Raw genomic sequence first — 226,064 nt, forward strand, 5'->3', positions numbered from 1 at the left:
TTAACGAGCCGACGGCCGCCGCTCTTGCCTATGGCCTCGACAAGAAGAAGGCCGGGACGATCGCGGTATACGACCTCGGCGGCGGAACCTTCGATATTTCGCTGCTCGAGATCGGCGACGGCGTGTTCGAGGTGAAGGCCACCAATGGCGATACATTCCTCGGTGGCGAAGATTTCGACAAGCGGATCCTCGACTGGCTCGCGAGCGAGTTCAAGAAGGACCAGGGCATCGACCTGCGCAATGACCGGCTGGCGCTGCAGCGGCTTCGGGAAGCGGCGGAGAAAGCCAAGGTCGAGCTTTCCTCGGCGCTGGAAACCACCATCAGCCTGCCCTTCATCACGGCCGATCAGAATGGACCGAAGCATCTTGAGATCAAGCTAAGGCGCGCCAAGCTGGAAGAACTGGTCGACGACCTGGTCCACCGCACGGAAAAGCCCTGCCGGGACGCAATGAAGGATGCGAAGATCAAGCCGGAGAAAATCGACGAGGTTGTTCTCGTTGGCGGCATGACGCGCATGCCGAAGGTCCAGCAAACTGTCACCGACCTCTTCGGCCGAGAGCCGCACAAGGGCGTCAATCCCGATGAGGTGGTGGCGATTGGCGCGGCGATCCAAGCGGGCGTGCTCCAAGGCGACGTCAAGGATGTGCTGCTGCTCGACGTGACACCACTGTCGCTCGGCATTGAGACTCTTGGTGGGGTGTTCACCCGTCTCATCGAGCGCAATACGACCATTCCGGCCAAAAGGAGCCAGGTCTTCTCGACCGCGGAAGACAACCAGGCCGGAGTCACGATCCGCGTCTTTCAAGGCGAGCGCGAGATGGCGGCCGACAACAAGCTGCTCGGCCAGTTCGATCTCGTCGGTATTCCTCCCGCGCCTCGTGGCGTTCCCCAGATCGAAGTGACGTTCGACATCGACGCGAACGGCATCGTCAATGTCTCGGCCAAGGACAAGGCAACAGGGAAAGAGCAACAGATTCGCATCCAGGCCTCGGGGGGCCTGTCGCAGGCCGATATCGATCGAATGATCAAGGAGGCTGAGGCAAATGCTGAAGCCGACAAGAAGCGGCGCGCACTAGTCGAGGCGAGGAACAGGGCAGACTCCGAGATTGCGGCAAGCCAGAAAGCGCTCGACGCGTCAAAGGACAACGCGCCGGCCGCAGAGAAGGAGGCGGTCGAGAAGGCGATCGAGGATTTGAAGTCGGTGGTTGGTACCGACTCGGCCGCAGATATCGAAGCCAAGGCGCAAATGCTGCGGATCGCCCTGTTGAACTTCAAGGCAAAGCTGAATGACAACTCTGCCGGTGGTGCGAGCGGACAGGACCCGACCGGCGATGATGTCGTCGATGCGGACTTCGAAGAGTTGGACGACAAGGACGACAAACGCGATGTCTGATCGTCGCGAATCGAAACGCCTGTAGCCGAAGAGACGGTCGTCGAGGGTTTGCAGCCAGGCTATCTGCTCCATGACCGATTGGTACGTTCAGCTATTGTCGCTGTCGCGGCTGTTGATCGTCGATCTTCCGATCACCTCAAGACGTGGTTGCTTGGCTTGCTCGATGTGCGGGCGCCAACCTGACGGTCGTCGCCGGTCGCTTCACTGACTTCGAACCTCAGCGTCCTCAGCCGCTGATTGACAGTGCCATTCGCATTGCTCGAACGACTGTCGCTTTAGATGAATCTGCTGCTCCTCGCCCGAAACTGACACCCGTCAGCGCGCTCCACCTGGCCGGCAGTAGCCTCGTCTAGCTGCAAGTTGCGGAGGACCGGGCGCCGGCCCTCGCAGTGCGGCCATGCCCTAACAGCGAAAGGAAGCACGACAATGAGATCCGACAGCGACATCAAGCGCGATGTGGAAACCGAGCTGAAGTGGGACCCTGACATCGACGCCACCGACATCGGCGTGGCCGTCAAGTCGGGCGTCGTGACGCTTACCGGCTTCATGCGCAGCTATGCGCAAAAATATGAGGCTGAGCGGGCGGTAAAGCGCGTGTCGGGCGTGCTCGGCGTGGCGAACGATATCGAGGTGCGGCTGCCCTCTGAAAACCAACGCCCCGACCCCGAACTGGCGCGCGAGGCCGTGGCCGCAATCAAGACCGAGCTTCCGTATGCGTACGAGAACATCAAGGTGGTGGTGAAGAGCGGCTGGGCGACCCTGGAAGGCAACGTGGAGTGGGATTACCAGCGCTCACGTGCGGAACGGGCGGTGCGCGGTCTCAAAGGCCTGAAGGGAATTTCCAACCTGATCACGTTGAAGCCTCGCGTTGCTCCATCCGAGATCAAGGCAAAGATCGAAGACGCGTTCAAGCGCAGCGCCGAGATCGATGCCAACCGCATCACGGTGACCACCAATGGCGGAGAGGTAACGCTCACCGGTTCGGTGCGCTCCTGGGCAGAGCGTCAGGAGGCCGAACGGGCCGCCTGGCGAGCACCAGGGGTCACCAAGGTCGACAATCGCATCACGATCGCTGTGTAGGCGCTCGTCACCAAAAAAGCGGAGGGGCGGACCGACGTCCGCCCTTTCACGCGGGCTTTGAGAAAAACCGGCTCTGACTTTAGGCGGTTCTGTATCGGTGAAGAGCATGCCATATGGACGTGGATCGCGGCTGCTGCTCGCCGGGCATGCGAGCCTCCGCATTGAAGTGCGACACCTATGCTATGTGATAGCTGCCGCACAAGCGGGCAGTTTTCGCGGTGCTGCAACCACACTCAATGTCGAGCAATCGGCAATCAGCCGAAGAATTCGCGACCTGGAAGACCGACTCGGCGTCTCGCTGTTTGTACGCGGTCACAGCGGCGTTTGCCTTACAAACGCCGGACAGTCCTTCGTGGGCCGGGCCCGCGGCGCACTGAACCACATAAGACATGCTGCATCGGACGCAGCCTCAGGTGGTCGTGGGGAAGTCGGCGGTATTCGCGTGGGAATATTTACGTCGTTGGCCAGTGGCTTTCTGGCCGACTTGCTGCGCACCTACTGCCAACGAAATTCGGCTGTCCGGCTCGACCTGGTGGAAGGGGCGCCTGCCGCACATTTGTCAGCGGTTCGACGGCTTCAGATCGATATCGCCTTTCTGACAGGCACGCCGACCGCAGACGACTGCGATCGGGAGCACCTTTGGACAGAACGGATATTCGTCGTTTTGCCCGTGGCGCATGAACTCGCGGGACGGCGAAAGCTCACATGGAATGACCTCCGCGCGTATCGCTTTATTGTAAGCGAGTGTGATCCCGGACCTGAGATCGAAGATTACCTTGTCAAGCACTTGGCCGACCTTGGCCACCACCCGAGTGTAGAGCGCCACGCGGTCGGACGGGACAATCTCATGCATCTGGTGGCGATGAGTCAGGGGCTAACCCTGACAAGCGAGGCCACGACAGCGGACCGCTTTCCTGGCATCGCGTATAGGCCGCTCAGCGGGCATTTGCTACCATTCTGCGCAATCTGGTCGCGCCAGAATGACAATCCGGCCCTGAGGCGGCTGCTCAGTCTTGCCAAAGCAATGTCGCGCCAGCAGCCCGACGCCAGCGGCAGGACCGGTAAAGCGGATGGTGAGAGGCGGCAGGTCAAGGCTGGGGCGGCCGCGATCCCGGGCTGCGGCGAGCCTTCCCAAATGCCCGATCAGTCGCCATGAATCGCTCAATCATTGGCGCGATGAGCTTGGCGGGATCGGGGACGGGCTTACCGGTCTCCCGTGCCAGGACATCGGCATAAGCTACCAACTGCCGATGGACGGCGGCAGGTAGTTCCACCGTCACTTTAACCGGCTTGTCGTCTTCCAGGGCCCCAAGCTTGAGTTTTGCCACGAACTATCCTCCGTAGGGTTCGAGGACCAGATCACGCGTGACGATCACGCGCACGGGAAAGCCGGGCCGGATCGTCAGGGTTGGCGGCACGTTGAGCTGACGCCGAATGATCTGCTGCCCGGCATCGTTGATCGTATCCTGGCCGCCGTTGCGTATCGCTCGCAGCAGGCGATCTTCGTCGTCAATCGCAAGCTCAGCACCGACGCTCAACAGCGTGGAGAGGCCCGCCGCCTTGGCGAGTTCCCACCAGTGGTAATCGACACCACCCTCAAGGCCAGCATAGCCCTGCGTGTCGGCTCCCGGCTGGCGCTCCAAAACGATGGAGCGTCCGTTCGGGAAGATCAGACGATTCCATGCCAGCAATACCCGCCGCTGGCCGAACTGCACGGCGTTGTCATATTGCCCGATGATGCGCGTGCCCTGCGGCACGAGAAGCATCCGCCCGGTGGGGCTGTCATAGATGTGTTCGGTCACTTGAGCTGTGATCTGTCCCGGCAGGTCCGAGCGGATCCCCGTGATCAGCGCGGCCGGAATCACAGCTCCCGCCTGCAACACGTATGGCGATGCAGGCGCTAGCACGCGGTCAGGCGCGACGGTGCGACGATCGACGGCGGCATTGAGGAAAGCGATCTGGCGATCCTGCGCAGTTGGAGCGTTGAGTTGCCCGGGAAGGCCGAGGCCGGTCAGGTTCGTGGTGGTTGCGGCGCTACCCGTCCCGGCGGGAGCTGTAAGCGTGCGTGCCTCAGTCTGAAAGAACACGCGACTGGTGCGTGCTGCTTCCTCCTCCGCGAGTCGGCGCTGCTCTGCCGGGTCGACCGTCGGTCGAATCGGTGGAGGTACGACCGGTTGGCCGCGGTTCTGCGCATCCAGGATCGGTCGACCGAGATCGCCAGGCAGCGGGGGGCCGAGTCGCGGGCCGGTATAGTCGCGTGGCAGATCGGTGAGACCATCAGCGGTGGGGCGGTTCCTCGTCGAGTAAAGTTCTTCGTTCGCAGAGCCGCCGTGTCGAGTCTGGAGGGCGTAGATCAACGCGCCGCCAAGGCCCGCGCACGCGATCAGGCCGATCGCCATCAATGCCTTGCGCGACAAGCGCGTCACGCGAGGTGGCTCACCACGCAGGCGCATCGGAGCCGTGGTGTCGCTCGCTGGTTCCTCGGTCTCCATATTGTGGCCCCGGTTGTCAGGGTCGCTCATGAGGAGGGCCTCCCATCGCTGCGGCCGATTCTGACCGTTTGCTGGCGGTTGCCGCTGCCGAGCCGAAGTTCCGCGGCGGCGAAGAGCCGATCGACGATCAGGATGTTCTGGTGAATGCGACTGTTGACGATCTGGAGTTCACCTTCCGAGCCGATGACGAATATTGGCGGCATCTCGCCTTGGACGATACCGCGTGGAAACTCGACATAGACGCGACGGCCATCATCGTAGACAGTGGTAGGCCGCCACGGCGGACTGTCTCCCGTCAGCGCGTAGCGGTAGTTGCGTGCGGCGGCCACCGGGATGATGGGCGCTGCCGGCACGCCTGGGCGCTGTGAGGCTGGGGGCTGCGGATAGGCCCATGCCACGGCCGGCATGTAGGGACGTTCGCCGGAGCGCAGCTCGATCATGTAGATGCGGCGGTCAGTGGTAATGACAAGGTTCGTGGAGATGTCCGCACGCGTCGGCTTTACGAGCACGTGAACCCGCCGGGTGGTCCCTGATCCGCTCTCGGTGTCGCCGATGATCCATCTCGCGGTATCGCCCGCAGCGATTGGTCCGGCCCCGGTCAGGCTTTCGCCCGGCTCGAGCGCGATGTTGGTGATCTGTCCCGGCGCGGCATAGACTTGATAGAGCGCCCCCTCGCTCCAGGGATAAATCTGGATCGCGTTGAAATAGCCGTCGCGACGAGGCTCGACACGGGCGGCGGCGTTGGCGTTCTCGACCCGGCCGGTCGGTGAATTCGATGCGGCGCCTCCGCGGCTCGGAGTCCAGGCCGGCGGTATGTGCAACGGCCGCGGTCGCTCATCCGTCAACACGGCAGGTACGGCAGGGAGCGGCGGTACATCGGAGTCGTAGCTGATCTGCGGCGGCCTGTTTGTCGCGCATCCGCCCAACGCCATTGCAGCGAGCACGAGGCACACGGAAGCGGATTTGCGGAAAGCCGGTCTGGCCGGAACGCCCATCGAACTCATTGTCCCATCTCCCGCGACCAGTTGATCGCATTGACGTAGATGCCGAGCGGATTCGCGCGGAGCCTCTCGGCGTCGCGCGGAGGTTGAACAACGACAGTGAGGATGGCGGCCCAGCGCTCGGTCGCCGCGAGCTGGCCGTTCTCGTAGCGGCGTTCGATCCAGGCCACCCGGAAGCTGTTCGGCGATGCCCGGATCACGCTGGACACCTCGACTGCGACCTGCTGTCTGCCGACGCGGGTGAACGGATCGTTCGCCCTTGCGTAATCGTTCAACGCTGCCGCGCCGCGATCGGTGGTGAATTCATAGGCCCGCAGCCAGTTCTGGCGCACGACGATGGGGTCGGCAGGCAGGCCACGGACCTGCTCGATGAAACGCGCAAGGTGGTAGGCGATCTGCGGATCGGTGGGGCGGTAGTCCGCGACGGCGGGCGCAACGGCTTGGGCCTGGCCGAGATCGTCGACCTGAACCACCCAAGGCACCACGGTGCCACGGGCAGACTCCCAGACGAGCGCTGCGGCAAATCCAGCGGACAGGAACAGGCAGCCGAACGCCATGAGGCGCCAGTTCTTTGCCTGCACGCGAGCCGAGCCAATCCGCTCGTCCCAGACCTGAGCGGCGCGCTGGTATGGTGTCTCGGGTACGGGAGTCTTTCCGTAGTGTGTCGATGGCCGTTTGAACATCATTGGTCTCGCTGGGAGAGGTTGACGGAGGCGCCACCGCCATGGCTGTCGCCGCTGCGGATCGCGTGAGCGGCGGCCATCACGCCGTGCGACATGTGCTGAGAGCGTTTCATGCGGCGGGCCCAAGCCGGCGGACCTTCAGACGTGGGCGCAGACGGTGCCTGGGCAGCGCTGCCGCCGACGCTCCCCATGGTCGATGCGCCGCCCGTCGCTTCGAAAGCGGACTGAGCGCCTTGCGCGTAGCTGGCTCGCATGCTTTCGGCAGCGCGGGTCGCAGCACGACGGAGCGGCGAGGCCGCCGCGCTGTCGGCGGCGCGGGCGACGCCACCAAGGCTCGAAGCCACGCCGGCAGCGCCGGATTGCCCGGCAGCACCAAGGCTGTAGGCAGTTGCCGCGCCTCCCGCCACGGCTGCTCCGCCGCGGGCGGCGGCGGCCGTGCCAGATAGGGCCGCAGCGCCGCCACGTACCGCAAGCCCGCCGGCCGCGCCTGCGGCAACGGCGGCGCCACCAGCCGCGAGGCCCGTGCCGACGGCGGCTCCGGCGCTAAGTTGCGGGCCGCCCGAGACAATGCCGCTTGCGATCCCAGGACCGAATATCCCGAGGCCGAGCAGCGACAGCGCCGCCAGCACGATCGCCATGGCCTGATCGATCGTCGGGCTGGCGCCACCGAAGCCGGCGGTGAATTCGCCGAACAGCGTCGAACCGATGCCGATAATCACGGCGAGCACCAGCACCTTGATGCCGGAGCTGATGACGTTGCCGAGCACGCGCTCGGCCATGAAGGCGGACTGGCCGAACAGCCCGAATGGGATGAGCACAAAGCCGGCAAGCGTAGTGAGCTTGAACTCGATGAGCGTCACGAACAACTGCACGGCGAGGATGAAGAAGGCGAGCAGTACGAGCGCCCAGGCGAGGAAGAGGCACGCAATCTGAATGAAGTTCTCGAAGAACGACCAGTAGCCCATGAGGCCGGAGATCGAGTCGAGCAGCGGCCGTCCGGCGTCGAGGCCGGTTTGCGCAACACGGCCGGGGCGTAGCAGATCGGCGGTCGAGAAGCCGGTGCCGGAAGCCTTGAGGCCTAGGCCGGCAAAGGACTCGAAGACGATGCGGGCGAGATTGTTCCAATTGCCGATGATGTAGGCGAAGACACCGACGAACAATGTTTTCTTGACGAGCCTAGCGATGATGTCGTCGTCCGCACCCCAGCTCCAGAACAGCGCTGCGAGCGTCACGTCGATCACGATCAGCGTTGTCGCGATGAATGCGACCTCGCCGCCCAACAGGCCGAACCCGCTGTCGATGTAGCGGGTGAAGACCTCCAGGAAATGATCGATGACCCCCATGCCCCCCATGGCGCTACTCGGCGTCCTCGGTCTGCGGCGTCGCCCCATGGCGACGCGCTTCGCTCGCGGATGAGCCTTCGGCGGGCGCTCCACCGGGTGCTCGCGACTGCTCTCGAACCGCTGTCGTGTTGCCGGTCCCAGGCGTCAGGAAGCGCCGGCGGCTTTCCGCCCAGGCGCGCAAGCATGCGGGATCGCGCGGACCGGCCTCTCCGAGACTCTGACAACGGAACAGCTCGGCGTTCAGTGGGTCCACGGCGTTTGTCTGTGCCGGACGAGCGGGCTCCATCTCCGGCCGCTCCTCCTTCCGGGTCAGCTCGACGACCGTCGCGGTGATTGCGACGGCAACGAAGGGGACGGCGCCGAGCCGGGCGAGCATCTTTCCGTCCATAGCGTGGCCTCAGTTTCCTGCGGGGAACATGCTGGCGTTGCCGGGCTGGTAGCCGGAGCCGGGCGTGAGAAACCTCCGGCGCTGCTCGCGGCCCTGGTCCGCGGCGGCCGCGCGCTCGGCTTCTGCGAGCGCACGGGCGCGGCCGTCAGCGGCCACAACGGCGGTGAGGTCCGCGAGCTGTTGCGCTTGAAGGGCGAGGATCTGGTTGCCAGCCTGGGCGGCTTGCAGGGCGCCGGTCGCACCCTGGCTCTGGCCGACGAGCGCTGACATCTCGGTGCGGTTGGTGTCGAGGTTGCCGACCACCGTCGCCTGCACGCGCATCGCGTCCTGCAAGCCGCCCACGGTGTTCTGCCATCGGGTGCGCGCGTCGGCGATGAGCTGCTGGTCGGACGCGGACAGCGAGGCACCGCCATACGTCGTCTGAAACGCCTGGTCGATCTGCTGGACGTCGAAGGCGATGTTCTGCGCTTGGCCGAGGAGCTGCTGGGTCCGCTGGATCGATTGTTGCAGCCGCTGGAGCGAGGAGTACGGCAGGCTGGCGAGATTCCTTGCTTGGTTGATCAACATCTGGGCTTCGTTCTGAAGCGACGTGATCTGATTGTTGATCTGCTCAAGCGCGCGTGCCGCCTGAAGCACGTTCTGCACGTAGTTCGTCGGGTCGTAGACGATCCACTGCGCCGACGCGGGCGTGATCACCGGCGGTACAAGCGACATTGGAAGCGAGAAGATGGTGGCGGCGAGGAGTGCCGCGCGCGAGCGGGATTTGCGGGTGCTCATCGTTGAGCCTCCTTTGAGGGTTCGGGGAGGAGCGTCGGGAAGTTAGGAAGGAGATCGATGGCCCAGCTCACGCCACGAGCTTCGAGCCACGCAGGGAGAAACCCCTCCCGGCCGTGCTCAGCCAGGATGCTGGCAATCAGCGCCTGATCATCCCTTGCGGACGCAGCGCAGAGGGCGAGGCCGACGTCGGAGAGACCCAGCTCGAAAAGGCGATTGCCGCTTCGGGATTGGCAGTAGTAGTCTCGTTTCGGCGTGGCTCGCGCGAGAATCTCGATCTGGCGATCATTGAGCCCAAACCGGCGATAAATGCTGGTGATCTGCGGTTCGATCGCCCGGTCGTTGGGCAACAGCAGCCGCGTGTGGCAACTGTCGACGATTTCGGCAGCGATCGTGCTCTTCTCGATCTGTGCAAGCGACTGGGTTGCGAAGACGACCGACGCGTTCTTCTTGCGGAGCGTGACCAGCCACTCGGTGAGCTGCTTGGCAAATCCGGGATCGTTTAGCGCCAGCCACCCCTCGTCGATGATGAGCAGGGTTGGCGAGCCGTCGAGCCTGTCGGAGATGCGATGAAACAGGTAAGACAGGACGGCCGGCGCGCCTCCGCTCCCGACAAGGCCTTCGATCTCGAAGGCTAGAACAGCGGCCGAACCCAAATGCTCAAATTCCGCGTCCAGCAGCCGGCCATAGGGGCCTCCGACGCAATAGGGTCGAATTGCTTGCTTGAGGTCGTTCGATTGGAGCAGCACCGTCAGGCCGGTAATGGTCCGCTCCTCGACAGGGGCGGAGGCAAGCGAGGTCAGCCCCGTCCAGATGTGCTCCTTGACTTCCGGGGTAATCGTGACGCCTTCGCGCATCAGAATGGCGACGATCCAGTCGGCTGCCCAGGCCCGCTCATAGGTGTCATGGATGCGTGCGAGCGGCTGGAGAGAGACGGACGTTTCGGAACCTTCCGTGAGGCCGCCACCGAGGTCGTGCCAGTCTCCGCCCATTGCGAGTGCGGCGGCGCGGATCGAACCGCCGAAGTCAAATGCGAAGATCTGGCTGCGGTCGTAGCGGCGGAATTGCAGGGCCATCAACGCCAGCAACACCGATTTGCCGGAGCCGGTTGGCCCCACGATCAGCGTGTGGCCTACATCGCCGACGTGGAGCGAAAAGCGGAATGGCGTGCTTCCCTCGGTCTTGCCGAAGAACAGCGGCGGCGCTTTGAAGTGCTCATCTTGAGCGGGGCCGGCCCAGACGGCCGAGAGTGGAATCATGTGCGCCAAGTTGAGCGTGGAGATTGGCGGCTGCCGGACGTTGGCGTACAGATGGCCGGGCAGGCTCCCGAGCCAGGCGTCGACCGCGTTGACGGCCTCGATCATTGCAGTGAAGTCGCGGCTCTGGATCACCTTCTCGACGAGGCGCAGCTTCTCGTCGGCTAAGCGTGGATCGCCGTCCCACACGGTAATCGTAGCCGTCACGTAGGCCATGCCGGCGAGATCCGCGCCGAGTTCCTGAAGGGCCATGTCGGCGTCGGCGGCCTTGTTGGTGGCGTCGGTATCTACAAGGACCGACGCCTCATTCGTCATGACTTCCTTGACGATGGCCGCAATGCTTTTCCGCTTTGCGAACCATTGCCGCCTGATGCGGGTGAGCAGCTTGGTCGCGTCGGTCTTGTCGAGCAGGATCGCGCGTGTTGCCCAACGATAGGGGAATGCGAGCCGGTTCAGCTCGTCGAGGATGCCGGGCGTCGTCGCGGTCGGGAAGCCTACGATGGTGAGTGTGCGCAGGTGCTGATCGCCGAGACGAGGCTCAAGGCCCCCGGTGAGAGGCTGGTCGGCCAGCAGCGCATCGAGATACATCGGTGTCTCGGGAACACGGACACGATGGCGCTTGGTGGAAACGCAGGAATGCAGGTAGGTCAGCGTCTCGCTGTCATCCAGCCAACGGCATTCCTTCATGAAGCCGTGGAGCAGCGCGAGCACACGGTCGGTGCGGTCGACGAAGGCTCGCAGAATCTCGTGAGGGTCGACACCTGACCGTTCCCTTCCCTCGTAGAGCCAAGTCTCCGCGCGCGCGGCATCCTCGGCCGGCGGCAGCCAGGCGAACGTGAGGACGTAGCGGGACTCGAAATGTGCGCCTTCTTCCTCGAAATCAGCCTTGCGCTCGGCATCGAGCAACGCCGACGCGGAATCGGGAAAGATGCTGTCCGGATAGCGGTTGGAGGGGTAGCGCTGCGCCTCTACAAAAATCGCCCAGCCCGAACCGAGACGGCGGAAAGCGTTGTTAAGCCTTGCCGCCACGCCAACCAGTTCCGCTGCAACAGCGGAGTCCAGATCTGGACCGCGAAAGCTTGCGCTGCGTTGAAATGAGCCGTCCTTGTTCAGAACAACTCCTTGGCCAACAAGCGCGACCCAAGGCAGGAAATCTGCGAGGCGAGTAGCGGTGCGGCGATATTCGGCGAGGTTCATCATGGCAGGCTCAGACCGCGAGGAAGGAGGGGATGCGCAGATGCCGGCGGATCACTTCCACGAACATTGGATCGCGTTTGGCTGCCCATACGGCCGCGAAGTGGCCGGCAGCCCAGAGTCCGAGACCGACGAGCCAGAGCCGAAGGCCAAGGCCGAGAGCGGCCGCCAACGTGCCATTGAGGATCGCGATCGACCTCGGCGCGCCGCCGAGGAGGATATGGTCGGTCAGCGCCCGGTGAACGGGCACCGAGAAGCCTGGGACTTCTGCGTTGTCGGCAATGCCTGGCATCAGACGAGCACTCCGCCGCCGAAGCTGAAGAAGCTGAGAAAGAACGAGCTGGCTGCGAAAGCGATCGAGAGGCCGAAGACAATCTGAACGAGTCTCCGAAAGCCACCACTCGTGTCGCCGAACGCGAGGGTCAAGCCGGTAACGATGATGATGATCACCGCGATGATCTTCGCGACGGGTCCTTCGATCGACTGAAGGATTTGTTCAAGCGGCTGCTCCCACGGCATTGAGGAGCCAGAGGCATGTGCGGCCGGGGCGAGCGCGAGGCTGACGACAGCGGCCGCGGTTGCGGAGGCAAGATGACGACGAAGGTTCTGGAGCTTGTGGATCACGCACGATCTCCTGTGGCGGGCAAGGTTGCGGGGGTGACGTGGTAGTCGCCGTCGGCGGTCAGGCCGTGGACGTGCGCGAGCTCGGCGAGGCGGCGCAACGATCCGCGGCCGCTGAGGACAGCGACAAGGTCGATCGTCTCGGCGATTAGGGCACGAGGCACCGTGATCACCGCCTCTTGGATGAGCTGTTCGAGACGCCGCAGAGCCCCGATCGCTGTGCCGGCGTGAATGGTCCCGACGCCACCGGGATGCCCGGTGCCCCAAGCTTTCAGGAGGTCCAGGGCCTCGGCGCCGCGAACCTCGCCGATGGGGATGCGATCGGGCCGCAGGCGCAGAGAAGAGCGCACCAGGTCGGACAGCGTCGCGACGCCGTCCTTCGTGCGCATCGCCACGAGATTGGGCGCGCTGCACTGAAGCTCGCGCGTGTCCTCGATGAGAACGACGCGATCGGTCGATTTTGACACTTCTGCGAGGAGCGCGTTGGTGAGCGTAGTCTTGCCGGTGCTTGTTCCCCCGGCGACGAGAATGTTCCGGCGATCGGTGACCGCGTTGCGAAGAGTCTGCGCCTGCTCGGCCGACATGATGCTGGCCGCGACGTAGTCCTGCAGCGTGAAGATCGCGATGGCGGGCTTCCGAATTGCAAAGGCGGGCGCGGCCACGATAGGCGGCAGCAGGCCCTCGAAGCGCTCCCCCGTTCCGGGCAACTCTGCCGAGACCCGCGGACTTCCGGCGTGGACCTCTGCGCCGACATGGTGGGCGACGAGGCGGACGATGCGCTCTCCGTCGGCGGCCGACAGGCGCTCGCCTGTATCGGCGAGGCCTTCCGAGAGCCGGTCGATCCAGAGCCGCCCATCCGGGTTGAGCATCACCTCGACGATCGACGGGTCCTCCAGGAATCCGGCGACCGCTGGCCCTAGGGCCGTCCGCAGCATGCGCGTGCTGCGAAGTATCGCCTCTGTTTGCTGGAAGGAATTCGCCATGTCGTCCCCGTTCTGCGCGGGACCACTTGAGAGCAGCCCTGGATCGGGGATGAGTAGAAGGGGCAGAAATTCGGGCGACGCAACAACCGGAATGTGGTCGTCGTACTGTGGCGTGCAAATACAGGGAAACGGCGAAACGGCAGAAGTCTAGTGACTCGGCCCGCGCGCTCTATTCGGCTGGGGAGTCGCCCGGGACGTCTTCGGAGACCTCTTGACGCAGGCGAGGTCCCTTGGCGAGGCGGCGACCGAGCGCAGCGACGAACGCATCGTAGCGTTCGCCTGCTTGTGCGCGGGCGGCCGCCTGGGCCGGCTCAGGCAGCGGCGGGTTCGTCATCAACCAGTTCCGGACGAACACTGCGAGCGTCTCCACCGCAATCCCCAGATCCCGTTCGAGGCGCGTCATACGCCTGTCGAGCTGATCGAGGCGCTTCGCAATAGCAGCTTCCTGTCGCTCGGCAGCGTCAGGTGATAGGAAAGAGGCGATCGCTGCTTCGGCGATTAGCGACCGCGACTGGCCACGGCGCGCCGCATACTCGGCGAGGGATTTGGTGACGGCCGGTTCAAGATAGACCGAGAGCCGCTGCTTTTTGCCTGGATTTGCCATCGGCTGCCTAAAGTTCCATGCCATCGTTCGGATCGAGGGACACTTGTCGCGCGATGCCTTGCATGAGGCGGTTCACACGGCTCAGGCGTGCAGTGTCGTCCGCATCGTCGTCGACCTGGTCGATTTCGAACTCGTTTTCCATGGGAAGTTTCCTCTCCACCGGGCTCGTGCGGTTCTGCTCGGGCTGCCGCCGCTTCTCGGAGCCGGTTGGGTCTTCGCCTTCGCTGCTGCCGTTCGCCGATCCCACCAATTCAAGGGCGGGGCGCGGTGGGACGGGCATGGACGTCCACTCATTCGACTGCGGGTCGGATGCCTTTGCGGTCTCCGGAGGCGGAAGGATGCGATCTTGAAAGCGGCGATCCTCAAAGTACCGCGCCTTCCGGGCGCGAATGGGTGGCGTGCCGGCAACCATGACGATTTCGTCCGTCGGCGAGAGCTGCATGATCTCACCCGGCGTAAGCAGCGGTCGCGCAGTTTCTGATCGCGACACCATCAGGTGGCCGAGCCAGGGACTCAGGCGATGGCCGGCATAGTTGCGCATTGCGCGCATCTCGGTCGCTGTGCCGAGTGCGTCGCTGACCCTTTTGGCGGTCCTTTCGTCGTTCGTAGCAAAGCTCACCCTCACATGACAGTTGTCGAGGATCGAGTTGTTTGGCCCGTAGGCCTTCTCGATTTGGTTCAGCGATTGCGCGATCAAGAACGACTTCAAGCCGTAACCCGCCATGAAGGCCAACGCGCTCTCGAAAAAATCCAAGCGGCCAAGCGCGGGAAACTCATCGAGCATGAGAAGCAGCCGGTGGCGGCGCCCTTTCGCACGCAGGTCTTCCGTCAGGCGCCGTCCGATTTGGTTCAGGACCAGCCGGATGAGAGGCTTGGTGCGCGCGATGTCTGACGGTGGCACAACGAGGTAGAGCGTCGTTGGTCGCGCGTCGCCCACAATGTCGGTGATCCGCCAGTCACACCGGCGCGTAACAGCGGCGACCACGGGATCGCGGTACAAGCCCAAGAACGACATGGCCGTGCTCAGAACGCCGCTTCGTTCGTTGTCAGACTTGTTGAGCAGCTCCCTGGCGGCGCTTGCGATGACTGGATGTGATCCGGCCTCCCCGAGATGCGGGGTCTTCATCATCGCGGCAAGCGTTGACTCGATCGGGCGCCGCGGATCGGAGAGAAAGGATGCGACGCCGGCGAGCGTCTTGTCTTCCTCCGCATAGAGCACATGGAGGATGGCGCCGACCAGCAGCGCATGGGAGGTCTTCTCCCAATGATTCCTTTTCTCCAACGAGCCTTCGGGATCGACCAGGATGTCCGCGATGTTCTGGACGTCTCGGACCTCCCATTCTCCGCGCCGCACTTCGAGTAGCGGGTTGTAGGCGGAGGACTTCGCGTTGGTGGGATCGAACAGCAGAACGCGACCGTGTTGCGTGCGGAATCCGGAGGTGAGCTGCCAGTTCTCACCCTTGATGTCATGGACGATCGCGCTGCCGGGCCAGGTTAGCAGCGAGGGAATGACCAAGCCGACGCCCTTGCCAGAGCGGGTCGGCGCAAAGCAGAGGACGTGCTCGGGTCCGTCGTGCCGGAGATAGTCACGGCCGAGCCTTCCAAGCACGACCCCGTCGGGCCCGAGGAGGCCGGCTGCCTTGACCTCGTCAAGCCGCGCCCAACGGGCCGACCCATAGGTGTCCACGTTCTTGGCCTCACGCGCCCGCCACACTGACATCGCGATGGCGACGGCGATCGCGATGAAGCCACCGGATGCGGCGATGATCGCACCGCGCACGAAAATTGCTGGCGCGTAGGCGTCGTAGAAGTACCACCACATGAAGAATGATGGCGGGTAGTAGACCGGCCAGCCGAACAGATCGAACCACGGCTCGCCGAGCTGTGCCTGGAAACCCAACTGCCATGCCGTCCACTGCGTCGCTGCCCACGTGGTCGCCAGAATGATCAGCGAGACAACCAGAATTTGACCCCAGAGGATTTTCGTAGCTGACATCGTCGGCACTCCTTCTTTTCTGGCGCCTTCACAGGCCGAGCCCGCGCTTCCGGCCGAAGCTCCAATCGACCCCGCCGTCGCCGCGGGCGATACCGGAGATGTGGCGGCCGAGATTCCGTTCGAGTGAGGGCGACCACGGGACGAGCTGGAAGCCGAGCCCGTCATCGAGCATTGCGAAGCGACCGGATGCGAGGTCGAAGCGGCGGCGGTATGTGCCGGCGACATATTCGCCGGCAAACGGTTTGACGGCGGCTTGTCCTGTCTCGGCGCTCAGGCGTTCGCTCAGTGCTTCGAGTTCGCGCCCGCGCAGTGTTCCGATGAGGTTGCGGCTGAAACTCACGCCGCGCGCCTGGCGCTCGGCCAGGCCCTGACTGATGAGATGCTCGGCGCGGCGATCGAGCGCGTCGCGCACCTCGGCTCCGAAGCCACCGCCGCCAAGGGCCACCGGTTCGCGCGCAGTCGCTTGGCGGTCCAGCCAGGTGGCGCCGCTGGCAGTAATCTGCTGCTCGAGCGGGATGTCCGATCGAACTGCGAGCGCAACGCGTCGCCGGCCCTGCGCGTCATCAAACTTGCGCAGCTCGACGATCGAACCTGGGCCCGAGTCCCCAGCAGCATCGAGGTCGGCGAGCTTGATGTGATGGGTCCGGCCGTCGACTCCATCTATCACGGCATAGGCCGTGCCGTTCAGCTCGTCATCGAGACCACGCGCTATGAGACGACCAACGATCTGGTCGTCGAGGCTCTCTCCGGCGAGCACGTAACTCGAGGTGCCACGCTCGATATTGCGCTCGGCCAGTTCACGATGGATGCGCTTGATGATGTCGCCTCGCTCGCCAAGCTCGCGCAGAGTGGTTTCGGCATTCTCGACCATCACCCACTGGCCCGGGCCGATCTGATCGGCGAGGCCCAGAGCCTCCAGCTTGCGCAGCCGTCCGACTTTCAGGACGTGAAACTCGTCGGGCTGGCGATCAGGGCTCGGAGCGAGATCGATGACGCCTGTCCGATACGCGTCACGCGAGAGTTGCCGGTCGAGGTTGGTCCAGCGCTCCGACTCGACCTGACGTTCGAGGTTGCGCCGGATCTCTTGATCCGTGCGTGGGCCCAACTCCTGCGTCACGAGATCCTGTGCGCGAGCACGCATGCCCTCCTTGATGTAGTCGCGCGAGATCACGAGATCCTGGCCGTCGTCGGAGCGGCCGCGCAGGATGATGTGGACGTGGGGATTGTCGGTGTTCCAATGATCAATGCCCACCCAGTCCAGCTTGGTGCCGAGGTCCTTTTCCATCTGGCTCATCAGGTAGCGGGCGAAGATATTGAGGTCCGACATCTCGGTCGCATCCTCGGGCGAGACGATGAAGCGGAAGTGGTGGCGATCGTCCTCGCAACGCTCGGCAAACTCCTTGGCATCCAGGTCGTCGCCGCCGGGTCCGAAGAGGCGGGCCTTCTCCCCATCCCGGGTCACGCCTTCGCGGCGGAGATAGCTGAGGTGTGTTGCAAGCGGCGCCGAGCGAGCCGAATGGCGAACGACGCGGGTCTTGATGACCGTGATGCGCGAGCGGCTGGTGAGCAGACGGTTCGCCTGCACGGTCGCGTGGCGGCCACGTCCGAAGCGCGATCCCGCGCCGGAGCTGATGTTGCCCGAGCGTGAGACGTGACCGCCGGCCCGCTGCGCGGCCGCAAGCGCCTGCGCGATGAACGGCCGAGCGCGCTGGGCGCGCGTCGAGCGGATGCGGCCGGGGCGGATGCGGAACTCGTCCTCGACGCTCATAGCCACCGCTCCGCACATCGCGCTAACACTCTGACTGAACTGAGAGAGTGCCGAGGCCGCAGGCTGCGTCGACAAGGCGCACCTCGCGAATTCGGCTCGCAAGCTATTGAAAAACCACGACCGTCCTCGCGCGCACATCGCGCCTTTTTATCTCGCCCTCCTAATCGGTCGTATTTCCACTGCTCTTGCGGACATCGTCGTTCATCCTTCCCGATGCGAGAATATACTATGCTGTTCGCCACGGCACGCCTCCGCTCGCGGGCTTCGAGTTCCGATGCGCCTTGCACTCCTCCGCGCTCTGCGACGGGGTGTTCCGGCTGCACGTCGGCAGCGCTCGAACCGTCGCGGCGCACTTTTCCATCGGATTGACGGAGCATCGTCACAGGCAATCGAGCGCGGTCCGGCCGTCTTCCGATCGGCACAGCCGCAGGCAAGATAACGTGCGTTCCGTCGGTCCTGGTCTGCATCGGTCCTCATCCGCCGAGGGCGGATCTCCATGTTCAGAATGGCGTCCGTCAGCTGCGGGCGCGCTGCATGTCTCGTGTCAGCAAGTTGCTCATCGGTGGGCTCCCAGGAGCTTGCGATCCTTGGTGTGCGCCCGCTGCGCGGCGTCGGCAGTGCTCGCTGCCGGATCGCCGAGATAGAAGGTGCCGTCGCTCCACATGGCGTGCATGATGACGGCCAGTTTGCGGGCCACGGCGACGCACGCCTTGCGATGGCAGGAGCGCTTGGCGATCTCCTGGCCCCAGGCCTTCACCTTGTCCTTGCCCTTGAAGCGGGTCAGCAGTCCCGATGCCGCCTCGTAGAGCGCGCGGCGCACATCAGAGTCCCCAGCCTTTGAGATACGCCCCTGCACGTCGATCGATGTGCCCGACTGCCATCGCCTGGACGTCAGCCCGAAATAGGCGGCAACGTCGCGCGAGCGGCGGAAGCGGGACGGGTCGTCGATCGCCGTCATGAAGCTGAGCGCCGTCACCGGCCCGACGCCTGGGATCGCCATGAAGCGCCGGCACAGCTCGCTTTGCGCCACCAGCTTCACGACGAGATCGTGCAGCCGGCAATACTCCTTCCACAGCGCGGCGCGCGCCGACAGCATGGCGTCCATGAGCTCGCAGGACAGCGGATCGTCGGCCACCGCCTCCCGCACCGCCTGGTCGAACTTGCCGCGCGAGGTGCCACCGAGCTTGATCCCGAAGCTCTTCAGCGAGTGGCGGATGGCGTTCTCGAGATCGAGGAACTTGCGCTTCAGGTTGCGTCGATGCGTCAGCAGCAGGCGCATCCGGTAGCAGCTTTCCGTCTTCACGTGCGCCTGGCGGAACCAGCCTGTGCGCATGATGTGGGCGATCCCGAGGGCGTCCGCTGCGTCGGTCTTGTTGCGCTGGGCCGACATCGCGGCCCGCACATGCTGCGTCTCCAGGCAGATCGCCGGCAGGCCGAGCTTCTTGAGCTCGGGATGGAGCCAGGGCGACAGCGAGCCGGCCTCGTGGCCGACACGCTTCAATCGCCCAACGAAGGGCTTCAGCACCGCCAGCAACGCCTCCGGCTCGGTCGCCACCTTCACCGTCAGATGTACTTCACCGCGATCATCGACGACGCACACCGCCGTCTCCTCGATGGCCACGTCCAGCCCGCAAAAGAAGTCCATCACCCGCCTCCTGCGTTGCGTAACGCGGGAGATTTTACCGGGCGGCGAAGCTGTTGGTGGCGCGCTCTTCGGCGGGGAACCGTCCTGCCGATTACGGGCGGCAATCGTGCGGTCGTGCTTCCAAGCTCCTGCCTCAACGCACTCCATTCCACGCCTGAATACGCCATGACGCGAATGAGGGCGGCAGTCGTCATTGCGGCCTCTCGTTGCCGCCGCGTGCTACGAATAGAGCGGGTGAACGCGCTGAGAATGCGCTGGTGTCTTGCATTCGTGGCGCGTTCGGTCCGCTCTCGCGCTGACGCTCGGGATGCACTGCGGCTGCTTTTCCGACGTCATCAGAGCGTGCGACGAAGAGCGGGGCGCTCATCCAAGCAAGCGGATCAGCGCGCGTCGACGGCATTGCATACGGCGGCGGGTCAACCCCGAGAAGGGGTGCGATCGTGGCGACATAGGCCCGCGTCTCGGCCGGCAGATCACGCGTGCCCACAAGGTACTCGTCGTAACGCCGGGGCCCTGCATTGTAGGCGGCCAGCATGGCGCTGACATTGCCGTATCGGTCGTACATCTCGCGCAGGTACGCGGCGCCGGCGAGAATGTTGTCCCGCACATCGAAGGGGTCGCGACCAAGATCGTAGCGGGCGCGCAGCTCAAGCCAGGTTTCCGGCATGACTTGCATAAGGCCGATCGCGCCAGCAGAGGATACGGCGCGGATATCAAGTGCGCTTTCGGCGCGCATGACCGTGCGAATCCAGGACGCCGGAATGCGGAAGCGGCGCGAAGCCACGTCGATGTGGAGGACGATGGGGCTCGCCTGATCGGCGCTGGCGGACGGCACCACCTGAGCGCTGGCCGAACCGCTGATCGTGACTACCGAGAGCAGGCCGGTAAGGAGAAGAGCGGTGAGACGCCGGGCGGGCAAACGCCGCCCGGGCCTCATGATCCGCGTTGGTGAGGTGCAGCAGATGGGCATTCCGTCAGTCCCGCTCGGCGCGCTTCTGCGGACGTGTCCAATGCAAACCCCAGACGGACTTGCCCTCGCCCGATTGAAAGAGATTGGCGCGGATCGGCTGTCCGAGTGCGGGGTCGTCGATCTGGACCGAGACGTAGTCGCCAGCCTTCTCACCGGTGCGCTTCCAGCCTGCGCCGATCTCCGGGCCATCGCCGTCACCGAGATGCGCGCGATAGTCCGGCGCGTTCTCGGCGTCCGAATGTTCGGCCGGAACCAACACCATCTCGATGTCGAGTGAGAGCGTGCGGATGCGTCCGGAATAGCCATTCTTGGTGCGGGTGAACTCTCCGATCTGAGGCATTTCGGTCTCCTTGGTGGTGCGATGAGAGGGACGACAGTGCGCACCTTCACCGCGTCGGTGCGCGCCATTCGAACTGTCCGGTGCCTTCCTCATCGGTCCACAGCGGCAGCGCGCGGCCGACGATTGCGCTGGCGGGGAGCGGGCCGAAGTAGCGCCCGTCGAGGCTGTCCTCGACCCACCAGTTCATGAGGAAGACCTCGCCGTCGGCGATGCGGCGGCAGCCCTGCCAGATCGGCAGTTGCCGGCCGAGCCGGTCGCGCACCAGCGCATCGCCCATGTCGATGCCGTCGACTGTGACGTGCATGCCATGGCGGCAGACTTCTTGCCCCGGAAGCCCGGCAACACGTTTCAGGAGCGGCACGCCGCGCGGCAGGTAGTGGCGCTCAGCCAGGAAGGAGGAGAGCGGTTCAGGCGCGTTGACGACGACCAGGTCGGTGACCTCAAGCCGATCCGCCGACGCGATCGTATAGAAGCCAATCGGCATGCTGGCGGAAGCGTTCCAGATGAGTCGGGGCGTCACGGGGACGAAGGAGCCGACGCCGATCGACATCGTGGCGAAGTACGTGGTCATGACGTAGCCAAAGCGCGTCATGACTCGATCTCGCGGCGCAGTAGGATCGCGCGATGCTGCTCGACCGTGTAGGCGCGCGGCTCCTGCCCCGCAGTCAGCCTGTTGTGGACGTGCCGCCAATGATGCGGCGAGACCTCGCTTGGATCGATTCCAGCTGCCTCAATAGCGTCGATGACCTGGAGGACGCGCTCGACCTTCGGCCAGCTCTCCATCTTGAGGAGGATGTCGCCGCCCGGCCGCACGAAAGGCAGCGTGGAATAGCGTTCGCCCGGCGTGATCGTGCGCACGATGTCGATGCGCGAGATGACCGTGCCGTGGTCGTTCGAGGCCCAGCGAACGAAGGCGAAGACGCTGTTGGACGTGAAGCTCAGGACACGGCGGCGTCGGTCGAGGATCTGCTCATCCTTCTCCTTGCCGAAGCGAATCCAGTATTCGACCTTCTTCTCGATCCACGTCAGCTCGACGCGCGTGAGGCCGTCGACGGGAAGCGGCGACGGCACGAGACGCAGATGCGACGCGCCGGTCATGGCAGGTCTCCTTCGGCTGGAGGGAATTCGCGGACGAGCAGGTCGCGCAGCATGTCCGCGACGGTCAGGCCGCGCTGGAAGGCGACGATCTTGATGCGGCCGCGCAGCTCCGGCGTGATGTCGATCGTCAGCCGCGCGGTGAATGCGGCCGCGTCGCTGTTGCCGCTGGAGCGCGGTTCCGGCGCCTTGATCCAGCGTTCGGGGTCGGCCGGTCGCGCGATGAAGGCGCGTTTGGAAGAGCGCTCAGTCATCGCGCCATCCTCCCGACTTCGCTCGCAAGGGCAGTGATCTCGCGCGCCGCACTCGTTGCGTGGGCTTCCCAGACGAGGCGGCCGGATTGCGCGGCGTCGGCAAAGGCGACGCGCTGGCCGACATTGGAGGCGAGCAGCGGCGGATCGTGATCGGCGAGCGTGAGCGCCGTCTCGCGCGCGATGATCGTGCGTGCGCCGCGCCGATTGAGTACGAAGCGGGCGACGAGCTGTGGCCGGTAGACGCGCGCCTCGCTCAGCAGCGCGAGCATCTCGGCCGAGCCCCAGCCGTCGAACGGCGATGGCTGGACCGGGATCAGAATAATGTCGGCCGCGAGCAGCGCCGAGCGCATCAGCCCGGCGACGCGCGGCGGGCCATCGATGATGATGTGATGGACGTTGCGCGCGAGCTCGGGCGCTTCGCGATGAAGCGTGTCGCGCGCCAGGCCGATCACGCCGAACAGGCGCGGAAGGCTTTCGCGTGCGCGCTGCTGCGACCAGTCGAGGGCAGAGCCTTGTGGATCGGCGTCGATGACGGTGACGCGCTGGCCGCGGCGCGCCCACTCGCCGGCGAGGTGAAGATCGAGCGTCGTCTTCCCGACACCGCCCTTCTGGTTGAGCAGCGCGACAATCATGGGGCGCCCCGCTCTCGGCGGCGCTCATGCACAGGTGTGGATTTCGGAGCGGCCGTTAGAAAGATTCCGAAGGAATCTTGGTTAGAAGAGTTACGCCGCGCGCAATGCCTTGAATCGGCGTCAGGATTCGACGATGCCGGTCCCCGATAGCACGAGGATCGGGTCCCCGATGGCACGATAGGTTCGGTCCCCGATAGCACGCGACGATTCACAGCTTATCACCAGCGCGAGAGGGATCGCGCTGCCCCAGCGGAGCGAGGGCAGCGGGATCGATGGGAGCGAAGGCAAGGCGTTCAGGGCCATCCGGCGGCTGCTCGATGTTCAGCCGATAGCCGGGCAGTGTCTGGCGGCGAACGATATTGCGCAGGTCGTAGGCGAAATGCTTTAGCGGTGAGAGGCTGCCGGACTTCGCATGAAGATAGGCGACGTCGAAGCTCCAGCCGTGCTGCTGGCGGCCGCCATGCTTGCGCACAAGCCGATACAGCCAGCGCTCCAGCCCGCCGGTCAGGCGGAAGTAGGCCCGGTCGATCGTCAGCACGAGGGCGTCGTCGAGCACGGCCGCGTAGAACCAGTCCGGCACGATCAGCTCGAGGCCGAGCGGGCGGCCGTGTGGATCGGCCTTTTCTTTCCACTCGTTGATCCAGGAGAAGCGGTGCATCCGCCGCTCGTTCGGCTGGCGGATCGAAGTCGCGACCGTGGTCGATTGCAGGCGGTCGAGCGCGGCTTTGAGACGATCGTAGTCGCGTGCGCTCACCCCGCGGCCGATAAAGGAGAGAATCTCGTATGGCGTCGCCGCCATCAGGCGCGACGGTTTCAGGCCGAGGTCGCGCGCCTCGACGATCTGCGACGCTGCCCAGATCAGAACGTCGGCGTCCCAGATGGTCGCCAGGCCATGTTCTGCCACGGCCTCGACACGGATCACGATCGTGCCAGCTTTGAAGTCGATCGGCGTCAGTCTTTTTGATTTTGCGAGGGAGAAGAAGGGATATGCCATGAGGTCCTGCGCGTCGCGTGGAGCGAGGTCGCCGGGCAAGGCCCGGAAGAGATCGAGCTGCTCGCGCTCGCTGCTGCACCGCGCCGTTGACATTGGGGCTCAGCGATGGTGGGAGCGGGCTGGAACGGGAGAGGTGTGGCGCTTGGCCGGCAGTACGGATCCGCGAGGATCTGACGTGGACGTCACAGCGCCGCGATCGGCCCAGGCCTGCAAGTCTTCGAGCGCGTAGACGACGCGTCCGCCGAGTTTTCGATATGACGGGCCTGTGCCGTAGGTCCGATGCTTTTCAAGCGTGCGGCTCGACAGGCCGAGGTAGTTGGCGGCTTCCGGCGTCCGCAAGAAGCGTGGCGGCAATCCAGCGAGATTGTTCATGTCGCACCTCCGGGCGTTTGTTGAGGCTGCTGGTAATCAGCGGCGTCCGAAGGCCACGGTGGCGGAGAGGAACTGAGATGGGGGATGGCGAATTTGGGGTGGCCAAAAAAGGCACCCCCTGGCTTGGCGCTATAGCCTACGGCGACGCTTGAGCAGTGAGCGGTAGCCGCCGGCGGTCAGGGCCAGACCGTCTTTGACGAGGTCGATGGTCGCGTCGCGCAGGGCGGAGGTTTTCCAAGGCGTCTCGGCGATGCGGGATTGGCCGAAGATGGCTTCGGCAATCTGGCGGTAGCTCGCTCCTTCGCTGCGCCCGTCGACCGCCTGGAGCATGCGTCTTAGCCGGCGGCGCTGTTGCGCCGTAATGCGCGCGTCGGGGAGCAAGCGGTGGCTGTGCGCCATGCGCCAAAGCCTTGCGACCGCCTCGATCCGGTCAAGGCCGTCCGAGCCGAGAGGGAGGAGAGCAAAGACACGCTGACCAGCCGCAACCCCTGGCACAAGAAGGACACGGATCGAGAAAAGGCCGCGGCCGAGGGCGAGACTTACGCCACCATCGGAATCCGTATGGCTGGTTGCGGCATCTATCGTTGGCACAACGATGCTGTCTACGGTGGATGTCGCCGGCCATGAGCCCAGGATAACCGTGCCTGGGTCGGCTTCCGGTGACCAGAATACCGTGAGGTCTTTCGCTGACAGGCGCGGGTCAACCGGGAAAGCGCAACCCCCAGCGCTCGCGTACCTCGCGTGTCAAGTCTTTCAATTGGGTCGGACGGCGTTCGCCTCGCGAATAATCTTGCTGGTAGTTCGTGTTTCGCCGCAGCCATTCCCAGGCCAAGTCTGATGCGATCAGGCCGTCAACGTAGTCATACGATACTGACGAATGCCAATGCGATGTATCAGGTCTCATTTAGTCCCTCCCTCGGTCGCAGTTGCGGCTTGCGTCGAAGGAGCAACGATTATGGCTGAGGCGACACGAGTGAAGTCTGATTCTTGGCAGCAGATGATGCCGCGCCGGCATCACGGCTTTCATTCAGCGGTCTATCCGCGGAGCAGTAGTCTGTATCCGTGGTCGGCCATCCAGCGAGCGCGAGCCAAATGGGCACGGTGTACTCGGCTAGCACGCAACGGCTCCTTGTCCGGATCAATCCCGAAGAGCACGTGAACAGCCTCTCGCCAGTCGGCACCGCTTGAGTCGGCGTCGAGCAGGCGCATGTAGAGCTTCATGTGTGTTCGGTCATACCGTGTGAGCTCGTCGCTCTGCGGTGGTTCATCGACAAATGGGTTCTGTGTCAAGTGGCTCTCGCTACTCGATCATGGGCCGCGCAATCGGATTTGGCGCGAGTCGTGCCGCAATGCTACGGACTATGCTTCGAGCCTTTGACTTCAGTGTGAACAAGCATCACTCCTTCGCCTTGATCGGACGAGAGGAAGACTATGCCGCTGGTCTCGAGGGCGCGACGAACCTGGTCGCGCGTCGATTCGTAGACCGCGAGGTTGTTCTCTGATTCAAGGCGCTTGAGCGCCGTAAGAGAGACTCGGGCCTTGTCAGCGAGCGTCTCCTGTGTCCAACCCAGCAACGCGCGCGCGGCCCGCGATTGTCGGGCGGTGATCATGCATGATCACCTCCCATCGCCGGGCACACGCACGCCAGAACTACGACTATTTTAGTCGCTCTCGGCGACTGGCACCAGTAAAAAATCGCCGTGTTTTCCGTCAGCAACGGGGTGGCGGTGGGACTGATTCGGTCGCTCTAGCGAGCGAAAGCCCCGCCTGGCTGTCCCGGGCGGGGCCTGGAGCTCGCGCCTCACTCGCCGTTGCGGCGGTTCGGGCGGGACCAGATCAGGCTGTAGCCTTCGCCGTCCTCGTCGTCGAAGAGGTTGGCATAGATGGGAGCCGTGAACGACGGGTCGTCCAGCTTGAGACCCAGATAGTCGCGCCCCTCGTTGGAGCGCTTGGCCCATGCGGCGCCGATCTCGACGCGGCCCGCGAAGACGCGGTGGCTGGGGGCGTTCTCGCCCGAGCGGTTGGTCTCGGGGACGATGCGGACGTTCTTGGCCTGGACGCTGAGGGTGACGATCTGGCCGACGAACTCGTCGCCGGACTTCTTGAAGGTGCCAATGGTCGCCATGGTAGTTCTCCTTGATCTCTGTTTCGAGCCCGCACCATGCGGCCTCGATGGCGATCGGTTGGCCGGAGGCGATCGACGCCGCACCTGCCTGCGGGCCGGAGCACAGCGGAGGATGGCAGCCGAGAGACTTTCTTGTTTCGCGAGGAATGGGCGCAGCCCAGGGGAAGAAAGTCGATCAGCGCCATTGCGGCATAGGCGATCGAGGCGAAGCCGGCCTTCGGCCAGATCAGCCCATCAAAGAGGCCGCTGGGAGCGCTCGATCAGACAGAGGAGAAATCAAGGAGAACCTGGCGACACCGTCGTGCAACTGCGAAGGTCCGACGACGAGGGGGCCGTGCTTCACCATGTCGAGGCAAACGAGCGCCCCGCGTTAACGCTCCCGACGGAACAAGAAGTGGCGAGCGATCCGGCCACTGCCTTCGCAGGCGTCTCCGTTCGCTGCGCGGCCTTGGCCCGCATTTCAACGTGACGCGCCACCAGGAGCTCGCTCCTATCCCGGGAGTTCCGCAGCGAACTGCCAACTGACGTGGTGGAGTCGAAGGTTACAGCCTGATCTGGTGATGCCGCGCGGGCTCGAATGGCGTCAGGCGCGAACCACGCCCTGACCGGGCGGGGCCAGCGCCGCAAGGCGAGCGAAGGCAGTAATGGCGACGACGATCGCGCTGACAACCGAAAAGGGGATCTGCCACGTTGCGGAAGGCATGGTGTGCTTCACGATGCCATGGGCTGCGTGATAGCCGGCGATGGCCGCTGGCGCCACGAAGACCGCTGCGATCATGAGGCGGAGCCAGAGCGGCTTGACGAAAATGAGCAGAAAGTGGCCGATGAGGAGCGTTGCGAGACCGGCAATGATCCCAACGGCGATTCCTCCGAGCCAGCCAGCGCCGGTGCCGTAGGCCCAAACGCCTGCCGTCACGCCGGCGAACAGCGGTAGCGCGTAGACGGCGAGGTAGAACAACAGACAGCAGATCACGCCGATGGCGGCGATGCTGGCGAGGATGCTGATGACAATCATAATGGTGGCCTCCGTGAGAAGCATCTGACGGTCGCGCCTTCCACCACCACCACGGCGCGAACGGATATTATAGCGAAGAAGAGAAGGCCGCGGCGAACCGAATTCGCCGCGGCGCTCTGATTGAGGCAGGTGTTGACGGCGATCACTTCGGCTGGTCGCCATAGCGCCAGACGGGAACTCCGATCTTGCGGGCCTTGTCGGTAAGGTTGTCCTGGATGCCCGTTCCCGGGAAGACGATGACGCCGATAGGCAGCACGGCCAGCATTGCGTCGTTGCGCTTGAATGGTGCGGCCTTCGCATGTTTCGTCCAGTCGGGCTTGAAGGCGATCTGGGGCACGTTGCGGTGATCGGCCCAGCGGGCGGCGATACGCTCGGCGCCCTTCGGTGATCCGCCGTGCATCAGCACCATGTCGGGGTGCTTGGCACGCACCTGGTCGAGCTTGTCCCAGATCAGTCGATGATCGTTAAAGTCGAGCCCGCCGCTGAGCGCGACCTTCGGGCCGGGCGGCAGCATGACCTCGGTCTCGGACCGCTTCTTCGCGGCAAGGAAGTCCCGGCTGTCGATCATCGCTGCGGTCATGGCGCGATGGTTGACGAGTGAGCCGTTGCGCGGCCGCCAGGCCGAGCCGGTGTGGCGCTCGAAATGCTCGCAGGCCTGATCGCGCATCAGCTCGAAGGCGTCGCGTCGCTCGATGAGCGTCTGCCCCTCGGCGATGAGTCGCTCCAGCTCGACGGACTTGACCTCGGTGCCGTCCTGTTCGCGCTGGCTGCGGCGCTGCGCCTGTTCGTTATCATCGAGCTCGCGGGCGATGCGGTCGGCGGCGCGATGGAAGACGTTGGTTGTCGACCAGAGCAGGTCCTCGAGATCGGGCCCGAGGCGGGTATCGCTGAGCGTGGCGACGAGAGCGTCGAAGATGTCGGCGATGGCCACGGCGACGAGGTTGCCTTCGGGAAGCGGCCGGGGATCGGGTTCGTCCTGGAAGGGGCGGAAACCGTAGAGCTGAAGCTCGGCGAGAACGTGATCGGTCGGAGACGAACTGTGGTGGGCTTCGAAGTCGTCGTCGGTGATCATGGGATGCTCCGTCGCTGGATTGGCCGCGACCCTCGCGGCCTTCATGGCGACGGAAGACGGCGGGCGGGCCGGCCCTGCACCCGGAGCGAAGCGCAGGGCCGAAGCGCCAGCGGAGGACCGCAAGGGGCCGACTATTTTGCTTCGCGATGTAAAGGCGGCTCTGCCGCCGACGGAAAATAGTCGGCCACCAAGGTTGCCGGGCCGGGCCGTTTGCCGTCCTGATCGCCCTCTTGAAGGCCGAGTGCGCGGCTCTCTCCGGCACGCCTGAGCATCGGCCGCCGGCGAGGCGCTGGCCCTCACCTTCGTTCCGGCCATGCGTTCACGGTCGCGTGCTCTATGCGGCGTCGGCCATGAAGCGGGCGGCATCCCGGTGCGCAAGCTGGGCCCGAAGGTCTGCACCCAGCACGTCGGGGCCGAGCAGGCGGAGATCCTCGTTGAAGTCGCCCAGCCTCGGCGACAGCACGATCGCCTCGATACCGTCGTCGGACGCACGCTCGATCAGCGCGGCCATCGCACGGTCGCCGGCCGGATCGTCGTCGCGCGCAATGTAGAGGCGGCGCAGCGTGTCCGCGAACAGGATGGCCGGGAGATGGGCGGCCGACAAAGCGGCGACCATCGGCATGTCGGGTAGCGCCATCCTGAGCGAAAGCATCGTCTCGATGCCTTCCCCCGCGGCCATGACCTCGTCGGCGATGCCGAAGCGGACAGCGTTCCCGAGAAGATCGCCCATCGCGCGGCGCGGCGTGTCGATCGGCGCCTTGCCGAGCCGAACAGGATCAAACCCGTCGGGATCGAGCCAGGTCCGATGTGCGCCAGTGAGGCGGCCGTCGAGATCGGTGACGGCGGCGATCATGGCGGGCCAGATCTCGGTCGCGGAATGCTCGTCGGGACGGTAGTAGCAGCGCGGGTGGAAGCGGAGCGATCCGGTTCCGTGCAAAGCCGTAATGCCGCGTCTGCGGAGATATGCCTCGACAAGCGTGCCATGGATCGGCCGCGACATGGCGAACAGCCGCCGCGCCGCTTCGGGGGAGCCAGTGGGCGCCGGTTGGATCGTCCGCCGACGCTCGCTCGCCTCCGGCTCGGGCTGCGGCAGGCTGAGGAAGGCGCTTGCCTCCTTGGCGACGTGGGCGAAGTCGACCAGGCCGCAGGACTCGCGGATGACGTCGAGAAGATCGCCGTGCTCGCCAGTGGCGGCGTCGGTCCATTTGCCCGACGCACCCTTGCCGCTCTCGGGGCCGGCCAGGCGCACGAACATCGAGCGCCCCGGCGTGTTGCGCACGTCGCCCACCATCCAGTAGCGACCTTCGCGACGGCCGTTGGAGAGATAGTGGCGGCACACCGCCTCGGCATTGCGCGCGAGACGGTGTGCCAGTTCCGAAGCATCGAGCCGGGACATCACGCGGCCTCCCGCTCGCCGACGCGCGCGACCGGATAGCGATCCAGCACTTTGGCGACGATCGCGGGGCCGCTGGCGTCGGTGGGCACGAACATGCGCAGCTTCCACGAAATGATCTCGTGGAAGAGCCCGTAGGCCGAGAGCCGTTCGCGCATGCTGTCGTGGAAGCCCGACAACTCGATGCGATGACCACCCATCACCCGGACACGACGAAGCTGAAGCCCCTCCGCGAGATCGATGACGGTCTTGCCCTCGATGAGGGCGGCGAAGGCGTCGTCCGGCGTCAGCGAAGGTAGGCCGGTCGCCGTGGCGGTCGCCGCCCACGCCGGCGAGACCCTGCGGCCGATAATGCTCCCGCCGTCATCGGTTTGCAGCCGATAAACGCGCGTCGACTCGTTCGGCAACCGCTTCCAGATCGGAAGGAGCAAACCCGCGACCATGTGGATGGTCGAGTCTGCGAACGGCGGCACCTCGTTGAGTTCCGCGGCCCATGCTGCGGCGAAGGCTGCCTCGTTGGCATCCTGCCAATGGCTTTCCGCCAGCATGCGGACGGGGATGTTCGGCGCTTCCATCGGCCGGATCAGACGGACGCGGTATTCCACCTCGCCATCGTCGAGCATGACGGACGGCGCGTGGACCTGCACGGCAGCGCGGGCGGATCGTTCGTTGACGAGAAGCCGCGATCCGCGCTCGCGTAGCCGGCTCAACGCTTCGTCCAGCGTGATCGGGCGATTGCGCTGGCGCTGCGTGATGGTCAGGAGCCGCGTCTCCGCTCCGGTGCCCGGATGCGTGTAGATCGTCTGCCGGTCGGTGACCACGAAGCTCTCGGCGCGCAGCGTCTCCAATCCCATGTCGTAGGTGCCGGCGGAGACCGCGCCCTCGATGCGTGCGTTCAAGAGTTGCTCGAAGGCGGTGAACAGGATGCCTTGCAGCTCGATGGTCAACGCCAGCATGCGGTTGAGGAAGGTGGTGATCGGCGGCAGGTCATCCTTGATGCCGTTGGCATCCATGAGCTTCAGGCCGGTCGCCGCCTCGAAGCGTTGAAGCGAGCAGCCGTCGATCTTGCCGCGAACGAGCAGCATGTAGAGCTGGCGCAGGGCGTCCCGTGCATAGTGGGACTCCAGGTTGTCCTCGGGCCGGAACAGGCCCTGGCCGCCAGTCTGGCGTTGACCACGCGTGATCGCGCCGAGCGTATCGAGCCGGCGTGCGATCGTGCTGAGGAAGCGCTTCTCGGCCTTGACGTTGGTCGCGACCGGCCTGAACAGCGGGGGCTGTTGCTGGTTGGTCCGATGCGTGCGGCCGAGCCCCTGGATGGCCGTATCCGCCTTCCAGCCAAGCTCAAGGAGATAGTGTACGCGAAGGCGGGTGTTCCTTGCCGTAAGCTCGGCATGATAGCTGCGGCCGGTGCCGCCAGCGTCACTGAACACCAGGATGCGCTTGTGGTCGTCCATGAACGCCTGCGCCTCGGCGAGGTTGGCGGAGGCCGCGCGGTTCTCGACGATAAGGCGGTTGTTCCCGGCACCGCCGCCGGGCTTGCGGACGATGCGGCGTGAGCGGCCGGTGACCTCCCCGACCATATCGGTGCCGAAGTGCTGCACGATCTGGTCGAGCGCGCCGGGCACTGGCGGCAGGCTCGCGAGCTTGGCGATCAGCCCATCCCGCCGCTGCACGGCCTCCCGGCTCTCGACCGGCTGCCCGTTGCGATAGACCGGGCGTGACGACAGCTTGCCTTCGCTGTCGGTGAACGGCTCGTAGAGCTGCACCGGAAAGGAGTGGGCAAGATAGTCGAGGACGTACTCGCGCGGCGTGATGTCGACGCGAACGTCGTTCCATTCCTCGGTCGGCAATTCTGCGAGGCGCCGTTCCATCAGGGCTTCACCCGTCGAGACGATCTGGATGACTGCGGCGTGGCCGTCCTCGAGATCGCGCGCGATCGAGCGAAGCAGGGTCGGCGTCTTCATGCTGGTGAGTAGGTGCCCGAAGAAGCGCTGCTTCGCGGACTCGAACGCACTGCGTGCGGCCGACTTAGCCTGGCGGTTCAGCGTGCCCGATCCGCCCTCGCTTCCGCCGGTGATGTTGGCGGCCTGCATGGCGGCATTGAGATTGTTGTGAATGATCGCGAAGGCATCCGCGTAGGCGTCGTAGATGCGGGTCTGCTCGGGCGTCAGCTCATGCTCGACGAGCTCGTATTCGACACCGGCAAAGCTCAGCGAACGCGATGTGTAGAGGCCGAGCGCACGGAGATCGCGGGCGAGCACCTCCATGGCGGCGACACCGCCAGCTTCGATCGCCTCCACGAACTCGGCTCGGGTCGAGAACGGGAAGTCTTCGCCGCCCCACAGGCCGAGCCGTTGCGCATAGGCGAGGTTGTGCACGGTCGTCGCCCCGGTGGCGGAAACGTAGACGATGCGCGCATCCGGCAATGCATGCTGGAGCCGCAGCCCAGCACGGCCCTGCTGCGAGGCTTCTTGATCGCCGCGTTCACCCTTGGCGCCGACCGCGTTCTGCATGGCATGGGCTTCGTCGAAAATGATCACTCCATCGAAGTCGGAGCCCAACCATTCAACAATCTGCCTCACGCGCGAAAGGCGTTCGCCGCGGTCGTCGGACCGTAGCGTGGCATAGGTGGTGAATAGGACGCCTTCCCGCAGCGTGATCGGCTTGCCCTGCGGGAATCGCGAGAGCGGCGTGATGAGCAGGCGCTCCATGCCGAGCGCCGACCAGTCGCGCTGCGCGTCCTCGATGAGCTTGTCGGACTTGGAGATCCACACAGCCTTGCGGCGGCCCTGCATCCAGTTGTCGAGGATGATGCCGGCAGACTCGCGGCCTTTGCCGACGCCCGTTCCGTCGCCGATCATGCAGCCGCGCCGGAAGCGGATTGCGCCCTTGGTGTCCTCCGCTGCGGCGGTCGCGACGTCAAGCGTTGCGTCGACCATCCAGGCGCCGGCGAGATAGTCCGAGTGCGCCTCGCCTGCGTAGATCAGCGTTTCGAGCTGCGCGCCGGAAAGCACGTTGAGGATGTTGGCAGGAAGTCGAGGACGGTAGGTCGGCTTGGGCGGCGCGACGGAGGCCATCGCCGCCGATTGGACGAGCTGCGTCGGGTGATCCTGAGCGCCGGCAATCCGGATACTCTGGAGCGCATAGTCCTCGTAGATGGAATCGGAGAGGCGCGCGCCCTGCGGCGGCGTCCAGTCGATCGTCTCGTAGCGGAGTTCTACGCCTTCAGGCTCGGCGACGCTCGACGGTCGCGTTGCAGTTTGTGCGGCGCGTGCGAGATAGCCTCGAACGGTGCGCGGCGTCGTGGCGGCCGGCAGGGCGGCGGAGGCATCGACCGGCAGCCGTGGCGGAACGTGCTCGGCGATCCAGGCCAGCAGCGTCCCGACGTCCGGCGCGACACCGGGTGCGACCGGGAACGCGGTCGGATCGTCGGCCGGTCGCTTGTCGATGACGGTCAGCCGTGTCGGGAAGGTCGTGCCGTGCTTGGCATAGACCCGGCCATCGATGGCGGCGGAGAAGACGACGCGCCCGCGCTCCTGTAGCCGGACATAGGCGTCGCGCCAGGCCGGAGCGTCCGGCGCGAAGTTGGCGCCGGTGATCGCGACCAGGCGACCGCCGTCGGCGAGCCGCGCCAGCGCCGAGCCGATATGGCGGAGCGCGGCGTCGGCCATGCGGCCCTGCACGTTGGCCACCGCCGAGAACGGTGGGTTCATGGTGACGACGCTCGGCACGATTGCGGCGTCGAGGTGATCGTGAATCTGCGCCGCGTCGTGGCAGGTCGTGGCGACGTTTGGGAAGAGTGAGGAGAGAACACTGGCGCGGGTCTCGGCCAGTTCGTTGAGCACGAGCGATCCGCCTGCGATTTCCGCAAGAATGGCGAGCAGGCCAGTGCCCGCCGACGGCTCCAGCACGCGGTCAGCCGGTGTAATCGCGGCGGCTGTCAGCACCGCGAGGCCGAGCGGGACTGGCGTTGAGAACTGCTGGTACGCCTCGCTCTCCAATGAGCGGCGCGTGTGTGTCGGCAGGAGCCCGACGATCTTCGCGAGCATCGGGAGCGCCTGAGCCGGAGAGCCGGCCTTGCGCAAAAGCGCCTTTCCGTATTTGCGGAGAAACAGGACGGTCGCGGCCTCGCCGGCGTCGTAGGCTGTCTTCCAGTCCCAGGCGCCCGACGCATCGGTAGCGCCAAAGGCTTGCTCCATCGCGGTGCGGAGGATCGCTGCGTCGACCTGACGGCCCTGTTCGAGATGAGGAAGGAGAATCCGCGCGGCCGTGCCGATGCAGCGGGCGACATCAGGAGGTGACGCAAGCGGAGGGATCGCGACCGCAGGCGCGGCCGCGAGAGCGGATGATGGGGGCATGGCGATGAACCTCTCGGAGAGCGGAGATGGGCGAGCCGGTCGGCGCTCTCTCTGGACCGCTCCGGCTCAAACCCGTCCCGGCCAAGCTCTCCCTCTCGTCACGCCGCCACCTTCACCGCGCGCCACCATGCGATGCGCTCATCGCACGTCGCGTTGGCGAGGCGCAGCAAGAGGTCGCCGTCCGGGCCGATCCGGAACGGATTGCCCCATTTGCCGCCGCTGCCGATGTAGACGGCGTTCACCGGCACGCCTGCGTGATGCTTGTTGAGAACCCTGCACATGCGATCGCCTCCTGATGTCCGTTGCAGCGGACTGGCGACGGGACGCGGTTGAGGCGCGGCAGGTCACGCATCGGGAGCGATGCGGAAACGGCTTGCCCGTTGATCGGCGAGCCGCCGCGTCCAGACAGGCCCCGCGACGCGAGAGATCAGTGGGGCGGCTCGTCCGGCAGGGTTCTCAACAAGCGGCACGTATGCGTCGAACGGATTGCCGTCGGCGAGATGGCCGAACGGTGTGAACACGAAATCCGTGCCGTCGCGCCTCACGGCGCAGATGACGAAGCGCAGTTCGCCGGTGACGGAGTCGGCGCACTCCATAAGCGCGAGGTTGCCGTCAGCCGCGGCCCGCAAGAGCGTCGCGAAATTCGCACGGGCGTGATCGGGGATGCTCATGGCGCACCTCGCTTGCTGCGCTTGGCCGAAAGCGTGGTGTCGAGCCAGGGATTGGTCGCGACCCACGCCACGGTCTTGCGACGGCCGAGGTCGAGCACGTGCGCGCCACCCCCGAACGCGTTCACGCGCGGGCGCGAGCATGTGTTCGCCCATTGGAAACCCCAGCGTCCGGAGAGGCCGAATTCCTCCGCGCAGCAAAGCACGAAGTCGATGACGGCCTGCGGATCGCCGGTGACGTCATCGCGAATCCAGAGCCGGGTCCCGCCATGCTCGGGCTGAATGGAAAGGAGGAACGCATCGGACGGCGGGTCCTCCGCAGTGTTCGCCTCCATCATACGATTGTAGAGATCGAGGGCTCGTGCGGCGTTGTCCGCTGTGCCGACATCGAGAAGACAGGAGAAGTGCGTGAAGAAATCGACCATGTCAGGCTCCTGAAACGACAAAGCCCGGCGCGTGCCGGGCTGGTTGAAAGACGGATTGGTGCCTGCGCGTCAGAGCCGGAATTCGGCGACGAGCCGCTGCGCGTTGGCGTGATGTTCAAGCATCTCGCGGTAGAAGCGCTTGCGCGCCTCCCGCCTGGAGGGATCGCGGCGGGCCGATCGCGCGAGCTTGCGCCGCGCGGCTCGGATGACCGTGCGGTTGCTGGCCCAGACCGTGACGTCGAGGCGGAGATAGGTGCCGTACATCTCAACCTCCCTTCGCATCCTTCGCCGCTCGCAGAGCCGCGAGTTCCGCGCGGAACTCGGCTGCGCCGACTTCCTCGGTGAGATCGGTGTTGACGGCGACGGACAGGCAAGCAGCATGAACGTCGTCATCCGACACTGCGTCCGGCGTGAGACTCTCGAAGTCAGGATCGGTCTCGATGATCGACGCGATCTGGTCGAGAACGCGATCCTCCCGGAGCTGCGCGAGGATGTGACCGGGCCGCGGCGCCGCGACGGGCTCGTCGGGATCGCGAGCGCTGGCAAGGATCGCTTCCGCTTTTGCGACGGCGGCGTTTGCACGCGCGAGCCAATAGGCGTCCGTCCGTCGCTCGGCGATCTGGTCCGCAATGACGATCTTGAGGAGACCGAACATCACCTCGAAGTGCGCGGCCTTGCGCTGGATGGTCTCATCGAAATGCGATGAGACCGGCACGGGGGCGCCCGAATAGGCGGCGTTGGCGCCGAGCCAGACGCCGGTGACATAGGTTTCGCCGGCGGCCTCGTAGTCGAGCTTGTCATTGGACCAGTCATCGTCCTCGATGGCCTGGCGACAGGCTTCAGCCGGTGTCGCGGCGTCATAAGTCCGCTGCCTGTAGACGGGCACCCGGTAGGTGGTCTCGATCGTATAGGTAGGCATGAGAAGTTCCTGAAAATGCGAAAGCCCGGCGCGATGGCCGGGCTGTTGAGGGTTGAGTAAGCAGAGAGCTGGCTAGTAGCCGAACTCCCACGACGGCCAGGGCTGGCCGTCATCTGTGACCTTCACCGCGTCATCGAGGTAGTCCGCGTGCCCTTCGACGAAGGTCGGGTTCTCGACGGGCGTTTCGTCGATCACCGTCACGGCGCAGACGAGGCCGTCTTCGACCTCGACATGAACGGGCACGAAATACTGAAAGACGACGCGGCGCGGCGTGGCCGAGCTGAGCTTAGTCATCGGAATGTTCCTTGGTGAGAGATGGCGGGAGCGATCGGAGCCGCCCCCGCCATGATTGCGTCACTCGGCGGCGATCATCACCGTGTCGTCGGCGTCGACTTCGCCGTCGCCCGCCTGCTCCTCCTCCTCGCCGGAGAGGAATGCCGGCAGTCCTTCATCGCCTCCGGCCTCGCTCGGATCATCGGCCGCCGTCGCATCCCGATCGGCGGAACGCAGCGGCTCCGGCAGCCAGCCGGTGTCCGCGAGCAGGCGTTCGGCTTCCTTCGCCATTTCCGGCTTCTTGAGGTGGTCGATGAGCTGCGCCTTCTCCTCACCGAGCGCTTCGCGCACGGCTTCGACAATCCGGCTCTTCGTGACCCGGCCGAGATAGTTCGCCACGCTCGGACGCCATCCAGCCTCCACCATGTCGAGGCCCGTGGCGCGGGCAAGCCGATCGGCCTCGCGCAGGCGCCGGTCGAGCCCGTGCTGCGAGACGCCGTTGCCGCTATACGGATTCGGACGCTCGTAGAGAGCGTTGATCCCATAACTGACGCAGTGCGCGAGCAGCGCGAGGCGGCTCGCGTCATCGAGTCCGGCGATCCAGTCCCAAAGCCGGTCGTCGTCCCCGAGCGGCATGTCCGCCTTCCAGGCGTCCGCGCGTGCCTGGATGGCCTTGGCAGAGGCACTGTCCTTCAGGTCGGTGGACTGAACGGGGAAGGGGACCTCCCGAACGGCTGCCTCGACCGCGGAGCCGTGCGCGTTGCGCTTGACGCCGTCGAGCACCAGCTTGTGCAGGAGCGCCGTGAGGGCGACATGCGGGTGATTGGCGACTGATTCACGCAGCGCCAGCGTGCGATGCGCGGTGAGCTCGATGACCAGGCGCTCGGGCAGCGGTTTGACGCCATCATCGTCCTCATCGTCGTCGCCCTCCGGTTCTTGTCTACCGATGGTGATGACCGCGCGCTGAACGGACGGTGTTGCGGAAGCATCAACGCCGCCGCCCTCTCCATCAGCCTCGGCGTCGCCGCCGTCAACGGCAACGGGCGCCTCGTCCTCGGGCCGCACATAGCCACGGTCGACCACGATGTCGCCGTCGCGGTCCACGCTGACGAAGACCCCGGCGCGAGCGATCTCGGCGGGATCGTAGACGACCGGGCGCTTCTCGAAGGCGTCGAGAGCCTCCTCGATCTCGCCCAGCCGCTGATCGATCTCGTCCGGCAGCTCGTCGGCGCCGTCATACTCCGCCTCGAGCCGATCGTATTCTGCGCGCAGCGTCTCGCGTTCGGCCCGTTCCTCGTCGGTGAGATCGACGAAAGAGCCGGTGATCTGGCGCAAGTCATGATCGTAGCCATACGGCAGGTCGAGGTCGATCTTCACCCACCTCCAGCCTTCGCCGGCGATCTCCTCGGCCACGGTCTTGAGCCGTTCGCCGACCAGGCGGTGAAGCAGCGCTGGGTCCTGAAGCCAGCCGCCGTTATCGTCCTCGAACAGGTCGCGCAGCACTGCGCCGCCGGCCGCGATGTATGCGTCGACGCCGACAAAGCGCGCGCGCTTGTCCGAGGCCGGGATCGTGGTCTCGGTCAGCAACTGGCGGATATGCCAGGGCTGCCGATTGTACGAATGCTGCACGGCTTCCCACACCTGCTCCTGACGCGCATGATCGGGGTTGACGGTGAAGGCCATCAGCATGTCGAGCGTCATGCTCTCCTGGGCATAAGCGTCGCGCAGGACGGGCGAGACCGCGTTGAGACGCAGCCGCTGCTTCACGACCTGCACCGTCGTGAGATAGGCCGCGGCGATTTCTTCCTCGGTCATGCCCTTGTCGAGCATGTCCTGGAATGCGCGGAATTGGTCGAGTGGATGAAGGCCCGCGCGCAGAAGGTTCTCGGCGAGGGAGTCGTCTTCGGCGAGGATCTTCGTGTCGGACTTCCGGACGACGCAGGGGACGAGTCCGTCCTTCGGGAAGCGCTTGGCTTTCACCAGGCGCTCGATGGCGCGATAGCGGCGCCCGCCGGCCGGCACCTCGAACATGCCGGTCTCGGTGCCGTCCCCGTCGAGAATGGCGCGAACGTTGAGGCCCTGGACGAGGTCCTCGCGTCGGCCGATGTCGTGGACCAACTCGTCGAGCTCGACTTCCGGCCGGGTTCGCCGGACGTTGGACTCCGAGAGCACGAGCTTGTTGAAGGGGATGTCGCGCGAGCGCGAGAAGACGATCTTCTTGGCAGCCTTTGCCATGTCGGGATACTCCGCGACGGGCGCCGAGAGCCTCTCTCTCGGCTTCCAACCCGTCACGAAGCGAAGCGCCGCCCTCTACCTCTGAGGACGGCGCCGCCTCCCGGCGAGGCGGAGAAACGTGGAACCGGAGATGCGCAAACACTCATCTCCGGCTCTGCGGATTTCAGGATGAGGCGCGTCACACGCCGTCACGGCGAGCCTGCCGTGCGCGGTAGAGAATGCGTTCGGCGGCGCGGATGCTCCCAGCCTCACGGGCGGCTTCCGCCCAGACCGAGATCGGGAAATCGCCGGTGAAGAGGATGTCGCGTTCGATCCCCATCCCGAACGGCAGATCGATCGAGGTCAGTTCCTCGAGGGAGAAACTGCCTAGCTCTGGATCGCCGAGATCGGCGAGTCTGAAGAGCGTATCGCCGTCCGCGTCCAGCTCGGTCACGAGCCAAACGCCTTCACCCAGGGGGTTGAAGAACTTGACGACGGGCACATGGTCAGCGCCGCGTTCAAGCCCATTGGCGAGCAGTCGCTCGCGCAGGTCGTCGGTCAGGAGGATCATGCCGCCCTCCTGTCGTTCGCGGGTTCGCTGGCCGTCTCGGTTTCGGGGAGGAAGGCAAGCAGCCAGTCAGCCGCCTTGCCGGCCTGGGACGCGGCGCGAACGATGGCACGATTGTCCTCGCGCAAGACTTCCAGCCACGAACCGATGTAGTCGGCGTGTCGCACGGTCGGGACAATGCCGAGCGAAGCGCAGCAGAACGCCGCGTTCATCTCGGCGACCAGTTCCTCGAACGCGTATTTCTTCGAGCCGAAGGAGCCGGAGAGGTCGCGGCCGAGACGCGATGCATGACCTGTTGCATGGCCAAGCTCATGCAGGGCCGTGCGGTGCCAGTCGATGGTTTGGAAGTACGCCTGCGGAGGCGGGACCTGCACGTAGTCATGCGTCGGCACGTAGAAAGCGCGGTTGCCGCCGATGCGAAAGGCGATGCCGGTCTCCTTGATCAGCGCTTCGACGCGCGGCTCGATCAGGCCGGGCTCCGGCGCAGGCGCCGCGACCGCAAGGTCGTCGGGCAGATCCTCGCACTGCGCGACGTTGAACACGGTGAAGCGCTTGAGGAACGGAATCGCCTGCGCCTCCTCACCGGTCTCCTGCGCACGCTTCTTCTCGTCGTCGGGAACGAAGCGATCGGCGTAGACGACCGTGGTGCCACGCTCGTCCTTGCGGACATGGCCGCCGAGCGACAGTGCTTGGCGAAAGGTCAGCCAGCTCTGGAGGGGAAAGCCGTGCTCGATGACCGCGCCCCACAGGATCAGCACATTGATCCCCGAATACTGCCGGCCGGTCGCGGCGTTCGCTGGCATGGCAAGCGGCGCCTTTGCGGCCGCCGTTCCCCAGGGCTGGACCCAGGGCACACGCCCAACCTCCAACTCGGCGATGATCTTGTTGGTGATGTCGTCGTAGAGACTCGCGCGGTCCGCACGGGCGCGAGCATGATGATGATGTCTGGACATCGCGGTTCTCCGCGACGGGCGCCGGAGGCCTCTCCTCCAGCCCTCAACCCGTCACGGAAAACCCGATCCGCACTCTCACTCTAAGGGGGCGTTGCGGGGTCTCCCCGCAGAAGGGGTCGGCCGAGACATTGGCTCGGCCGCAGGGGAAGGCCTTCCCCTATTTGAGAAAGTACGAATTGTCGTAGTTGAGCTACGATAACGGCAACAAGTCAAAGCGACTGCAGCCGGTTGCCGCTGCCACAATGGAACGCCACTACGCGCTTCCTATAATGTGTCGATCTGCGCCAAGGGGGATCACCCATCCGCCGGCGCGATCGGCACGCGCGAATTCATCGTGCCTGGTGGTTGCGGCTAGCCGGTCGCGCACGGTCTTGGCCTCGCCCTCGATCGCCGCATCGATGAGATCCCGCTCTATGCCGACGAAGACCGGGCGCAGGTTGAGCCGGGCAAGCACATCCTGATCGGCGGGATTCGCGGTTGCGTCGGTCAGCGGTCCCGCCCGGGTGACGATTCCGCCAACAAGCCCGTCAATGGCGCTGGCGCCGTCCACTTCCCGTACTGGCGCAGCATTCAGGAGCGCTCTGGCGCTCGCGACATCACGCTGAAGCCCGTGCTCAGAGCGTTCGCGGGTCAGCCGCCGAAGCGCACCGGCGAGCTCGGCATGGCCGAGCGGAGCGACCAGGTTTGCGATGTGGTGACGAAGCAGCCCGATGAAGACGGCGTCCTTGTCCTCCGCATCGATCGGCTCGCCTTCGTCGACCGGATCACGGACTGACAGGTACGCTTGCGCTGGTCCATTTGTCGCAGCGCCCCAGCGCGTCGCGATCGCGACGCGCTTGATCGTCACCTTCCGTCTCCTAGCCGTCACGTCGATGCGTTGGGCCTGCGTCCATCCCCTGGTGAGCGCTTTGTCGGGACCGCTTGGGTCATGACAGCCTTTGGCCTCCGCCACGGTCAGGGAAGTGAGATCGGCAGCGCAGGCCACCCAGTCCGGCAGATCGCCACGGGAGCGGCGGACGATGTCGATACGGCGCCGACCGTCAAGAAGCAGCGATCGGCTCGTGAGGTGCGCGAAGATGGAAAGATCAAGATAGCGCTCGAGATACGCGCGGGCCACGAAGCGTCCGAACAGGCCTGACAGTGCGACCTTTACTTCGCGCGCCTGTCCGAGAGGCTCCTTGAAGATGAACGGTGTGCCCGGACCCGTCGCGGTGAGCAGGGCGTCCAGAATGGACCAGGCACCATAGGCGGCGCCGGGGGTCTGAAGCACCTCGCGGATGCCGGCATCCTCGATCTCGGAAACCTCCAGATCGACGGTCGGGCCAGCAACGGGGCTCGCAGATGTGGGGTCGAAGCTATGGATGAAGGTCCGCGTCACAGCGCCAGCGCCTGCTTGAGATCGTCGTGCTCGAAGGCGCTGGCCATGCGGGTGATCTCGGAGGGCCGGGCGCCGGCCTCTTTCGCGGTCTCCCGCCAGGTCGCCGTCACGGCCGCAACTTCCTTGATGATGGCGCGTGCCGCCGCGAGGCCGAGGCCGAAGTACTCCGAGGCCGCCTCGAGGAGATCGATCGAGCAGGTGCCTTCGTCTAGATCGATGTTCGTCGTCAGCACCCGGGCCTTGAGGTCGGTAGGGACGGGGTTGAGGTCATAGACGGGGGAGAGTGACCAGCCCGCCTTGCCAAGCCATAGGAAGCCATGGTTGCGCAGGTGATCATCCACATTCGAGATCAGCACGTTGAAGGCGACGCGACGGTACAGCGCCTGCGCGTCGGTCTTCGCTTGCGCCCCGTGCCGCGTCAACGCATCGACGATTTCGGGATAGCTACCGCGCTCGCCATCCTTCGATCCCGTCATCGCCATGGCAGAGAGGAACGGGATGCGAATGGCAGCGTCCCTATCGAAGCGCCGAGACAGGAGCACCGCCTTTCCGCCAACGCGCAGCAATTCGTGGGAGGGCGTGGCGATGCCGGCACGCGCCGCCAGGCGCAAGGCGATCTCCTCCCAGGTCTCCAAGCTGTAGTCGTCGGTTTCCTTGGGGAACTTCGCGATGGAGAGGTGGCCGTGCTGATCGATGACCGACGCCTTGGGGCGTGAACCTCCAAGTGACGATCCGGGTGCGAAGATGAGCTGGAGATCCTCGTCCGTCTCCTCGTCGCGAAGGACGCGCTCCGTCACGGCGAGGAGACGCCCGAGCTCGATCAGGGCGGGCACGCCCGCACGAAGCGGCGCTTGGAACACGTCATCGCCCGCCCAGCGGAAGCGGAGCGCGCCAAGACGGGTCTCATCAGCGACGCCAAGGAGGTAGTCGCTTTCGGCGAGGGTTCGGACCGCGCGGTCTTCGCGCTCGGCGAGGCGCCGCTCAGCGCGCTGCATGAGGCGGCGTCCCCAGGTGTCGGGGGCCGAGTCACCGATGGACCCGAAGATGGCTTGTCCGGCCGGCGGTGCGAAGCCGCCGCGTGTCAAAGCGAGGGCAGGCTCGATCGAGAAGCGGTCCGGATCGGCGAGCCATTCCGGCGCATACTCGAACACGACGGTCTCGTTGCCCCGCACCTTGTTGCTGCGGGCTAGGCCGACCGGACGTGTGCGTCCTTCGAGGTCGATATGGACTTCGATGTCAGCCATGATCGGTCGGCCCCGGCGCGCGCTTGAGACGGACGCGCTTCGGCAGCTCCGCGCTGGCCAAGGCCTGGCCGATGCTGTCGCGGCTGATGTCGGCGATCTCGCCCAAGCCATCGAGCAGGCCAAGCGCCTGGAGGACGGCGGCGTAGATACCGATGCTGACATTGGCGTCGCCGGCTTCTACCCTTTGCAAGGTCGAGCGGGACGTGAACGCGCGCTCGGCGACGACCGCCATCGGCAGCCGGCGCCGACGACGGGCATCGTGGATATCTGCGCCCAGCTTGCGCAGAACGCGCTGCACAGCAGCGGGGGGATGGTGTGGCGTCGGCATTTGCTATCTTCGTGCTACCAAGACGGAATTTATGTAGCACGAAGGTTACAATTATTCTAACGGAAAATGGGTTCCCTACCGAGCCCCACCGAAGCCGCCATGCCTTCCGGCCAGGCTTGATCAGATCGGAAAAGCCCGCGATGCGGCTGCCAAGGCGGTAAATTCCAGCTTGCGGATATATAGCACTCGGTGCTATATAGCACACTGAAGTGGTGGGAGCGGGGCAATCCTCAAACAGATGGCTCGGCCATCGCATGCGCAATCAGCGCCGGCGCGTCGTCGCCCCTTGTTGATTGTCTGGACGGCAAGCAAGTCGGCGAACGGATTTAGGTGACGGCGATGCGAAAGACTAAGCTTCCTCTCCTGGCGGCCGTGCACGAGACGGTCAATGGCTCGCACGATGTCGGCATGGTGGATCAGGTCACGCTGCGCGATTTCGACCGCCGCTGCCTGCCCCCCGTCGAGCCTCTTGAGCCGGAGCAGATCAAGAAGATTCGCGAGGCCTCGCACGTAAGTCAGGCCGTCTTCGCGCGACTGTTGAACACCAGTGTCTCGACAGTACAAAAATGGGAGATCGGCCAGAAGAAGCCGACCGGAACGGCGCTCAAGCTTCTGCACCTTGTGCAGAAGCGCGGCCTTGAGGCCGTGGCATGACAGAACCTATCCCATCCATCCCTGGTGTGATCCAGCGTCTGGCTCAGGACGCCTGCGGCGCAACGAAAACATAGATAAAAAAGGCTCTTCCGCGCATGCATGCACCGGCCGCACGAACACAGCCAATAGAGCCTACGGCTCGCCCTGCGAGCCCTTTCACGGGCCGCCCTCCTGCTAATGTCGCCTACGCTACGCCTCGTGGGAGGATGCTGCACGGCAAGTCCGACGAAATCCTGGCCGACGGGTCGCTCGCCCGTTTTGAAGGCAAGGTCAATCTCATCTTCACTTCGCCGCCGTTTCCGCTCAACCGCAAGAAGCGGTACGGCAACGAGACTGGTGAAGCTTACATTAAGTGGCTTTGTGCCTTCGGTCCTCTGTTTAAGAAGATGCTCGCTCCCGACGGTTCCATCGTCGTGGAGATGGGCAACTCGTGGGAGCCGGGCATGCCCGTCATGTCCACCCTTGCGTTGCGTGCTTTGCTCGAATTCCAAGAGAAGAATGAGCTTCATCTCTGCCAAGAGTTTATCTGGCATAACCCCGCAAGGCTGCCGTCACCGGCTCAGTGGGTAAATGTCGAGCGCAGCCGGGTGAAGGACAGCTTCACCAAACTCTGGTGGATGGCGCCAACGGAAAAGCCGAAGGCCAGCAATCAGCGCGTGCTTCAGGAGTACAGCAAGGCAATGAAGACCTTGCTCAAGCGAGGCACCTACAACGCTGGCAAACGTCCATCGGAGCACGATATCAGCGAAACCGCGTTTCTGCGAGACAACGGCGGTGCCATTCCATCGAATGTTCTTACCTACGCGAACACACAAAACGGCGACGCTTATCAGACCTACTGCCGCGAGAACGAACTGCCGTTACATCCGGCGCGGATGCCTGCGGATTTGGCGAAGTTCTTCATTAAGTTTCTGACCGTTGCCGGTGATGTCGTTCTTGACCCGTTCGGCGGCAGCAATACGACGGGAGCGGCTGCCGAAGATCTAGAACGCTTCTGGATCAGCATTGAAGCATCCGAAGATTACATCAAGGGCTCGCGAGGCCGGTTCGGCGACCGGATAACCTCCGATTCTTTCTAGGGGGAGCAAGACGATGACGCAGATATTTGAGGCGGAACTGACCGTCGGGCCTAGGGCGATCGACGCCTATAGCCGCCTCAGCTACACGATGTGGTTTGCGCTGGCAGAGTTCGTCGACAACTCGACGCAGTCGCGACTGAATTATGGAAACCTGATCGATGAAGTCCTCCAGGAGGAGGGCCGTCCGCTGACCGTCTCGATCGTCCACGACCGACCGAACAAGACCCTCACGATCGAAGATAACTCAATCGGCATGAGCAAGGATGACCTCGTCGCAGCGCTGCGGATTGCGCATCCGACGCCGGACAGCAAGGGACGATCCAAATACGGCATGGGCATGAAAACCGCAGCGTGCTGGATTGGCGCTCAATGGACTGTCACCACATGTGAACTGGGCAGCGGTGAAGAGTGGACGGCCACTGTCGATGTCGACGCGATTGCTAATCACGGGGCGAAGGTTCCGCTCACAATGCGAACCGTCAGCCGCGACGACCACTACACGCGCGTGACAATCGGTAGTCTCCGGCGCGTTATCCAGAAGCGCTCCGAAGAGACTATCAAGGACTATCTCGGCTCGATGTACATGTTTGATCTGCGTCCTGATGTGAAGGGCCAGGTCGCACTCAAGCTCACCTACAACGGTGAGGAGGTCACGCCGCCACAAGAGAGCGACTGGGACTCCGATCCCTCTGGAACGCTTATGAAGCGCGATCTGCCGACGCTTACCGTTGACGGAAAGACCATCAAGGGTTGGATCGGAGTGTTGCGCAAGGGCGGGCGCAAGTACGGCGGTTTTTCGATGTTCCAGAACGGCCGGCAGATACAAGGTTTCCCGAACGCCTGGAAACCAAGCGTGATCTTTGGGGGTGTGGATGATGAGGGAGCAAACAACCTCATTGCCCAGAGGCTCACTGGCGTGCTGTTGCTCGACGGCTTTGGTGTGTCGCATACGAAGGACAGGGTGCTCTTCGAGGGTGATGAAGAAGAAGCGCTGGAGAAGTTCCTTGTTACGGAAACTAAAGCCTATGCCGATTACGCCAAGAGCAGACGCGGATCTGGGCGCGGGCCGAAGTGGTCGAAGGAGCAGGTCCGCGATCTGGTAAAGGACATGCAAACTGAATTCGTCAGCGCCGAGATCAAAGATGCGCTGAATAACGCGGCCTTACCACCCGTGGAAACGATTACGGCGAACAATCTGCAGCAAAGGGAGTCACTGACCGCCGAGGACGAAATCGGCCGTCTGGATATCCTGCCGGATTTGCAGGTTGTCATCTCATTGAAGGAAACCAGCCTCTACGAGCCACACGTTACGTTTGTCCCGGGCGCGGAGGCGAACGTGATCCACGTGATCATCAATGGGCTACATCCATATTATCAGACGCTGGAGGCGAAGGACGCGATCAGCGAGTGCGTGCAACAATACATCTTCGACGCGGTGGCCGAGTTCAAGGCCGGCAAGCTTATCGCACGGGTCAACCCGGATAGCGTACGGAACTTAAAGAACAACTTGCTGCGAGCGCGTGCCGAGCAGCTCGACAACGCTGACACGGAGGTGCGAGCGAAGGCAGAAGCCGAGTTGTTCGGGCGTAAGCCAGAGCGTGCTGCGGGCTAGGGGAGATTGTCTTGCCGAAGCTGACTCCGCGCGGCTGGCAGGTTGCAGCGCTCGCCGAATGGGAGCGAGCGAACCATCGCGGCATAGTCAGCGTCGTTACCGGCGGCGGAAAGACAATTTTCGCTCTCTCTTGCGTTGATCGCATCCGTCCGATAGCGACGTTGATCGTAGTGCCAACCGCGGCACTCCTCGAGCAGTGGTGGGAAGAGGCGGCCAACTACTTTGACCTCGGTCTTGATGAGATCAATATTGTAACTGGTAGTCTGCGATTCCGCCTGGGTACGATCAATATTGCTGTGCTGAATACAGCGGCGAAACTCGCAGCGAAGATCGAGCAGCACAAGTGCTTCCTGATCGTGGACGAGTGTCACAAGGCGGCATCGGAGCATTTCCGAGCCGCGTTGCAGATCCAGACGACAGCATCTCTTGGGCTGTCGGCTACGCCGGAACGTCCATATGACGAGGGGTTAAAGGACGTACTGATTCCCGCGCTCGGCCCTGTCATCTTCAGCTACGACTATGGTGACGCGCTGCGCGACGGCGTGATCGTTCCTTTCGAACTTCGGAACATCGTGTTTGATCTGGAGGAAGACCGACAGGCTGAGTACGACAAGCTAAGTAAGGCGATTGCACGTTCGATCAGCCAACACGGCACGGAGGCTGAGGAGACCATTGCACTGTTTTTGAAGCGAGCAAGAGTGCTGAATCTAAGCCTCAATCGCATTCGTCTGGCGCTCAAACTCGTGGCTGCCAACCGCGGCAAACGCACGCTGATATTTCACGAGGATATCGAGGCTTGCAATCTCATTCACGCGGTTCTTTCGGAGAACGGCGTGCGAGCTGGCGTCTATCACTCCAAGATGACGTTGCGGGACCGGGCGGTGATGCTCAGGCAGTACCGCAAAGGAGAGATTGATGTACTCGTGACGTGCCGTGCTCTAGATGAGGGATTCAATGTCCCGGAGACCGAACTCGGCATCATCGCCGCCAGCACAGCCACGCGGCGGCAACGCATCCAGCGGCTTGGCCGCGTTGTCAGGCCGGCCCAGGGCAAGACCGGTGCTTTGATTTACACGCTCGTAGCCACTGGGCCGGAAATTCAGCGTCTCAAGGAGGAAGAAGCGCAGCTGGAGAATATCGCGACGGTAGGGTGGAGCCGCGCATGAAGAGGTTGCTGACGGGCGAATGCAACGAAGACAACATCTTCCAATTGGTGGATCCTACCGTTTTCGTTGAAGTCGACTTCGAGGCCGAGGTCGTCAAAGCTCTGACATGCCTTTTTCCGGACTACTGGTGCGGTGTTTTCGCTGGAGCGTTCATCCTTGAAGGCGAACGCCGCTCTGCCGATTTGGCACTGATCCATAGGAGCTTGTCCCACTGGTTTGTGGTCGAGGTTGAACTCGCCGGACATTCACTAGATGGCCATGTTCTGCCCCAGGTACGATGCTTTCGTTACGGCGAGCCGGACCAAACTTGCGCATCGAGCTTGCTTGCCGCCTTTAGCTTTCTCAACCGCGAGCAAGCTAACGCCTTGCTGGCATATATCCCTCGCTATGTTGCGGTTGTCGGTAACATGCCTGATCCCGAATGGACGACAGCGCTGCGGGCGCTGGATGTCCAATATCTAACCGTTTCGGTTTATCGGGACCGTAACGGTCGTTCTGCGCATGAAGTAGAGGGGCGGCTTGTAGCGCGCACTGAGAGCTTGGGATTTGCACGCTTTTCGGCGATCGACAATTGCCTGCGCATCAACAAAGGCTGCGGCCTTCCGCCCGGCGCCGTACAAATCATTGACCAGTTCGGCAATCCCGCGCTGTGGACGATACGAGAGGCCTCAGGCGTCCTTTGGATATCGAAGGACAGAGGTCCGGCGCTGCTTGAACATGAGGGCTATGTGCAGATTATCCGCACCTTCGATGGTCGCATTTCTCTGCGGCCGTCCGCGATTCAACGCAGCCCTGCTGCAACTGTCTGACTGTCCGCAGAAGAGAGAATGAGGCCGGCTTCGGCTTGAGGGACGACAATTTGGCCTACAGCAATGCTGCGGGCCGGACTCGAAACCGGCTAGTGGATGGGCTTAGTGCACCGAGCCATTACGCCGCTGCCTTCTCGTCACCATCTCGTACCTTTGCTGGCCATGTGTCCTTCCACATCGCCGCAGCCAATTTTCATTTACTCGTGTCTCCAGTTTCCATCAAGCGCTGTGTCGATCTCGCGCGAGAACCTGAACCTGCAATCTCCGGCGTGCAGTGCTAAAACTAGAAAATACGCGATCGTGCATAAGGCCGGTAAGGCCCCTAGGGTCCGTACCCAATAAGCTCTGGCGGTTTGGGGTGGTTGGTGATTCAAGGCTCTGGGAAGGGAGCCTTGATCATGAGCACACGGGTTCAGTGGCTGACCGATGAGGAATGGGCTCGGATCGAGCCGCTGCTGCCGCGTGGCCGCAAGGGTGCCCGTCGTGTGGATGACCGGCGGGTGATCTCCGGGATCGTGCACATGTTGAAGAGCGGAGCGCGCTGGCGGGACTGCCCGGCGGAGTTCGGGCCATATACGACGGTCTACAATCGTTTCAACCGCTGGAGCCGGCAAGGGCTCTGGCTGAAGATGTTCGAGGCTCTGACGGGCCATAGCGGGGTCTTCGACGGAGCGGCCATCGACGCGACCCATATCAAGGCGCACCGCTCTGCGGCGGGCGCAAAAGGGGGGCCTTCGCCCAAGCCATAGGCCGCTCCCGCGGCGGCCGCACAACCAAGCTGCACGGATTGGTTGATGAGAAGGGTCGACCCCGCGTCCTGCTGCTCAGCCCCGGCAACATCAACGACATCAGCATGGCCGAGGCGCTGATCCGGGCGGCCGGCCCGTTCCGCCGGTTGCTGGCCGACAAGGGCTACGACGCTAACCACCTGCGCAAGCTGCTGGCCCAAGGTGGGGCCGAGGCAGTCATCCCTTCCACCACCTCCCGAAAGACACCCATCCCCTACGACGTCGTCGCCTACAGGGAGCGCAACCGCGTCGAGCGCATGTGGTGCCGTCTCAAGGACTTCCGGCGCGTCGCCACCCGCTACGACAAACTCGCCAGAAACTACCTCTCCGGCGTCTTCATCGCAGCAACTTGCGCATACTGGATCAATTGAGTCCGGACCCTAGCGCACCGGTACGTGACCGAAGGCGTAGGGCGACACGGGTATGCGGACACAGGCAATGTCACCAAGATTGAGCGCTGAGCCCGAAGCCGTCTCCACTCCCTCGGCTCCATGGAGCCGACGCAGCAATTCCGAAACGGCAAGGGCGGCAGCGATCAAGCCGACGAACGGCACGCCGACCGTGCGGGATGCAAGCTGGGCCAAGCCGCAGGTATCGAGTCCGGATTTCCGCAAAGCGCTGTAGGCCGGCATCGCCGAGACATCGATGGCACTTCCCGCATCTTCGCGCCGCCAGATCTGATCCGGCCGCCGCGAGGCGGGAAAGGTGTGCAGCGAGAAATTCCGAAACCCGCCGGGACCGGCGCCCAAGCCCGCTTCGACCACCAGCTCGAACTTCGCGCTGCCGAGATCGGCGCGCGTCGGCGCGTTATCGACGCCGCAGAAGGCGACCGCCGGGTCGTGCGGACCGCGCAACGTCCAGGGTCCGAAGCGCCGCTCTTCGAGCGCGGTGGTGAAGCCCGCCGCTTCCAGCCAATGCGCAGTGACACGCGTCTTCTTGATGCCGACCAACGGCAAAGAGGACAGCAAGGACGTGCTGTCATTGGAGTCGGCAATCACGTCGTAGTCCTGGAGCGTAAGCTCGACCTTGCTGCGATCGGCATACGGCAAACAGGCCAGGAGCCACGCGAATGCCTGCCCGAGATTGCCAAGACCGATAAGCCAAACAGACGAGGGCAGATAGGACAGCGGCGGCTCGCTTTCGTCCGGGGCAAGCCAGTTGGCGCCTGGATTCCAGAGCGAGAGACCCGCAGCCCGCCATCCCGCCATCGGATGATCTTTCGCATGCCAAGCGAACAGCTCGGCAGCAGCGGCGGCCGCGGCGACGGCGGCGGCCAGCGGGTTCGCCTCGTCGTCGGCCAGGCGGCGCACGTCATGCTGCGGCACGACGCCCCCGCGCCATCTCTCCCACGTGAGCGACCATGCCGTGTTGTTGGCCGCCTGCGGCACAGTCCCGATTTGCACGATCGGCCATAGCGGATTTCCCGATTGGGCGAGCGTTCCGCCGAGTTCGGCCACCGCGTCCGCGAGCGTGTGCGCGCGCGCGAGCGGCACGAGCAGCGGCGCATCGGTCACGCCGAGCACTTCGACGCCGCCGAGCAAGGTCCGGCGCGTAAGGTTGACCAGTGTGAGAAGGGCGGCCTGGTGCGCGATCGAGGTGGCGGCCTCCGGTCCGACGCGGATCGACGCGCCGAAGCCGCGCAGAATGTCCATGGCGTCGCCGTGCGTCGCCGCGCGCCCGTTGTCCATGAAGTACTTGGCGGTGCGGTGCAGCCGCGTGTGATCGATAAGCGCGTTCATAGGATCAACTCCAGAATCCGGTGTAAACGTATTTGCGGCAATGCCGCTGGCCGCGGTCTGTCCAGCGGTGCTCACCTTGATACTCGTAGATGCCGATATCCCCGTAGCGGATCGGCGGAGCGGCGAAGTCCGGCACGATGATGGCGATGTGTCCCGGTCGCGCGACCATCGGATTGGTGCGGTCGGATCCGCTCTGAAAGGCGGCGCCTGGGTGCGTGTGGATGTCGGCGACGACGCTAAGCTTACGGGCGCGGCACATCGCCCAAAGCTTGGCGAAAGCATCGGCCTTCAGAATGCACACGCCGCTCGCATAGGCCGCCGGGTCGAGATCGTCGTAGTAGACGACATCGACGGCGGCGCGCCGGCCGTCATGCTCGTGCCCGAGCAGGAACGCACCCGATTCGTGCCGGCGCTGCGTGCGCCGGTGCAGCTCGGCCATGGTACGCGCCCACAACACCGTCGGGCAGTTCAAGCGGTGCTCAGGCGCCGCGAGCGCCCGAATAATCGTCTTGATTGAGAAGGTCATAAAGCTGCTCCAGGTAGCAGATGATGCCCCGCTGCGGCTGCCAGAGCCGGTTCGGGTGTTTGTGAATCCAGTCGCCGTGCCCTTCGATCGACATACGGTCGCAGGGCAGATAGAGGCATTGGCCGCCCTTCCACTCCGGCCTGAAGACGGACGGCACGATCGCGCGGCCCGCCGGCCACTGAGCTGCGGGGAGTGGCCGCCGCGCGCCGATATTCCAGGGCTGTGCCGTTACCGGCGTGTGCCGGTAGCCGCTGCATTCGAACCGGAATCCGTATTCATCGGGGGCGCTGGCGCGCTTGGCCGCCGACACGGCTATGGTCGCGTGCGGCCAAGCGGTTTCGATGTGACGCCATTTGCCCTCGATCTCGCCGCGCCGGAATTCCGGGGCGGCGAGATCGGCTGCGAGGAGCAACTGATCGGGAGGCACGGCCACGGTCATGGCGCTTTAGCCCTCGACGCGCTTTTCGGGAACGAGGTCGAAGCAGATGTCGCAGCTATGGCCGCTGACAAGCTCGGCCAGGGCGGTGTCGGTCGGCGGCTGCGCCGTGCTGTTGCAGAGCTGCAGCACGTGCTCGCCGGCATCCGTCGGGTTGAGCTTGAACTCCCGCACGGCCCACTGCTTGACGGTGCGGACGCGGTTGCCCGGCGCGAAGGCGCGCTCGATGGTGCGGTCCATGTAGTGGACCGTGACCTTGATCCTCTTGCAGCGGGTCACGTGAACGCGCGAGCCATGCTTGAGGCCCTCCACCGGAGCCTTGGCGTCGTGCAGCACGGGCGCCTCGGCCTCGTCGATGAAGACCTCGAACCCCTCGAAGTCGATGCCGTGCGTTTTGAAGACCTCGTGCAGGTCCCGCACCGTCGCCGGGATCGTGATCCCGGCCTCGGTGATGCCGGGCTTGCCCTCGGCCTGGATGAAGATGATCGTCTTGCTCATTGCTTGTTCCTTTGATCGGCGGCCCGTGATTGAGCCCTTAAGGAAGAAGCGACGGCAGGCAGACTTTTCAGGAAGTCGGGTTTTAAGAGACGCCCTGGATGAAATCGCAGATGAAATAGCACTGGCAATTCGGGCAGCGCCGGGCGTCCTCGGGCGCGGGCGCAAAGGCGCCGCGCTCGATGTCGGCGATGGCGTCCGTGTATTCCTCCAAGAGCTTGTCGTCCTTGTTCGGCGGAATCGGCACCGCCTCGCGCGTGGCCAGATAATAGGCCTCGACCACGACGGACCGTCCAGGATAGCGCGCGGCCGCGCCGCGGCGCAGCAACGCGTAGATGCGGTTGGCAGGGTCGGACTTCGTCTTGCGGCCGGTGCGGATGCGCTGAACATGCACCGTGCCGTCGGCGGCGATCACAACGCGGTCGGGCGTGAGCGCAATCTGCTTGCCGCCCACATCGACGACCCATTCGCCCTGATCGTAGCTGCCGGTCTCCGCCGCGATTACATCGACCATGGATGTGATCATGGTTTCGGCGGATGCCCGGTAATAGGCCTCGAAGCCGTGTCCGGTCGGCCCGCGCGCCGCCCACTCCTGCGCGAGCTGCGCAAGCGCGGCGGGATGATCCGCCGGCGTGCCGGCGGCGCGTTGCGTCTCAAGCCATCCGATCGTGCGGAACACGCAGCGGTGAAAGCGCACATAGGGCGAGTCGTCGCGGATGGCGCGCAACTCGTCCAAGGCCTCGAACTGATAGCGTTGCGGGCACTGGATATAAAGACTGAGCTCCCGCTCTTGATAAAGCGTGCGCACGCCGGGCGGCGCGAAGGGCCGGGCGGGGCGGACCGGCAGCGGCGTATCGTTGCGCCGCGCCGCCGGCGCGAGTGCGTTGATGGGAGACAAGAATTTGGACGCGCTTGCGGTCTGGCTCGCGCTGTAGCGCTCCGACCGGCTCAAGAACAGGAAATCCCGCGCGCGCGATAGTGCCACGAAAAACAGGCACTCTTCTTCCGCCTCATGATCGACGGGCCGGATCGCCAGATGCGGCAAGCTGGGCGGCGGCGGACAGCGCACGCCTTGTCGGTTCGCCGGCATGTATCGGGTCGCCAGCGCCGGGAGATGGACCGCCTTGAACTCCAACCCCTTGCTGCCGTGGACGGTGAGAACGCGCACACCGTTAAGGTCGGAGGCCTCCGATGCCACGGCTCGGTACATCCGGTCGTCATTGAGGGCTTCGATCCGGCGCACCCGCGCCAGCATGTGCTTGCGGGTGGAATCGCCGTCGGCAGCCATTTCACCGCAGACTTTAAGAAGCTGGTAGATCGCGACGAGTTGTTGTTGGGCTTTGGCGTCATTGGCGGTGAGCAGCGGGGTCAAATAGGCGCTTCGCTCAAACAGCCAGGCTGTGAGAAGCGTCCAAGGCGACGTGCCCGGCCCGAAGCCTTCAAGTTGGTGTGCGAGGCGCCCCAGACCCGCGCTGCCCTGTGGCGTCAACCCTGGGATTTCCGAAAGGCGGCGCAGCGCGTCGAAAATGCGCAGATGGTTCGTCTCCGCCCATTTGATGACGTCAAGCGCATCGGCTTTGGGGGCGCCATACTCCGGGAGCTGCGCCACTCGGACCAGACCGATGCCGCCGGGTTCAGCGTCGATCGAGATGAGCGCCAGCAAATCGCGAATCTCGTCGCGCTCGAAGAGATCGCCAAGATAAAGAAGGGGAACGCCGAGCTGTTCGAGCGCGCCGGTGATGCGGGCGAGGGCCAAATGGCTGCGGGCCAGAATGACCTGCTCGCTATAGGGAATACCGTTCGCGCGGGCTTGCTCGATGTGATCGCGGATGGCCGCCGCTTCGGCCGCCACCGATGGGGCCACGATCTGGCGGATCGCGCCGACGCTGCCACGCTGCGCCGTCCAGCTCCCGCCGGGCGAGCCCTGCATATTTGCGGCAAAGGTCGCGAACGCCTGCACCACCGGAGAACCGGAGCGGTAATTGACGCCCAGAGAGCGCCGCGCGCCGGAAAACTCGGCGATAAAACGCTGCACGTTGCTCGGCGCCGCGCCGCGGAAGCGGTAGATGGATTGCCGCTCGTCGGCGACGACCCAGACATCCGCTTGCGGCGCCGCAAGCGCCCGCAGCAAGCGCGCGCTTGCGAGGTTCACGTCCTGATATTCATCAACCAGGATGTGCTCGAACCGCGCCTGGTATTCAGCGCGCAGATCGGCGTTCTGCTCGAGCGCTTGCGCCGCGAGCAGAACCAGATCGCCGAAATCGACCGCGTCCACTTTGGCCAGCGCATCCTCATAGATTTCGTAGATGTCGGCGACTTCGAGCGCCTTGCCCGCGGCTTCGCGCTCGTCTTCGCTCACAGCGACGCTGCGGGCTGCCTCTGCGGCGGCGCGGTAGGCGGCGGGCGTGATGAGATCGTCCTTGCACCGCGAAATGGCGCGCAAGACAGGCACGAGCTCATAGGCAGGTTCATAGAGATTCTGAAAGTAGCGCAGCGGCAGGCGGATGAGGTTCGCTTCGAGCAAGGCCAGCGATCCCGCTTCGTCCAAGATGCGCACGTTCATCGTGCGGCCGATGCGCTGATGATACTTGGTGATGAGTTCGAGCCCGAAGGCGTGAAAGGTGCCGACCCACATTTCAATAGCGGCGTCCGCGTTGCTCGCGGACAGCCGCTCGCGCATTTCCTCGGCCGCCTTGTTCGAGAAGGTGAGGGCGAGGATCGAGGCGGGCGACGCCCCGTTATCCAGCAAGTGCTGAATGCGATGCACGAGCGTGCGCGTCTTTCCGGTGCCCGGCCCTGCATCGACCAGAAGCGGCCCGCTGTTCCAGGTTGCGGCTTCGATCTGGCCCGGATCCAGTGTGTAGCTCGGGGCGGGGGTGGCCGGCGGCGGCGCTTGCAGAGGCGGCAAGAGCAGGGCGCGGACAGCCTGGTTCAGGACGAGGCCCGGCGGCACGCCGAGGTCTTTCGCAATGTCCGCGGGCCTGCGGCCGTGTGTCAGCAATTCTTCGCGCAGCCAATCCGCCGGACATAGAAACTCACCGGCAAAAATGTCGGCCTGAACCTCTTTGCGCTCGCGTGGGGAGTAGCCTTCCACGCGGCCCGCGCCTGAATCGATCGGATCGCCGCCGAGCCCTGGGGCGAGGGCGGTCACTTCGTTGCGCGGATCGCGGTGGAGCTTGTAATGGCCGAGCTCATGCGCGGTTACGATGGCTTCGTTTTCGGGGCTTTGGCCGCTCGCGACATTGATCATCTTGGAAGGGCGGTCGAGAAAGCCATAGACACCCTTGCTGACGACCGAGCCCGGCGCGTAATGCGCGAGCTGAAGGTCATCCTCTTCGAGCGCTGCCGCCAGCAGCGTGGGCGCCTTGCGGACATCTTTGGATTTCAAGAGAGCTTGGCGGTGACATTCGCGCGCCTTGAGCCGGATATCCCGCCAAGCGTCCATGTTTTAGTCCTCCCCGAGCCAATAGCGCTTGTCGTCGTCCGACATGGGGCTCGCGCGAATAACCTCCGCGTAGGATCGCGTGTTGATGGTGGGCGCCTCATCCGCCTTGGCATGTCCTAATCGCCGGGGGCCTGCCAACAGATCGGATACCGCGCGTTCAAGCCAAGCGGTGCTGATGCCGAGCACGTCGGTGAGGGCATCCGACAAGCGCCGGCCCAACGGCAATCGCATGCGGCCAGCATTCAGTTCGGCCAGAACCATGCGATCGATGTTGATGCAGCGCGCAAGCCGCGGAATATCGAAGCCGGCGGCAGACACGGCTTGCGGCCACGTCTTCTCTGAGACATTTTGCGCAGCCGCTGACTCCTGCCGCGCGCTATGAAGCAGGTTCAAGGCTTGGCTCCGCCCGCGCGCGAGCAGGCTCTCATCGGGTTGGGCGTTATGCTCTTGCGAATCCGCCGCCCACTGCGCACGCACGGCCGCATGCTCGCGGATATCGTCGGTATACTGCGGATACCGGCGCGTCCATTCGTTCACTTGCTCGGCGGTCGGGTTGTCGCAGGTCTGATGGAATGCGAACAACACCTCGTCCCGTTCCGGGATTCTGTTTTGTTCAATCATTGGCGGCTCCTATCTCAATCTTGAGGAGAGCTTTGGTCTCGGCGATCCACTCTCCCGCGGTTTTAGCGCTGATCCCGAGCTGCTCTGCGATCGACGTCGTGCCGATGCCAGGGCCTAGCGGGCATCCGTCCATATGCAGGCGGAACGCCTCGCGCTTTCTCGGATCAGGAATCCTGTTCAGCAGCCGTTGAACCTCGGCGGCTTGTTCGCTGCCTTCCTCAGGCGGCTCGATGGTCTCGACCATGTCTTCGCCATGGTCTGTGACGCCGGGCTGCGTCTTGTAGGGCTGGTTGCGGTGCGCGTATTTCCGCTCGGCCCGGATCGCGTCCGCGACGCGGAATTCCACGCAGGTCCGAAAGGTCTTGCAGAGCGCTTGCCCATCCTTTGAGCCCGGCTTGAGGATGGCGACGATCAACTGGTGGTGCGCACGCAAGACAATGTCTTCGCCGTCGTTACGGTGATTCTTGCCCACCAGCCACCGGATGATGCGCAGCAACTCGTCCGAGACGTGGGTGATCAGCGACGAAAGAACCCGTTGATCGCCGTTTGGACCAATGTGCTGCATCGCAGCCACGATAGCTTCGGGCCGGAAGAGCCGGAGACGATTGCCGGCGGCAGCACTCTTCCAGCCCTCAAGGTCGGATGGCGAAGGCGGTTCCTCTGATGTTTCGGCACCTGTCTTCATGTCTACCTCGCGATCCGAAAGGGCGGCCCTACCTATGAAGCGACCGCACACCCAAAATTCCGGAAGCGGGTGGCGAAGATTTCTTCAAATGTGGATTTGTATGTACGTAAGTCATTGAAATAACACGAAAAAATACAAAGTGACAATGTATCTTACGGGAAATAACCGCGACCTTGGGCTCACGCGGCCTCGGATTGCGGCTGCGGCGCCGGACTCGCCACCAGAAGCGTAACGCCGCTGACCGGAACGCCCAAGGCCTTTCGTGCAACCTCCAGCAGATGCTCGTGGTGAGTGAAGAACAGCACCTGGGTCTTCTTGGCGAGTTCCGCCAACACGCGGAAACCGGCCGCCGCGCGCTTGTCGTCGAAGTTGATGAACAGATCGTCGGCGATGAACGGCATCGGTTCGGCATGATCGAGATAGTCCTCGACCGCGGCTACGCGCAGCGCCAGGTAAAGCTGATCCGCCGTGCCGGTGCTCATGCCGGCGACCGCCACACGCCGCCCGTCCTGGCGGATGCCGGCAAGCTGCGCGTTGTCGTGATCGTCGAATTCGAGTTGCAGGGTCTGGAATGACCCGCATGTGAGAATGGCGAACAGCTCGCCGGCGCGCTTGAGCATCGGCGCTTGCTTTTCCCGCCGGTAGCGGTCGATCGCCCATTGCAGCAACACGATCGCCGAGCGCAAGCGCACATACTGCTCGGTGATCTCGGCCATCTCGGCCAGCGCCGCCTGACGGTCTGCCGCGTCCCTCGCCGCCTTATCGTCTCCGCCGACGGCATTGAAGGCTTGTCGTGCGGCATTGCGGGTTTCGCGTGCCTCGATCAGCCTATCGCGCAATTCCTGCAATTCCCCGCTGATCGTCTGCTCCTTCGCCGCGATGGCATCGAGATCGATCCCTGAGCACTCGGCCGTAAGATCCGCAACTGGAAACCCGTCTCCATCCTGCGTCAGCGATGCCGTAAGGCGGTCCAATTCGGTCGTCAGCGTACGCATTTCGTCGGAGCGCTGAATTGCGGTGCGCAGATCGTCGATGGATGCAACCGCAGCCATTTTCTGCAGCCGGGCGATGATTTCGCGCGCTTCACCGCTCGACTCACGGCAGGTTTCGATCTTCTCCTGCAAGCCGGCGATGTCGATGTCCTTCGCGGCTTTAAGATCGCGCACGCGCACAGCCTCAGCGGCCAGGCGGTCGAGCTCCAAGACCGCATCTTCGGGGTCCGTACCGGAGAGATGAGGCGCGATGGCTTGCGCCAAAGCCGCGACATCGGCCTCAAAGGTCTTGATGTCCCGCTCGATCTTTTCGATCCGCTCATGCCGCAGATCGTTGATGCGGCTTGCCGCCTCGCGCATGTCGTCGATGGCGCCGATTTGCGCTTCTGCGGTCTCGGGCGTCGCCGTGGACGGAAACTGGAGCGCCTTCAACGCTGCTTCCCATGCGGCCGTCCAGTCTTTCCATTCGCCTTCAGCCTGTTCCAGGTCCTTGCGCTTGCGTCCAACCGCGCTTGCGGCCTTGCGGCGGGCCTCTTGCAGATCGCGCGCCGACTTCGCCGTGGTTTCGTGCCGCCGTTCCTGCGCGGCGGCTGCCTCGATGACGAGATGAAGTGGCTCGGCAGCCAAAGAAGCGGTCGCCACGGCCAGCGCCTCAAGTTCGGCGAACACAGCGCCCTTGGCCTCGCTTTCGCGCTGACACCATGAGGCGGTCTGTCCCTCGCCCACCGCGAGCCGTGGGATCAGCTCAAGGATGTCCGATCGCACGCGCAGCCATTCGATCATGGCATCGGGATCGCGTGGGGCAACTCCCGACTCCGACCACAAGGCGGCCCACGCGGCTTCCAACGCCGCTTGCTCTTCCGCCAGCGCCTTCTCTTCCAAAGCCAATGACTCGATCAGATTGTCCTGTTCGCCAATCTGCCTGCCGATGACCGAAAGTTGCGCGGCAGCGTCAACGTGATCGAAGCGCCGGTCCGCAGCGTCGTCCGCCACACGGATGGCGGCCTCGAATTCCTCGGCGATCGCGTCCGGCGGAGCAAAAGCCGCGATTTCATCGTCCGGAACGGCAGCGCCTTCGAGATGGCGCCGCCGGATGATCGACCAGCCTGCATCGCGCCGTGTGCGCAAGCGTTCAAGCTCATCGGCCCCAACGACACGTTCCTCTGTGGTGATACGGTCATAAGCCTTCCGGTGGCGCGCGCGGTCTTGCTCCGCGGTCCGAATACGTTCACGGCAGGTCCGTTGCCGTTGTTCGAGGCTCCGGCAGGCCTCGCGGTGAGCCTCGACCGAAGCAAGCGGCGGGACGAGCATGGACTCAAGGGCGGTGTGATCGCCCACCGCAGGACGCAAGGTCTTGAGGGCGCGGCCGATCGCAGTGCGGACCTCCTCTTCTTCACGCTTGGAATTCGCGATGTGGCCCGCGACGTCGCCGAGTTCGCGCGCGGCCTTGATGACCATCGCCAGCTTGGAGACATCCGTCACTGCTCCAACGGCTTCCAGATCGGCTTCGATCTCGGCGAGCTTCTCCTCGGCTTCGTCCAGGGCATCTTTGGCATTCTCAAGCGCGCCCGCTTGAGCCCCGCGGCGATTAAGCAAACCGCGAAGAACGGCGACTTTCGCCTTGGCCGGAATGCGGGCAATCACCTGATCGACATCGCCGCTCCATTCCAGCTCTGCCGCGAGGCGCTTGAGCGTCGCCTCGGCCGCTGCCAGTTCGGCGCGCCGCTTGGGCAAATCGGCTTTGCCGGAACGGATTTGGATGCGGCGATCGCGAAGCTGCGCGATGTCTTCCGCGCGCGCGAGCAAGGACTCGTCGAAGGTCAAGCCCGCGCGCTCCGCTTCAAGCGCCGCGATCTGCTCGCCGAGCGTCGCGATGCGCGCCGTGGCGGCGGCTTCGTCCTTGGCGGCCTTCTCAAGAGTCTTGGAGGCCTCGGCATCGAAGGGAACGACGGTCCCGAGCGCTTGGATGGCGTTTTCGGTTTCCGCGCGCTTGCGCACGTCACGGCAAACGCGGCGGATACGGCTAAGCTTGCGCAGCTCCACCGACTTGATCTCGATTTCACGCTCGATGGCGCTGTGCGCCTCATGGGCGGTCTCGAACGCGCTTTTGAACGATTGCCACTTGGTCGTCGTTACGACGTTATCCCGCATCGAAGCTTCGGCGGCCTTCAACCGGTCCTCCGCTAGGAAATATTTGCGGTGTCCGGCGCGGCGTGAAGCCCAAAGCGCATCGGCCTCGGCCTCCATCGCTTTAAGGGTTTCCCGCAAGCCTAGGATCCCGGCGCCCGCCGAGAAAAGCATCTGGCCGACATCGTCCTGGGCTTGCAGAATTTCCTTGCCGCCTTGGCGCAAGCGCTCGTGATCGAGGCTGAACATCCGCGTGTAAAAGCGGCGGTCGGCGCCTGCGAGAAACGGCGCAAGCGCGCCTTCACCGGACGGAATGGGCGTCTCATCTTCGCCGAGCAGCGTATCCTTGTTGCCTTTCCGGCGGCGCAGCTTGAGCGCGTCGCTGCCCTTTTCCAGGACTGCGCCCACCCGCATGGCGTTGTACTCGTGCAGAAAGTTACGCGGCGAGTTGGCCGGGATGCCGAAGAGCAGGTCTTCGACACCGTTCATCGCCGTGGACTTCCCAGCTTCATTCTCGCCCAGGAGCATCTGAAAATCCGGCACGCCGTGCGGCAGGCTGATGCTGGCGTTCGTGAAGTGGCCGTAGCGCAGAAGATCAAGCTGTCGGATGCGCATATGACTACACCTTCTCTGCGAGGCGGGCGTTCAAATACGCACCGGCATGGGTGATCAAGCCCGCGATCTTGCCGTCGATCGCCGCCTTCAGGACGGCATCATCCGTTTCGGTGCGGACGTCGTGCGGCAATTTGCGGACCAGATCGCCGAGCTCCGAGGCGAGCCGTGCTTGCAGCTCGGCATCGCTGCCCGCGCTTTCGATCATGCGCTGCAAATCGCCCAACGCGTCCTTGCGCGAGGCTGCGATTTCCGGGGTCTTCGTGGCGACGACGAGCCGCTCGATCCAGGCGGCTTCTTCGCCGAGGCCCAGCGCAGCGGCGCGCGCCTCTGCCAGGAGATGGTCCGCCGATGCCAGCAATTCGCCGTGCAGCTTGGTCTGCCCCGTCAGCTCGATCCGGCAGGCAAGTAGGCGTCCCTGCGCGTCGCGCGCGACCGCTTCCTCAATCGCCCCGCGGACGAGATCGACGGCATCGGCAGAGGCCGCGCATTGATCCACCGGGACCGGCAAATGGATCCAGCGCACGCAATCGGCATGCAGCGGCGAAACCGCTTCGACCTGGCTGTCCTCGACCGTAATCAGCGAGGCGCCCTTGGGGCCGCTCTCGCGGATGTGACGGCCTTGCAGATTGCCGCAAAAGACAACATGCGGCCGCTCGTGCAGGACGGCGGCCTGATGCACATGCGCGAGCGCCCAATAATCGTAACCCTTGTTGATGAGCTCTTCGAGCGCGCAGGGCGCATAGTTTGCGTGTCCGCCCATTCCGCCCAATCCGGTGTGGAGCACGCCGATGTTGAAGCAGCCCGCGACCGGCGCGGGATAGGCGGTGACAAGATTGTCGGTAACGTCGCGCTGCCGAAAGCTCTGGCCGTGCAGCGCTATGCTCAGGTTCGGCAGGCGGAATGTCTCGGGCTGGCGCGCTGAGAACACCTTGACATTGGAAGGCAAGGTGAGCCGACGGGTGATCTGGCTTTCAGCATCGTGATTGCCATAGAGCAGAAAGGCGGGGATGCCGACCTCGGCCAGCCGGCCCATCTGCTTTACGAAGAAAAGGCCGGTCTGATAGTCGCGCCAATCGCCGTCATAGAGATCGCCAGCTATGACGAAAAAATCCACTTCCTCTTCGATCGCCTGGCTGACGAGAGTGTCGAAAGCGGTTCGGGTTGCTGTGCGGATGCGTTCGGCTGCCGCGCCTTGCTGGCCGGAGAGTCCCTTCAGCGGACTGTCCAGATGGATGTCGCCGGTGTGAATGAAGCGAAACGATTGCAAGACAATGCCCTCCCGAATCCGATCGGCGTACACAAGACCGGTCCCGTGGCGCTTTCGCTCCGGGCCCCTTAGACGGTCAGCGAAACCTCCCCGGGTTTTCCGGAAGTGCCGGACCAAAAATCGTTCGGCAGCAAAGGAAGTATCGAACATAAAGGGAACATAATAGTCAAGAAGCCACTATTATCCCCAATATCTAGTAGCGAGACGTGGATGGGCGGGCGCGGCGCGTCCGGCACGAACCAGGTCCACATGTCGAGCCCGATCGCTCCGGCGATCTGGCCTGCGTGGGTCAGACGCACGGCGTCAGGCCGGTCGCCTTTGCGCTGTACGGCGTCGATCGATGCCGCGACGATAAACGCCAAGACCCCGAGCAACACCGCTTGCGAGCGTTCCAAGCACCAAGATCACAAGGCTTCCGGTGCATGAAGTATTGCCTCGATCCGTGACCGCCTGATCCATCGCAGACAGGCTCGCGCACAGATCGGCAGACACTATAGCCCGGCGCAGTCTGCGCGGTGCGGTCTTCGATCAACTTCGCGAGTTGCCGGACTTCCGGGCCATGCTGGCGGAACTCGATGAGCCCGGTCGGCTGCGCCGCCCCATAGCCTTGCTCACGACAGAAGTCGTGGCCGAACCGGACACGACGCCTTTTGACGTTCCTCTCCCTAGGCAGAGGATCATTAGCAAAGCGCGAAGCGCGCCTTTCTGTGTAGGCGATCGAGGAGCAGTTCGCGGCGGAGCATTTTTTCGGCGAGGACGATGATCATGCCTTCACGCCTTCGAGATGGTACTAGGCGAACCGCTCGCCTTAGTCCGAAACAAATCAATTGGTGCTGCGGACCGGACTCGAAACAGGCTAGTGGATGGGCTTAGCGCATCGAGCCATTACGCCGGTGCCTTCTCGTCACCATCTCGGGCCTTTGCCGGTCGTGTGTCCTTCCACACCGCCGCAGCGAGAGATCCATCAGGCTCAATGAGCGGTGAGCATAGCGAGCACGAACGCGCTGTGCTATGAACGCTGACGGTCTTTCCTTTTTGTCGGCGCACGATGCGCTACAAAGTCGATGGCGTGAAAAATCGACCGATCGTTGTCGATAGATGCCGAAACGTCGCCGAATTCGAATCGCGCGAATTTTCCTTTGAAATCATAAGCGAAAAATTTTGACGGCTCGACGGTCGGGCTTTGACCGTCAGCAGAAAGATTTTGCGCTTATAAATCAGCGCGTTACGATGCGTTGAGAGAATCGAGTGGGAGTGAAATGATGTGGTTCGCGACGTTTCGCGAACTATCGCCACATCGTCATTGACGTTGCCCCTCCTGGCTAATCCAGTTTGAAGTTCGTTCTGGCCCAATGAGAGGACCAGAACATGAGGCGCAGCCGCTTCACCGAGGAGCAGATCATCGGCATCCTGAAGGAGCACGAGGCCGGGGTGCCGGTCTCGGACCTGTGTCGCAAGCACGGGGTCAGTGACGCCAGCATCTACAAGTGGAAAGCCCGTTTCGGCGGGATGGACGTATCGGAGGCCAAGCGGCTGCGCGCGCTCGAAGACGAGAACGCCAAGCTGAAGCGCATGCTCGCCGACGCCATGCTGGACAACGTCGCGCTGAAGGATCTCCTGGGAAAGAAGTGGTGACGTCCGCTGCCGAGCGCAGGGCTGTCGCCCACCTCATGGAAGCCCATGGGATGAGCGAACGGCGGGCGTGTAAAGCCACCGGCTTCTGCCGCATGACCATGAGATACGAAGCCACGCGCGGGAATGACGCCTCACGTGAGCGCATGAAGGCCATCGCCCGGGAGCGACGGCGGTTTGGCTACCGCCGTCTCCACGTCCTGCTCAGGCGGGAGGGCTTCCGGGTCAACCACAAGCGGCTGTTCCGGCTCTATCGTGAGGAACGGCTGATGGTCCGCCAGCGCGGCGGTCGCAAGCGGGCCATCGGAACGCGGGCGCCGATGATGATCCCGCTGCGACCGAACGAGCGCTGGTCACTCGACTTCGTCGCCGACCAGATGACCGACGGCCGGCGCTTCCGGATGCTGGCCATCGTGGACGACTGCACTCGCGAGTGCCTGGCGCTGGTGGCGGACACGTCGCTGTCCGGGGTCAGGGTCGCTCGCGAACTCGACAGGCTTCTGGCAGAGCGCGGCCGGCCCAAGATGATCGTCAGCGATAATGGCAGCGAGTTCACCTCCAATGCCATTCTGGGCTGGGCCGACGCGGCTCGGGTGGAGTGGCACTACATCGCGCCCGGCAAGCCGATGCAGAATGGCTTCATCGAAAGCTTCAACGGCCGCCTGCGGGACGAGCTGTTGAATGAGACGCTGTTCTCCAGCCTGTCCCAGGCCAGGGCCGCCCTCGCCCGGTGGCAGCTCGATTACAACACCGACCGGCCGCACTCAAAGCTCGGATGGCAGACGCCAAGCGCCTTCGCCTCAACGTTCCACCCGTGGCGGGATCAGACGCTCCGCAACATGAACGGCTCCGCGTCTGCTCCCGCCGCTCCACACGCCCGAGAAGGCAAACCCAACCGCCAGAACGAACTCACCGCTGGATAGAAGTTGGGGGCAACGTCACAGTCCACGCAATTGGAGGAGACTGGTGAGCGTTTTTTAGCCCATAAGATGTGAAATCTCACCCGCGATATCTGAGGCGGTCTGCCTGAGAAGCTTCAACGTCTGCACGGTTCTCCTCGCACCACTCTCTCCAAGGAAGAACATGTGGTTGCCCGGCAGCGTCGCGCTCAGTCGCTGGGCGGCGTGCCCGACATACTCGACCAACGACGCCCATTTCTCAGGGGGCAGCGCAGCGAGCTTGTCCGTTTGCGAGAAAACGAGACCTTCGCAAAGCTGCTGGGTGATGTAGACGCCCCATGTGGAGTGGTCCGTGAGCGCGTGCCGGGCATCGATCGCAGAGGCGTGCGTCATCAAAGCGAGCGGCGGAAAGGCGCGATAGTTCGCGGTGCCAACCTCACGCGCGTCTCCGGCCGGGTCGGGAACGAAAGATCCGTCTCTGTAGCGCATGGCCGATGCTGCCAGCCCAACCGGAAAATCGCCGGTCATCTCGCGTGTGAATTCGTCGGTATCAAGCACCACATGGCCGGCAGCCGCGTTCTGATCCACAAGACAGTGGAGCAGCCAGTCAAGATAGGCCCCCTTGACGCCGGCGAGGCCGCTTGCGGCCGGCTTCAGGTGGTTGAGGCCAGGCAGGGTATTGGGAAGTGCCGATGCAGCCGCCATCGCGACGAAGAGTTCGATGCCCTTTCCCTTTCGACGCAGCGCGGCATGAAGAGGCTCAGCAATGCGCCCCGCCATGCTCCAGCCGAGCACGATGGCGTTCGCCGGCAGGTCATCGCGATCCATGTAGCGCGTGATGATCTCCGCGCTCTGTTCCGCCCAATCGGTGATCGAAAATTGCGGGAATGCGCCGTTGAACACGCCCCTGTTGTCCATCGGATAGGACAGGACAAGCGAGGGAAATCCGTCCTCGTGCAGCCAGTGGCACAGGAAATCGGCGGCCCTTCCTTCGGGCGGTCCATAGGCGATGCGCCCGAGCACCCCTCCCCCTGTGACAAACACCACGAGGGGAAGGCCCTCGCGCCCCGCCTCGAACCGCACCAGAGCCGGATAGCCGGCCGCCTCGGTCAACTCCTCGCCCGGATAGAGCATTGGGGATCTCGTCTGTGCTTCCGCCTGAGTGCGCCATGCCGCGCCCAAGGCTATACCGAGCATCGCGACTTGACGACGATTGAGGTCCAATACCGCCATTGTCGAACGCTCCATGTCCCGCCGGTCGCCGGGGCCCATCAGACCACGTTGCGGCGCGTCGCATAGCCCGCGGGCAGGTCCTCGGGCGCGCAGGCGATGACGCTTTCGTCGTCGCGGCCGCACTCCTCCACGAAGGTGATGTCGGCGAACTCGTCGACGAGCATGGTCGGATAGGTCGGCCCCGCGTCGCGATACTGGCGCATCAGGTCGATCTTTTCGTTCTGGAAGCCGATGATCTTCTTCGGTTCCTCCTCGATCCAGCGCGGGAAGAAGGTGGCGCCGTGGGCACGGTTCTCATTGAGATTGTAAGCGACGCTCACGCAGGTGCCCGTCGGCTCATGCCAGGAGACCTTGTACACGCCGTCGGCGAGGCGGACGATGTGGACCTCCTGGCCCTTGACCCAGCGCCCGCCCACCATGCCGCCATGGACGCGGTAGTCGATGGTGCGCTCGTTCTTGAAGTACATCTCGTACTGCCAGCCATTGGCATAGGTGTAGATGATGTGCTTTCCGACGAAGGGGGCGATCTCGGCCGGACGGGTGGATTCAAATGGGTCGGTCATGATTTCCTCTCTCCCGGCGGCCAAGGGATGTTCCCCTGTCCGGGTCCGTGGGCGGGGTGGTTGGCGACGCTCAGCTGAAGCCGTATTCGCTCCAGCGCCGACGCACGCGGTCGACGATTTCCGCCGGATAGCCGTGGCGGAACGATGCCCGCATCGGCAGGGCTTCGCCCCATTCGTCCGGGGCAAGGCAGTTGTAAACGATCTTGCCGGTATGGCCGGAAACCTTCTCGCTCTTGCGCAGGTAGGCGAGAAGCGGCGCGGCCTCGATGTCGTCGAACACGGCATGGCCCAGCAACGGGTGGCAACGGGTCGCGAAGGCCCAGACCAGTTCCTTCAGGTCGGTCGGATCGACGTCGTCATTGAGCACGATCACCTTGGGGATCACCGCCCCCGCCTTGCTCGCGAAGACTATCTGCCCGATGCGTCGGCAGAGTGCCTCGCTCTCGCCGACGCCGCTCCGGCGGCGCCAGTCGCGCGGAACGGTGACCACCAGCCAGTGCAGAGCCGACTGCAGCGGAATCCAGGCCGTAGTGGCCGGGATGCCGGACTGGCGCAGCTCATGCAGGAGTTGCGCCGAGCTCGGCAGGCCCCAGGCGGTATGGTTCTCCTCCGCCGGTTCGCCGGCAACGACAACCGGCAGAATGGCGTTGTCACGATGGCTGATGGCGGAAACCCGGTAGGTGGGCCGGCGCGCCGGCGTATCGAGAGGGATGTAGCCGGCGAACTCGCCCATGGGGCCTTCCACGACCAACTCGTCGAGATGAAGGTGCCCTTCGATCAGGACCTCTGCGCTAGCGGGAGCTTCAAGATCGACGGTCCGGCACGGCACAGTCCTGATGGCGCGTCCCAGCAACGCGCCGAGGCGCCCGCCCTCGTCGACGTGGGCCGGCAGAGGCATGCCGCAGATGAAGGGAATCGCAGGCTCCACCCCGAGCGCCAAGGCGAACGGCATCGGCTTGCCTAAATCTGCCCAAGCCTTCGCCACCATCCCGAGGTGCTGCTCCGGCGCCACGATACCGGAGAGGCGTTGGCCGTCGATCACCATCATCCGAGCGATGGACCAGTTGGTCCAGGTTTCGTCCGGCATGCGCGCGACGATGCATCCGAAGGTGTTTAGGTATCGTCCGCCGTCCCCATAGTGCAGGAGTGGCACGGGAAGCGCGGTGAGGTCCACCGCGGCGCCGGTGACGGTGTTTTCGAAGACCGGCGCATCGTCCACGACCACCGGGTCGATGGCTGGCTTGTCGAGGCTCGCGGTGATGGCCTCCACTATGGCGAGGCCGCCCGTTGTCGGCGGTAGCTCCAGCGCGAGGGCGGTGCGCACCAGCTCCAGCCCGGGCTGGGCGCTGGTTCCGCCCGGCGCGCCGAGGACGCGGAAACCGCCGGGGTGATCGGAGAAGGCGTTGAACAGGGGCGCCGGCGCCCCGGTCTCGATGCAGCGCCGGATGATGGCGCCAAGCTCCAAATCCAGCGAGACCGGCGCGCCGATCTCCTGGATTTCTCCAAGGCCGTGCAGGGCCTCGATGAAAAGGCGCAGGTCGGTGAGCGGCATCATGCATCTCCCCTGGGGCGGGCCGCGGCGGCCTTCGACCCGCCGTTCCATCGGTCTAACAAGCCGGCGTCGAGGTCGTAGAGGTCGAGCACACGGCCGACCGTATGGTTCACGATCTCGTCGAGCGAGGTCGGTCGGTCGTAGAAGGCGGGGACAGGCGGAAACACGATCGCGCCGTTCTCGGTGGCCTGCGCCATGGACCGGATGTGGCCCGCATGCAGGGGCGTCTCCCGGAACATGAGGACCACCCGGCGGCGCTCCTTCAGGCATACGTCGGCCGCGCGGGTGAGCAGACCGTCGGTGTTACCGGTGGCGATCGCGGACAGGCTCCTCACCGAACAGGGGGCGACGATCATGCCCATGGTGCGAAACGAGCCGGAGGCGATCGCGGCGCCGATGTCGGCGTCTCCATAGCTGAAATCAGCCATGGCGCGGACGTCGCGCACTTTCAGATCGGTTTCATATACGAGGGTGCGTTCGCCCGGCTTCGACATGACGAGATGGGTCTCGATGTCGAGGCTCCGAAGCACCTCCAGGATGCGCAGCCCGTAGATGATCCCGGTGGCGCCGCTGATCCCGACGATCATGCGCCGGCGTCGTGCAGGAATGACGGGCTGTTGCATGGCGTGCGTCCGGTCCCGGTTCGATTGAACGGAACCTAGCCAGCCGGGCCAGAGGCCTCATCGTCAGAACTGTCTATGCGGGACGCGGGCCGACGAATGGGTCGGCCGAACCACCTTCAGCGCTGCTGCGGCACGAGTGCGCCGAGGGTCGCCATGGTGCGCTCGAAGTCGCGCAAATTCTCTGCCTCCGACTTGCCCAGGATCGAGCGGATCTGGCTGCGGACGGTCATGAGCGAGACACCGCGTCCGCGCGCCACGTCCTCGGCACTGGCACCGCCGGTGAGTGCGAGAGCGACCTCAGCTTCGGCCCGGCTAAAACCAAACATCTCGCACAGCATGTCCGCCTGCGGCACTACCTTGCGATTGAGCGACCGCAGGAGGATGAGAGCCAAAGGGTCCCTGCCATCGCCTTCGTCCCGCCCTCTCACGTCATTTGCAAGGCCCAGCGGCGCCGGCGCAACCGTCAGCGCGGCGATGGCGCCGTTGCGCGAGGTGACACGCATAGCCCCCCCTGGCCCCCCTGACGTAGCGGAGGTAACGAGTTTGCGCAGCAACCCGGCCTCTTCGCGGGACATCGCGGAGAGGTACACGCCACTGCCGGCAAAAGGGCCGGAGCGCATGGAGAACAGGGCGGAATCGGGACCGGCCAGATACCTGCGAGCGAGATCGTTGACGAAGCGTATCTTCAGGCCCGCATCGACCACCCCCACGCCTACGGGAAGCGCGTCCAGGGCAGCGCGCGTCAAGGCGGCGGCCTCGTCCTCGCGCCCGAGCCGTGCGCGCAACTCGATGGCGCGCTGGACGTGCGGCATCAGGGTTTTGAGCAGGCGGACATGGGTTTCGTCGAATGCCCCCGTGTCGTCGCCGCGGGACACCAATATCGGAGTTGCCTCCGTGAGGCCGGCCATGCCGCCGATCACATGACGACGCTCGTGGTGTCGCGCGAAGTCGAAGTAATATTCGCTACGGAGGAGTTCGGTTTCAGCGACCAGCTCGGCACCGAGCTTTGCGTTGCCGAGGTGGTGGGCCCGCGCTGTCGCAAAGTCGTAGCGGGCCTTGGCAGCGTAGGGGTCTCTGGCGTGGAAATAGGCCGAATAGGCGCTCTCGCTGCCATCGGGCGGCATCAGCAAGTTGCGCGGCCCCCCGGGACCTCCAAGGACCAGCACAGCGCGCCGCGCATCCATGATGCGGCAGATACGGTCGCCGACGTCCAGCCAACTGCCGTCCCCGGCGCCGGCCTGGTAGATGGCGCCGACGCAATCGGCGAGTTCGCGTTCCGTGTCTCTCACGCTGGGGCAGCCCCGAAAGTAGCCGGAAGATGGCAGAAATTCTAAGCCCGTTCAACGCATCCTGACCTGCAGGGATGCAGCGAAGGAAGCTTTACCCAGGGTCCGTCGCTCTTCTTTCAGTCCCAACAAAAGCTTGGGAACCTCACCAGTTCTGTTGATGTGCGTCCCAATGCCGTATCGATAGGCTGACGTCTCAAAAGCAAACGCCGGCGGTTCTCGACGGCCGTTGCGCGGAATATCCCGCCGAGCACAATGTGGGGCACCTCTATTTCGCGAAGCCCGCAATGGTCGACCATTTCAAGGCGCTCGATCCTTGCAACACCTTCAATCCCGGGATCGGCCGCACCACCAAATGCGCGCACTGGATGCCGCGCGGACAGAACGTTGCACCAGGCGCCTTCCGGTGCGACGGCTGACCATGTGAAATGCCAAGTACGGCGCACGCCACTCGGCTGGCTCCGGCAAGATCATTGGAGCGAACATGACGACCCGGACCGGTGGCGAGCTCATCCAGGATTTCCTTGAGACTTATGAAATTCCGTTTGTTTTCGGCAATCCCGGGACCACGGAGACCACCTTCCTCGCGGCGGTGGCGGCCTCGAAGGCCACCTATGTCCTGTCGCTGCATGAATCGAGCGCGGTCGGCATTGCCGCGGGCTATGCCCTGATCACCGGAAAGCCGTCCATCGTCAGCCTCCATACCTATCCGGGCCTCGCCAACGGCATGTTCAATATGCGGAACGCGCTGATGTCCGGGGTGCCCCTGCTGGTCATCAACGGGCAGCAGGATTCCCGCTTCCTCATCCACAATCCGGTGCTGGGCGCGCCCAATGTCCAGCTGGCCCAGACCGCCACCAAATACGCCTATGAGGTGACCCGCACGGACGATCTCGCCGTCGCCCTGCAGCGCTGCTACTTGCACGCGCGGCTCCAGCCGACGGGTCCCGTTTTCCTCTCCATCCCCATGAACTTCATGCTGGAAGAGACTGAACATACGACGTTCAAGAAGACACGCATCATCGAGGATGTGGTGCCCCGCGCCATCGGCGAGGTGGCCGCCGCCCTTGCGGCGGTGCCCCGGGGCAAGCTCGCCATCGTCGCCGACTATGCGGTGGGCGCGGCGCACGGCATCGACACCGTCAGCCGCATAGCCGGTGCGCTCGGAGCCGACATCTATGCCGCCCCCTTCCACGTGCAGGGGACGGTCGATCCGCTGCATCCGAACTTCCGTGGCCAGCTTCCTCCCACCACGAAGAAGATCAATGAGACGCTCGGCCGCTACCACACCATACTGCTGATCGGCGAGAAGGTCGACACTTTCACCTATGATGGCCTCCAGGCGCTGCCGGCGGAATTGCAGGTCGTCCAGATCGCGCCGGCGGCCAGCCAGCTCGGCTTCGATTTTCCCTGCGACATGGCCGTGCTCGGCGACGTCCATGCGACCCTGGACGCGCTCGCGTCCGTGCTGGGTGCCCCGACCGCGGCAGCCGACGGGCGGGCGATCAGCGACGGCGCTCTGGATGCGAAATATCCCGCCTCGGGACCGCACGCGAGCGATGCGCTGATCCTGGCGGTCCTGCGCCATCTCGACCGATCGACGCATGTCGTTACGGAAGGTTCGTCCGAGGACGCCATCGTGCAGGACATGGCTGTGAGCCTCGGCTTCCGAAACGTGCATTTCTCGCCTCGCGGCGGCGGGCTGGGCTGGGCCCTGCCGCTGGGCGTGGGCATCGGCCTGGCAAGCGGCAAGCACGCCGCCTGCTTCGTCGGCGACGGAGGCAGCCTGTTCTCCATCCACGCACTCTGGACGGCCGCGAAATATTCCATCCCGTCCATCTTCATCTGCTTCGTGAACAACGAATATCGGCTGCTGAAGGACCTGTGGTGCAATGTGATGGGCACGACCATCGCGAGCACGCACTTCGTCGGTCTGGACTTCAGCGATCCCGATGTGGACATGCAGAAGGTCGCCGAAGGCTTTGGTGCCCGCGTCGAGACGATCGACGCCGTCGGGGACGTCGGGGACGTGCTCGCCCGCGCGCTCGCGCATCAAGGTCCGAGCTTCCTGATCATCAATCGCGAGCCGTGAACCGGCGGCGGCACTGCCCCGCCGCATCTCCATCAATGCAGAATAAGGGAGACATCCGTGTCCGGGGATTTCGAGAAGGAACTGACGCGGCGCGTGTGGACCGACGACGCGTTCGCCGCGCAGGTGGAAAGCGATCCCGCCGAGGCGCTGAAGACCATGGGTGTGGAGGTGCCGGCCGGCGTCAAGGTGAAGGTGGTGGTGCAGCGGCGCGACCGGGTCTACTTCACCATTCCGCCCGCCCGCGCGCCCCATGCGCCGCCCGCCGCGACGCCGCTCAACCAGATGGACCTGTGGTCCAGCCAGGGCCTGTTCATCTGGCTCGTGCCCGTGGCCGCCAAATTCAAGCTGCTGGCCCTCCGCAACGCGGCCCGCACCGAGGGAGATCAGCCATGAGCAACGCCGATTTCGTCGAGAAGAATTACGAGCGCATCGCCACCGATCCCGATTACCGCGCAAAGCTCCTCGCCGATCCGGTCGGGGTGGTCTGCGCGGAGTTCGGCTACACGCCGGGCCCGGATTTCAGCATCGAGATCGTCGAGCAGATGGAAGACACCATCGTCATCATGGTGCCCCCGAAGCCCGAGGCCGGAGCGGACCTGGAGCAGGCGCTCACCCAGGTGACCGAGCGGGTCTTCGACCTGCTATTTTCGTCCGGCATCGGCGGCTTTTTCATTCCGGATGATAAGCAGAAATGGGTGGTGCGCGAGATGCGCCTGGCCGCGCAGAAGAAGACCGGCCTCGATATCTCACAATTGTAGGGCGCCCTCGCGCCAAGATCTGGCGAGGCGAGCTTGAGACCGGGGGGCAATGCACATGACGGCCAAGAACGGGAAGCCGGGCTTCTGGGACAATCTCATCGCGCCAAAGGGCGGCCTGTTCGGCGCGCAGCTCGCGGGCTGGACGCCGGGGCCCGCCGCGAAGTCGGGGCTCGGTTGCCGCGTCCTCACGGACCAGATGGTCGAGGTGGCGCCATCCATCGCGCTCGCCGCCGATGTCTATGTGCCCAAGGCACCCGGCCGCTATCCGGCGGTCGTCTGCTTTGCCGCCTATTCCAAGGAATTGCAGGCCGCCGGCGTCCCGGCCGGCAACAACGAGACCGGCAGCCCGCCGGTCTTCACCGATCGCGGCTATGCCCATGTGATCGTCACCCGCCGTGGCATGGGCCGCTCGGGCGGGGAGGATGCCGTCTACCTGAACGACACCGACGTGGAGGACCACGCCAAGGTCATCGCATGGGCCGCGGCCCAGGCCTGGTGCGACGGCCAGGTGGTGCTGTTCGGCACTTCCTATTACGGGCTGACCCAGCCGCAGGTGGCGCGACTTCGCCCACCCGCCCTGAGGGGCTTCTTCACCAACGAGATGTGCACGGACTTCTTTCGCCACATCGCCATGTTCGGCGGCGCGCCGCAGCCCGATTTCTTCGCCCTCTGGATGGGGGCGAACTTCACGCCCCTGCAGTTCAGGCTACATCTACCGCCGCTGCTGCGCGCGCTGGTGAGCCACATCACCAACTCGCCCCTGAAGCACGTGTGGTGGCCGCAGCTGAAGAAGCGCATGACGCGGATCATGAGAACCTTCCAGCGGCAGGTGCCGACGGCGCAGACGCGGCAGCTGTTCGCCGGCCTCATGCTCGACGGCAAGACCCGGGGGACGAGCGTGCTGCCGGCTGGCCCGTCCGGCGCGCTGGGGGACATAGAGGTGCCGTTCGTGGTGGTGCAGAATGCCGGATATCTCAACCTGCATCAGTTCGGCGCCTACGATCTGTTCGAGAATGCCGGCACGCCGAAGGATCACCGCTGGCTGATCGTCGGCCCTGCGACCTATGACCTGCCGGTCTACGCCTGGCAGTTGGAGGCGCTCGCCTTCTTCGACCATCTCGTCTACGGCGCGGACAACGGCTATGCCGCGCAGCCGCGGGTGCGATACTGGACGGAAGGGGCCAAGGATTATCGCAGCGCGCCGGACTGGCCGCTTCCCGGCAGCACGGCGCTGCGCCTCTACCTCGCCTCCAATGGCGCCGATGCCGCAACCCATCGCCTCGACCCCGCGCCGGGCGAAGGCGGGACGAACCGCTGGGCGGCGGTTCCGCTCGGTGCCATCGTGACGGCGGGCTTCGACGAGGTCGAAAACCAGCGCCTCACCTTCGAGTTGTCGGTGGAGCAAGAGACGGAGCTGACCGGGCCGGTGACGATGAGCCTCTCCTTCAGCTCCAACGAGATCGATTCCTACGTGGTGGCCCGCACCGGCCTCGTCTCGGCGGATGGCGGCTACCAGATCCTTTCCATGGGCGCGATCCGCCCCGCCTGCCGCAGGATCGACGCCGCGCGCTCCACCATGACCGAAATCGCCATCGACATCGACACGCCCGAGCCCCTGACACCCGGCGTGCCGGTTACGCTGCGCTTCAGCCTCACGCCCCAGCCCGTGGTGCTGAAGCCGGGCGAGCGGCTGCGCCTCGACATCGCCAGCCGCACCGATCTCCTGCGCAGCGACGTCAGCCACGGCCACGCCCAGTTCGACATGCAGGTGCCGCCCTATTACGCACGCAATACCCTTCATTACGGACCTGACACCTTCATCGAGCTCAAGCGCGCCAGCCAGCGGTAGGAGAGATTTTCATGTCTGAGGCGACGGCATCGATGGCCACCGCGCTGAGCGGGTACGAACTGCTGGCCGACCCCCAGCTCAACAAGGGCACGGCCTTCTCCGAGGACGAGCGCGACGCCTTCCATCTGCACGGATTGCTGCCGCCCCATGTCTCGACCCTGGACGAGCAGATCTCCCGCGCCCTCCAGTCGCTGCGCCAGTTCGAGACCGATCTGGAGCGCTATGCCTTCCTGCGCGAACTGCAGGACATCAACGAAACCCTGTTCTACGCGACGCTGGTCGGAAACCTGGAAGAGCTGCTGCCCATCGTCTACACGCCCACGGTCGGTGCCGGTTGCCAGCAGTTCAGCCGCCTCTACCACAAGCCGCGCGGCCTCTTCCTCAGCATTCCGCACCAGTCAAGGCTCGACCAGATCTTCGCGCAGCCGCGCTTCGACGCGGTGGAGGCGATCGTGGTGACCGATGGCGAGCGCATCCTGGGGCTAGGAGACCAGGGGGCGGGCGGCATGGGCATCCCCATCGGCAAGCTCGCGCTCTATTCAGGCTGCGGCGGCCTGCATCCGGCCACCACTCTGCCCATCCTGCTCGATGTCGGGACCGACAATGCCGACTGCCTCGCCGATCCACTCTATGTGGGCTGGCGCCACGAGCGCGTGCGGGGGCAGGAGTATGACGACTTCATTGAGGCCTTCGTCTCCGCCGTGATCCGGCGCTGGCCCAAGGTTCTCCTGCAATGGGAGGATTTCGCCAAGAGCAATGCGACGCGCATGCTGGAGCGCTATCGCGACCGGCTCTGCACCTTCAACGACGATGTTCAGGGTACAGCCGCGGTGGCGACCGGCACCTTGCTGGCGGCCATCAACGTCACCGGCGTGCCGCTGACCGAGCAGCGGGTTGCCGTGTTCGGCGCCGGCTCGGCCGGCTGCGGCATCGCCGGCCTGATCCGCTCCGCCATGTGCGATGCCGGCCTGTCGGAAAGCGAGGCGACACAACGCTTCTTCATGGTCGATCGCGACGGGCTGCTGATGGAAGGCATGACCGGCCTTGCGCCGTTCCAGGCCCCCTTCGTGCAGGCCAGACAGGCGATTGAAGGCTGGACGCTCGAACATCCCGACAAGATTGCGCTGCTGGACGTGGTGCGCAATGCGCGACCCACCGTGCTGATCGGCGTCTCCGGCCTGGCGGGCGCTTTCGGCGAGCCGGTCGTCCGCGCCATGGCCGAGTGCAACGCGCGGCCGGTCATCTTTCCGCTGTCGAACCCGACCTCACGGGCGGAGGCGACGCCGGCGGATATCGAGGCATGGAGCGATGGGCGGGCCCTGGTGGGCGTCGGCAGCCCGTTTCCCCCGCTCCTGCGCGACGGCGTCCCCTTCAAGGTGGACCAGACCAACAATTCCTACATCTTTCCCGGTATTGGCCTCGGCGTTCTGGCGGTGGGGGCAAGCCGCGTCACGGACGGCATGTTCATGGCGGCAGCGAAGGCGCTGGCCGACGCGTCGCCGGCGCGCGACAATCCGAGGCACAATCTCCTGCCCCCGGTGAGCGCCCTGCGCGAGGTCGCGGAAAAGGTCGCCCTCGCGGTTGCCATGCAGGCGCTCCGGGACGGCCATGCGCCCGACCTCACAATCGATCAGATCCGGCAGCGCCTGCGTGCCAAGATCTGGACGCCACGTTACATACCGCTCACCGCAACGGGGGCATAAACGCCCCAACCGCGCCGCGCGGGCAACGCGCTCCTCCGGACCGGCCTTCTATTGTCCGCAGACCGACTCCAGCACCCTGACGAAGCCGTCCGCGATCGCCCGCATCGTTGTCGGAGTGGCGAACTCCTCCACATACACGATGTTGGCGATCAGCGTGCCGTCGTAGACCGACACCGAGACATTGGGAAATCTCTTCATCCAGCCCAATGCATACTCAAATCCGGTCACGGCCAGCCGCTCGACCGGCCAGTGAAACAGCACCGTCTGGATGTCGGACACGTTGATGGCGACCGGCGCCTGCTGTGGGCTGCCGAAGGCCCGCGGATAGTTGATGTAGTCGTGAAAAATGCTGCCGTTGGCCAGCCCCTGGTGGATATCGTCAAAGATGAATCGGGCGATCTCCACCATGGGCCGGTCGAGGTCGAGGACGGGCGTGATGTGCCCGGTGATGGCCGTGAACACCAGTTCGGGGGAAACATGGGGCTCGAGCCGCCGGCGCATGTCCACCGATGATCGCATGAGGATCTGGCGCGGGTGGCCATCCGCGACGTCACGTATGGCGAGCGCGAATGCGGCCAGCAGGAGCGCGTGCACGGAAGAGCCGGTGGCGTGGCTCGCCTCCTTCATCCTATGTACAGCATCCACCCCGATCACGATCCGCTCGAGCCGGTGGGTCACGGGGCCGCCGTCATGGGGGGCGGGCATGGGAATCTCGGCAAACTCGCCGGAATAGGACGACGGCGGCGCATCGGTGCCGAGCGCCGCCAGGCTGCGGCTCACGGCTTCATCGACCGGGGTCGGGAACGGCTGCACGCCGAGGGCCGGGGCCTCGCCGCGCACGGCGCAATCGCACATGTGAGCGAGACAGGAATGCAGTTCGATCAGCGATGTCGCGTCAGTGATGGCGTGGGACGTGAGCATGAAGACGTCGATTGCGTCATCGGCAGCGATGACGTGGATGGCATAGAGCGTCTTCGACGTGTCGAGGTCGGCATTCAGCAACTGCGCGTACAATGCCTCGGCGGAGCAGCTATCGGCGGGCAACCAGCTCTCGACAGCGGATCGGTCGTCCGTCCGTTCGACGAAATACCCATCCTCGACCACCGCGCGCAAGATGCCAAATCGCGCTTCGAGATGCGCGACGGCCGCCTCGAACTGCGCCCTGCCGATCGTCCCGGAGATGCTGCTGCGGCTCACGACGATCATGCGCGTGGCGATGTAGATCAATTCCGTGGGCGAGGCTGCGCGATAGACGCTCCGACCCGCCGTGCCCTGTCCGGCCGGCGTCGCTTCACTGAGATCATTGTGCATGTGCGGTCCTGTACGCAGATCAGATTGGAACATGCTGGACGAAGAAGGGGGGCCGCTCGGGCGATCGGCGCTCGCCGGCCATCCGTCGCCCTGCGCTACCCGGCGAGCCGCGCGATCTCCCCGATGACGCGCACGCGCACGCGGCGCGCATTGCCGGGTAGATAGGCGATCGGGATGTCTTCCATGTCGAGCGTCTGCACGCTATTCGCGTCGGCGCCGGCCTCGATGGCCCGTCGCGTCGCCTCCCGGCGCGCGTCCTCGAGCGCCGCGTCGCGCTCGACACCGGAGAAAATGCGGTCCACCTCGCCGCTCACCTGGGCGATGGCGGCGCCCACGGCATTGGCCACCGCATGGTGCTCGATGCGCACCACCTGCGAGACGCCCTCCATGCGATCGGGCACCAGAAAGCTCCCGCCGCCCACCGCGATGAGGGGAACCGGCGCCGCATCCGTCTTCATGCGGTCCACCACCTCGGCAACCATGCGTTCCATGTGCAGGAGGCTGTCGGCCACCAGAGGGCCGGGGAGCCTGCCCACGAGGCCCGACTTTCCCAGCGCGATCCGTCCGGCTGCGACCGCGATGTCCGTGGCGGTCAGCGTGTCGCCGCCGAAGCACAGCGCCTTTTCCGGCAGCCGGAAGCCGACGCTGCCCGGACCGATCCGGCGCCCGTCATCGGCAATCTCCGTGCCGCCGCCGAGACCGATGGAGATCAGGTCCGGCATGCGAAACAGCGTGCGCACCCCGCCGATCTCGACCATCGCATTGGCCTGGCGCGGAAACCCGCCCCTGAGGCAGCCCACATCGGTGGTCGTGCCGCCCACATCCACCACCAGCGCATCGGTCAGGCCCGAAAGGAAGGCCGCGCCGCGCATGCTGTTGGTGGGACCGGAGGCGAAGCAATAGACGGGATGGCGCTCCGCCACCGCCGCCTGCACGATGGTGCCGTCATTCTGGGTGAGATAGAGCGGCGCCGAGATGCCGCTGTCGCGCAGCGCCCGCACGAAGGCCGTCGTGGTGCGCTGCGCGAGACCCTGCAGCCCGGCATTCAACAGCGCCGCATTCTCGCGTTCGAGCAGGCCGATCCGGCCGATCTCGTGGGAAAGCGTGATGCGCGCCGCCGGCATCACCTCCCGCACGATCTCGGCGGCCTCGCGCTCGCATGCGTCGGTGAGGGGGGAGAAGACGCTGGTGATGGCGACCGAACGGATGCCACTGTCGGCGATGCGCTGCGCCTCGCGCCGCACGGCCGCGCGGTCCAGCGGCACCAGGGTCCGCCCGTCATATTCGTGACCGCCGGCCACCATGTGGATGCTTCCCCGCATGGCTGCGGCGAGGTCCTTCGGCCAGCCGATGAAGGGCGGCAGGCCGGCATTGGCGGGCAGGCCGATGCGCAGAGCCGCGACCCGGTCGAGATGGCGGCGCTCCACGACGGCATTGGTGAAATGCGTGGTGCCGATCATCACCGCTTCGATCCGCTCGAGGGCCGGATGGCCGGCGGCTGCGGCGACCAGATCGACCAGCGCCCGGCGCACGCCGTCCGCGACATCGACGGTGGTCGGCCGCTTCAGCGCGGCGAGCACCTTGCCGCCCTCGAGCAGGACGGCATCCGTATTGGTGCCGCCGACGTCGATTCCGATTCGGCTCATGCCGGCTCCTCCCCGAAGACGCTGTGGAAGTCCACGTCATGGCCGAAGGCGCGCGGGCCGACATGCCGTAGCCCCTCCGCGCTGCGATGGATCGGCTGCGATGGCAGGGCGATGACCGTGACCCTTTGGCCGTAACGCAGGCTCTCCGTGCCGATGGCCTCGCCCGAGATGGTGTCGAGCACGCAGATCAGGTCGGGCGTGGTGACGATCACCGCGCCATCGCGCCGGCCGATGGTGAATTCGTTCTGGAACGCGATGTCGAAGGACGCGCCGGCATCGTCACCCAGGCCGGCCAGGCTGAGGGAGCCGCGCAGGAAGCCCTCGGTGGTGCGCCGCTGCACATCCATCACCTTGCCCGTAAACAGCCGCTTGCCGCCGCCGGCAGCCACGGTCGCCTCGACGGGGTCCTCATGGGCCATCTTCGCGCGCCGCACCTCGCGCCCCAGGGCGATGGCCTGCGACAGGCTGCGCAGGACCGCGTGACGCTTCACCTCCGCCCCGGTCCGCGGCGCCTGGCAGGTGGTGGCGACCGATCCATACTCCGTGCAGACCTTGCGCCGCACCCGCTCCATCTCGTGCCAGCCGGAGGCAGTGGGGATAATGACGTCGTTGTCGCGGATGTCCGAGACCACATGCGGTGCCATACCAAGTCCAGCAATGGAGAAGGTCTGCATCTGGGCCTCGGGATAGGCCCGGCCCATGGCGTCAGCATCCACCACGGGCAGGCCGGATGCCGCGGCGACGAGAAGTGGCTGGAAGGCGTTGCAGCCGCCGATCTCCACCGTCATCACCGCCCGGAACGGTCGGCCCAGAAAATCCTCCATGATCCGCACCGGCTTCAAGGCGAAGGCGGCATCGGTCATTCGTTCCTGGAACACCAGCGGCGCGCCCATGGTCGAGACCACGGCGACAACGTCGTCGTCAGCGAGTTCGTCGGGATCGAGAAGGGCGATCCGGCCGCCGTCTTCATAGAATTGCCGGGCGACGAGGTGGGAGGCATAGGGCGATCCGCCGCCTCCCGTCCCGAGAATCCAGGCGCCGATCGCCAGCAGATCGAGTTCTTCCGAATCCAGGAATCGAGGCATCGCGGTTCCTTCTCTGCGGCGGACTGTCATTCCGGCCGCCAAGAACTTTCAGGATTATGTCCTAAATGATAGGCTCTCGGCGCTCCGTACCAAGGTGGTCGAGATAGGGGATAAGGGCTTCCCAGTCCGCGTCCTGCACTGCGGCGGCGAGGTAGCCGTCCGGCCGGACCAGCGAGAGGAGAGCCTCCTCGCCAGACGGACACGCCAGCGCCACCACGAGCCGTGGGAAGTGCGAGGCGAGTTTGGCCGCGCCGCTTCCGCCGCACGCGGTGAATACTGGCGTGTTGCCCGAGCCGAACGGCGCCACGCCAGCCACCGGCCGCACCCGCGCACCCGCCTTCACTTCACCGAGGGAGGGCCCGTTGAGCGGGCTATTGGGATAGCCGATGGAGACTTCCGCCATCAGTCCGGTGATGGCCCTCTGTACCGGTGGCAGTCCCATCAGGATATGGGCGATGAAGTCGCGTACATGCTGCAGCGTGTGATCGGGCAGCGTGCCGATCCGGGTCATGCGCCCCGAGGCCGCGATCACCTGCGCTCCCACCGGCCGGCGCTCCAGATCGTAGCTCTCCAGCAGCGCCGGAGCGGAAGCGACGCCATGGCTCACCAACGCCAGCTTCCATGCAAGATTGATGGCGTCTTGCATGCCGGTATTCATGCCCTGTCCGCCAGCCGGGCTGTGGATGTGGGCGGCGTCGCCAGCGAGGAAGACCCGCCCCGACCGATAGTTTTCTACCTGCCGCTCGTTAATGCGGAACGCGCTGACCCATTCCGTGCCGGTTAGCGTGATCCCCCCGGGGCCGCGGGCCTCCACCATCTTCTGGAAGGCCTTCTGTTCCAGCGCCACGGGTTCCGCTCCGGTCGAGACGCCGAGGCTCGTGATGATCCGCGCGCGGTCGGGCGCCATGGGAAAAAACAGCAGTGGCCCGTCCTCATGCCAGAAGATCGCCATCTGCGAGGACGGGAAGGGATATCCGCTGAGATGAAAATCGCCCTGCGTCCAGTCGAGGCCGAGCGTATCGCCGTGGAATTCCAGGCCAAGCCGATGACGCACTACGCTGTGCGCGCCGTCGCAGGCGACCAGAAAGGCGAAGCGCTTGATGCTCTCCGTGCCGTCCGGCTCCCGCAGGCGGGCGGAAAGGCCATCCTCGTCCTGCTCGAAGCCGAGAAGCTCGACGCCGAGGTCGGGCGTGACGCCGTGGGCTGTGAGGTGACGCCGCAACACGGCTTCAGTCTCGTACTGCGGCACCATCAGCGCGAACGGATACGGCGAGGGAATCTGATCGAGCGACAGCGAGGCCACCGAACGGCCACCCGACAGGATGTTGGCAACGGTGACCTTGTTGCCTATGGCGATGATGTCGGCCGCCGCCCCGGAGCGGTCGAGCAGTTCCAGCGTTCGCGGCCACACCGCGACTGCCCGGGACGTGTGGGTCGGCTCGGGGACCTTGTCGATGATGCGCACTGGGACGCCGTAGCGGGCGAGTTCCAGGGCCATTGTCAGACCCACCGGCCCCGCGCCGGCGATGAGCACCTGCTCCTTCATCCTGTCCTCCCCCTGATATTGTGCTTCGGCCCACCCCGCGGGACGGGCCTCTTGATCTTGCATCATGGCGTCGCCGCAGATGCAGCCGCACTATTCCGTGGGCTGGTCGTTCCTGTTGACGGGCGGACCCAGGAATTCCACGTGCCACTTCAGCCCGAAGGCATTGAGCGCTGCCTGGTCGGGGATGCCGTCATGCATCACCCCGGCCAGCTCGGTGAAGAAGGCAGCCGCATCAAGGGCCGGGGCCATGAGGATGTACTGGCGCGCGGGCTTGTCGGTGACATTGCAGAAGCCGTGCTCGACCCCGCCTGGAATGCTCACCACGTCACCAGCCTCGGCATAGAAGCGCTGGCCGTCCGCCTCATAGAGATACCGGCCCTCGATGACGCGGAAGATCTCCGCTTCGCGGTGGCGATGCCGGGGGGGACCCGCGCCGGGGGCATTGATGGTCTCGATGAAGCAGAACTCGCCCGAACTCGCCGCCGGTGGCATGCGCACGAACAGGTCGAGCCCGATGGCGGGGATCTTGATGGGCGCTTCGGTGCCCCTTGAATGCAGGAAGGATATGGACACGGGGGCCTCCTTGAAACTGAGGTTGACGAGATAAAAATGATCCAGCCTAGTTCTCTTCTTCGAACAGCCAGATCTCGGCGGTGGGCTGGGGCAGGCCGGCGCCTTCGCGCAGGCCTAGGAAGGCGGGGATGCGCCGCTGCTGCTCCGCCGTGAGAGACCCGACGAGAGGCTTCAGCGCGACCGTCACCATCTTCAGGTCGCGCGCCCGCAGAGCCTCGGCGTCGGCAATTCGGTCTAGGATATCCACGAAATCGGCCGGCTGTGGCGCCTTCGCGCGCTCGGCGCGGCGCTCGGCTGACTGCTTCGCCACCGCGCGGATGGCGGCTTCCACCGGCGGCCAGAGCTTTTCCTGCTCAGGGGTCATGTTGATCACCGTCTTCAGCGCGAGAATGCGCGCATTGAGCACGGCCTGCGCATCCGCTGCGCTGTAAAGTTCCACGGCAGGAGGCGCCAGCGGCGTGCCGACGGACGGGGATGTTTGGGCTCGCGCGGTGGGCGCTGCAATGACGAGTGTGCCCATGAGGGCGGCCATGAGGGTGCGGTTCATGGTCAGATCCTTCGTGTCACCGGATTTCAGGGGAGAGACGCCGCTTGCCGTCACTGCCATCCGCCTCCGGGCAGCCGGCCGTGATAGGGGGTGTCGCGGCAATGACCCCAGGGGCCATGCCAATAGCCGGGCGGGCAGCCATTACCGAAATAGCCGTAGGTGGGTGGCAGGTCGTAGACCCACCCGCCGCCCGGCACGCGGCCGGTATAGGGGGTATCGCGACAATGGCCCCAAGGCCCGCGCCACCAGCCCGGGCCGCAGCCCTGGGCGACGGGGGTTAAGACGGCGGACTCTGGCACGGGAGGGCGCGCCAGGGGCATCGCCGAAGCCGGCAGCACCGCCAGCATACCGAGCCACAGGCCGGAAATCAGTCCGAAGGTGTTTCGCATGGGATCACTCGCAGTGAGACGTCCTGGGCCTCGAAGATCGCAGCCCGCACCAAAGGGCCCCCTTGCGGACCCGGTGCCAGGGAATTATCTCCCCCACGCTCACGGCGCATCGACAGAACTGGTGATGCCCTGTCGCCTCTCGGCGCTCCGGCCTCAAATGGCCGTGACCAGCGGCGCCACCGGGGGCCGAGGCCGAATCGATCAAGCTAGATGCGGATCCGCACAATCGAGATGCGGAGATCTGCGTCAGCAGCGATCAGGTGTTGAGCTGCCCCCATGGGGTGGCGCGGTCGCGTTTATGGCCGAAGGACCATATCGAATTTGCGAATACACCGCTCGTAAACTGATGATATCGGACTTTGTATTGACTTGAAACGCAGGCGGAAAGCTCAATATTTACCACGCGAACTCAAACCCATTGACCATCGAGTGGGAGTGATTTTGGCGCCGCCGAGCGATGCCGATTTTTGAGATCTATCGAGAGTAGATCATTGAGAATTACGATATACCTGACGGCATATCGCCTCGTTGTACATCGGCAATTGCATAACTGTCACGGCTTAGATTTTTCGTGGCGGTATTTTGTCGTTATTTCTTGAACATAAAAGGAATTCCCATCCGGGAAGCCCGCCCGCACCAAAGCGGCCTTGTGTGACTGGCGGTGTTCTTGATCACGGAACAGTTGATCTCAGGGCCGTTGCTGGCCCGCATCGCGGACACCAATCCTGCCGTTCAGATCGACGTCGTCTCGGACGAGAGATTTCGCCATCCTCGCGGAGGGATAGGATGCAAGGGTGCGGCTTGGCGAGGTGATCAATCAAGACATGATCGCCATCGTGGTGTCGGGCGAGCAGCACAAGGCGGCGGTTGTCGCACCCGCCTACCTGGGGCGCTTCGGCGAACCTCCGCATCCATCCGAGTTGGCAGCTGATCGACCCGGCGCTCTCTGGCCGATCGGGATGTGTTTCGATCATCGCGTGACGACAATGCCGCGTCAGGACGATCATTCCCACGTCAGGATAGCCGGCGCGGCGCGTCGACCGCCTCTTGCTAAAGTGGAATGGCGTACCGCGCGACTATTCGCGATTGACCCGCGTGACGGACGCGGAAACCGTGAAAGATGGGAGTGCCGCGCAAGCTAAGAGAGCGGGAACTGTCGCGAATACGGTCTGATCCGGTTGCTCGTTCGGAACGGAAACGCGGACTGCAATCCGTTATATACGTTCTCTTTGGAAAAGAGTGGTGGGCGCACTAGGGCTCGAACCTAGGACCCGCTGATTAAGAGTCAGCTGCTCTACCAACTGAGCTATGCGCCCGTCCGGGGTGGCCCCCAGAGGAGGCGTTCGTGTAGCAAATGCGTTTCGGGCTGGCAAGGGCCTCGGACGGCGCGGCGGCGAAGATTTCCACAGGTCTTCCCGCCGCCGCGTCGTCGCTTGAGGTTCTACTCCTTGAACGCTTCCTCGCGGCCCTTCTGCACCGAGGGCAGCAGCACCACCACCAGAGCGGCGACCGCAAGCAGCAGCAGCACGGCGGAGATGGGGCGGGTGACGAACACGGTGGGATCGCCGCGCGAGATCAGCATGGCCCGGCGCAGGTATTCCTCCAGCATGGGCCCGATGACGAAGCCGAGCAGCAGCGGCGCGGGCTCGCAATCGAGCTTCACCAGCGCGTAGCCGAGCACGCCGAACAGCGCCATGGTGTACACGTCGAACACGTTGTTGTTCACGCTGTACACGCCGATGCAGCAGAACGCGATGATGGCCGGGAACATCACGTGGTACGGCACGGTCAGCAGGCGCACCCACATGCCGATGAGCGGCAGGTTGAGCAGCACCAGCATGAAGTTGCCAACCCACATGGAGGCGATGACGCCCCAGAAGAGGTCGGGCTTCTCCGTCACCACGTTCGGGCCGGGCGTGATGCCCTGGATGATGAGGGCGCCGATCATCAGCGCCATCACCGGGTTGGAGGGGATGCCCAGCGTGAGCATGGGGATGAAGGAGGTCTGCGCGCCGGCATTGTTGGCGCTCTCCGGCCCCGCCACACCCTCGATGGCGCCCCGCCCGAACTCGTGCGGGTGCTTCGAGAGCTTCTTCTCGATGGAATAGGAGGCGAAGGAGGAGAGCATGGCGCCGCCGCCCGGCAGGATGCCGAGGAAGGAGCCCAGCGCCGTGCCGCGCAGCACGGGCGCGATGATGCGCTTGAACTCTTCCTTGGTCAGCAGCAGGCTCTTCACCTTGGCCGCCACCAGTGAGCGCTGGTGCTCGTCCTCAAGGTTGCGGATGATCTCGCTGATGCCGAACATGCCCATGGCCAGCGCCACGAAGTCGAAGCCGTCGGAGAGCTCCTGGAGCTCAAAGGTGAAGCGCGGCGTGCCGGTGTAGATGTCCTGGCCCGAGAGGCCGAGGATCAGCCCCAGCACGATCATGGCGATGGCCTTGACCACCGAGCCCGAAGCCAGCGTGACCGAGGCGATGAGGCCGAGCACCATCAGCGAGAAGTATTCCGGCGGCCCGAACTGCAGCGCGAGATTGGCGAGCGGCGGCGCGAACACCGCGAGCAGGAAGGTGGCCACCGAGCCGGCGAAGAAGGAGCCCAGCGCCGCCGTGGCGAGCGCCGCGCCAGCGCGGCCCTTGCGGGCCATCTGGTGACCATCGATGGCGGTGACCACCGACGAGGATTCCCCCGGCAGATTGATGAGGATGGCGGTGGTGGAGCCGCCGTATTGCGCGCCGTAATAAATGCCGGCGAGCATGATGAGGGCGGACACCGGCGGCAGGCCGAAGGTGAGCGGCAGCAGCATGGCGATGGTCGCCACCGGGCCGAGGCCCGGCAGGACGCCGATCAGCGTGCCGAGGAGCGCTCCGACGAAGCAGTAGAGGATGTTCTGAAACGATAGAGCGACCGAGAAGCCGAGGGCGAGATTGTCGAGAAGGTCCATGGTCGCTCCTCAATATCCGCCGAGCCAGGGGCCGAGGATCGGTATTGGCAAGCCGAGCCCCTTGATGAAGACCGCCCAGGCGAAGATCACCATGACCACCGTGTTGGCGATCGCCGTCTTGAAAGTGAACAGGCGCGAGGCCGTCGCCGCGACGAACACGGTGATGCCGAGGGCGGGCAGGAAGCCGAGGGGGCGTACCGCGAACCCGAAGAACACCACCGCGCCGGTGATGATGATGACCGCGCGCCAGGCGATGCCGCTCGGCATCTCGCCGGGAAAGCGCAGGCCGTTGATGAGGATGATGAGCCCGAGGAGGCCAAGGAGGCCTGAGAGCAGGAGCGGGAAATAGCCCGGCCCCATGCGCACCGCGGTGCCCATGGGCAGTTCCTGCGTCTGCCAGGCGAACAGGAGCCCTAGCGCGATGAAGAGGAGTCCCGACAGGACGTCCTTCGGATTGCGGATGATGTTCATGTCCCCCTCATGCCGGCGCCTTTGGGTGCGCTCTGACCGATGGCCTGTGTGCGATCCCGAGCGGCCGACAGTCGGCCCCGTCGGTCATCTACTTCTGTTCCGGATTTCCCTTGGTCGGCGGAATCCGTTGGTGCTGGCATGCGGTCGCCATCTGGCAGGCAATGTTGCCGGAGCGCGGGCAGGCTCTTGGTTGCGCCGGCTGTCGCGCGCACTGGTGGAAAGGCACCACGGCCGTTCGGGGCGGCCGTGATGCTGGATGCGACGCGGGGCGGCGGTCAGTCCGCGTAGACGCCGGCGCTCTGGATCACCGGCTTCCACTTGGCGATCTCGGCGACGACGAAATCCTTGTGGAAGGCGGGGCTGCGACGGTCCTTCGGCTCCGGCTCGGTGCCGAGGTCGGCAAAGCGGGCGACCACCTTGGGATCGTTCAGGGCGACGTCGAGAGCGGCGTTCAGCTTATCGACGATGGCCTTGGGCGTGCCCTTGGGCGCGTAGATGCCATGCCACACCGCAACTTCGAAGTCCTTGATGCCGCTTTCCTGCATGGTGGGCAGGTCCGGCAGGGACTTCACCCGATCCTTGGTCGTGACGGCATAGGCCTTCACCTTGCCGCCCTTGATCTGGCCCGTGGTGTTGGTGGTCTGGTCACACATGAGGTCGATCTGGCCGCCGACGATATCGTTCATCGCCGGGCCCGTGCCTTGATAGGGGACGGTGGTCATCTGCGTGCCGATGCTCGACATGAAGAGCATGCCGCACAGGTGCGAGGCCGAGCCGACGCCGGCATTGCCGTAGGTCACCTTGTCCTTGTTCGCCTTCACATAGCTCACGGCGTCGGCCATGGTCTTGGGCTCGAAGCCGGGCTTGGCGATCATGGTCATGGGCACGGCGGTCACGAGACCCACGGCCTCGAAATCGGTGGCCGGATTGTACGGGAGCTTGCGATAGAGCGTCGCCGCAGTGGCCTGGCCGATGTGGTGGAGCAGGACCGTGTAGCCGTCGGGCGCGGCCTTCGCGACCTGGCCCGCGCCACGAGTGCCACCGGCGCCGCCCACGTTTTCCACGATGACCTGCTGGCCCAGCGTCTTCGACATGGATTCAGCGACGAGCCGCGCCACCGTGTCCGTCGGCCCGCCGGCCGCGAACGGAACCACCATGGTGATCGGCCGCGTGGGATAATCCTGCGCCTTCGCCGGAGCCGATACGGAAATCGCAGCGGCAAGCGCAAGGGCGGCCGAAAGCATTCGCATGGGCATGTCCTCCTCCGGGGGTCGTTCTGTGTCCCCTTGTAGGTTCTTTAGAAAATCGACCCGACCGCTACGTCAAGTCCGAACTTCCGGCAGGCGACGGCAACGGGACACCGCAATCGCAGTCCATCCGCCACCTTCCGGCCGCACCACAGCCACGTTATCCGAACTAAAGACCTAGGACTTAAGGCGTTTTTTGATCGGCTACGATGAGGAACCAGCGCGGCCCGGACCGGTTCTCATGAGTGACCTTGAAAAGGAGACGCCATGAGAATCTCGCGCGCGCCCCTCACCCGGACCTTGCTCTCCACCGTGGCGCTCGCGCTCGCGGTTCCCGCCGTCGCTTCGCTCGCCGTTGCGACGCCGGCAGCCGCGCAGCAGGCGCAGAAGCAAGCCCCGGCCCAGCCCGAGCAGACCGGCCGGGAGCGGGTGGACATCAACATCTTCTACGAGCCGCTGGCCGAGCATGGCAGCTGGGTGCGCCATCCCGATTACGATTACGTGTTCGTCCCGTCGGGCCTCGACGCCTCCTGGCGGCCCTATCAGGAGGGACGCTGGCTCTGGACCGACGATTACGGCTGGTACTGGGATTCGGCAGAGCCCTTTGCCTGGGCCACCTACCATTACGGGCGCTGGGGCTACGAGCAGGCCTATGGCTGGTTCTGGGTGCCCGGCGACACCTGGGCGCCGGCCTGGGTGACGTGGCGCAGCGGTGGCGGCAAGACGGGGTGGGCACCGATCGCCCCCGATTCCCGGGGCTATGCCTATGGCGCGCCGCGGGTGATGGACCCGCCGGTGGCAGAAAGCTGGGTCTTCGTCGAAAACCGCTACCTCGCCGCGCCGGAGCTGGCACTGCATGTGGCGCCCATTGCGCAGATCGCCGTGTGGCTGTCTCGCGACAATCCGCGCGTCTACCAGCCGCGCTATCGCGACGGGGTGGTGACCACCCGCTTCGTCGACCGTAATGACTATGCCAGCGTGATCGAAGGCGGCATCCCCTCCCGCCGGGTTGTCTTCGTGGACAACTACCGGGACGAGTTCGTCGATCGCGGCGGCTATGTGGGCATCTACGGCCCGCGTGTCGCCCGCGCGAACCGCGTTCCCCCGCCGCCGCGCTTCGAACGCGAGCTGCCGCAGGACCGGCGCATCCTGGTGCGGAGCTATGTGGGTGACCGGGTGCCGGGGCTGGCCGCGCCTTCGGCCGCGCTGCTCTCGGTCATAGACGAAAGCCAGCGGCGCCAGCTGCGCGAGCAGCGCTGGTCGGGCAACAACCGCGCCTATGAGCGGGAGATCGACCAGTTGGGCGAGCGCCAGCGCGATCGCATCCAGAAGACCGTGGAGGAGGCGAACCGCAATGCGGGCGCTATGCAGGAGAAGCGTCTGGAGGCCATCAAGGCCCGCAATGAGAAGCTGCAGCAGCGTGTGGAGCAGCGCCAGGAGCGGGCTCAGCAGGTGATCGACAAGATCCGGCAGGAGCGGCCCAACGCCATGCCGGCCCGCGCGACCGACGACAACCGTCCCGGCGGCCCCAACGCCCGTCCCGGGGCGCCCGATACGCCGCAGCGCAACCCGGATGCGCCGACCACGCCGCCCGACCGCACGCCGCCCAATGCGGCGCGTCCCGATGCGCCACGCAGCGGCCAGCCCGAGCGGAGCGAGCGGCAGGCCGAGCCCGACCGCGCCCGCCAGCCCGACACGCCCCCGGCGGCGTCGCCTGCCGAGCGCCGCGACCGGCAGGCCCAGCCCGATCAGGGCCGCCAGCCGGAGACGCCGCCCAACCGGCCGGCGAACCCCTCGCAGGCAAAGCCGGACGGGAACGCACGGCAGGAGCAGGGCGGCGCGCCGAACCGTCCCTCTGTGCCCACCAATCCCGATCGGGGCCGCGAGGACCGTCCCTCCCCCGGGCAGATGGACCAGCCCAAGAACGCGCCCTCCCCGCGCGCGGAGCGGGAGCGTCCCACCCCGGAGCAGCGGGCCGCGCCGGAGCGGCCCCAGCGGCCGGGGGGCGAGCGGGCGCAGACCGACCCCTCGGTGCGCGACCGCTTGCAGCGCTCGCAGGATCCGACGCCGGCCCAGCCGCGGAGCGAGCCGACCACGCCGCCCGCCCGGGAGCGCGCTCAGCCTTCGCCCGCGCCGGGCGCGGGAGCGGCTGGCGCCGCCCGTCCCGCCCCCGCCGCTCCGGCCCGCCCGGGTGGCGCAGGCGGGGCAGCCGGTGCTCCCGGAGGGGCTCCGGACCGCAATTGATCGCGGGTCTCATCCGAAACGAAAAAAGGCCGCCCCTTCGGGCGGCCTTGCTTTTGGTGCAATCGGCGCGGGCCTCAGCCCACCGCGCTCAGCCCACGGCGCTCTGGGCGTTCACGCTCTGGCGCTTCATCTGCAGCTTGTTGAGGGCCGTGATGTAAGCCTGCGCGGACGCGACCAGCGTATCCGGATTGGCGGCGCGGGCGGTGACGACCTTGCCATTCTCCTCCAGCCGCACCGACACCTCGGCCTGCGCGTCCGTGCCCTCGGTGACGGCGTGGACCTGATAGAGATCGAGCTTCGCCTGATGCGGCACCAGAGCCTTGATGGCGTTGAAGGTGGCATCCACGGGGCCATTGCCCTCGGCCTCCTCGGTCTTCACCTCGCCATCCACCGACAAGCGCATGGTGGCCCGCTGCGGGCCATGGGTGCCGGCGATGACCGACAGGGACAGGAGCTTGATTCGGTCGTGGGAGACCGCGATCTCCTGATCCACCAGCGCCTCGATGTCCTCGTCATAGACCACCTTCTTGCGGTCGGCGAGGTCCTTGAAGCGGGAGAAGGCGTCGTTGAGGGCGTTCTCGCCCAGCTCGTAGCCCAGCGTCTTCAGCTTGTCGCGGAAGGCGGCGCGGCCGGAGTGCTTGCCCATCACCAGCGAGGTCTTGGTGACGCCCACGCTCTCGGGGGTCATGATCTCGTAGGTTTCGTTGTGCTTCAGCATCCCGTCCTGGTGGATGCCGCTCTCGTGGGCGAAGGCGTTCCGGCCGACGATGGCCTTGTTGTACTGCACCGGGAACGAGGTGACCGCCGAGACCAGCTTGGACGCGCGGGTGAGCGCGCGGGTGTTGACGCTCGACTGGTAGGGCAGCACGTCACGGCGAACCGAGAGCGCCATCACCACCTCTTCCAGCGCCGCATTGCCCGCGCGCTCGCCGATGCCGTTGATGGTGCACTCGATCTGCCGCGCGCCGCCCTCCAGGCCCGCCAGCGAATTGGCAACGGCGAGACCGAGGTCGTTGTGGCAGTGGACGGAGAAGATCGCCTTGTCCGCGTTCGGCACCTTCTCCCGCATGGTGCGGAACATGGTGCGGTATTCGTCCGGCGTGGCGTAGCCCACCGTGTCCGGCAGGTTGATGGTGGTGGCGCCGCACTTGATGGCCATCTCCACGCAGCGGGCGAGATAGTCCAGCGGGGTGCGGGTGGCGTCCATGGCCGACCACTCCACGTCCTCGACGAGGTTGCGGGCCTGGGTGACGGTGGCGGCGATGATCTCCAGCACCTCCTCCTGCGACTTGCGCATCTGGTGCTCCAGATGGATCGGCGAGGTGGAGACGAAGGTGTGGATGCGGCCGCGACGGGCGTGGCGCACCGCCTCGCCACACCGGGCGATGTCGCCGGGGATGGCGCGGGCGAGGCCGGCGATGGTGGCATTCTTGGCCCGGCGGGCGATCTCCGCGACGCTCTCGAAATCGCCGATGGAGGCGATGGGGAAGCCGGCCTCGATCACGTCCACGCCCATTTCGTCGAGCAGCGCCGCGACCTCCAGCTTCTCCTCGAAGGTCATGGAGGCGCCGGGGCACTGCTCGCCGTCGCGCAGGGTGGTGTCGAAGATGACGACGCGGTCGTTGGCGCCGGCGGGCTTGGCATTGGCAGTCATAAGCGGTGTCCTTCTCGCGTCCGGCGCGGCCCGTCTGGCGGGGATGTTGTCCGGATCATAAGCCGAAACGGGCGCCGGGTCTTCAACCCCGGCGGCGGCTGATCCCCTGAGTGCCCAGGCGCAAGCCCGGCCGGCCCTCAGGGGCGGCTAAGGAGAAGAAGCGCGCGCAGAATCAGAGCGTTGCCCGGAACCTTGATGGTCCGGGGCTGAGAGGCGGCGGTCTTGGTCGTGCGGGACGACACGGGGGCGCTCTGCTCTTCGCTCACGAGTACGGGAAGCCGCTCTTAGCCGAACCGGCCGACGGAAGCAAGGTCCGGCCAAGGGCGCGGCGGGGACGCCGCCGCGCGGCGCCCCCGTTTTCTCAGAACGTGTAGGTCACGCGCGTGTTGAACGAGCGGCCCATGCCTGCCACCGGGAAGCCCCAGGCGGCAGAGGTGCCCATCATCGACGCCACCTGATAGTTCACCAGATTCGCTCCGCCCAGAGGCAGGTTGTAATTGGTGTCCAGGATATTCTCGACACCGAAGTCGAAGCGGAACTGCTGCCATTCGTAGCTGGTGCGGAAGTTGAGCAGCGCGTAGGCCGAGGTTTCCAGCTCGTTGCGCACCTGGCTCACCAGCACTTTGGCCGCCACCATCTGCAATTCGAGGCTGTTGGTCCAGTTTCCGAGCTTGTGGTCCACCGCGATGACGCCGTTCAGCGGCATCATGTGGTAGAGGTTCACGCCGTCGGTGCGCTGGCCCTGCACGAAGTTGAGGTTGCCGCGGAACACGCCCTGCCCCCATGCGAGGTCGTTCCACAATTCCATCTTGCCGTCGATGTTCACGCCATAGAGCCACGCATCGTGGTTGGCGAACTGCAGGAAGACGAAATCGTTGGTGACGTAAGGGTTGTTGGGCTTCGACGCGAGGCAGCCGGCCAGCAGGCAGCGGTCGGCGTCGATATAGTTCACCACGTAGCTGTAATAGGGTGAGACGCGCAGCTCCCAGGCGTTGCGCACCGGGTCGCGCCAGGTGGCGGTGAAGCTCGCAGTATGGGCGGCTTCGGGCTCGAGGTTCAGGTTGCCCACATAGCCGTTGCCGTCGCCGAACCAGCCGATCATGTCCATGGCCATGGCGTTGGTGGACCAGGCATAGCGCTCGTAGAAATTCGGCGAGCGGGTCTTCCGGGCGAGGCCGAACTCGTAGGTGCTGGCGGCGTTCGCCTCGTAGCGCAGGATGGCCGAGGCATCGACATTGAAGTCGGTGCGGGCGTGGCTCTGGGCGTTGAAGAGCGCGGCGTCGGCGCCGTACATCATGGCGTTGTAGCCCTCGACGTCGCCGGTGTTCATCCACACCACGTCGTTGCGCACGCCGATGACGGCGGTCCAGCGGTCGTCGATGCGCCGCTCCCACTCGCCATAGATGCCGACGCGCAGCTTCTGGCCGTTGTTGATGCTCTGGAAGGTGTCCGGCCCCATCATCATCGAGCCGGCAACCGGTGGCCACCAGTCGTCGAGGTTGTTGTAGTACAGCTCGTTGCCGATGCGCAGGATGTCGCGGGACGACATCGCCATCGTGCCCTTCAGCGCATAGCCGGCATCGGTCGCCCGCGTGTCCATGGGCATGTCGCCGATCTTGTCGGGCGCGATGAAGCCCATGGTGTGGCGAATCTGGTTCGCGAAGACGTTGCCTTCCAGCTGACCCCAGTCGAACTCGCCGAGATAGCGCCCGAAGGCGTTCAGGCTCTTGTTCTCGACAAGGTCCATATATTGGTTGGGATAGCCCTCGTAGGGGATGAACTGGCCGCCGATGCCCACGGTGAACAATTGCTCGCCGACCTTCTTGGAGATGGTCAGCGCGTGGTTCTGGGTCTCGTACATCGTGGACTTGATGGTGGTGCCGTCGCCGGCCACGTAGTCGCTCGCGGTAGCCCAGCCGCCGGTATAGGTCACGCTGGTGTCGGCATTGGCCACGGTCACCGTGGCATCCACCCCGTAGCTGTTGTTGTTGCTGCGGTAGAAGCCCGAGACGCTGCCCGAGACGGTGAGCTGCTCGCCCTCGGTGAACTTCGGCGGCGCCACCGTCACGTTCACCCGCGCGCCCGTATAGTCGCCGCCGACGCTCACCGGGGCGGTGGCGGTATAGACCTTCACGTTCGCGATCATCGCCGGATTGACGAAGGAGAACGGCGGATTCATCTGGTTGGGGCAGGCGATGCCGAACAGCATGCCGTTGACCGCGACCTGAACCCGGTCCGCCGCCATGCCGTTCACCGCCGGCAGGCTGGAGACCCCACCCGCCCCCCATACCGCGCCACCGGGGACGCGGTTGAGGAGGGAGCCCGAATCGCTGGTCCACAAGGTCGCGGCCTGCGCCTCGCTGCCGGAGATGAGGGCGATGTCTGCGGGCGAGAAATTGCCCGTATCGGCACCGGGACCGGCGGCCGCTGCCGTCGGCGTCGCGGCGCGCACGGTCACGGGCGGCAGATCCATGGCCGACGGCGGGCTGGTCTGCGCCACGGCAGGCGCGACGAGCACGGGCATCAGGACCAGCGCCAGCGCGAACGGCGTGAAAAGGGCGGTGCTGCGCGCAAAGGTGCCGCGCAGCCGGGAGAGGCTGCTGGCGGGGTGGAATGGGGATGACATATGCGTGTCCTCGCGCTCGCGGCCGGCATCAGAGGGCGCGGCCGAGCGGACTGTTCTTGGTTCGGCAGGCATTGGCCGCGCCACTGCGCGTCAGTCCGGCCCGCCGATGAGGCTGGGCGGATGACGTATTCCCTAACGCAAGGGGAACGGACGGGCCGTGGGACAGGGCGCCAGGTCCGCGCAGCGTGGGCGGCGAGGTCTGGCGGCTTCAGGCCGAGGCGGGCGGCGCGCGCGCCCGGAAGGCGCTCAGGACATAAGCGTGAAGCGCGACGGAGGGCGCGCTGAAATCAAGCCGCAGCGCGCCGGTGAGCGGCGCGGCGACCGGCACCGGAGGCGGTGGCGGCAGAGCGGGAAGATCGGCCCGCGCGAGGCAGGCCTGGCAATGGCTGTGCGCGGCCGGATCGCCGTCGTGCCCGCCGTCGGGCGTCGTCCTGTCGGAGGCGGCCGCGCCGAGGCACAGCGCTGGGTCCATCCCGATGGGCATGGAGCCGAGCGCGAAGCCCGCGAGGACGACCTGGAGAACGAGGACATAAGCGACGGCCCAGCCAGCCGCGCGCAACGCAATCCGCCCCGCGGCCCGTTCGGCCGCGCGTCGCGCGAATGCGTTGATGCCCCTGCGTCCAGCCATGTGCCGCTCCGGCGACAGGAGTACCACTCATCACGGGAGTGTGTAACGGCGGAATGGGCCGCCGACGCGGCGGACGGCAGCCCTGACGCATGGTCTGCCAGGAGTGTTGCAGACTTGTCGCAGATTGACCCGCGGCAGGGGCGGCGGGTGAATCTGCTCAGACGCGGCTGCTCATGGTCAGCAATTCATAACGCGCAACGGTGTCGCCATCCTGGTTGAACACCTCCGCATCCCACCGCACCTCGCCGTATTCGGGCTTGCGGGCGGGCTGCTTGTTCTTGACCGTCAGCCGCACGCGGATGGCGTCCCCCGGCGAAACGGGCTTCAGGAAGCGGAGCGAGTCGAGCCCATAATTGGCGAGCAGCGGCCCCGGCGCCGGATCGACGAACAGGCCGGCCGCGAACGACAGGATCAGGTATCCGTGGGCCACCCGGCCGGGGAAGAAGGGGTTCGCCTTCGCCGCGTCCTCGTCCATGTGGGCATAGAAGGTATCGCCGGTAAAATGGGCGAAATGCTCGATGTCCTCCAGCGTGATGGTGCGCGATGCCGTCTCCACCGTATCGCCCACGCTGAGGGCATCGAACTTGTGCTTGAAGGGATGCTCCGCGCTCAGCGGCGCCGGCGCGCCGGAAAGCCAGGTGCGTGTGAGGGCCGAGAGGCGGGCGGGCGAGCCCTCGATGGCGGTGCGCTGCATGTAGTGGAACACGCCGCGCAGGCCGCCCATCTCCTCGCCGCCGCCGGCCCGGCCGGGGCCGCCATGGACGAGGCCGGGCAGCGGAGAGCCGTGGCCGGTGGATTCCTTGGCGCAGTCGCGGTCGATCAGCACGAGGCGTCCATGGTGGGCGGCGATGCCGAACACCAGTTCCTCCGCCACTGCCGGATCGTAGGTATAGACCGAGGCGACCAGGCTGCCCTCGCCCTTCGCCACCAGCACGAGCGCGTCGGCGAGCGTGTCATAGCCCATCACAGTCGCGACGGGACCAAACGCCTCCACCGCGTGCGGCGCCGTGGCCGTGAGCGGCTCGGGGCAGCGCAGGAGCACCGGGGCCATGAAGGCGCCGGTGTCGGCATCCCCGCCCACGGGCTCAACCTTTTCGGGATCGCCGAACACGATCTCCGCCTCAGCCGCGATCTCCCTCACCGCCTCCCGCGTGGCGGTTCGCTGGGCACGGCTGGCGAGCGGCCCCATGCGCACGTCGTCGCGGCGCGGATCGCCCACGGGAATGGCGGCAAGGCGCACGGCGAGCGCGGCGATCACGGCGCTCTCCTGCGCCTTCGGCACGATGATGCGGCGGATGGCGGTGCATTTCTGGCCCGCCTTCACCGTCATCTCCCGCACCACCTCCGCGATGAAGAGGTCGAACTCGGGCGTGCCCTCCACCGCATCCGGGCCGAGCACGGCGGCGTTCAGCGAATCCCGCTCGGCGATGAAGCGCACCGCATTGCGCGAGACGGCCGGATGGTCACGCAACGCCTGCGAGGTCGCGGCAGAGCCGGTGAAGGAGAGCACGTCCTGCCCGGTGAGATGATCCAGCAGATCGCCCGTCGACCCGGCGACGAACTGCAGCGCGCCCGCCGGCAGGATGTTCGCCTCGATGATGAGCTTCACCACAGCCTCGGCCACATAGGCCGTGGCCGTGGCCGGCTTGGTGATGACGGGCATGCCCGCAAGGATCGCCGGTGCCAGCTTCTCCAGCATGCCCCAGCAGGGAAAGTTGAAGGCGTTCACGTGCACCGCGACGCCGTGGAGCGGGGTCAGCACATGGAGGCCGATGAAGGTGCCGTTCTTCGACAGGGCCTCCGGCGCGCCTTCCACCACGAAGCGCTCGCCCGGCAGCTCGCGCCGCCCGCGGGAGGCGTAGGCGTAGAGGGTGCCGATGCCGCCGTCGATGTCGAAGAAATTGTCCCTCTTGGTGGCGCCGGTGTCGGCGGCCAGCGCATAGAGCGCGTCCTTGTGGGCGGTGAGATGGGCGCCGAGGGCCTTCAGCATGTCGGCGCGCTGATGGAAGGTGAGGCGCCGCAGCGCCGGCCCGCCCACCTCGCGCGCATGGCGCACCATGGCCGCGAAATCGAGCCCACGGGTGGAGGCCCGCGCCACGACGCGCCCGTCGATGGCGCTCGGGATGTCCACCAGTCCCGCCTCGGGCGTGAACCAGCGGTCGAGGGCGTAGCTGTCGAGGATATTGGTCATTGGGTCCCTCCCTTGGGAGCGCCGGCCTTCTGCCAGTCTGCGAATGTCGTCCCCTCGGCGGCGAGCTGGACGAGGAGCGGTGCGGGTTCGGAGCCGGCGCCGCCGGTGGCGTGGGCGGCTTGGACTTCGGCGAGGATGGCGGCGAGGCCGAGGGCGTCGGCGGCGTGCATGGGGCCGCCCTTCAGGCGGGGGAAGCCGTAGCCGTTGACGAAGGCGAGGTCGATGTCGGACGGCCGCAGCGCGATGCCCTCTGCGAGGGCCTTGGCGCCTTCGTTCGCCATCACCGCCAGAAGCCGGAGCTGGATCTGCTCTTGGGTGAAAGCGCGCGGCACGATGCCCTTGGCGGCGCGGGCTTGCGCGATGATCTGCGTGACGGCCGGGTCGGGCGTGCGGTTGCCGGCGGCATCGTAGGCATACCAGCCGCCTTGGGTCTTTCGGCCGAGCCGCCCCGCTTCCACCAATTGATCGGCGATATCCACGTAGCGCTCGTTCGCGTCCCGCGTCGCCGCCCGGCGCTTGCGCATGGCATAGGCGATGTCGAGGCCCGACATGTCGGACACCGCGAAGATGCCCATGGCGAAGCCGAACGCTTCCAGCGCCGCATCCACCTCTTCCGGTGCCGCCCCATCCTCCACCAGATATTCCGCGTGGCGCCGGTAGACCGCATAGATGCGGTTGCCGATGAAGCCGTCGCAATTGCCCGCAACAACCGGCTGCTTGCCCATCTTCTTTGCCAGCGCGAGGGCGGTCGCCAGCACATCCGGCGCGGTATGGGCGGCTTTCACCACCTCCAGCAATTTCATGATGTTGGCGGGGGCGAAGAAGTGCAGGCCCACCACGTCCTGCGGGCGAGACGTCGCGGCGGCGATGGCGTCGAGGTCGAGATAGGAGGTGTTGGTGGCGAGCACCGCGCCCGGCTTTGCCACTTGGTCGAGGCGGAGGAAGATGTCGGTCTTCACGGCCATGTCCTCGAAGGCGGCCTCGACGATGAGGTCGGCGCTCGCCAGCGCCGCATAGTCGGAAGCCGGGGTGAGGCGGGCGAGGCGCTCGGCCTTCTGCGCCTCGGTGATGCGGCTGCTCTTCACCTGCCGGGCATAGAGGGCCTCGATGCGCGCGACGCCGGTCTGGGCGGCCTCGTCATCCCGCTCCACGAGGATCACCGGGTAACCTGCATCCAGCAGCGCCACGGCAATGCCCGCGCCCATGGTGCCGGCGCCGATGACGGCGGTCGAGGAGACCGGGCGGGCCTTCGCCCCCTCCAGCCCCGGCACCTTCACCGCCTCGCGCTCGGCGAGGAAGAGATGGCGCAGGGCTCTCGCTTCCGGGCTCTCGCGCAAGGCGAGGAACGCCGCGCGCTCGGTGGCGAGACCGGAGGCGAAATCGCCGTCCCGGGCACCCCTGATGACACGGATGGCCTCGGCGATGGCCGGCACGCCCTTGGCGCCCTTGAGCGCCTTGGCGGTCGCGGCCTCCTCCTCGCCAATATCGCCCGCCGGCACCGGCATCTCCGAGAGCCGGCGCTTCGCCACCGACGGCGCGCGGGCGATGGCTTCGGCGAGGAGATCGCCTTCCACCACGTCATCGACGAGGCCCAGTTCCAGCGCCTCACCGGCCTTCAGCACCCGGCCCTCGCAGACGAGTGCGATGGCTTGCGCTACCCCCACCAGCCGCACCAGCCGCTGGGTCCCGCCCGCGCCGGGGATGATGCCGAGCCTTGTCTCGGTGAGCCCGACCAGCGCCTTCGCCGATCCGAGCCTGAGATCGCAGGCCAGTGCGATCTCGCAGCCGCCGCCCAGCGCCGCGCCATCCAGCGCCGCGACCACGGGCTTGGTTGAGGCATCGATCGCGCCCACCACCTCGGGCAAAAACGGCTCATCCGGCGGCAGCGCCATCTCACGCAGGTCCGCCCCGGCGATGAAGCGTCCCGGACCGCCGCTCAGGACGATGGCGGAGACGGCGGGGTCGGCATTCAGCGCGCGCACCGCATCCAGCAGCCCCTGACGCACGCCGCGAGACAGCGCATTCACCGGCGCATGGTCGATGTGAATGACAGCAACAGCACCGTGGCGGGTGATGCTGATGGGAGAAGCCTGCGCGACCACCGCTCAGACCCGCTCGATGAGGGCGGCGATGCCCTGGCCCACGCCGATGCACATGGTGGCAACCGCGCGCTTGCCGCCACGCACTTCCAGCGCGCTCACCGCCGTCATGGCGAGCCGCGCGCCGGACATGCCGAGGGGATGACCCAGCGCAATGGCGCCGCCATGGGGGTTCACGTGTTCCGCATCATCCTTGAGGCCGAGCTGGCGCAGCACCGCCAGCGCCTGGGAGGCGAAGGCTTCATTGAGCTCGATGAGGTCGATGTCGGAGAGCGAGAGCCCGTTCTTCGCCAGCAGCTTCTGCGTCGCCGGCGCCGGGCCGATGCCCATGATGCGCGGCGGTACGCCCGCCTGCACCACGGAAATAACGCGGGCGCGCGGCGTGAGGCCGTATTTCTTCGCCGCCGCTTCCGAGGCGAGGATAAGGGCGCCGGAGCCGTCATTGACGCCAGAGGCATTGCCCGCCGTCACCGAGCCGCCCTCCTTGCGGAAGGGGGTCTTGAGCGCCGCCAGCTGCTCCAAGGTCGTATCGCCGCGCGGGTGCTCGTCCCGTTCGACCAGCACCGAGGACTTCTTGCCCTTCACCTCGATGGGCGCGATCTCGCGGGCGAAGAAGCCCGCCTCCTGCGCCGCCTTCGCCCGCTGCTGGGAGCGCCAGGCGAACAGATCCTGATCGGCGCGGGAAATGGCGAAGTCGGCGGCCACGTTCTCGCCGGTCTCCGGCATGGAATCGACGCCGTACTGGGCCTTCATCAGCGGGTTGATGAAGCGCCAGCCGATGGTGGTGTCATAGATCTCCGCCTGCCGCGAGAAGGCTTCCGTGGCCTTGCCCTGCACGAAGGGCGCGCGGGTCATGCTCTCCACGCCGCCGGCGATGATGAGGTCGGCATCCCCGGTCATGATGGCGCGGGCGCCGATGCCGACCGCATCGAGGCCGGAGCCGCACAAGCGATTCACCGTGGTGCCCGGCGCGCTCACCGGAAGGCCGGCGAGGAGCGCGGCCATGCGAGCGACATCGCGATTGTCCTCGCCCGCCTGATTGGCGCAGCCGAGGATCACGTCGTCCACCGCCTCCCAGTCCACGCCGGGATTGCGCGCCTTGAGCACGCGGATGGGGTGGGCGGCGAGGTCGTCCGCCCGCACGTCCTTGAGAGCGCCGGCATAGCGGCCGATGGGGGTGCGCGCGAAATCGCAGATGAAGGCGTCAGCCATGATGATCTCCGAAAAAGGGCTCAGGCGGCGGCCGGACGGCGCACGCACACGACGCGGAAGCGGCCGGCGACGAAGGCCGCATCGGTGAGGCAGGCATTGCCGGCGGGATTGGCGCCGGAGACGTGGTAGTCGCTGAAGGCGGCGCTCTGGTTCACATAGATGCCGCCCGTGAGGTTCACGGAGAGCGGCACGCCAGCGCGGGCATAGGCCGGCACCGCGCGGGCGATCTCGGCCTCGTCGGTGGAATAGAGGGCTGCGGTGATGGCGCCCTTTTCGCGCGCCGCACGGGTGGCGCGGGCCACCCCATCCGCCGCATCGGCCACCGCGACGACGAAGGCGATGGGGCCGAACCGCTCTTCGAGGTAGGCCGCCTCGGCGGCGGCCTCCACCGCCAGCAGCAGCGGCGTCGCCGTACGCGCGCCCTCCACCTGCAAGGCCGCGCTGTCGCGCACGATACGGCCAAGGGCGCGGGCCTCCTCGATGCGGGCGAGGGTCGCCGGATTCTGGATGGCGCCCAGCACCGCCGCGGCGCGGGCGGGCTCCGACAGCAGCCCATCGATGGCGGAGGCGATACCATCCGCCACCTCGTCGAAGCTCTTGTGCCCCGCCTCGGTCTCGATGCCGCCCGCCGGCACGAAGATGACCTGCGGCGCGGTGCACATCTGCCCGCTGTAGAGCGCGAGCGAGAAGGCGATATTCTGGCACATGGGGCCGAAGGCGGGGGTGGAGGCGATGACGATGGTGTTGACGCCCGCCTCCTCGGTGAACACCAGCTTGTCCTTCACATTCTCCCGCAGCCAGCCGCCGAACTGCGACGAGCCGGTGAAGTCCACGATGCCCACGGCCGGATGGGTCGCCAGCACCTTCGCGATGGGGGCCTCCACCGTGTCGGGGGCGAGCTGGATCACGTCCGGATCGAAGCCTTCTTCGCTCAGCACCTCGCGGGCGATACGCACGGTGAGGGCCAGCGGCAGGATCGCGGCGGGATGCGGCTTCACGATCACAGCATTGCCGGTGACGAGATCGGCGAAGAGCGCGGGATAGCTGTTCCAGGTGGGGAAGGTGGCGCAGCCGATGACGAGGCCGATGCCGCGCGGCACCACGTGGAAGTCCTTGTCGAGGCGGATGGCGGAGCGGCCCATGGGCTTTTCCCACACCACCGCGCCCGGCACGCGGGACATCTCCTCATAGGCGTAGGCGACCGCCTCCAGCCCGCGATCCTGCGCGTGCGGGCCGCCGGCCTGGAAGGCCATGGGGCCGGCCTGCCCGGTGGTGTGCTCCACCGTTTCCGCGATGAGGAAGCTGGCCTTGTTGAGGCGGACCAGAATTTCAAGCGCGAGGCCCGTGCGCTGCGCGATGGAGGCAGCCGCCCATGCGGCGCCGGCTTTCTCCGCGCGGCCGATCAGATCATCCACGGTGCGGGCGCGGTAGGTGATGCCGAGGGCGGGACCGAAGGGCGAGACCTCGGCGCCGATCAGGGGCGCGTCGTCGTCGCCGGCAAGCTCGAAGGGCTGCCCCTTCAGCGCCGCAAACGCCGCCCTGCCCTCCGCCGCGCCGCCCTCGGGATAGGCCTTGGGATTTTCAGGGAAGGCCGCCCAGAAGCCCCGCCCGCGCGCTGCGGCAACGGCGGATTCGAGCAGCGCGGCGTGGGCCGCGAACAGGTCAGCCATGGTCCTCTCTCCCTGTGCCGGGACGCTGTGCGATGATGTTGACAAGCCCATCCCTTGCGCTAATGATTAACCGATCGTCCGGTTAATTCAAGAGGCTCCGAAAGAGCCCGCAAGTGGGAGGACTTAAGTGGAGGCGCACCTGAACGAAGCCGTGCTGACCGTCACGGACCATGGCGGCTGGACGGAGCTGACGCTCAACCGTCCCGACCGCCTCAATTCCTTCAACGAGGAGATGCACGGCGCGCTTGCGGCCGCACTCGACGCCGCCGCCGATGAGAGCTGCCGCGCCGTGCTGCTCACCGGCGCCGGCCGCGGCTTCTGCGCCGGGCAGGATCTCTCCGCCCGCGCCAATGCCGAAGGCCCGCTCGATCTCGGCGCCACCATCGAAGCCTTCTACAATCCGCTCATCCGCCGCATCCGAGGCCTCAACAAGCCCGTCGTTTGCGCGGTGAATGGCGTGGCCGCCGGGGCCGGGGCCAACATCGCCCTTGCCTGCGATATCGTTTTGGCCGCGCGTTCCGCCAAGTTCATCCAGGCGTTCTCGAAGATCGGCCTCGTGCCCGATTCCGGCGGCACCTATTTCCTGCCCCGCCTCATCGGCGATGCGCGGGCGCGGGCGCTGATGCTGCTGGCCGAACCGCTCTCCGCCGAGACGGCGGCCGAATGGGGCCTCATCTGGAAGGTGATCGACGACGCCGCGCTCATGGACGAGGCCCGCGCGCTCACCGCCCGCCTCGCCACCCAGCCGACGCAGGGCCTCGCCCTCACCAAGGCGGCGCTTAACGCTTCCGGCGGTAACAGCCTCAACGACCAGCTCGACCTCGAGCGCGACCTGCAGCGCGAGGCCGGACGCACGCCGGATTATCGCGAGGGTGTGAAGGCCTTCATGGAAAAGCGCGCGCCGAACTTCACGGGGCGCCGCTCGTGAGCGCGCCGTCCGAAATCCTTGCCGCGCTCTCCCCGGAGGAGATCGCCCGCCGCTCCGCCGACGCCATGTGGGCGACCGACCATGCGAGCCAGGGGCTCGGCATGGAGATCGTTAGCGTCGGTCCCGGCACCGCCACCCTCGCCATGACGCTCACCGAGCGCATGTGCAACGGCTTTGGCATGGGCCATGGCGGCTTCATCTTCGCTTTGGCCGACAGCGCCTTCGCCTTCGCCTGCAACACCTATGACGAGCGCACCGTCGCCCAGCACTGCTCGGTGACGTATCTGCGCCCCGGTACCCGCGGCAAGCGCCTCGTGGCGCGGGCGCGCGAGGTGAGCCGCGGCGGACGCTCGGGCATTTACGATGTCGAGGTTTCGCAGGACGATGTGGTGATCGCCCAGTTCCGCGGCCATTCCCGCACCATCGGCGGGCGCATCACGCAGACGGACGCCGGGGGCGCGGACGCTCCCGCAAGCAACAAATCCTGATCTCGCAGAAGATCCATCTGGAGGAGACGACCACCATGGCTCTGCCGGCACTGTCCCCGGGCCGTTCCATCGAGGGCGGCCTCGATGCCGCCGAGCGCGCCTCGCGCGACGAGATCATGTCCCTGCAGCGCGAGCGCCTCGCCTGGTCGCTGCGCCATGCCTATGAGAACGTGCCGTTCTACCGGCAGGCCTTCGACAAGGCCGGCGTTCATCCGTCCGACCTGCGCGACCTCTCTGATCTCGCCAAATTCCCCTTCACGGTGAAGACGGACCTGCGCGACCATTACCCCTTCGGCCTGTTCGCCGTGCCGAAGGAGAAGCTGGTGCGCGTGCACGGCTCGTCCGGCACCACCGGCAAGCCCATCGTGGTGGGCTACACCAAGGCCGATATCGACATGTGGGCCGACGTGATGGCCCGCTCCATCCGCGCCGCCGGCGTGCGTCCGGGCATGATGGTGCATGTGGCCTACGGCTATGGCCTGTTCACCGGCGGCCTCGGCGCCCATTACGGCGTCGAGCGTCTGGGCTGCACCGTGGTGCCCATGTCCGGCGGCATGACCGAGCGTCAGGTCCAGTTGATCCACGACTTCAAGCCCGACGCCATCATGGTGACGCCGAGCTACATGCTCGCCCTGATGGACGGCTTCGCCAAGGCCGGGCTCGACCCGCGCGAGACATCCCTCAAATACGGTATTTTCGGCGCCGAGCCCTGGACCAACGCCATGCGCCAGGAGATCGAGCGGGATTTCAACCTCGACGCGACCGATATCTACGGCCTCTCGGAAGTCATCGGCCCCGGCGTCGCGCAGGAGTGCGTGGAGACCAAGGACGGCCTGCACATCTGGGAAGATCATTTCTACCCGGAGGTGATCGATCCCCTCACCGGAGAAGTGCTGCCCGATGGCTCGAAGGGTGAACTCGTTTTCACCTCGCTGACCAAGGAAGCCTTCCCCATCATCCGCTACCGTACCCGCGACCTCACCCGCCTGCTTCCGGGCACGGCGCGGCCGGGCATGCGGCGCATGGAGAAGGTGACGGGCCGCTCGGACGACATGATCATCCTGCGCGGCGTCAACGTCTTCCCGACGCAGATCGAGGAGATCCTGCTGGCGGTGGAGGCCTGCTCCGGCCACTACCAGATCGAGCTGACCCGCGACGGACGCATGGACGAGATGACCGTCCACGCCGAGATCCGCGAGGAGGTCTATGGCGAGGTGGACGTGGACGCCACCGGCAAGCGCATCCTCAAGCGCATCAAGGACACCATCGGCATCACCACGCGCATCTCAATGCACGAGCCGGGCGGCATCGAGCGTACCGCCACCGGCAAGGCCAAGCGCATCGTGGACCGCCGCCTCAAGGAGTGACGGGGAGGGCGTTCCGCCCTCCCCTGCCCCAACAAAAAGGCCCGGCGCGATGCCGGGCCTTTTTCTTGTCTGCGACCGATCTCAGTCGAGGCCGAGGGGCGCGAGGCGGTCGGAAACGATGCGCTCCCACTCCGCCAGCAGCACCTCGTTGGGCGTGTGGCGCAGGCCGAGGCGGCGGAGCGTGTCGTAGCGGGCGGAGCCGGCCACGCCGAACGTGGCGGCGACGCGCGGCCGCCAATAGGCGAGGCTCGCCCGCGCCCCCACCCGCCCGACCTCGGTCGCGGCGATGTGCTCCAGCCCTTCGAGCCCCAGCTCCGCATGGCGGGCCTCGCGCGGGGCGATCTCGCGGAACACCTCGGCCAGTGGCGCGTAGGACACCCGCGACAATTCGGAAAGCTGCACGCCGGAGGCCAGGCCCATGAGCACGTTCATGGCCACGGCATCCGTCCATCCCGTGATGGGATAGTGAAAGACGGAGAGGCGCATGTCGGCGCCATGCCGCGCGGTGCCGAGATCGGCATCGCGGTCGATCCGCGCCGCCCAATCGTGCTGCGCCTCATAGCGGCCGGTATCGGTGCCGAAGGCGGCCATCAGGCCGAGGACGCGCTCGGCATGGTCCGCCTTCTCCAGCGTGATGCGGCTCGCCGCGATGCGCGCCTTGATGCCGGGCGCGAAATTGATGGAGGCGGCGAAGCCCGCCGAGCCCGCGAGCTGGCTGTCCACGAAGGAGGACATGAGCCGCAACAGCTCGCCGCGATAGCGCGGCGGCACGTTGTCGGGCGAGGAGAGAACGCCGCCCTGGGCCAGATAATCGTCGATGGCGATCACGTCGGACATGTCTTTTCCCCCTCACTCGTCGTAGGTGACGACGAGTTTTTCGGTGAGCGGGAAGCACTGGCAGGTGAGCACGTAGCCGGCACGCACCTCGTAATCCTCCAGCGCATGGTTGACCGCCATTTCCACCTCGCCCTCCACCACCTTGGCGCGGCAGGTGGAGCACACGCCCGCCTTGCAGGCGTAGGGCGCATCGAGATTGGCGGCGAGCGCGGCGTCGAGCAGGCTCTGGCCCTCACGCGGCATGTGGAAGGTGCGGGTGGCGCCGTCCAGAGTTACGGTCGCGGTGGTGCCGGCGCCGTTGGCGGCGACGTTCGCGGACACCGCCTTCGCCTTCGCCCGGCCCGGCTGGCCGGAGGCGAACAGCTCGAACTTGATCTGCGCGTCACTCAGCCCGTGTTCGCGCAGCGCGGCGGCGATGGCCAGCATCATGGGCTCGGGGCCGCAGATGAAGGCGGTGTCCACCGACTTCGCGTCGATCCAGTGCCTGAAAAGACCTTCCATCTTCTCGTCGTCGACGCGGCCGGTGAACAGGTCGATCTCCTGCGCCTCGCTCTCCAGCACGTGCAGCACCGAGAGGCGGCCGAGATAGAGGTTCTTCAGGTCCTCCAGCTCCTCGCGGAACATGATGGAGCTGATCTGCCGGTTGGCATAGACGAGGGTGAAGCGGCTCTTCGGCTCGCGCGCCAGCACTGTCTTGATGATGGACAGAAGCGGCGTGATGCCCGAGCCACCGGCGAAGCCGAGATAGTGGCGGTCCAGCTCCGGGGCGAGCGGCACGAAGAATTTGCCCATGGGCGGCATGGCTTCGAGCATGTCGCCGGGGGCGAGGTTCTCGTTGGCCCAGGTGGAGAAGGCGCCACCCTCCACCTTCTTGATGCCAACCTTCAGGCAGCCCTCATCCTTGCCGGCGCAGATGGAATAGCTGCGGCGCAATTCCTCTCCGTCGAATTCGCGGCGGAAGGTGAGATACTGGCCCTGCGTGAAGTCGAACGCCGCGGCGTCCTCGGGGCGGGGCCTGAGGGTGACGACGACGGCATCGCGCGTCTCGCGCCGCACGTCGACGACCTCCAGGGAATGAAACCGTGCCATGCGGCGCTCCTCGGGATTTCTTTAATTTTCAGATGCACTTGAAGTAGTCGAACGGCTCCAGGCACGCGCGGCAGCGGTAGCTGGCCTTGCAGGCGGTGGAGCCGAACTGGCTCACCTTCTCCGTCTGCGTCGAGCCACAGCGCGGACAGGCGACCGTCAGATTGGAGCCGGAGGTGAGCCGGCGCGCGAGCGCCAGCGAGCGGCCATCCGCGGCTGTGTCGTCCACCGGCGGCGCGATGCCGTAGGCGCGCAGCTTCTCGCGGCCCTCGGCGCTCATCCAATCGGTGGTCCAGGGCGGCGAGAGCCGGCGCTCCAGCCGCACCTTGGCGACGCCGCGCGCGTTCAGCTCGCGCTCGATGTCGAGATTGATGATGCCCGTCGCCGGGCAGCCGGAATAGGTGGGCGTGACGGTAACGACGAGGGTGTCACCGTCCCATTTCACGTCGCGGACGATGCCGAGATCGACCAGCGAGAGCACCGGGATTTCCGGGTCCGGCACCTGCGACAGCCAGTGCCAGACCTCGTCAAGGGACGGCAAGGTGGCGGTCGCCATGATCGCCCCCTACCAGGTCGCGCCGGGATAGGCGCGCTGCAGGAACTGCATGTCGGCGAGGATGAAACCGAGATGCTCGGTGTGCACGCCGCGCCGGCCGCCCTTGTGGACATAAGACGAGGCCGGCGCCTTCAGCGTCGCCTCGCGCAGCACCTCGGAGACGATGGCGTCCCATTCGGGTTTGAGGCTTGCCGGATCGGGCGCGATGCCGGCTTCCGCCATGGCCCGGTCCGTATCGTCGGAGATGAACAGCTCGCCCGAGTAGGACCAGAGATCGTCGAGGGCGCGCTGCATCCGCTTGTGGCTCTCGTCCGTGCCGTCGCCGAGGCGGATCACGAGGTCGCTGGAGCGCTCCAGGTGATAGGCCGCCTCCTTCACCGCCTTGGCGGCGATCTCCGCGACGCGCGGGTCCGCCGATTTGGTCAGCGCCGTCAGCATCACGTGGTGCCACGCATCAAACAGGAACTGCCGCATCAGCGTCTGGCCGAAGTCGCCGTTCGGGCGCTCCACCAGCAGGCAATTGCGGAAGGCTGCCGCGTCGCGCAGGAAGGCGAGCGCATCGGCATTGCGGCCCTTGCCTTCCACCTCGCCGGCGAGGCCGAGCCAGAGCTGGGTCTGGCCGATGAGGTCCAGCGCGGTGTTGGCGAGGGCGATGTCCTCTTCCAGCACCGGCGCGTGGCCGCACCATTCGGACACGCGATGGCCGAGGATGAGGGTGTTGTCCCCCATCCGGGTCAGGAATTCGAACAAAGCGGCGCGATCAACCGCGATCTCGGCGCTGGCCATCACATGTGCCCCACTTCTTCGGGAATCTCAAAGAAGGTCGGGTGGCGGTAGACCTTGGAGTTGGACGGCTCGAACAGCGGCCCCTTGTCGGAGGGGCTGGAGGCGGTGATGTCCACCGATTTCACCACCCAGATGGAGACGCCCTCGTTGCGGCGGGTATAGACGTCCCGCGCATTCTTGATGGCCAGCTCCGCGTCGGGCGCGTGCAGGCTGCCCACATGGCGATGATTGAGGCCGTGCTGGCCACGGATGAACACTTCCCACAAGGGCCATTCGCTGGACATGGTTGTTCCTCCCGTTCCGGGCCGGACGGTCTGGCCGTCCGGAAGATGTGCTGTTGTTATGGTTCGCCCTGACCGGCGATTACTCGGGAGCGGCTATTCCGCGGCGATGCGGGCGGCGGCGCGGCGCGCCTCGGCCTTCTCGGCATGGGCGAGCAGGCCGTCGCGGAACCAAGCCCCGTCTTCCCAGGCCTTCACGCGAGCGCCAAGGCGCTCCTTGTTGCAAGGGCCGTTGCCGGCGATCACTTCGAAGAATTCCGACCAGTCCGGCTCGGAGAAGTCGTAGCCCTTCTTCTCCTCGTTCCACTTCAGGTTCGGATCGGGGATCTTGAGGCCGAGATATTCCGCCTGCGGCACCGTCTGGTCGACGAACTTCTGGCGCAGCTCGTCATTGGTGTTGATCTTGATCTTCCACGCCATGGACTGGGCGGAATGCACCGAATCCTTGTCGGAGGGACCGAACATCATGAGGGCGGGATACCAGAAGCGGTCGAGCGCATCCTGCGCCATGGCCTTCTGCTCGGCGGTGCCCTGCGCCATCTTCATCATGATGTCGTAGCCCTGCCGCTGGTGGAAGCTCTCCTCCTTGCAGATGCGGATCATCGCGCGGGCGTAGGGGCCGTAGGAGGTCTTCTGCAGTTGCACCTGGTTCATGATGGCCGCGCCATCCACCAGCCAGCCCACCGCGCCGATGTCGGCCCAGTTGAGGGTGGGGTAGTTGAAGATGGACGAATACTTCATGCTGCCGTCGTGCAGCTTGGCAAGCAGCTGGTCGCGGCTGACGCCCAAGGTCTCGGCGGCGCAATAGAGGTAGAGACCGTGGCCGGCCTCGTCCTGCACCTTGGCGAGCAGGATGGCCTTGCGCTCCAGCGTGGGGGCGCGGGTGATCCAGTTGCCCTCGGGCAGCTGGCCGACGATCTCGGAATGGGCGTGCTGGCCGACCTGGCGGATCAGCGTCTTGCGGTAGCCCTCCGGCATCCACTCCTTCGGCTCGATCTTCTCGCCCCGGTCGATGCGCTCCTGGAAGGCGCGCTCCTGCGGCGAAAGCTCGGCGGCGGACTTCATGCCCTCGGACTTCACGAGCTGTGCGTACATGCTGTGTCCTCCCGGTAAGACCTGTTCGATCGGCGTCTCGTGCGCGGCTTCGCGGTGGGCAAAGAGGGCGCTCCGGCCGCTGCCGCCGGCTCTTCCGGGCAGCGTGCTGCCCACAGTCCGGCACCTTGCGAACGTTTATATATTACAAAAAATCGTATTGCAAGTTATTCTCGTAACATTTCCGAACAGGCGAGATCGCCGCGCGGCAGAGTATGGGCCTTATGCCTTGAAACGGTTGGAGATTTTTGGATCCGCAGGCAGCGGCGCGCCGTCCTCGCCCACGGCGTTCTCATTGAGCCAGCGCTCGGAGCCATCCACCAGCCGGCCATAGATGTCGGCGCATACCGCACGGGCGGCAAGACCGGGCCAGTCCTGCGGCAGGATGGCGGGCGGCAGGATGGGATCGCGCAGTACAATGCGCCGGTAATCGTGGATGAGCAGCACGCGCGCGACCATCGCCTCCAGGTCGGTCAATCCGGCGCCGGCCTGAAGTTCCGCCGCCAGCGGCTCGAAGGTCGCGATGAAATGGCGATAGGCCTCGGCTGTCTGCTCAAGCGGCCACGCACGGGCGGCGAGCGCGCGCTGTTCTTCCGCGCTTCCGGAGACATCGAGCCGCAATGCGGAGGCCGCCTCCTCCGGAACACCGGTGCCGGCCGGCGCCACGAAGACGCCGGGCAGCGGCATGCCGAATCCGGCCGCCTCCAGCGCCGCGCGCGCCCCCTCGCGGGCGCCGGTCTCGATGAGCAGCATGTCGAAATGCCCATGCCACTCGGGCGGGCGGTGGCGGTAGATGTGCTCGGTGGCGCGGGCGAAGGTGTCGCTGCCCTTTTCGGCGAGGCGGTAGAAGCTGTTGCGGCCCACCCGGGTGCGCATCAGCCAGCCGTCCGCCGCGAGCCGCGACATGGCGGTGCGCACCACCCCGTCGGCCACATCGAGCCCGCGGAAGAAGGCGAGCAGCGTGCCGAGCCACACCGAGCCGCCGCGCGGCACGATGGCGTCGCCATAGATGGTGACGATGATGGACCAGGTGCGCGAGGGTTCGGCGCGGACATGATCGAGGATGAGGTCGAGGGCGCGGCGCGACATGGCCGTTCCTTAAAGGGTTTTCCGCCGCGATCCTATTCCGCCGGTCGCCGCGCCGTGGCGGCACGGGGCGCCTCGGCGGCGGCGGGTGCGGCGCGCCGGCGTGCCGGGGCGCGGGGCTGCGCTGGCTTGGCGTCCGAGACCCGGATATCCGCCGCCTTCGCCTCCGGCGCGGAAAGGCCGCGCAGCGCCTCTTCCGCCCCCGCCTTGATGAGGCCGGTGACAAGGCGGGCATAGTCCGCGCGCGTCAGGCCCTTGCCCTCGCGAAACCACAGATACTGCCAGTTCAGCATGCCGAAGGCGGACATGGTGACGGGCTTCAGCATCGGCCCGCGCCCCACGGAGGGCACCTCCTCTGCGATGGCGTCGGCGAGCAGCGTGACCAGCCGGCGCTCCAGCGCGCGCAGACCCTCCTGCCGCTCGGCGTTGAGCAGCTTGAGATTGGCGATCTGCACCTGATGCTCGGCGTCGGCGTCCTTGTAGGCATCGAGCAGCGAGGCGGACATGGCGTAGATGCGCCCGCCCTCCGGCGCCTCGGCGATGGCTTTCTCGGCGCCTGCGATCAATTGCTCCAGATGGGTGGAGAGGATGTCGAAGAGCACCGCCTCCTTGTCCGGATAGTAATGGTAGAGCAGCGCCTTCGAGGCCCCGCACGCGTCGGCGATCATGGTGATCGAGGTGCCGGAATAGCCGTATTGCGCAAACAGCTCCGCCGATTTGTGGAGGATGGCCTCCCGTTTGGCCTCGTAATCCTGTGCGCGCGTGCGAGCCATCTTGCCTGTCCATCTCGATCGCCGCCGCAAGAAGCCGGCTGCGATCGTCCGCCATCACTGGGAAAGGGGTTCAGATATCAAATATTGTCCGCCCGGTCGATCAATCATCCCGCGCAGGACCGCCGGCGGCAAGGGCCTCGGAACGAGCGCAAGGAAACCGCGCGCGAACAATTGACCATCCGGCCGGTTAATTATATGGTTCAGGTCTCGCCGGTCGAATGGCCAGCGAACGGAGGCGGGACAACCCGCTCCTCGGCCCGAAATGGACCTTTAGGAGGAACGCTTCATGGATACGCCCGCACGCCTGCGGCCGATGCTGCGCGCGGCTGCCCTCATGCTCGCGACCTTTGTCGCCGGCCCCGCCCTCACCAGCGCCGCCTTTGCCGCCGATCCCATCAAGATCGGCTCCGTGGTCTCCGCCACCGGGCCGGCCGCCTTCCTTGGCGATCCGGAAGCCAAGACGCTCAAGCTCTATGTGGACGAGCTGAACAAGAAGGGTGGCCTCCTCGGCCGGCCCGTCGAGCTGGTGCTCTATGACGACGGCGGCGACGCCAACAAGGCCCGCACCTTCGCCACCCGCCTCGTGGAGGACGACAAGGTCGTCGCCATGGTCGGGGGCACCTCCACCGGCGCCACAATGGCCATGATCCCGGTGTTCGAGGAAGCTGGCATTCCCTTTGTCTCGCTCGCCGGCGGCATCGAGATCATCGAGCCGGTGCGCGCCTTCGTCTTCAAGACGCCGCACACCGACAAGACCGCCTGCCAGAAGATCTTCGAGGACATGAAGGCGCGCGGCATCACCAAGATCGGGATGATCTCGGGCACGGACGGCTTCGGCAAGTCCATGCGCAACCAGTGCCTGAAGGTGATCGGCCAGTACGGCATCGCCGTCGTCGCCGACGAGAATTACGGCGCCACCGATTCCGACATGACGCCCCAGCTCAACAAGATCAAGAACACCGCGGGCGTCGAGGCCGTGCTCAATCCCGGCTTCGGCCAGGGCCCGGCCATCGTGACGCGCAACTACGCCCAGCTCGGCATCAAGCTGCCGCTCTACCAGAGCCACGGCGTCGCTTCGAAGAGCTTCATCGAGCTGGCCGGCCCCGCCGCCGAGGGCGTGCGCCTGCCCGCCCCGGCCATCCTCATCGGCGACAAGCTGGCGGCCAACGATCCGCAGAAGCCGGTGGTGGCCGAGTACAAGACCTCCTACGAGAAGGCCACCGGCCAGCCGGTCTCCACCTTCGGCGGCTACGGCTACGACGGCATCCAGCTGGTCGCCCGCGCCATCGAGAGCGCGAAGTCTTCTGACCCGAAGAAGATCCGCGACGCGCTGGAGGCCACCAAGGGCTATGTGGGCGTGACCGGCATCTACACCTTCGCCCCCGCCGACCATCTCGGCCTCGGCACGGATTCGTTCCGCATGCTGGTGATCCGCAACGGCGACTGGGCGATCGAAGCCCCGGCCCGCTGATCTTTTCCCACACCCGATCCCCACCGCGGCGGCGCCACCCCGGCGCCGCCACACAGACGGCGTGAGGACATGTCCGAATTTCTCCAGCTCGCGTTCTCGGGCCTGACGGTTGGCGCCATTTATGCGCTCATCGCCCTCGGCTTCACGCTGATCTACAACGCCTCCGACGTGATCAACTTCGCCCAGGGCGATTTCGTCATGATCGGCGGCATGGGCACCGTCTTCCTCATGGCGGCGGGGCTCGCACTGCCGGTGGCGGCGCTGATCGCGGTCGTCGCCGCCGTGCTGGTCGGCCTGCTGCTGCACCGGCTCGCCATCGAGCCCGCGCGCGGCGCCTCGCCGGTGACGCTCATCATGATCACCATCGGCGCGTCCATCTTCATCAAGGGCGTGTCGCAGATCATCTTCGACAAGCAGTTCCACTCCCTGCCCGCCTTCTCGGGCGACACGCCAATTCCCGTCGGCGGCGCCACCATCCTGCCGCAGAGCCTGTGGGTCATGGGCACCGCGCTCACCCTCGTGGTCGCGCTCTATCTGTTCCTGGAGCACACTTTGGTGGGCAAGGCGGTGCTCGCCACCGCCGCCAACCGGCTGGCGGCGAAGCTCGTGGGCATCAATGTGGCCCTCGTGCTCGCCCTTGCCTTCGGCCTCTCGGCGGCCATGGGCGCGCTCGCCGGCGTGGTGGCGACGCCCATCACTTTGACCCGCTACGACATCGGCACCCTCTTCACCCTGAAGGGCTTCGCCGCGGCGATGCTGGGCGGCATGGGCAATCCGGTGGGCGCGGTGGTGGGCGGGCTGCTCATCGGCCTCATCGAGACCTTCGCGGCCGGCTACCTCTCCTCCACCTACAAGGACGCGGTGGCGTTCCTGATGATCCTCGTCGTGCTCCTGTTCATGCCGCGCGGCCTGTTCGGCAGCCGCACCGTGGAGCGCGTGTGATGAAGGCCATCCTGCGCTCGCGCCTCACCCCGCTCATTGCCCTCGCGCTCATCATGGCGCTGGTGCCGATGATCGCCCCCACCTCCTTCCACCTGCGCGTCGCCGCGCTGGTGTGGATATTCTCCCTCGCCGCCCTCGGCCTCACGATCCTAATGGGCTATGCGGGACAGGTGAGCCTTGGCCATGCTGGCTTCCTCGGCATCGGCGCCTATGCGGTGGCCATCGGGCCGGCGCGGTTTGGGCTCGATCCGCTGCTCTGCCTTCTGCTCGGCGCGGTGCTCTCGGGCGTCATCGCCTGGCTGGTGGGCCGACCCATCCTGAAGCTGAAGGGCTATTACCTCGCCATCGCCACCCTGGGCTTCGGCGTCATCGTCGCCCTGATCCTCCACAGCGAGACCGAGCTGACCGGCGGGCCGGACGGCATGTCCGTGGCGCGCATCACCCTGTTCGGCTGGCGGGTGACTGGGGCGCTCAACTGGTACTGGGTCTCGGCCGGAGCGCTGCTCATCGGCGCGCTCATCGCCCTCAACATCGCCGCGAGCCCCACGGGGCGGGCGCTGCGCGCGCTGCACGACAGCGAGGTGGCGGCGGCCGGCGCGGGCATCGATGTTTCCGCCAAGAAGCTCGCTGCCTTCGTGGTGGCGGCGGTCTATGCGGCGGTGGCGGGCGGGCTGCTTGCCGCGATGAACGGCCTCATCACGCCGGAGGCGGCGAGCTTCTCCCATTCGGTGGAGTTCGTCGCCATGGTCATCATCGGCGGGCTCGGCTCGGTGTTCGGCACCGTGCTCGGCGCTGCCTTCCTGGTGGTGCTGCCGCAGACGCTCACCGCCTTCCAGGAATACGAGCAGGCGGTGCTGGGCCTCCTCATCATGGTGTTCATGATCTTCCTGCCCCAGGGCATCGTGCCATCGCTGCGCGCGCTGATCGAGGAGCGCCTGCCGTGAGCACACAGACGCCCCTTCTCGACGTGAGCGGCATCGGCATCTCCTTCGGTGGCCTCAAGGCCGTGGATGAGGTGAGCTTCAAGGTGGGTGCCGGCGAGGTCTTCTCCATCATCGGGCCGAACGGGGCGGGCAAGACCACCCTGTTCAACCTCGTCACCGGCATCTACCGCCCCTCGCGCGGCAGCGTGCGGCTCGACGGCGCGGACATCACCGCCGTTCCGCCCCACCAGCGGGTGGGACGCGGCATGGCGCGGACCTTCCAGAACCTGCAGATCTTCTTCCGCATGACGGCGGTGGAGAATGTGATGGTGGGCTGCGCCCTCTCCGAGCGCACCTCCTTCCTCGCCGACATGCTCGGCCTGCCCTCCGTCTTCCGACAGAACCGGATCACGCGGGAGAAGGCGCTGGCGCTTCTGGGGCGCGTGGGGCTCGCCGACCTCGCCGATTCCCCCGCCGGCGCCCTCCCCTATGGCGCGCTGAAGCGCCTGGAAATCGCCCGCGCCCTCGCCGCCGATCCCCGGATCCTACTGCTGGACGAGCCGGCGGCCGGCTGCAATGCGGTGGAGACGGAAGCCATCGACCACCTCATCGCCGAGATCGCGAAAAGCGGCGTCGCGGTGGTGCTGATCGAGCATGACATGAAGCTGGTGATGAAGATCTCCGATCGGGTGCTGGTGCTGGCCCACGGCCGCCCGCTGGCGGAGGGGCCACCGCGCGCGGTACGCGAGAATCCGCAGGTCATCGCGGCCTACCTTGGGGACATCGGATCGCGGGAGGCGGATCGTGCTCACGGTTGAGGCTCTCTCCTCCTCCTACGGGCGCATCATGGCCCTGCGCGAGGTGTCGCTGGAGGTGAAGGCCGGCGAGATCGTCGCCCTCGTCGGCTCCAACGGCGCCGGCAAGACGACGCTGCTGCGCGCCATCTCCGGCGTCCAGCCGGTGCGCGGCGGGCGCATCGTCTTCGAGGGCGAGGCCATCGAGCGCATGGAGCCGCACCTGCGGGTGGTGCGCGGCATCTCCCAATCGCCCGAGGGGCGGCAGGTGTTCGGCCCGCTCAGCATCGAGGACAATCTGAAGCTCGGCGCCTACCGCCGGCAGGATGCCAGGCGACAGGCGCGGCTCGATCACGTCTACGGCCTGTTTCCGGTGCTGGCGGAGCGGCGGAAGACGCCGGCCATGAGCCTGTCCGGCGGACAGCAGCAGATGCTCGCCATCGGCCGCGCGCTGATGGCGGGGCCGAAGCTGCTGCTGCTGGATGAGCCCTCCCTCGGCCTCGCGCCGCTCCTGGTGGACCAGATCCTTGCCGCCGTCACGTCCCTGCGCGACGAGGGGATCACCACGCTTCTGGTGGAGCAGAACGCCTCGGCCGCCCTCGCCATCGCAGACCGGGGGTACGTCCTGGAGACCGGCCACATCGCCATGGAAGGCACCGGCGCCGCGCTGCTCGATGACCCCAAGGTGCGCGCGGCCTATCTGGGCATCTAGGCTCGGTATTTCCGTAGCGACGCTGGATCAACGCAGTCGATACGAACTGGCTCTATGCGGTTGTGCAACTTAAAATAATCATGGTGGGGCTTGCTCCAAGCCCTGACCGGAGCCGGCTGATCGGGCGGTATCCTCCGGGATGCCGCCCGAAATCGTTCCGGAGCCGAGCAGCGCCGCCATCCCGGTCGGTGCCCCACGCGCGACGATGCGGCCGCCATCCATCACGATGATCTCGTCCATCGCGTCGAGGCCGGCCCGACGGTGGGTGATGAACAGGAGCGACTGATCGCGCCCCACGCCGAGAAGGCCGTCCAGCACCCGCCGCTCGGTTTCGCCGTCGAGTCCCTCGGTGGGTTCATCGAGAATCAGGATCGGCGCGTCCTTCAGAAGGGCACGCGCCAGACCGAGGCGCCGGGCCTCGCCGCCGGACACCTTCGCCCCGTTGGCGCCGAGGAAGGTATCGAGCCCCTCCGGCTGCGCCGCGACGAAGGCGAGGATGCCCGCCCGCTCCAGCGCCGCCTCCAGCTTGCCTTGGGATGCATCGGGGTCGGCGATCAGCAAATTCTCCCGGATGGTCGCCGTGAACAGGTGATCGTGCTGCGCCAGCACCGCCATGCGGCGGCGCAGGGCATCGGAATTGAACGCGGCGAGGTTCGAACCGGCGAAGGTCACCTCGCCCGGTCCCGGGGCGCGGAACCTGAGTGCCAGCGCGACGAGGCTCGATTTGCCCGATCCGCTCGCCCCAACCACGCCGATCCGCCGGCCGGGGGTCAGCGCCAGATTGATGTCCGTCAGCGCCGCGGCGGTCGCGCCGGGATAGGTGAGCCCCGCATGGGCGAACGCGAGCGCCCCGGCCTCGGGCACCGGCTGCGGCGTGGCTGGCTCCTCCACCGGCGGCGGACGGTCGATAAGGCCGAAGATGCGGCGGGCAGAGGCAAGCGTCGAAGGCAAGGTCTGGAAGGCGAGCGGCAGCGGCGCCACCGCCTCGAACAGGGAGAGGGCGAGCAGCGCCAGCATGGGCAGGTCGGCCCCCGGCAGCGTGCCCGCCAGCACCCGCGGCGCGGCGATCATCAGCACCAGCACGAGGGACAGTTGCGCGAACAGGCCGACGCCCGCGCCTGCAAAACCGAGGATGCCGGCGAGCCGGTGTTCACGGGCGATGAGCGTGTCGCTGGTCTCATCCAGCGCGGTACGATGGCGGCGGTCGGGATCATAGATGGAGAGTTCGGCGCGCCCCTCGATATGATCCACCAGCAGAGCGTTGAGCTGCGCCGTGCCGGCCGTCACCTCCCGCGCGGCGTTCGCCCCGAGCCGGTGAACGAGAAGCGGCAGGCCGAGCCCCGCGAGGAGTGCGGCAGTGCCGATGCCCACCGCCATGCCCGCATCATGGAGCGCAAGGAACGCGAGGCCCGCGCCGAGCACCAGCACGCCGGCGATCACCGGCGAAAGGATGCGCAGGAAGGCGAATTCCAGCCGGTCGATATCGCCCTTGAGCCGGGCGAGCAGGTCGCCGGACCTCTGGTCCTCCAGCGCCGCCGGGGCGAGCGGAATGAGCCGCGCGAAGAACCACGGCCGCAGCGCCGCCACGAATTTCAGCGTCGCCTCATGACCGACGATCCGCTCGCCATAGCGCCCGACGGTGCGCACCACGGCATAGGCCCGGATGGCCGCCGAGGGGGTGAAATAATTCACGCTCGCCCCCGTCGCGCCGGCCAGCGCCATGGCCGCGATGAACCAGCCGGAGGTGGCCATCAACGCAATATGGGCGAGGGTGGCGAGGGCGGAGACGAGGATGGCCAGCGCCATCCAGCCGGCATGGGGCGCCATCAGGCGCAGGAGGCGCAGTGCGTCCTTCATCGAGCCGCCTCCGCTTCGCCGATGGTGGAGGCCAAATCCGGCACGAGATCGCCATCGCGCACGCCATGGCGCAGGAGGTCCGCCGGCGTGCCCTCGGCGACGATCCGCCCGCGCGCAAGCACGATGATGCGGTCGGCATCCGCCACGCTCGCCAAGCGATGGGCGGCGACGAGTCCGGTGCGACCGGCGAGGAGACGCGACAGGGCGGCCTGCACGGCGGCCTCGCTCTCCCGGTCGAGATGGGCGGTGGGCTCGTCCAGCACCACCAGCGGAGCGGCCCGATAGAAGGCGCGGGCGACGGCGAGGCGGTGGGCCTGTCCGCCTGACAGGCCTGCTCCGCTTTCACCCACGTATGCCGCGAGGCCACCGGGCAAGTCGGCGACCACATCGGCGAGGCCGGCATCGGCCACCGCCCGGGCCAGCCGCGCGGGATCCGGCGCGGCCTCGCCGGGGGCGATGTTGGCGGCGAGCGATCCGGCGAACAGGCGTGGGCGCTGGGGCACGTAGGCCATGCGGCGCCGCACGGCAGCAATGTCCAGTTCCGCCAGCGGCACGCCGTTCACCAGCACACGGCCGGCGGTGGGGCGCACGAAGCCGAGCACGAGGTTGAGGATGGAAGACTTTCCGGCGCCCGAAGGCCCGACCAGCGCCACCGTCTCGCGCGGGTCAACCGAGAAGCTCACATCCTCCAGCGCGACGCGCCCGTCCGGGAAGGTGAGGGAGACGTTCTCGAAGCGGATGGAGATGGCCTCGGGTCCGGGCGTTGGCGCCGAGCCACCGCTCTCGGCGAGGGCGGGCATCTCTTCCAGCGCGACGAGGCGCTCGGCGGCGCCGATGGCCTCCATGCGGGCGTGATAGGCGGTGCCCATGGCGCGCAGCGGCGCATAGAATTCCGGCGCCAGCAGCAGCACGAACAGGCCGGGAAAGAAGGCCATCTCGCCCCACAGCAGGCGGAAGCCGATGAAGATGGCGATGAGGGCGATGGAGACGGTGGCAAAGAATTCCAGCACCGCCGATGACAGGAAAGCGACGCGCAGCACCGCCATCGTGTCGCGCCGGTAGTCGTCGGCCACGGCGGCCACCTCCGCCACCATGCGGTCGGCCGCGTTGAACGCCTTCAGCGTCGCAAGCCCCTGCACCGCATCGAGCAGGTGCCCGGACATGCGGGCGAGCCGGCGCCACTGCTTCTGGTTCAGCGCCTCGGTGCCCTTGCCGATGAGGATCATGAAGATCGGGATGAAGGGCGCCGTCGCCAGCAGGATGAGGCCGGACACCCAGTCGAACGGGAACACCGCGACCAGCACCGCCACCGGCAGCATCACCGCCAGCACCGAGGCCGGGATGTAGCGGGAATAATAGGGTTCGACGGCGCGCACGCCCTCCGCCAGCGCCGCCACCAGTTCGCCGGTGCGCGCCTCGGCGAGGCCCACGGGGCCGATGGCCTCCACGCGATCGAGGAGCCGGGCGCGCAGGGCGCGCATCACCTTCGCCGCGGCGGCGAAGCCGAAATGCTCGCTCGCCCAAACCGCGCCGAAGCGCAGCAGGATCGCGCAAACGAGGGCGGCAAGCTCGAAGACGTGCGCGGAGAGCGCCTCCCGGCGGAACAGCACGGCATCGATGATGCGGGCGACGAGAAAGGCCTGCGCGATGATGAGGAGCCCGGTCGCCGCCGATGCCGCGAGGGATCGGCCGAGGTCCGCCCGCGCCGTGCCGCGAAAGCCCGACAGGAAGGCGGAGAGGCGCTTGCGGTCCGTGGCGATAGCGACCCCTCCCTCGTTCATGGTCCGGGCGCAACCGCCCGGAGGCAGCCGGGAGATACCACACGCGCCCGCCGTCCACACTGCGATGAAGGCGCCCAGGCGGAGCGCCAGTCCGCAGAGCCTAGGCGGGGGGCTGCTCCGCGTCTTCCCCGTTCGCCCGCGCGGCGAGGCCTTGATGGAGCAGGTCCACCACCTCGTGCGGCAGGTTGAGGGCGAGAGCTGCGGCGTGGCCTTCCTCGGACATCTTCCCCCAGGTCTTGGCGAGGATGCCGGCCACCTTCTCCGGCTCCGGGCGATGCTTCAACAGGAAGGCATCCAGTTCGTGGGTGAGGAAGACGAGCACCGCCACGTCCTCCAGGGCCTGCATGTCCGGATCCTGCTTCAGCCGGTCCTTGCGGACGATCTTGCCCACGCGCTCGGCGAAGTCCGCCTCGAATCCAAGGCCGCGCAGGATCTCGGCGATGCGGCGCTCATGGACGTTCTTCAGCTCCATGCGCCAGCGGAAATAGCCGGCCTTGCCCGCCGGATAGGTCTCGCGCGGGATGGTGAAGCGCTCGATGTGCTGGCCCCGCGCGGCGATCCTCAGCGCGTCGGAGGCATCCGGCCGGAAGCGGGCCAGCGCCTGCGTCATGCGCTGGCCGTAGAGCACCGCAGCCGGCACGCTCCGGCCGTCCACATCCACCCGAACGGGATCGGCGGCGTTGGCGGCATCGATGGCGGCGTAGGCCCTCTCCAGCAAGGCGGCGGGAATCGCATCGCGCGTCATCGGGGCTCCTGTCGGGCTTCAGGCGGCCATCATGCCGGTCGGTGCGCGCGTGTCTAGCGCAGGCGCAGCCGTGCCCAGCGCCACAGCGCCCGCGCGCGGCGCTTCAGTTCGTCGAGCCTCAGCCATTCCACCACCGAGCGATGCACGGAGGCGGCGGTCTCGATCACATAAGCCATCCAGCGCACCGTCATCAGCTGCGCCTTGCCGGCAGAAAAGATGCGCTCGATGAGCACGAAGCTCACCAGATGCGCCAGCAGGAACAGGACTGTGCCGGTGCGCACATGGCCGTTGGCGATGTGAATGAGCGCGAGGAACTTCACCGGCTCCACCACGCCGTACGGCACCACAATGAGCACCAGCACCGCATAGGCCGGCAGGCGGCCGACCCACGCCTCGAACCGCTGCACCAGCTTGAGCGCGGCGAGCCAATTCAGCAGCGGGCGATAGAGCGGGCGGACCAGCTCGTCGAGCAGGATGACAACCCCGACCACCAGCCGGAACGCGAGGCGCAGGACCCCGAGGAGCGGATTGCGCGTGCGGACGGGACGGGGCGACGGGGATTCGACCATGGCACAATGATGCCGGGTAAACCGCCACCGCGATATATGCCGCTGCGGAATGGCGCTGGCAGATCCGGAGCGGTTCAGGCCAGCTCGGCGGCCGGAATCCACTCGGGTTCGTAGGGCTCGATCGTTCCGAGTTCCACGGCCCTCTCCAAGGCATCGAGGCAGTCCGGCAAATTGGCGATATCGAAGCGCACGAGATCCGTCAGTGAGAAGCGCCACCAACGCAGACGCTCGAGGCGGACGATCGTTTCCGGATCGAACCGATAGCGCACGATCTGCGCCGGATTGCCTGCGACGATGGCATAGGCCGGGACGTCGCGCGTGATGCACGAGAGCGCACCGATCACCGCGCCGTTCCCGATGGTGACCCCGGAGCGGACGAAGGCATCCTGCCCGATCCAGACGTCATGGCCGATCTTCACCGGCTTCACGCTGCTGGCAAACCAGTGCCGCTCAGGAGCATCTGTGCCGGATACAAAACGATCCCAACCATAAAGCGTCGGATTTTCAAAACTCGAACTGGTCGAAAGCCGGGATATATCGTGCTCATTGGCGCCCAGCGTGACGCCCGGCGCGATCGAGCAATATCGGCCCACTTCCACCCAGCACGCATGTCCCGCTGCGTGCAGCATGGAAAAGGCACCGAAGCGGGACGGGAACTCGCTCCGAATGTGCTTGGTCACCAGACAGGGTGGCTCAAACGCCAACGCCGCATGTGCGCTCGATGCATCGATGTTGGCTTGCACGCCCGCGTTCACCGCGCCCCCCTCATCCGACCGCTCCACCCTTCGGGCCGGGACAGAAAAGGCACCGGGTCGTTCATCAGGACTCCTTCCCAGAGCACATTTTCCGAGCTCGTGAGCAAGGCTTAACGGCAAAAGTACGAGAACTGGACCGAGGACGCAACCAAGTCTGCGGACCATGGGTCGGCATCAGGATCTGGCCGGTCCAGTTGGAGGGAAAGCGATGTGGAAGCATAAGTTCCAGGTCTCCCCGAGTTTGAATCACCTCACGACTTCGAAAGCCGGCGGCCCGCCACGGCCTTTACCGTCCGCCGACCTCGCGCCTATCGGGCGGAGGGCCGAATGTCCGTGCCGACGCGGCGGGGGCGACCGGCGCGGGTTGCGGCCGGTGGGGCCGTCGATCGGCGGGGGATGAGGGTCGGCGCGGCGATGCGCAGGCGGTCGGCGCTGGTCGCGGGGCCGCGCGTCAAAAGGTCCAGCGCGTCGGCGGCGATCTGGTCGAACGGCACGCGCACGGAGGTGAGCGGGGTCGGCAGGCGGCTGACGATCGGGATGTCGTTATAGCCCACGATGGAGACATCGCCGGGCACGGACAGGCCGAGCCGGGCGAGCGTCGAGAGGGCGCCGATGGCGGTGTTGTCGTTCACCGCGAAGAGCGCCGTGGGCGGCTCGGCCGTGCTCATGAGCCGCTCGGCCGCGTCCGCTCCCGAATCGATGCCAAAGGTGGATTCGACCACGAGCACCGGGTCATCCGCGATGCCGGCCTCCGCGAGCGCCTGCCGGTAGCCTTCCACGCGCCCCTGGCTGCTGGATGCGTAGGACGGGCCGGCGATGAGGCCGATGCGGCGATGGCCGAGGTCGATCAGATGCCGCGTGGCGAGGTATCCGCCAAGCCGGTCGTCGCCCACCGACGCCAGGCTTCGCCCGTCGCTGCGCAAAGCGAGCACATAGGGCACGCCGCGATCTGAAAGTTCCTGGGCGAAGTCGTCCCCTTCCCGCGCGGTGGAGAGGACAAGTCCGTCGACGCCCCGCTGGAGCAGCGTCTGCGCGGCCTTGCGGTCGGCGCGCGGCTCGTCGTCGGTGGTGGCGACGATGGCGAACTGTCCGGTGCGGGCGCAGGCGCGGGCGAGCGCCTCGTAGAGCATGGCCATCACGGTGTCGGTCAGCCGGGGCACGATGACGCCGATGGTGTCGGTCTGGCCGCGGCGCAGGCTTGCTGCGGAGACGTCGCGCACATAGCCGAGGCTCTCCGCCACCTGCCGCACCCGCCGGGCGGTCGCATTCTCCGAGCGCGGCAGGCGCTCGTCGAGGATGCGCGAGACGGTGGACTTGGACACACCCGCCGCCGCCGCGACGTCAAGGATGGTGACGCGCCCCTGCCGCTCGTGCGGTTCGTCATCGTTCAACGGCTTGTGTCCTTCGATCCAGGGCCAGGTGACAGATTAGCGGTTGACAGGAGAAGGCGACAACCGCAATTATGGGAACGTTCCCGCTAACGATCCAACAAAAGCTGCGGGTCGGAGGAAGCGGGACCGGATTTTCGGTCTGAACGACCCCAAGGAAGGAACTGGAACCATGGCTATCGACTGGAAGGGCCTGAACCCCGCCCCCGTCACCCTCTTCAAGGACAACGGCGACGTCGACTTCGACGGCAACGCCCGCCTCGCCAAATGGCTGGCCGCCATTCCCGGCGTGAAGAGCCTCGTCATCCTCGGCCATGCCGGCGAGGGCACCTTCCTGACCTTCGAGGAGCAGATCGAGCTCATCCGCGTCTACAAGGACGCCACCCCCCTCCCGGTCATCGCCGGCATCACCGGTGAAGGCACCAAGGTCGCCGAGATCGAGGCCAAGAAGAAGTTCGACGCCGGCGCGAGCGGCGCGCTCGTGTATCCGAACCACGGCTGGCTGCGTTTCGGCTACCAGAAGGGCGCCCCGCAGGACCGCTACAAGGCCATCGCCCAGTCTGGCCTCGAGTGCATCCTGTTCCAGTATCCGGCCGTGACGAAGGCCAATTACGACCTCGACACCCAGCTCGAGATCGCCGCCATTCCGGGCGTGACCGCCACCAAGAACGGCGTGCGCGACATGAAGCGCTGGTACAACGAGATTCCCGCCCTGAAGAAGGCGTTCCCGAACCTCGCCATCATGTCCTGCCACGACGAGTGGCTGCTGCCCACCATGTTCGATGTGGACGGCCTGCTGGTCGGCTACGGCAACATGGCGCCCGAGCTGCTCATCGAATTCCTCAAGGCCGGCAAGGCGCAGGACTACACCCTCGCCCGCAAGTACCACGAGCAGCTGCTGCCCGTGACCCGCGCCGTCTATCACCGCGGCTCGCACATGGAGGGCACCGTCGCCCTCAAGCATGCGCTGCGCGCCCGTGGCCTCATCGACAACGTGAACATCCGCGAGCCGCTGAAGCCCCTCGGCGACGCCGCCGATGCCGAGATCCGCGCCGCCGTGAAGGCCTCGGGCCTCACCGTGGTCGCCGACGCCCTCGCCGCCTGATCGGCCACCGGGCACCAAACCGCACCGGACCGCTTCGGCGGTCCGGTGACGGGCCATGGCGAGCGCCGGCGCATCCGGCGTGCATAATTGAAAACAAGCCACAAACCGGGAGCAACCCGGGGCATCTGGAGGAAAACATGCTCAAGCGCCGGGACTTCCTGTTCTCGTCCGCTGCCCTCTTCGGCGCAGCCCTCGCCCCGACCGTCCTAAGGGCGGCGAGCGACTTTCCCAGCCGGCCCATCAAGCTCGTCGTCCCGTTCGCCCCCGGCGGCGGCGTCGACGTGTTCGCCCGCCTGATCGGACAGAAGCTCAAGGACCTCAAGGGCTACACCGTCGTCATCGACAACCGCAGCGGGGCCAACGGCACCACCGGCGGCAGCGCCGTGCGCAAGGCCGATCCGGACGGCTACACCATCCTCTTCTCGGCCGGCACCCATGTGATGGCCGGCAGCGTGATGAAGACGCCGCCCTATGACGCCGTCGCGGACTTCGCGCCCATCGCGCGGGCCGGCGAAGCGCCCATGATCATGGTGATGTCGCCCAAGCGGCCGCAGACCACCATCGCCGAGATCGTCGCCAGCGCCCGCAAGACCCCGCAGGACTGGAACCTCGCCGTCGCGGCCATGGGTTCGCCCGGCCACCTCGCGACCATCGAGTTCAACAAGCTGGCGGGCCTCAATCTCGATATCATCCCCTATCGCGGCACCGCTCCGGGCCTCAACGACGTGGCGGGCGGCAACGTCCAACTGATGATCGACCCGGTGCTGGCGCTGCTGCCCTACGCGCAGGCGGGAAATGTGAAGGCCATCGCCCTCACCTCCAGCAAGCGGAGCAGCCTCGCGCCGCAGGTTCCGACCGCGGCCGAAAGCGGCCTGCCCGGCCTCGACCAGTTCTCCTGGTACGGCGTTTGGGGCCCGAAGGACATGCCGCCGGACCTCGTGAAGACCCTCAATACCGCGGTGAACGAGGCCGTGCGTGCGCTGGCCGAGAGCGGGCAGCTCGCGAAGATCGGCATCGAGCCCATCTCCGAGACGCCGCAGCAGTTCGACGCCTTCCAGCGCGCCTACCTCAAGAAGGGCGCCGAACTGCTCGCCTCGGTGAATTTCGAGCCGAGCTGACGCAGCCCGGGCCGCGCGCCAAGCGGCCCCGGCTCCCCGTTTCTGAAAACAAGCCCCTCGACGACAAGGCCGCACGGCGCCCGTTTCCTCGCCCACCCGGCAGAACCTCTGCGCCTGTGCGCAGCAAGACCAAGAACAAATGCCCCCCTTGGAGGACCGAAATGCTCATGCAGACCCCACCCCGGATGGTGGCCGACGGCCCGGCGGACATCAGCGCCCGCATCGAGCGGCTGCCGGTGACGCGCCGGGTGTTCTGGACCCGAAACATCATCGGGGCCGCCACCTTCTTCGACGGCTACACCGTCATCGCCATCGCCTATGCGATGCCGGTGCTTGTGCGCGAATGGGGTCTCAATCCCGAGCAGACGGGCATGATCCTCTCCATGGGCTACCTCGGGCAGCTCATCGGGGCGGTGTTCTTCGGCTGGCTGGCCGAGCGCATCGGCCGCCTCAGCGTGCTGCTCTTCACCATCCTCTTGTTCGTCAGCATGGACATCGCCTGCCTGTTCGCCTGGGGCGCGGCCTCCATGATGGCCTTCCGCTTCATCCAGGGCATCGGCACCGGGGGCGAAGTGCCGGTGGCGAGCGCCTATATCAACGAATACATCGGCTCGAAGGGGCGCGGCCGCTTCTTCCTGCTGTACGAGGTGATGTTCCTGTTCGGCCTCGTGGGCGCCGGCCTCATCGCCCGGGCGCTGGTGCCGGTCTATGGCTGGCAGGCCATGTTCCTGGTGGGTCTCGTTCCCGCCGCCATCCTCATCCCGCTGCGCTTCTTCATGAAGGAATCGCCGCGCTGGCTCGCGTCCAAGGGGCGCTATGCGGAGGCCGACCGGATCGTGTCGGACCTGGAACGCAGCGCCATCGCCCAGGGCCATGTGCTGGCGGAGCCGAAGCCGGTGGCCGTGAAGGCGGTGGAGAAGTCCGGCATCCGCGAGCTGTTCAGCGGCATCTATCGCCGGCGCACGCTGACCATCTGGTCCATGTGGTTCTGCTCCTACCTCGTGGCCAACGGCATGATCGCCTGGCTGCCCACCCTCTACCGGCAGACCTTCAACCTGCCGCTGGAAACCGCGCTGCTCTACGGCCTGCTCACCTCGGTAGCCGGCGTGGTGGCCTCCATCGCCTGCGCGCTCCTCATCGACAAGGTCGGCCGCAAGCGCTGGTACACCTTCGCCTTCCTCACGGCGCCGCTCCCGCTGCTGGCGCTGGCGTGGATGGGCGCGACCTCCCCCACCGAGGTTCTGGTGCTCGCCGGCCTCGCCTATGCGATCGTGCAGACCATCACCTTCTCGCTCTACCTCTATTCGGCGGAGCTCTACCCGACCCGCCTCCGGGCGATCGGCACCGGGCTCGGCAGCGCCTGGCTGCGCCTCGGCTCCTCGGCCGGTCCCATCTTGGTCGGCACCATCATGGGCGCGGCGGGCATCCAGTATGTGTTCGCGGCCTTCGCCGGCATCCTCGTGGTCGGCGCCCTCGTCACCATGTTCTTCGCCATCGAGACCAAGGGCCGGGTGCTGGAGGAGCTTTCCCCGTAGCCTGCCTTCGCCGGAGCGACGCGCGATCAGGACGCCGGCGGACCCACTGCGGGCCTCACCTCTACGAGGCGGCCAGTCGCAGGGCCCTTGACCTTCATGCGGGAAGAAGGCCCATTGCCGGCCTCTTTTCCAAAGGGAGCCATCGAAGATGAGCGCGCCGGTGAAGATCGTGGTTCTCCTCTCCGCCCGCCCGGGCAAGGCGGAGGCGTTGCAGGCGCTGCTCACGGGCATGGCCGCCGCCACCCGCGCCGAGCCGGGCAACCTGCGCTGGGATTTCTGGCGCGACCAGTCCGAGCCGACGCGCTTCGTCATCGACGAGCTTTACGCGAATGCGGCGGCCGTCACCGCCCACCGCGAGACGGCGCACTTCGCGCATTATTTCGCGCACATCAACGACCTCGCCGAGCGCACCCCCTTCGTGCTCGATCCGGTCGATGTGGTGACCTGAGCCATCACGGCCCCGCCGGCCGCTCCGGACGGGGACGGCGGGGCGGGCGGGCGATCTCGGCGAGCGCGACGGCGACAAGGCCGAAGGCGCCCCCGATGAGCACATTCTCCACCCGCTCGGCGGCGATGCCGCTGCCCGTGCCGGCGAACGCCGCCGCGAGCGCGATGAAGAAGCAGCGTGCGCCGAACCCGATCACGTAGCGCGAAAACGCGATCAGCGTGAGCATGGCCCCGAGCACGCAGAAGGAATAGCCCACCTCGCTCACCGGCAGCGCCAGCCCGATGAGCAGGCCGAGCGGCGCGCCCACCAGCGCGCCCATGGCCCGGAGCCTCAGCTTGCCGGTGGAGGCGGAGAGGTCGCCCACCACGACGCTCGCCGCCGACCAGATCAGCCACTGGCCCTCGCGGATGTCGAACACCTCCACCAGCGCCGCCGCCGCGAACACGGCGGCCGCCGTCGCCACCGCCGGCCCGAGCCAGTCGCCGGAGCGCGGGCCGAAGATGTCGGCGCGGTCCGGCGTCCGACGACGGCCGTCCAGCGCCTGCACCGCGCAGACGAGGGTGAGCCCGACCGGCGAGAGGCCCAGCATCACGCCCGCCTGCCACAACGCCGCCTCGCCCAGCGCGCCCTCGCGGATCTCCAGCGCCAGATAGACGGCGGGTATGAAGACCCAATTGCCCAGCGTCCGAAGCAGCGTGCCGAAGCGGGTGACCGCCGCGGCCATGAAGCCGGTCACCGCCGCCAGAACCACGAAGAGCGGCGGGATGGGCGCCGCCAGGAACAGCAGCGCGAAGGTGGCGACGATGACGAGATACTGCACGATCACCGCCGAAGGGCTGAGCCGCAGCTTCAGCGCCGGGATCAGCAGCGAGACGGTGAGCAGGCACAGATTGACCAGCGCCGGCTCGCGGGTGAGCAGATATGCGATCACCAGCGGCCCGGTCACCGCCAGCGCCCGCGCAATGGCGCCGAGATGAAGCTCCTGCGCCAGAAGGGGACGCAGCCCCGCGCCGGCGCCAGTCACGGGCATGCCCGCCCGGCGCCCGGTGTCACCGGTCCCGGCACGCCGCGCCGCCCGCGCGCTCGGAGATTGCCGCCCATCCCTCTGCCCCTTCCCGCCACCATCCTACACCGGGTGCGGCGGACGGGGGAGCATCAGGCGGGACGGATGGCGAGCCGCGTCGCCGCCATGGCCCGGTAGGCCGAGGCCCGGCAGCTCAGCACCAGCACCTGCATGCGGCCGGAGGCCTCGGAGAGGATGTCCATCATGGTGTCGAAGCGGTCGTCGTCGGCGAAGACGAGGGCATCGTCCAGCACCAGCGAGGCCGGCTGCCCCTTGTCAATGAGGAGGTCGGCGAACGCGAGGCGGGTGAGGATGGCGATCTGCTCCTGCGTGCCCTTGCTCAGTATCTCCGCCGCTTCCTCGCGGCCGGCGCGGGTGAGAAGGCGCGGCTTGAGATCCTCGCCAAAGGACAGGCTGGCCGAGGGCAGCAGGCGCCGCACATAGGGCTCGATGCGCCGGGTGACGGGGGCGAGATAGCGCCGCGCCGCATCCTGCTGCGCCTCCTTCAGCACCTTGAGCAGCAGCGCCAGCGTGTCCGCCTCGCCCTTCAGGCGTGCGAGCGCGGCGGCGGCGGCCTCGGCCTCCTCGTCGGCGGCGGCCTTGCGGGTCGCGGGGCCTTCCCCGCCCAAGGTGCGCGCCTGCTCCTCCAGCCGCGCCACCGCGCCCGCCAGCTCCGGCAGCTGGGATTGCAGCGTGTCGCGCCTCTTTCGGAGACCGTCGCGACGGCGGATGAAGCCGTCCGCGTCCAGCCCCTCGGCGGCGCGGCGGGCGGTGTCGCAATCCACCAGCGCGCGGGCCTCGGCGGCACGGGCCTCTTCCAGGGCAGCGGCGAGATCGACGTCCGGGAGGGCCGCGCGGTCGGCGGCAAGGTCGGCGGCGAGGCGCGCCCGCTCCGCCTCGGCCCGCTCCAGCGCGGCCGTGAGGGCGACCTCCTTCAGCTCGCCCGCCTTCAGGCTCTCCAGAGCTGCCTCGCGGCGCGCGGCGGCCTCGGCCTCGGCGGCGCGGGCGGCGCGATAGGGCGTCTCGACGTCAGCGGCGGAGAACCCCGCATCCTTGGCCTCCGGCGCCGGGCGCTCCACGCCGGCGAGCGCGCCGCGCAGGGGATCGAGACCGGCGGGAATACCGAGGGCGGCATCGGCCGGACATTCGGCCTTGAGCCGGGTCTTGAGGCCGAGAAGCTCGGCCTCGTCGATGGCCCGCGCCCGGCCCGCCGCGCGGGCGGCCTGCGGAGCATCCTGGCCGACGCTCGAAAGGAAATCGGCGAGATCGCGCCGGGCCGCCCGAAGCCGCGCCAGCGCCGGCTCGCCCGAGGGTGGCGGGGCGAAGGCGAGGGTGCCGACGCCGGGAATGGCGAGGGTGCGCGGGCGGCTGAGGCGGATGGCACCTTCGCCGAGCGGCACGCCGTCGAGGAGAATCTCTGGCGCGCCCGGTTCAAGAGTCACGGTAAGGGTGGCGGCGCCGGCTTCCGCCTGGGCGCGCGCGGCGCTTTCCGCATCCTCCAGCTGGCGCAGGCGATCCATGGCGGCGGCGTCCATGCGCGAGGCCGCGATGCGGCTCTCCCGCGCGCGGATGTCCGCGGAGAGACCCTCGGCCCGGTCGAGCCGGGCGAAGGCGGAGGCGAAGGCGAGGCGGCGTTCGGCGGCGGCGCGTTCGGCGACGGACTGGTCCCGCCGCGTCTCCGCCTCCCGCAAGCCCGCGCGGGCGGCATCCAGCGCAGCGGCCGCAGCTTTTTCAGCGGAGCGGGCGTGGCCGATCACCTCGGCATGGGCGCTCACGGCCTCGGCGGCGCGCGCAACCTTCGCCTCGGCCTCCCGAAGCTGGCCCGCGAGCTTCTCGCGCCCCGCCCTGCGCTCCTCGAGCGCAGTGCGGCGGCCGGATTGCTCGCGCACGGCGAGGGTGGCGATCTCCAGCGCCTGGCCGGCGGCGCGGGCGCGGGCGATATCCTCGTCGAGCGTCTTCAGATCGGCATCGGTCTGCGGGTCCTCGATGTCGCGCACGAGGCGGCGACGCTCGTTGCGCCTATATTCCAACTGCTCCAGCACGCCCTCGAATTGCTCCAGCTCCCGCGCCCGCTCGGTGGCGGAAAGACGCGCGGCCTCGGCCGCCTCCATCGCCAGCTTCAATCGCTTGGTAGGCTTGCCACCGGGAGTAAGGAAATCCTCGAGCGCCTTCTCCACCTGCGCCACCACCGCCTTGGCCCGGCGCCCGCCGGTGACCGCGCCGATCTCGCCGGCCAGGGCCTCCTCCAGCGTGCGGCGGGCGGTCTCGCCCGGGCTGCCGAGGAGGAAGGACTGGCCCTGCTCCACCCACAGCAGCCCCAAAGCGCCACGGCTGTCATCATCGGCGCCGCGATTGCCGGCGGGCGCGAAACCGAGGAGCCCCTGCAATTTTTCCTCGGCGGCATCCGAGGCGAACCGCCCCTGCGGCCCCTCCAGCATCACGGAAGGCGACAGCAGAAACCGCTTGGTGAGGCGCCATTCCTCGCCGTTCACGTCGAAGGCCAGTTCCACGCTCGGCGCCACCTCGTCGCCCTGCGGACGGAAGGAGCGGATACGCTCGCTCTTGGCGCTGTGCCGTTCGAACAGGGCGGCGCGCAGGGCGTCCAGCACGGTGGATTTGCCGGTCTCATTGGGCTCGCAGACGAGATTCAGCCCGTCGGTGAAGCCGTCCACCACCACGGGGGCGCGGAACTTGCGGAAATTCTCGATCCGGAGACGACGAACCCGCATCACGCTTCCCCTGCCCTTTGGGCGCGCATCTGCTCCACATAAAGACGCTCCAGCGCCTGGGCGGCGAGCCGCCCCTCGGCCCCGCCCCCGCCCATCATCGCCCGCAGGCGCACGGCGGCGGCGTGGAGTTCGCCTTGCGTGTCGATCTCGGAGAGATCCGTGTCAGTGGGACGGGTCACGAGGTCGTCGGCAATCAGGTCCAGCCAGCGCATTTCGTGGGCGAGTTCATCCTCCAGCCGGCGCCGCACAGCCACCCGCTCGGCCAGGGTGACGAGGCCGGACAGCCGCAGCCGGCAGACCAGATCCTGCCGCGCCACGCCCGGCGCGAGGCCGGCGATGCGCGCGTCGAGATCGTCCGCGCCGGAAAGGGACCAGCCCTCCTCCAGCCAGTGATGGCGGCCGATGGGAAGCTCCATCACCTGCGGCGGGGCGCTGCCGGACATGTCCACCAGCAATGCGACGCCCGTGACCTCACGGCCGAAATCGTCCGGCTCGGGCGTGCCGCTGTAATAAGTGCGCTCATCGATGCGGATGCGGCCGTGCCAGTCGCCCAGCGCGAGATAGGCAAGGCCGGCGCGGCGGGCGCGGTCGACGGCGACGAGATTGGGGTCGGCGTCCCCGCCGAAGGTCTGCACCGAGCCGTGGGCGAGGCCGATGCGCAAGGCGCCCGGCGGGGTCTCGGCCGTGTCGAACCAGTGGGTCGGGTCAGCGACGCTGCGCTTGTGAGAGAGGGGGGCCGGCAGCAGCACGGCCTGCTCACCATCTGCGGCGCCCAGCTCCAGCGGCCGCGCCTCGGTGAGGGCCGAGACATTGGCCGGCGTGTCGGCGGCCAGCCGGCTCCACAATCCGTCGGCGCGCAAAGGATCGTGGTTGCCTGGCAGCAGCAGGAAGCGCACGTCGGCCTGTGCCTTCATGCGGTTGAGCGCCTGCCGGTAGACGCGATCCCCCGGCTCGGGGCTGTCGAACACGTCCCCGGCCACCAGCACCAGCGGCGCGCCGTTCGCACGGGCTGCGGCGGCGAGGCGGTCGATAACATCGAGCCGCGCCTCCTTCAGAACGGTGCGCGCCTCCTCCGGCACGCGGCCGAACGGCTTGCCCAGTTGCCAGTCAGACGTGTGGATGAAACGCATGCCCGCCTCCGCGCGCAGATGTGGCGCAGGCGCGGCAACGGCGCAAGGTCGGACCGGGGCCGCCCGTCCGACGGATCGATCTCCGGCGCCGATGATGTCGGCGAACGCACCCCAAGCGGCGTGCATCTTCATCTGCGACATTCGGTCTTTCAATACCGGCGCACACTCTTTGATCACGATCAAGGAATGGGCGAACACCCCCGCCTAGCGTTTCCGGATTGCGGGGCTTTCCGGGTCCGGCGGGGGTCCGAAAAGGCTGCCCGGCGGATCGTCGGTAGCGGCGCGGGGCCGGTCCGGCGTTTCGGGACAGGCCGCCGGAAGGCGACCGCAGAGATTTTCTTGATCCTTTCCAGAGGAGACCTTGTGATGAACGCCCTTTCCCAGCCCATCCTTGCCGCCGAAGCGTCCGCCACCGATGACGTGCTGATCCACGTCCGCTTCGAACCCAACGCCGACATCTTCACCATCGACCGGCTGCCCGAGGGCCAGAGCGGCAAGGCGTGGTTCGATCACCTCTACGCCAATGCGGCGTCCCATTACCGGACCTTTGCCAACGGCCGCGGCTTCTTCCGCATTCCGGCGTCCGTCTTCGCGACGCTCTGAACGCTTGTAAATCCGTGTTCTCCAGGTTCGACCTCCGGGTCGAAACGGGAGGCCGGCGCCAGCTCTCCGGCGCCGGCCTTTTTGTTGGCGCTCCGCCGGATGTGAACGCGAGCGCCGCCGGAAAGAGTTGATATCGGACAACGACATCGCCCCACTGATGGGGAAACTGCCCAAAGACGGCAGTTCCCAAGGGAGGCGACCCATGTCCGAGGCAGCACAGCAGCACACCACACTGGGCGACGAGAGCTTCATGAGCGCGGATGATCTGCGCGCGTACATGATGGAAGTCGAGACGGCCAAGCTCTCCAAGGAGATCTCCGCCATGGACCGGGCCGACAAGGCCCGTGAGGAGCTCATCAAGACGCTCTCCCAGCCCTTGGACCTGACGCCCGAGACCCTGCACCAGATCGCCCAAAACCTGCTCACAAAGATCCGCCTCGCCGCCCAGCGGGGCGAGACCGAGATCATGGTCATGCGCTTTCCCAACGTGCTTTGCACCGACAAGGGCCGCGCCATCAACAATGCGGAAGAGGGCTGGCCCGACACGCTCACCGGCCGCCCGCGCCAGGCCTTCGAGCTGTGGCGCGACCACCTCCGGCAGGGCCACTACAAGCTCAAGGCGATGATCGTGGACTGGCCGAACGGCATGCCCGGCGACGTGGGCTTCTTCCTGAGCTGGGCCTGACCCGCCGTCCTATCGGCGCGGTTTCAAGGGAGGACGCCGCCATGGCGCACAAGCACAAGAAAAAGCACACGACCCAGACCATCCTGCCCCCTTCCGGCACGGACGGCGACAGCCCCGCCGCCCCGCTGTCCCGCAAGGAATACGAGGCGGAGCTGAAGCACCTGCATGCCGAGCTGGTGAAGCTTCAGCTGTGGGTGAAGCACACGGGCGCGAAGATTTGCATTGTCTTCGAGGGCCGGGATGGGGCCGGCAAGGGCGGCGTCATCAAGGCCATCCTGGAGCGGGTGAGCCCGCGCATCTTCCGGGTGGTGGCGCTGCCGCCACCCACCGAGCGCGAGAAGACGCAGATGTTCATCCAGCGCTACGTGACCCACCTGCCGGCCGGCGGCGAGATCATCATCTTCGACCGCTCCTGGTACAATAGGGCCGGCGTCGATCGCGTGATGGGCTTCTGCACCGAGGAGCAAGCCCAGAAATTCCTGGCGAGCGTGCCCTACGTGGAGCAGTCCATCGTCGAATCGGGTGTGATCCTCCTGAAATACTGGCTCGAAGTGTCAGAGGAGGAGCAGACCCGGCGGATGGAGAGCCGCATCGACGATCCGCGCAAGATCTGGAAGCTCTCGCCCATGGACCTGGAATCCTACGCGCGCTGGTATGATTACTCCCGGGCGCGGGACGCCATGTTCGAGGCCTCCGACACCATGTGGGCGCCGTGGTTCGTGGCCTTTTCAGACGACAAGAAGCGTGCGCGCCTCAACATCATCTCGCACCTGCTCTCCCGCATCCCCTACGAGGACGTGCCGCGGGAGAAGATCAAGCTGCCGAAGCGCCAGAAGGACCCTGACTATGTGGAGGCGGACTATGCCCGCCACCGGGTGCCCGAACGGTTCTGAGCGGCCGCCCGACCACATGGCGAAAAGGCGGCCGGCTTGCGCGGCCGCCCGGCCGTCCGATCACATCACCCGGCGCTGCGCGTCGGGGGAAAGACGCATGGCGTCGGCGAAGGTCTCGAACGCCACCCAGGCCCGGCGCTGAAGCTCGGGCAGGCGGGCGGCCTCCATCTGATCCACCAGCATCTCGGCATGTTCTCCCACGGGATGGGAGCGGACGAAGCCGATGGCGTCATCCAGAGAGCGCAGGATGATGCAGGAGCCATCGATGCAGATCTTGAGCGGGTGGTGGGCGGCATCGACCATAGGCGGTCCTCCGTGTGAGCTGTGGGGCAGCTGGGGTGTCGCGTCAGGTTCTGCCGGCCAACGACGCTTGGCGCCTCCCGCATTTTGGGGAGACCGTCAAAAAGCGCGATGCATGACCGGGGCGGGGCAGGCTCCTTTGAGCCCGAACGACCGTTGAAACGCGGATCAGCCACCAAGGTTCCCATCGCTCATCAAAAAAAATTCTGGTCGGCCATCCTCCATTTTCGGGATGCCGGGAAGGCCCTGTCCGCGCGAAACAGGACGGGCGCCGATATTGCCACGGCAAACTGACGCGCCGGCCGGACGGCATTCCCCCGCATGCCGTCCGGCTGCCCCATTTCTCCCCTGAACTCTCCCTGACGGAATTCGGAACCGCCACGCTCCAGCCGCGTTAGGCAAGCGTGGCCGCTCGTCCGGCGCGTCCGCCGCAGCGGCGACGTGTCGGCCGGGCTCCACCGTTCGTCCTTCCACGACGGTTCAAGGGAGCACCGTGCCTTTCTGCCCCGCCCCCATCTCGTCCGCCCCGGCCGCCGCGCGCGGCTCAAAGTCCTCCGGAACCGGGAGCCTCGGCCATGCCTGAGCCCGTCACCGCCGGCGACAACCCGCTGTGGTACAAGGACGCCATCATCTACCAGCTGCATGTGAAGTCGTTCTTCGATGCCAATGACGACGGCATCGGCGATTTCCGCGGGCTGATCTCCAAGCTCGATTATATCGCCGAGCTCGGCGCCACCGCCGTGTGGCTCCTGCCCTTCTACCCCTCTCCGCGCCGCGACGACGGCTACGACATCGCGCTCTACGAAGGCGTGTCACCGGACTACGGCACCATGGACGAGGCGCGGCGCTTCATCGCCGAGGCGCACGCGCGCGGGCTGCGCGTCATCACCGAGCTGGTCATCAACCACACCAGCGACCAGCACCCCTGGTTCCAGGCCGCGCGGCGCGCGCCAAAGGGCAGCCCCGAGCGCAACCTCTATGTCTGGGCGGATGACGACAAGGGCTATCCGGGCGTTCCCATCGTGTTCTGCGACGTGGAGAAATCCAACTGGAGCTGGGACGAGGTGGCCGGCCAGTTCTACTGGCACCGCTTCTACGCCCACCAGCCGGACCTCAATTTCGACAATCCCGAGGTGCTGGAGCGCGTGCTCTCCGTCATGCGCTTCTGGCTGGACATGGGGGTGGACGGGCTGCGGCTCGATGCCGTGCCCTATCTCGTGGAGCGCGAGGGCACCGACTGCGCCAACCTGCCCGAGACCCACGCCATCCTGAAGCAGATCCGCGCCCATCTCGACGCGCACTACACCGGCCGGATGCTGCTGGCCGAGGCCAACCTCTGGCCGGAGGACACCCAGCAATATTTCGGCCCGAACGCGGACGAATGCCACATGGCGTTCCACTTCCCGCTGATGCCGCGCATGTACATGGCCATCGCCAGGGAGGACCGCTTCCCGGTCACCGATATCCTGCGCCAGACGCCGGCCATCCCGGCCACCTGCCAGTGGGCCATCTTCCTGCGCAACCACGACGAGCTGACGCTGGAGACGGTGACCGACGCCGAGCGGGACTATCTGTGGAGCATCTACGCTTCCGACCGGCGCGCCCGCATCAACCTCGGCATCCGCCGCCGCCTCGCGCCGCTGCTGGAGCGTGACCGGCGGCGCATCGAGCTGATGAATTCCCTGCTGCTCACTCTGCCGGGCACGCCTGTCATCTATTACGGCGACGAGATCGCCATGGGCGACAACATCCACCTCGGCGACCGCGACGGCGTGCGCACGCCCATGCAATGGTCGCCGGACCGCAACGGCGGCTTCTCCAAGGCCGATCCGGAAAAGCTGGTGCTGCCGGTGATCCAGGATCCGCTCTACGGCTTCCCGGCCGTGAATGTGGAAGCGCAATCGCGCGATGCCCATTCCATGCTGAACTGGACGCGGCGGTTCCTCGCCGTGCGCAAGGAGCATCTGGCCTTCGGGCGCGGCACCTTCCGCCTGGTGTTCCCGCGCAACCGGCGCATCCTCGCCTATCTGCGCGAATTTGAAGGCGAGGCGGTGCTGTGCGTCGCCAACCTCGCCCACACCCTGCAGGGAGTGGAGCTGGACCTTGCCGAATTCGAGCGGCGGGTGCCGGTAGACCTCGTGAGCGGCACCAGCCTTCCGGCGCTGGACCGTACGCCCCTCGTGCTCACGCTACCGCCCTACGGCTTCTATGCCTTCCGCCTCTCCACGACGGCGGCCGAGCCCGCCTGGCGCGATCCGGCGCCGGAAATGCTGCCGGAATTCGCCACCCTCGTGGTCCGCGACGGGCTGATGGGCGCCCTCTCCGACACCCACCGCGCGGTGATCGAGACCGAGGCGCTGCCGCAGTATCTGGCGCGGCGGCGCTGGTTTCCCGGCACGGCGAAGGACATCGGCGCGGTGCGCATCGGCTGGGTCATGCGCCTGCCGGGCACCGAACGCGAAGTCGCCATGGCGGAGATCGAGGCCGATCTCGCCGGGCACACCGAGCGTTTCCTCATGTCCTTCTGCGTGGCGTGGGAGGACCAGCATCCCCCCGCCATCGCCGAGCAGCTGGCCCTTACCCGCGTGCGGCAGGGTCGGCGCGTGGGCTTCCTGACCGATGCCATGGTGCTGGACGGGCTGCCCGCCGGCGTGCTGCGCGCCCTGCGGCAGGCGGAGCCCGTGCCCCTCCCCGACGGGGGCGCGCTGGTGTTCTCGCCCACCGACCGGCTCGATGGCGTCGACGTGGAGCGCGGGGCGCTCTGCGAGCTAGTCGACGCGGACGAGCCGGCGGCAAGCCTCGTCGTCACCGACAGGGTGGCGGTGAAGCTGTTCCGCCACATGGAGTTCGGCCGCACCGGCGAGCTGGAGATGGCACGCCACCTCACCGCCCTCGACTTCCCGCACGTGCCGCCGCTGATCGGCGCCGTCACCCGCACCCGTCCGGAAGGCGGATCGGCGCAGGTCGCGCTCGCCTACGGCTTCGTGCGCAATCAGGGCAACGCCGCCGGCTGGACCATGGCGCAGGTGCAGCGCGCGCTCGATGCGGCCGCCCGGCCGGATGGCGGCCACCCGCATTTCGAGGAGGAGGTGGCCGGCGTGCTCCGCGTGCTGCGCGGCAGCGCGCGGCGGCTCGCGGAATTCCATGCGGTCCTGTCGGCCCCCTCCCCCGATCCGGCCTTCGCGCCCGGCGTTGCCAGCACCGGCCAGATCGACGGCTGGATCGAGGAGGCCATGGCGGCCGTGCGCGCGGCGCCGGACGCGCTCGCGGAGGTCGATGGCGACTGGCTCGCCGCGCAGTTGCGCGAGCGCGTGGCCGGCGCCCTCGCCGGGGCGGAAGTGCCGGTCATCCGCATCCACGGCCGCTTCGATCTCGAACACCTGCTGGTGTCGGGCAGCGATGCGGTCATCACGGGTGCGCAGGGCGGACGCGACGCGGATGGGTCGCGGGAGAGCGGCTGGCGGGATGTGGCCGAGCTGCTTGCCTCGGTGGAGCATGTGCTCGCCCGCATCGGGGCCGGAGAAGCCGGTGTCGCGCGCGATGCGCCGGAGCTGCGGGCGGAGCTTCTCGCCGCCTTCCGCGCCCGCGCCGAGCGCGCGGTGCTGGCCGCCTACGGGGAAGGCGCACCGGACGGCGGCCGGGGCCGGCCATTGCTCGATGTCTTCCTTCTGGAGGCGCTCGCGCGGCGGCTCCGGTCGGGCCCGGACATGCGGGCCGGCGTGCGGCGGGAGATCACCGCCGGGCTCGAACGCGTCGCCGCCCGGGTGGCGCGTCAGGAGGCGCCGCTCGAAGCCTGATGGCATGCCGATGGGGAACGGGTGGCGCGGCCGCTCGTTGACTGCGCAAAGGAGATCGATGTTATGAGCCCCACAGCCACCACGTCCGCCCCCCGCACCGCGCCGCTCGACCAGCGGCTGGACGAAGCGCTGGAAGAGTCCTTTCCTGCCAGCGATCCGCCGTCCGTCACCCGCGCCCCGAAGGCGGAGGGCGAGCCGCGAGATGAGGCCCAGCGCGAAAAGGAGGAGGTCTCCGACCAGCTGGACGAGGCGCTGGAGGATTCCTTCCCCGCCAGCGATCCGCCCTCCATCACCCGCGCCCCGAAGCCCGAGGGCGATCCGGCGGCGGATGCGCGGGACGACGACGCGAAAAAGCGCACCTCTGACCGCCTCGACGAGGCGCTGAAGGAGACCTTTCCCGCCAGCGATCCGCCCGCGCTGGTCCAGCCCGGCGCAGTGTGAACGGCTCAAGAAGGGCCGCCTCCGCCCTCAGCCCCTCGGGCTTTGGGGGCGGGGGCGGCCGGCGCCGTCTTCGGGGGCGGGAATGAATTCGTCGTGGTCCATGGGGATGAGGTCGAACCGCCCCTCCCGCCATGCCGCCTTGGCCGCATCGAGCCGATCGAGGCTCGAAGACACGAAATTCCACCAGATATAGCGCGGCCCCTCCAGCGGCTCGCCGCCCACCAGCATCAGCCGTGCGGGCGTGCGGGCGCGCACAGAGGTCGCGATCCCGCGCCGGATCACCAGCATCTGGCCGGGCGGGAAGGCGGTGCCGTCCACCTCCACCTCGCCCTCCAGCGTGAACAGGGCGCGGTCCTCGTGGGTGGGGTCCACCGGCACATGAGCGCCGGCGGCCAGCTGGATTTCCACATAGGTCGCGGGAGACGCGAGCGCGACGGGCGAGGTCGCGCCGAAGGCACTGCCGAGGATGACCCGCGCGCGTACCCCACCATCCGCCACAACCGGAAGCTTTTCGCTGTCGGCGTGGAGGAAGTCCGGCGCCGTCTCCTCCAGCGCTTTCGGCAACGCGATCCAGCTCTGGATGCCGAACAGCGGCCCGCCGCGCGCCTTCACCGTGGCGTCGTGGCGTTCGGAATGGACGATGCCCCGGCCGGCGGTCATCAGGTTCACCGCGCCCGGCTCGATCACCCGCTCGGTGCCGAGGCTGTCGCGGTGGATCATGCTGCCTTCGAACAGATAGGTGACGGTCGCGAGCCCGATGTGCGGATGGGGCCGCACATCCTGTGCCTGCGCCGCCGAGAATCGCACCGGCCCCATCCGGTCGAAGAAGATGAAGGGCCCGATCATCTGGCCCTGCACGGAGGGCAGCACGCGGGCCACCTCCATGCCACCGATGTCGTGGGCGCGGGGGACGATGACGGTCTCGACGGCCGCGCAGCTGGCGGCATCGCCGGGGACGGGATCGGGGGTCGGGGAGAAGCTCATGGCGGGAGCTTGCCGGCCTCCGGCGCCGCCGTCAAAGGGGCGTGGCGGACGGCGACGTCAAAGGCGCGCGAGCGGAACCGTTAACCTTTCACGCAGGCAACCCCCTCCTCCGGCACCGGCGGGGGGCGTTTTTTACTTCCCCGCAAGGGGCCGACCCTAGCGTCGGCCTACCGCGGCACCCTCGTCGCGGCATCATTTTCGCGGCCATGCGCCGCCCTGACCGGATTTGAGCCATGAAGCTTCTGTTCTCGCGCTTCATCAAGGAAGAGGACGGCTCCACCGCCCTCGAATACGGCTTGATCGCCGCCGGGCTTTCCATCGCCATCGTCACGGTGCTGGTGCAGATCGCCTCGACCTTCGCCCGGCTGCAGGCCTCCTCGGCCGCCGCCGGGAACTGACCGCGCGATGGGGATGGGCCACATGAGGATTGCCGAGCTGCTGCTGCTCGGCCTCTATCCGGCGCTGTTGTGCGCGTCGATCGGCGCGGACGTTGCGCGCCGGATCATCCCCAATGTCGTGGTCGTCAGCCTCATCGCCGCCTTTGCCGCCGTCACGTTTCTTGTCCCCGTCCCCGACCTGATCTTCCGGCTCGCCGCCGCCGGCGCCGTCACGGCGCTGGGCTTCTCCTTGTTCGCCGAGGACATCATCGGCGCGGGCGACGCCAAGCTCGCGGGCGCCATCGTGCTGTGGGTGGACCCGCTGCACCTGCCCCTGTTCGTGCTCGCCACCGGCACGATCGGCGCCATGCTCGGCATCGCCGCCGCGGCTCGCCATCGCTTCGCAGGGGTGGATGAAGCCGCCCTTGCCGACCGGCGCCGCGCCAGCCTGCCCTATGGGGTGGCGCTGGCGGGCGCGGGCCTCATCATCCATCCCCTGTCGAGCCTGCTGCATCCCTGATCCGGTACGGCTGCGCCACTCCCTTGCGGGCGGGCGCGGCGCGGACCACCATGCGCCGTCTGCGCGGCGCCGGATGGCGGAACCATTGCCTGTCCCCCCGGCGCGGCGCGAGGAGTTCCGTTGATGATCGATTGCTTTGCCCCGTCGTCCGCCGTCAGCCTGCCCGTCTGGTGCGTCACCAAGGACACCTTCGCTTCCGCACCCATTCCCGAGGCCGCGCGCCGCTTCGCCGAAGCGGCCGGCTTCTCCGGCGCCGCCGGCAAGCTGCTGCTGCTGCCGAACGCCGACGGCGGGCTCGCCGGCGCCCTGTTCGGCATCGCCCCCGCTCCGAAGTCGGATGCTTTCGCCACCGGTGCCCTGCCCGGACTGCTGCCGGAGGGCGTGTGGCGGCTGGAGGGCGAGGTGCCGAGCCCCCGCCTCGCCGCCCTCGCCTTCGCACTGGGCACCTACCGCTTCTCCGCCTATCGCACCGCCAAGGCCCCCAAGGTGCAGTTGGCGGTGCCGGAGGGCGTGGACGCCGCCCAGCTCCACCGCACGGTGGAGGCGGTGACCCTCACCCGAGATCTCGTCAACACCCCCGCCAACGATCTCGGCCCCGCCGAGCTGGAGGACGCCGCCCGCAGCCTCGCCGCCCGCCACGGCGCGCGTTTCCGCTCCATCGTCGGCGATGCGCTGCTGGCGCAGAACTTTCCCATGATCCACGCGGTGGGCCTTGCCGCCGCCCGCGCGCCGCGCCTCATCGAGATCCGCGCCGGCGACCCCGCCCATCCCAGGGTGACGCTGGTGGGCAAGGGCGTGTGCTTCGACACCGGCGGACTCGATCTCAAGCCCTCCGCGGCCATGCTGCTGATGAAGAAGGACATGGGCGGCGCCGCCAACGCGCTGGGCCTCGCCCACATGCTCCTGTCGCGCGGCGCGAAGGTGAACCTGCGGGTGCTCATCCCGGCGGTGGAGAATTCCGTCTCCGGCGCCGCCTTCCGTCCCGGCGACGTGCTGCGCAGCCGCAAGGGCATCTCGGTGGAGATCGGTAACACGGACGCCGAGGGCCGCCTCGTGCTGGCCGACGCGCTCGCCCTCGCCGACGAGGAGGCGCCCGACCTCGTGGTGGATTTCGCCACCCTCACCGGCGCCGCCCGCGTCGCCCTCGGCCCGCAGCTCCCCGCCGCCTTCACCGACGACGAGGACTTCGCCGCCGACCTCGCCCGCCACGCCATGGTGGAGGCCGACCCGCTGTGGCGGCTGCCGCTCTGGGCGCCCTACGCGGGCATGCTCGATTCCAAGGTGGCCGACATCAACAACGTGTCCTCCGGCGGCTTCGCCGGCGCCATCACCGCCGCTCTGTTCCTCGCGAAGTTCGTCGAGAAGGCCCGGTCCCATCTCCACCTGGACCTGTTCGCCTGGAACCCCGGCAGCCGGCCCGGACGCCCCGAGGGCGGCGAGGCGCAGACCATCCGCGCGCTGGACGCGCTGATCGCCGAGCGGTTCGGCTGAGGACAGGGGGGAAGCCATGACCTTCGCTTTGCCCCCGGGCCTCGATGCCCGGCTGACCCCCGCCCGCGCCGATCTTGCTGCGACCAGCCTCAAGGGGCTGGTGGACGTGCCCCGCTTCGTGGACGGCGAAATGCGGCGCGTGGCCGTGCCCGTCGCGCCCCTGCGCCGCCGCCCCGCCGGCGACGCCCCGCTCGAGACCGAGGCGCTGTTCGGCGAGCGGGTGCGCCTGTTCGAGGAAGATACGGAAGGCTGGGCCTGGGTGCAGCTGGAGGCAGACAATTACGTCGGCTACATGCCCGCCGAGGCCCTCGCCCCCGAAGGCACCGCGCCCGCGCACAAGGTGACGGCGCTCCGGACCTTCCTGTTTCCCGGACCGGACATCAAGCTGCCGCCCCGCGACGCGCTCGTGTTCGGCAGCCGGGTGGTGGTGCGCTCCATCTCGGGCGGGTTCGCCTTGACGACGGACGGCTGCCTGCCCGCCGTCCATGTGGCCCCCGCCGACGACCGCGAGGGCGATTTCGTCACCGTGGCTGCCCGCTTCCTCGGCGTACCCTATCTGTGGGGCGGGCGTTCCAGCCTCGGCATCGACTGCTCCGGACTGGTGCAGACCGCCCTCGCCGCCACCGGCGTCCGGGTGCCGCGCGACAGCGACATGCAGGAAAAGGCCATCGGCGCGGCCATTCCGCTCGATGCCCCTCGCCGGCGCGGCGATCTCCTGTTCTGGCCGGGACACGTGGGCATCGCCGAGGACGAGCAGACGCTGCTCCACGCCAACGCCTTCCACATGGCCGTGGCGCGCGAGCCCCTCGCCGGCGCGCTGGAGCGAATCAGCGCCGCCGGCCTCGCCCTGCGGACCGTCCGCCGTCCGGGCTGACGCGACGCCTCTTCAGCTGTGGGCGATGACCCGGTCGCGGCCGCCGCGCTTCGCCTCGTAGAGCGCGGCATCGGCGGCGGCGATAAGGGCGTCCGGGCTGCCCTCCGCTGTCGGCACGACGGAGGCGACCCCGAAGCTCGCCGTCACCCGGCGGCGCGGGGCGGCCGGATGCTCGATGCCAAGCTCGGCGAGCAGGCGGCGCACATCCTCCGCGAAGGCGACGCCGGCGCTCATGTCGGCACCGGACATCAGCACGACGAATTCCTCGCCGCCATAGCGCGCCACGAGATGGGACGTTCCCGCCGCCGCCGCCGACAGCATCCGCGACACGGCCCTGAGCGCGTCGTCACCCTGGAGATGCCCGCGCGTGTCGTTGAAGGCCTTGAAGTGGTCCACGTCGAGCATCACCAGCGTGAGCGGCACGCCCTCGCCGCGCGCCCGCACCCAATCCTGTGAGAACTGCACGTCGAAGGTGCGGCGGTTGGCGAGGCCGGTGAGACCGTCGGTCCGCGCCAGCGAGGCGAGGCGGCCGTTCATGGTCCTGAGCTCGTTGTTGCGCTGGGAGAGGCGGCGCGCCATCTCGTTGAAGGCCTGGACGAGGGGCGAGAATTCCGCGACGCCCATGTCGGTCACGCGGTCCGCTTCGCCGCGCCCCACCGCCGCCACCGCCCGCGTGAGACGGGCGATGGGCGCGATGACGATCCGCTCCTCTGCCACCCAGGCGAGCAGCAGGAAGCAGGCGAGCGCGATGAAATAGGCCAGCGCCGTCGAGCGCACCTTGCTGTCGATGGGGCCCATCGCCTTCGCCGTCTCGATACCCACGGCAATGTGGATGGGCAGATTGCCGAAGCCCTCGAACGCGAAGATGCGCTCCTTGCCGTCATAGCCGGGCACCCGGACGATGCCGCTCTGCTCGGCCGTCACCGCGCGCGTGAGCGGGTGATCGGGAAAGCTGTGCTCCACGATATCGGGCATGGTGGGATAGCGCACCAGCACCATTCCGTTATCGCCGATGAGATCCACGACCACACCGAGTTCCACGGCGCTTCCGGCCGCGATCCGTGAGAGCCATTGAAGGTCGAGAACCACCCCGGTCACGGTGCGCACGCCCCCTCCCGGACCACGCTCCGCCCGCAGCAGGAACACCGAGTTGCGCCCGCTCACCCGCGAGACGAACATCTCGGTCATCACCACGCCGTCCACGGCAACGGCATCGTGGAAGTAGTCCCGCTCGGAGATGTTGACGCCGAGCGCTAGCGGCGCATGGGCGCAGCGGACGATGCCCGTCGCGTCCGCGATGAACGCGCCCTGGATGCCGGCCACCTCATCGGCGAGGCGGGACACCTGCCGGTTGCAGACGGCAGGATCCTCGAGCATACGATCCGCCATGCGGGACACCACTTCGAGGGTCGTCAATGCCCGCGACATGCCTTCCAGCTGGGCGAGCCTGGCGCTGCGGGCGAAGTTCCGCACGTCCTCTTCGAGGGCGGCGACCTGCACCTGCCGCTCGGCCATCAGGGCGAGCATCCGCTCCACCGACAAAGGGATGGCCACAAGGCAGACAAGGAACAGGACGCGCAGACGCAGGCTCGACCGCCGCCCGCGCGCAGCCTTGACCCCTCCCCCATTTCCCTCGACCATCCCGGCCGCCCCCCTGCCGCCCGGATACTTGAGCCGAACCGCAGCCTTTTCATACCCGCTTCTTGATCGGAAAGGGAGATCGGTACATGTCCTCGTTGGCGGCGCGTGGGCCGGCGCGAGGGTGGGAGCCAAAGCATGACTGAGGGCGGGGCAACGCCGGAAAGCGCACTGAGACTCGCCGCGGTGCGCCGCGAGATCGCCGAAAGCTGCGCGGAGTGCGGCCGCCCCGCTGCGGATGTGACGCTGGTGGCGGTGTCAAAGACCTTTCCCGCCGAGGACATCGTGCCGACGCTCGAAGCCGGACAGCGGGTGTTCGGTGAGAACCGGGTGCAGGAGGCGGGGCACAAGTGGCCCGGCCTGCGGGCGCGGTATCCCGACGTGGAGCTCCACCTCATCGGGCCGCTCCAGTCCAACAAGGCGCGGGAGGCTGTGGCCCTGTTCGACGTGATCCACACCGTCGACCGTCCCAAGATCGCGGCTGCCCTTGCCGAGGAAATGGCGCGCCAGGATCGCCGGCCGCGGCTGTTCGTGCAGATCAATACCGGCGCCGAGCCGCAGAAGGCCGGCGTTCTGCCCGAGGAGGCCGACGCCTTCATCGCTGTGTGCCGGGATATCCACAGGCTGGAGATCGCCGGCCTCATGTGCATTCCGCCAGCCGAGGACGTGCCGGACCCGCACTTCGCTCTCCTCGCGGAAATCGCGGCCCGCAATGGCCTTTCCGGCCTTTCCATGGGCATGAGCGCCGACTTTTCCGCCGCCATCCGCCAGGGCGCCACCCATGTGCGGATCGGCAGCGCCATCTTCGGCCATCGCCCCAGCCAGAAGGAGGCTTGAAGTCCCCGGCATTCGCCGCTATAGAGCCCTCCTCCTCGCGAGATGCTCCCATCGTCTAGCGGTCTAGGACGTCGCCCTCTCACGGCGAAAACAGGGGTTCGAGTCCCCTTGGGAGCGCCATTTGCGCAAATTATCCAACAAAAGCACTGTGTTACGCGCAACGCGTGAAAGGTTGGCGAGCCGGTTCGCCAGCCGGTCGGGCACGCCGCCTTTGCCGGTTGCGATCGGCTTGAACGCGACTCTCATGCTGTCGCGGGGGCCAATAACCTCTCGATCCGTGCGAGTGGCGAATTACTTGCTGCGCGTCCGAGAGCGGAGAATATCCGCTAGCCAGACGTATCCTTTTTCAAAGCGGCTCTCCGAGGCCGTTTAGAGTGCCGCGCGCTTGTTACCACCTATCGCGTCGTCGTCTCCGCCCCAAACCAGGCGAGCAAGTTCGTTCGCGGATTCAATGCTGCAGACGGCTATTGATCTACGTCAATTATAATTGAGACACGAATATTTCGCGAAATTTATGCATAGCCCCTCTAGAGTGCGACGGGACGAACTTTCCGGTCGCCGCGCGGGAAGCCGCGTGTCAGGGGTGGGCGCATGTTCAAGCTTCAGGATCAGCTGGCCCTCGTGGTGGGCGTCGCCAATGACCAGTCCATCGCCTGGGGATGCGCCAAGGCGCTGCACGAGCAGGGGGCCAAGCTTGCCATCACCTATCTCAACGAACGGGCCGAGCCGCATGTGCGCCCCCTCGCCGAGAGCCTCGGCGCCGACATCATCGCGCCTCTCGATGTGAGCGTTCCCGGCCAGCTTGAGGCGGTGTTCGACGAGATCACGGCGCGCTGGGGTCGGCTCGACACCCTCGTCCACTCCATCGCCTTCTGCCCGAAGGACGATCTGCACGGCCGCGTCGTCGACTGCTCGGCGGAAGGGTTCGCCACGGCCATGGACGTGTCCGTCCACTCCTTCCTGCGCATGATCCGCCGGGCGGAGCCGCTAATGGGCGCGGGCGGCACCTGCATGACCGTCTCGTTCTACGGCGCGGAGAAGGTGGTCGAGAACTACAACATCATGGGGCCGGTGAAATCGGCGCTGGAATCCGTGGTGCGCTACGCCGCCGCGGAGCTGGGGGAAAAGCGCATCCGCGTCCACGCCCTCTCGCCCGGGCCGCTGAAGACCCGCGCCGCCTCGGGCATCGGCCATTTCGACGACCTTCTCGCCGCCGCCGCCGAGCGCGCGCCCACCCACCTCCTCGCGTCAATTGAGGATGTGGGTGCCTTCGCCGCCTTCCTCGCCAGCCGCGAGGCCGCCAACGTCACCGGCGGCGTCCACCAGATTGACGGCGGCTACAGCATCATCGGCTGAAGGCATTCCCGTCGTCGCACTCCCTTCCGGCGCCGCCCAGGGGCGGCCTATACCGAAGGCGCCCCGAGCATGAGACGTGAGAACAGGACCTTCAGCGAGCTTCAGGTCGGCGACAGCGCGGAACTGCGCCGCGTCTGCACGGCGGATGACCTGTTCGTGTTCGCCAGCGCGTCGGGCAACCACAATCCGCTGCACCTGCCCGGTTACGACCTCGACCAGGACGGCCGGCAGGACGACGTGACGGCACCGGCCATGTGGGTCGGCTCGCTCATCTCCGCCGTGCTCGGCAACATCCTGCCCGGCGCCGGCACGCGCTACCGTTCGCAGAAATTCGAGTTTCTCGGCCGCGCCAAGGCCGGCGACGACCTGGTGGCGCGTGTGCGCCTGACGGAGAAGCGGGACGACGGAGACGTTGTGCTCGCCACCACTGTCTATCGCGAGGAGCCGGAAGAGCTGCTGCTCAAGGGCGAGGCGGTGGTGACCGCGCCGAGCACCAAGATCGAGTATGAGGCGCAGGACATCCCCGGCCTCGTGGTCGAGCGCCATCGCCACTTCGATGCGCTCGTCGCGCGGGCCGAGACACTGGAGCCGCTCACCGTGGCGGTGGTGGCGCCGGAGGAGCCGAACTCCCTCGGCGGCGCCCTGCTGGCGGCGCGGCACCATCTCATCACCCCGATCCTGATCGGTGCCCGGGCCAAGATCGAGGCCGCCGCGAAGGACTGCGGCCAGAGCCTCGACGGCATCGAGATTCTGGACGTGACCGACCACGCCGCCGCATCGAACCTCGCGGTCGACCTCGTGGCCCAGCACCGGGTCGGCGCGGTCATGAAGGGCCACCTGCATACCGACGAACTGCTGCACGCCGCCCTGCGCAAGGAGAACGGCCTGCGCAGCGGGCGCCGCTTCACCCACATCTTCGTCATGGACGTGCCGGGGCTCGCGCACCCGCTGCTGGTGACGGATGCCGCCATCAACATCCAGCCCGACCTCGCCACCAAGATCGACATCGTGCAGAACGCCATCGATCTCGCCATCTCGCTGGGGATTGCTCAGCCAAAGGTCGGCGTCCTGTCGGCGGTGGAGACGGTGAACCCGCAGATCCCCTCCTCCGTGGACGCGGCGCTTCTGTCCAAGATGGCGGAGCGCGGCCAGATCAGCGGCGGGCTCGTGGACGGGCCGCTCGCCATGGACAATGCCATCGATGTCGCCGCCGCCCGCACCAAGGGCATCGTCTCGCCCGTGGCCGGCCATGCGGACATCCTGGTGGTGCCGAACCTCGACGCGGGCAACATGGTGGCCAAGCAGCTCACTTACGTTTCCCATGCGGAGGGAGCGGGGCTGGTGATGGGCGCGAAGGTGCCGATCATCCTCACCTCGCGCGCCGACAGCGCCAAGGCGCGCCTCGCGTCCTGCGCCGTCGCCGCCATCCATCATGCACGCATGAGCGCCCTCGTATCCGCCGCCCGGGACGGTGCCCGATGACCACGCTACCGGTTGCCCTCACCCTGAACGCGGGCTCTTCTTCGCTGAAGTTCAGCCTGTTCGACATCTCCGGCGCGCCGACGCAGATGGCCATCGGCCTCGTGGAGAACATCGGCAAGCAGCCGCGGCTGAAGGCCGATCTCGGCGAGGCCCTGCCGGCGGTCGCGCGCGAACTGAAGCCGGAGGACGCCGTCGACCACACCGCCGCCCTCGCCACCGTGCTCGCCTTGCTGCGCGGGAGCTTCCCCGGTGCCAAGGCGTCGGTGGTGGGGCACCGCGTGGTGCACGGCGGCCCCCATTTCGCCGAGCCGATGGTGGTGACGGACCAGGTGATGGCGGAGCTGAAGCGCCTCTCGCCGTTCGCGCCCATCCACCAGCCGCACAACATCGCCGGCATCGAGGCGGCGCGGGCGGCCTTTCCGGAGGCGCTGCAGGTAGCGTGCTTCGACACCGCCTTCCACCGCCACCATCCCAAGGCGAACGACGTCTTCGCTTTGCCGCGGGAATATTACGACAAGGGCATCCGCCGCTACGGCTTCCACGGCCTCAGCTATGAATATGTCTCGGGCGAGCTGAAGCGCATCGCGCCGCAGATTCATGCCGGGCGGGTGGTGGTGGCGCACCTCGGCAACGGCGCCTCCATGTGCGGCATCCTCGGCGGCCGCTCGGTGGCGTCCACCATGGGCTTCACCGCCCTCGACGGCCTGCCCATGGGTACGCGCTGCGGCCAGGTGGACCCCGGCGTCATCTTCTACATGGTGCAGCAGGAAGGCCGCAGCATCGACGAGGTGCGTGACATCTTCTACACCAAGTCCGGCCTGCTCGGCCTCTCCGGCATCTCCAACGACATGCGCATTCTGGAGAGCGCGGGCGTTCCGGAGGCCAACGAGGCCATCGACTATTTCGTCTTCCGCATCCGCCGCGAACTGGGCGGCCTCGCGGCGGCCCTCGGCGGGCTCGATGCACTCGTCTTCTGCGGCGGCATCGGCGAGAATTCGCGCAAGATCCGCCGGCGCATCTGCGACGCGATGGACTGGATCGGCCTGGAACTGGATCACGACCGCAACGACAAAAACGCGCGGGTGATCTCGACCGACTTCAGCCGGGCGCGGATCATGGTGGTTCCGACCAACGAGGAAATCGTCATCGCACGGGCCGCCAAACGACTGTCGGCGATGCCCGAAGCGGCGGCGGCGGAATGAGGAGGGGGACGCATGAGGAAGGCGATCAGACCTGAGGAAGCGGCCGACATCGTGCCCGATGGCGCCGTGGTGCTCATCGGCGGCTTCATGGGCGTGGGGACGCCCGAGCGCATGATCGACGCGCTGGTGGCGCGCGGGGTGAAGAACCTCACCGTGGTGGCCAACGATGCCGCCATGCCGGGCAAGGGCATCGGCAAGCTGGTCAGCGCCGGCGCCGTCTCGCGAGCGATCATGTCGCACATCGGGCTCAACCCCGAGATCCAGAAGAAGATGATCGCGGGCGAGGTGGACGTGGAGCTGGTGCCGCAGGGCACGCTGGTGGAGCGCATCCGCGCCGCCGGCGTCGGGCTCGGCGCCGTCGTCACCGCCACCGGCATCGGAACGCCGGTGGAAGAGGGCAAGCAGGTGATCGAGATCGACGGCAAGCGCTATCTGGTGGAAAAGCCCATCCATGGCGACTTCGCGCTGATCGCCGCCCAGCAGGCGGACTATGCCGGCAACCTGCTCTATTCGCTGACTGCCCACAATTTCAACCCGATCATGGCGCTGGCCGGCCGCATGGTCATCGTCGAGCCGGAGATGATCGTGCCCATCGGCGTGATCCCGCCGGACGCGGTGAAGACGCCGGGTGTGCTTGTGGACCACATGCTCGCGAGGGCCGCCTGATGGATGCCAAGGTAACGGATCGCCCGCGCGCGGGCATGAGCGCCAAGGACGTGATCGCCCGCCGCGTGGCACAGGAGATCAAACCCGGCATGCTGGTCAATCTCGGCATCGGCCTGCCGAGCATGGTGGCCAATTACATCCCCCATGACCACGGCGTCTTTTTCCAGGCGGAGAACGGGGTCATCGGCCTCGGTGCCCGCCCGCCGGAAGGCATGGAGGACCCGCACCTCACCGACGCCGGCGGCGGCTTCGTGACCGCTGTGCCGGGCGCGGCCTCCATCGACAGCGCCATGAGCTTCGGCATCATCCGCGGCGGCCATCTGGACATGACCGTGCTCGGCGGCCTGCAGGTGGACGAGCGCGGCTATCTCGCCAACTGGATGGTGCCCGGCAAGATGGTGCCCGGCATGGGCGGCGCGATGGACCTCGTCGCCGGGGCGAAGCGCGTGGTGGTGGCCATGGTCCATTCCGCCAAGGGCGAGGCCAAGATCGTGCCCGAATGCACCCTGCCCCTCACCGCCATGCGCCGCGTCAGTCTCATCGTCACGGAATTGGCGGTGATCGAGCCGACGCACGAGGGCCTTTTACTGCGCGAGCGCGGACCGGATGTGCGCGTGGAGGACATCCTCGCCCAGACGTCGGCACGCCTCATCGTCGAGGATGACGTGCCCGAGATGCGGATCGGCTGATGACGGTCCGGCAATCGCCGGACCCTGCCGCCTGATCTTCGGGCGGCGCTACTGCGCCGCCTCCGTCAGGGTGCTGAGGGGATCGGTCAGCACGTCCATCGTCGCCGGCGGCAAGCCGAGCACGTCGCGGAAGCGCTGGAGCATGGCAAGGGTACGCGGCTCCATGTCTGACAGCAGGCCGGGCACGAACTGCACCACCTCGGCCGCCCGGCGCCGCTCTTCGGGCGTGCGCAGCAGGTCCGGCAGGGTTCCGATGGCCGCCGGGCCGGCATATTCCACGATCAGGCTCTGCTCGTGGATGATCTGGGCGCGCTGATCCGTCTTCAGCGAGCGGAACGGCTCGTCCTTGGTGAGCACGCGGGCGGACCGCTCCAGCCGGTCGCGCCGCACCGCGCCGCGCGCATCGGCCAAAAGGATCAGCATGCGGATGACCGCTTCCACGAAGCCGCCCGACGAGACGTGCAGCAGGGCCGACTGCACCTCGGGCAGGCCGATCAGCTCATCCTTGGACTTGTGGGTGCGCTCGAAATTGAAGTTGCGGCCGAACCACCGCGCCTGCGGCGTGGCATAGATGGAGAAGAACAGCGTCTCGTACCAGGCGTCGCGCACGTCGCGGATGATGTCGAAGCTCTGCTCGATAGCATCGGCGACAAGCTTCTCGGCAATGGCGAACGGGTTGTCCGGCGCCATCGGCTGGCGGTTCTGGGCCGTCGACTGGGCCGCGCCGGGGAGCGCGGCGAGGAAGGGATTGCGCGAGGACATGAGCCCGCGTTGCAGCCGCAGCGGATGAAGCTGGCGGCCGATTTCCGCGCTCGCCTTGGTCACGCAGGCCTGCACCCAGGGCCGCACGCAGATGTCGTAGAGCTCGGCCTGCAGCTCGGACAGGCGCTCCACCGCGCCGAAGGGCACCTCGTCCTGCCGCCCATCGCCGTATCCGGGCAGATCCGAGAGGCGGCGTTCGGAGAAGGACACGGTGAAATGCTTGCCGGCACCGTCCTGCGTCTCGTCCTCGATGATCATCTCATAGAGGCCGGGCGCCAGCGCCTCGATGGTCTTCAGGGTCGAGGCCACCTCCTGATGCTCGCGCTTGGCGATGGAGGAGGAGACGAAGATGCCGAGATGGCCGATGGACTCGTGGACCATGTAGACGATGCGCTGGCCGCGGATCTTGATCTCGGTCTCGTCGGCATAGGCGTCCATGATCCAGTTCACGGCCTGCTTCACCGGGGTGATGTTGTCGCCGTGGCTCGCGAACACGATGATGGGCGAGCGGATCTGCTTCACGTCGAGCACGCGCCCGTGCTCCAGCCGCGCCTCGTTGCGGGCGAGCTTGTTGCCGACGAACAGCTCGCGCACGATCCAGACGATCTCCGGCTCGTTGAGCAGGAAGAACCCGCTCCACCACTTCTCGAATTCCAGAAAGCGGCCGCGCTCGGTGTCCACCTTCTCGAACACGTCGTAATATTTGCGGAACCAGGTACGGCCCGGATTCAGCATCTCGAAGTTCAGCACCAGCCAGGCGCCGTCGAAGACGCCGTCGCCGTAATCGGACCAGAACATGGGCTGGACCTGCCCGCCGAGCAGGCCGGCATTGTAGCGCATGGGGTTCGAGCCCACGTCGCCGGACCAGGTTTCAACCGGGGCGCCGTTGAGCACGAGGGGGCCGGTGAGATCGGGGTTGGAGGCGCCAAGCACCAGCGTCGCCCAGCCGCCCTGGCAGTTCCCGATCACAACCGGCTTCGGCGCATCGGGGTGCTTTTCCTGCACGTAGCGGACGAACGACGCCTCGGCGCGGGCGACGTCGGCGAGGGTCTGACCCGGCTCGGGATTGCGCCAGAAGGCGGCGAAATAGACCGGATGCCCCGCCTTCAGCGCCACGCCCACCTGGCTGTCGGCCTTGAAGCCGCCGATGCCGGCGCCGTGGCCTGCGCGCGGGTCGATGATGACATAGGGCCGCTTCCAGGCGAATACCTCGACGCCCTCGGGCGGGGTGATCTTCAGCAGCATGTAATTGCAGGGCCGCGACAGCTGGCGCCCGTCCACGGCGATCTCGTAATCATAGATCAGCACCGGCGGGCAGCCGGCGGCCTCATGGGCGAAGAAGGTGTCGCCGCGCTCGCGCAGGCAGTCCGCCATCAGGATGGTGCGCTGGGCGCGGTCGGTGGCATAGGCGCGGAACTCGCCCAGCAGCGCCAGGGGCGAGGCGCGCGGCTTCGTCACCTCCGCCACGAGGCCGGTGAGGGCATTGAAGGTGGCGCGCAGGCGCTCGCCATGGGTGGCCGAGATGCTGTTGAAATGACGGCCGGCGGCCTTGGAGGTCAGTTCGCCGACGGTCGACCACTCGGAGAGCTGGGCGGTGAGCGCAAGCGCCCGCTGGCGGGCCGTCCAGGCGTTTCCGTCGGTTACAGCCGCGAAGAACGGATTGCGATCACCCGCATTGCTGTCCGCAGTATTCACCGCACTCTCCTCTGGCACTACATTCTATTCTGGGCGCATGGCACGCCCACCGCAATAAGACGGCACACATCTTCTTAGCTGAGCAATGCTGCAATACAGTGTCTGTCACACATCAAAATCTGTAAGCCGGCTCTCTTCTGGCCAGGCAACCTCGATTACAATGAAATGGCTCGCATTTCCGGGGTATGCGGCATCGGCGGCACTTCGCTGGGATAGGCCGCGCATCGCGAAATCGGGTGATCGCCAGGCGCCTCAGCCCGCCAGCTTCTGCTGCGCGGGCGCTGCCTGCGCGGTGAAAGAGCAGCGGTCCAGCCATTCACGGATCGCCGCCAGCGCCTCCGGCTCGTCGAGGAAGGGCGTGTGGCCGCGGTCCGGCACCTCGGCATAGATCAGATCCGGACGCCGGGCGGCCATCGCCGCGGCGGCGCCGGCGCTCAGCACATCGGAATTGGCGCCGCGGATCAAAGCCACCGGCACGCCTGCGCAGGCGTCGAACAGGGGCCAGGCATCCGTCGGCGGCGCGGCGAGAGCCTTCTGGAACGACAGGCGCAGGTCTGGATCATATGGGAGGGCGATGCCTGTCTCCGTCTGGACGTAGCGGCGGATGGTCTCCTCCTCCCACCGCAGTTCCGGGACGTGGTGGAAGCCGGGCATGGCCTGCGGCATGCGGTCGGCGATCTCCTCCAGCGTGGTGACGGCGGGCTCGACGCCGATATAGGCGCCGATGCGCTCCAGCCCCGCGCGCTCCATCACCGGGCCGACATCGTTGAGGCAGACGCCGGCCACGCGCGCCGGCGCCTTCATGGCCATCAGCATGGCGAGAATGCCGCCCCGGGAGGAGCCGATGACGGCGGCGCGCGGGATGGCGAGATGGTCCAGCAGCGCGATCGCGTCGTCGCTCTCCTGAAGCGCGGTGTATGTGTCGGCCCCCGTCCACTGGGACTCGCCCCGGCCCCGGCTGTCGAGCCGGATCAGCCGCACGTCGTGCAGGTGGCGGCCGAGATAGTCGAAATCGCGCGAATTGCGGGTGAAGCCGGCCAGTGCCAGCAGCGGCCGCCCCGTGCCGACGTCTGAGAAGGCGAGGCTTGCGCCATCCTGCGCGTGAAAGGTGTCTCTCTTCATGGCATCCCGCGTGGTCGCACCATCCTAGCATCGGATGGGCGGCGGCGCTGCGCCTTGATCCATCACACAAGACGCGCCTATCGCAGGATCTTGCGGATTTCCCCCTGCACCCGTTCCAGCGGCGGAAGATAGCGCGCCACCAGCGCCTCCGCGTCGCCGGCATGGGTGGGCAGGCCGAGGTTGAGCGCCGCGACGGTGACGCCCCGCGCATTGAGGAGCGGCACCGCGATGGAGCGCAGGCCGAGTTCCACCTCCTGGTCGATCACCGCATGGCCACGCTCCCGCGCCCGCCGCACAGCCCCCATAACCGCGTCCGGATCGGTCAGCGTCAGCGGCGTGCGCGCGGCGAGCGGATTGAGGCGCAGGCGGCGCATCGCCTCCGCCTCCGGCAAGGCGGCGAGGAGCACGCGGCCCATGGAGGTGCAATAGGCCGGCAGGCGCGAGCCGGGCATGAGGGCGATGGACATCACCCGGCGCTGCGCCGCGCGCGCCACATAGACGATCTCGTCCGCGTCGAGGATGGAGACGGAGGAACTCTCCCCCAGATCCTCCGAGAGCCGGTCGAGCCAGGGCTGCACCATCTGCGGCAACGGCATGGCCGCGAGGCAGGCGGTTCCGAGCCTCAGCACGCGGGGCGTGAGGGTGAAGAACTTCCCGTCATAGTCCGCATAGCCGAGGTGAGCGAGCGTGAGCAGGCAGCGCCGCGCCGTCGCCCGGTCGAGGCCGCTCGCGGCGGACACCTCGGCGATGGACTGGCGCGGCCGCTCGGCGGTGAAGGTCTCGATCACCGAGAGCCCCTTGGCGAGCCCGCCCATGGTGTCGCGCTGGGAAATGCCGGTCACCTGCGGCTCCTCAGTTTGTGCGATATGTCAACAAATCTCCTATATCGCACAAACTGGATTGAAGTCGAGCCCGTCGTTTTTTATGCGTCGGGTATCGGAAAGGCGCGCCGCCCCGGGCGCAACAGGGACCGGACATGGACAAGACGATCGCCACACCCGCGGAGGCGGTGGCCGACATCGGCGACAACGCCACGGTGATGATCGGAGGCTTCGGCGGCTCCGGCGCGCCCATCGAGCTGATCCACGCGCTCATCGACCGTTTCGTGAAGACCGGCTCGCCGCGCAACCTCACGGTGGTCAACAACAATGCCGGAAACGGGCATGTCGGCCTCGCCGCCATGATCGAGGTGGGGATGGTGGGCAAGCTCATCTGCTCCTTCCCCCGCTCGGCGGATCCGCGCGTCTTCACGCAGAAGTATCTCGCCGGCGAGATCGCGCTGGAGCTGGTGCCGCAGGGCACCCTCGCCGAGCGCATCCGCGCGGGCGGCGCCGGCATCCCGGCCTTCTACACGCCGACCTCCTACGGCACGGACCTCGCCGACGGGAAGCCCACGGCAGAGTTCGACGGACGCTCCTACGTGCAGGAGCGCTGGCTGAAGGCCGATTTCGCGCTGGTGAAGGCGCATCTGGGCGACCGCCTCGGCAACCTGACCTACAACAAGGCGGCCCGCAATTTCGGCCCGCTCATGTGCTCGGCCGCGCGGCACGCCATCGTGCAGGTGTCGCAGCTGGTGCCGCCCGGCACCATCGATCCCGAGCATGTCGTCACCCCCGGCATCTTCGTCTCGCGCGTGGTGGAAGTGCCCAGCCCCGCCCAGGAAGAGCTGCTGAACCGCGCCGGAGCAACCCATCCATGACCGCCAGCGACGATACCAAGCTCTCCAACGCCCAGATCGCCTGGCGCGCGGCGCAGGACATCGCCGACGGCGCCTATGTGAACCTCGGCATCGGCTTCCCCGAGATGGTCGCGCGCTATCAGCCGGCCGGCCGCGAGGTGATCTACCACACCGAGAACGGCATCCTCGACTTCGGCCAGGAGCCGCCCGAAGGCGAGGAGGACTGGGACCTCATCAACGCCGGCAAGAAGGCGGTGACGCTGAAGCCCGGCTCGGCCTTCTTCCACCATGCCGACAGCTTCGCCATGGTGCGCGGCGGGCATCTGGACGTCGCCATCCTCGGCGCCTACCAGGTGGCGCAGAACGGCGACCTCGCCAACTGGAGCGTCGGCGCGAAGGGCGTGCCCGCGGTGGGCGGGGCCATGGACCTCGTGCATGGCGCCAAGCGCGTCGCGGTCATCACCGAGCACGTCACCAAGTCCGGCGAGCCGAAGCTGCTGGACCGCTGCACCCTGCCCCTCACCGGGGTCGGCTGCGTCACGCGGGTCTATACCAGCCTCGCCGTGGTGGACATCGAGGGCGGCCGCTTCGTGCTGCGTGAGAAGCTGCCCACGATCACGCTGGAGAAGCTCCAGTCCCTTACCGGGGCGGAGCTGGTCATCGCCGGCCCCGTGGCCGATCTCGTCGTTCCCGAGCTGTAGGAGGGCGCAATGAAGGATGTCTTCATCTGCGATTATGTTCGCACGCCCATCGGCCGCTTCGGCGGCGCGCTCGCCTCGGTGCGGGCGGACGATCTCGGCGCGGTGCCCCTGAAGGCGCTCATGGCGCGCAATACCGGCGTGGATTTCGCCGCCGTGGACGACGTGATCTTCGGCTGCGCCAACCAGGCAGGCGAGGACAATCGCAACGTGGCGCGCATGTCGCTGCTGCTTGCCGGCCTGCCCGTCGGCGTGCCGGGCACCACCATCAACCGGCTGTGCGGCTCGGGCATGGACGCCATCATCGCCGCCGCCCGCGCCATCAAGGCGGGCGAGGCGTCGCTGATGATCGCCGGCGGCGTGGAATCCATGTCCCGCGCCCCGTTCGTCATGCCCAAGGCGGACACCGCCTTCTCGCGCCATGCGGAGATCCACGACACCACCATCGGCTGGCGCTTCGTGAACCCGCTGATGAAGGCGCAGTATGGCGTCGATTCGATGCCGGAGACCGGCGAGAACGTCGCCGAGGACTTCGCCGTCAACCGCGCCGACCAGGACGCCTTCGCCTTGCGCTCGCAGGCCAAGGCGGCGGCGGCGCAGGCGAACGGGCGGCTGGCGCGGGAGATCGTTCCCGTCTCCATCCCCCAGCGCAAGGGCGACCCCATCCTCGTGGAGCGCGACGAGCATCCGCGTGCAACGACCATCGAGGCGCTGGCCAAGCTCCCCACGCCGTTCCGCAAGGGCGGCACGGTGACGGCCGGCAACGCCTCGGGCGTCAACGACGGCGCCGCGGCGCTGATCCTCGCCGATGCGGAGACGGCCGCGAGATACGGTCTCACCCCCATCGCCCGCGTGCTCGGCGGAGCGGCGGCCGGCGTGCCGCCGCGCATCATGGGCATCGGCCCGGCGCCGGCCTCCAAGAAGCTGATGGCGCGCCTCGGCCTCACACCGGCCGATTTCGACGTGATCGAGCTGAACGAGGCCTTCGCCTCCCAGGGCCTCGCCACCCTGCGCGACCTCGGCGTCGCCGATGACGACGCGCGGGTAAACCCCAATGGCGGCGCCATCGCGCTCGGCCATCCCCTCGGCATGTCCGGCGCGCGCATCACCGGAACGGCGGCGCTGGAACTGTCGCTGACCGGCGGCCGGCGTTCGCTGAGCACCATGTGCATCGGCGTCGGCCAGGGCATCGCGGTGGCGCTGGAGCGGGTGTGATAGCCGCTTTAGGTAGACACAAAAAAGCAGCGGCGAGGGGCCATGCCTCTCGCCGCTGCCGTTTCAGGTTGGTCGTTCCGGATCAGCTCAGCGCAGGCGCTCGGTCCAGGTCGCGAGCGCGGTGAGGAGCTGGCGGATGAAGTCCGCGGTCGCCTCGTCGGTGAGGGCGCCCGAGGCGTCGAACTTGGTCTGCGCGGCGCCGATCATCACTTCCGGCTTGTTGAGCGGGAAGGCATTCAGGAACACCAGCATCTGCCGCAGCTGATACTGCGCCCGCGCGGTGCCGAGCACGCCCATGCTGGCGCCCATGATGGCCACCGGCTTGTTGTCGAACGGCTGGCTCGGCGGGCGCGAGGCCCAGTCGATGGCGTTCTTCAGCACGCCGGGGATGGAGTAATTGTACTCCGGCGTCACGAACAGGATGGCATCCGCCGCCGCAAGCTGGGCGCGGAAGCGCTCCACCTCCGGCGGATAGCCGGCGAGGCGCACGTCGTCATTGTAGTGCGGCAGGTCGCCGATTTCGGCCGCCTCGATGGTCATGCCCTCGGGGGCAAGCTCCATGGCTGCCTTGAGGGCCATCGTGTTGTAGGAGCCCTTGCGCAGGCTGCCGGAAATTCCCACCACCCGGATCGGGCGGGCATCGCTGGACATATGTCGTCTCCTTGAAACGGGATCGGTCTTCAACCGTTGAACGTTCAACCCTGACGGCGCAGGAAGCCGGTGATGGTCACACGCTCCCAGATGTCCGCCTTCCTGAAGGGGTCGGCCGCGTTGAACGCCTCGACGGCCGCGCGGTCCGGCGCCTCGATGAGGAAGAGGCTGCCGATCATCGTGGTTCCATCGTCGGCCACCAGCGGACCGGACATGACGATCTCGACCCCGAAGGCGGAGGTGTCGGACAGGAAGGCCTTGTGCGCCTCGTAATGGGCGAGGCGGGTGTCGAGCGCGCCGGGGCGGTCGATACCGTGGATGGCGAACAGCATGGAATGGGCTCCTTCGCGAGCGGGGCGGCACGCGGCCTCAAGCCGGTGTCGCCCCGTCCGGGTGATAACACGCCGTCTTTTCAGAACGGCGTCAGGTGATCAGTTCGTCTTGGTGGGCGCCTTGGTGGCCATGGCGGCGGCGTCCGCCCAGCTCGGGCAGGCGCGGGCGTCCAGCGGCACGTCGTAGGGCTGGTAGTTGGAGGCGTTGACCACGGTGGGCTTCAGCACCACCTCGGTCACGATGGCCTCGTTGCGCAGCGCGCGGATGGCCACCATGGTGCCGATGCAGCCCTGCACGAAGCCGTTGTAGTCGCCCGTGGCCAGCAGCTTGCCGGCCTTGATGGCGTCCACCGCCTCCTTCGTGCCGTTGATGCCGATGACCTTGGCCTTGCGGTTGGCGCCGTCCAGCGCCTCGATGGCGCCGATGGCCATGGCGTCGTTGGCGGCCAGCACGCCGTCGATCTGCGGATGGGACTGCATCAGGTTCTCCATCACCTGCAGGCCCTGCAGGCGCTGGTAGTTCGCCGGCTGGCTGGCGAGCAGCTTCACGTCCTTGTTTTCCTTGATGGCGTCATTGAAGCCGCGCACCCGGTCGATGTTGGTGAGCGAGCCCTTCACGCCCTCAAGGATCACCACATTGCCCTTGCCGCCCATCTCCTTCAGCAGATAGCGGCCGGTTTCTAGGCCGAGGCTGTAGTCGTCCGCGCCGACGAAAGCGAGGAACTTGCCACCGGCCGAACGGTCGGTGACGTTCACCACCGGAATCTTGGCCTCGTTGATCTGTTCCACGCCGGGCACCATGGCCTTGTAGTCCACCGGCACGAAGACGATGGCGCTCGGCTTCTTGACGATCACGTCCTCGATCTGGCTGAGCTGCTCGGGGATCGAATCCGGCTTGGTGGGAATGTAGTGCACCACCTTGGCGCCCATGGACTTCGCCGCCACCTCGGCGCCCACGCGCACGGTCTGGAAATACGGGTTGGTCTGGTTCTTGGTGAAGACAGCGATGGTCTCGTCCGCGGCGAGTGCGCCGGTGGACAGGAGCGCCACCGGCAGCGCCGCGGCGATGAGCTTGAGGTTCGACTTCAACGTCTTCATGGGGGTCTTCCTCCGATTTTTGATATTTGGCTGGTTACTTCGATGACGCTTCAGGACCGCTTGCGGCTGATCATGTCGAGCCACACGGCGAAGACGACGATCACGCCCGTCACCAGAGGCTGCCAGCTCGCGTTGACCGCGAGCAGGTTCATGCCGTTCAGCACCAGCGTGAGGATGAGCGCGCCGACGAAGGTGCCGAACACGCTGCCCACCCCGCCGAACAGCGAAGCGCCTCCGATGAGCACCGCCGCGATGGCCGGCAGCGTCATCGCCTCGCCGATGTCGCCCTCGGCCGAGTTCAGCCGGGCAAGGAAGACGATGGAGGCGACGCCCGCCATGGCGCCGGAGAAGGCGTAGACGAGGATCAGGCGCCGATCGACCGGGATGCCCGAAAGCCGCGCCGCCACCGGGTTCGCGCCGATGGCATAGATCTGCTGCCCCCACACGGTGCGCTGGGCGAAGACGGCACCGGCCACGAGGAAGCCGACCATGAGGTAGACCGGGATCGGGATGCCGAGGAAATAGCCCGAGCCGATCTGCCGGAAGCCGGGCGGGAAGCCGTGGATGGTCTCACCGGCCATGTAATAATAGGTCAGCCCGTGCAGCACCCACAGCATGCCATAGGTGGCGATGAAGGAGGGGATGCGCAGCTTCGCCACCATCAGCCCGTTGCAGATGCCGATGGCGCAGCCGCTGGCGAGCCCGGTGAGGGTGCCCAGCGCCGGCGAGCCGGTGGCCTTGATGACGGTGGCGGCGAGGCAGGCGGACAGCCCGATGTTCGCGCCCACCGAGAGGTCGAGCCCGCCGGTGAGGATCACCAGCGTCAGCCCCGAGGCGAGGAAGAACAGGAGGCTCGCCTGCCTGAGCACGTTGAGGATGTTGTTGGTGGTGAAGAAGGCATCCGTCGCGACGCTCAGCGCCACGCACAGGAGGCCCGCCGCCAGCAGCCGGTAGATCAGCTGCTGCATGTCCTTGGACAGATGGATGCGGGGCGTGCCCGCGGAGATGTCGCCGGCGAGGCTCATGACTTCTTGCTCCGCATGCCGTCGAGGAAGAGGGCGAAGATGACGAGGACGCCGATGCAGGCCACCTGCACCGAGGAGGGCACGGCCATGAGGTTCAGCCCGTTGCGCAGCACGCCGACGGTGAGCACGCCCATGAGGGTGCCGAAGATCCAGCCGTTGCCGCGCTCGAAGGAGGTGCCGCCCAGCGCCACGGCGGCGATGGCGTCGAACTCCATGCCGATGGCGGCGGTGGGATGGCCGGCATTCATGCGCGCCGTCATCAGGAGCGCCGCGACGCCGGCCATGGCCCCGCCGAGCATGTAGACGGAGATCAGCAGCCGCCGCCACTTCACACCCGCCAGCGTCAGCGCCTCGCGGTTGCCGCCCAGCGCGCAGATGTAGGTGCCGAAGCGGGTGTGGTAGAGCAGCACATGGAACAGGGCGTAGAAGCCCGCGCCGATGAGGATGGGGTTCGGGATGCCCGCCACATCGCCGGAATAGACCTGCCGCACGAAGCGCGGGATGCCCACCACGCTCTGCCCGTCCGAGACGATGAGCGCGAGCCCCTGCGCGGCGCCGAGCGTGCCCAGCGTGGCGACGAAGGGCGGAATGCCCAGCACCGACACCAGCCAGCCGTTGGCGAGGCCGAAGGCGAGGCCCACGCCCAGCGCTCCGGCGAGCCCGAGCAGCAGCGATTGGGTCGCCACCACGATCAGCGCCAGCACCAGCGAGGCGAGGGTGAGCACCGCGCCCATGGAGAGGTCCAGCCCCTCCGTCATGATGATGAGCGTCATCGGTAAGGCGAGGAGCAGCAGGATCACCGACTGCACCAGGATGTTGGAGATGTTGCCGGCCGTCAGGAAGCCGGGGCTCGCCACCGCGAACAGCACGCCGAGCACGGCGAGCGCCACGGCGACGCCGGGCACGGACGGGATGCGCGCCCGCGCGGGAGTTGAGGGAGAAAGGGCGTGGTCACTCATCGTGCATCCCCATTCGAACGATATTTTCTTCGGAGAGGTCGGCGCGGCCGAGTTCGCCGACGATGCGCTTGCCGCGCATGACGTAGGCGCGGTCGCAGACATGGACGATCTCCGCCTGCTCGGAGGAGATCATGAGCACCGCCGCTCCTTCGGCCACCAATTGGTCGATGAGGGCGAAGATCTCGGATTTTGCGCCCACGTCGATGCCGCGGGTGGGCTCGTCGAAGATGAACAGGCGCGTGCCGGCGGCGAGCCACTTGCCGATTACCACCTTCTGCTGGTTGCCGCCGGAGAGGACGGCGACGCTCTGGTTCGGCGAGGGGGTGGCGATGCGCAGGCGCTGGATCATCTCCTGCGCCGAACGCCGCGCCTTGCCGGGGGAGAACATGTTGCTGGGAAAGAGCTTCGGCAGACCTGCCACGGCGAGGTTGTCGCTGACCGTGCGGATGAGCGCGAGGCCCTCCGCCTTGCGGCTCTCCGGGATGAGGCCGACGCCGGCGAAGGCGGTGGCGTCCGGCCCGCCGGTCCTCGGCTTGCCGAAGATGCGCACCTCGCCCGCCGTCACCGGATCGGCGCCGAAGATCGCGCGCGCCACCTCGGTGCGGCCGGAGCCGACGAGGCCGCACAGGCCGACGATCTCGCCCGCCCGCACCTTCAGGTCGATGTCGCGGATGCCGTTGCTGGACGAGAGGCCCCTGGTCTCCAGCACCACCTCGCCCGGCTCGGTGGCGAAGCGGCGGGGATAGGACATGTCCACGTTGCGACCGACCATCATCCGCACCAGCTCGTCCGGCGAGGTCTCGCCGGGGAGCGCGCGGCCCACCAGCTTGCCGTCGCGCAGCACGGTGATGCGGTCGCCGAGGGCGAACACCTCGGCCATGCGGTGGGAGATGTAGACGAGGGCGACGCCCTTCGCCTGCAGCTGGCGCATCACCTCGAACAGCCGCTCGGTCTCGCGGTCGGAGAGGGCGGCGGTGGGCTCGTCCATGACGAGGATGCGGGCATCCTGCGACAGCGCCTTGCCGATCTCCACCATCTGCTGCTGGGCGACGCCGAGCTGGTGCACCTTGGTGCGCGGGTCCACATCGAGGCCGATGAGGTCCAGCACCTTCTGCGCCTCGCGATAGAGGCGGCGACGGTCCATCAGGCCGGGAATACGCGAGGGAAATTCGCGGCCGAGGAAGATGTTCTGCGCCACGTCCAGATAGGGGACGAGCGAGAACTCCTGAAAGATCACCGCGATGCCGAAGCGCCGCGCATCGGCGGGGGAGCGGATCTCCACTTTCTCGCCGTTGTGGAAGTATTCGCCCGCATCGGCCTGATAGGCGCCGCAGAGCACCTTCATGAGCGAAGACTTGCCGGCGCCGTTCTCGCCGAGGAGCATGTGGACCTCGCCCGGCCACACGGCGAAGGATACGTCGTCCAGCGCCTTCACGCCCGGGAAGGTCTTGGAGATGCCCTTCAGCTCCAGGATGGGGGTGGCGGGCACGGCCGGGGGCGCGGCCAGTTCGAGGCGAGGCGTCGTTGCCATGACCGCCCTCATGGTGCGTCTCCTTGCTGTGTGTCGCGGGGCCGGAAGATCTTGCCGGGATTGAGAATGCCGTCGGGATCGAGGGCGCCCTTCACGAGGCGCATCACGTCCACCGCGTCGCCCAGTTCGAGGGGCAGGAAATCCATCTTGCCGAAGCCGATGCCGTGCTCGCCGGTGCAGGTGCCTTCCAGCGCGATGGCGCGGCGGGCGAGGCGGTCGCAGAAGGCCTTGGCGCGGGCGAGTTCCTCGGCGCTGGCGGGATCGATCAGCACCAGAAGGTGGAAATTGCCGTCGCCCACATGGCCCACCACCGGGGCGGTGAGGCCGCTTTCCGCGATATCCGCCGCCGTCTCCACCAGGCATTCGGCGAGGCGGGAGATGGGCACGCACACGTCGGTGATCATCGCCTTCGCCCCGGGGCGCAGGGCGAGGCCGGCGTAAAGCGTGTTGTCGCGGGCATGCCAGAGGCGGCTGCGCTCCTCCGGCGTCGTCGCCCACTGGAAGCCCTCGCCGCCGAACTCGGCCGCCAGCGCCTCAGTGGTCTCCGCCTGCTCGGCCACATAGGCCTTGGAGCCATGAAACTCGAAGAACAGGTGCGGCACCTCGGGCAGGCCGAGCTTGGCGTGCAAATTCATGCCGCGCATCATCACCGCATCGAGCAGCTCCACCCGCGCCACCGGCACGCCGGACTGGATGACGGCGATGGCCGTGTCCACCGCGGCTTTCAGATCCGGGAAGGCGCAGACGGCGGAGGAGATGGCCTCCGGCTGCGGATGCAGCTTCAGCGTCACCTGAGTGATGACGCCGAGCGTGCCCTCGGCGCCCACGAACAGGCGGGTGAGATCGTAGCCGGCGGCGGACTTGCGCGCCCGCTGCGCGGTGCGGATGACGCGGCCGTCGGCCAGCACCACTTCCAGCGCCAGAACATTGTCCTTCATGGTGCCGTAGCGCACCGCCATGGTGCCCGAGGCGCGGGTGGAGGTCATGCCGCCGATGGAGGCGTCGGCGCCGGGATCGATGGGGAAGAAGAGGCCCGTATCACGCAGCTGGGCGTTGAGCTGCTTGCGGGTGATGCCGGGCTGGACGGTGACGTCCATGTCCTCCGCATTCACCCTGAGCACCCCATTCATCCGCCCCATGTCGAGGCAGACGCCGCCGTGCAGCGCCGCCGCGTTCCCCTCCAGCGAGGTGCCCGCGCCGAATGCGACCACCGGCAGCCTCAGCTCGCGGCACAGGCGCACGACCGCCTGCACCTCGGCGGTGGTTTCGGGAAACACCACCACGTCCGGCGGTGTCGCCGCATGATAGGCCTCGCTGCGGCCATGGTCGGCGAGCACGCCGGGGGCGCGGGTGGCCCGTTCCCCGACGATCTCGGCGAGCCGTGCCAGGACGCCATCCATGGGATGCGCTGCGATGGGCATATGGGCAGACATGCGTTCCTCCCTTCGCGCGTCCCGTTGGCCGGGCTTGCTGCGCGTCTGTCCGTCCCGTTACGCCGCCTGCGAAGCCGCGGCGGATACGGGGTTGAGCTTGAAATCGTAGGTCAGCGCGCACCACGGCGTGTCCATCGCCCGGCCGTCCGGCGCGGTGCCCGGCGCATGGGCGATGAAGTCGCGGATGAGCGAATCCTTCACCCCAAACACCGCGTCGCTGTCGAGATAGGTGTCGCCGGCGACGAACACATGGGTCACGAGCTTCTCGTGGCCGGGTGCCTCGATCATGAAATGCACATGGGCCGGCCGCCAGGGATGACGCCCCTGCGCCTCCAGCATCTTGCCCACCGGCCCGTCGTGCGGAATGGGATAGGCGGCGGGCTTGATGGACCAGAAGGCGAACCGGCCCTGATCGTCCGTGCGCAGGCGGGCGCGGGCGACGAGGCCGTCGTCCTCGTGCTGCACGTCGTAATAGCCGTCCACGTCCGAGTGCCAGACATCGACGATGGCGTTCGCGAGCGGCGTGCCGTCCAACGTCGCGACCGAGCCGGAGACGAACATGGGCTCGCCCTCCAGATGCCCGGAAATATCCGTGCCGTTCGCCACCTCCGGCGGGCCGTCCACATAGAAGGGACCGAGCACGGTGCTCTCGGTGACCGCCGTCTGGTGGTCGTGATTGATGGCGTCCACCAGCATGGAGACGCCGAGCGTGTCCGACAGCAGGATGAACTCCTGCCGCGTGCCGGTGCACATGTGGCCGGTGTCCGTGAGGAAGGCGACGCCCTTCTCCCATTCCGCCTGGGTGGGGCGCACCTCGCGGATGAAATTGTGCAGGTGGCGCACGAGCGCCTCGCTAATCTCGCGGGTGCGGGCATCAGGCGCGTTGGCGACGCGCTCCAGCACCGCCTCGGTGATGGAAAACTGGTCGAAATTCCTCATGCGAGCCTCCCGTCATTCTTGTCGAGATCCGGCTCGCCCAGTCCGGCGAGCCATTCGGCGAGGCGGACCGTGGCGATGAAGTCCGTCTCTCCGTCGCCGCGCCCGATGAGCGCGCCGTAGATCTCCCGCGTGAGCGTGGCGAGGGGCATGGCCATCTCGGCGGCGTGGCCGGCCCCGACGATGAGGTCGAGATCCTTGGCCATCTGCCGGCAGGAAAAGGTGGAATTGAAGTCGCGCGTCTCAAGGCTTTTGGCCTTGTAGTGGACCATGGGCGAGCCCACCGCGCTGTTGGTGAGCACGTCCAGGATATCCTGCCAGGCCAGATTCCCCTTGCGGGCGAGCACGATGCTCTCGCCCATCATGGCCGCCGAGACCGCGATCATCAGGTTCACGGAGAGCTTGGCGTAGCGCGCCTCTTCCTGCGTCCCGAGATATTTCTGGGCGCGGGTGAAATCCTTGGCCACCGGCTCGAAAGTGTCGAACGCCGCGCGGGAACCGGAGACGAAGCAGGTGAGGTTGCCGGTGTGGGCGATGGCGGCGTTGCCGGAGACCGGTGCGCGCAGATAGTGGATGCCCGCACGCTCCGCCGCCGCGCCCAGCTCGGCGGAGATGCCGGGGCTGACGGTGGAGGTCTCCACCAGGATCGCGCCCTTGCGCATGGCGGAGAGCAGCGGCCCCTCCAGCGCGACAGCCCTGAGTGCCTTATCGTCCGGCAGCGAGGTGAAGACGATGTCGCGGCCGGCCGCATCCTGAAGCGTCGCGGCCGGGGTGACGCCACCGGCGGCGGCCTCGGCGATGCGCTCCTGATCGCGGTCGAAGCCGGCGATGTCGCGGCCCGCGCCGGCGAGGCGGGTGGAGATGGGCAGGCCCATCTTGCCAAGCCCGATCCAGCCGAGGGTCAAAGTGTCAGCCATCATCCTCTCCTCACGCCGCCTTTTTGCCGAGGCCAAGCTCATCGACGATGCGCGCGCCCGAGGCTTTGAGCCGGGCGAGCTTCTCGTCGAGGCCGCTGGCGAGCAGCGTCCTGTTCTTCTTCATGAAACGACCGGCGATCATCACCGCCTCCACATCGCCGCGCCCCGCCTGCATCACCACGGTGGCGACGGGATCATGCACCGGCTGGAGATGCAGCGCGCGGGCGTCGATCAGGACGAGGTCCGCCTGCTTGCCGGGGGCGAGGGAGCCGATGCGGGCGTCGAGGCCCAGCATCCGCGCGCCCTCGATGGTGATCCATTCCAGCGCCTGCCGAACCCGCACCGTGGACGTGGGCGGAATGGCGCCGGTGTCGCGGCGGCTGTCCGTATTGTCGAGCACCCGCTGCATGCCAAGCGCGATGCGCGCGACGCCCATCATGTCGCCGGCGAGCACGCTTTCCAGATCCACCCCAACGGAGGGCGCCGCGCCGCGCTTCAGCAGGCGGCCGGTGACGGGGAAGCCGTGGCCCTGCGTCATCTCGTTTTCCGGCGTCACCGAGAAGGAGGCGCCGAGGTCCACGAGGCGGGAGAACAGCTCGTCCGACAGGTCGTTGCCGTGGACAACGTTGATGCCGGGGCCGACCAGCCCCTCGGCGATCAGCGTCTCCCAGCCGCCCGGCGTCTTCGCCGCGCCGCCGCCCTGGTGCATGGAGGCGACGAGTCCGAACTCGCGGGCGAGCCGGAAATCGGCGCGCGCGACCTCCATGGTGGAGTAATGCGGGCCGAGGATGGCGAGGCCCAGCGTCAGCAGACCGTCGTCGCTGGCGAACGGGCCGCGGCGCAGGCGCTCGATCTCGGCGCGCGGATGCGGCACTTCGGAGAAATGCGGCTCGCCTGGCTTGGCATCGGGCTTGGGGGAGCCGTGGAAGAAGGCGGCGCGGATGCCGCCTTCCTGAAGCGCCGCGACGGCGGCGTCTGTGTGGTCCGGGGTCGGGTTGTTGTGGCACCAGTCCACCAGCGTGGTGGTGCCGGCGTCGATCTGGCCGAGCGCGCCCACAAGGGTGGCAATACCGATGTCGTCGGGCCGGAAGCGGGTGGCGAGACCCGCGTGGACCCAGCGGAAATATTCCAGCAGCGTCCAGTCGGCGGCGAGGCTCCTCAGCCCCGTCTGCCAGGTATGCATATGCGCATTCACGAAGCCGGGCACGCAGATGCGGCCCTTCGCGTCCACCTGCTCGGCGTCCGCCGCCTCGATGCGCGGGGCGATGGCGGCGATGCGGCCATCCGCGATCAGGATGTCGCCCGTCTTGAGGTCGCCGATGGCCGGCTCCATCGAGAGGATGGTGGCGCCACAGATGAGGGTGCGCGCGCCCATCAGGCCGCCTCCTCCGCGGGCACCGCCGCCACCGGCCGCTCGCCGGAATAGGCGCGGGCGATGAGGTCGCGGATGCCGTCGCGCGTCACGGGGCGCGGGTTCCAGTAGGGGTTTTCCACGGCGAGGTCGGCAGCCGTCTCGATGCCGTCCGCCGGCATTCCGATGTCGCAGAGCGCGCGCGGCACGCCGAGCGCCCGCACCAGATCGAACAGCCCCTGCGCCGCATCCGGCGCGCCCAGCGCGCGGGTGATGGCCGCCATCGCCTCCGGCGCGGCGGGGGCGTTGTAGGCCACCGCGTGGGGGAGAACGATGGTGTGCGTCTCCGCGTGGGGCAGGTTGAAGGTGCCGCCGAGCGTGTGGCAGAGCTTGTGGTGCAGCGCCATGCCCACCGCGCCGAGGCAGCAGCCGCACAGCCACGCGCCATAGAGCGCCATGGTGCGGGCCTCGATATTCGCCGGCTCGTGGATGAGGATGGGCAGTGCCGAGGAGAGGGTGCGGATGCCGTCCTCCGCCATCAGCGAGATCACAGGATTGCGGTCCCGCGCATAGAGCGCCTCCACCGCATGGGCGATGGCGTTGACGCCGGAGGTGGCGGAGAGGCCGGGCGGAAGGGTGAGCGTCAGATCCACGTCGTAGATGACCACCTCGGGCAGCACGTCCAGCGAGCGGATGGTGGTCTTGCGCCCCTCCTGCGTCTCACCGAGGATGGGCGTCATCTCCGAACCCGCATAGGTGGTGGGAATGACGAGCTGCGGCACCCCGGTGCGCAGCGCCAGCGCCTTGCCGAGGCCGGTGGTGGAGCCGCCACCCAGCGCCACGACGCAATCGGCATCGGCCACCTTCAGCGCGGCGAGCGCCTGCTCGGTCACCTCCACCGGGGTGTGCATGGTGGCGCCGGGAAAGACCCCCGCGCAGGCTTCACCAATGAGCCCGCCGATGCGCTCGCCCTCCCCCGCCTGCTGCGGCGTGGTGAGCACCAGCGCCCGCCGCGCGCCGAGCCGCGCCACCTCGGCGCCGACCTCGGCGACGGTGCCGCGGCCGAAGCGGACGCGGATGGGCAGGGCCTCGTAGGTGAAGGTCTCGATCATGGTTCAGATCCGTCTGCGGCGCGCACGGGCGCGCCTTGGGGCTCACTCGCCGGCGAGAAGCGCGTCGCGCGGACGCGGCGCCGCAGCGGCGGCGGCGGGCGTACGGGCCTCGATGGCGCCGAACGCCGCGTCCTCGGCCACATAATCGACTTGGAAGCGGGCGATGCGCAGGTCCGCCAGCTCCTGCCGGACACGCAGATGCTCGGGATGGGAGGCGTAGGCGGCGAGATCGGCGGCGGTGGCGAACTCGGTCACCAGCACCACGTCGCAGGCATAATCCACATCGGAGATGTCGAGACCGATCTCCACGCGGGTCATGCCGGCGACGCGGCCGCGCAGGCCCTCGAACGCGGCCTTGACCTTCTGGCGGGCGGCGGCGCGCTCCTCGCGCGTGTCTCCGCTGACCCGCCACATCACGATGTGGCGGATGGGTCCCATCATTGGCGTTTCCTCGACCTATTGGTCTTTCGTTGGATGTGAGTTTTGACTTGCGCGCAGCGGAAATAAACGGGATTTTCCGGAACTGTCTTTTGCGCAAAGTGGAAATATGGATCGCCTGACCCAGATCGAGGTGTTCGTGAAGACCGCCGAGCTGCGCAGCCTGTCGCGTGCGGCGGAGGCGCTGGGCATGTCCAACGCGGCGGCGAGCCGGCATCTCGCGGCGCTGGAGGAGCGGCTCTCCGCCCGCCTCATCGAGCGCAACACCCGCCGCCTGTGGCTGACCGAGGCGGGGCAGGAATTCTACCAGCGCAGCGGCACGCTCCTCACCGAACTGGCCGAAGCCGAAGAGGCGGTGAACGAGCATACCCTCGCCCCGCAGGGCCTGCTGCGGGTGACAAGCTCGCTCTCGTTCGCCACCATCTATCTCGCGCCCATGCTGCCGCAGTTCCGCAAGCTCTATCCCAAGCTCAACGTGCATATCGCGGTGGCCAACCGCTATCTCGACTTCATCGAGGCGGGCATCGACGTCGCCATCCGCACCCGCCTGCACGAGCCCGACACCAACATCATCGTGCGCCGCCTCGGACGGATGCGGCGGGTGCTGGCCGCCTCGCCGGCCTATCTGGAGGAGCACGGCCGCCCGCGTGAGCCGGCCGACCTCACGCGACACGACATGCTGGTCTACAATCTCGCACAGGACCCCTTCTCCCTGCGCCTCACGAAAGGCGACGCGGAGCGTACCGTGCGCATCACCGGCGCGCTGGACTGCAACGACGGGCAGGTGATCCGGCAGGCCGCCCTCTCGGGGCTCGGCATCCTCATCCAGCCGCTCTACATCGTGCAGGACGACCTCGCGTCCGGGCGGCTCGTGGCCGTGATGCAGGACTGGCAGCTGCCCATGCTGACCATGAACATCGCCTACCAGAACCGCGAGCGCCTGCCGGCCAAGATCCGCGTGTTCACCGACTATCTCGTCAACTATGTGCGCCAAGTCTCGAGCGCCGGCATCTGGTCCGCCTGACGCAGGCGCGGCTGTCGCCAACGCTCAAGCTGGGCCATGATGGCGACCCCGATACCCTGCGATCACGGGCCGCCCATGCAGCACATCCTCGGCGCCTTCGCCGCCCTCGACCCGCTGATCGCGCTGGGGGTGTTCATCGCCACCGCCGCCACCGATGCCTGCTACGTCGCCTTCACCTCGGCGGTGGTGGCGCGCCGGCGCCTGTCGGCGGCCAACTGGTCCAGCGTCTGGTACATGCTCTCCTCGTTCGCCGTCATCAGTTACACGGAGAACTGGGTCTATGTGGTGTTCGCGGCGGTGGGTTCCTGGGTGGGCGCCTTCCTGTCGCTGACCCTCCTCCACCGCCCCGGCGGCAAGCCCGCGCCGGTCGGCTCCTCCCCGCCGGAATGACGCGCGGAGCCCTCACTCCGGCGCGTCGATGAGCGGATCGGGCCGGGCGAAGGCGGCGAGCGCGGGGCGATCTGCGAGGGTGATGACGGCGCCCCGGCTCGTCACGCCGTGGGTCTTCAGCACGGCGAAGGCGCGGGAAAGGTTCTCCGGCGTCATGCCCAGGAGCGAGGACAGCACCCGTTTCTCGAACGGCAGGGTGATGCGGTCCGCCCCCTCCCCATCGGCGCGCTGGAGCAGCCAGTTGGCGAGGCGCTCGGCGCCCGTTCGCAGCTTCTGGCCCTTCACTTCCTTCACCGCCCGGCGATAGCCGCGGGCCAGCTCGGTGACGACGGCGCGGGTGAAGGCCGGGTCGGTGCCCAGCGCGTCGCGCACCTTTTCCGCCGGGATCATCAGCACCTGCGATTTCTTGAGGGTGCGGGCGGACTGGAGATAGATGCGCGCGTTGAGCACCGCGGCGAGAATGAAGGTGCCCACCGGCGGAAAGCGCTGAAGAAAGGCCGTGCGCACCAGTTCCGCGAAGGTCTCCTCGCGGGCGCGCCCTTTCCATGAGCACCCTCGCCTTCACCGTGTGCTTCGCGGTGTGGACGATCTTCTCCATCATCGGCATCCGCATCCGGCAGGATCTCGGGCTCTCGGACACCGAGTTCGGCCTGCTCATCGGTACGCCCATCCTCACCGGATCGCTCATCCGCGTGGCCCTGGGCGTGTGGGCGGATGTCTATGGCGGGCGCGTGGTTTTCGCCCTCACATGCTGGCGGCGGCACTCGCCACCTTCCTCCTCACCTATGCCGCGACCTACCCCCAATTCCTGCTGGCAGCACTCGGCGTCGGCATCGTCGGCGGCTCCTTCTCGGTGGGCGTCGCCTATGTCTCGCGCTGGTATCCGGCAGGCCGGCATGATCGCCGCCGCCTTCTCCGTGCCGGCGATCCTGTTCCGCGCCTATGGCGGGCATCTCTCCGACGTCTACGGCGCGCGGCGGGTGATGTACTGGACCTTCCTCGTCTCCGGACCACCGCGAGACCAAGAGGAGGCGGTGATCCGCGCCTTGCTCGAGCAGGAGGTGAAGGTGCCCACGGCGGACGAGGCCACCTGCCGGCGCAATTTCTCTCGCAACCCGGCCCTCTTCCGCACCGGGGATGATGGCGGGAGGCCACGACGCGCGTCCGACGGGGCTGGACATTTAATTTTATCCGGGTATTTTTATGAACATTGCAGGAATCGCCCCATGTCCTTTTTCCCCGCCAGACCTTGCACCGCCTTCGCCGGAACACGCCTTCTCCGCAGCGGCCCTCTCGTCGAGGTGGCGATGGCGGTGAAGGCGGCGATGGCAGAGGACAGCGCCCCGCTTCTCGTCTTCGACGATACGACCGGCCGCGTGATCGATCTCGACCTGCGTGGCAGCGACGCCGAAGTCATCGCCCGCCTGGATATGCCGAAGACACCGGCCATGGCCGAACCAAGCCCTCCGGCCAAAGGCCGTGGTCGCCCCAAGCTTGGCGTCGTCGCCCGCGAGGTGACCCTTCTGCCCCGGCACTGGGACTGGCTCGCAGCCCAGCCGAGCGGTGCTTCCGCCACCTTGCGCCGGCTCGTGGACGAGGCCCGACGTCGGGAAGCCCCACAGCAGCAGCGCCGCACCGCGCAGTCCGCCGCCTATCATTTCATGCAGGCGCTGGCCGGCGACTTCGCGGGCTATGAGGAAGCCACCCGCGCCCTGTTCGCAGACGACCGGGACGGGCTGGTGCGGACGACCGCAGGCTGGCCCGCGGACGTACGCGCTCATGTCCTGCGCCTCGCCTTCGACGCCTGAGCGGCATTAAAGCCGCGGCAACCGGAGGGGCGCAGTGTGGGACAACCGCCGGAGCCACCATGTCCGACCAGACCGCGCCGCCCCCATTCCCCGCCTATGCCCTCTCCGGCGCCACACCCAGGGATCGTCCGGCGATGGCGCAGCTGTGGGTGGAGACCTGGGCGAAGACCATGCCCGATATCGACTTCGTCGCCCGCCTGCCCTGGCTGGAAAGCCATCTGGATGGCCTTTCAGCCGGCGGCGCGCTGATCCGCGTGGCACGGGAAGGCGGCGAAGACGGGCAGGTCGCCGGATTTGTCGTCATCCATCCCGGCACCGGCTATCTCGATCAGCTGGCCGTGGCGCCGCGGGTGTGGGGCAAGGGCGCGGCCGAGGCGCTGATGGCGGAGGCGCGACGGATCTCCCCAACCCTCGTCGCCCTCGACGTGAATCAGGACAATCCACGCGCGGTCCGCTTCTACGAGAAAATGGGGCTCGCCATCGTCTCGGAGGGCGCCAATCCCATGTCCGGCCGGCTGACCTACCGGATGGAGTGGCGCGGCGCCTGAAAGCTAGGCCGCCGCATGGAACTGGAGCTGGGCCAGGCGGGCGTACAGACCGCCCTTCGCGACCAGTTCGGCATGGGTGCCCTCGTCCACGATCCGCCCGGCTTCCATCACCAGAATGCGGTCCGCCGACAGCACCGTTGCGAGGCGATGGGCGATGACCAGGGTGGTCCGCCCTTCCATGGACCGTTCGAGCGCCGTCTGCACCAGCGTTTCACTCTCCGCATCGAGCGCGCTCGTGGCTTCGTCGAGCAGGAGGATGGGCGCACCGCGCAGGATGGCGCGGGCGATGACGATGCGCTGTCGCTGGCCGCCGGACAGCGTGACGCCGCGTTCGCCCACCATGGTGTCCCACCCGTGCGGCATGCCGGCGACAAATTCGTCCACCAGCGCCGCGCGGCCGGCCGCTTCGACCTCGGCATCGGTGGCGTCTGGCCGTCCCAGGCGGATGTTGGCGCGCACGCTGTCGGCAAAGATCGCCACCTCCTGCGGCACCAGCGCCATCTGCCGCCGCACAGCGACGGGATCTGCATCACGGATATCGATGCCGTCGAGGAGGATGCGGCCGGCCTGCGGATCATAGAACCGCTCCAGCAGCTGGAACACCGTGCTCTTGCCGGCCCCGGACGGGCCGACCAGAGCCACCCGCTCGCCGGGCCTGATGGTGAACGAGACCGCGGCCAGCGCCGCATGGTCCCGCCGCGTCGGATAGGAGAAGGACACCTCGTCGAAGGCAATGGCGCCGCTGACCCGCGCCGGCAGCGTCACCGGGTTCGCAGGGGCGCGCACCTGCGGCTCCACCTTGAGCAGTTCGCCGATACGCTCGGCGGCGCCGGCGGCGGCCGACATCTCGCCCCATGTCTCGGACAGGTTGCCGAGGGAGGCGGCGGCCAGCACCGCGTAAAGCACGAACTGGCTCAGCGCGCCGGACGTCATGGTCCCGGCCAGCACGGACTGCGCACCGGCCCACAGCACCGCCACGACTGATCCGAACACGAGGAAGATGGCGATGCCGGTCAGCCAGCCGCGGGCCTGCGTCGCTTGCCGGGCGGCATCGAAGGCATGGTCAACGGCGCCGTCGAACCGCTGCCGCGCCGCGCCCTCGGCGCTCGCCGCCTGCAGCGCGCGCATGCTGTTCAGCGCCTCTGCGGCATAGGCGGAGGCATCGGCGAGCGTATCCTGCGCCTGTCGGGTCAGCCGGCGCACCTTGCGCCCCGAGGCCATGAGCGGCAGCACGATGATCGGGATCGCCACCAGCACGAGGCCAGAGAGGCGCGGGCTGGTCACCACCATCATCGCCACGGAGCCGATGCACATCATGAGATTGCGCAGCGCCGTCGAGGCGGAAGCGCCGACCGCGGACTTGAGCTGCGTGGTGTCGGCGGTGAGGCGGGAGGTGAGTTCGCCCGAACGGGCCGAATCGTAGAAGGCGCCATCGAGCGTGACCAGGCGGGCGAATACCGCCGTGCGCAGATCCGACACGACCCGCTCGCCAAGGGTGGTGACCAGGTAGTAGCGGCAGGCCGAGGCGAGGGCGAGGACGGCGGCCACCGCCACCAGCACCCCGAAATACTGGTCCACGAGGCCGGCATGGTCTTCGGCAAATCCGAAATCGATCATCCGCCGCACCGCGACAGGCAGCGCCAGCGTGGCCAGCGCGGCGGCGAGCAGAGCGCAGACCGCAGCGGTCACCCGACCGCGATACCGCATCAGGTAGGGCGCAAGGCTCGCCAGCGGCTTCAGATCGCGCCTGCGCTTCTCAGCCTCGGCGCGGGTTTCGGGGCTGTCGACAGGGGCAGATGAGGTGTCGGCTTGTGTCAAGGCATCCACTCAGCTATAGACCCGCCACTTCCGTCAGGAACCGAAATTGACGCTGCCCTCCCTGGCGGGGCGGGCGTGGCGATAAAGGATTGAACCAATGAAGAGCGACATCCATCCCGATTACCACTTCATCAAGGTGGTGATGACGGACGGTTCCGAGTACACGACCCGGTCGACCTACGGCAAGGAGGGTGACACCCTCCAGCTCGATATCGATCCGCGCACCCATCCGGCGTGGACCGGCGGCAGCCAGCAGCTGATGGACCGCGGCGGCCGCGTGTCCCGCTTCAAGAACAAGTTCGGCGCGCTGCTCAAGGGCTGATGCCGGCGGGGCCTTCCGGCCCCCGCTTCCCCTGCGAGGCTGCGCGCCTCCGCCGCAGCGACGCAAGCGCACAACCGGCGCTCAGATGAGGGCCGGCGACCGTTCAGGGACTGACGAGTTCAAGCCGCGGGCGGACCTGCCGCCGTCGCGGCTTTTCGTTTTTGCGGGTCTCGGCCGCCTGCGCCGCAGCAAGGCGGGCTGCGACGCCCTCGGCCAATGCGGCAAGATCGAGGGCCGCGAGGCGAGCCACGGCCGTCAGGCGGGTCATCACATTTGCGGGAAGAGCCAGCTCCAGCGGCGCGGCGGCAGCGGCCAGCTCCGCCCGGGCGATGCAGCCATCGTCCATGCTCAGCAGCAGCACCAAGCCGGACGCGATGTCCGCATTGAGGCGCGAGAGGGTTTCGCGGTCGCCGACGGAAAGCGGGCAAGCGTTCAGCCGCTCTTGCGCGGCGGCAAGCCGCGCGAAGTCGCGCCCGATCTCGTCCCCCTTGTCCCGCGCCTGATCCACCGCTCGCTCCTTTGAAGGGACCGGCATGAAGCGCAGAGCCGGCGTCCCCGTAAAGAGGAACAACGCCGCAGAAACTGGGGATATCGGGGGCTGGCCAAAGAAGAGCCGCCTTGCGGCGGCTCGAAGTCCGACAGGGAGAGTTGCCAGAAGTCCGGGGAGGATCATTTCCAGCGGACAACATGACAATGCGCGCCGCTTATTAAGGTCGCCTTAACGCGAGGCCGCTAGCCGCCCGTCCGCCCACGAACGGGCCCGGGCGCAAGCGCCGCGCTACAACTTGAACGCTGCATCCGCCGCCGCACGGGACGCGCGCTTGGCCTGCAGCGCCGATTCCAACCGCGCGATCTCCGTCTTCAGCGCGGCGATGCGCGCCTCGATCTCGTCCACCGACAGGCGGGATATGTCCGCGCCGGTCAGGGGATCGATGGGCTTCGGCCTGATCTCCTCGTCCATTGGCTTTGCTCCTCCCCTTCCCTATTCTCCGGATCGACCGCCGCCTCAGGCGCGGCTCGTTTCCTGTCCGATCCTATTTTGCGCGCCGCGGCCGGGCTGGGAAGAGGCTCGCGCCGCCGCCCCTCCTCCCGGAGCGTTCCATGTCCAGCGCCGCCGCTTTGCCCGAAACCATGACCGCCATCACCGTCAGCACGCCCGGCGGCCCCGAGGTGCTGGTGCCCGGCCCCCGTCCCGTGCCCAAGCCGGCGCCGGGCGAGGTGCTGGTGAAGGTCGAGGCCGCCGGTATCAACCGGCCGGACGTCATGCAGCGCAAGGGTCTCTATCCGCCCCCGCCCGGCGCCTCCGACATCCCGGGGCTGGAGATCGCCGGCACCGTCGTGGCGCTGGGTGAAGGCGCCACCACCTACAAGATCGGCGACAAGGTGTGCGCCCTCGTCACCGGCGGCGGGTACGCGGAATATTGCCCGGCCAATGAGGCCACTACCCTGCCCGTGCCCGACGGTCTCTCCATGGCCGAGGCCGCGGCCATGCCCGAGACCGTCTTCACCGTGTGGAGCAACGTGTTCGACCGCGGCGGCCTGAAACCGGGAGAGACGCTGCTGGTGCATGGGGGAGCGAGCGGCATCGGCACGACGGCGATACAGCTGGCCAAGGCGTTCGGCGCCCGCGTCGTGGTCACCGCCGGCTCGGACGAGAAGTGCGCCGCCTGCGTCAATCTCGGCGCGGACCTCGCGGTGAACTACAAGACGCAGGATTTCGTCACCGAGGTGAAGAGCTTCACCGCCGGCAAGGGCGCCAATGTCATCCTCGACATGATCGGCGGACCTTATATCCAGAAGAATTACGAAGCGGCCGCGCAGGATGGCCGGATCGTTCAGATTGCCTTCCAGCAGGGTGCCAAGGCCGAGGTCGACTTCATGCGCCTGATGCTGAAGCGCCTCACCCATACCGGCTCAACCCTGCGATCGCGCCCGGTGGCAGAGAAGGCGGCCATCGCGGCAGCTATCGTCGCGCATGTGCTGCCGCTGATCGCCGCCGGAAAGTACCGTCCGGTGATGGACGAGACCTTCCCGCTGGCGGACGCTGCCGGCGCGCACGCCCGCATGGACGCGAGCGCGCACGTGGGCAAGATCGTGCTGGTGGTGGGCTAGTTTCGGACAAGGCGGGGGATTGCCCCGCCTCCGATTTCAGGAGCGCCAGTCGCGCGGCGGCACGCCGCCCGAGCGCTGGATAGCCTCGATGACCTCGCGCTGGCGGCGATCGGTGCGCTTCATGTGCACCGCGATCACCGCATGGGCGGAGGGCACCAGGAACATCAACGGGAAGATCAGGCCGAGCAGGATGCAGGGCACGATCATCACCAGATTGATGATGACCGAGACGGGCTGCCCGTTCACCAGCAGGCCGACGGGCGGCAGCAGAGCGGCGAGAATGTAGATCATGGTCTTCCCGGGCCCTCCTTTGAGGCCCATCGTCCATATGGTGTGCCCTGCCCGTGCTGCAAGGATCGGGGCCGGACCATGCGCCGAACGCCGGTTGATCGGTACGCCGCCTCCGCCTATTGCGAAGAAGGGGGAACGGCGAGGCCCGAATGGGCCGGCCCAAAGGTTAGCTCATGCAGCTCAAGGCGCTTCCGCCTCAGGTCCTTATCCCGCTCATCGTCGCCTGCGCGCTCTTCATGGAGCAGGTGGACTCGACGGTCATCGCTACCTCGCTACCCGCCATCGCCGCCGACCTCGGCGAGGACCCGGTATCGCTGAAGCTGGCGCTGACCTCCTACCTCCTCTCGCTGGCCGTTTTCATTCCCGCGAGCGGCTGGGCCGCGGACCGCTACGGCGCGCGCACGGTCTTCCGCTCGGCCATCGTCATTTTCACCATCGGCTCGATCCTGTGCGGCCTGTCCTCCTCGCTGGCGGACTTCGTGCTCTACCGCATCGTCCAGGGCATGGGCGGGGCCATGATGGTGCCGGTGGGGCGCCTCGTCATTCTGCGCTCGGTGCCGAAATCCGAGCTGGTCTCCTCGCTGGCCTGGCTCACCATTCCCGCGCTGCTCGGGCCGGTGTTCGGGCCGCCGCTGGGCGGATTCATCACCACCTATTTCGACTGGCGCCTCATCTTCTTCATCAATGTGCCGATCGGCGTGCTGGGCGTGTTCCTCGCCACGCGCTTCATCGAGAACGTGCGCGAAGAGGATGTGCCGCCCCTCGACCTCAAGGGCCTGATCCTGTCGGGTGTCGGGCTGGCCGGCCTCGTCTTCGGCTTCGCCGTGCTCGGGCAGGAGGTGCTGGTGCCGCAATGGGCGGCAATCACGATTGGCGCGACGGGGGCGTTCTTCCTGTTCCTCTACGTGCGCCACGCGCGGGTCACACCCCACGCGGTACTGGATCTCAGGCTGCTGCACCATGGCACGTTCCGCGCCGGCGTGGTGGGTGGCTCCCTGTTCCGGGTCGGCATCGGCGCCATGCCCTTCCTGCTGCCCCTGATGCTGCAGCTCTCCTTCGGCCTCTCGCCCTTCGCCTCCGGCCTCCTGACTTTCACCGCCTCTGCCGGGGCGATGGCCATGAAGTTCACCGCCGCCCGGCTGTTGCGGCGCATCGGCTACAAGCGGGTTCTCCTCGCCAACGTGTTCCTGTGCAGCGGCTTCATCGCGATCAATGCCGCTTTCACACCACTGACGCCGCACTGGCTCATCGCGTCACTGCTTCTGGTGGGCGGGTTCCTGCGCTCGCTGCAGTTCACGGCCCTCAACGCGCTTAGCTATGCCGACGTGGAACCGGCCGAAATGAGCCGCGCAACCTCGTTCGCCAGCGTAGCGCAGCAGGTGTCACTGTCCTTCGGCGTCGCCGTGGCGGGCCTGGTGCTGGAAACCATGCGCGCCTCGCGCGGCGAGGTGACGGTGACGCAGGGCGACTTCTCTGCCGCCTTCCTCGTGGTGGCGGCGGTGAGCGCGCTCAGCGTCTTCTTCTTCATCCCCCTGCCGAAGGATGCCGGCGCCTCGCTCACGGCCCGCAAGCCGGATCTGGACGACCCACGCAGCGAAGTGCCTCCGGACTAGGCTTCCGCCTCGTCCGGCTCTTGCGCCCCATCCTCGGCTTTGCCGCGGAAGCCGGTGGCGAGCACATAAAGCTCGGCCGAATCAGCGCGGCTGGCAGCCGGCTTGAGGTGGCGCACCAGTGCGAAATCCCGCTTGAGGTTGGCGAGCAGCGTGCCCTCCGTTCCGCCCTGGATCACCTTGGCGAGGAAGCCGCCGCCGGGCGCGAGCACCTGGCGAGCGAAGTCCGCCGCCAGTTCCACCAGGCCGACGATGCGCAAATGGTCGGTCTTCTTGTGGCCGGTGGCGTTGGCCGCCATGTCGGACATCACGAAGTCCGCCTGCCCGCCCAGCATCTCCATCAGCCGCGCGGGTGCATCGGGGGCGAGGAAGTCCATCTGGGCGAAGGCGACGCCGGGAATAGGGTCCATCTCAAGGAGGTCGATCGCGACGATCTTGCCCTGCCCCTGCTCTAGGCCGATCTTCTGCGCCGCCACCTGGCTCCAGCCGCCCGGCGCCGCGCCGAGATCGACGATGCGCATGCCGCGCTTCAGAAGCTTCGCCTTCTCGTCGATCTCGATGAGCTTGAACGCGGCGCGCGAGCGCCAGCCCTCGCGCTTGGCGCGCGCCACATAGGGATCGTTCAGCTGACGCTGAAGCCATTTCTGCTGCGAGGTGGTGCGGCCGCGCGAGGTCTTCACGCGCACTTTCAAGGGCCGGCCGTCCGGCCCGCGGGGGGGTGTGGTCACGCTGGGCGGCTTCCGTTCGGCGGGTTCGCTTGGAAGCCGTCGGCCGAGCGGCCGTTCCGCCACACGCCGTCCGCCCGCATCATCTGCACCAGCATCCCCTCTCTCAGCCCGCGATCGGCCACCCTAAGCCGGTCGGCGGGAAACACGCGGCGCACCGCTTCCATGATGGCGCAGCCGGCGAGCACGAGATCGGCCCGCTGGGCGCCGATGCAGGGATTGGCGACACGCTCCTCGAAGCTCATGGTCATCAGCCGGTCCACCACCTGCTCGATGTGGCTGGCGCCCAGCCAAGCCCCGTCCACACGCGCCCGATCATAGCGATCGAGCCCGAGATGGATGCCGGCCACGGTCGTCACCGTACCCGACGTGCCCAGGAGATGCAGCCGGGCGGGGGCGCGCACACCCCAGCTCTGGCGCACGCCGTCGAGCATGGCGCAAACTTCGTCGACCATGGTGTGGAACACGTCCGGCGACACCTTCACGCCGCCGTGGCGCTCCGAGAGGGAAACGACGCCGACGGGCAGCGAAACCCAGGAGCGGATGCGGGCGCGCGGCGGGCCGTCGTCGCCCGCCGAACGGCGGCCGAGCCAGACCACTTCGGTGGAACCGCCGCCGATGTCGAACAGCACAGCGCCCTCGCAGGAGGGATCCACCAGCGGCGCGCAGCCTGTGGCGGCAAGCCCCGCCTCGGTGCGGCGGTCCACCACCTCCAGCGTCAGCCCGGTCCGGGCTTCCACCTGGGCGCAGAAATCCTCGCCGTTGACGGCGGAGCGGCAGGCTTCGGTGGCCACCATGCGGGCACGGGTGACGCCGCGCAGGTCCATCTTGGCGGCGCAGATTTCAAGCGCCCCGAGGGCCCGCTCCATGGCGCCGTCGCACAGACGGCCGGTCGCGCCGAGCCCTTCGCCGAGGCGGACGATGCGCGAGAAGGCGTCCACCACGCGGAAGCTGCGGGCGGTCGGCCGGGCGACCAGAAGGCGGCAATTGTTGGTGCCGAGGTCAATGGCGGCATAGATGCCCTGCGGGCTCGGCACCCGCGATTCTGTCGGGCGATCGTGGGACGGGGCGGGAGTGGCGCAGGGGCGGACGGCAGTAGGCTGGTCCTTTGGACCATCACCCGTTCCCGCACGCAGGGGAGAAACCGTTGCCTCGGCAAGGTTTCCGCTGCGGGAAGACTGCTCCGGACCCCCGGCGGGCCCGTGCGTCTCGTCCCTCATGTCCTGTCCCTCGCCGCAAGGCGGTCCCGTGCGCTCAGGCCAGCCGCAAAGGTCCGCGGCCGGCTGCGCCTTGCGGCCAGTGTAACAGCGTGCCGCCGCTGCGCAATGCCGCGGCGTGCCCTGTTCGTAATCAGGCTGAGATAAGGGTTACTCGGCGGCGGCGCGGCCCTTGAGGTCGAGGGTCAGGCCGGCGGCGAGGGCATCAGTGCGGAAAGCCTTCACCGCATCCAGGGACAGTTCGGCGGCGGTGCGCGAGCCAAGGGCCGGGAGCTTCTTCAGCACATCGGCGGGGGCGGTGATGATGTGGCAGCCCATCTCATCCGCCTCGATCACGTTCCACACCTCGCGGGTGGAGGCCCAGATGACCTCGACGTTCGGGGTTGCGCGGGAGAGCTCGACCGCGCGGGAAATGGCGGGCTTGTAATCGATGCCCAGATCGGCCAGCCGACCGGCGAAAACCGAGATAATTGAAGGCGCTCCGCCGGCCAGGGCCTTCACGCCCTCGTCCACCTGGGGGACGTCGAAGATGGCGGTGAGGTTCACCTTCACGCCGTCCTGCACGAGGTCGCGCACCAGATCGTACAAGGGTTCGCCACGGGTGGTGGAGACCGGGAGCTTCACATGGACATGCTCGCCCCAGGTGGCGATGACGCGGGCCTGGGCGCGGATTTCGGGGATGTCGTCGGAGAAGACCTCGAACGAGATATGCCGGTCGGGCACCGCCGCCACGAGATCCTTTGCGTAGGATTCATAATCGGTTACGCCGGCCTTGCGGAGCAAAGAGGGGTTGGTGGTGAAGCCGGCGATGTGGGGCTGCTTCGCCATTTCCACGATCTGCGCCTTGTCGGCGCCGTCGGTGAACAGCTTCACCTTCAGGTCGCTCAGCTTCACGGACATCTCTTCGGCTCCCTTGACGATTTCGGCCATCCTATAGGCCGTTTGCGGCGAATTGGACACAGCCCGAATCGAGAATTCGAACCGGGTGTCAGCCGAGGTTTCCGGGTGGGATATCGATGGCGTTAAGAGCCTGTTCACCATGTGTCGAACAGAGCCGGGGCCGGCAACTTCCGGGAAAGAACCGCCGCGGCATCCTTCGTCCGGAGGCAGGGGCAAAAGCGCACGGCCTGCGCACTGCAATACCTCCACACTCCGAAGGTCAGGGCATCGAGGGACGGGCATGGTCTCGACGGACATGGTGGAGCGGATGGCGCAGGCGATGCACGCCTATTCGCAGCAGCGCTACCCCCTGCTGGAGCCGTGGGACGAGCTCTCCCCCGAGCGGCGGGCCTACCAGCGCCAGCTCGCCGCCCATGCCCTCCAGGCCCTCACCCCCCACGACGTGATCGAGATCACCTCCCGCGCCGCGCCGGCCATCGTGGCCGTGCCGCTGGAGCCGGCGCCCTGGGCGCTGGCGGAGCTGCAGGAAGCCGCCATCTCCGACAACGGCACCGCCATGGACGCCCGGCGGCGCTACCGCTCCTTCCTCGCGACCGCCTCCCTGCCGCTGGCCACCCGCCATGCCGAAGGCGCTGTCTGAGGCCGCCACCCGGCTCCCCCTTCCCCTGTCCCCTCATCGTCCGTGCGAAGCGGGAGATGACGCGTGAGAGGCGGCCGCGCAGCGCCGCGGCCATGCCCTCTCCCGCACGGGGCATACCCTCGTACGAGCCCGCCAAACCCTCAGCCTAGCCCGCCACCCCCTCGTAGAATGGAGGGCCGGCGACCCCGCAGCCATGCTGCATCCGTCGCCCTCGCACCTCTCTCGCGGGAAGGGCGACGGCACAGGCGCGACCTTCCGCGCCCAGCGGCTGTCGGAGCGCGCGATGGGCATGGCCCGGACCAATCCTGTTGATCCTCCTGACCCCGCGTCCGACCGGGATCGGGAGCGCCTGCCATGAGCACCCGCTCCCGCCCCCTCCGCCTCGCCCTCGCCTGCGGCCTCGCGGCAGCGCTCGTCGGCGGCGCCTACGCCGTCACCCGGCATGAGGGCCAGCCGGCGCCCCCGTCCGCCTCCGCGCCCGTGCCGGTGGTGACGGCTGCGGCCGAGCGGGGGGACGTGCCGGTGGACCTCACCGGCATCGGCACGGTCACGCCGTTCAACACCGTGACCATCCGCTCGCGGGTGGACGGGGCGTTGCAGCAGGTGCTGTTCCACGAAGGGCAGGACATCGCGAAGGGCGCGCCCATCGCGGTGATCGACCCGCGCACCTATGAGGCGGCGCTGGAACAGGCCGAGGCGCGCCTCCAGCAGGATCAGGCGGCGCTCGCCAACACCCAGCTGATCTTCCAGCGCGACGCCAAGCTCGGCCGCGATGCCTTCGTCAGCCAGCAGACGGTGGACAACGAGCACAGCGCCGTGGCGCAGCTTGAGGCGCAGGTCGCCCAGGACAGGGCGGCCATCGACACCGCCCGCACGGAGCTTTCCTACACGCAGATCACCGCCCCCATCGACGGGCGCGCCGGGCTCCGGCTGGTGGATGAGGGCAACATCGTCCATGCGGCGGACCCGACCGGCCTGGTCGTGCTGAACCAGATCCATCCCATCGCGGTCATCTCCACCCTGCCCCAGTCGGATGTCGCGACCATCCGGGCGGCCCTTGCCGCCGGCCCCGTGGCGGCGCGGGCGGTCTCGCGCGAGGACGGGACGGTGCTCGACACCGGCTCGGTGGAGATCATCGACAACGAGATCGATCCGAAGAGCGGGACGCTGCGGGTCAAATCCACCTTCGCCAATCGGGAGGACCGGCTCTGGCCGGGGCAGTTCGTCGATGTGCGGCTGCGCGTCACCACGCTCACGGGCGTCGTCACGGTCCCCGCCGACGCCGTGCAGCGTGGGCCGGACGGCCCCTTCGTCTACACGGTGGGCGCGGACGGACGGGTCGCGGCCACTCCCGTCACGCCTGGCCAGATCGCGGAGGGCATCGCCGTCATCAAGGCGGGCATCGCCGAAGGGCAGGAGGTGGTGGTACAGGGCCAGTATCGCCTGGCTCCCGGCGTGACGGTGCGCGGCCGGGCGCAGGGGGGCTGAGCGCCATGGCCAACGCCGAGCCCCGTGCCGCCTCCCCGTCCGCCGCGACGACCTCCCTCTCCGCCTGGTTCATCCGCAATCCCATCGGCACATCACTGCTGATGGCGGGGTTGGTGGCGCTCGGCGCGATCTGCTTTCCGCTGCTGCCGGTGGCGCCCCTGCCGGATGTGGATTTTCCCACCCTTCAGGTCTCCACCGCGTTGCCCGGCGCCAGCCCCGAGATCATCGCCTCGTCGGTCACGCAGCCGCTGGAGCGCCAGTTCGGGGAGATTCCCGGCCTCGCGCAGATGACCTCCATCTCGACGCTGGGGAATTCCGCCATCACGCTCCAGTTCAATCTGGGCGTGGACATCAACGGCGCCGCGCTGGACGTGCAGACCGCCATCAACGCCGCCGGCGGGCAATTGCCGGCCGACCTGCCGGCCCCGCCCACCTACAGGAAGGTGAACCCGGCCGATCCGCCCATCATCGTCCTCGCGCTCTCATCGGACACGCTGCCCATCATTCAGGTGGATGATTTCGCCGAGACCGTGCTGGAGCAGCACCTGAGCCAGATCAACGGCGTGGGGCAGGTGAACGTGGTGGGCCAGCAGAAGCCCTCCGTGCGCATTCAGGTGGACCCGGCAAAGGTCGCCAACCTCGGCCTCTCGCTGGAGGACATCCGGCAGGCCATCGTCGCCACCACGCTCAACGGCCCCAAGGGCACGGTGCAGGGCAAGGCGCGCACCTTCACCCTCTATGACAACGACCAGCTCACCGCCGCCGGCCCGTGGCTGGATGCCATCCTCGCCTGGCGCGACGGCGCGCCGGTGCGGGTGCGCGACATCGGCACGGCGGTGGACGCCGCCGAGAACACGCAGCTCGCGGCCTGGGCCAACGGCAGGCGCGCCATTCTCCTGCCCGTCTACAAGCTGCCGGGCGCCAACGTCATCTCCACGGCCGACGCGATCAAGGCCAGTCTCCCGGCGCTGATGGCCACCGCCCCCGCCGGCATCCATCTGGAGATTCTCTCCGACCGGACGGTCACCATCCGCGCCTCGGTGGACGATGTGGAGAAGACGCTGGTCATCACCATCGTGCTGGTGGTGGCGGTGATCTTCGTCTTCCTGCGGACCATGTGGGCGACCATCATCCCCGCCGTCGCCGTGCCGCTCGCCATCGTCGGCACCTTCGCGGCGATGTACGCGCTCGGCTACAGCCTCGACAACCTCTCGCTCATGGGGCTCTCCATCGCGGTCGGCTTCGTGGTGGACGATGCCATCGTCATGCTGGAGAACATCGAGCGGCATGTGGACATGGGCAAATCGCCCGTTCAGGCGGCCCTCGACGGCTCGGCGGAGATCGGCTTCACCATCCTCTCCATCAGCCTGTCGCTGGTGGCGGTGTTCATCCCGCTGCTGCTGATGGGCGGCATCGTCGGCGGGCTGTTCCGCGAGTTCGCGGTGACGGTGACCATCACAATCGCCGTCTCGGCCCTCGTCTCGCTGACGCTGACCCCCATGATGTGCGCCCTTTTCCTGCGCCCCAAGGGCGCGCCACAGACCCACGGGCGGCTCTATCTCGTGTCCGAGCGGGCCTTTGACGCCCTGCTTGCCGGCTATCGCCGCACGCTGGACCTCGCGCTCGACCATGCCCGCGTGACGCTCTGCATCTTTCTGGCGGCGGTCGTGGCCACCGGCGTGCTGTTCTACGCCATTCCGAAGGGCTTCTTCCCGCAGCAGGACACCGGCCTCATCATCGGCATTTCCGAGGCCGCGCAGGACGTGTCGTTCGCCGAGATGGCGCGGCGCCAGCTCGCCCTCGCGCAGATCGTCTCGGCCGATCCGGATGTCGCCTCGGTGGGCATGGGGGTGGGCGCGGGTGCCGGACAGTCGGTGAACAACGGGCGCATGTTCATCACCCTGAAGCCACGCGCCGAGCGCACCGCCTCCGCCTTCCAGATCGTCGACCGGCTGCAGGCGAAGCTCGCCGGTGTCGAGGGCGCGGCGCTGTTTCTCCAGGCGGCGCAGGATCTCAACGTGGGCGGGCGGCTGTCGCGCACGCAGTTCCAGTACACCCTTCAGGATGGCGACATCGGCGAGCTGAACACCTGGGCGCCGCGGCTGCTCGCGGCGATGAAGGGCCTGCCGCAGCTCACCGGCGTCGCCTCGGACCAGCAGACCGGGGGCGCCACCCTCACCCTCACCATCGACCGGGAGCAGGCCGAGCGGCTCGGCATCAGCCCCGCCGACATCGACGCCACGCTCTACGACGCCTTCGGTCAGCGGCAGGTGACGCAGTATTTCACCCAGCTCAACAGCTACCACGTCATCCTTGAGCTGCTGCCGGCCATGCAGGCCTCGCCCCATGCCCTCGACGCGCTTTATGTGAAATCGCCGCGAACGGGCGAGCAGGTCCCCCTCTCCGTGCTCGCCAGGTGGACCTCGCTGCCGACGAGCTTCCTCTCCATCAACCACCAGTCCCAATTCCCCTCGGTGACGCTCTCCTTCAACCTCGCGCCCGGCGTGGCGCTGGGGGATGCGGTGGCGGCCATCCACCGCGCGGAGCAGGGGCTCGGAACCCCGCCGACGCTGGCCGGCACCTTCCAGGGCAACGCGCAGGCCTTCCAGCAGTCGCTGGCGCGCGAGCCCTATCTCGTCGCGGCCGCGCTGGTGGTGATCTACATCATCCTCGGCGTGCTCTATGAGAGCTACGTCCATCCCCTCACCATCCTCTCGACGCTGCCTTCAGCGGGGCTCGGGGCGCTCGTCATGCTCTGGGCGTGCGGCTTCGACTTCTCCATCATCGCCCTCGTCGGCGTGATCCTGCTGATCGGCATCGTGAAGAAGAACGGCATCATGATCGTGGACTTCGCCATCGCCCGCGAGCGCGGGGCCGGCCTGTCGCCGCGCGAAGCCATCCGCGAGGCCTGCCTGCTGCGGTTCCGGCCGATCCTGATGACCACCTGCGCCGCGCTGCTCGCCGGCGTGCCGCTGATGCTCGGCCACGGCACCGGCTCCGAGCTGCGCCAGCCGCTGGGCTACGCCATCGTCGGCGGGCTCCTCGTCAGCCAGGTGCTGACGCTCTACACGACGCCCGTCATCTACCTCGTCCTCGACCGCCTGCGGGCGGGACGGGCGCGCCGGCCGGCCGGAGGTACATACCCATAGGTCGGCGCATCAGCCGATGGTTCAGGCGGGGGACATGGATGGAGAATGTCCGCCTCCGCCACCGCGTGGAATGCTTCTCCCAGTCATCGCGGCGCTGCGGCGCGCTTCTTCTGTCCGGCGAGGGGATCATGCTCGTTTATACTTATGTCGCACTTGGCGGCGCCCTCGGTTCCATTCTGCGCTACGGGATGAACCGCTGGCTCACCCTCCTCGTCGGCGGCGCGCTGCCGTGGGGGACCATCCTCATCAACATCGCCGGCTCGTTCGTCATCGGCGCGCTGGCGGGGCTCTTCCAGGGGGCGGGGTCGGGCGCGCCGAACGAGGTCCGCCAGTTCCTGCTGGCGGGGCTGTGCGGCGGCTTCACCACCTTCTCCTCCTTCAGCCTCCAGACGCTCGACCTCATCCAGGCCGGCGAGCCGGGACGCGCGGCGCTCAATGTGGGCCTGTCGGTGGCGCTGGGCCTCACCGCCGTGACGCTCGGCTTCCTCGCGCCCGGCGCGCTCGCCACGGTGTCGCGGAGCGTCGGCGCGTGAGCCGCCCGCTCAGATCCGGGCGCTGCGCCGGAATTCGCCGGGCGACACGCCGAGCTGCCGCCGGAACGCCCGCGTGAAGGTCGATTGCGAGGAGAAGCCGCAGGAGAGGGCCACGTCGGCGAGGCTGGCCTCGCTGTGGGCCAGAAGCTCCTGCGCGCGCTTGAAGCGCAGGGCGCTGATGAAGCGGTGCGGCGGCACCCCCGTCGCCGTGCGGAAGGCGCGGGCGAAATGGTGGCGGCTCAGGCACGCCAGGTCCGCCAGCGTGGACAGGGAGATGTCCGTCTCGATGTTCTCGTTGATGAAGCCGATGACGCGCCGCAGCCGCCGGTCCTCGATGGTGACGGCGGCCGCCGAGGCATCGATGAGGCCGGCGCCCGAATAGCGCGACACGAGGTGGGCGGCCATGGCCCGCGCCAGCCCCTCCACCAGCATGGCGCCGCACGCCGTCTCCTGCCCCAGTTCCTCGGAGATGCGGTATCCCACCCCCCGCAGGAAATCGTCGTCGATCCCGGCGATGTACTGGATGTCGCCGGACGAGACCGGGCGCGAGAGCAGGTCGGAAATGTCACGGAAGATGTCGCTGCCGACGAACACATGCATCACGTTGGTCAGGTCGGCCCCGATCCGGATGGAGTCCTCGAACACGCCGGTCGGGCAGAGCCAGAGGGTGCCGGCCTGCACCGGCGTGTCCTGAAGCTGGCCGTTCGCGCGGCGCTCCACGCGCGCGCCGCCCGCATCGGACAGGGCCAGCGTCATTTCCAGCTGCTGCGGCACCGGCGGGGGAATCTCCCCGGCGGGATGGTTGCGGATTTCGGCGCACAAGCCCTTCCACCTGCGCGCGCCGGAGCTCGCGACGAGATCGGCGCGGGGGAATTTCATGCGGCCGAAATCATTCAGCCCAACCATTTCAAGCTCCGATGCGGAAGGCCCGGCTTCCCCAAGCACCCTATGCTTCCCCAAGCGCCCTATAGTGAAGCTCCTGGCCGGAACGATCAAGAACGTCAATTTTGGCCAATGAAAATGACGCTTCCGGCAAAGACGCCGCCCGGCCGGATCGGTAGCGTCAGGCTCGCTCCGGCAGCGCCACCTGCGCGGCCGGGGCCGAACAGCAACCCGCCGGGAGCCCGCCATGAACCCGAGGAGGCAGATGCCGAACCTGTCTCACCGCTACGTGACGGCCGCGCCCGACGACTGGTATCTCCTCGGCAACGATCTCGCCAGCCGTCTCGGCACGAAGGACCGGGCATGGTGGGCGGGCCTTGCGGTGACCGCCCGCACCTCCGAGCAGGGCATCGAATGCTGGTCCGCCACGGATGCGGATGGCGCGCGCTGGCGCATCCGTCTGGCCCGGTGGAGCGCCCCCGCCGCGAGCCGGCTTGAGACCGAGGCGGCCGTGGCCCTGCGGCTGGGCGCGGCGCTGGCGGAGGTTCCGCTCTTCATGGGCGGCACCGAGCGCCCGGCGCTGGTTTATCCCGCCCGCAGCGGCCAGACGCTGGCGGAGGCGCCGCGCGGGATCAAGGTCGCCCCCTTCCTCGACCTGGCGCTGGCGGCGACGGCGGCGCTGGCGCAGGTGCATGCGGCGGGCATCATCCACGGGGCGCTGACGCCCGGGCGCGTGCTCATCGAGCCCGACGGCCGGGTGCGCTTCGCCGATTTCGCGGTTCTCGGCGACCGATCCGTCGCGGAACACGACTTCGCCTATGCCGCCCCCGAGCTGCTGCGCACCGAGCCGGCGGCGGTTGATGCCCGCGTGGATCTCTACGCCCTCGGTGTGATGCTCTATGAACTGCTGGCCGGGCGGCTGCCGCTGACGGCGGCCAGCCTCGCCGACTGGCTCCATGCGCACGTGGCGATGGACGCCCCCTCCGTCCGGCTGGCCCGGCCGGAGGTGCCCGCCATCATCGACCGCATCCTGCTGAAGCTCATCAGCAAGGAGCCCCGCCAGCGCTACCAGACCGTCGAGGCGCTCCATGCCGATCTGCGGCGGGTGGCGCGCACCATCGCCGCTACCGGCAAGGCCGGAGACTTCGTGCTCGCACGCGGCGAGTTCGCCGAGCCGACGCGCGCCTCGGCCCATCTGGTCGGGCGCGACCGGGACCGCGCGACGCTGCTCGAGGCCCATGCCGCCGCCCGGCGATCGTCGCGCGGGCAGATCGTGCTCGTCACCGGCGAGGCCGGTGCCGGCAAGTCCGCGCTGGTGGACGGGGTGCTCGACACGCTGCGCGACACCGGTGCGCTCTGCACCACGGGCAAGGGCGTGCAGCTGCGCCAGGGCACGCCGTTCGCCCCCGCCGGGCAGGCTTTGCGCAGCGCCATCGCCGCGGTGATGGGCGCCGATGCGGCCCTGCTGGAGGGCGTGCGCGCGCGCCTCGGCACCATCGTGGGCAGCAGCCGCATGCTGGCGGAGCTGGCGCCCGAGGCGACGCTGCTGCCGCCCGAGACCCACGCGCTGGCGGATGTGCCCGCCCATCTCGCGCAGGCCCGCGCCACCCGCATCGTCGCCGAGACCTTCGCCGCCCTCGCCTCCCCCGAGGCGCCGCTGGTGCTGTTCCTCGACGACCTGCAATGGTTCGATCAGGCCAGCCTCAACGTGGTGCGCCACCTGTGCGCCGCGCCGCCCCCGCATGTGCTGCTCATCTGCAGCTATCGGCAGGATGCCGAAGGCCGGGGCGCGTTGAAGGCATTTCTGGAGGTGGCGCGCGGCGCCGGTACGGACCTTCGGGAAGTGCGCCTCGCGCCGCTGGACCTCCCGCAGACGGCGGACCTCATCGCCCTCACGCTGAACAGCGCGCCCGACGACGTGCGCGCGATGGCCGCCTTCTTTCATCGTGAAGCCGGCGGCAACCCGTTCCACATCGGCCAGCTACTCCAGCGCATGCGCGAGGACAGGGCCCTGCGCTTCGATGCCGATGCGCAGGCCTGGCACTTCGACCCGCCGCACTTCGACCCGCCCCACCTCGGCCGGCAGAATGAGGTTCTGGAGCTGATGCAGGAGCGCATCGGCGTCCTCCCGCCGCTCCAGCGGGAGGTGCTGCGGCGCTGCGCGAGCCTCGGCGGGCGCCTGACGACGGGCCTCGCGGCCCAGCTCTGCGGCATCAGCCCGGAGGAGGCGGCGCGGGCGGCCGGTGCGCTCGTGGCCGGCGGCCTTTTGCGCCGCGCGGGAGCCGAGTTCGCCATCGTCCACGACCGGGTGCTGGAAGCGGCCTATGCGGACATGGCGCCCGACCAGCGGGCCGACATGCACCTCGGCAACGCCCGCTGCCTTGCCGCCGGTGCCGGCGTGCCGGACCGTGCCGTCGCCTTCGACATTGCCGCGCAGGTGGAGCGCTGCGATCTCGCGCGGCTGGGAGAGGACGACCGCCGCCGGTTCGCGGGCATCGTGCTTCTGGCCGCGCGCACCGCCCGTTCCGCCGGCGATGCCGAACGCGCCCTCCAGTTCGCCGAGCTGATCGGACGCATGCGGCCCGACTCGGGCGCCGACGATCCGCCGGGCGCCCTGCCCGCCCTCGCTTTCGAAACGGAATGGCTGCGCTGCGACTGCCTGCTCGCCCTCGCCCGCGTGGAGGAGGCGCTGTCCGGCCTCGACGGGCTGGCGCGGCAGGCCCGCGACCCCATCGACATGGCCGACGTCTACCGCCTCAGGGCCATCGCCCAGACGGTGAAGGGGGCCTACGGGCCGGCCATCGACGCCGCGCTTCAGGGCTTGCGTGTGCTCGACATCGCACTCGATCCCGCGCCCGCGCCGCAGATGCTGGAGGAGAGCTACCGGCGCTGCCTCGAAAAGCTCGCCAGCGTCAGCATGGACGAGTTGCTCGCCCTCGACGACATGACCGACCGCCGCGCCCGATCCGCGCTGGCGCTGCTCTCCACCCTCATCTCGTCCTTCTTCGTGAAGGGCGAGCTGCGCTTCCTCCACGCCATCCGCATCATCGAGCTGACGCTGGAACACGGGCTGGCGCCGGAGACGGCCTATGGGCTCGCCTGGTTCGGCGTGCTCAGCGCCCACCATTACGGCGCCCACCATCACGACGCCTACGAGACCGGCACCGCCTATGCCACGGCCGCCTGCACCCTCGCCGCCCGCGACGGCTACGAGGCGCAGCGGACCGCCGCCCTGCTCGCCCTCGATCAGGTGAGCGTCTGGACGAAGCCCATGCGCACCGCGCTGGACCATGCCCGCGAGGGCGCGCGCGTGGGGCAGGCCGCCGGCGATCTCGGCATGACCTGCTATGCCCTCAACCACATCGGCTCGGACCTCATCATCATCGGCGAGCGGCTGGACCGGCTGCGGCCGGAGCTGGCGGAGAGCCTCTCCAAGGTGGCGGAGATCGGCTACACCGACATCCTCGCCATCCTCACCGCGCAGCTCGGCTTCGTGGACAGCGTGGCGACCGACGAACCGCCCGCGCCGCTCGATCCGCATCTTTCGGCGTCCTCCGTCGCCACCCAGTTCTGGGTTCTCCATTACGCCGGCCTGCAAGCCTTCTTCCGGGGCGAGATGGAGACAGCGCTGGACCGGCTCGAAGCCGCCGACGCGCTGGCCTGGGCCGCGCCGGCGCATATCGACACGGCCAGCTGCTGCTTCTTCCTCGCCCTCGCCCGCGTGCGCGCGGCCGGTGCAGGGCCGCTGCCCGGGCGGATCGCCGGCATGGCGGACGCCCGCGCGCGCTTCACCGCCTGGGCCGCGCTCAATCCCGAGACCTTCTCCTGCAAGCACCTGCTGCTGGAGGCCGAGGCCGCGCGCCTCTCGGGCCAGCTCGGCCCCGCTCTCCTGCTCTACGAGCAGTCCGCGAACGCCGCCAGCGCGGCGGGCTTCATCCACGATCAGGCCCTCGCCCACGAGCTGGCGGGCCAGTGCTATCTCGATGCCGGCCTGACCGCGCCCGCCCAGGGCTGCCTTCAGGCCGCCGCCCGCTGCTATCGCCAATGGGGCGCGCACCGCAAGGCGGACGAAATCGGCGCCCGGCTCCCCACCGCGCACGACCCGCACCCGACCGCCGCGCCGGGCCAGATCCAGGACGCGCTCGACCTCGCCGTGATGTCCGCCACCTCCCAGACGCTGGCCGAGGAGATCGGCCTCGAACAGGTGGTGCGCACGCTGATGAAGAGCATGATCGTCCATGCCGGCGCCCAGTTCGGCCTCCTGCTGCTGCTGCGCGAGGGGACGCTGGTGGCCGAGGCGGCGGCGCAGGTGCAGAGCCAGGAGCTGGAGATCGTCCTCAAGCCCGGCGGCGCGCCGGAGGCCCGCGTGCCGCCCTCCGTGCTCAACACGGTGCTGCGGACCGCAAGGCCGATCATCCTCGGCGATGCCGCGCGCGAGGCGGCCGACCGGGGCCTCGCCATGGGGGAGCGCCCGGTGCGCTCGCTCGCCTGCATCCCGCTCCTCAAGCGCGGCGAGCTGATCGGCATCCTTTATCTGGAAAACGCGCTGGCCGCCGACGTCTTCACGCCGCGGCGGATGGCGATGCTGGACATCCTCGCGCCGCAGGCCGCCATCTCCCTCGACGCCGCGCGCCTCTATGGCGACCTCATGGAGGAGAATCTGCGCCGCGCGCGGGCCGAGTTCGACCTGCGCGAGGCCCGCAGCGAGCTGGCGCAGGCGGCGCAGATGACCGCCATGGGCAGCTTCGCCACCTCCATCGCCCACGAGGTCAACCAGCCGCTCGGCACCATCGTCGCCCATTCGGACGCGGCGCTGCGCTGGCTCGACCGGCCGGAGCCGGACCTTGGCGAGGCCACGCGCAGCCTCAAGGGCATCCGCGACGCCGGCCGGCGCGCGGCGGACATCGTCAAGGCCCTGCGCGCGCTGGTGAAGCCGGGCGCGTCGGAGCTTTCCCCGCTCCTCATCGAGCGCGTGGTGGAAGAGGTGCTGCGGCTGGTGGGGCCTGACATGCGCGCGCACCAGGTGGAGCTCGACCTCGCCCTCGCCGCCGCGCCGCGCGCGGTGATGGCGGATGCCGTCCAGATCCAGCAGGTGGTCTTCAACCTCGTCACCAACGCCATCCACGCCATGGAAACCACCCCGCCCGAGGCCCGCCGCCTGCGCGTCGCGACCTCCGCGCGGGAGGGCCATTTGGAGGTGACCATCACGGACACCGGCTGCGGCATGGCGCCGGAGGTGCTCGCCCGCATCTTCCAGCCCTTCTTCACCACCAAGGCCGCCGGGATGGGCGTCGGGCTCGCCATCTGCAAATCCATCGTCGAGCGGCATGGCGGCGCGCTGGAGGCCACGTCCGAGGCCGGCGCGGGCAGCACCTTCTCCATCCGCATGCCCTTTGCGGTGACCTGACGCGCGGGCGTCATACCAACATCTCGTTCCCCCATACCAAGACGGCGCCGCCCGGTCTTCAGGTGTTATGGCGCGACGGGCCAGCGACGCGCACTCTTATCCGGCATTCGACACGTCATGCCGAAGTCGAGGCTCAAAGCAAAGCCCACGCCATCACCTTGCCCAAAGACCGTAAAGGAGCAGCCATGGCCAACGACGCCAAACAGCCCGCCGGTTTCTACAGCGCCCTCGCCCAGGAAACCGCCACGGCCGAGCGCAATGTCTCGGCGACCAATCCGGGGCCGAAGAACCGCGCCCTCATGGCGCTCAACCCCAGCTCGGACGTGCCGCCGCCCACCGATCACGGCGTGGTCGAGCCCTTCTGGTACTCCTTCGATCTCACCCACCGCCGCGTGCAGGACGGAGGGTGGACCCATCAGGTCACCTCGCGCGAGCTTCCGGTCTCGAAGGATATCGCCGGCGTCAACATGCGCCTCACCCGTGGCAGCTTCCGCGAGCTGCACTGGCACCTCGCGGACGAGTGGGCGATCATGCTCTCCGGCCGGGCGCGGGTGACGGTGTTCACGCCGGACGGCGCCCTGTTCGTGGACGACGTGGGCGAAGGCGACCTCTGGCTCTTCCCGGCCGGCGCGCCGCACTCCATCCAGGCCCTCGGTGAGGACGGCTGCGAATTCCTGCTCGTCTTCAACCAGGGCGACTTCTCAGAGGAAAGCACGCTGCTTCTTTCCGACTGGCTCAAGCATACCCCGCCCGAAATACTGGAGAAGAACTTCGGCCTCGATGCCGAGGCCATCGCGCGCCTGCCCAAGGGCGAACCGCTCTACATCTTCTCCGCCGCCGAGCCGACCAATACGCTTGACCAGGACATCGCCGAGGTGGCGCGCCACGCCGAGACGCCGAAAATCTCCTACACCTTCAAGGCGAGCACCATGACGCCCACGCGGGAAAGCGCATCGGGCACGGTGAAGGTCATCGATTCCCGCAACTTCCCGGCCTCGCAGAAGATCGCCTCCGCCATCGTGACGGTGAAGCCGGGATGCATCCGCGAGCTGCACTGGCACCCCAACGGCAGCGAATGGCAATACTGGATCAAGGGACGCGGCCGCATGACCGTGTTCCCCGGACAGGAAGCCGCCCGCACGATGGATTTCAGCTCCAACGACGTGGGCTTCGTGCAGAACATGGCCGGCCATTACATCGAGAATACCGGAGATGAGGATCTCGTCTTCCTCGAACTGTTCGTGGCGCCGGAATTCCACGACATCTCCCTGAACCGCTGGCTGCGCGCGCTACCCGAACAGGTGGTGATGGACCACACCCACCTCACCGCCGGGGAGATCGCCAAAATCCCCACCGGCCACCATCCCCTCCTCCCGTGATCCGGGAAGGCGACCGGCGGTGTCCGCGCCGCCGGTCGCCAGTAAAACCCGCCTCAGCCCAGTCTTGGGAGCCCCGGCCCGCGTAGAACCCGCGAGGACGCCATGACGTTTCTCGGCTATCCGCCAGCCTCTTCGGCCGATCCCACGCCGGCGCCGCCCGCCCCGCCGCCGGGGAGATCAGCCGCCGCCGTTCCGCTCGATATGGCGCATCCCGCAGTGTTCGGCGCCCTGCTCACCGCTGTCGCCGGTTTTCTGGATGTCGTGGCCTATGTGACATTCAGTCATCTCTACGTGTCCTTCATGAGCGGCAACAGCATTCACCTGGGAATGGCGCTCGCCACCTTGCGCACGTCAGATATCGCAGCCATTTCCGGGGTCGTGGCCGCGTTCGTCTTCGGCGCCTCGGCCGGAACGCTGCTTCACGATCATGCCGGCGTGCGGCTGCTGCCGCTGGCGCTCGGCATCGAGGCCGGGCTTCTCCTCCTCGCCGCCGCCGCGTCGAGCATCGCGCTGTCCACGATCAGCCTTCTGCCCGTCGCGCTCGCCATGGGCCTGCAGAACAGCCTCCATCAGACGTCGGGACAGACGTCGGTCGGCAAGGGCTTCGTCAGCGGCGAACTCGTCCGCCTCGGCCAGTCCATTGCCCGGCTGCGCGCACGCGCGGCGGACCCCGCCGGCACGGCGACCCTTTTTCTCGGCTGGATCGCCTTCGTCGCCGGCGCGGCGGGCGGCGCGCTCCTCATCACGCCGCTCGGCCCCGCTGCCTGCCTGCTCATCGCGGCGGCCATTCTGGTGGCGGCCTTGGTCGCCGATTTATTCCGGCATTGAAAAGGCTTGGGCGGCCCGCTCCGACGCCGTGCGTGCAGGCGCCGAACCATTTTTCGCGCCTTGCCCGTCACATCCCGCCGCGAACCGCCTTGACGCAGATCACCTCCCATGCGAATAGTGATCGAACGATAAATAAAAATCGTCCGGGAGGATTACATGATCTCAAGGAGAGGATTCCTGGGAGCGACGGCGGCTGCCGTCTCCTATGGCGCGCTGCCCGCGATGGCCCAGCAACAGCCCATTCGCGTCGGCATGCTCACGATCAAATCCGGCGCCCTCGCCGCAGGCGGCCGGCAGATGGAGGATGGCTTCCGCCTCTTCCTGCGCGAGCGCGGAGACCGCGTCGCCGGGCGTCCGGTGGAATTCATCGTGGCCGATACGGGCGGCCAGCCGGCGCTCGCCAAGACGCGGGCGCAGGAGCTGGTGCAGCGCTCCGGCGTGCAGGTGGTGGTGGGGCCGGTGGCGGCCTTCGAGGCTCTGGCGATCAACGATTACTTGCAGGAGGCGGAAGTTCCCTTCCTGTGCTGCTCGGCCGCCGCGGAAGACCTGACCCAGCGCCGCCTGAACCCCTGGTTCGTGCGCACCTCGTCCACCTCCGCCCAGCCCTGCCACCCGCTCGGTGACTATGTGGCGCGGGAGCTGAAGTACAAGAAGATCGTCGCCATCGCCGATGATTTCGCCTTCGGCCAGGAGCAGACGTCAGGGTTCCAGCGCACATTCGAGGCGGCCGGCGGCACCCTCGTCAAGAAGTTGTGGGCGCCGCTCAACGTGGCGGACTATGGCTCCTACATCTCGCAGATCGGCGAGCCCGATGCCGTCTTCGCCGCCTTCGCCGGGGCGAACGGCCTTCGCTTCCTGCGGCAGTATTCGGAATATGGCCTGAAGGGAAAAATCCCCCTCATCGGCTCCATGACCACGGTGGACGAGGGCGTGCTGCACAGCATGGGCGACGAGGCCATCGGCATCATCTCCGCCGGCTGGTATTCGGCCGCACTGCCGGGCGAGGCCAACGCGCGCTTCGTCGCCGCGCTGCGCAAGCAGACGGGCGTTGATCCCGGCTTCTATTCCGAAGGCGCATACTCGGCCGGCCTCGCGCTCGAGGCCGCCCTCAAAGTGGTGGACGGCAAGATCGAGGACAAGCAGGCCTTCATGAACGCCCTGCGCAAGGTGGACATCAAGGACGATCCGCGCGGCCCGTGGCGGCTCGATGCTTACGGCAATCCCATCGAGAACATCTACATCCGCAAGACGGAACGTCGCGACGGAAGGCTGATGAACACGGTGATCAAGACCTACGAGAACGTCTCGCAGTTCTGGACCTACAAGCCGGAAGCCTTCCTTGCCGCGCCGGTCTACTCGCGCGGCGAGCCCACCAAGCTCTGAGCGCGCGCCGCCACGCGGCACCCCTGCCCCACCCTTGCGAGCACGGTTCCATGATCGTCGACGCCCACAACCATGTCATGCCGGAGGCCATCATCCGGCACCTCGAAACCCAAGCGGATGTCTTCGGCGTCCGGGTGGACCGGGCGGAGGGCGCAACACGCCTCGCCCACCGGGAGGGCTTCGCCTATCCCCTGTTCGAGGAGTTTCTCACCCCCTCAGCCAAGATCGAGGCGCTGGACCGCCGGGGCCTCGACGCCGCGATCATCTCGCCCTCGCCCACCCTGTTCTTCTATCGCGTTCCGCCGCAGGCGGAGGTGGCGTTCGTGCGGCGTCTCAATGACGAGATCGCGACCTTCGCCTCCGCAGCACCCCAGCGCCTGCGGCCCATGGGCACCCTGCCCATGCAGTCGCCCGACGCCGCGGTGGCGGAGCTGGAGCGCATCGTCGCCGATCTCGGCATGCGCGCGGTGATGATCGGCTGCCACATCGACGGCGCCGCCCTCTCCGAGCCGAAGTTCCGGCCCGTGCTGCGGCGCGCCGCGGAACTGGGCGTGCTCATCCTCACCCATCCCTATTACTTCGGAACCAAGGCCGGCTTCGAGAAATACTACCTCACGAACCTTGCCGGAAATCCGCTCGACACGGCCATCATGGCGGCTGACCTGATCTTCGGCGGGGTGATGGACGAGCTTCCCGACCTGAAGGTCGCGCTCTCCCACGGCGGCGGCTTCCTGCCCTATCAGATCGGCCGCCTCGTCCACGGCTGGAAGGTGCGGCGCGAGGCGCAGACCATTCCGACCTCGCCGAAGGAGCTGTTCCGGCGCTTCTATTTCGACACCATCACCCATGATGCCGGGGCGCTCGCCTATCTCATCGATCTCGTCGGGCCGGAGCATGTGCTGCTCGGCACCGACATCCCCTTCGACATGGCGGACGAGACCGCGCTCGACACGCTCGACGCCGTGCCCGGCCTCTCCGCCGATGCGCGCGCCCGCATCGCCGGCGGCAACGCCTGGGCTCTGACCGGCGGCTGACCGCCGCATCCCGACGAAACGGAGACACACATGGCACTCACTTTGGAACCGGCCTCGGCCGGAACGCCCCGTCACGACCTCGTCAAGGGCCTGTTCATCGACGGCCGCAGCGTCGATCCCGGCCCGCGCGCCCTGATGAACATCACCGCCCCGCGAGACGGCACCACCATCGCGCAGGTCATCGAGGCGAGCGCGGAGGATGTGGACCGCGCGGTCGCCAGCGCCGACGCGGCGTTCCGCTCCAAGGAGTGGCGCTCCATGTCGGTGCGCACCCGCGCCCGCCTCGTCAACAAGCTCGCCGACGTGATGGAGGCCCATCTCGACGAATTGTTCGAGCTGGAGACGCTGAACAATGGCCGGCCCGTGCGCGAGACGCGCGCCCAGCTCGCCCGCGTGCCGGACCTGTTCCGCTACAACGCCGGCCTCGCCATGGCGCGGCGCGACGACGTGATCCCGGTGGAGGGCGATTATCTCACCTACGCCCGCCGCCTGCCGGTGGGGGTGGTGGCGAATGTGACGCCCTTCAACCATCCTCTGCTCATCGCCTGCCGAAACCTTGCGCCCACCTTCGCGTCGGGTTGCACAACCGTTGTAAAGCCCTCCGAATACACGCCGCTCACCACGCTGCGCCTCGCCGAGATCTTCTCGGCCGCCGGCCTGCCGCCCGGCGTGTTCAACGTGGTGACGGGCCCGGGCGCCGTCACCGGGCGGGCGCTGTCGGAGCATCCCGGCATCCGCAAGCTGGTGCTCACCGGCGGCACGGAAGCCGGGCGCCGGGCGGGCGCCGCTGCCGCCAGCAATTTCGCCCGCCAGACGCTGGAACTCGGCGGCAAGACGCCGGTGGTGGTGTTCGACGATTACGACCTCGACCAGGCGGTGAACTATGCCGCCTTCGGAGCCTTCGTGGGCGCGGGGCAGACCTGCGTCTGCGCCGCGCGGCACATCGTGCAGCGCTCCATCTACGATGCATTCGTGGAGAAGCTCGCCGCCAAGGCGAAGGCCATCGCCGTCGGCGACCCCTTCGATGCCGCGACCCAGATGGGCCCCGTCATCTCCGAGCGGCAGCGGGCGCGGGTGCTGGACTTCGCCCGCATCGGCCTTGAGGAGGGCGCCCGGCTGGTGGCGGGCGGTCGCGTGCCGCCGGCGCTCGAAGGCAGCCACGGCTTCTATGTGGAGCCCACCGTCTTCGCCGATGTGGACCCGCGCATGCGCATCTTCCAGGAGGAGGTGTTCGGCCCGTTCACGGTGGTGACGCCGTTCGACACCGAGGACGATGCGGTGCGCATCGCCAACGACAGCCCGTATGGCCTCGCCGCCGCCATCCGTACCCGCGACATCGCCCGCGCCCACCGCGTCGCCGACCGCATCGAGGCCGGCATCGTCTGGATCAACGACCATCACCGGGTGGATGCGGCCTCGCCCTGGGGCGGGTTCAAGCTCTCCGGCATCGGCCGCGAGTTCGGGAAGGAGGCGTTCGACGCCTATTTCGACGTGAAGGCGGTGATGGTCAACGTCGGCGACCAGCCGTTCGACTGGTTCGACATGAGCGCCCCCACCCAACGGCTGAACTGAAACCGCCCGCCCCCGCGGCGGCCCCTGGAGATGGCCCCCATGTTCTGGATCAACGGTTTCCTGAACAGCTTCGCGTTCGGCGCGATCCTGTTCCTGCTGGCGGTCGGGTTTTCCCTGATCTTCGGCCTCATGCGGGTCGCGAACCTCGCCCACGGCGCGCTCTTCATGCTGGGGGGCTACATCGCCACCTCCGCGGTGGGGCTCGGGTTCGCGGGGGCGGTGCTGGCGGCGGGGGCGGCGTGCGCCGTCTTCGGCGGCATCCTGGAGCGCACGCTCATCCGCCGCCTCGCGGGGCGCGAGCTGGCGCAGGTGCTGGGCACGCTCGGCCTCGCCTTCATCATCGCCGACCAGTGCCTGCTGGTGTGGTCGGGCGATCCCATCGCCCAGCCGGCGCCGGAGGCGCTGCGCGGCGCGGTCGGGTTCGGCGGCATCGTCTTTCCCGCCTATCGGCTGGCGCTGGTGGCGCTGGCGCTGGTGGCGTTCGTCAGCATCTGGGCGCTGGTGGAGCGCACCACGCTGGGCGCCCGCATCCGCGCCGCGGTGGACGACCGGGAGATGGCGCGGGCCATGGGCATTCCGGTGTCGCGCCTGTTCACCACCGTGTTCTGCCTCGGCGCCGGGCTCGCCGGCATCGGCGGCGCGCTCGCGGCGCCCATCATGTCGGTCTATCCGGGCCTTGATTCCGAAATGCTGCCGCTGGCGCTGCTGGTGGTCATCCTCGGCGGCATCGGCTCGCTCACCGGGGCGCTGGCGGGCAGCCTCGTCATCGGCCTCGTCTACACCTTCGGGCAGATGCTTCTTCCGGATCTCGCCTACGTCATCCTCTTCCTGCCCATGGTGGTGGTGCTCGCCGTGCGGCCCCAGGGCTTCTTCGGGAGGCAAGCCGCATGAAAAGCCTTCGCATGAAAAACCCCGGCCTCAAGACCCTCGGCATTCTCCTCATCTGCGCGGCGGCGGTTCCCCTCGTGCTGCCCGGGCCGTTCTATCTCTCCATCGCCACGCAGGTTCTCGTCTACGGCCTGTTCGCGGTGAGCGTGAACCTGATCGCCGGCTATTGCGGCATGGTCTCCCTGGGCCACGCGGCCTTTCTCGGCATCGCCGGCTATGCCTTCGCGCTGCTGACGACCAGCACCGGCTGGCCGCTCTGGGCGGCGATCCCGGCGGCGGTGGGCCTGTCGGTGGCGGCGGGCGCGCTGTTCGGCCTCGTGGCGCTGCGCACGTCGGGCCTGAGCTTCCTGATGATCACCCTCGCGCTCGGGCAGATCGTGTGGGGCGTCGCCTTCCGCTACGTGGACCTCACCAATGGCGAGAACGGCATCTCCATGCCCCGCTTCCAGGGGCTGCTCGCCAACGGCACGGGGCTTTTCTACCTGTGCCTCGTGGTGACGGGGGGCTGCCTCGCGCTCGTCACCATCCTTGCCGGCTCGCCGCTCGGCGCCTCCATGCAGGGCGTGCGCGACCAGCCGCGGCGCATGAGCACGCTGGGCTATGACGTGTGGCGCATCCGCTATGCGGCCTATGTGCTCTCGGCGGGCATCGCCGGCATCGCGGGCGTGCTCTACATGCTGCTGTTCCGCTTCATCAGCCCCCACACGCTCTCGCTCACGGTGTCGTCGGAAGCGGTGCTGATGGTGATCGCCGGCGGGCTCGGCACCACCTTCGGGCCGATTGTCGGCGCGGCGCTGGTGGTGCTGCTGAAGAATGTCGCCAGCGCCTACACCGACCGCTGGCCGACGCTGCTCGGCCTCATCTTCCTGTTCATCATCGTGGTGGTGCCGGAAGGGCTTCTGCCCGGCGCGCGGCGGCTGATGCGCACGCTCGGCGCGCACCTCGCAACGCGGCGCGGGCCGACGGCGATCCCCGCCACCCCCGTCAAGGAGGCTCGCCCGTGACCGCGCCAACTGCCGCCCTTCGGATAGACGATCTGCACAAGAGCTTCGGCGGGCTCCATGTCATCCAGGGCGTGAACTTCACCGTCGCGCCGGGCGAGCGGCGCCTGCTCCTCGGCCCGAACGGCGCAGGCAAGACCACGCTGTTCAACCTGATCGCCGGCGACCTCCGGCCCACCGCCGGGCAGATCCGCATCGCGGAAGAAGACGTGTCGGCCCTGCCCACCTTCCGGCGCGCGGCGCGGGGCATCGGCCGCACCTTCCAGATCCTCACCTTGTTCGCGCGCGAGAGCGTGATCGGCAACGTCATCATGGCCCTCCTCGGCGGGCGCCCGCAGCGCTGGAAGCCCTATGGCGCAGTGGCGACGGACCCCGCCTTGCGGCGCGAGGCGCTGGAGGTGCTGGCGCGGGTGCGGCTCGACACGCTCGCCGACCGGCCGGTCTCGGAGACCTCCTACGGCGAGAAGCGGCGGCTGGAGATCGCCATGGCGCTGGCGCAGGCGCCGCGCATCCTCCTGCTGGACGAGCCGCTCGCCGGCCTGTCGAAGGAGGAGCGCGGCACGGTCAGTGCGCTCCTGGCGGAGCTGCCGCGCGACCTCACCATCCTGATGATCGAGCACGACATGGATGTCGCGCTCGCCTTCGCCGAGAAGATCGCCCTCCTGCACCATGGCCGCCTGATCGTGGACGGCACGCGCGAGGAGGTGATCGCGGACCCGAGGACACGGGAGGCCTATCTTGCCCAGTGACGCCGCGCTCTCGCTCTCCGGCCTGAACGCCTTCTATGGCGACAGCCACATCCTGCACGACGTGTCGCTGGAGGTGGCGCCGGGGCGCATTCTCGCTCTGCTCGGCCGCAACGGCGCGGGCAAGACCACCTGCATGAACGCCCTCGCCGGCCTGCTGCCCACCCGCACCGGGCGGATCGTGCTCAACGGGCGGGACATCTCCGCCTTCTCGCCCGAGGCCATCTGCCGGGCCGGGCTTGCGCTGGTGCCGCAGGGCCGGCGCATCTTCCGCAGCCTCAGCGTGGAGGAGAATCTCGCCGTCGCCCGCTGCGCCCGGCCGCCGGACGGGCGTGTGGCGTGGACGGACGACGACATCTTCGGCCTCTTCCCCCGCCTGAAGGAACGGCGCCGGCATCCGGCCGGGCTCATGTCCGGCGGCGAGCAGCAGATGCTGGCCATCGGCCGGGCACTGGTGACCGCGCCGCGCGTGCTGCTGATGGACGAGCCGACCGAGGGCCTCGCCCCCCAGATCGTCGCCGAGGTGGGCGCCATCGTCGGCCGGCTGCGCGCCGCCGGGCTGTCGGTGATCCTGGTGGAGCAGCACATGGCCTTCGCCCTGAAGCTCGCCGACGAAGTGGTGGTCATCAGCACGGGGCGGGTGGTGGACAAGGCTTCGGCGGCGGACTTCCAGGCCGATCCGGCCCGGCTGGAGGAGCATTTGGGCGTCCACTGACGGCGGCAGAAACGGCACCTGACCTTCCGGCATCTCGTCGCAGGGTGATGAATCGCACGCGAGCCGTGCTAGGATTGATCGTCCGATAAAGACCGGGTGTCCGCAGTGCCGTCCTCTAAAGCCCCCTCCCCCCAGCGTCGTCGCCTTTCGCCCGCGGACCGGGAGCGGGATATCGTGGCGGGGGCGGTGGCCTTCTTCGCCGAATTCGGCTTCGACGGCGCGACGCGGGATCTGGCGCAGCGGCTCGGCATCACCCAGCCGCTGCTCTACCGCTATTTTCCCGGCAAGGATGCGTTGCTCGACCGGGTCTATCAGGAGGTTTACCAGAGCCGCTGGCAGACCGAGTGGGAAACCGCCATCGCCGACCGCTCCATCCCCATCGAGGAGCGGCTGAAGCGGTTCTACCGGGCCTATGCCGCCGTCATCCAGACCTATGAATGGGTGCGGCTGTTCATGTTCGCCGGCCTGAAGGGGCTGGACTTCAACAGCCGTTACCTCGCCTTCCTGCGCGCGCGCCTGTTCGAGCGCATGGTCATCGAGATCCGCGCCGCCAACGGCCTCGACGAGAAAGCCCCGGTGAGCGAGGAAGAGATCGAGCTGATCTGGTCGCTGCACGCGGGCATCTTCTACATCGGCGTGCGCAAGTTCATCTACGGCATGCCCATTCCGGCCGATCCCGAGGCCGACATCGACGTGAAGGTGAACGCCTTCCTCAACGGCGCCCCGGCGGCCTTCGCCTCGGTGATCGACCGCGCCAAGCCGGCGCGCAGGAAGGTCGCGGGCCGAAAATAATCATTTGATAAATTAGTTTGACGCCGGTCGCATTTCGCGCCACTATCTATCATCCGATAAATAGTCGGACCGCTTCGCCCAGCCCGGCACAGACCGGGCACCGGCGATGCGACGCGACCACTGGACGGCTCGCGCCGGCCGGCCCTCGCACAGGCGAACGGGCTGCCGCCTTCAGGAGCCGAGGGAGGACACCATGCCAACGCACACCACCGCCGGGCCGCAGGCGCGCACCGCCGCGGCCCTCGCGCGCCCCAAGCGCGCCGTCATCATCGGCGGCTCCATCTGCGGCCTGTTCACCGCGCTGCTGCTGCGCAGGGCGGGCTGGGACGTGTCCGTCTTCGAGCGCATCGGCAGCGAGCTCGCCGGGCGCGGCGCCGGCATCGTCACCCATCCCGAGCTGTTCGACGTCATCGGCAAGACCGGCCTCGATGTCACCGAGGCGCGGGTGGGCGTGGGCGTCAGCGGACGGCGGGTGTTCGGGCCGGATGGCCGCATCACCGGCCAGCTCGACCTGCCGCAGGTGCTCACCTCCTGGGGCCACCTCTACCGCCTGCTGCGCTCGGCCCTGCCGGACGACAGCTACCACCACGGCCGCAACCTCGTGCGCGTCGAGGACAGCGCCGAACGCGTGCGGGCCTACTTCGCCGACGGCGCGGTGGAGGAGGCGGACCTGCTGGTGGGCACGGACGGCCTGTTCTCCACCTTGCGCGCCGCCTTCCTGCCGGAAGCCAAGCCCACCTATGCGGGTTATGTGGCCTGGCGCGGACTGGTGGACGAGAGTGCGCTCTCGCCCGAAACCCGCGCGGCGCTCTGCGGCCACTTCTCCTTCAGCCTGCCGCCCGGCGAGCAGATGCTCGGCTATCCCGTCGCCGGCGCGGACGAGCAGCTCGACGAAGGCCACCGCCGCTACAATTTCGTCTGGTATCGCCCGGCCGCCAGCGACGGGCAGCTCGCCGAGCTGCTGACCGATGTGGACGGCACGCGCCATCCCCTTTCCATTCCCCCGCATCTCATCCGCCCGGAAGTGGTGGCGGGCATGCGGGCGGATGCGCACCGCCTGCTGGCGCCGCAATTCGCCGAGGTGGTGGAGCGCACGCAGCAGCCCTTCCTGCAGGCGATCCAGGACCTGGAGAGCCCGCGCCTGCGCCTCTCGCCCCATGTGGTGATCCTGGGCGACGCCGCCTTCGTTGCCCGCCCCCATGTGGGCATGGGCGTGACCAAGGCCGCAGCCGATGCCGCCGCCCTCGCCGACGCGCTCGCGGACGGCACGGATGTGGAAGCCGCGCTTGCCGCCTTCGAAGCCAAGCGTCTCGCCTTCGGCCGCGCCGTGGTGCAGCGGGCGCGGCATCTCGGCGCCTACATGCAGGCGCAGATCCTCGACGAGGAGCAGCGCGCCCGCGCCGAGCGGCACCGCCACCCCGAGGCGGTGATGAGCGAAACCGCCGTCGCCACGGGAATCGCAGCATGAAGCCCGACGGCGCCTTCCCTCCGCGCCCGCATGCGCGTTCGCTCGATGCCGCCGCGCGCATCGAGGCGATCCGGCAGAACCCCAATTTCCGCCGCCTTGCCGCCATCCGCGCCCGGCTCGGCCTCTCCATGGCCGCGCTGATGGCGACGCTCTATTTCGCCTACATCCTCACCGTGGCGTTGAAGCCAAGCGCACTCGGCACGCCGGTGCTGCCGGATGCGGTCTCCACCTGGGGCATCGTCGCGGGGGTGGGCCTGCTCGGCCTCGGCTTCGTGCTGACGGCGATCTATGTCGCCGTCGCCAACCGCACCTTCGATCGCCTCACCGAAAACCTGAAGGAGGACGTGCAATGAAACGGCCTCAGCTCAATCGCGCGGCCCTCGCCTTTGCGCTCGCGCTTGCCTGCGCGACCAGCCCGGCCTCGGCCGCCGGCGCCATCGAAGGGGGCGCCCGCCAGCCCGTCAATCCGGTGGCGATCACCCTCTTCCTGATGTTCGTGGCGGTGAGCCTCGGCGTCACCTGGTGGGCGGCCCGCAAGGGCACCGGCGGCGCGCAGGATTATTACGCTGCCGGCGGCGGCCTCAGCGGCTTCAAGAACGGCCTCGCCATCGCCGGCGACTACACCTCCGCCGCGACCTTCCTCGGCGTGACGGCGCTGGTCTATTCCTCCGGCTATGACGGCATGATCTACGCCATCGGGTTCCTCGTGGGCTTCCCGATGATCCTGTTCCTCATCGCCGAGCCGCTGCGCAACCTCGGGCGCTACACCTTCGCCGATGTGGCGGCCTACAGGCTCTCGGAAGTGCCGGTGCGGGTGGTGGCGGCCACCAACACGCTGGTCATCGTGCTGCTCTACCTCATCGCCCAGATGGTGGGGGCCGGAAAGCTCATCGAGCTGCTGTTCGGCCTGCCCTACTGGGTGGCGGTGGGCCTCGTGGGCCTGCTGATGATGGCCTATGTGACCTTCGGCGGCATGCTGGCCACCACCTGGGTGCAGATCATCAAGGCGGTGCTGCTGCTCACCGGCTCGGTGGTGATGTCCCTGCTCATCCTCGGCCATTTCGGCTTCAGCCTGGAGGCGCTGTTCGCCCGCGCCGCCGCGCTCCACCCCAAGGGCATGGCCATCATGGCGCCGGGCGGGCTGGTGAAGGACCCCATCTCGGCCATCTCGCTGGGCGTCGCCCTCGTGTTCGGCACCGCCGGGCTGCCGCACATCCTGATGCGCTTCTTCACCGTGGCCGATGCCCGGCAGGCGCGCACCTCCGTGCTGGTGGCGACGGGCTTCATCAGCATCTTCTACACGCTGCTGTTCGTGCTCGGCTTCGGCGCCATCGCCTTCGTCATGTCGGACCCGAGCTTCAAGGATGCGACCGGCGCGGTGGTGGGCGGCACCAACATGGTGGCACTGCACCTCGCCAACGCGCTCGGCGGCTCGGTGCTGCTCGGCTTCATCTCGGCGGTCGCGTTCGCCACCATCCTCGCGGTGGTGTCCGGCCTCACCATCGCCGGGGCGTCGGCGGCGAGCCACGATCTCTATGCCCGCGTCATCCGGCGCGGCAAGGCCTCGGAGCAGGAGGAAGTGCGGGTCTCCAAGGCGGCGGCGGTGGTCATCAGCCTGCTCGCCATGGCGCTCGGCCTCTTGTTCGAAAATCAGAACATCGCCTTCATGGTGGGCCTCGTCTTCGCCATCGCGGCGAGCGCGAACTTCCCCGTCATCGTGCTGTCGGTGTCCTGGCCCGGCCTGACCACCCGCGGCGCCGTCACCGGCTCGGTGACCGGCCTCGTGGTCGCCCTCGTGCTCGTGGCGCTGAGCCCCAGCGTGTGGACGACGACGCTGAAGCTCGGCCCGGCGCCATTCCCCTATGACAATCCCGCGCTGTTCTCCGTGCCGCTCGCCTTCCTCGTCTCGATCCTCGTCTCGCTGGCGGATCGCAGCACGGCGGCCGAGCGCGTGCGCGCGGCCTTCGCCGCGCAGAACGTGCGGGCGCAGACCGGCTTCGCATTGGACTGAAACGCCGAAATACAGGGAGACACCCAATGAACATCAACACCACCGCCACCTACGCCACCATCGAAGCCCCGCGCGACTGGCCCGAGGCCCTGCGGGCGGATCTGCACGCCAGCCGCGGCAATGGCCGCGTCGGCAGCCGTCTCGTGTCGCAGAGCGAGCGGGTGCGGGTGTGGCACCTCGCGCTGAAGCCCGGCGAGCGCATCGGCTTCCACACCCATGTGCTCGACTATTTCTGGACGGCCGTGACCGGCGGGCGCGCCCGCTCCCATTATGCCGACGGGCACGTCGCCGAAGTGACGTATGAGGCCGGCGACACCAAGCACCACCATTTCGGCCCGGGCGAGTTCATGATGCATGACCTCACCAACATCGGGGATACCGAACTGGTGTTCACCACCGTCGAGTTCCTCGACAGCGACAACGCGCCGCTGAAGGTCGATTGAGACCGGGGCGCACGCCCGTCCGCGCAAAAGAAAAGGGGTCGCCGAGGCGACCCCTTTTTGCTTTCAGGATGGCGCCGATCAATTGTCGTCGGCGTCGTGGGCGGGGCCGGACTGGGCGTTGCCGGTCTCGAACGGACGCTCGGAGACATAATAGGGGCCGGGGGTGCCGAAGGCGCTGGGACGCTCGAGGCGGGCCTGCTCGCGGGCAACGGCCGCCGGGGAGGTCGGGGTCAGGCTCCCCTGCGCGGAGACGGCATACTGCTCCACATTCTCCTTCTGGACGGTCGGGCCGGCGAAGGCCGAACCCATGGACGAGACGAGCGCCACGGCGACACCGGCGGCGAGGACAGCAGACTTGATGGACATGGCAAGCACTCCGTTGTTGATGTGATGAATTTAGGAGATGCTGCCGACCGGGAATATTATGCCGTGATTTATTCTTCTCATATGCTTCGACTATTCAGTATACGAACGTATGGCCTTTGCCCGAACAGGCATGCACCGCGCGCCCGCCGGAGCGCAAACGCAAGAGGCCGGCGCCATGCCGGCACCGGCCTCTGATCATCGGGATTGCTGGAAAGCGGATATCAGGCCTGATGCGCAGGCCCCAGCGCATGCGGGGCGGGCCGGCCGCCGCGCGGCGCGCGGGCCAACTGCTCCGACCGCCAGCGATTGGGCGTCGTCGCGGCGAAGCGCCGGAAGACGGTGGTGAAGTGGGCCTGGGTCTGGAAACCCACGCTGAAAGCGACCTGCGCGAGCGGCTCCGCGCTCTCCAGCATCAGCTTCTGGGCGCGCTCCACGCGCAGCCGCAGCAGATATTCGTGCGGCCGGACGCCTGTCGAGACGCGGAACCGGGCGGCGAAATGCATGCGGCTGAGGCCGGCGACGCGCGCCATGTCGGCGAGCGTGACGGGCTCCCAATAATGCTCCTCCATGAAGGCCAGCACCCGCTTGAGCCGCCATGCCACGAGGCCGGAGCTGGCCCGCGCCGGCTTCTGTTCCGGCCGGGGCAGGACCGGGGCCTGGCGGGCTGGGAACGGCGCGAGCCGCCCGATGCGGCGGACCTCGGCATCAAGACCCGCATGAAGGCCCGCATGGCTCTGCGCGATGGCCTCGGCGGCGGTGGATGGCGTGGCATGGAGCGACATGCGGAAGACCCCCAAAGCTGGATGGACGGCTCCGCGCGGCCCCACCGTTGCGCCCGGCCCGGCAGCGGCGCGATCACGGCGCCAGCCCGTTCCGGCGGAAAGACCTAACGCTTCGCCGATTGGAGCCAAGCATCGGTCGCCACCGTGTTTTGCTCCATTCTACTTGGGGTTCGCGGCTCATATGATCGGGTTGCGGCGGGCATACCTTGGTATAGGCGGAAGGACTTTAGGGTTAGCGGGCTTGAGCCGGCCGTCCGTTTTTGCTGCACTGCCTGCTCGCGAGCCGGCGCATCCGCCGTTCAAACTGGCAAGATCGAGGCCTATGGCGGTGATACCGAAGCACGATAGCGGGCGACCGGCAGCCGCACGGCGCACGGCCGGCGACTGCATTCCGGCCGATCGCCGGGCGCACGCCAAACGCGCGAGGGCATGATGTCTGGTCCGGCCGGTTCCTTGTCCAGCAACAGCGCGGATGCCGCCGCCCGGCGGCGGACCGGCTCCGTGCTCGTGGCGCTGCTGTGCCTCGCGATCTTCCTCGTGGACACGCTCTCGCCGTTAGACATGGCGATTGCCGTGCTCTACGTGGTCGTCGTGACCCTGAGCGCCACCCTGTTCGGGCGCACGGGGCTGGTGACGGTCGCCGGCGTGTGCGTCCTGCTCACGATCCTGAGCTTCGGGATCATCCACGCCACCGACTACAACATCTCCTCCGCGATGCGTTGCTTCGTCAGCGTCGCAGCCATCGCCGTCACGACCTTCCTCACCCTGCGCAACCAGCAGGCGACGGGGGCGCTGAAGGAGCAGGCCGCGCTGCTCGATCTCTCCCACGACGCCATCTTCGTGCGGAACCTCTCCGATACGGTCGTGTACTGGAACCGCGGCGCCGAGCGGCTCTACGGCTGGACGCGCGCCGAGGCCGTCGGCCAGCCGGCCGGCGCGCTGCTCAAGACAGACTACCCCGCCCCCCGCGCCGAGATCATGGGCGCCGTGCTGGAGACCGGGCACTGGGAGGGCGAGATCGTCCAGACCACCCGCGACGGCGGCAAGCTCGTCTGCGCCAGCCGCTGGTCGCTCCAGCGCGACGCGCGTGGACGGCCCAGCGGCATCATGGAGACCAGCAGCGACATCACCGAACGGCAGAAGGCCGAGCAGGAGCTGCACCAGGTGCGGAGCGATCTCGCCCATGTCACCCGCGTCAGCACCATGGGCGAGCTCACCGCCTCCATCGCCCATGAGGTCAACCAGCCGCTGGCGGCGGTGGTGACCAACGGCGAGGCCTGCCTGCGCTGGCTGCGCCGCGCGGAGCCGGACCTCGGCGAGGCGGAATCCTCGGTCACCCGCATGATCGCCAACGCCCGCCGCGCGAGCGACGTGGTGGAGCGGCTGCGCGCCTTCGCCCGCCGCGGCACGCCGGTGCGCCAGGCGCTGGACAGCGCCGAGCTGGTGGAGGATTGCGTGCTGCTGCTGGAGCGGGAACTGTGGAACCACCGTGTCCGGCTGGAGCTTGCCCTCGCGCCCGGCCTGCCGCTCATCGAGGGGGACCGCATCCAGTTGCAGCAGGTGCTCATCAATCTGGTGCTCAACGCCATCCAGGCCATGGAAGAGGTTCCGGAATCCCGCCGCGTGCTGCACATCGGCACCGCGCTCGCGACGCCGCCGTGGCCCACGGACGGCGAGGCGGAGCTGACCATCTGCGTGCGCGATACCGGGCCGGGCATCGCGCCGGACATGTTCGCCACCCTGTTCTCGCCCTTCGTCTCCACGAAGGAGGATGGGATGGGCCTCGGCCTCTCCATCTCGCGTTCCATCGCGCAGGCCCACGGCGGCCGCATCAACGCCGCACTGAACAACGAGGGGGGCATGTGCTTCTCCCTCACCTTGCCAATTTCCGGCGCCACCTCCCCTTCCAGCACCAGGGACATCCGCCCGTGACCAGTCGACCGCTGACCCGCCCGGCGCCGCCCCCGAGCGCCCCCGTCGTGATCGTCGTGGACGACGACGCCAGCCTGCGAGAGGCGTTGTCCAGCCTGTTCCGCTCCATCGGGCTGGAGGTGGCGCTGTTCGCCTCCGCCGCCGAGCTTCTCGCCGCCAAGCTGCCGGATGCGCCGCGCTGCCTGGTGCTGGACATCCGCCTGCCGGGCGTGAGCGGGCTCGATTTCCAGGCCCAGCTGGCGCGGTCGGACATGGAGCTGCCCATCATCTTCATGACCGGGCACGGCGACATTCCCATGAGCGTGCGCGCCATGAAGGCGGGCGCGGTGGACTTCCTCACCAAGCCGTTCCGCGACCAGGACATGCTGGATGCGGTCTCGGCTGCCATCGAGATCGACCGCGGCCGCCGCGCCGAGCGTGCCTCCTCCTCGAAGCTGCGCGCCCTTTACGATACGTTGACCGAGCGCGAGCGCCAGATCATGGCGCTCGTCACCTCCGGCCTGATGAACAAGCAGGTTGCCGGCGAGGTGGGCCTGAGCGAAATTACCGTGAAGATTCATCGCGGTAACGTCATGCGGAAAATGGAGGCCCATTCGCTCGCCGATCTGGTGCGGATGGCGGAGGCGCTGGGGCTGAGTGCAAAAAGCTAGAATTGCAAACGTCTGTATGATTCCGGGTTGGGCAAGCCGCAGGCTATATAGAGTCAGTCCGGTGCGAACGTCCGTGCCGAGGATTGCACGTTGAGGTGCCCCGAGTGTCACGCGCGCCGACCATAACGATCATCGATGACGACGAATCCGTTCGCATCGCCACGGAGAGCCTCGTCCGCTCCCTTGGCTTCGGCGCGCGGTCCTTCGCCTCCGCCGAGGATTTCCTCGGGTCCACGGAGCGCAGCGGGACCGCGTGCGTCATCACCGATGTCCAGATGCCCGGCATGAGCGGCGTCGAGCTTCAGTCCCGGCTGCGCGCCGAAGGCGACCCGGTGCCGGTGATCTTCATCACCGCCTTTCCCGAGGAGCGCATCCGCCGCCAGGTGGACGAGGCCGGCGCCTTCGGATTCCTCGCCAAGCCGTTCGACGGCAACGAGATGATCGACTGCATCGATCGCGCGCTGCAGGCCGCCCCGCGCCGCTGAGCGCCGACGCGCCCGCCTCCCCGTTCTGCCCCCTTCCCTCTCGTTGACATGGACCCGCGCAGTGGCGGCCCTCGCGGGGGGCTCGCGCGCCCGCGCCCGAGGGCCCGCGCCCCGGCAGCCCGGCGGCCCCCATACCCTCGTATGATGCGGGCAAACGAGCGCCCAATACTTTCATTCGCCGCACGATCCTATGGTGATCGCCGTGACCCGTTACCGAGCGGTCGCCCCGGCACTTCCGCCGCGCACCGGTTTCCTTCTGCCTTTCACATAGGACGACGATCATGGACAAGACCATTGCGAAGCTGCGCCAGCAGGCGCCCCTGCGGACCCCCACCGATCTCGGCGAAGACGCTACCCGCGACATCGCCGGCGCGCTGACCGTTCTTCTGGCGGATATGTTCTCGCTTTATCTGAAGACGAAGAATTTTCACTGGCACATGTCCGGCCCGCACTTCCGCGATTACCATCTTCTTCTGGATGAGCACGGCGACCAGATCTTCGCCACCACCGACGCCATCGCCGAGCGGGCCCGCAAGGTGGGTGGCACGACGCTGCGCTCCGTGGGCCACGTCGCCCGCCTCCAGCGCCTCGCCGACAACGACGCGGACTTCGTGACCGCCGAGGACATGCTGGCCGAGCTGGCCGACGACAACAAGCGCCTCATCACCTTCCTGCGCGAGGCCCATGTGGTGTGCGAGAACTACAACGATGTCGCCACCACCAGCCTCATCGAGGTCTGGATCGACGAGGCCGAACGCCGCGTGTGGTTCCTCTTCGAGGCGACCCGGACCCGCTGATTTCCCCGCCCTCCCCTTCCTCCCCGACTGAGCCCGCCGGCATCCCCGGCGGGCCTTTTTTTGCCCGCACGGACGTGCGCCTTTGCCGGCCCCGAACGCGAGAAGGCCGGCGACCCTGTGGGCGCCGGCCTCATCGTTCCAGATCATGGCGGAAGGCTCACGCCCCCGGCGAGGTGGCATCCTGGGCCGGACCCCAGTGCGGATCGGGCTGGGCCGGCTGGCCGATGAAGGGGCGGGCCGCGTTCATGGCCCGCAGCTTCGCGGGCGAAGGCAGCTGGAAGATGTCGAAGGGCTGGGCCACCGGCGCCGGCTGGGCATCGAAGAAGGTGGTTTCGCCGCGCGCCTCGGTGGGGAATCTGGTGTCCGCGCGGGCGGTGCCCGCAACGCCGGCCACCACGAAGGCGAGAGCACCGAACGCCATGATGAACTTCGAATTCGTAGACATGAGAACCTCCTCTGTTGTCGATGATTAAGTTTTACATTTCCCATCTCCTTCCCGGTATCGAACAGAAATTCATCCCAGGGATATGGTTGTCTTGCCGAATTATACGTGGGTTTATCAGACATCTCCGCGATCTGCGCGGCCCGGCCCGATGGGCAGGGCGACCTCCTCGGCGTCGGTCTCCCGCAGGAGCCTGTGCGCCAGATCGATGGGAATGAGCCGCTGCCGGACGCGGCTGACGATGGAGCGCCGCTCGGCCTGGATGGCGAGTAGGTGCATGCGCCGCTCCTCGGGCCAGGCGGCGGTTCCGCCGTCGATGCCCTCCGCCTCCAGTTGCTCCAGGCGGTGCCGGTAGTGGTCGGCGACGATCATGGCGACCGGCGGCGTGCCCGCCGTCTGCGTCTGCGCCGTATTCGCGAGCGCATCGAGCGCCGCCTTCAAGGTTGCCGCGCGGGCCGCGCGCTCCTGCTCCGCATCGGCGACATCCGGCGGCAGCTCGATGCCCCGCAGAAGGACCGGCAGCGCCAGATTTGCGAGGGCGAGGGAGACCAGAATCACCGCCGCCGCGATGAACACGGCGAGATCCCGCGCCGGAAACGGCACGCCGTCCTTCACCACCAGCGGCAGGCTGAGGGCGGCCGCGAGCGTCACCGCGCCGCGCACGCCGCCGAACGCCATCACCGCCACCGAGCGCCAGTGGGGCGTGGTGCGAGGTTCCCCGCGCCGTCCGCCGGCGGGCCACCAGGAGAGCGCCGCGAGCACCCAGGCGAAGCGCAGGGCCGCGAGCGTGAGCACCGTGGCCGCCACATAGAGCCCGAGCCACCCCACCGCATGGTGCCCGCCCTCCGCGATGCTGCGCGCCGCGCCAGAGAGGATGCCGGGCATCTGCTCTCCCAGCAGCAGGAACATGATGCCGTTGAGCGTGAATTGGAGCGTCTCCCACACCGCGACGCGCCGCAGACGCGTGAGGGGCAACGCGCGGCCCGAAACCTCGATGCGGCTCATCATCATGCCGGCGGCCACGGCGGCGAGCACGGCCGAGCTGCCGGCCGCTTCCGCCAGCAGATAGGCGCCATAGGGAATGAGCAGGCTGATGAGGATCTGGCCGGAGGTGTCCTCTCCCACCCGGCGCACCATGAAGGCCTTCGCGGTCGCCACCATCCAGCTGAAGGCGATGCCGATGGCGATGCCGCCCCCGGCGGCCCAGGCGAAGGCGGCGAGGGAGGAAAGCACCGGCACCGTCCCCGTCACCACGGCGGCGATGGCGAGGCGCAGGCAGATCAGCGCGGCGGCATCGTTGAAGAGCGCTTCGCCCTGCAGAAGGCGCAGCACGCCGCGCGGAATGGGAATGTGCCGTGCCACCGCGCCGGCGGCCACCACATCGGTGGGCGAGAGCACGGCGGCGAGGGCGAAGCACACGGCGAGCGGCATCGCCGGGATGAGCCAGTGGAGCATCAGCCCGACGCAGCCCACCGTCGCCACCACCAGCCCCAGCGCCATGGAAAGGATGAGCGGCGCGTTCGCCGCAAGGTCCGTCTTGGAGACGCGCCAGCCATCGAAGAACAGAAGCGGCGGCAGGAAGATGAGGAAGAACTGCTCCGGCTTCAGCGTGGCGCCGAAGCTCGTGAGGGAGCCGATCGCGGCGCCCACGGCCACCTGGATGAGGGGCAGCGCCACGCGATCGCCCAGCACGCGCGCCACCCAATTGGTGAGCACGACGCCGGCCAGCAGAACGAGGATGTAGCGAATGTCGGTCATGCGCACCACCGGCCTGTCTCGGCGCCGTGCGCACGCCGGCCTGGAGCATGCATGCCGCACGCGGGTGGCGCGCTCAGTCGCAAGGTTTCGTCTGAAGTTTTGAGGTAGCCGGCGGGCGGCGGCGGTGTGGAAGAGCCCGCACCGCCGCGCGCCTGCCCGTCAGGCCTTCACGAAGGCCAGCAGGTCGGGATTGATGACATCGGCGTGGACGGTCAGCATGCCATGGGGATAGCCGGCATAGACCTTCAGCGTGCCGTTCTGGAGGAGCTTCACGCTCAGCCGGGCGGCATCGTCGATGGGCACCACCTGGTCGGCATCGCCGTGCATCACGAGGGTCGGCACGGCGATGAGCTTCAGATCTTCGGTCTGGTCGGTCTCGGAAAAGGCCTTGATGCCGTCGTAATGCGCCTTCGCGCCGCCGGTCATGCCCTGCCGCCACCAGTTCTGGATCACGCCCGGCACCGGCGTCGCGCCGGGCAGGTTGAAGCCGTAGAAGGGGCCGGAGGCGACATCCATGAAGAACTGGGAGCGGTTGGCCGCGAGCGCGGAGCGGAAGCCGTCGAACACCTCGATGGGGGTGCCGCCGGGGTTGGTCGCGGTCTTCACCATCAGCGGCGGCACGGCGCTCACCAGCACCGCCTTCGCCACGCGCCCCTGCGGCTGGCCGTGCCGCGCCACATAGCGGGCCACCTCGCCGCCGCCGGTGGAATGGCCGATGTGGACGGCGTTCTTCAGATCGAGATGTTCCATCACGGCGGCGGCGTCGGCGGCGTAATGGTCCATGTCGTGGCCGTCGCTCACCTGCGCCGAGCGGCCATGCCCGCGACGGTCGTGCGCGACCACCCGGAAGCCCTTCTGGAGGAAGAACAGGATCTGCGCGTCCCAGTCGTCCGAGGAGAGCGGCCAGCCGTGATGGAAGACGATGGGCTGCGCCTCCTTCGGACCCCAGTCCTTGTAAAAGATTTCGACGCCGTCTTTGGTGGTGACGTAGGGCATGGTCCTGGTCCTCTTGCTGTGTTCCAGAATGGGTCTGTCCGTGGCGGCGGCGTGCGGGGCACGCGCGGCCCGAGATCCAGCGCCGACACAGGAACACTGTAGAAGAGGAGGCTGCGGAATGAGCCTATACGCGGGTATACTGTCTAGCCCATCAATATAGGGGGACGCATATCTTTGGGTCCGATGTCCGAACTTGTACTGCCGCGCGCGTCGCCTCAGCGGCCGGCGCGGACGCACCCGTCCGGCACCGGCGCGCCCGAGAGCCGGGCGAGCAGCCAGGACACGGCCATGGGCGCCACGGCCTTCGCCACCCCGCCATGGGATGCCCACGGCACTTCCACATAGGTCACGGGCGTGCCCGTCCGGCACAGGCGCCCCACATAGTCCCGCGTGGTCGCCGGCTCGACGAGGGCATCGAGGCTCCCCTGCGCGAAGAAGACGGGCACGCCCTTGGGATCCGGATTGGAATTGCGGGCGATCAGCTGGTCCCAGCCGGGCCGCCGGTCGGCGCTGGAGCGCAGGAAGCCGGTCGCGCCGTAGGACAGCGCCGACAGGCCGAGCGCCACGTCGCCCAGGGGATCGAGGCTGCAATCGGCGGCGATCCGCTCCACCGTCGCCCGTGCCGCGGGCCGGACGATGCCGTCGAGCGGCAGCCGGTAGGCCTGTCCCCACGACCACGCGGCGAAGGAGGCGACGACCTGCCCCGGCAGCGTATCGATATCGTCCCGCAAGAGGCGCCTCAGCTCGGTGGGTGCGGCGGCTGCGGCGACACCGGCAAGGCGCAGCTCCGGGGCGTAGGCACGGGCCTCGGCGGCGGTGAAAAGGGCGGCGTGACCGCCTTGTGAGAAGCCCCAAGCCGCGTAGCGCGCGCCCGCATCGGCGCCCGGCAAGTGCCGCACCGCGCGCACGGAATCGATCATGGCATGCGCCTCGCTCGCTCCGAGCAGATAGGAATGCTGTCCCGCCTCGCCCAGCCCGCCATAGTCGGTGGCCGCGACGATGACGCCGTGAGCCATCAGCTCGCCAAGGCCGCCGATGCGGGCGAAGGCCTGCGCCGGGTCGCGGGAAGGCGCGCAACGGGTCGCGACGCCGCTCGTGCCATGCCCCCATGCCACCACCGGGCGCGCACCGGCGCGACCCTCCGGCGGCAGCGCGACGAGGCCGGAGATCGCCACCGGACGGCCGGCGTGGTCGCGCGAGCGGTAGATGATGCGATAGGCGGCGCCCGCGCCCGGCGGCGCCGGCACAGGCTCCGCCTTCAGGAGTGCGCCAGGCGGTCCCTGCCTCAGGCCGTCCGGAATGGCATAGAAGCCCTCGGACGAGACCGCCTGCGCCGGCCACAGGGCGGCGGGGAGTGCGGCGAGAAGAAGGGCGAAACAGCGTCCCGTGCCCATGGCGGAGCCTCCTTCACCCTTTCATGTGCCCGGCCGTCAGCGCGCCGGACCGGACCGGCGCCGCCGGGCCGCGAGCCCTTGCAGGCCGACGGCGAAGGCGGCGAAGGCCGTGCCGAGCACGCTCACCAGGAACCAGCCGCCCGCGCCCCACGCCAGCGTCGCCGTGGCCGAGCCGAGGGCGCCGCCGAGGAACATGGCGCTCATGAGCACCGTGTTGATCCGCGCGCGTGCCTCCGGCCGCAGGGCGAAGACGATGTGCTGGTTGGAGACGAGGGCGCTCTGCATGCCGAAATCCAGCAGCATGACGCCGACGATCAGCCCGGCGAGCGATCCCCATGCGCCGAACACGACCCACGCGGCGAGGGTGACGATGGAGCCCACCAGCACCGCCAGCGTCGGCCCGCGCTTGTCGGCGAACCGTCCCGCGAGGGGCGCGGCGAGGATGCCGACCGCGCCGACAAGGCCGAACAGTCCCGCCACCTCGGCGCCGAGGCCGAAGCGCGGCTCGGCGAGGCGGAAGGCAAGGATGGTCCAGAACACGGTGAAGGCCGCGAACAGCGCCGCCTGCGTGATGGCCGCGAGCCGCAGCGCCGGAAAATCCAGCCATTGCTGCCACACCGAGTGGAGCAGCCGGTGGTAGCTCAGGCGCTGCTCCGGCCTGCTGGCGGGCAGCGTCACCGCCATCAGCCCCGCGCCGGCGAGCGCCATGGGCGCCGCAAGCCACAGCATCTCCCGCCAGCCGCCGTGGGAGGCGACGAAGCCGGCGACGGTGCGGCTGAGGAGGATGCCGGTCAGAAGGCCGGCCATCACGGTCCCGACCGTCGCGCCCCTTTTCTCGGGCGCGGCGAAATGCGCGGCGAGGGGCACGATCTGCTGGGCCACCGTGGACGCGAGCCCCACCACCAGCGAGGCCGCCACCAGCAGCAGCGCCGTTGGCGCCACCGCCGCCAGCACCAGCGCCGCCGCGAGCAGCACGAACTGCACGACGATGAGCCGCCGCCGCTCCACGAGATCGCCGAGCGGCACCAGCAGTATGAGGCCGATGGCGTAGCCGAGCTGGGTGGCGGTGGGAATGGCCCCCGTCAGGGCGCCGGGCAGATCCTGCTCGATCAGCTCCAGCATGGGCTGGTTGTAATAGATGTTCGCCACCGCGAGGCCGGCGGCCGTGGCCATGGCCAGCGTCGCGCCGAAGCCGAGCGCGCCGGGCTGCGGCGCGGCGGCGAGATCGGGCGCGGCGGCAAGATCGGGCGCGCCGGAATGACCAAGGGTCGATGTCTGCTTGAAGATCATGGGTGCCTCCTTAAGGCAGCGCATCCGGCCTCAGGCCGGTGCGTGAAGCGCGGCAGCGGCGGCTTGCTCCAGCACCGCGATCAGGCTCTCCCGGTCGCGCGGGCCGTCGTAGCGAACGCCGTTGATGAAGAGGCACGGAGTGCCGTTCACGCCGGCCCGCACCCCGCCCACGAAATCCTGCTGGATGAGGGCATCATACTGGCCCTGGAAAGCCGCCTGCAGGACGCGGCGCTCGATGCCGAGCCGCGCGGCATAAGCGGTGAGGCTTGCCACGTCGAGCGCATCCTGATGCTCGTAGAGCATGTCATGGGCCGCCCAGAACACGCCGGAGGCGGCGGCCGCCGCGGCGAATTGCGCGGCACGCAGGGCGTGCGGGTGCATCTCGGTGAGCGGGAAGTTGCGGAACACGAAGCGCAGCCGCGCGCCCATCGCTTCCTGCACCGCCTTCAGCACCGGATAGGCTTCGCCGCAATAGGGGCATTCGTAATCGCCATACTCGATCAGGGTCACCGGCGCATCGGCGGGCCCGGCCACGGTGTCGGTGGCGCTCACGGGGGGAAGACGGCGCGTCATGCCTGCGCTCCTTGTGGCTTCTGGGTGGGGGCGAGCGCGTCGAGCGCATCGAGAATGCCGTCGGCGCCGGGGTTGAGGCCGAGCGGCGAGAGATAGCTCCAGCGGATGATGCCGCCGGCATCGAGCACGAACAGCGCCCGCTGTGCGACGCCGTCCTGCGCGCGGTAGGCGCCATAGCGCCGGGCGACCTCGCCCTTGGGCTCGAAATCCGCGAGCAGCGGAAAATGCAGCTTGCGCGCCTCCGCGAACGCCGCGTGGCACCACACGCCATCGACGGAGATCCCCACCAGCTGCGCGCCGGCGCGGTGAAACTCCGGCAGCATCTGGTTGTAGAGGCCCATCTGGTCGCCACAGACCGGGCTCCAGTCGGCCGGATAGAAGGCGAGGACGACCGGCGCGCCCCGGAGATCGGCGAGGGACAGCATCTGGTCCGGCGTCGCCGGCAGGGTGAAGTCGGGTGCCGCCTGTCCCGGCTGCAGCAAGGCGGGTGCGGCGTCGTGCGGATCGGCCATGGGGTGCCTCGTTCGTCCCGCGTCGCGGGTGTCCAATGTCGGCAGCGACAATGCCGAGAAGGCGGGCCGGTCGACATCGGCCATAAGCTTGGGCCGCTCATACTTGGGTTTGCTTGCGGCTGCCGCGCGCCCTGCCCGTGCGATTGGGAAAGAAGCCGGCCCCAGACCCGCCGCATCTTCCCCCACCGGCTATGGGCCATGATGAGGCGCATTTGCGCCCGGCGCCGGACGCGGCGCGGCACACCCTCAGGAGACAGCCATGATCATCGACCTCACAGGCAAGACCGCCCTCGTCACCGGGTCGAGCGAAGGCATCGGTTTCGCCATCGCCCAGGGCCTCGCGCAGGCCGGCGCGACGGTGGTCGTCAACGGGCGCTCGGAGGCGAAGGTGGCGGAGGCCGTCGCGCGCATCGGCGGCGCGGCGCGGGGCCGGGCCATCGATCTCGGCACCGCCGAGGGCGCCGCAGCGCTGGTTGCGGCCGAGCCCGCGTTCGACATCGTCGTCAACAATCTCGGCATCTTCCAGCCGTCCGACTTCTTCGAGACCGACGACGACGTCTGGGATCGCCACTGGGCCATCAACGTCATGTCCGGCGTGCGCCTCGCCCGCGCCTATCTGCCGGGCATGGCGGCGCGCGGCTGGGGGCGCATGCTGTTCCTGGGCTCTGAATCCGCCTTCAACATCCCGGCGGACATGATCCATTACGGCGTCAGCAAGACGGCGGATGTCTCCCTCGCGCGCGGCCTCGCCAAGCGCATGGCGGGCACGGGCGTGACGGTGAATTCCATCCTCCCCGGCCCCACCCTCTCGGAGGGTGTCGCGGCCATGCTGAAGGACGCGGTGGCGGCCGGAAAGACGCTGGAGGAGGCCGGCGCCGACTTCGTGAAGGCGCACCGGCCAAGCTCCATCATCCAGCGGCCGGCGCGCGTGGAGGAGGTGGCCAACATGGCCGTCTACATCGCCTCGCCGCTCGCTTCCGCCACCACCGGCGCCGCCCTGCGCGTCGATGGCGGCGTCATCGACTTCATCGTCTGACCGCCGGAGAGACAGGCCATGGCCCCGCGCATCCTCATCGTCGGCGGTTCCATCGGCGGCCTGTTCGCCGCCGTGCTGCTCCACCGCGCCGGCTTCGACGTGCGTGTGAGCGAACGCTCGGTGCATGGCCTGGAAGGGCGCGGTGCCGGCCTCGTTGCGCAGCGCGAGGTGTTCGACATCCTGCGCGAGGTGGGCGTGGAGCATCTCGCCCATGTGGGTGTCACGGCCCACGAGCGCATCTATCTCGACCGGGATGGCGCCATCATCCACCGCCAGCGCACGCCGCAGACCCAGCTCTCCTGGGACGTGCTGTTCCGCACCTTCCGCCAGCTCCTGCCAGACGAGCGCTATGAGATCGACCGGCCGGCGGTCTCCGTGTCGCAGATGACCGGCGGCGCCCGCGTGACCTATGCGGATGGCCGGGAGGAGCGGGCGGATCTCGTGATCGGCGCCGATGGCGTCGGCTCGACCCTGCGAGGCGCCGTCAATGGCCCGAAGTCCCGACCCACCTATGTGGGCTATGCCACCTGGCGCGGGCTCATTCCCGAGGCCGAGGTGCCGGCGGCGGCGGCCGAGCAGCTGTTCGACCGCTTCGCCTTCTACGAGATGCCCGGCTCGCACATCCTCGGCTATCTCGTGCCCGGCCCGGACGGCTCCATCGCCCCCGGCCGGCGGCGCTACAACTGGGTCTGGTACCGGCGCTATATGGAGGACGCGCTCGGTGACGTGCTCACCGACGTTGACGGCGCCCGCCGGCCCTTCTCCCTCGCCCCCGGCCGCGTGCGCCCGGAGGTCTCCGACGCGATGAAGGCCGATGCCGCGCGCCTGCTGCCGCCGTCCTTCGCGGCCATGGTGGCGGCGGAGCCGCGCCCCTTCGTCCATGCCATCTTCGATTACGCACCCCCACGGATGGTGGCGGGCCGGATCGCGCTGATGGGCGACGCGGCGTTCGTGGCTCGCCCGCACACCGCCATGGGCGTGGCGAAGGCGGCGGGCGACGCCTTCGCGCTCCGCGATGCGCTCGCCGGAAAGCGGGATATGGGCGTGGATATGAACGCGGACATGGAGGCCGCCCTCGCCGCCTACGCATCCGCGCGCCTGCCGGTGGGCGCCGCCATCGTCGCCTACGGCCAGCGCCTGGGGCGCGCCCTGGGCTGAGGGGATGGGAAGGGGGCAAACGAAGGTAGGTCCCCGCTTCCTTGCGTATAATTTCGCGCTGTGCGCCGACGCCTATGCTGACAGCACACACTTTCGGCCCGGCAGGCGCGACAGCGATGAATTCCCTCTCTCACGACAGCCTCGACACGCGGCCCGCGGCTTTGTCCGAAGAGCTTCGGGCGCGCCTTCGTCCCCTGGCGCCTAGGCTGGTGTTCGGGTTGCGGCTCGCGGCGTCGGTTTGTCTTGCCCTCTACATCACCTATGCTCTGGAACTTCAGAATTCCTTCTGGGCGGCGACGACGGCCGCCATCGTCTGCCAGCCCAATCTCGGCACCTCGCTTCAGAAGGGGCGCTGGCGCATCATCGGGACCATCGTCGGCGCGCTGGCCATGATCGCCCTTCTGGCGGTGTTCGCCCAGCAGCGCTACGCGCTCGCCCTCAGCCTCGCCGTGTGGTGCGGGGCGTGCGGCGTCGCCGTCGTCGGGCTGCGCAATTTCGCCTCCTATGCCGCGGCGCTGGCGGGCTTCACGGCGTCCGTCGTCTTCGCCGATACGATCAGCGATCCGACCTCGGCGTTCTTCCTTTCGCTCATCCGGGTGAGCGAGATCTGCATCGGCATCGGCGCGACGGTCTTCGTCATCCTGCTCACCGATTTCGGCGCGGCCAGCCGGCGGCTCGCGGACCTGCTGCAGGAGGCCGCCGGGCAGATTTCCAGGGGCTTCCGCGCGACCCTCGTCGCGCCGGGAGAGGCGGCCGGGCAGCGCGAGAGGTTCAGGGACCTCCTGCGCGCGCTCGGCCCGCTTCACCTCGCGACGGACGCGGCCATCGCGGACTCCTCCTATCTGCGGTCCCGCGGCGGCAATCTGCGCCGCGCCTCCGCCCGTCTGATGGACGCGGTGCTGGCGTGGCAGGAGATCGCCCGCGTCGCGGATGTCAGCGGCCCTGTCGAAGCGGCGCGCGCGCAACTGGACGCGGTGCTCGCGCGGCTCGATGCCCGCGCCCTTGCCGCCGACCCGGAGCGGTTCCGCGATGCCTGCCGCGCGGCGCTGGAGGCCATCGAAGCCATCCCGCCCGGCGACCGGCGGACCACCGTGCTTCTGGACGCCACCCGCACCCTCGCCGCCAGCCTTGAGGAGATGGCCGAAAGCATCGCCCTGCTCCAGGGCGCGCGGGCGACGCGGGTGCAGTTCGCGCCCCGGGCCGTCGTCATCGGCGATCCGCTGCCGGCCATCCTCAGCGGCGTGCGGGTGTTCACGGCGGTGGCGGGGGCGGCGGCGTTCGCCATCTTCACCGCCTGGCCGCAAGGGCCACTCGCCATCGCGTTCGTCGCCATCGCCACCCTGATCTTCGGAGCCGCCGGCGACCAGACGCGCGCGCTGGCGGTGGACTACACCATCGGCTCGGTCCTGATGGCGGTGGTCGGCGGCGTGCTCTATTTCGGCGTCCTGCCCTTCCTCTCCACCTTCGCCGGGCTGGCGACGATGCTGGTGCTGCTGATGGTTCCCATCGGCTTCATGCAGGCGGGGAGCTGGCACCCGACCCTCTTCCTCGCCATGGCCGTCACCTCGCTGCCGATGCTTCAGATCGGCAATCCGCTCGCCTACGATCCGTCCGCGTTCTTCAATGGCGCGCTGACCATCGTCGGGGGCACCGCCGCAGGGCTGGTCTGCTTCATCATCCTGCCGGTGCTGTCACCGCAGACGCGGACGCGGCGCCTCCTCGCCCTGTCCGTGCGCGACGTGCGGCGGCTGGCGGCGCGGGCGCGACCCGGCGATGCCGCGCGCTGGCGTGCGCTGATGACCCGCCGCGCGGAAGACCTGCCGCCGCAGGCGAGCGACGATGAGGCCCGCCGCCTGCTGGCCCTGTTCGCGCTCGGCCGCACCATCATCTTCCTGCGCGCCGCGCTTGCCGGCGAAGACGCGGAGCAATTCACCAGCGCCTGCGTCGCGCTTGGCGATGGCCGCCCGGCTGCCGCCCGCGACGCCTGTGCCGAGTTGGCGGCGCGGCTGGACGAAGCGGCCGCGACGCCCGCCGCCACTCAGATACGGGCGCAGATCGCAACCCTCATCGGCACGCTCGACGCCCTCGCGGAATGTCTCGATGACACCCCGCGCCAGCGCGCCCGTGCGTCCTGACCGCACAACACGGAGCCGGATCATGTTTTCGGAGCTGTCAGTCCTCGGCGTGCTGTTCTCGCCCTTCGTGGCGATGATGGCCGTGGCATGGCTCATCACCATGCCGCTCATCATGCTCGGCAACCGCATCGGCCTGTCCCGTGTGGTGTGGCACCCCGCCCTCTTCACCCTCGCGATCTACGTGATCGTGCTGTCCCTCACCGTGCTGACCATGGGAGCCCGTTCATGAGCGCCATCGAATTGCCCGCCGGGAAGCGCGCTTCCCTGTTGCCCCGCCTCGCGCGGGTGCTTGTGACCCTCGCCGCCGTGGGCGTCGCCGGGGCGCTCGGATGGCGCATGTGGGAGGCGTACATGACCACCCCC

General features: G+C 67.4%; 211 protein-coding genes, 2 tRNA genes and 4 pseudogenes (2 of these 217 running past the window's edge). 87 read left to right on the forward strand and 130 right to left on the reverse strand.

Going from position 1 to position 226,064, the window contains the following annotated elements; translation table 11 throughout:
* From dnaK to V5F63_RS19530, 4 genes are all read left to right on the forward strand, one after another.
* Window positions 1-1,394, forward strand: partial view of a molecular chaperone DnaK gene (gene dnaK / locus V5F63_RS19515; protein WP_394100529.1) — the 3' portion only. It extends 508 nt beyond the left edge of the window; only the last 1,394 of its 1,902 coding nucleotides appear in the window; the start codon falls outside the window, past its left edge; its stop codon occupies window positions 1,392-1,394.
* A 9-nt stretch (window positions 1,395-1,403) separates the two neighbouring features.
* The gene (gene grpE / locus V5F63_RS19520) at window positions 1,404-1,577 is read left to right on the forward strand and encodes a nucleotide exchange factor GrpE (RefSeq protein WP_394100951.1); all 174 of its coding nucleotides are present in this window, start codon (window positions 1,404-1,406) and stop codon (window positions 1,575-1,577) included.
* A 243-nt stretch (window positions 1,578-1,820) separates the two neighbouring features.
* Entirely contained in the window at window positions 1,821-2,474 is a 654-nt protein-coding gene (locus tag V5F63_RS19525) for a BON domain-containing protein (protein WP_394100528.1), read from the forward strand.
* Between the two features lie 106 nt (window positions 2,475-2,580).
* Window positions 2,581-3,630: a LysR family transcriptional regulator gene (locus tag V5F63_RS19530; RefSeq protein ID WP_394100527.1), complete on the forward strand. Its 1,050-nt coding sequence runs from the start codon at window positions 2,581-2,583 to the stop codon at window positions 3,628-3,630.
* Here the strand turns inward: V5F63_RS19530 and V5F63_RS19535 are convergent.
* From V5F63_RS19535 to V5F63_RS19650, 24 genes are all read right to left on the reverse strand, one after another.
* Window positions 3,563-3,802 carry a DUF2274 domain-containing protein gene (locus V5F63_RS19535; RefSeq protein WP_394100526.1) on the reverse strand — a complete coding sequence of 80 codons (240 nt, stop codon included), beginning with the start codon at window positions 3,800-3,802 and terminating at the stop codon, window positions 3,563-3,565. The genes V5F63_RS19530 and V5F63_RS19535 overlap by 68 nt on opposite strands.
* 3 nt (window positions 3,803-3,805) lie before the next feature.
* Window positions 3,806-4,996 (reverse strand): TraB/TrbI/VirB10 family type IV secretion system protein, encoded by a 1,191-nt coding sequence (locus tag V5F63_RS19540; RefSeq protein ID WP_394100525.1) that lies wholly within the window; start codon window positions 4,994-4,996, stop codon window positions 3,806-3,808.
* Window positions 4,993-5,970 (reverse strand): P-type conjugative transfer protein TrbG, encoded by a 978-nt coding sequence (trbG, locus tag V5F63_RS19545; protein ID WP_394100524.1) that lies wholly within the window; start codon window positions 5,968-5,970, stop codon window positions 4,993-4,995. The genes V5F63_RS19540 and trbG overlap by 4 nt, the downstream gene beginning before the upstream one ends.
* The gene (gene trbF, locus V5F63_RS19550; RefSeq protein WP_394100950.1) at window positions 5,967-6,650 is read right to left on the reverse strand and encodes a conjugal transfer protein TrbF; all 684 of its coding nucleotides are present in this window, start codon (window positions 6,648-6,650) and stop codon (window positions 5,967-5,969) included. The genes trbG and trbF overlap by 4 nt, the downstream gene beginning before the upstream one ends.
* Window positions 6,650-8,002, reverse strand: coding sequence for a P-type conjugative transfer protein TrbL (trbL, locus tag V5F63_RS19555; protein ID WP_394100523.1), 1,353 nt, complete (start codon window positions 8,000-8,002; stop codon window positions 6,650-6,652). Before trbL ends, trbF begins: the two co-directional genes overlap by 1 nt.
* A gap of 4 nt (window positions 8,003-8,006) precedes the next feature.
* Entirely contained in the window at window positions 8,007-8,381 is a 375-nt protein-coding gene (trbK-alt, locus tag V5F63_RS19560; RefSeq protein WP_394100522.1) for a putative entry exclusion protein TrbK-alt, read from the reverse strand.
* Window positions 8,382-8,390: 9 nt separating this feature from the next.
* Window positions 8,391-9,158: a P-type conjugative transfer protein TrbJ gene (gene trbJ / locus V5F63_RS19565; protein ID WP_394100521.1), complete on the reverse strand. Its 768-nt coding sequence runs from the start codon at window positions 9,156-9,158 to the stop codon at window positions 8,391-8,393.
* Window positions 9,155-11,611, reverse strand: a complete 2,457-nt coding sequence (gene trbE / locus V5F63_RS19570) for a conjugal transfer protein TrbE (RefSeq protein ID WP_394100520.1) — start codon at window positions 11,609-11,611, stop codon at window positions 9,155-9,157. Before trbE ends, trbJ begins: the two co-directional genes overlap by 4 nt.
* Before the next feature lie 7 nt (window positions 11,612-11,618).
* A complete protein-coding gene (locus V5F63_RS19575; protein WP_183858149.1) occupies window positions 11,619-11,897 on the reverse strand; it encodes a VirB3 family type IV secretion system protein in 279 nt (92 codons plus the stop codon).
* On the reverse strand, window positions 11,897-12,226 hold the full coding sequence (locus V5F63_RS19580; protein WP_425502094.1) for a TrbC/VirB2 family type IV secretion system protein: 330 nt from the start codon (window positions 12,224-12,226) through the stop codon (window positions 11,897-11,899). Before V5F63_RS19580 ends, V5F63_RS19575 begins: the two co-directional genes overlap by 1 nt.
* Window positions 12,226-13,209, reverse strand: coding sequence for a P-type conjugative transfer ATPase TrbB (gene trbB, locus V5F63_RS19585; RefSeq protein WP_394100519.1), 984 nt, complete (start codon window positions 13,207-13,209; stop codon window positions 12,226-12,228). Before trbB ends, V5F63_RS19580 begins: the two co-directional genes overlap by 1 nt.
* A 169-nt stretch (window positions 13,210-13,378) precedes the next feature.
* Window positions 13,379-13,813, reverse strand: a complete 435-nt coding sequence (locus tag V5F63_RS19590) for a ribbon-helix-helix protein, CopG family (protein WP_129608423.1) — start codon at window positions 13,811-13,813, stop codon at window positions 13,379-13,381.
* 7 nt (window positions 13,814-13,820) lie between these two features.
* Window positions 13,821-15,809: a conjugal transfer protein TraG gene (locus V5F63_RS19595; protein ID WP_394100518.1), complete on the reverse strand. Its 1,989-nt coding sequence runs from the start codon at window positions 15,807-15,809 to the stop codon at window positions 13,821-13,823.
* A gap of 28 nt (window positions 15,810-15,837) precedes the next feature.
* Entirely contained in the window at window positions 15,838-17,577 is a 1,740-nt protein-coding gene (locus V5F63_RS19600) for a relaxase/mobilization nuclease domain-containing protein (protein ID WP_394100517.1), read from the reverse strand.
* A 556-nt stretch (window positions 17,578-18,133) separates the two neighbouring features.
* Window positions 18,134-19,222, reverse strand: a complete 1,089-nt coding sequence (locus V5F63_RS19605) for an IS110 family RNA-guided transposase (RefSeq protein WP_012112611.1) — start codon at window positions 19,220-19,222, stop codon at window positions 18,134-18,136.
* Between the two features lie 190 nt (window positions 19,223-19,412).
* Complete coding sequence (locus tag V5F63_RS19610) at window positions 19,413-20,192, reverse strand: lytic transglycosylase domain-containing protein (protein WP_394103033.1); 780 nt, start codon at window positions 20,190-20,192, stop codon at window positions 19,413-19,415.
* Window positions 20,193-20,196: 4 nt separating this feature from the next.
* Window positions 20,197-20,532 (reverse strand): DUF736 domain-containing protein, encoded by a 336-nt coding sequence (locus V5F63_RS19615; RefSeq protein ID WP_394103032.1) that lies wholly within the window; start codon window positions 20,530-20,532, stop codon window positions 20,197-20,199.
* Between the two features lie 46 nt (window positions 20,533-20,578).
* Entirely contained in the window at window positions 20,579-21,124 is a 546-nt protein-coding gene (locus V5F63_RS19620) for a S26 family signal peptidase (RefSeq protein ID WP_394103031.1), read from the reverse strand.
* Window positions 21,121-21,630, reverse strand: a complete 510-nt coding sequence (locus V5F63_RS19625) for a DUF2840 domain-containing protein (RefSeq protein ID WP_394103030.1) — start codon at window positions 21,628-21,630, stop codon at window positions 21,121-21,123. Before V5F63_RS19625 ends, V5F63_RS19620 begins: the two co-directional genes overlap by 4 nt.
* Entirely contained in the window at window positions 21,627-21,881 is a 255-nt protein-coding gene (locus tag V5F63_RS19630) for a ribbon-helix-helix protein (protein ID WP_394103029.1), read from the reverse strand. The genes V5F63_RS19625 and V5F63_RS19630 overlap by 4 nt, the downstream gene beginning before the upstream one ends.
* Window positions 21,878-22,513: a ParA family partition ATPase gene (gene parA, locus V5F63_RS19635; RefSeq protein WP_394103028.1), complete on the reverse strand. Its 636-nt coding sequence runs from the start codon at window positions 22,511-22,513 to the stop codon at window positions 21,878-21,880. Before parA ends, V5F63_RS19630 begins: the two co-directional genes overlap by 4 nt.
* A 208-nt stretch (window positions 22,514-22,721) precedes the next feature.
* The gene (locus tag V5F63_RS19640; RefSeq protein ID WP_394103027.1) at window positions 22,722-23,600 is read right to left on the reverse strand and encodes a replication initiator protein A; all 879 of its coding nucleotides are present in this window, start codon (window positions 23,598-23,600) and stop codon (window positions 22,722-22,724) included.
* 6 nt (window positions 23,601-23,606) lie between these two features.
* Complete coding sequence (locus V5F63_RS19645; protein WP_183858138.1) at window positions 23,607-23,879, reverse strand: helix-turn-helix transcriptional regulator; 273 nt, start codon at window positions 23,877-23,879, stop codon at window positions 23,607-23,609.
* Window positions 23,880-24,008: 129 nt separating this feature from the next.
* The gene (locus V5F63_RS19650; RefSeq protein WP_394103026.1) at window positions 24,009-24,278 is read right to left on the reverse strand and encodes a DUF2285 domain-containing protein; all 270 of its coding nucleotides are present in this window, start codon (window positions 24,276-24,278) and stop codon (window positions 24,009-24,011) included.
* Between V5F63_RS19650 and V5F63_RS19655 the strand changes: the two genes are divergently transcribed.
* Window positions 24,264-24,506 carry a hypothetical protein gene (locus tag V5F63_RS19655; RefSeq protein ID WP_394103025.1) on the forward strand — a complete coding sequence of 81 codons (243 nt, stop codon included), beginning with the start codon at window positions 24,264-24,266 and terminating at the stop codon, window positions 24,504-24,506. The genes V5F63_RS19650 and V5F63_RS19655 overlap by 15 nt on opposite strands.
* 73 nt (window positions 24,507-24,579) lie before the next feature.
* Here V5F63_RS19655 and V5F63_RS19660 read toward each other — a convergent pair whose 3' ends face one another.
* The 20 genes and pseudogenes from V5F63_RS19660 to V5F63_RS19755 form a co-directional block, all read right to left on the reverse strand.
* Window positions 24,580-24,783, reverse strand: coding sequence for a transcriptional regulator domain-containing protein (locus V5F63_RS19660; protein WP_246429874.1), 204 nt, complete (start codon window positions 24,781-24,783; stop codon window positions 24,580-24,582).
* 131 nt (window positions 24,784-24,914) lie between these two features.
* Complete coding sequence (locus V5F63_RS19665; RefSeq protein ID WP_394103024.1) at window positions 24,915-25,169, reverse strand: DNA -binding domain-containing protein; 255 nt, start codon at window positions 25,167-25,169, stop codon at window positions 24,915-24,917.
* Between the two features lie 62 nt (window positions 25,170-25,231).
* Entirely contained in the window at window positions 25,232-25,489 is a 258-nt protein-coding gene (locus tag V5F63_RS19670; RefSeq protein ID WP_183858135.1) for a helix-turn-helix domain-containing protein, read from the reverse strand.
* Between the two features lie 191 nt (window positions 25,490-25,680).
* A complete protein-coding gene (locus V5F63_RS19675) occupies window positions 25,681-26,004 on the reverse strand; it encodes a DUF736 domain-containing protein (RefSeq protein ID WP_183858134.1) in 324 nt (107 codons plus the stop codon).
* A gap of 583 nt (window positions 26,005-26,587) precedes the next feature.
* Window positions 26,588-27,019 carry a hypothetical protein gene (locus V5F63_RS19680; RefSeq protein ID WP_394103023.1) on the reverse strand — a complete coding sequence of 144 codons (432 nt, stop codon included), beginning with the start codon at window positions 27,017-27,019 and terminating at the stop codon, window positions 26,588-26,590.
* 142 nt (window positions 27,020-27,161) lie between these two features.
* Window positions 27,162-28,091 (reverse strand): DUF2493 domain-containing protein, encoded by a 930-nt coding sequence (locus V5F63_RS19685; RefSeq protein WP_394103022.1) that lies wholly within the window; start codon window positions 28,089-28,091, stop codon window positions 27,162-27,164.
* 334 nt (window positions 28,092-28,425) lie between these two features.
* A complete protein-coding gene (locus V5F63_RS19690; RefSeq protein ID WP_394103021.1) occupies window positions 28,426-29,487 on the reverse strand; it encodes a DUF7146 domain-containing protein in 1,062 nt (353 codons plus the stop codon).
* Entirely contained in the window at window positions 29,487-33,842 is a 4,356-nt protein-coding gene (locus V5F63_RS19695) for a strawberry notch-like NTP hydrolase domain-containing protein (protein WP_394103020.1), read from the reverse strand. The genes V5F63_RS19690 and V5F63_RS19695 overlap by 1 nt, the downstream gene beginning before the upstream one ends.
* Before the next feature lie 98 nt (window positions 33,843-33,940).
* Window positions 33,941-34,123, reverse strand: a complete 183-nt coding sequence (locus tag V5F63_RS19700) for a DUF4326 domain-containing protein (protein ID WP_394103019.1) — start codon at window positions 34,121-34,123, stop codon at window positions 33,941-33,943.
* A 146-nt stretch (window positions 34,124-34,269) separates the two neighbouring features.
* Window positions 34,270-34,513: pseudogene (locus V5F63_RS19705) on the reverse strand (DUF6117 family protein).
* Window positions 34,510-34,935, reverse strand: a complete 426-nt coding sequence (locus V5F63_RS19710; protein ID WP_394103018.1) for a hypothetical protein — start codon at window positions 34,933-34,935, stop codon at window positions 34,510-34,512. The pseudogene V5F63_RS19705 and the gene V5F63_RS19710 overlap by 4 nt, the downstream one beginning before the upstream one ends.
* A gap of 69 nt (window positions 34,936-35,004) precedes the next feature.
* A complete protein-coding gene (locus V5F63_RS19715) occupies window positions 35,005-35,199 on the reverse strand; it encodes a hypothetical protein (RefSeq protein WP_394103017.1) in 195 nt (64 codons plus the stop codon).
* Window position 35,200: 1 nt separating this feature from the next.
* The gene (locus tag V5F63_RS19720; protein ID WP_394103016.1) at window positions 35,201-35,854 is read right to left on the reverse strand and encodes a hypothetical protein; all 654 of its coding nucleotides are present in this window, start codon (window positions 35,852-35,854) and stop codon (window positions 35,201-35,203) included.
* 72 nt (window positions 35,855-35,926) lie between these two features.
* Window positions 35,927-36,148 (reverse strand): hypothetical protein, encoded by a 222-nt coding sequence (locus tag V5F63_RS19725; protein WP_394103015.1) that lies wholly within the window; start codon window positions 36,146-36,148, stop codon window positions 35,927-35,929.
* Window positions 36,149-36,208: 60 nt separating this feature from the next.
* On the reverse strand, window positions 36,209-38,362 hold the full coding sequence (locus tag V5F63_RS19730) for a ParB/RepB/Spo0J family partition protein (RefSeq protein ID WP_394103014.1): 2,154 nt from the start codon (window positions 38,360-38,362) through the stop codon (window positions 36,209-36,211).
* Window positions 38,363-38,540: 178 nt separating this feature from the next.
* Window positions 38,541-38,912 (reverse strand): DUF2958 domain-containing protein, encoded by a 372-nt coding sequence (locus V5F63_RS19735; RefSeq protein ID WP_394103013.1) that lies wholly within the window; start codon window positions 38,910-38,912, stop codon window positions 38,541-38,543.
* The gene (locus tag V5F63_RS19740) at window positions 38,909-39,862 is read right to left on the reverse strand and encodes an ArdC family protein (protein ID WP_394103012.1); all 954 of its coding nucleotides are present in this window, start codon (window positions 39,860-39,862) and stop codon (window positions 38,909-38,911) included. Before V5F63_RS19740 ends, V5F63_RS19735 begins: the two co-directional genes overlap by 4 nt.
* A gap of 253 nt (window positions 39,863-40,115) precedes the next feature.
* Window positions 40,116-41,240 carry a hypothetical protein gene (locus tag V5F63_RS19745; protein WP_394103011.1) on the reverse strand — a complete coding sequence of 375 codons (1,125 nt, stop codon included), beginning with the start codon at window positions 41,238-41,240 and terminating at the stop codon, window positions 40,116-40,118.
* Complete coding sequence (locus V5F63_RS19750) at window positions 41,237-42,484, reverse strand: type II toxin-antitoxin system HipA family toxin (protein WP_394103010.1); 1,248 nt, start codon at window positions 42,482-42,484, stop codon at window positions 41,237-41,239. Before V5F63_RS19750 ends, V5F63_RS19745 begins: the two co-directional genes overlap by 4 nt.
* On the reverse strand, window positions 42,477-42,812 hold the full coding sequence (locus V5F63_RS19755; RefSeq protein ID WP_394103009.1) for a helix-turn-helix domain-containing protein: 336 nt from the start codon (window positions 42,810-42,812) through the stop codon (window positions 42,477-42,479). Before V5F63_RS19755 ends, V5F63_RS19750 begins: the two co-directional genes overlap by 8 nt.
* A gap of 339 nt (window positions 42,813-43,151) precedes the next feature.
* Here V5F63_RS19755 and V5F63_RS19760 point away from each other — a divergent pair, with 339 nt between their 5' ends.
* The 6 genes and pseudogenes from V5F63_RS19760 to V5F63_RS19785 all read left to right on the forward strand — a co-directional run bounded on the left by V5F63_RS19760 (window position 43,152) and on the right by V5F63_RS19785 (window position 49,291).
* Window positions 43,152-43,466, forward strand: coding sequence for a helix-turn-helix domain-containing protein (locus V5F63_RS19760; protein WP_394103034.1), 315 nt, complete (start codon window positions 43,152-43,154; stop codon window positions 43,464-43,466).
* Between the two features lie 206 nt (window positions 43,467-43,672).
* Complete coding sequence (locus V5F63_RS19765; RefSeq protein WP_394103008.1) at window positions 43,673-44,545, forward strand: DNA-methyltransferase; 873 nt, start codon at window positions 43,673-43,675, stop codon at window positions 44,543-44,545.
* Between the two features lie 13 nt (window positions 44,546-44,558).
* On the forward strand, window positions 44,559-46,157 hold the full coding sequence (locus tag V5F63_RS19770; protein WP_394103007.1) for an ATP-binding protein: 1,599 nt from the start codon (window positions 44,559-44,561) through the stop codon (window positions 46,155-46,157).
* 11 nt (window positions 46,158-46,168) lie between these two features.
* Complete coding sequence (locus V5F63_RS19775) at window positions 46,169-47,323, forward strand: DEAD/DEAH box helicase (RefSeq protein WP_394103006.1); 1,155 nt, start codon at window positions 46,169-46,171, stop codon at window positions 47,321-47,323.
* A complete protein-coding gene (locus tag V5F63_RS19780) occupies window positions 47,320-48,132 on the forward strand; it encodes a hypothetical protein (protein WP_394103005.1) in 813 nt (270 codons plus the stop codon). The genes V5F63_RS19775 and V5F63_RS19780 overlap by 4 nt, the downstream gene beginning before the upstream one ends.
* A 398-nt stretch (window positions 48,133-48,530) precedes the next feature.
* Window positions 48,531-49,291, forward strand: a pseudogene (locus V5F63_RS19785) (IS5 family transposase).
* A gap of 9 nt (window positions 49,292-49,300) precedes the next feature.
* On the opposite strand, the gene V5F63_RS19790 reads toward V5F63_RS19785, so the two are convergent.
* From V5F63_RS19790 to V5F63_RS19835, 10 genes are all read right to left on the reverse strand, one after another.
* The gene (locus V5F63_RS19790; RefSeq protein WP_394103003.1) at window positions 49,301-50,659 is read right to left on the reverse strand and encodes a BilD N-terminal domain-containing protein; all 1,359 of its coding nucleotides are present in this window, start codon (window positions 50,657-50,659) and stop codon (window positions 49,301-49,303) included.
* A gap of 4 nt (window positions 50,660-50,663) precedes the next feature.
* Window positions 50,664-51,185: a Mov34/MPN/PAD-1 family protein gene (locus V5F63_RS19795; RefSeq protein ID WP_394103002.1), complete on the reverse strand. Its 522-nt coding sequence runs from the start codon at window positions 51,183-51,185 to the stop codon at window positions 50,664-50,666.
* Window positions 51,139-51,624 (reverse strand): DUF7665 family protein, encoded by a 486-nt coding sequence (locus V5F63_RS19800; RefSeq protein ID WP_394103001.1) that lies wholly within the window; start codon window positions 51,622-51,624, stop codon window positions 51,139-51,141. The genes V5F63_RS19795 and V5F63_RS19800 overlap by 47 nt, the downstream gene beginning before the upstream one ends.
* Window positions 51,625-51,630: 6 nt before the next feature.
* Window positions 51,631-52,119, reverse strand: coding sequence for a ubiquitin family protein (locus V5F63_RS19805; protein ID WP_394103000.1), 489 nt, complete (start codon window positions 52,117-52,119; stop codon window positions 51,631-51,633).
* 82 nt (window positions 52,120-52,201) lie between these two features.
* Window positions 52,202-55,561, reverse strand: a complete 3,360-nt coding sequence (locus V5F63_RS19810; protein WP_394102999.1) for a UvrD-helicase domain-containing protein — start codon at window positions 55,559-55,561, stop codon at window positions 52,202-52,204.
* 3 nt (window positions 55,562-55,564) lie between these two features.
* Window positions 55,565-56,182 carry a hypothetical protein gene (locus V5F63_RS19815; RefSeq protein WP_394102998.1) on the reverse strand — a complete coding sequence of 206 codons (618 nt, stop codon included), beginning with the start codon at window positions 56,180-56,182 and terminating at the stop codon, window positions 55,565-55,567.
* Window positions 56,175-56,867, reverse strand: a complete 693-nt coding sequence (locus V5F63_RS19820; protein ID WP_394102997.1) for an RNA polymerase sigma factor — start codon at window positions 56,865-56,867, stop codon at window positions 56,175-56,177. The genes V5F63_RS19815 and V5F63_RS19820 overlap by 8 nt, the downstream gene beginning before the upstream one ends.
* A 179-nt stretch (window positions 56,868-57,046) precedes the next feature.
* The gene (locus V5F63_RS19825; protein ID WP_394102996.1) at window positions 57,047-60,601 is read right to left on the reverse strand and encodes an ATP-binding protein; all 3,555 of its coding nucleotides are present in this window, start codon (window positions 60,599-60,601) and stop codon (window positions 57,047-57,049) included.
* 4 nt (window positions 60,602-60,605) lie between these two features.
* A complete protein-coding gene (locus V5F63_RS19830) occupies window positions 60,606-61,868 on the reverse strand; it encodes a metallophosphoesterase family protein (protein WP_394102995.1) in 1,263 nt (420 codons plus the stop codon).
* Between the two features lie 68 nt (window positions 61,869-61,936).
* Window positions 61,937-62,263 (reverse strand): hypothetical protein, encoded by a 327-nt coding sequence (locus V5F63_RS19835; protein ID WP_394102994.1) that lies wholly within the window; start codon window positions 62,261-62,263, stop codon window positions 61,937-61,939.
* Window positions 62,264-63,236: 973 nt separating this feature from the next.
* On the opposite strand from V5F63_RS19835, the gene V5F63_RS19840 reads away from it, so the two are divergent.
* Entirely contained in the window at window positions 63,237-63,503 is a 267-nt protein-coding gene (locus V5F63_RS19840; RefSeq protein ID WP_143007100.1) for a transposase, read from the forward strand.
* A complete protein-coding gene (locus tag V5F63_RS19845) occupies window positions 63,386-64,423 on the forward strand; it encodes an IS3 family transposase (protein WP_509210839.1) in 1,038 nt (345 codons plus the stop codon). Before V5F63_RS19840 ends, V5F63_RS19845 begins: the two co-directional genes overlap by 118 nt.
* 54 nt (window positions 64,424-64,477) lie before the next feature.
* On the opposite strand, the gene V5F63_RS19850 is transcribed toward V5F63_RS19845, so the two are convergent.
* The 5 genes from V5F63_RS19850 to V5F63_RS19870 form a co-directional block, all read right to left on the reverse strand.
* Window positions 64,478-65,632 carry a hypothetical protein gene (locus V5F63_RS19850; protein WP_394103122.1) on the reverse strand — a complete coding sequence of 385 codons (1,155 nt, stop codon included), beginning with the start codon at window positions 65,630-65,632 and terminating at the stop codon, window positions 64,478-64,480.
* Between the two features lie 38 nt (window positions 65,633-65,670).
* Window positions 65,671-66,195, reverse strand: coding sequence for a phenolic acid decarboxylase (locus tag V5F63_RS19855; RefSeq protein ID WP_394103121.1), 525 nt, complete (start codon window positions 66,193-66,195; stop codon window positions 65,671-65,673).
* Window positions 66,196-66,265: 70 nt separating this feature from the next.
* Window positions 66,266-67,750, reverse strand: coding sequence for a UbiD family decarboxylase (locus V5F63_RS19860; protein ID WP_509210806.1), 1,485 nt, complete (start codon window positions 67,748-67,750; stop codon window positions 66,266-66,268).
* Entirely contained in the window at window positions 67,747-68,370 is a 624-nt protein-coding gene (locus V5F63_RS19865; protein ID WP_394103119.1) for a UbiX family flavin prenyltransferase, read from the reverse strand. The genes V5F63_RS19860 and V5F63_RS19865 overlap by 4 nt, the downstream gene beginning before the upstream one ends.
* A gap of 116 nt (window positions 68,371-68,486) precedes the next feature.
* Complete coding sequence (locus tag V5F63_RS19870) at window positions 68,487-69,659, reverse strand: hypothetical protein (protein ID WP_394103118.1); 1,173 nt, start codon at window positions 69,657-69,659, stop codon at window positions 68,487-68,489.
* Window positions 69,660-69,844: 185 nt separating this feature from the next.
* On the opposite strand from V5F63_RS19870, the gene V5F63_RS19875 reads away from it, so the two are divergent.
* The 6 genes from V5F63_RS19875 to V5F63_RS19900 all read left to right on the forward strand — a co-directional run bounded on the left by V5F63_RS19875 (window position 69,845) and on the right by V5F63_RS19900 (window position 76,058).
* The gene (locus V5F63_RS19875) at window positions 69,845-70,075 is read left to right on the forward strand and encodes a hypothetical protein (RefSeq protein WP_509210840.1); all 231 of its coding nucleotides are present in this window, start codon (window positions 69,845-69,847) and stop codon (window positions 70,073-70,075) included.
* A 65-nt stretch (window positions 70,076-70,140) separates the two neighbouring features.
* Complete coding sequence (locus V5F63_RS19880; RefSeq protein ID WP_394103117.1) at window positions 70,141-71,748, forward strand: thiamine pyrophosphate-binding protein; 1,608 nt, start codon at window positions 70,141-70,143, stop codon at window positions 71,746-71,748.
* Window positions 71,749-71,805: 57 nt separating this feature from the next.
* Window positions 71,806-72,141, forward strand: a complete 336-nt coding sequence (locus tag V5F63_RS19885) for a hypothetical protein (protein ID WP_394103116.1) — start codon at window positions 71,806-71,808, stop codon at window positions 72,139-72,141.
* The gene (locus V5F63_RS19890) at window positions 72,138-72,506 is read left to right on the forward strand and encodes a hypothetical protein (protein WP_394103115.1); all 369 of its coding nucleotides are present in this window, start codon (window positions 72,138-72,140) and stop codon (window positions 72,504-72,506) included. Before V5F63_RS19885 ends, V5F63_RS19890 begins: the two co-directional genes overlap by 4 nt.
* Before the next feature lie 55 nt (window positions 72,507-72,561).
* Complete coding sequence (locus V5F63_RS19895) at window positions 72,562-74,355, forward strand: CocE/NonD family hydrolase (RefSeq protein ID WP_394103114.1); 1,794 nt, start codon at window positions 72,562-72,564, stop codon at window positions 74,353-74,355.
* Window positions 74,356-74,366: 11 nt separating this feature from the next.
* Window positions 74,367-76,058 (forward strand): NAD-dependent malic enzyme, encoded by a 1,692-nt coding sequence (locus V5F63_RS19900; protein ID WP_394103113.1) that lies wholly within the window; start codon window positions 74,367-74,369, stop codon window positions 76,056-76,058.
* A 48-nt stretch (window positions 76,059-76,106) separates the two neighbouring features.
* Here V5F63_RS19900 and V5F63_RS19905 read toward each other — a convergent pair whose 3' ends face one another.
* The 11 genes from V5F63_RS19905 to V5F63_RS19955 form a co-directional block, all read right to left on the reverse strand.
* Window positions 76,107-77,369 (reverse strand): phthiocerol/phthiodiolone dimycocerosyl transferase family protein, encoded by a 1,263-nt coding sequence (locus V5F63_RS19905; RefSeq protein WP_394103112.1) that lies wholly within the window; start codon window positions 77,367-77,369, stop codon window positions 76,107-76,109.
* A gap of 95 nt (window positions 77,370-77,464) precedes the next feature.
* The gene (locus V5F63_RS19910; RefSeq protein WP_394103111.1) at window positions 77,465-79,015 is read right to left on the reverse strand and encodes a hydantoinase/oxoprolinase N-terminal domain-containing protein; all 1,551 of its coding nucleotides are present in this window, start codon (window positions 79,013-79,015) and stop codon (window positions 77,465-77,467) included.
* Window positions 79,012-80,100: an S-methyl thiohydantoin desulfurase family protein gene (locus V5F63_RS19915; protein ID WP_394103110.1), complete on the reverse strand. Its 1,089-nt coding sequence runs from the start codon at window positions 80,098-80,100 to the stop codon at window positions 79,012-79,014. Before V5F63_RS19915 ends, V5F63_RS19910 begins: the two co-directional genes overlap by 4 nt.
* A gap of 61 nt (window positions 80,101-80,161) precedes the next feature.
* Window positions 80,162-81,634, reverse strand: coding sequence for an FAD-dependent monooxygenase (locus V5F63_RS19920; RefSeq protein ID WP_394103109.1), 1,473 nt, complete (start codon window positions 81,632-81,634; stop codon window positions 80,162-80,164).
* A gap of 102 nt (window positions 81,635-81,736) precedes the next feature.
* Window positions 81,737-82,219, reverse strand: a complete 483-nt coding sequence (locus V5F63_RS19925; RefSeq protein WP_394103108.1) for a cupin domain-containing protein — start codon at window positions 82,217-82,219, stop codon at window positions 81,737-81,739.
* Between the two features lie 46 nt (window positions 82,220-82,265).
* Window positions 82,266-82,766 carry a Spy/CpxP family protein refolding chaperone gene (locus V5F63_RS19930; RefSeq protein ID WP_394103107.1) on the reverse strand — a complete coding sequence of 167 codons (501 nt, stop codon included), beginning with the start codon at window positions 82,764-82,766 and terminating at the stop codon, window positions 82,266-82,268.
* 50 nt (window positions 82,767-82,816) lie between these two features.
* Entirely contained in the window at window positions 82,817-83,155 is a 339-nt protein-coding gene (locus V5F63_RS19935) for a GCG_CRPN prefix-to-repeats domain-containing protein (RefSeq protein ID WP_394103106.1), read from the reverse strand.
* Window positions 83,156-84,395: 1,240 nt separating this feature from the next.
* A tRNA-Lys gene (locus tag V5F63_RS19940) sits at window positions 84,396-84,471 on the reverse strand.
* A 125-nt stretch (window positions 84,472-84,596) separates the two neighbouring features.
* Window positions 84,597-86,096 (reverse strand): tripartite tricarboxylate transporter permease, encoded by a 1,500-nt coding sequence (locus V5F63_RS19945; protein WP_209484998.1) that lies wholly within the window; start codon window positions 86,094-86,096, stop codon window positions 84,597-84,599.
* A 9-nt stretch (window positions 86,097-86,105) separates the two neighbouring features.
* Entirely contained in the window at window positions 86,106-86,567 is a 462-nt protein-coding gene (locus tag V5F63_RS19950; protein ID WP_209485000.1) for a tripartite tricarboxylate transporter TctB family protein, read from the reverse strand.
* A gap of 275 nt (window positions 86,568-86,842) precedes the next feature.
* Complete coding sequence (locus V5F63_RS19955; protein ID WP_209489920.1) at window positions 86,843-87,817, reverse strand: tripartite tricarboxylate transporter substrate binding protein BugD; 975 nt, start codon at window positions 87,815-87,817, stop codon at window positions 86,843-86,845.
* A 264-nt stretch (window positions 87,818-88,081) separates the two neighbouring features.
* Here V5F63_RS19955 and V5F63_RS19960 point away from each other — a divergent pair, with 264 nt between their 5' ends.
* A complete protein-coding gene (locus V5F63_RS19960; protein WP_394103105.1) occupies window positions 88,082-90,058 on the forward strand; it encodes a DUF6600 domain-containing protein in 1,977 nt (658 codons plus the stop codon).
* An 88-nt stretch (window positions 90,059-90,146) separates the two neighbouring features.
* Here V5F63_RS19960 and V5F63_RS19965 read toward each other — a convergent pair whose 3' ends face one another.
* The 7 genes from V5F63_RS19965 to paaN all read right to left on the reverse strand — a co-directional run bounded on the left by V5F63_RS19965 (window position 90,147) and on the right by paaN (window position 102,138).
* Window positions 90,147-91,712 carry a 2-isopropylmalate synthase gene (locus tag V5F63_RS19965; protein WP_209485003.1) on the reverse strand — a complete coding sequence of 522 codons (1,566 nt, stop codon included), beginning with the start codon at window positions 91,710-91,712 and terminating at the stop codon, window positions 90,147-90,149.
* A 361-nt stretch (window positions 91,713-92,073) separates the two neighbouring features.
* Window positions 92,074-94,338: a TonB-dependent receptor gene (locus V5F63_RS19970; RefSeq protein WP_394103104.1), complete on the reverse strand. Its 2,265-nt coding sequence runs from the start codon at window positions 94,336-94,338 to the stop codon at window positions 92,074-92,076.
* Between the two features lie 208 nt (window positions 94,339-94,546).
* Window positions 94,547-94,966 carry a DUF2946 family protein gene (locus V5F63_RS19975; protein WP_394103103.1) on the reverse strand — a complete coding sequence of 140 codons (420 nt, stop codon included), beginning with the start codon at window positions 94,964-94,966 and terminating at the stop codon, window positions 94,547-94,549.
* 157 nt (window positions 94,967-95,123) lie between these two features.
* On the reverse strand, window positions 95,124-97,157 hold the full coding sequence (gene paaZ, locus V5F63_RS19980; RefSeq protein ID WP_394103102.1) for a phenylacetic acid degradation bifunctional protein PaaZ: 2,034 nt from the start codon (window positions 97,155-97,157) through the stop codon (window positions 95,124-95,126).
* Window positions 97,154-99,259 (reverse strand): 3-hydroxyacyl-CoA dehydrogenase NAD-binding domain-containing protein, encoded by a 2,106-nt coding sequence (locus V5F63_RS19985; RefSeq protein ID WP_509210807.1) that lies wholly within the window; start codon window positions 99,257-99,259, stop codon window positions 97,154-97,156. Before V5F63_RS19985 ends, paaZ begins: the two co-directional genes overlap by 4 nt.
* Window positions 99,260-99,262: 3 nt before the next feature.
* Window positions 99,263-100,468 (reverse strand): 3-oxoadipyl-CoA thiolase, encoded by a 1,206-nt coding sequence (gene pcaF / locus V5F63_RS19990; RefSeq protein WP_394102761.1) that lies wholly within the window; start codon window positions 100,466-100,468, stop codon window positions 99,263-99,265.
* Between the two features lie 20 nt (window positions 100,469-100,488).
* On the reverse strand, window positions 100,489-102,138 hold the full coding sequence (gene paaN, locus V5F63_RS19995) for a phenylacetic acid degradation protein PaaN (protein WP_394102760.1): 1,650 nt from the start codon (window positions 102,136-102,138) through the stop codon (window positions 100,489-100,491).
* A gap of 127 nt (window positions 102,139-102,265) precedes the next feature.
* Between paaN and paaG the strand changes: the two genes are divergently transcribed.
* From paaG to paaK, 3 genes are all read left to right on the forward strand, one after another.
* Window positions 102,266-103,066: a 2-(1,2-epoxy-1,2-dihydrophenyl)acetyl-CoA isomerase PaaG gene (gene paaG, locus V5F63_RS20000; RefSeq protein ID WP_394102759.1), complete on the forward strand. Its 801-nt coding sequence runs from the start codon at window positions 102,266-102,268 to the stop codon at window positions 103,064-103,066.
* A gap of 65 nt (window positions 103,067-103,131) precedes the next feature.
* Window positions 103,132-103,554: a hydroxyphenylacetyl-CoA thioesterase PaaI gene (gene paaI, locus V5F63_RS20005; protein ID WP_394102767.1), complete on the forward strand. Its 423-nt coding sequence runs from the start codon at window positions 103,132-103,134 to the stop codon at window positions 103,552-103,554.
* Between the two features lie 35 nt (window positions 103,555-103,589).
* Entirely contained in the window at window positions 103,590-104,921 is a 1,332-nt protein-coding gene (paaK, locus tag V5F63_RS20010; protein WP_394102758.1) for a phenylacetate--CoA ligase PaaK, read from the forward strand.
* 81 nt (window positions 104,922-105,002) lie between these two features.
* Here paaK and V5F63_RS20015 read toward each other — a convergent pair whose 3' ends face one another.
* From V5F63_RS20015 to V5F63_RS20050, 8 genes are all read right to left on the reverse strand, one after another.
* Window positions 105,003-105,758 carry a Phenylacetic acid catabolic protein gene (locus V5F63_RS20015; RefSeq protein ID WP_209485017.1) on the reverse strand — a complete coding sequence of 252 codons (756 nt, stop codon included), beginning with the start codon at window positions 105,756-105,758 and terminating at the stop codon, window positions 105,003-105,005.
* Window positions 105,759-105,770: 12 nt separating this feature from the next.
* Entirely contained in the window at window positions 105,771-106,847 is a 1,077-nt protein-coding gene (paaE, locus tag V5F63_RS20020; protein WP_394102757.1) for a 1,2-phenylacetyl-CoA epoxidase subunit PaaE, read from the reverse strand.
* Window positions 106,848-106,875: 28 nt separating this feature from the next.
* On the reverse strand, window positions 106,876-107,400 hold the full coding sequence (paaD, locus tag V5F63_RS20025) for a 1,2-phenylacetyl-CoA epoxidase subunit PaaD (RefSeq protein ID WP_394102756.1): 525 nt from the start codon (window positions 107,398-107,400) through the stop codon (window positions 106,876-106,878).
* A 9-nt stretch (window positions 107,401-107,409) separates the two neighbouring features.
* Window positions 107,410-108,186: a 1,2-phenylacetyl-CoA epoxidase subunit PaaC gene (gene paaC / locus V5F63_RS20030; RefSeq protein ID WP_394102755.1), complete on the reverse strand. Its 777-nt coding sequence runs from the start codon at window positions 108,184-108,186 to the stop codon at window positions 107,410-107,412.
* The gene (gene paaB / locus V5F63_RS20035; RefSeq protein ID WP_209485025.1) at window positions 108,186-108,470 is read right to left on the reverse strand and encodes a 1,2-phenylacetyl-CoA epoxidase subunit PaaB; all 285 of its coding nucleotides are present in this window, start codon (window positions 108,468-108,470) and stop codon (window positions 108,186-108,188) included. Before paaB ends, paaC begins: the two co-directional genes overlap by 1 nt.
* A 93-nt stretch (window positions 108,471-108,563) precedes the next feature.
* Window positions 108,564-109,562 (reverse strand): 1,2-phenylacetyl-CoA epoxidase subunit PaaA, encoded by a 999-nt coding sequence (gene paaA, locus V5F63_RS20040; protein ID WP_394102754.1) that lies wholly within the window; start codon window positions 109,560-109,562, stop codon window positions 108,564-108,566.
* A gap of 219 nt (window positions 109,563-109,781) precedes the next feature.
* Complete coding sequence (gene paaX / locus V5F63_RS20045; protein WP_209485029.1) at window positions 109,782-110,648, reverse strand: phenylacetic acid degradation operon negative regulatory protein PaaX; 867 nt, start codon at window positions 110,646-110,648, stop codon at window positions 109,782-109,784.
* A gap of 32 nt (window positions 110,649-110,680) precedes the next feature.
* Window positions 110,681-111,418, reverse strand: coding sequence for a TetR/AcrR family transcriptional regulator (locus V5F63_RS20050; protein ID WP_394102753.1), 738 nt, complete (start codon window positions 111,416-111,418; stop codon window positions 110,681-110,683).
* A gap of 286 nt (window positions 111,419-111,704) precedes the next feature.
* On the opposite strand from V5F63_RS20050, the gene V5F63_RS20055 reads away from it, so the two are divergent.
* From V5F63_RS20055 to V5F63_RS20075, 5 genes are all read left to right on the forward strand, one after another.
* Window positions 111,705-112,889: an ABC transporter substrate-binding protein gene (locus V5F63_RS20055; RefSeq protein ID WP_394027790.1), complete on the forward strand. Its 1,185-nt coding sequence runs from the start codon at window positions 111,705-111,707 to the stop codon at window positions 112,887-112,889.
* 69 nt (window positions 112,890-112,958) lie between these two features.
* Complete coding sequence (locus V5F63_RS20060) at window positions 112,959-113,831, forward strand: branched-chain amino acid ABC transporter permease (RefSeq protein ID WP_209485032.1); 873 nt, start codon at window positions 112,959-112,961, stop codon at window positions 113,829-113,831.
* Entirely contained in the window at window positions 113,831-114,775 is a 945-nt protein-coding gene (locus tag V5F63_RS20065; RefSeq protein ID WP_394102752.1) for a branched-chain amino acid ABC transporter permease, read from the forward strand. Before V5F63_RS20060 ends, V5F63_RS20065 begins: the two co-directional genes overlap by 1 nt.
* The gene (locus tag V5F63_RS20070; RefSeq protein ID WP_394102751.1) at window positions 114,772-115,572 is read left to right on the forward strand and encodes an ABC transporter ATP-binding protein; all 801 of its coding nucleotides are present in this window, start codon (window positions 114,772-114,774) and stop codon (window positions 115,570-115,572) included. The genes V5F63_RS20065 and V5F63_RS20070 overlap by 4 nt, the downstream gene beginning before the upstream one ends.
* The gene (locus V5F63_RS20075) at window positions 115,559-116,260 is read left to right on the forward strand and encodes an ABC transporter ATP-binding protein (protein ID WP_394102750.1); all 702 of its coding nucleotides are present in this window, start codon (window positions 115,559-115,561) and stop codon (window positions 116,258-116,260) included. Before V5F63_RS20070 ends, V5F63_RS20075 begins: the two co-directional genes overlap by 14 nt.
* A gap of 78 nt (window positions 116,261-116,338) precedes the next feature.
* Here the strand turns inward: V5F63_RS20075 and cydC are convergent, their stop codons facing one another.
* From cydC to V5F63_RS20105, 6 genes are all read right to left on the reverse strand, one after another.
* A complete protein-coding gene (gene cydC / locus V5F63_RS20080; protein WP_394102749.1) occupies window positions 116,339-118,117 on the reverse strand; it encodes a thiol reductant ABC exporter subunit CydC in 1,779 nt (592 codons plus the stop codon).
* Window positions 118,114-119,898 (reverse strand): thiol reductant ABC exporter subunit CydD, encoded by a 1,785-nt coding sequence (gene cydD, locus V5F63_RS20085; protein WP_394102748.1) that lies wholly within the window; start codon window positions 119,896-119,898, stop codon window positions 118,114-118,116. Before cydD ends, cydC begins: the two co-directional genes overlap by 4 nt.
* 100 nt (window positions 119,899-119,998) lie before the next feature.
* Window positions 119,999-120,643 (reverse strand): DUF4202 domain-containing protein, encoded by a 645-nt coding sequence (locus V5F63_RS20090; RefSeq protein ID WP_394102747.1) that lies wholly within the window; start codon window positions 120,641-120,643, stop codon window positions 119,999-120,001.
* A gap of 53 nt (window positions 120,644-120,696) precedes the next feature.
* Window positions 120,697-121,212, reverse strand: coding sequence for a hypothetical protein (locus tag V5F63_RS20095; protein ID WP_394102746.1), 516 nt, complete (start codon window positions 121,210-121,212; stop codon window positions 120,697-120,699).
* Window positions 121,213-121,286: 74 nt separating this feature from the next.
* Window positions 121,287-121,967 (reverse strand): CatB-related O-acetyltransferase, encoded by a 681-nt coding sequence (locus V5F63_RS20100; protein WP_348634250.1) that lies wholly within the window; start codon window positions 121,965-121,967, stop codon window positions 121,287-121,289.
* 308 nt (window positions 121,968-122,275) lie between these two features.
* Window positions 122,276-123,358 carry a LacI family DNA-binding transcriptional regulator gene (locus tag V5F63_RS20105; RefSeq protein WP_209485046.1) on the reverse strand — a complete coding sequence of 361 codons (1,083 nt, stop codon included), beginning with the start codon at window positions 123,356-123,358 and terminating at the stop codon, window positions 122,276-122,278.
* Between the two features lie 169 nt (window positions 123,359-123,527).
* Here V5F63_RS20105 and V5F63_RS20110 point away from each other — a divergent pair, with 169 nt between their 5' ends.
* From V5F63_RS20110 to V5F63_RS20125, 4 genes are all read left to right on the forward strand, one after another.
* Entirely contained in the window at window positions 123,528-124,460 is a 933-nt protein-coding gene (locus tag V5F63_RS20110; protein WP_209485048.1) for a dihydrodipicolinate synthase family protein, read from the forward strand.
* A 137-nt stretch (window positions 124,461-124,597) separates the two neighbouring features.
* Window positions 124,598-125,578 (forward strand): Bug family tripartite tricarboxylate transporter substrate binding protein, encoded by a 981-nt coding sequence (locus tag V5F63_RS20115; protein WP_394102745.1) that lies wholly within the window; start codon window positions 124,598-124,600, stop codon window positions 125,576-125,578.
* 161 nt (window positions 125,579-125,739) lie between these two features.
* Window positions 125,740-127,113 carry an MFS transporter gene (locus V5F63_RS20120; protein ID WP_394102744.1) on the forward strand — a complete coding sequence of 458 codons (1,374 nt, stop codon included), beginning with the start codon at window positions 125,740-125,742 and terminating at the stop codon, window positions 127,111-127,113.
* Window positions 127,114-127,261: 148 nt separating this feature from the next.
* Window positions 127,262-127,561, forward strand: coding sequence for a putative quinol monooxygenase (locus tag V5F63_RS20125; RefSeq protein ID WP_394027774.1), 300 nt, complete (start codon window positions 127,262-127,264; stop codon window positions 127,559-127,561).
* A gap of 4 nt (window positions 127,562-127,565) precedes the next feature.
* On the opposite strand, the gene V5F63_RS20130 is transcribed toward V5F63_RS20125, so the two are convergent.
* From V5F63_RS20130 to V5F63_RS20140, 3 genes are all read right to left on the reverse strand, one after another.
* On the reverse strand, window positions 127,566-128,591 hold the full coding sequence (locus V5F63_RS20130; RefSeq protein WP_394102743.1) for an FUSC family protein: 1,026 nt from the start codon (window positions 128,589-128,591) through the stop codon (window positions 127,566-127,568).
* A 125-nt stretch (window positions 128,592-128,716) separates the two neighbouring features.
* The gene (locus V5F63_RS20135; RefSeq protein ID WP_394102742.1) at window positions 128,717-131,353 is read right to left on the reverse strand and encodes an AAA family ATPase; all 2,637 of its coding nucleotides are present in this window, start codon (window positions 131,351-131,353) and stop codon (window positions 128,717-128,719) included.
* The gene (locus V5F63_RS20140) at window positions 131,353-132,483 is read right to left on the reverse strand and encodes a metallophosphoesterase family protein (RefSeq protein ID WP_394102741.1); all 1,131 of its coding nucleotides are present in this window, start codon (window positions 132,481-132,483) and stop codon (window positions 131,353-131,355) included. Before V5F63_RS20140 ends, V5F63_RS20135 begins: the two co-directional genes overlap by 1 nt.
* A gap of 366 nt (window positions 132,484-132,849) precedes the next feature.
* Between V5F63_RS20140 and V5F63_RS20145 the strand changes: the two genes are divergently transcribed.
* From V5F63_RS20145 to ppk2, 3 genes are all read left to right on the forward strand, one after another.
* Entirely contained in the window at window positions 132,850-133,086 is a 237-nt protein-coding gene (locus V5F63_RS20145; protein WP_209485062.1) for a hypothetical protein, read from the forward strand.
* Between the two features lie 202 nt (window positions 133,087-133,288).
* Complete coding sequence (locus tag V5F63_RS20150) at window positions 133,289-133,771, forward strand: hypothetical protein (protein ID WP_209485064.1); 483 nt, start codon at window positions 133,289-133,291, stop codon at window positions 133,769-133,771.
* A 41-nt stretch (window positions 133,772-133,812) separates the two neighbouring features.
* A complete protein-coding gene (ppk2, locus tag V5F63_RS20155) occupies window positions 133,813-134,664 on the forward strand; it encodes a polyphosphate kinase 2 (RefSeq protein ID WP_394102740.1) in 852 nt (283 codons plus the stop codon).
* 60 nt (window positions 134,665-134,724) lie between these two features.
* Here the strand turns inward: ppk2 and V5F63_RS20160 are convergent, their stop codons facing one another.
* Window positions 134,725-134,967 (reverse strand): hypothetical protein, encoded by a 243-nt coding sequence (locus V5F63_RS20160; protein ID WP_394102739.1) that lies wholly within the window; start codon window positions 134,965-134,967, stop codon window positions 134,725-134,727.
* A 572-nt stretch (window positions 134,968-135,539) separates the two neighbouring features.
* Here V5F63_RS20160 and treS point away from each other — a divergent pair.
* Both treS and V5F63_RS20170 read left to right on the forward strand, forming a co-directional pair.
* Complete coding sequence (gene treS / locus V5F63_RS20165; RefSeq protein ID WP_394102738.1) at window positions 135,540-138,761, forward strand: maltose alpha-D-glucosyltransferase; 3,222 nt, start codon at window positions 135,540-135,542, stop codon at window positions 138,759-138,761.
* Window positions 138,762-138,824: 63 nt separating this feature from the next.
* Entirely contained in the window at window positions 138,825-139,202 is a 378-nt protein-coding gene (locus V5F63_RS20170; RefSeq protein WP_245327230.1) for a hypothetical protein, read from the forward strand.
* 27 nt (window positions 139,203-139,229) lie between these two features.
* Here V5F63_RS20170 and V5F63_RS20175 read toward each other — a convergent pair whose 3' ends face one another.
* Complete coding sequence (locus tag V5F63_RS20175) at window positions 139,230-140,186, reverse strand: pirin family protein (RefSeq protein ID WP_394027763.1); 957 nt, start codon at window positions 140,184-140,186, stop codon at window positions 139,230-139,232.
* A 233-nt stretch (window positions 140,187-140,419) separates the two neighbouring features.
* On the opposite strand from V5F63_RS20175, the gene V5F63_RS20180 reads away from it, so the two are divergent.
* The 4 genes from V5F63_RS20180 (at window position 140,420) to V5F63_RS20195 (ending at window position 143,448) form a co-directional block, all read left to right on the forward strand.
* Window positions 140,420-140,584 (forward strand): Flp family type IVb pilin, encoded by a 165-nt coding sequence (locus V5F63_RS20180; protein WP_081762738.1) that lies wholly within the window; start codon window positions 140,420-140,422, stop codon window positions 140,582-140,584.
* 22 nt (window positions 140,585-140,606) lie between these two features.
* The gene (locus tag V5F63_RS20185; RefSeq protein WP_209485074.1) at window positions 140,607-141,083 is read left to right on the forward strand and encodes an A24 family peptidase; all 477 of its coding nucleotides are present in this window, start codon (window positions 140,607-140,609) and stop codon (window positions 141,081-141,083) included.
* Between the two features lie 123 nt (window positions 141,084-141,206).
* Window positions 141,207-142,574, forward strand: a complete 1,368-nt coding sequence (locus tag V5F63_RS20190) for a leucyl aminopeptidase family protein (RefSeq protein WP_394102737.1) — start codon at window positions 141,207-141,209, stop codon at window positions 142,572-142,574.
* Between the two features lie 16 nt (window positions 142,575-142,590).
* Window positions 142,591-143,448, forward strand: a complete 858-nt coding sequence (locus tag V5F63_RS20195; protein WP_394102736.1) for a C40 family peptidase — start codon at window positions 142,591-142,593, stop codon at window positions 143,446-143,448.
* 12 nt (window positions 143,449-143,460) lie between these two features.
* Here V5F63_RS20195 and V5F63_RS20200 read toward each other — a convergent pair whose 3' ends face one another.
* On the reverse strand, window positions 143,461-145,089 hold the full coding sequence (locus V5F63_RS20200) for a sensor domain-containing diguanylate cyclase (protein ID WP_394027758.1): 1,629 nt from the start codon (window positions 145,087-145,089) through the stop codon (window positions 143,461-143,463).
* 135 nt (window positions 145,090-145,224) lie between these two features.
* On the opposite strand from V5F63_RS20200, the gene V5F63_RS20205 reads away from it, so the two are divergent.
* From V5F63_RS20205 to V5F63_RS20235, 7 genes are all read left to right on the forward strand, one after another.
* On the forward strand, window positions 145,225-145,923 hold the full coding sequence (locus V5F63_RS20205) for a YggS family pyridoxal phosphate-dependent enzyme (protein WP_209485084.1): 699 nt from the start codon (window positions 145,225-145,227) through the stop codon (window positions 145,921-145,923).
* Between the two features lie 44 nt (window positions 145,924-145,967).
* A tRNA-Glu gene (locus tag V5F63_RS20210) sits at window positions 145,968-146,043 on the forward strand.
* A gap of 471 nt (window positions 146,044-146,514) precedes the next feature.
* Entirely contained in the window at window positions 146,515-147,279 is a 765-nt protein-coding gene (gene fabI, locus V5F63_RS20215; protein WP_209485086.1) for an enoyl-ACP reductase FabI, read from the forward strand.
* 69 nt (window positions 147,280-147,348) lie between these two features.
* Complete coding sequence (locus V5F63_RS20220) at window positions 147,349-148,761, forward strand: bifunctional enoyl-CoA hydratase/phosphate acetyltransferase (RefSeq protein WP_394102735.1); 1,413 nt, start codon at window positions 147,349-147,351, stop codon at window positions 148,759-148,761.
* Entirely contained in the window at window positions 148,758-149,963 is a 1,206-nt protein-coding gene (locus V5F63_RS20225) for an acetate/propionate family kinase (RefSeq protein WP_209485090.1), read from the forward strand. The genes V5F63_RS20220 and V5F63_RS20225 overlap by 4 nt, the downstream gene beginning before the upstream one ends.
* Window positions 149,964-149,975: 12 nt before the next feature.
* Window positions 149,976-150,629 (forward strand): CoA transferase subunit A, encoded by a 654-nt coding sequence (locus V5F63_RS20230; RefSeq protein ID WP_209485093.1) that lies wholly within the window; start codon window positions 149,976-149,978, stop codon window positions 150,627-150,629.
* A gap of 35 nt (window positions 150,630-150,664) precedes the next feature.
* Window positions 150,665-151,318 (forward strand): 3-oxoacid CoA-transferase subunit B, encoded by a 654-nt coding sequence (locus V5F63_RS20235; protein ID WP_209489936.1) that lies wholly within the window; start codon window positions 150,665-150,667, stop codon window positions 151,316-151,318.
* Window positions 151,319-151,366: 48 nt separating this feature from the next.
* Here V5F63_RS20235 and V5F63_RS20240 read toward each other — a convergent pair whose 3' ends face one another.
* The 3 genes from V5F63_RS20240 to V5F63_RS20250 all read right to left on the reverse strand — a co-directional run bounded on the left by V5F63_RS20240 (window position 151,367) and on the right by V5F63_RS20250 (window position 155,712).
* Complete coding sequence (locus V5F63_RS20240) at window positions 151,367-153,775, reverse strand: DUF3141 domain-containing protein (protein ID WP_394102734.1); 2,409 nt, start codon at window positions 153,773-153,775, stop codon at window positions 151,367-151,369.
* A 252-nt stretch (window positions 153,776-154,027) separates the two neighbouring features.
* Window positions 154,028-154,897: an alpha/beta fold hydrolase gene (locus tag V5F63_RS20245; RefSeq protein ID WP_209485097.1), complete on the reverse strand. Its 870-nt coding sequence runs from the start codon at window positions 154,895-154,897 to the stop codon at window positions 154,028-154,030.
* A 77-nt stretch (window positions 154,898-154,974) separates the two neighbouring features.
* A complete protein-coding gene (locus V5F63_RS20250) occupies window positions 154,975-155,712 on the reverse strand; it encodes an IclR family transcriptional regulator domain-containing protein (RefSeq protein WP_209489938.1) in 738 nt (245 codons plus the stop codon).
* Window positions 155,713-155,873: 161 nt separating this feature from the next.
* Here V5F63_RS20250 and V5F63_RS20255 point away from each other — a divergent pair, with 161 nt between their 5' ends.
* From V5F63_RS20255 to pcaF (V5F63_RS20265), 3 genes are read left to right on the forward strand one after another with little or no spacing between them, the layout of a single operon-like run.
* Complete coding sequence (locus V5F63_RS20255; RefSeq protein WP_394102733.1) at window positions 155,874-156,596, forward strand: 3-oxoacid CoA-transferase subunit A; 723 nt, start codon at window positions 155,874-155,876, stop codon at window positions 156,594-156,596.
* A complete protein-coding gene (locus tag V5F63_RS20260; protein WP_168459591.1) occupies window positions 156,593-157,276 on the forward strand; it encodes a 3-oxoacid CoA-transferase subunit B in 684 nt (227 codons plus the stop codon). The genes V5F63_RS20255 and V5F63_RS20260 overlap by 4 nt, the downstream gene beginning before the upstream one ends.
* Before the next feature lie 9 nt (window positions 157,277-157,285).
* The gene (gene pcaF, locus V5F63_RS20265; protein ID WP_394102732.1) at window positions 157,286-158,488 is read left to right on the forward strand and encodes a 3-oxoadipyl-CoA thiolase; all 1,203 of its coding nucleotides are present in this window, start codon (window positions 157,286-157,288) and stop codon (window positions 158,486-158,488) included.
* An 87-nt stretch (window positions 158,489-158,575) separates the two neighbouring features.
* On the opposite strand, the gene V5F63_RS20270 is transcribed toward pcaF (V5F63_RS20265), so the two are convergent.
* The 12 genes and pseudogenes from V5F63_RS20270 to V5F63_RS20325 form a co-directional block, all read right to left on the reverse strand.
* Window positions 158,576-159,139, reverse strand: coding sequence for an NADPH-dependent FMN reductase (locus V5F63_RS20270; protein WP_394027747.1), 564 nt, complete (start codon window positions 159,137-159,139; stop codon window positions 158,576-158,578).
* Window positions 159,140-159,183: 44 nt separating this feature from the next.
* Entirely contained in the window at window positions 159,184-159,471 is a 288-nt protein-coding gene (locus V5F63_RS20275) for a YciI family protein (RefSeq protein WP_394102731.1), read from the reverse strand.
* 99 nt (window positions 159,472-159,570) lie between these two features.
* Complete coding sequence (locus tag V5F63_RS20280; RefSeq protein WP_394027745.1) at window positions 159,571-160,569, reverse strand: sugar ABC transporter substrate-binding protein; 999 nt, start codon at window positions 160,567-160,569, stop codon at window positions 159,571-159,573.
* Between the two features lie 50 nt (window positions 160,570-160,619).
* On the reverse strand, window positions 160,620-161,594 hold the full coding sequence (locus V5F63_RS20285) for an ABC transporter permease (RefSeq protein ID WP_394027743.1): 975 nt from the start codon (window positions 161,592-161,594) through the stop codon (window positions 160,620-160,622).
* Window positions 161,591-162,553, reverse strand: a complete 963-nt coding sequence (locus tag V5F63_RS20290; protein ID WP_394102730.1) for an ABC transporter permease — start codon at window positions 162,551-162,553, stop codon at window positions 161,591-161,593. Before V5F63_RS20290 ends, V5F63_RS20285 begins: the two co-directional genes overlap by 4 nt.
* Window positions 162,546-164,084 (reverse strand): sugar ABC transporter ATP-binding protein, encoded by a 1,539-nt coding sequence (locus V5F63_RS20295; RefSeq protein WP_394102729.1) that lies wholly within the window; start codon window positions 164,082-164,084, stop codon window positions 162,546-162,548. Before V5F63_RS20295 ends, V5F63_RS20290 begins: the two co-directional genes overlap by 8 nt.
* A gap of 8 nt (window positions 164,085-164,092) precedes the next feature.
* A complete protein-coding gene (locus tag V5F63_RS20300; protein WP_394102766.1) occupies window positions 164,093-165,484 on the reverse strand; it encodes an FAD-binding oxidoreductase in 1,392 nt (463 codons plus the stop codon).
* A gap of 90 nt (window positions 165,485-165,574) precedes the next feature.
* A complete protein-coding gene (locus V5F63_RS20305; RefSeq protein ID WP_394102728.1) occupies window positions 165,575-166,456 on the reverse strand; it encodes an intradiol ring-cleavage dioxygenase in 882 nt (293 codons plus the stop codon).
* Window positions 166,453-167,370 (reverse strand): NAD(P)-dependent oxidoreductase, encoded by a 918-nt coding sequence (locus tag V5F63_RS20310; RefSeq protein ID WP_394102727.1) that lies wholly within the window; start codon window positions 167,368-167,370, stop codon window positions 166,453-166,455. The genes V5F63_RS20305 and V5F63_RS20310 overlap by 4 nt, the downstream gene beginning before the upstream one ends.
* A 10-nt stretch (window positions 167,371-167,380) precedes the next feature.
* Window positions 167,381-168,745 (reverse strand): amidohydrolase family protein, encoded by a 1,365-nt coding sequence (locus V5F63_RS20315; protein ID WP_394102726.1) that lies wholly within the window; start codon window positions 168,743-168,745, stop codon window positions 167,381-167,383.
* A complete protein-coding gene (locus V5F63_RS20320; RefSeq protein WP_394102725.1) occupies window positions 168,745-169,833 on the reverse strand; it encodes a maleylacetate reductase in 1,089 nt (362 codons plus the stop codon). Before V5F63_RS20320 ends, V5F63_RS20315 begins: the two co-directional genes overlap by 1 nt.
* 141 nt (window positions 169,834-169,974) lie before the next feature.
* Window positions 169,975-170,274: pseudogene (locus tag V5F63_RS20325) on the reverse strand (Dabb family protein); the annotation flags it as partial.
* A 106-nt stretch (window positions 170,275-170,380) separates the two neighbouring features.
* Here V5F63_RS20325 and V5F63_RS20330 point away from each other — a divergent pair.
* Window positions 170,381-171,295: a LysR family transcriptional regulator gene (locus V5F63_RS20330; protein WP_394102724.1), complete on the forward strand. Its 915-nt coding sequence runs from the start codon at window positions 170,381-170,383 to the stop codon at window positions 171,293-171,295.
* A gap of 75 nt (window positions 171,296-171,370) precedes the next feature.
* On the forward strand, window positions 171,371-171,685 hold the full coding sequence (locus tag V5F63_RS20335) for a hypothetical protein (RefSeq protein ID WP_394027732.1): 315 nt from the start codon (window positions 171,371-171,373) through the stop codon (window positions 171,683-171,685).
* Window positions 171,686-171,697: 12 nt separating this feature from the next.
* Here the strand turns inward: V5F63_RS20335 and V5F63_RS20340 are convergent, their stop codons facing one another.
* Window positions 171,698-172,192: a helix-turn-helix domain-containing protein gene (locus V5F63_RS20340; protein ID WP_394102723.1), complete on the reverse strand. Its 495-nt coding sequence runs from the start codon at window positions 172,190-172,192 to the stop codon at window positions 171,698-171,700.
* A 38-nt stretch (window positions 172,193-172,230) separates the two neighbouring features.
* On the opposite strand from V5F63_RS20340, the pseudogene V5F63_RS20345 reads away from it, so the two are divergent.
* From V5F63_RS20345 to V5F63_RS20355, 3 genes and pseudogenes are all read left to right on the forward strand, one after another.
* Window positions 172,231-172,692: pseudogene (locus V5F63_RS20345) on the forward strand (MFS transporter); the annotation flags it as partial.
* Window positions 172,693-172,911: 219 nt separating this feature from the next.
* On the forward strand, window positions 172,912-173,493 hold the full coding sequence (locus V5F63_RS20350) for a DUF2239 family protein (RefSeq protein WP_209489940.1): 582 nt from the start codon (window positions 172,912-172,914) through the stop codon (window positions 173,491-173,493).
* A gap of 59 nt (window positions 173,494-173,552) precedes the next feature.
* Window positions 173,553-174,041 (forward strand): GNAT family N-acetyltransferase, encoded by a 489-nt coding sequence (locus V5F63_RS20355; RefSeq protein ID WP_209485131.1) that lies wholly within the window; start codon window positions 173,553-173,555, stop codon window positions 174,039-174,041.
* A gap of 3 nt (window positions 174,042-174,044) precedes the next feature.
* On the opposite strand, the gene V5F63_RS20360 is transcribed toward V5F63_RS20355, so the two are convergent.
* Complete coding sequence (locus tag V5F63_RS20360) at window positions 174,045-175,868, reverse strand: ABC transporter transmembrane domain-containing protein (protein ID WP_209485132.1); 1,824 nt, start codon at window positions 175,866-175,868, stop codon at window positions 174,045-174,047.
* Between the two features lie 88 nt (window positions 175,869-175,956).
* Between V5F63_RS20360 and rpmE the strand changes: the two genes are divergently transcribed.
* Window positions 175,957-176,181, forward strand: a complete 225-nt coding sequence (rpmE, locus tag V5F63_RS20365) for a 50S ribosomal protein L31 (RefSeq protein WP_024277552.1) — start codon at window positions 175,957-175,959, stop codon at window positions 176,179-176,181.
* A gap of 103 nt (window positions 176,182-176,284) precedes the next feature.
* Here the strand turns inward: rpmE and V5F63_RS20370 are convergent, their stop codons facing one another.
* Window positions 176,285-176,689 carry a hypothetical protein gene (locus V5F63_RS20370; protein ID WP_209485135.1) on the reverse strand — a complete coding sequence of 135 codons (405 nt, stop codon included), beginning with the start codon at window positions 176,687-176,689 and terminating at the stop codon, window positions 176,285-176,287.
* Between the two features lie 270 nt (window positions 176,690-176,959).
* A complete protein-coding gene (locus tag V5F63_RS20375) occupies window positions 176,960-177,142 on the reverse strand; it encodes a DUF1192 domain-containing protein (RefSeq protein ID WP_209485136.1) in 183 nt (60 codons plus the stop codon).
* A gap of 140 nt (window positions 177,143-177,282) precedes the next feature.
* Between V5F63_RS20375 and V5F63_RS20380 the strand changes: the two genes are divergently transcribed.
* Window positions 177,283-178,293, forward strand: a complete 1,011-nt coding sequence (locus V5F63_RS20380) for an NAD(P)H-quinone oxidoreductase (RefSeq protein WP_209485138.1) — start codon at window positions 177,283-177,285, stop codon at window positions 178,291-178,293.
* A gap of 36 nt (window positions 178,294-178,329) precedes the next feature.
* Here V5F63_RS20380 and V5F63_RS20385 read toward each other — a convergent pair whose 3' ends face one another.
* Window positions 178,330-178,584, reverse strand: a complete 255-nt coding sequence (locus V5F63_RS20385) for a hypothetical protein (RefSeq protein ID WP_394102722.1) — start codon at window positions 178,582-178,584, stop codon at window positions 178,330-178,332.
* 173 nt (window positions 178,585-178,757) lie between these two features.
* On the opposite strand from V5F63_RS20385, the gene V5F63_RS20390 reads away from it, so the two are divergent.
* Window positions 178,758-180,197: an MFS transporter gene (locus V5F63_RS20390; protein WP_394102721.1), complete on the forward strand. Its 1,440-nt coding sequence runs from the start codon at window positions 178,758-178,760 to the stop codon at window positions 180,195-180,197.
* On the opposite strand, the gene V5F63_RS20395 is transcribed toward V5F63_RS20390, so the two are convergent.
* The 3 genes from V5F63_RS20395 to V5F63_RS20405 form a co-directional block, all read right to left on the reverse strand.
* Window positions 180,194-180,922 carry an RlmE family RNA methyltransferase gene (locus V5F63_RS20395; protein WP_209485144.1) on the reverse strand — a complete coding sequence of 243 codons (729 nt, stop codon included), beginning with the start codon at window positions 180,920-180,922 and terminating at the stop codon, window positions 180,194-180,196. The two genes, V5F63_RS20390 and V5F63_RS20395, sit on opposite strands and share 4 nt — an antisense overlap.
* Window positions 180,919-182,139 (reverse strand): Ppx/GppA phosphatase family protein, encoded by a 1,221-nt coding sequence (locus V5F63_RS20400; protein ID WP_394102720.1) that lies wholly within the window; start codon window positions 182,137-182,139, stop codon window positions 180,919-180,921. The genes V5F63_RS20395 and V5F63_RS20400 overlap by 4 nt, the downstream gene beginning before the upstream one ends.
* Before the next feature lie 147 nt (window positions 182,140-182,286).
* On the reverse strand, window positions 182,287-183,036 hold the full coding sequence (locus tag V5F63_RS20405) for a transaldolase family protein (RefSeq protein WP_394027719.1): 750 nt from the start codon (window positions 183,034-183,036) through the stop codon (window positions 182,287-182,289).
* Window positions 183,037-183,316: 280 nt separating this feature from the next.
* Between V5F63_RS20405 and V5F63_RS20410 the strand changes: the two genes are divergently transcribed.
* The 4 genes from V5F63_RS20410 (at window position 183,317) to crcB (ending at window position 188,846) form a co-directional block, all read left to right on the forward strand.
* Window positions 183,317-183,676, forward strand: coding sequence for a hypothetical protein (locus V5F63_RS20410; RefSeq protein ID WP_209485148.1), 360 nt, complete (start codon window positions 183,317-183,319; stop codon window positions 183,674-183,676).
* Window positions 183,677-184,030: 354 nt separating this feature from the next.
* Window positions 184,031-185,164: an efflux RND transporter periplasmic adaptor subunit gene (locus V5F63_RS20415; RefSeq protein WP_394102719.1), complete on the forward strand. Its 1,134-nt coding sequence runs from the start codon at window positions 184,031-184,033 to the stop codon at window positions 185,162-185,164.
* Between the two features lie 5 nt (window positions 185,165-185,169).
* Complete coding sequence (locus V5F63_RS20420; protein ID WP_394102718.1) at window positions 185,170-188,313, forward strand: efflux RND transporter permease subunit; 3,144 nt, start codon at window positions 185,170-185,172, stop codon at window positions 188,311-188,313.
* Window positions 188,314-188,441: 128 nt separating this feature from the next.
* The gene (crcB, locus tag V5F63_RS20425; protein WP_209485154.1) at window positions 188,442-188,846 is read left to right on the forward strand and encodes a fluoride efflux transporter CrcB; all 405 of its coding nucleotides are present in this window, start codon (window positions 188,442-188,444) and stop codon (window positions 188,844-188,846) included.
* Window positions 188,847-188,855: 9 nt separating this feature from the next.
* Here the strand turns inward: crcB and V5F63_RS20430 are convergent, their stop codons facing one another.
* The gene (locus V5F63_RS20430; protein WP_394027711.1) at window positions 188,856-189,752 is read right to left on the reverse strand and encodes a helix-turn-helix domain-containing protein; all 897 of its coding nucleotides are present in this window, start codon (window positions 189,750-189,752) and stop codon (window positions 188,856-188,858) included.
* A gap of 241 nt (window positions 189,753-189,993) precedes the next feature.
* On the opposite strand from V5F63_RS20430, the gene V5F63_RS20435 reads away from it, so the two are divergent.
* The 15 genes from V5F63_RS20435 (at window position 189,994) to V5F63_RS20505 (ending at window position 209,395) form a co-directional block, all read left to right on the forward strand.
* Window positions 189,994-195,135, forward strand: coding sequence for a trifunctional serine/threonine-protein kinase/ATP-binding protein/sensor histidine kinase (locus V5F63_RS20435; RefSeq protein ID WP_394102717.1), 5,142 nt, complete (start codon window positions 189,994-189,996; stop codon window positions 195,133-195,135).
* Window positions 195,136-195,320: 185 nt separating this feature from the next.
* Window positions 195,321-196,514 (forward strand): cupin domain-containing protein, encoded by a 1,194-nt coding sequence (locus V5F63_RS20440; RefSeq protein WP_394102716.1) that lies wholly within the window; start codon window positions 195,321-195,323, stop codon window positions 196,512-196,514.
* Window positions 196,515-196,730: 216 nt separating this feature from the next.
* Window positions 196,731-197,342 (forward strand): YoaK family protein, encoded by a 612-nt coding sequence (locus V5F63_RS20445; protein ID WP_394102715.1) that lies wholly within the window; start codon window positions 196,731-196,733, stop codon window positions 197,340-197,342.
* Window positions 197,343-197,498: 156 nt separating this feature from the next.
* Window positions 197,499-198,725: an ABC transporter substrate-binding protein gene (locus V5F63_RS20450; RefSeq protein ID WP_394102714.1), complete on the forward strand. Its 1,227-nt coding sequence runs from the start codon at window positions 197,499-197,501 to the stop codon at window positions 198,723-198,725.
* Between the two features lie 50 nt (window positions 198,726-198,775).
* Window positions 198,776-199,759: an amidohydrolase family protein gene (locus V5F63_RS20455; RefSeq protein WP_209485167.1), complete on the forward strand. Its 984-nt coding sequence runs from the start codon at window positions 198,776-198,778 to the stop codon at window positions 199,757-199,759.
* A 30-nt stretch (window positions 199,760-199,789) separates the two neighbouring features.
* Window positions 199,790-201,331, forward strand: coding sequence for an aldehyde dehydrogenase (locus tag V5F63_RS20460; RefSeq protein ID WP_394102713.1), 1,542 nt, complete (start codon window positions 199,790-199,792; stop codon window positions 201,329-201,331).
* 39 nt (window positions 201,332-201,370) lie between these two features.
* A complete protein-coding gene (locus tag V5F63_RS20465; RefSeq protein ID WP_394102712.1) occupies window positions 201,371-202,222 on the forward strand; it encodes a branched-chain amino acid ABC transporter permease in 852 nt (283 codons plus the stop codon).
* The gene (locus V5F63_RS20470; protein WP_394102711.1) at window positions 202,219-203,223 is read left to right on the forward strand and encodes a branched-chain amino acid ABC transporter permease; all 1,005 of its coding nucleotides are present in this window, start codon (window positions 202,219-202,221) and stop codon (window positions 203,221-203,223) included. The genes V5F63_RS20465 and V5F63_RS20470 overlap by 4 nt, the downstream gene beginning before the upstream one ends.
* Window positions 203,220-203,969, forward strand: coding sequence for an ABC transporter ATP-binding protein (locus V5F63_RS20475; protein WP_209485173.1), 750 nt, complete (start codon window positions 203,220-203,222; stop codon window positions 203,967-203,969). The genes V5F63_RS20470 and V5F63_RS20475 overlap by 4 nt, the downstream gene beginning before the upstream one ends.
* Window positions 203,959-204,681, forward strand: a complete 723-nt coding sequence (locus V5F63_RS20480) for an ABC transporter ATP-binding protein (protein ID WP_168462100.1) — start codon at window positions 203,959-203,961, stop codon at window positions 204,679-204,681. Before V5F63_RS20475 ends, V5F63_RS20480 begins: the two co-directional genes overlap by 11 nt.
* Before the next feature lie 174 nt (window positions 204,682-204,855).
* Entirely contained in the window at window positions 204,856-205,473 is a 618-nt protein-coding gene (locus tag V5F63_RS20485; protein ID WP_348634253.1) for a TetR/AcrR family transcriptional regulator, read from the forward strand.
* Between the two features lie 193 nt (window positions 205,474-205,666).
* Window positions 205,667-206,941, forward strand: a complete 1,275-nt coding sequence (locus tag V5F63_RS20490) for an FAD binding domain-containing protein (RefSeq protein ID WP_394102710.1) — start codon at window positions 205,667-205,669, stop codon at window positions 206,939-206,941.
* Window positions 206,938-207,294, forward strand: coding sequence for a DUF485 domain-containing protein (locus tag V5F63_RS20495; RefSeq protein WP_394102709.1), 357 nt, complete (start codon window positions 206,938-206,940; stop codon window positions 207,292-207,294). The genes V5F63_RS20490 and V5F63_RS20495 overlap by 4 nt, the downstream gene beginning before the upstream one ends.
* Window positions 207,291-208,952, forward strand: a complete 1,662-nt coding sequence (actP, locus tag V5F63_RS20500) for a cation/acetate symporter ActP (RefSeq protein ID WP_394102708.1) — start codon at window positions 207,291-207,293, stop codon at window positions 208,950-208,952. Before V5F63_RS20495 ends, actP begins: the two co-directional genes overlap by 4 nt.
* Before the next feature lie 26 nt (window positions 208,953-208,978).
* A complete protein-coding gene (locus V5F63_RS20505) occupies window positions 208,979-209,395 on the forward strand; it encodes a cupin domain-containing protein (protein WP_209485181.1) in 417 nt (138 codons plus the stop codon).
* Window positions 209,396-209,473: 78 nt separating this feature from the next.
* On the opposite strand, the gene V5F63_RS20510 is transcribed toward V5F63_RS20505, so the two are convergent.
* Complete coding sequence (locus tag V5F63_RS20510) at window positions 209,474-209,761, reverse strand: hypothetical protein (protein ID WP_209485183.1); 288 nt, start codon at window positions 209,759-209,761, stop codon at window positions 209,474-209,476.
* Window positions 209,762-209,982: 221 nt separating this feature from the next.
* On the reverse strand, window positions 209,983-210,543 hold the full coding sequence (locus V5F63_RS20515) for a helix-turn-helix domain-containing protein (RefSeq protein ID WP_394102707.1): 561 nt from the start codon (window positions 210,541-210,543) through the stop codon (window positions 209,983-209,985).
* A 453-nt stretch (window positions 210,544-210,996) separates the two neighbouring features.
* On the opposite strand from V5F63_RS20515, the gene V5F63_RS20520 reads away from it, so the two are divergent.
* The 4 genes from V5F63_RS20520 to V5F63_RS20535 all read left to right on the forward strand — a co-directional run bounded on the left by V5F63_RS20520 (window position 210,997) and on the right by V5F63_RS20535 (window position 214,407).
* Complete coding sequence (locus V5F63_RS20520; protein WP_394102706.1) at window positions 210,997-212,475, forward strand: two-component system sensor histidine kinase NtrB; 1,479 nt, start codon at window positions 210,997-210,999, stop codon at window positions 212,473-212,475.
* Window positions 212,476-212,486: 11 nt separating this feature from the next.
* Window positions 212,487-213,125, forward strand: coding sequence for a response regulator transcription factor (locus V5F63_RS20525; RefSeq protein WP_209489944.1), 639 nt, complete (start codon window positions 212,487-212,489; stop codon window positions 213,123-213,125).
* A 104-nt stretch (window positions 213,126-213,229) separates the two neighbouring features.
* Window positions 213,230-213,610 (forward strand): response regulator transcription factor, encoded by a 381-nt coding sequence (locus V5F63_RS20530; RefSeq protein WP_209485189.1) that lies wholly within the window; start codon window positions 213,230-213,232, stop codon window positions 213,608-213,610.
* A gap of 281 nt (window positions 213,611-213,891) precedes the next feature.
* The gene (locus V5F63_RS20535; protein ID WP_209485191.1) at window positions 213,892-214,407 is read left to right on the forward strand and encodes a Dps family protein; all 516 of its coding nucleotides are present in this window, start codon (window positions 213,892-213,894) and stop codon (window positions 214,405-214,407) included.
* Between the two features lie 157 nt (window positions 214,408-214,564).
* Here the strand turns inward: V5F63_RS20535 and V5F63_RS20540 are convergent, their stop codons facing one another.
* From V5F63_RS20540 to V5F63_RS20570, 7 genes are all read right to left on the reverse strand, one after another.
* A complete protein-coding gene (locus V5F63_RS20540) occupies window positions 214,565-214,852 on the reverse strand; it encodes a hypothetical protein (protein ID WP_394102705.1) in 288 nt (95 codons plus the stop codon).
* Window positions 214,853-214,966: 114 nt separating this feature from the next.
* Window positions 214,967-216,607 carry a Na+/H+ antiporter gene (locus V5F63_RS20545; protein ID WP_394102704.1) on the reverse strand — a complete coding sequence of 547 codons (1,641 nt, stop codon included), beginning with the start codon at window positions 216,605-216,607 and terminating at the stop codon, window positions 214,967-214,969.
* 159 nt (window positions 216,608-216,766) lie between these two features.
* A complete protein-coding gene (locus V5F63_RS20550; RefSeq protein WP_394102703.1) occupies window positions 216,767-217,603 on the reverse strand; it encodes an alpha/beta fold hydrolase in 837 nt (278 codons plus the stop codon).
* Window positions 217,604-217,818: 215 nt separating this feature from the next.
* Entirely contained in the window at window positions 217,819-218,997 is a 1,179-nt protein-coding gene (locus tag V5F63_RS20555; protein ID WP_394102702.1) for a lipase family protein, read from the reverse strand.
* A 36-nt stretch (window positions 218,998-219,033) separates the two neighbouring features.
* Window positions 219,034-220,170: an MFS transporter gene (locus V5F63_RS20560; RefSeq protein ID WP_394028233.1), complete on the reverse strand. Its 1,137-nt coding sequence runs from the start codon at window positions 220,168-220,170 to the stop codon at window positions 219,034-219,036.
* 147 nt (window positions 220,171-220,317) lie between these two features.
* Window positions 220,318-220,860, reverse strand: a complete 543-nt coding sequence (locus tag V5F63_RS20565; RefSeq protein ID WP_394102701.1) for a DsbA family protein — start codon at window positions 220,858-220,860, stop codon at window positions 220,318-220,320.
* Window positions 220,857-221,372, reverse strand: coding sequence for a peroxiredoxin (locus tag V5F63_RS20570; RefSeq protein ID WP_394102700.1), 516 nt, complete (start codon window positions 221,370-221,372; stop codon window positions 220,857-220,859). The genes V5F63_RS20565 and V5F63_RS20570 overlap by 4 nt, the downstream gene beginning before the upstream one ends.
* Before the next feature lie 259 nt (window positions 221,373-221,631).
* Between V5F63_RS20570 and V5F63_RS20575 the strand changes: the two genes are divergently transcribed.
* The 5 genes from V5F63_RS20575 to V5F63_RS20595 all read left to right on the forward strand — a co-directional run.
* Entirely contained in the window at window positions 221,632-222,408 is a 777-nt protein-coding gene (locus V5F63_RS20575; RefSeq protein WP_394102699.1) for an SDR family NAD(P)-dependent oxidoreductase, read from the forward strand.
* 18 nt (window positions 222,409-222,426) lie between these two features.
* Complete coding sequence (locus V5F63_RS20580; protein ID WP_394102698.1) at window positions 222,427-223,566, forward strand: FAD binding domain-containing protein; 1,140 nt, start codon at window positions 222,427-222,429, stop codon at window positions 223,564-223,566.
* A 116-nt stretch (window positions 223,567-223,682) separates the two neighbouring features.
* On the forward strand, window positions 223,683-225,701 hold the full coding sequence (locus V5F63_RS20585; RefSeq protein ID WP_394102697.1) for an FUSC family protein: 2,019 nt from the start codon (window positions 223,683-223,685) through the stop codon (window positions 225,699-225,701).
* A 22-nt stretch (window positions 225,702-225,723) separates the two neighbouring features.
* The gene (locus V5F63_RS20590) at window positions 225,724-225,930 is read left to right on the forward strand and encodes a DUF1656 domain-containing protein (RefSeq protein ID WP_209485214.1); all 207 of its coding nucleotides are present in this window, start codon (window positions 225,724-225,726) and stop codon (window positions 225,928-225,930) included.
* Window positions 225,927-226,064 carry the start of an efflux RND transporter periplasmic adaptor subunit gene (locus tag V5F63_RS20595; protein ID WP_394102696.1) on the forward strand. The gene runs 762 nt beyond the window's last position, so 138 of the gene's 900 nt are visible here — the first part of the coding sequence; the start codon lies at window positions 225,927-225,929; its stop codon lies beyond the right edge, outside the window. Before V5F63_RS20590 ends, V5F63_RS20595 begins: the two co-directional genes overlap by 4 nt.

Source organism: Xanthobacter wiegelii, assembly GCF_043193855.2.
Taxonomy (GTDB): Bacteria; Pseudomonadota; Alphaproteobacteria; order Rhizobiales; family Xanthobacteraceae; genus Xanthobacter; species Xanthobacter flavus_A.

Excerpts from the sequence above, each read along its gene's own strand:
- V5F63_RS19525 (WP_394100528.1), top strand. The coding sequence starts at position 1,821 with ATGAGATCCGACAGCGACATCAAGCGCGATGTGGAAACCGAGCTGAAG.
- V5F63_RS19530 (WP_394100527.1), top strand. The coding sequence starts at position 2,581 with ATGCCATATGGACGTGGATCGCGGCTGCTGCTCGCCGGGCATGCGAGC.
- V5F63_RS19540 (WP_394100525.1), bottom strand. The coding sequence starts at position 4,996 with ATGAGCGACCCTGACAACCGGGGCCACAATATGGAGACCGAGGAACCA.
- trbG (WP_394100524.1), bottom strand. The coding sequence starts at position 5,970 with ATGAGTTCGATGGGCGTTCCGGCCAGACCGGCTTTCCGCAAATCCGCT.
- trbF (WP_394100950.1), bottom strand. The coding sequence starts at position 6,650 with ATGTTCAAACGGCCATCGACACACTACGGAAAGACTCCCGTACCCGAG.
- trbL (WP_394100523.1), bottom strand. The coding sequence starts at position 8,002 with ATGGGGGGCATGGGGGTCATCGATCATTTCCTGGAGGTCTTCACCCGC.
- trbK-alt (WP_394100522.1), bottom strand. The coding sequence starts at position 8,381 with ATGGACGGAAAGATGCTCGCCCGGCTCGGCGCCGTCCCCTTCGTTGCC.
- trbJ (WP_394100521.1), bottom strand. The coding sequence starts at position 9,158 with ATGAGCACCCGCAAATCCCGCTCGCGCGCGGCACTCCTCGCCGCCACC.
- trbE (WP_394100520.1), bottom strand. The coding sequence starts at position 11,611 with ATGATGAACCTCGCCGAATATCGCCGCACCGCTACTCGCCTCGCAGAT.
- V5F63_RS19575 (WP_183858149.1), bottom strand. The coding sequence starts at position 11,897 with ATGCCAGGCATTGCCGACAACGCAGAAGTCCCAGGCTTCTCGGTGCCC.
- trbB (WP_394100519.1), bottom strand. The coding sequence starts at position 13,209 with ATGGCGAATTCCTTCCAGCAAACAGAGGCGATACTTCGCAGCACGCGC.
- V5F63_RS19590 (WP_129608423.1), bottom strand. The coding sequence starts at position 13,813 with ATGGCAAATCCAGGCAAAAAGCAGCGGCTCTCGGTCTATCTTGAACCG.
- V5F63_RS19595 (WP_394100518.1), bottom strand. The coding sequence starts at position 15,809 with ATGTCAGCTACGAAAATCCTCTGGGGTCAAATTCTGGTTGTCTCGCTG.
- V5F63_RS19600 (WP_394100517.1), bottom strand. The coding sequence starts at position 17,577 with ATGAGCGTCGAGGACGAGTTCCGCATCCGCCCCGGCCGCATCCGCTCG.
- V5F63_RS19605 (WP_012112611.1), bottom strand. The coding sequence starts at position 19,222 with ATGGACTTCTTTTGCGGGCTGGACGTGGCCATCGAGGAGACGGCGGTG.
- V5F63_RS19610 (WP_394103033.1), bottom strand. The coding sequence starts at position 20,192 with ATGCCCATCTGCTGCACCTCACCAACGCGGATCATGAGGCCCGGGCGG.
- V5F63_RS19615 (WP_394103032.1), bottom strand. The coding sequence starts at position 20,532 with ATGCCTCAGATCGGAGAGTTCACCCGCACCAAGAATGGCTATTCCGGA.
- V5F63_RS19620 (WP_394103031.1), bottom strand. The coding sequence starts at position 21,124 with ATGACGCGCTTTGGCTACGTCATGACCACGTACTTCGCCACGATGTCG.
- V5F63_RS19625 (WP_394103030.1), bottom strand. The coding sequence starts at position 21,630 with ATGACCGGCGCGTCGCATCTGCGTCTCGTGCCGTCGCCGCTTCCCGTC.
- V5F63_RS19630 (WP_394103029.1), bottom strand. The coding sequence starts at position 21,881 with ATGACTGAGCGCTCTTCCAAACGCGCCTTCATCGCGCGACCGGCCGAC.
- parA (WP_394103028.1), bottom strand. The coding sequence starts at position 22,513 with ATGATTGTCGCGCTGCTCAACCAGAAGGGCGGTGTCGGGAAGACGACG.
- V5F63_RS19640 (WP_394103027.1), bottom strand. The coding sequence starts at position 23,600 with ATGTCAACGGCGCGGTGCAGCAGCGAGCGCGAGCAGCTCGATCTCTTC.
- V5F63_RS19645 (WP_183858138.1), bottom strand. The coding sequence starts at position 23,879 with ATGAACAATCTCGCTGGATTGCCGCCACGCTTCTTGCGGACGCCGGAA.
- V5F63_RS19650 (WP_394103026.1), bottom strand. The coding sequence starts at position 24,278 with ATGGCGCACAGCCACCGCTTGCTCCCCGACGCGCGCATTACGGCGCAA.
- V5F63_RS19660 (WP_246429874.1), bottom strand. The coding sequence starts at position 24,783 with ATGAGACCTGATACATCGCATTGGCATTCGTCAGTATCGTATGACTAC.
- V5F63_RS19670 (WP_183858135.1), bottom strand. The coding sequence starts at position 25,489 with ATGATCACCGCCCGACAATCGCGGGCCGCGCGCGCGTTGCTGGGTTGG.
- V5F63_RS19675 (WP_183858134.1), bottom strand. The coding sequence starts at position 26,004 with ATGGCGACCATTGGCACCTTCAAGAAGTCCGGCGACGAGTTCGTCGGC.
- V5F63_RS19680 (WP_394103023.1), bottom strand. The coding sequence starts at position 27,019 with ATGATTGTCATCAGCATCCTCGCCAGCATCGCCGCCATCGGCGTGATC.
- V5F63_RS19685 (WP_394103022.1), bottom strand. The coding sequence starts at position 28,091 with ATGATCACCGACGACGACTTCGAAGCCCACCACAGTTCGTCTCCGACC.
- V5F63_RS19690 (WP_394103021.1), bottom strand. The coding sequence starts at position 29,487 with ATGTCCCGGCTCGATGCTTCGGAACTGGCACACCGTCTCGCGCGCAAT.
- V5F63_RS19695 (WP_394103020.1), bottom strand. The coding sequence starts at position 33,842 with ATGCCCCCATCATCCGCTCTCGCGGCCGCGCCTGCGGTCGCGATCCCT.
- V5F63_RS19700 (WP_394103019.1), bottom strand. The coding sequence starts at position 34,123 with ATGTGCAGGGTTCTCAACAAGCATCACGCAGGCGTGCCGGTGAACGCC.
- V5F63_RS19710 (WP_394103018.1), bottom strand. The coding sequence starts at position 34,935 with ATGGTCGATTTCTTCACGCACTTCTCCTGTCTTCTCGATGTCGGCACA.
- V5F63_RS19715 (WP_394103017.1), bottom strand. The coding sequence starts at position 35,199 with ATGTACGGCACCTATCTCCGCCTCGACGTCACGGTCTGGGCCAGCAAC.
- V5F63_RS19720 (WP_394103016.1), bottom strand. The coding sequence starts at position 35,854 with ATGCCTACCTATACGATCGAGACCACCTACCGGGTGCCCGTCTACAGG.
- V5F63_RS19725 (WP_394103015.1), bottom strand. The coding sequence starts at position 36,148 with ATGACTAAGCTCAGCTCGGCCACGCCGCGCCGCGTCGTCTTTCAGTAT.
- V5F63_RS19730 (WP_394103014.1), bottom strand. The coding sequence starts at position 38,362 with ATGGCAAAGGCTGCCAAGAAGATCGTCTTCTCGCGCTCGCGCGACATC.
- V5F63_RS19735 (WP_394103013.1), bottom strand. The coding sequence starts at position 38,912 with ATGATCCTCCTGACCGACGACCTGCGCGAGCGACTGCTCGCCAATGGG.
- V5F63_RS19740 (WP_394103012.1), bottom strand. The coding sequence starts at position 39,862 with ATGTCCAGACATCATCATCATGCTCGCGCCCGTGCGGACCGCGCGAGT.
- V5F63_RS19750 (WP_394103010.1), bottom strand. The coding sequence starts at position 42,484 with ATGGCTGACATCGAAGTCCATATCGACCTCGAAGGACGCACACGTCCG.
- V5F63_RS19755 (WP_394103009.1), bottom strand. The coding sequence starts at position 42,812 with ATGCCGACGCCACACCATCCCCCCGCTGCTGTGCAGCGCGTTCTGCGC.
- V5F63_RS19760 (WP_394103034.1), top strand. The coding sequence starts at position 43,152 with ATGCGAAAGACTAAGCTTCCTCTCCTGGCGGCCGTGCACGAGACGGTC.
- V5F63_RS19765 (WP_394103008.1), top strand. The coding sequence starts at position 43,673 with ATGCTGCACGGCAAGTCCGACGAAATCCTGGCCGACGGGTCGCTCGCC.
- V5F63_RS19770 (WP_394103007.1), top strand. The coding sequence starts at position 44,559 with ATGACGCAGATATTTGAGGCGGAACTGACCGTCGGGCCTAGGGCGATC.
- V5F63_RS19780 (WP_394103005.1), top strand. The coding sequence starts at position 47,320 with ATGAAGAGGTTGCTGACGGGCGAATGCAACGAAGACAACATCTTCCAA.
- V5F63_RS19790 (WP_394103003.1), bottom strand. The coding sequence starts at position 50,659 with ATGAACGCGCTTATCGATCACACGCGGCTGCACCGCACCGCCAAGTAC.
- V5F63_RS19795 (WP_394103002.1), bottom strand. The coding sequence starts at position 51,185 with ATGACCTTCTCAATCAAGACGATTATTCGGGCGCTCGCGGCGCCTGAG.
- V5F63_RS19800 (WP_394103001.1), bottom strand. The coding sequence starts at position 51,624 with ATGACCGTGGCCGTGCCTCCCGATCAGTTGCTCCTCGCAGCCGATCTC.
- V5F63_RS19805 (WP_394103000.1), bottom strand. The coding sequence starts at position 52,119 with ATGAGCAAGACGATCATCTTCATCCAGGCCGAGGGCAAGCCCGGCATC.
- V5F63_RS19810 (WP_394102999.1), bottom strand. The coding sequence starts at position 55,561 with ATGGACGCTTGGCGGGATATCCGGCTCAAGGCGCGCGAATGTCACCGC.
- V5F63_RS19815 (WP_394102998.1), bottom strand. The coding sequence starts at position 56,182 with ATGATTGAACAAAACAGAATCCCGGAACGGGACGAGGTGTTGTTCGCA.
- V5F63_RS19820 (WP_394102997.1), bottom strand. The coding sequence starts at position 56,867 with ATGAAGACAGGTGCCGAAACATCAGAGGAACCGCCTTCGCCATCCGAC.
- V5F63_RS19825 (WP_394102996.1), bottom strand. The coding sequence starts at position 60,601 with ATGCGCATCCGACAGCTTGATCTTCTGCGCTACGGCCACTTCACGAAC.
- V5F63_RS19840 (WP_143007100.1), top strand. The coding sequence starts at position 63,237 with ATGAGGCGCAGCCGCTTCACCGAGGAGCAGATCATCGGCATCCTGAAG.
- V5F63_RS19850 (WP_394103122.1), bottom strand. The coding sequence starts at position 65,632 with ATGGCGGTATTGGACCTCAATCGTCGTCAAGTCGCGATGCTCGGTATA.
- V5F63_RS19855 (WP_394103121.1), bottom strand. The coding sequence starts at position 66,195 with ATGACCGACCCATTTGAATCCACCCGTCCGGCCGAGATCGCCCCCTTC.
- V5F63_RS19860 (WP_509210806.1), bottom strand. The coding sequence starts at position 67,750 with ATGATGCCGCTCACCGACCTGCGCCTTTTCATCGAGGCCCTGCACGGC.
- V5F63_RS19865 (WP_394103119.1), bottom strand. The coding sequence starts at position 68,370 with ATGCAACAGCCCGTCATTCCTGCACGACGCCGGCGCATGATCGTCGGG.
- V5F63_RS19880 (WP_394103117.1), top strand. The coding sequence starts at position 70,141 with ATGACGACCCGGACCGGTGGCGAGCTCATCCAGGATTTCCTTGAGACT.
- V5F63_RS19890 (WP_394103115.1), top strand. The coding sequence starts at position 72,138 with ATGAGCAACGCCGATTTCGTCGAGAAGAATTACGAGCGCATCGCCACC.
- V5F63_RS19895 (WP_394103114.1), top strand. The coding sequence starts at position 72,562 with ATGACGGCCAAGAACGGGAAGCCGGGCTTCTGGGACAATCTCATCGCG.
- V5F63_RS19900 (WP_394103113.1), top strand. The coding sequence starts at position 74,367 with ATGTCTGAGGCGACGGCATCGATGGCCACCGCGCTGAGCGGGTACGAA.
- V5F63_RS19905 (WP_394103112.1), bottom strand. The coding sequence starts at position 77,369 with ATGCACAATGATCTCAGTGAAGCGACGCCGGCCGGACAGGGCACGGCG.
- V5F63_RS19910 (WP_394103111.1), bottom strand. The coding sequence starts at position 79,015 with ATGAGCCGAATCGGAATCGACGTCGGCGGCACCAATACGGATGCCGTC.
- V5F63_RS19915 (WP_394103110.1), bottom strand. The coding sequence starts at position 80,100 with ATGCCTCGATTCCTGGATTCGGAAGAACTCGATCTGCTGGCGATCGGC.
- V5F63_RS19930 (WP_394103107.1), bottom strand. The coding sequence starts at position 82,766 with ATGAACCGCACCCTCATGGCCGCCCTCATGGGCACACTCGTCATTGCA.
- V5F63_RS19935 (WP_394103106.1), bottom strand. The coding sequence starts at position 83,155 with ATGCGAAACACCTTCGGACTGATTTCCGGCCTGTGGCTCGGTATGCTG.
- V5F63_RS19945 (WP_209484998.1), bottom strand. The coding sequence starts at position 86,096 with ATGGACCTTCTCGACAATCTCGCCCTCGGCTTCTCGGTCGCTCTATCG.
- V5F63_RS19950 (WP_209485000.1), bottom strand. The coding sequence starts at position 86,567 with ATGAACATCATCCGCAATCCGAAGGACGTCCTGTCGGGACTCCTCTTC.
- V5F63_RS19955 (WP_209489920.1), bottom strand. The coding sequence starts at position 87,817 with ATGCGAATGCTTTCGGCCGCCCTTGCGCTTGCCGCTGCGATTTCCGTA.
- V5F63_RS19960 (WP_394103105.1), top strand. The coding sequence starts at position 88,082 with ATGAGAATCTCGCGCGCGCCCCTCACCCGGACCTTGCTCTCCACCGTG.
- V5F63_RS19965 (WP_209485003.1), bottom strand. The coding sequence starts at position 91,712 with ATGACTGCCAATGCCAAGCCCGCCGGCGCCAACGACCGCGTCGTCATC.
- V5F63_RS19970 (WP_394103104.1), bottom strand. The coding sequence starts at position 94,338 with ATGTCATCCCCATTCCACCCCGCCAGCAGCCTCTCCCGGCTGCGCGGC.
- V5F63_RS19975 (WP_394103103.1), bottom strand. The coding sequence starts at position 94,966 with ATGGCTGGACGCAGGGGCATCAACGCATTCGCGCGACGCGCGGCCGAA.
- paaZ (WP_394103102.1), bottom strand. The coding sequence starts at position 97,157 with ATGACCAATATCCTCGACAGCTACGCCCTCGACCGCTGGTTCACGCCC.
- pcaF (WP_394102761.1), bottom strand. The coding sequence starts at position 100,468 with ATGGCTGACGCCTTCATCTGCGATTTCGCGCGCACCCCCATCGGCCGC.
- paaN (WP_394102760.1), bottom strand. The coding sequence starts at position 102,138 with ATGGCTGACCTGTTCGCGGCCCACGCCGCGCTGCTCGAATCCGCCGTT.
- paaI (WP_394102767.1), top strand. The coding sequence starts at position 103,132 with ATGTGGGCGACCGACCATGCGAGCCAGGGGCTCGGCATGGAGATCGTT.
- paaK (WP_394102758.1), top strand. The coding sequence starts at position 103,590 with ATGGCTCTGCCGGCACTGTCCCCGGGCCGTTCCATCGAGGGCGGCCTC.
- V5F63_RS20015 (WP_209485017.1), bottom strand. The coding sequence starts at position 105,758 with ATGTCCGACGTGATCGCCATCGACGATTATCTGGCCCAGGGCGGCGTT.
- paaE (WP_394102757.1), bottom strand. The coding sequence starts at position 106,847 with ATGGCACGGTTTCATTCCCTGGAGGTCGTCGACGTGCGGCGCGAGACG.
- paaD (WP_394102756.1), bottom strand. The coding sequence starts at position 107,400 with ATGGCGACCGCCACCTTGCCGTCCCTTGACGAGGTCTGGCACTGGCTG.
- paaC (WP_394102755.1), bottom strand. The coding sequence starts at position 108,186 with ATGGCCAGCGCCGAGATCGCGGTTGATCGCGCCGCTTTGTTCGAATTC.
- paaB (WP_209485025.1), bottom strand. The coding sequence starts at position 108,470 with ATGTCCAGCGAATGGCCCTTGTGGGAAGTGTTCATCCGTGGCCAGCAC.
- paaA (WP_394102754.1), bottom strand. The coding sequence starts at position 109,562 with ATGTACGCACAGCTCGTGAAGTCCGAGGGCATGAAGTCCGCCGCCGAG.
- paaX (WP_209485029.1), bottom strand. The coding sequence starts at position 110,648 with ATGTCGCGCCGCGCCCTCGACCTCATCCTCGATCATGTCCGCGCCGAA.
- V5F63_RS20050 (WP_394102753.1), bottom strand. The coding sequence starts at position 111,418 with ATGGCTCGCACGCGCGCACAGGATTACGAGGCCAAACGGGAGGCCATC.
- V5F63_RS20055 (WP_394027790.1), top strand. The coding sequence starts at position 111,705 with ATGGATACGCCCGCACGCCTGCGGCCGATGCTGCGCGCGGCTGCCCTC.
- V5F63_RS20060 (WP_209485032.1), top strand. The coding sequence starts at position 112,959 with ATGTCCGAATTTCTCCAGCTCGCGTTCTCGGGCCTGACGGTTGGCGCC.
- V5F63_RS20065 (WP_394102752.1), top strand. The coding sequence starts at position 113,831 with ATGAAGGCCATCCTGCGCTCGCGCCTCACCCCGCTCATTGCCCTCGCG.
- cydC (WP_394102749.1), bottom strand. The coding sequence starts at position 118,117 with ATGAAGGACGCACTGCGCCTCCTGCGCCTGATGGCGCCCCATGCCGGC.
- cydD (WP_394102748.1), bottom strand. The coding sequence starts at position 119,898 with ATGAACGAGGGAGGGGTCGCTATCGCCACGGACCGCAAGCGCCTCTCC.
- V5F63_RS20090 (WP_394102747.1), bottom strand. The coding sequence starts at position 120,643 with ATGACGCGCGATGCGATTCCCGCCGCCTTGCTGGAGAGGGCCTACGCC.
- V5F63_RS20095 (WP_394102746.1), bottom strand. The coding sequence starts at position 121,212 with ATGGTCGAATCCCCGTCGCCCCGTCCCGTCCGCACGCGCAATCCGCTC.
- V5F63_RS20110 (WP_209485048.1), top strand. The coding sequence starts at position 123,528 with ATGGCTATCGACTGGAAGGGCCTGAACCCCGCCCCCGTCACCCTCTTC.
- V5F63_RS20115 (WP_394102745.1), top strand. The coding sequence starts at position 124,598 with ATGCTCAAGCGCCGGGACTTCCTGTTCTCGTCCGCTGCCCTCTTCGGC.
- V5F63_RS20120 (WP_394102744.1), top strand. The coding sequence starts at position 125,740 with ATGCTCATGCAGACCCCACCCCGGATGGTGGCCGACGGCCCGGCGGAC.
- V5F63_RS20125 (WP_394027774.1), top strand. The coding sequence starts at position 127,262 with ATGAGCGCGCCGGTGAAGATCGTGGTTCTCCTCTCCGCCCGCCCGGGC.
- V5F63_RS20130 (WP_394102743.1), bottom strand. The coding sequence starts at position 128,591 with ATGCCCGTGACTGGCGCCGGCGCGGGGCTGCGTCCCCTTCTGGCGCAG.
- V5F63_RS20135 (WP_394102742.1), bottom strand. The coding sequence starts at position 131,353 with ATGCGGGTTCGTCGTCTCCGGATCGAGAATTTCCGCAAGTTCCGCGCC.
- V5F63_RS20140 (WP_394102741.1), bottom strand. The coding sequence starts at position 132,483 with ATGCGTTTCATCCACACGTCTGACTGGCAACTGGGCAAGCCGTTCGGC.
- V5F63_RS20145 (WP_209485062.1), top strand. The coding sequence starts at position 132,850 with ATGAACGCCCTTTCCCAGCCCATCCTTGCCGCCGAAGCGTCCGCCACC.
- V5F63_RS20150 (WP_209485064.1), top strand. The coding sequence starts at position 133,289 with ATGTCCGAGGCAGCACAGCAGCACACCACACTGGGCGACGAGAGCTTC.
- ppk2 (WP_394102740.1), top strand. The coding sequence starts at position 133,813 with ATGGCGCACAAGCACAAGAAAAAGCACACGACCCAGACCATCCTGCCC.
- V5F63_RS20160 (WP_394102739.1), bottom strand. The coding sequence starts at position 134,967 with ATGGTCGATGCCGCCCACCACCCGCTCAAGATCTGCATCGATGGCTCC.
- treS (WP_394102738.1), top strand. The coding sequence starts at position 135,540 with ATGCCTGAGCCCGTCACCGCCGGCGACAACCCGCTGTGGTACAAGGAC.
- V5F63_RS20170 (WP_245327230.1), top strand. The coding sequence starts at position 138,825 with ATGAGCCCCACAGCCACCACGTCCGCCCCCCGCACCGCGCCGCTCGAC.
- V5F63_RS20175 (WP_394027763.1), bottom strand. The coding sequence starts at position 140,186 with ATGAGCTTCTCCCCGACCCCCGATCCCGTCCCCGGCGATGCCGCCAGC.
- V5F63_RS20180 (WP_081762738.1), top strand. The coding sequence starts at position 140,420 with ATGAAGCTTCTGTTCTCGCGCTTCATCAAGGAAGAGGACGGCTCCACC.
- V5F63_RS20185 (WP_209485074.1), top strand. The coding sequence starts at position 140,607 with ATGAGGATTGCCGAGCTGCTGCTGCTCGGCCTCTATCCGGCGCTGTTG.
- V5F63_RS20190 (WP_394102737.1), top strand. The coding sequence starts at position 141,207 with ATGATCGATTGCTTTGCCCCGTCGTCCGCCGTCAGCCTGCCCGTCTGG.
- V5F63_RS20195 (WP_394102736.1), top strand. The coding sequence starts at position 142,591 with ATGACCTTCGCTTTGCCCCCGGGCCTCGATGCCCGGCTGACCCCCGCC.
- V5F63_RS20200 (WP_394027758.1), bottom strand. The coding sequence starts at position 145,089 with ATGGTCGAGGGAAATGGGGGAGGGGTCAAGGCTGCGCGCGGGCGGCGG.
- V5F63_RS20205 (WP_209485084.1), top strand. The coding sequence starts at position 145,225 with ATGACTGAGGGCGGGGCAACGCCGGAAAGCGCACTGAGACTCGCCGCG.
- fabI (WP_209485086.1), top strand. The coding sequence starts at position 146,515 with ATGTTCAAGCTTCAGGATCAGCTGGCCCTCGTGGTGGGCGTCGCCAAT.
- V5F63_RS20220 (WP_394102735.1), top strand. The coding sequence starts at position 147,349 with ATGAGACGTGAGAACAGGACCTTCAGCGAGCTTCAGGTCGGCGACAGC.
- V5F63_RS20225 (WP_209485090.1), top strand. The coding sequence starts at position 148,758 with ATGACCACGCTACCGGTTGCCCTCACCCTGAACGCGGGCTCTTCTTCG.
- V5F63_RS20230 (WP_209485093.1), top strand. The coding sequence starts at position 149,976 with ATGAGGAAGGCGATCAGACCTGAGGAAGCGGCCGACATCGTGCCCGAT.
- V5F63_RS20235 (WP_209489936.1), top strand. The coding sequence starts at position 150,665 with ATGAGCGCCAAGGACGTGATCGCCCGCCGCGTGGCACAGGAGATCAAA.
- V5F63_RS20245 (WP_209485097.1), bottom strand. The coding sequence starts at position 154,897 with ATGAAGAGAGACACCTTTCACGCGCAGGATGGCGCAAGCCTCGCCTTC.
- V5F63_RS20250 (WP_209489938.1), bottom strand. The coding sequence starts at position 155,712 with ATGGGCGGGCTCGCCAAGGGGCTCTCGGTGATCGAGACCTTCACCGCC.
- V5F63_RS20255 (WP_394102733.1), top strand. The coding sequence starts at position 155,874 with ATGGACAAGACGATCGCCACACCCGCGGAGGCGGTGGCCGACATCGGC.
- V5F63_RS20260 (WP_168459591.1), top strand. The coding sequence starts at position 156,593 with ATGACCGCCAGCGACGATACCAAGCTCTCCAACGCCCAGATCGCCTGG.
- pcaF (WP_394102732.1), top strand. The coding sequence starts at position 157,286 with ATGAAGGATGTCTTCATCTGCGATTATGTTCGCACGCCCATCGGCCGC.
- V5F63_RS20270 (WP_394027747.1), bottom strand. The coding sequence starts at position 159,139 with ATGTCCAGCGATGCCCGCCCGATCCGGGTGGTGGGAATTTCCGGCAGC.
- V5F63_RS20275 (WP_394102731.1), bottom strand. The coding sequence starts at position 159,471 with ATGCTGTTCGCCATCCACGGTATCGACCGCCCCGGCGCGCTCGACACC.
- V5F63_RS20280 (WP_394027745.1), bottom strand. The coding sequence starts at position 160,569 with ATGAAGACGTTGAAGTCGAACCTCAAGCTCATCGCCGCGGCGCTGCCG.
- V5F63_RS20285 (WP_394027743.1), bottom strand. The coding sequence starts at position 161,594 with ATGAGCCTCGCCGGCGACATCTCCGCGGGCACGCCCCGCATCCATCTG.
- V5F63_RS20290 (WP_394102730.1), bottom strand. The coding sequence starts at position 162,553 with ATGAGTGACCACGCCCTTTCTCCCTCAACTCCCGCGCGGGCGCGCATC.
- V5F63_RS20295 (WP_394102729.1), bottom strand. The coding sequence starts at position 164,084 with ATGGCAACGACGCCTCGCCTCGAACTGGCCGCGCCCCCGGCCGTGCCC.
- V5F63_RS20300 (WP_394102766.1), bottom strand. The coding sequence starts at position 165,484 with ATGGATGGCGTCCTGGCACGGCTCGCCGAGATCGTCGGGGAACGGGCC.
- V5F63_RS20305 (WP_394102728.1), bottom strand. The coding sequence starts at position 166,456 with ATGAGGAATTTCGACCAGTTTTCCATCACCGAGGCGGTGCTGGAGCGC.
- V5F63_RS20310 (WP_394102727.1), bottom strand. The coding sequence starts at position 167,370 with ATGGCTGACACTTTGACCCTCGGCTGGATCGGGCTTGGCAAGATGGGC.
- V5F63_RS20315 (WP_394102726.1), bottom strand. The coding sequence starts at position 168,745 with ATGGGCGCGCGCACCCTCATCTGTGGCGCCACCATCCTCTCGATGGAG.
- V5F63_RS20320 (WP_394102725.1), bottom strand. The coding sequence starts at position 169,833 with ATGATCGAGACCTTCACCTACGAGGCCCTGCCCATCCGCGTCCGCTTC.
- V5F63_RS20330 (WP_394102724.1), top strand. The coding sequence starts at position 170,381 with ATGGATCGCCTGACCCAGATCGAGGTGTTCGTGAAGACCGCCGAGCTG.
- V5F63_RS20335 (WP_394027732.1), top strand. The coding sequence starts at position 171,371 with ATGCAGCACATCCTCGGCGCCTTCGCCGCCCTCGACCCGCTGATCGCG.
- V5F63_RS20350 (WP_209489940.1), top strand. The coding sequence starts at position 172,912 with ATGTCCTTTTTCCCCGCCAGACCTTGCACCGCCTTCGCCGGAACACGC.
- V5F63_RS20355 (WP_209485131.1), top strand. The coding sequence starts at position 173,553 with ATGTCCGACCAGACCGCGCCGCCCCCATTCCCCGCCTATGCCCTCTCC.
- rpmE (WP_024277552.1), top strand. The coding sequence starts at position 175,957 with ATGAAGAGCGACATCCATCCCGATTACCACTTCATCAAGGTGGTGATG.
- V5F63_RS20375 (WP_209485136.1), bottom strand. The coding sequence starts at position 177,142 with ATGGACGAGGAGATCAGGCCGAAGCCCATCGATCCCCTGACCGGCGCG.
- V5F63_RS20380 (WP_209485138.1), top strand. The coding sequence starts at position 177,283 with ATGTCCAGCGCCGCCGCTTTGCCCGAAACCATGACCGCCATCACCGTC.
- V5F63_RS20385 (WP_394102722.1), bottom strand. The coding sequence starts at position 178,584 with ATGATCTACATTCTCGCCGCTCTGCTGCCGCCCGTCGGCCTGCTGGTG.
- V5F63_RS20390 (WP_394102721.1), top strand. The coding sequence starts at position 178,758 with ATGCAGCTCAAGGCGCTTCCGCCTCAGGTCCTTATCCCGCTCATCGTC.
- V5F63_RS20400 (WP_394102720.1), bottom strand. The coding sequence starts at position 182,139 with ATGAGGGACGAGACGCACGGGCCCGCCGGGGGTCCGGAGCAGTCTTCC.
- V5F63_RS20405 (WP_394027719.1), bottom strand. The coding sequence starts at position 183,036 with ATGTCCGTGAAGCTGAGCGACCTGAAGGTGAAGCTGTTCACCGACGGC.
- V5F63_RS20410 (WP_209485148.1), top strand. The coding sequence starts at position 183,317 with ATGGTCTCGACGGACATGGTGGAGCGGATGGCGCAGGCGATGCACGCC.
- V5F63_RS20415 (WP_394102719.1), top strand. The coding sequence starts at position 184,031 with ATGAGCACCCGCTCCCGCCCCCTCCGCCTCGCCCTCGCCTGCGGCCTC.
- V5F63_RS20420 (WP_394102718.1), top strand. The coding sequence starts at position 185,170 with ATGGCCAACGCCGAGCCCCGTGCCGCCTCCCCGTCCGCCGCGACGACC.
- crcB (WP_209485154.1), top strand. The coding sequence starts at position 188,442 with ATGCTCGTTTATACTTATGTCGCACTTGGCGGCGCCCTCGGTTCCATT.
- V5F63_RS20430 (WP_394027711.1), bottom strand. The coding sequence starts at position 189,752 with ATGGTTGGGCTGAATGATTTCGGCCGCATGAAATTCCCCCGCGCCGAT.
- V5F63_RS20435 (WP_394102717.1), top strand. The coding sequence starts at position 189,994 with ATGCCGAACCTGTCTCACCGCTACGTGACGGCCGCGCCCGACGACTGG.
- V5F63_RS20440 (WP_394102716.1), top strand. The coding sequence starts at position 195,321 with ATGGCCAACGACGCCAAACAGCCCGCCGGTTTCTACAGCGCCCTCGCC.
- V5F63_RS20450 (WP_394102714.1), top strand. The coding sequence starts at position 197,499 with ATGATCTCAAGGAGAGGATTCCTGGGAGCGACGGCGGCTGCCGTCTCC.
- V5F63_RS20455 (WP_209485167.1), top strand. The coding sequence starts at position 198,776 with ATGATCGTCGACGCCCACAACCATGTCATGCCGGAGGCCATCATCCGG.
- V5F63_RS20460 (WP_394102713.1), top strand. The coding sequence starts at position 199,790 with ATGGCACTCACTTTGGAACCGGCCTCGGCCGGAACGCCCCGTCACGAC.
- V5F63_RS20465 (WP_394102712.1), top strand. The coding sequence starts at position 201,371 with ATGTTCTGGATCAACGGTTTCCTGAACAGCTTCGCGTTCGGCGCGATC.
- V5F63_RS20470 (WP_394102711.1), top strand. The coding sequence starts at position 202,219 with ATGAAAAGCCTTCGCATGAAAAACCCCGGCCTCAAGACCCTCGGCATT.
- V5F63_RS20490 (WP_394102710.1), top strand. The coding sequence starts at position 205,667 with ATGCCAACGCACACCACCGCCGGGCCGCAGGCGCGCACCGCCGCGGCC.
- V5F63_RS20495 (WP_394102709.1), top strand. The coding sequence starts at position 206,938 with ATGAAGCCCGACGGCGCCTTCCCTCCGCGCCCGCATGCGCGTTCGCTC.
- actP (WP_394102708.1), top strand. The coding sequence starts at position 207,291 with ATGAAACGGCCTCAGCTCAATCGCGCGGCCCTCGCCTTTGCGCTCGCG.
- V5F63_RS20505 (WP_209485181.1), top strand. The coding sequence starts at position 208,979 with ATGAACATCAACACCACCGCCACCTACGCCACCATCGAAGCCCCGCGC.
- V5F63_RS20510 (WP_209485183.1), bottom strand. The coding sequence starts at position 209,761 with ATGTCCATCAAGTCTGCTGTCCTCGCCGCCGGTGTCGCCGTGGCGCTC.
- V5F63_RS20515 (WP_394102707.1), bottom strand. The coding sequence starts at position 210,543 with ATGTCGCTCCATGCCACGCCATCCACCGCCGCCGAGGCCATCGCGCAG.
- V5F63_RS20535 (WP_209485191.1), top strand. The coding sequence starts at position 213,892 with ATGGACAAGACCATTGCGAAGCTGCGCCAGCAGGCGCCCCTGCGGACC.
- V5F63_RS20540 (WP_394102705.1), bottom strand. The coding sequence starts at position 214,852 with ATGTCTACGAATTCGAAGTTCATCATGGCGTTCGGTGCTCTCGCCTTC.
- V5F63_RS20545 (WP_394102704.1), bottom strand. The coding sequence starts at position 216,607 with ATGACCGACATTCGCTACATCCTCGTTCTGCTGGCCGGCGTCGTGCTC.
- V5F63_RS20550 (WP_394102703.1), bottom strand. The coding sequence starts at position 217,603 with ATGCCCTACGTCACCACCAAAGACGGCGTCGAAATCTTTTACAAGGAC.
- V5F63_RS20555 (WP_394102702.1), bottom strand. The coding sequence starts at position 218,997 with ATGGGCACGGGACGCTGTTTCGCCCTTCTTCTCGCCGCACTCCCCGCC.
- V5F63_RS20560 (WP_394028233.1), bottom strand. The coding sequence starts at position 220,170 with ATGGCCACGGCCGCCGGCCTCGCGGTGGCGAACATCTATTACAACCAG.
- V5F63_RS20565 (WP_394102701.1), bottom strand. The coding sequence starts at position 220,860 with ATGACGCGCCGTCTTCCCCCCGTGAGCGCCACCGACACCGTGGCCGGG.
- V5F63_RS20570 (WP_394102700.1), bottom strand. The coding sequence starts at position 221,372 with ATGGCCGATCCGCACGACGCCGCACCCGCCTTGCTGCAGCCGGGACAG.
- V5F63_RS20575 (WP_394102699.1), top strand. The coding sequence starts at position 221,632 with ATGATCATCGACCTCACAGGCAAGACCGCCCTCGTCACCGGGTCGAGC.
- V5F63_RS20580 (WP_394102698.1), top strand. The coding sequence starts at position 222,427 with ATGGCCCCGCGCATCCTCATCGTCGGCGGTTCCATCGGCGGCCTGTTC.
- V5F63_RS20585 (WP_394102697.1), top strand. The coding sequence starts at position 223,683 with ATGAATTCCCTCTCTCACGACAGCCTCGACACGCGGCCCGCGGCTTTG.
- V5F63_RS20590 (WP_209485214.1), top strand. The coding sequence starts at position 225,724 with ATGTTTTCGGAGCTGTCAGTCCTCGGCGTGCTGTTCTCGCCCTTCGTG.